Below are 230,686 nucleotides of genomic sequence, written 5' to 3'. Positions count from 1 at the left end.
TTGCTGCTCTCCTTAATTATAATATTTACTGGCTGAGCCGGGCCATAAAGAGATTGACCGGGCGGACCTATAAGGAGCTTTTGCAGGTAAAGCGGCTGAATCATGCTTCTGTTCTTCTTTTAAATACCAGGCTTTCCGTGACAGACATTTCCATAGCGGTAGGGTATGATAATACCAGCTATTTCCACAGGATCTTCCGACGCTATTACGGGATGTCCCCAAAGGAATACAGGACATGAAACCCCTAGGCATTTTTCTGCTCTGTTTTGATCTCATAGGTTCCGTGAAGGAGGTCGGCTTCCACTGCAGTACCGTCCGCAAAGGTGGTGCGCTGCCGGAATAAATCCCCGTCAATAAATTCATGAAATAACATTTCACACATGGCGACCCTTTCGTGAAGAGAAGCAACAACGCTGCAGCGGGCCGCCATTTCTTCCTCTGAAAGGGTTTGATGGCCGCCAAAGGAGCCGTCAATGTTCTCATAAGCCCCATCCCGGATAAAATACGGCGCGCCGCCGTTTAAGAGGGCGTAAAGCATGAAATCCTCTTTTTCGTATTTTTCCATCATCCAGGGAATGATCAGGCAGTCATGGTATACCAGGTTAAAGAGAGGTACTGCGATTCCCTGACGCTCAGCCCCCGGCTCGTGCATCATAAAGGAATAGGGAGCATAGTGGCAGAACACCAGGCTTTTTACAGACCAGTCCGTCACTTCCTCAGAGCTTGGAAGGATCCCCTGGGAAAGCAGGTATTCAAAGCAAAGGCTCCGGTAGTCCAGGCATTCCTTCCGGTTGATCCGGTGCCATGGGTGGTCGCATTCATCGGGCTCGTTGCAGGTGAACACATCTAAGTAGGCACAGTCTAATTCCACTCCGTTTTTCTTGATCTCAGTAAAATTCCTTTTCACATAATAGGGAGCCTGGGTGGCACACAGATAGGTTTGGGGTCCGCCCGCCCAATTGGCATGCTCCGTAAGGGTATTGTCAGGCTTTTGCGCTGCAAAATTCTGGTCAAAGGTTTTGGCCCTGCGGTAATAATCCCGGTACTGGTCATGGATGCCAAAGGAATATCCATATCCGTGCATGGCATCCGCAAGCTCCTTCATCTTTTCCCAGCCCCCTGCCTCTTCACAGGCAGGAAGATAGTCGGGGTGTTGGTTGTCATAACCTGGTTCCGCCCACCCATCCAGATGGAGATACAGCTTTTTAAGACCCAGATCCTTGTGGAAATGATGGATCTCACCGGTTCTTTTCTCAAAGCGGTATACATGGTTGTTTTTGTCCGGGTTCTCCGGATCAAAGAAGCGGGAATCCGGCATGACCTGGGTTTTGATTCCTTTATGGAGGAAGGAAGCACCAACCAGTTTATGAACAGGGGCCTTGGCTGCCTTTTCCTTCAGGGAACAGAAGGTGCCCTGCTCCTTTACGTAGCTTCTGTAATGCTTGCAGATGTCATTGTAATCGCAGTCAGACAGAAAGGAAAACCGCATCGTTCTGCGGTCGTTCATCCTGCCCAGGCTTGGCAGCCATTTGATGCCGGTGTGGGTATAGGGACCCTTTGCCGGATGCTCCGCATAATAAGCGGCATCCCAGGGCTGTTCGCAGATAGCTAAGTAACCATCTCCATCCTTTACCTGCCCAAACCAGGGCATATAAGAACCGGCGGTGCACATCATGCCGTCAAAGGGCAGTTTTTCAAGAGCCGTTTCCCAGGTATTTGGGATGAGAAGCCCCTGCTGGATGTTTAAAAGAGTGTACCAGCGGTCACTTTCTTTTTCAAATTCCATGTATCCGGGCCAGTATATTTCTGAAACCGGGATGCTGCTTTCTGACAGAGGGATCCATTCAAAATGAACGTCCTCCGTGGCATACTCGATCCATGAAACCGTTTCAAAGGCCAGTCCTAAATCAATGCCGTCTGACAGGAAACCCTGGTAATGGCTGATGATCCCTTCTCCGACCCCTGTTTTCCACTGGTTATGGGTAATGGATGCGGCATCGTGGAAATAAACGGTCTGTCCGCCGGCAATAAGGCGGGGACTGTATTTTGCATCCCATTTCCAAAGTGTGCTTCCATGCTTAATGGAAAACAGGAGGGAGCTTTCCTCAAAGCTCAAAGCGGTCTGATTGAATATAATATCCTGCATTGTCGATCCTCCACTGAATTGATGTTTCTAATATAGCACTTTTTCGAAAAAAAACATTATGGAATCATCACGGAAGCTTGTCAAATTATCCTGTTGTTCCCCTCTTTTTCTTACTTGCAATTGTAATTTCATTGGAATATTTTTTAACGGAATTAAAATATTCCAGTGGAGACATACCGGTTGTTTTTTTGAACTGCTTGGAAAAATACTGCAGGGAGCTGTAGGAAAGGAAATACGCGATTTCCGTAAAATTCATGCTGCCATCCCGCATGATCTCCTTGGAACGCTCGATTTTCATGAAATTGAAATAATCGATGGCTCCGCAGTTTTTTTCTTTGTGAAACAGGGAATGGAGGGTGGAACGGCTTATGGAGAATTCGTTGCAAATAGTTTTTATGGAAAGTTGTTCACAGATGTGAAACTCCATATATTGAATGATCTGTTCCAAATGGCTGGAATTGGAGGAAAGGGTCATCTGCCCGGTTGGAACGGCGTGAATGGGCACACCATTTTCTTCAAAATGATTCCGTTTCACATGAATCAGGAAAATCTGCAGATATAAAAGGATGAGCTGGGCAGCTCCAAAGGGAGGGGAAGGGGCCAGTTCCACCTTTTCCACAGAAGGGATGTGAAGGGGAGTGGAAAAGGCCTGTCTTGCCTCTGCAATGATCCTGGAAATGAGGAAACGTTCCTCCTGATTTAAGGTACAGGATTTCTCTTCAAAAAACCTCATGCTTTCGCTGGAGCAGCGGAAGGATATGGCCACTAAATTGGGAGCCTTGTTCCCGGACGCATTTAAGGCGTGGAATTCATTTGGCTTGTGAAAGATCACATCCCCGGCCTTTAAATGGTAGATGGATTGGTTTGCCTGTACGGTAATCTCTCCCTTGTCCACGTAAAGAAACTCCCAGAAATCGTGGGATTCTCCTGAAAACACGAAATCCTTCATGTATTCAAAATAGTGGACGGTTATGATTTCGTGGATTTCAAATTCTATGGTTAGCGCTGTGCTGCAGTATGCCATTTGAAATACCTCCTTTGGCCTTTATGGTAGCACGAAATGATGCGGCTGGCAAGATTGGATAATTTGATAACAAGACAGGACAATCCTGCAATTCAAACCTATTGAATGGGAGTATAATAGAAAAAAATATTTATCCGGCCAATGGAGGCATTCATCGATTCGTATGGATGCCTCTTTTTGCATTTTTAGAAAGATTCCGTTGAAATCACCGTAAGGAGGGAATACTTTCTGGAAGAATTTGTGCACAATAACGGAAAAAACAAGGAATTTGGCAATGAGTCTGGATAATAGTATAAGCATATCATTCCGGTTCATTATATAATGATAAAAAAGAATCAAGATACAATGAGTGCAAGAGAGCGTAGATGAGCTTGCTCATCGGCGCGAAGGTTGAATGTCGGTCATGAACCGTAGTTCATGATACAGGAAGGGAAGATAACATGAAAAAGATTACAGTTGCCCTTGCGGGCCTGGGAAGCAGAGGCAAGGATGCCTATGCGCCGGTTGCAAAGCTGCTTCCTGAAAAAATGGAGATCACTGCCATAGCGGATATTGATGAGGCAAAGGTGGAAGAGGTGGCCAGAGAATACGGGGTGCCGAAAGAACGGTGTTATTCCAGTGCAGAGGAGATGCTAAAACAGGAAAGGCTTGCTGATGTGATGTTTATCGCCACACAGGACAGGCAGCATGTGGGCCATGCTCTTCCGGCTCTTGAAAAGGGATATGATCTTTTGCTGGAAAAGCCTGTTTCACCGGATTTAGATGAATGCAGGGAGCTTTTAAAAACTGCCGGTGAGAGAGGGCGGAAGGTGGTAGTCTGCCATGTTCTGCGCTATACGCCTTTTTACACAAAGGTAAAAGAACTCATTGATTCCGGTGTGATCGGGGATGTGGTCACTGTTATGGGGATTGAAAATGTAGGCTACTGGCATCAGGCCCACAGCTTTGTCCGGGGAAACTGGAGAAACTCAGAGATAACCAGCCCCATGATTCTTCAAAAATGCTGTCATGATATGGACCTTTTATTGTGGCTGACAGGAAAGACCTGCGAGTCTGTTAACTCCTTTGGAAGTACCTATTTATTCAAGGAGGAAAAAGCACCGGAGGGCGCGGCAAAGCGCTGTCTGGATGGATGCGCAGCCAAGACGGAATGTCCCTTTGATGCGGAAAAGATTTACATAACCAATGAAAAGACCGGCATTGCCCATGGCAAGTCTGACTGGCCATGCAATGTACTTACCCTTCATCCTACGGAAGAATCGGTTATGGAAGCCATAAAGACCGGTCCTTATGGAAGATGTGTGTACCATTGCGATAACAATGTGGTGGATCACCAGGTAGTTAATTTAAATATGACAGACGGCTCTACCATCAGCTTTACCATGACAGGCTGCACGGATGAAAATTCCCGGTTTACCAGATTTATGGGAACAAAGGGAGAAATTGAAGCCAGTCTTCATTCCAATCTCATCACCATAAGGCCCTTTGGAAAGGAAAAGGAAACCATAGACGTTTCCAAATTATCCGATGATTTTTCCGGTCATGCCGGGGGCGACAACCGGATGGTGGAGCAGTTACTTGATATGGTCAGGGAAGGAACCGAGCCAAGCCATTCCATGACCACATTGGAAAAATCCCTGGAAAGCCATTATATTGCCCTTGCGGCAGAAGAGTCCAGAATCTCTGGAGGAAAGCTGATTCATTTAGAGGATATTCGTTAATTGGAAGGTTGAAAAAACACCTTTCTATAATATCAATAAAAAAAGGAGAGAGCAGATTATGAAGAGAACGAGAGGAATCAAAGTGCTGGCAATGGGAATGGCATTTGCCATGGCGGCAATGAGCCTTACCGCATGCAGTGGAGGAGGCGGAGCTTCCAAGGGAGGTACTGCGGCCTTAAGCTTCGGAATATGGGATGAAAAGCAGCGCCCGGTCATGGAAGCCATGGTCCAGGCCTACGAGAAAACCCATGAAAATGTAAAGATTGAGATTCAGCTTACGCCTTATAAAGGAGGAGAATACTGGACAAAGCTGGAGGCTGCGGCAACAGGAGGAACAGCGCCGGATGTATTCTGGATCAATGTACTCCATGCAGAGGATTATTATGACGGAGGAATCCTTCTGGATTTAAACGATTACTTGAAAAAATCGGACCTGGATTTAGGAAAGAATTTTCCGGAAGCGCTTGTAAAAGCCTATAATTTTGAGGATAAACAGATTGCCATACCAAAGGATTTTGATACCAATGCCCTGTGGTATAACAAGGATATCTTTGATAAAGCAGGAGTGGCATATCCTACTGATGACTGGACCTATGATGATCTTGCAGCGGCCTGCAAGGACTTAAAGGCAGCAGGTCTTGATTCAGGAACCTATCCCTTTGCCTGCCCCATCGATTTCCAGACTTGGTATTACCCCACCGTATATGCGAACGGCGGCTGGATTCTAAATGCCGACAAAACAGAGACCGGCTATACAGATCCAAAGACCCAGGAAGGAATCCAGTGCTGGATCGATCTGATCAAAGAGGGTTATTCCCCGACAGCAGCCGCTTTGTCTGAGACCTCTGCCGATGCCATGTTTGAGGGCGGCCAGATTGCTATGGTTCTGGCAGGTTCCTATATGACACCGGAGTATACTTCCAATGATGCCATCAACACCAAGATCAACCTGGTAGAATTCCCGGCATTTAACGGGAAAGAGCCAAATGTCATTAACGGACTTGGCTATGCGGTGTTTGCAGGAAGTAAAAATAAGGATGCTGCAGCAGATTTTGCATTGTGGCTGGGAAGTGAAGAGGCTATGAAGATCCAGGGAGAAAGCGGTGTTGTCATTTCCGCACGGAATGATGCCCAGAAGTATTTTGCCGATTCCAATAAGGATTTAAACCTGGCTGCTTACACCAATCATTCCGGTGAAGCCAACCCCCTTCCTGTGTGCAAATCCGTGGCAGAGATCTATGATGTGGAATTAGAGGCGTTAAAGGCAGCTTATTCCGGCGAGAAGCCTTTGGCAGATGTATGCGCACAGCTTAAGACGGATGCAGATGCAATTCTGGCAAAAAATAAGAAGTAGGTGTATGGTATGCAGGGTACGACAAAAAAGAAAATAGCAAAGCGGCAATGGAAAGAATGGGGAGAGGGGTATTTATTTATAACACCTCTGTTGCTTGGAATCTTCATATTTTATATTTTTCCCTTCATTCAGAATTTCTGGTTCAGCTTTAATGAAGTGAATAAATTCAATGTAGCCACCTTTAATGGCCTTAACAACTATATAGAAATGTTTAAGGATAAAGAACTGTGGAGGGCTCTTGGCAATACACTTCTCTACGTGGGGATCACCGTGCCTTTAGGCCTTGCGTTATCCCTGTTTGTAGCGGCCCTGCTCAATACTAAAATCAGGGGAACTTCATTTTACCGGACCATTTATTTTCTGCCTTCTGTAACCATGTCGGCTGCAGTGGCAATGGTCTGGAGGTGGATTTATAATGAGCAGTACGGCCTTTTAAATGCGGCTGTGAAGGCTTTTGGCTTTTCTCCTCACGGCTGGATCACTGATCCCAAAACAGCCCTGTTCATGGTTATGATCGTTGGGATATGGGGAACCGTAGGCTATAACATGATCATTCTTTTAGCCGGTATGCAGGGGATATCAAGGTCCTATTATGAGGCAGCGGCTGTGGATGGCGCAAGCGGTATCCGCCAGTTTTTCAAGATCACGGTTCCAATGCTGTCCCCGACCATATTTTTCGTTTTGATCACCTCTGTCATCGGCGGCTTTCAAGTGTTTGACACCATTTATATGATGATTGGAAAAGCAAATACTGCTTATCGGAGTACCCAGACCCTGGTCATGATATTCTACCGCAATGCGTTTGATTATGGTCACAAAGGTTATGCAGCAGCCATATCCATTTTAATCTTTTCTATTATCATGCTGGTAACGGTGATTCAGATGATAGGACAGAGAAAATGGGTCAATTACGACTAAAGGAGGTGCAAGATGAAAAGAACAAGCAGTCATAAAAAGCTATTGATCCATCTGATTCTGATTGCAGGAATCAGTATAACCGTGCTTCCGTTTCTTTGGATGCTGTGCACCTCATTTAAAACAAAGGGAGAGTCCATGGCGATCCCGCCCACGATTCTGCCTGAACGGTTTGTTACGGAGGCCTATTATAACGTTCTGACCGCACTTCCCTTTGGAAGGATCTATATGAACACCGTATTTTCCACGGTCATAACGGTTGCAGGGCAGGTAATGATCTGTACCCTGGCTGCTTATTCCTTTGCCAGGATTAAGTTTCCGGGAAGAGATATCCTGTTTTTGGTGGTGCTTTCCGTTCTGATGGTTCCGGGACAGATCTTTCTGGTGCCCCAGTATCTTATCATACAGAAGGCGGGGCTTTTAGATACCATGCCAGCCCTTTTTCTGCCCAACTTATTCAGCGCCTTTGGTACCTTTATGATGAGGCAGTTTTTCTTATCCCTTCCTGATGAACTGGAGGAAGCGGCTATACTTGACGGGTGCAGCAGGTTCCAGATTTTGATTAAAATCATGGTCCCTCTGGTGAAATCAGGGGTCGTTGCACTTGTGATTTTCACGGCAAAGTTTGCATGGAACGATTTTATGTGGCCTTTGATCGTCAATACGACCACAACAAAAATGACCCTGGCCCCGGCTCTTTCCACTCTCCAGGGACAGCATACCAACGATTACCCGGCACAGATGGCAGGCGCTGTTCTGGCTGTCATTCCAATGATTGTTTTGTTTTTTGTTTTTCAGAAACAGTTCATAGAAGGAGTGGCACACACAGGAGTAAAAGGGTAAAGATCCGGTATCAAAATGTTTGATAGAATGTTAAGAGGCTTGTTTGAATCAGGGAAAGGAAAGCGGATCATATCTGCTTTCCTTTTCTTTTCATTGAGCCATGAAAGGACCTTTAAAACCGGAAGGTTTCTATAAAAGTTCTTCCTGAATATTTTTCAATGAGGGAAACTATAAGGTAATAAACAAAAGGAACTTTGCATATACTTGGTAATATATGGTTGATAAAAATATTTCTATAAAGGAGAGAACCAGTATGCCAAGAGGAGTAAGAAAGACACCACTTGAAAAACTTCAGGAAGAATTAAAAGAGGTCCAGGAAACGATTCAGCAATATAAGGACAGTCTGGTAATTTTAGGCGAAAAAGAGAAAGATGTTCAGGAGAAGATTAAGCTGGAACAATTTAAGGAAGTATCAACAATATTGGACGAGCATGAAATGTCGATCATGGATTTAAAGGAATTGCTTATTTCATCAAAAGCAGATTAAAATGCTTCGATGACTGAAGAAAGGATATGCAAATAAGGACGCAGTTTTAAATAAACAGCGTCCTTATTTTTTTGGCACAAATCCGTTATGATAGAGGAAGAGATACTCTGCGGGCATACTTTTACGCCCAAGGAGCGTAAGCAGGAGAAAAACAAAGGGAGAGTGGTTTACATGGAGAGGTACTATCTTGCCGTAGATATTGGCGCATCCAGCGGCCGCCATATTCTCGGGACCGTAAGGGAAGGAAAGCTGGTCCTTCAGGAAATTTACCGGTTTGACAATGGCATGAAACGGAAGGACGGGCATTTGTGCTGGGATGTGGAGTCCTTATTTTCCGAAATCAAAGAGGGCATGAAGCAGTGCAGGAAACTTGGGAAGATCCCGGCAGCCATGGGGATTGATACCTGGGCTGTGGATTTTGTCCTATTGGACGGAGAGAACCGGATGCTGGGAAATGCGGTTGGATACCGGGATGGCAGAACAAAGGGAATGGATGAAAAATTATATGAGATCATTTCCTTAAAAGATTTATATGGAAGAACCGGCATCCAGAAACAGATCTTTAACACCATTTACCAGCTCATGGCTGTCAGGGAAGAAACTCCGGAATATTTAGAGAAAGGGAAATCTTTCCTTATGATACCCGACTATTTCCACTATTTGCTGACAGGGGTGAAAAAGCAGGAATATACCAATGCAACCACCACCCAGCTGGTCAATGGGGAAAACGGAACCTGGGATTATGAGCTGATCCGGAAGCTGGGCCTGCCTGAAGGGCTGTTTGGAGAGCTGTCCATGCCGGGAACACCCGTAGGGCCACTGACAAAGGCTGTTGAGGAGGAAGTAGGGTTCTCCTGCCAGGTGGTTCTTCCTGCGACCCATGATACCGGTTCTGCCGTTATGGCGGTTCCCCTGGTTCCCGACGGAGAGGACTCCATGAGAGATTTTCTTTACATAAGCTCCGGAACCTGGTCCCTGATGGGAACGGAGCTTCCTAAAGCGGATTGCTCCATGAAAAGCATGGAAGCAAATTTCACCAATGAGGGCGGTTATGATCACCGTTTCCGGTATTTAAAAAACATCATGGGGCTTTGGATGATCCAGTCTGTGAAAAAGGAGCTGGAAGAAACGGGAGAGGTTTACTCCTTTGCAGAGCTTTGCCGGATGGCCTCTGAGGAAGGGATTCCTTCCATTGTGGACTGCAATGATCCAGTATTCCTGGCTCCGGAGAGCATGATCCGGGAGGTGCAGGAATTTTGCCGGAGGTCCGGGCTGGAGGTGCCAAAAACACCGGGACAGATCGCGGCAGTCATATACAACAGCCTTGCAGACTGCTACGATCGTACGGTGAAGGAGCTGGAATCCATCACCGGAAGGGTCTATCCGGTCATCCATGTGGTAGGAGGAGGCTCCAATGCAGAGTACTTAAACCAACTGACGGCAGACCGCACAAAACGGACCGTTTATGCCGGACCGGGAGAAGCCACTGCCATTGGAAATCTTTTGGCCCAGATGCTGGCTGTGGGGGAATTTGAGGGCTTAAAACAGGCAAGGGAAGCAGTATACCGGTCTTTTTCCGTAAAGGAGTATAAGCCAGGCAATAAGCTGTCATGAAATGGAGGAAGCATGATAAGAAAATCTTTTAAAATGTATTTGAATGAAGGAATGGCCCAGGAATACGAGAAAAGGCATAATTTACTCTGGCCGGAAATGAAGGAAATGATCAGCCAGCACGGGGGACATAATTACTCTATTTTTTTAGATGAGGAAATCAATGTTCTTTACGGTTATATTGAGATCGAGGATGAGGAAAGATGGGCAAAATCAGCGGATACACCCATGAACCGGAAATGGTGGGATTACATGGCTGACATTATGGAAACCAACCCGGACAACAGCCCGGTTTCCGTTGGTTTAAAGCCGGTATTTCATTTGGACTGAAATCATTAACAAGAAAAGGAGAAGAGAGCCATGACAATAAAAGAAAGATATGAAGCAGCAAAGGAAGCATATAAAGCCGTTGGCGTGAACACGGATGAGGCAGTGGAGGCATTGAAGAAGATACCTATCTCCATGCACTGCTGGCAGGGAGATGACGTAATTGGCTTTGACGGGGCCGGCGGGCTGTCAGGCGGCATTCAGACCACAGGCAATTATCCGGGCCGGGCAAGAAATCCTCAGGAGCTGATGCGTGACATGGATAAGGCACTGAGCTTAATTCCGGGTAAGCACAGGATCAATCTTCATGCAAGCTACGCCATATTTGATGAGGGAGAATGGGCGGACCGTGACCAGCTGGAACCCAGGCATTTTGCGAAATGGGTGGAATTTGCAAGGGAAAGAGGAATCGGCATTGACTTTAATCCCACCCTGTTTTCCCATCCTAAGGCGGAGAATGCCACCTTATCCAGTGAAAACGAGGAGATCCGCAGCTTTTGGATCAGACACGTACAGGCCTGTATCCGCATCTCCGAATATTTTGCCGGACAGCAGGGGACTCCATGTACAATGAACATATGGATTCCTGACGGGTTTAAGGATATTCCGGCGGACCGTACCTCCCCAAGAGCGCGGTTAAAGGATTCTCTTGATCAGATCCTTTCCATGGATTACGATAAGAGCAAGGTATATGTAGCCGTAGAATCCAAGGTATTTGGGATCGGTATGGAAAGCTGTACGGTTGGTTCCCATGAATTTTATATGAATTACGCTTCCAAGAATGATATTCTCTGCCTGCTGGACAGCGGCCATTATCATCCCACGGAGGTGGTGTCTGATAAGATCTCTTCCATGCTCCTGTTCTTTGACAAGGTGGCCCTTCATGTGACAAGGCCGGTGCGGTGGGACAGTGACCATGTGGTATTGTTTGATGACGAGACAAAAGAGATCGCAAAGGAAATTATTCGGGGCGGAGCCGGCCGCGTTCTTTTGGCCCTTGATTTCTTTGATGCAGGCATCAACCGTTTAAGCGCCTGGACTGTGGGAATGCGAAATATGCAGAAAGCTTTGTTAAATGCCCTTCTTCTTCCGAATGAAATGCTTGCAAAATTACAGGAGGAACGCAATTTCACAGAACAGATGATGCTTCAGGAGGAACTTAAGCTTTATCCCATAGGCGATGTATGGAACTACTTCTGTGAGATAAACGGAGTTCCGGCAAAGGAAGACTGGTTTGAAGAAATACGCAGCTATGAAAAAGAAGTACTGCTTAACCGGCAATAAGGAGAAAAAATATGAAGATTTTAGATACTGAATTTGTAAAAGGCTTTATCCGCTTGTGTGACGACGGCTTCCGCCAGAACTGGCATGAGAGAAACGGCGGGAATTTAAGCTACCGCATCAAGGAGTCAGAGGTAGAATCGGTGAGAGAAAGCTTTACGGATAAGAATCCCTGGCAGCCCATCGGAACCTGTGTAAAAGGGCTGGCAGGAGAATACTTCATGGTGACCGGAAGCGGAAAGTTTTTCCGTAACGTGATCCTGGATCCAGAAGCAAATACCTGCATCATCGAGGTGGATGAGAGCGGTGAGAATTACAGAATCCGCTGGGGGTTAGTAAACGGCGGGCGTCCTACCAGTGAGCTTCCCTCCCATCTCATGAACCATGAAGTAAAAAAGGAGGCTGCAGCCGGAACGCACAGGGTGATTTACCATGCCCATCCTGCCAATGTGATTGCCCTTACCTTTGTTCTTCCCTTAGAGGATAAAGTCTTCACCAGGGAATTATGGGAGATGGCCACGGAATGTCCTGTGGTTTTCCCCGACGGCGTTGGTGTGGTCGGCTGGATGGTGCCGGGCGGACGTGATATCGCAGTGGCAACCAGTGAGCTGATGAAGAAGTACGATGTGGCTGTCTGGGCTCATCACGGCTTATTTGCTTCCGGAGAAGACTTTGACCTGACCTTTGGCCTTATGCATACGGTGGAAAAGTCTGCGGAAATCCTTGTTAAGGTTCTTTCCATCCGCCCGGATAAGCTTCAGACCATCACGTCACAGAATTTCCGTGATCTGGCGGTTGATTTTAAGGTAAGCCTTCCGGAAGAATTCCTGTATGATAAATAACCGGTGAAAAAAGTCACTGGAGAGCGTATGCTTTCCGGTGGCTTTTTTTTGCTTTCGCCTGTTGGACGTGGGTGAGTTTCTCTTTAGGAGAAATACAGTAGTTTTCCGGCTGAAAAAAGTAGATGATTGTAAATATGAATTGTGATATAATAATTTAAAAAGTTATAAGAAAATGCAGCTGTAAAACATAAGGGCGATTAGTATCATCTGTGCAGATTCACTGGGAGCGAAGTGGATTTAATTAATCCTAAATGCAGTGTTAAGCGGTGGATGGTTCGCACAGGATAAGAAATTTTTAAGGAAAGGAAAATATGTAACATGGCAATAGATAAGAAAGGAAATCTTTCTCAGTTCGCAGCCGATTATGTTCGCCAGGAGATTCTTCAGGGAAGATTCAAGCACAAGGAAAAAATTGTAGAACAGGAGCTTGCAGAGAAGTTGGGGATGAGCAGGGGACCTGTGAGGGAAGCATTAAAAATTTTGATGCATGAAGGTTTTGTCGAGTATGAAGCCAATAAAGGTTGTACCGTGACTCTTCTCTCTCCTAAGGAAGCATATGAGATATTTTTTCTTAGGGGCAGTTTGGAAAAGATCGCGCTGGAATTATGTGACGGACATCTTCTAAAAGATTGTATATTTCTAATGGAAGAGGCGCTGGAAGGGATGATCTGTGAGGATGAACTGGGGGAGATGCCCCGTCTGGTTAGTTGTGACGAACTGTTTCATAAGCAGATTCTTAAGTCAGGCCAGATGGAGCGGCTGATAAAATTGTGGGAGAGTATGAGCCCCATGAATGGTGCCATGTTTCTGACCGCAAGAAACAGCAGAAATAATAGTGTCATGAATGAGCTTTTGAAAGAAAAATACGTTGTTAATGGTCCAACATCCACCTATGAGATTCACAAAGAGCTTTTAGAAGTGATAAAGATGGGAGATTTAGAAAAATCCAAACAAGCGCTGGATAATCATTACCAGGCCACAGGAGAGCGAATTTATCGTATTGGTATGAAGATGGAGAATAAAGAGTTATTTTTTTCATAGAAACAGTTGGCTGATATAAAATCAGAGATCTTTTGACCGTGGTCAGAGATCTCTGATTTTTTTGATTCTATGGAATTACTGATTTGGGATATTGATTCAGAAGATGACATATGTACTGCATTTCCTTCAGCCCGTATCTTTGATCGCAGGGCAGCGAAAACACATGGTCATAGATATATGCCGCATCAGGATGGCCGGATAACCAAACAGCGGAAGGAATGGGCCAATATACTGTGCTGCTTACACCATAAGCCGTCAGATAGTCCTGGATTTGTTTCCGGTTTTTTGCAAAGAAAGGAAAGTGACTGGGGACAGTTTCTTCTGCAAGGACTGGAAAGACTATGTTAAATTCCGGCGAGGGTATCAGGTGTTCCAGAAGATAACGATAATTTTCCTGGCGTTTCCGTCGGATGGTATCGACATCGATATGTTTCATGATATTGATCGATTCCGGATCACTTTCATAGGAATCGAAAATCTGTCGGAGCATTATTTCTGCATCCCAGAATACCGAGGTTGCTGCAGCCAGTTTTAGGGGTGCTTTTGGGTCAGAAGAATGACTCCAGGTTTCTTTTTCAAGCATGGCCGCTGCTCGCATAGCCAGGTGAGTGAATGATGGTTCCAGCAGCCTTTTTGCAAAGTGACCATGGGTTTTAATTGCAAAACCACCTGAGGGAATACCGATCCATTTGCGTAGACTCCCGACAATATAATCACAGCAGGGATCGATGCCGTTCCATGAAAGGATAGAATGGGTAGTATCCTGTATTATGCGGACACCGCTTTCCCTGCATAAACGAACAAATTCTCTGTCGTAGGTGCAGAAACCATAGTAACCACAGAGGGAAAGAACACTGATCTGATTAAGGACTGACTTATCAAATACCGGTTTCATCGTCCGGTCAACATCATAAAAAAGCATCTGGTAACCGGCTTTTTCAAAAGGAGCCAGAACGGTCTCGCAGGTATAGATAGGAACGTAAGCAATTCGCTTATGGTCAGTTAGCATCATGTCTTCCAAAGTATAATAGATGGCGCACCGGCCAGACATCAAGAAAGCAAGATCCCCTGAATCTGGACATAATTCTTCAAAAAAGTGGTTCTCTTTTTCTGCCAGCTGTTCAAAGCTGAAATAACCGCCAATATTTTTCATGTAATTTTCCTCTTAAAGTCAAATAGCATTTTATTCGTGCTTTCTAAATGAGCACTAGTATTTTTGTTGCGGTAATACTTTATAACCTTGGCATATTACCTGATTGCTTTCTTTAAAATTAGTTCTCACAGGTTTATTATACCAGATACAGATATTGCACACAATAAAAAATGTAAGCGAATAAAAAATATTGTTATACAATAAATAATATTGTTGACAATAGTTTAAGATTGTTTTATAATTTTCCTAACAAAATAGAAGAAGCGAAATCAATTTGATTTTGTTGATGAATGGAAATCAATAGTGTAAGCTGTTAATTTCAATGTGCGATGACAAATGGGTCACGTGCGGAGTCTGCTCAGGCAGGCTCTTTTTAATACCTACATATAGGCGTTGACCGTTAAATTACTCAATGAAAGACAGCATGGAGATCACCAATAACCTATCAAAGGCAAGGAAATACACAAACCTGCAGCATCTTAAACTGCATAGCTTCTATTTAGAAAGCGTGAAGAAAAGCTATGACTATATAATTAAGAGGAGAAGGAGTATGTATAAGTACATTATCAAACGGCTTCTGATGTTAATCCCGGTCATTATCGGAGTCACATTTATCGTGTTTTTCATCCTGAATCTGTCGCCTGGCGATCCTGCGGCGATTATTCTGGGAGATCAGGCTTCGGCGGAAGCCCTGGCTATGAAGCGTGAGGAACTGGGATTAAATGATCCTCTTCTGATCCGCTATGGGCGTTATCTTGTGAAGATGCTTCACGGTGATTTGGGAACATCTTACAAAAACAGTTTAAGTGTCTGGGATCAGGTAATCAGCCGGTTTCCAAATACAGCGATGCTGGCAGTTGCGGCGATTCTGGTGGCGCTGGCAATTGGGATCCCGGTAGGAATTATATCGGCCAAGAACCAATATTCTGCATTGGATAACATTTCCATGGTAACTGCCTTGATCGGGGTATCCATGCCCAGCTTCTGGATGGGACTTCTGCTGGTTATTGTGTTTGCCTTAAATCTTGGCTGGCTTCCTTCCCAAGGTATGGGCCAGGGTCTTGTTTCACTTCTTAAAAGTCTTGTTCTGCCGGCGGTTACACTGGGAACCAGTGCGGCGGCAACCATTACCCGCATGACCCGCTCTTCCATGCTTGAGGTAATCCGGCAGGATTATATCGATACGGCCCGTGCCAAAGGTGTATCGGAAAAGATTATCACCTATCGTCACATGCTGAAAAACGCCATGATTCCGATCATTACGGCGGTAGGACTTCAGTTTGGTACTCTTCTTGGCGGAGCGATGCTGACAGAGACCGTATTTTCCTGGCCTGGTCTGGGACGGCTTATGGTAGAGGCGATTAAATCAAAGGATATTCCTCTGGTTTTAGGATCAGTGATCTTTCTGGCAGTTATGTTTACGGTTGTAAACCTGGCAGTGGATATTGTCTATGCTTTTGTAGATCCGCGTATTAAATCCCAGTATAAGAGAAAGTAGGTGCGGCCAATGGAAGGAAATAAGCAAAGATCTCTCTGGGCTGAGGCATGGAGACGTTTTAAAAAGAACCGTCTGGCAATGGCGGGATTGTGTTTTATTTTTTTACTGGTTATTATAGCAGTCGCTACTTCGGTAATTGACCTGGTTACTGATAAATCATTTTACTTGTCATATGTGGTAAAGCAGAATCTGACAGGCAGACTTTTACCACCCAGTTTGAACCATCCATTTGGTCTGGATGAGTTTGGCAGAGACATGCTGCTACGTATGCTGTGGGCAACCCGTTATTCCCTGTTTATGGGAACCGTGGCGGTTTCTGTTTCCTGCATCTTTGGCGGGATGTTGGGGGCAGCTGCAGGTTATTATGGAAAAAATGTGGATAACTTTATTATGCGCTTCATGGATATTTTGCTGGCCATTCCTTCCATGCTGCTGGCCATAGCTATTGTTGCGGCTCTGGGAACCAGCCTGGTTAATGTGCTGCTTGCTATTTCCATTGCCTATATTCCAACCTTTGCAAGAACGGTCCGGGCACCGGTTCTGACCGTGAAAGATCAGGAGTACATAGAAGCTGCAAAAGCGATTGGCTGCAGTGATTTAAGGATTATATTTAAGTATGTACTGCCCAATTGCATGGCTCCGATTATAGTTCAGATAACATTAAGCATTGCCGGAGCGATTCTGTCGATTGCCGGTTTGTCCTTCCTGGGACTGGGAATACAGCCGCCAACGCCGGAATGGGGAGCCATGCTCTCCAACGCCAGAAGTTATATCCGTGATTCCTGGCATGTGACAGTGATTCCGGGATTAGGGATCATGCTGACGATTCTGGCCCTGAATGTGGTGGGAGATGGTCTTCGTGATGCCCTGGATCCGAGACTGAAAAATTAAATCCTTAACAGGAGAAAGGCGGGACAACTTATGGCAGGCGGTACATTACTGGAAGTAAAGAACTTGTCGATCCGGTATGAGACGGAAGACGGAGTCGTACAGGCATTAAATGATGTTGATATCAGGATTGGAGTGGGAGAAACTCTGGGAATTGTGGGCGAAACCGGTGCCGGAAAAACGACCCTTGCAAAAGGAATTATGCGTCTGATCCCGACACCGCCCGGAAAGATTGTAAGCGGAGAAGTATTATATGGTGGAAAGAATCTTTTGTCTCTTTCCCTGAAAGAGATGCAGGAAATCCGGGGACAGCATATATCTATGATTTTTCAGGATCCTATGACCTCCTTGAATCCGGTACTGACAGTCGGAGAACAGATTATGGAAGTAATAGCACAGCATAATAATTTAACTCCCAAAGAAGCACAGAAGCAGGCAGAAGATATGCTGGAGCGTGTAGGCATTCCTGCAGGACGGTATTGGGAGTATCCCCATCAGTTTTCCGGCGGTATGAAGCAGCGTGTGGTCATTGCAATTGCGCTGGCATGCAATCCGCGGCTTCTGATTGCCGACGAGCCGACGACGGCACTGGATGTAACGATCCAGGCACAGGTGCTGGATATGATTTACAAATTAAAAGCAGAGAATGATACGTCGATGATGCTGATTACCCATGATCTGGGGGTGGTGGCACAAAACTGTGATTATGTAGCGATTGTGTATGCCGGAGAGATTGTAGAATATGGAAGTCTCCGGGAAGTTTATAAAAATACCAGTCACCCATACACAGAAGGATTATTCGGATCGATCCCAAGTCTGACAGCGGATGTAAAGCGGCTGCAGGCCATTGAAGGGATGATGCCGGACCCGACCAGAATGCCGGAGGGATGTAAATTCTATGAACGCTGTAAGTATGCTTCCAAAGAATGTGAATCGAGTATCCCTTTGATGACTGCCCTTGAGGGAACTCATCAGGTTCGGTGTTTCCGTTACAGAAGTGGGCAGGGAGGTAAATAATATGCAGGGAAACAAAGAGATGCTGAAGGTAGAGGGACTTAGAAAATATTTTCAAACGCCTGCCGGGGTGCTGCATGCAGTGGATGATGTAAACTTTTCTGTCCGGGAAGGTGAAACATTAGGAGTGGTAGGGGAATCCGGATGCGGAAAATCTACGATGGGGCGTACGATTTTACGCCTGCACGAACCAACCGCAGGAAGCGTGTATTTTCAGGGGAAGGATATTACCGGTTATGACCGAAAACGGTTAAAGGAATTAAGAAAGGACATGCAGATGATCTTTCAAGATCCGTTTGCTTCCTTAAATCCGCGGATGACCGTAAGCGAAGCGATTATGGAACCGTTGTTGGTTCAGGGGCTTTATAAACCCAGGGATCCGGCGATTCATGCCCAGGTAGATAAAATTATGGATCTGGTCGGTCTTGCAAAACGTCTGGTGAATGTGTACCCTCATGAACTGGATGGCGGACGAAGGCAGAGAATCGGTATTGCCAGAGCCCTGGCGGTAAATCCGAAATTTATTGTCTGTGATGAGCCTGTATCGGCGCTGGATGTATCCATCCAGGCGCAGATTTTGAATCTGATGCAGGATCTTCAGGATGAACTGCATCTGACCTATCTGTTCATTACTCATGATTTATCGGTTGTGAAGCATTTTGCCACTGATATTCTGGTTATGTATCTGGGGCAGATGGTCGAGATGGCACCGGCTAAGAAGCTGTTTGAAAAGCCCATGCATCCTTATACCCAGGCGCTTTTATCGGCAATTCCTGTGCCGGATCCGGATTTTGAGATGGAACGTATTGCAATGAAAGGGGAGTTGACATCGCCGATCAATCCCGAACCGGGCTGCCGGTTTGCCAAACGCTGTCCGTACGTCAGCCAGGTATGTACCAGCCAGGAAATGGTATTAAAAGAGATGGAGCCGGGGCATTTTGTCAGCTGTCAGATGGTTCAGAATACATAGCGGGATAAATCCTGGAATAGTCCAGTGTTTATAATAAAAGAGAGGAGTTATCGTATGAAAAAGACATGGAAAAAAGTTGCAGCTTTGATACTTGTAACTGCAGTGTCTGTATCTGCCGCAGGGTGCGGCAGTTCCAGCGCAAACAAGACGGTACCAGACAATACCCAGGCGTCCGGCGAAAAATCTGCAGGGGGGACAGATACAGGCTCAGGAGAGTACAAAGACACATTAACCTGGGCTCAGGGAGCAGATATCACATCTCTGGATCCTCATCAGGGAAAAGAAACTACGGCTGTTCAGGTAACCAAGCATATCTTTGATACATTGACAGTGGTAAATCCTGAGACCGGTGTATTGGAGCCCTCGTTGGCAGAAAGCTGGGAGCAGACTTCTGATACCAGTTATGTATTTAAACTTCGCCAGGATGTAAAATTCCATGATGGTTCTCAAATGACAGCGGAGGATGTTAAATTTTCTCTGGACCGGGCAATTAAATCTGCAGCAGTATCTTATATCGTAGACTTTATTGATACGGTCAATGCAGTGGATGAGTATACGGTGGAAATTACCCTGGATGCCCCATATGCACCGGCACTTCGTAATTTGTCTGTTCCCTTTGCGGCAATTGTCCCTAAGAAAGCAGTGGAGCAGGACGAAGAGGGATTTAAGCTTCATCCGATTGGTTCCGGTCCTTACAAATTTGCTGATTGGAAGCAGGGAGATTCTGCCCGGCTGGAAGCATTTGACGAATATTGGGGAACTCCGGCAGCAACCAGGAATCTGGTAATGCGCGTTATTCCTGAGGCATCTCAGAGAACGATCGCACTGGAAACGGGTGAAGTCGATCTGGCCTATGATATCCTGCCTAATGATATGGCCAAGATTGATGATAATCCTAAGCTGACGCTGTTTGAGGCGCCATCACTGTCTTGTTACTATATCTCTATGAATATGAATAAGGTACCATTTGACAGTGCAAAAGTCAGAGAGGCACTTAACTATGCCATAGACCGCCAGACACTGATTGATACGATTGCCTGCGGCGCCGGCCAGCCTGCGGATGCGATCATCGCACCATTGGTATTTGGCTACTATAGTCCGGGTGCATATGAGTATAATCCGGAGAAAGCAAAGGAATTACTGGCAGAAGCCGGTTATCCGGATGGATTTACCACCAGCATCTGGGTAAATGATAATCAGGCACGGGTTGAGATCTGTCAGGCGATCCAGGCTATGCTTCAGGATGTCGGCATCACCTGCAATGTGGAGGTGATGGAATTTGGAAGCTTTATCTCCCGCACCTCAGCCGGAGAGCATGACATGGGCTACTTTGGATGGGTAACATCAACCACCGATGCGGATTATACTTATTATTCTCTGGAGCATTCCAGTCAGCAGGGGGCAGCAGGAAACCGCTCCTTTATCAATGATCCGGAAGTTGACAAGCTGATTGAGACCGGAAGAAGCAGTGCAGATGAACAGGTTCGCCGGAAGGCATATGAAGATCTGGCGGTTAAGTTAAAAGAAATCGGCAACAATGCACCAATTTACTACAGTTCCATCACGGCAGGTGCCAGTGCAAAAGTAGAGAATTTTGTGATTGATCCCATCGGATACCATAAGTTGGATCAGGTAAAAGTAGCAAAATAATATTGTGGAAACACACTGATAAAAAAGACAGGTGGGTGCTGCATATCATGTGGTGCCCTGCCTGCTTTCTGATGTTGGTAAGGTTGAAAGAAATCATCTTTCAACTTTGATAGAGTGAATCAAATATGTAGAAATTCAGGAGACGATAAAATGAGATTAGCAAATTTGACCTGGCCCAAAGCAGAGCGGTATTTTAAAGAAAATGATATGGTGCTGGTATCCATAGGAAGCATCGAATGCCATGGCAGACATCTGCCTTTAGGAACGGACACCATGATACCGGACCGGATTTTGGAACTGATCGAAGCGAAAGATGATATTCTGATTGCGCCCACCATTCCTTATGGAGCCTGCCAGTCGCTGGCGGATTATCCGGGTACCGTGAATATTGACATAGAGGTACTGTATCAATTTTTATATCAGGTGATTGACAACCTCTACCGTCATGGAGCCAGGAAGATTCTTGTACTTAACGGTCACGGCGGGAATATTAAGGTGATTGAACGGGTTGGACTGGACTTTCGAAAAAAAGGAGCCATGGTAGTCATGTTGAACTGGTGGCTGATGGCATGGGATATGAATCCGGCCTGGAAGGGCGGTCATGGAGGCGGAGAGGAAACGGCAGGCATTATGGCTGTGGATCCGGCTCTGGTTGATGTTTCAGAAATTGGCGGTCCTCTGGAACTGGAAAATATCAATGAGAATCTGGTGGCTACCGGTTTCCGTTCCATTCGCTTCAAAGGAGTAGAGTTTGAAATTCTGCGTTCTACACAGGAAGTGACGGACAATGGCTGGATTGGACCAGATCATCCGAATACGGCAACTGTAGAATGGGGTGTAGAGATGATTCAGACGACTGCAGATTATATAGTGGATCTGATCGAGGAACTGAAGACAGTAAAACTATAGTGTATTTGACAAAGGAGAGTGTGGAATGGATAAGAACCAGACGTTGCAGATGATTGGAGCGATATCGGATGCCAATGGGGTATCCGGATTTGAGGATCTGGTGGTGGAAACAGTCCGGAAACATGCAAATGGGCTGGGGCGCTTTGAGGAAGACAGCCTGCGTAATCTCTATATATACCGGAAGGAGAATAAGGGCGGACGGCTGATCGTCCAGTTGGATGCCCATAGCGATGAGGTGGGTTTCATGGTTCAGGCCATTCGCCCGGACGGAACTCTGCAGATGATACCTTTAGGAGGCTGGGTAAACAGCAATATTCCGGCTCACCGGGTCTGGGTAAGAAATGCAGACGGGGAGTATATTCCAGGGATTACTGCCAGCATACCGCCTCACTATCTGACTGAGGCGCAGCGGAATGCACCTCTGGATATCCGGGATATTACCGTGGATATCGGAGCTGTATCGCGGGAGGAAGCGATCGAAAAATTTCATATCCGTATCGGAGAGCCGATTGCACCGGATGTAAGTTTTGAATACCAGGAAAAGCACGATCTGATGTTCGGCAAGAGCTTTGACTGCCGGTTGGGATGTGCTTCTATCATAAGTACTTTACAGGAACTGGAAGGAACGGAGCTGGATGTGGATGTGATCGGGGGAATTGCTTCCCAGGAGGAAGTAGGTGTCCGCGGAGCCAGTCTGACCTGCCGTCAGATTAAGCCGGATATAGCGATTGTATTTGAAGGCTGTCCGGCGGATGATACTTCTGTGGCAGCCTATGAGGTACAGACAGCTATTAAGCGGGGACCAATGCTTCGCCATATCGATGCCCGGATGATTACCAATCCACGTTTTCAGCGATATGCTCTGAATTTGTGCAAAGAGCTTGAAATTCCTGTGCAGGAGGCAGTCCGCAGGGCTGGCGCAACCAACGGAGCGGCTATTCATTTATCTAATCACGGAGTTCCTACAATTGTGATTGGAGTACCGGTACGGTATGCTCATACCCATTATGGAATTTCTTCCTATGATGATTATCAGAACGGCGTACGTCTGGCCTGTGAAATTTTGAAGCGTCTGAATGAAAAGGTGATCCGCAGTTTTTAAGATGATGTAAGGGGATCCGGAGGAAGATCAGATGAAAAAAGCCACTGGAGAGCGTATGCTTTCCAGTGGCTTTTTTAGTTTCTGCTTCCAGATTATGATTAATCCATTTCTTCTTCCACAATGGTAGTAGTTTCATCGGCCAGTTCCTTAAGTGCTGCCCCGGTGGATTGTGCTGCTTCCTTTGCTGCATCAATTCCATCCTCTGCCGCTTCTTTTACTGCATCGGCAGCCACTTCTGCTGTTTCTTTTATAGAGTCTGCCGTCTCTTTGGCTTTATCAGCAAGATGTTCTGCGGCACCGGCAGCATAATCCAAACCGCCATCTTCTGTAGTATCTTCGTCATCTAAAAACGTATCTGTCTGTTCTTTTGCAGAATCAAACATGTCCTTTGCGGTAAATGCAACGGCAGAAGCCGCTTCCTTTGCCGTATCAGAGACAATGCTCGCCGCATCCTTTACCAGGTTTTTTGCCGCACTCACCGCATCCTTGGCAGCGTCTGCCATATGGTCAGCGGCGACCTTAAATTCATCCTTATTCGCATGCAAGGAGACATAGTTGCGGTTCATCGTGCTGTCAATTTTGGAAATGTCGTCATTTCCCTCATCCTCAAAATCATGGAAATTTTCTTCCAGTTCTTTGTGGAAGGATTTGTACTTCGTAAAATAAGAGATACCGGCAGCTACAACGCCGGCCACAGTGGCGAGTGCCACGAATTTCCCAAACCCATTACCCTTTTTTGCCATTTGAAACACTCCTTTCCTTATTGCCGTCCATGTATTCTAAGCATAGAGGTATGCCTGCAAGGCGCTTCCTTTTCTCGGCTTATGCTTTATGGGCATAATGGTGCGCTTGTAAGGCGCTTTATTCTCTTAGTTATTGTAATACGTTCATTGAAAAAAATAAAGGTATATAATAAGAAAATTTCTATAAACTATGTAAGTAAAGGAGAAAATCACACAAATATGGTAAAAATGTAAAAAATATATAAAGTTAGCACTCAACTATTGACAGTGCTAATAATGAGTGATATAACTTAGTATGTGAATAAAATAAAACTTCTTTCGGAAGGCCAAAGAAAGAAATAATAAGCAGAAAGCTATGAGGAGGAATTGCAATGAAATTAGTACCATTATTTGACAAAGTTGTGTTAAGACCATTGGTTGCAGAGGAGACAACAAAGTCCGGTATTGTTCTGCCGGGTCAGGCAAAAGAGAAACCGCAGCAGGCGGAAGTTATCGCAGTAGGACCAGGCGGTCTGGTAGACGGCAAGGAAGTTACCATGCAGGTTAAAGTGGGCGATAAAGTAATCTTCTCCAAATATTCAGGAACAGAAATAGAGACCGGAGAAGAGAGCGAAAAATATGTGATCGTTAAGCAGAATGACATATTAGCAGTGATCGAATAATCAAGAAGGCGATACCGCAGTCATAAGGTCAGGTTTTAGATAATACGTATATTTATTTTAACAGAAAACAGGAGGAATGAATCATGGCAAAGCAGATTAAATATGGCGTTGATGCCAGAAAAGCACTTGAATCTGGAGTGAATCAGTTAGCAGATACTGTTCGTGTAACATTAGGGCCTAAGGGCAGAAACGTTGTACTGGATAAATCTTTTGGCTCACCGCTCATCACAAATGATGGCGTTACCATTGCAAAGGAAATCGAGCTGGAAGATGCTTTTGAAAATATGGGCGCTCAGCTTGTAAAAGAGGTCGCTACAAAGACCAATGACGTAGCCGGTGACGGTACTACTACAGCTACCGTTTTAGCTCAGGCTATGATCAATGAAGGAATGAAGAACCTGGCAGCAGGCGCTAACCCAATTGTTTTAAGAAAGGGTATGAAAAAAGCGACTGAAGCAGCGGTAGAAGCGATTGCAAAGATGAGCGAGCCGATCAAGGGCAAGGCATCCATCGCAAAAGTTGCAGCCATTTCCGCATCAGATGATGAGGTAGGCGAGATGGTAGCAGACGCTATGGAAAAGGTTTCCAACAACGGTGTCATCACCATTGAAGAATCCAAGACCATGAAGACAGAGCTGGATCTGGTGGAAGGTATGCAGTTTGACAGAGGTTATATTTCTGCTTACATGTGCACCGATATGGAAAAGATGGAAGCTAATTTAGATGATCCATACATTCTTATTACCGATAAGAAGATTTCAAACATTCAGGAGATCCTTCCTTTATTAGAGCAGGTGGTTCAGTCCGGTGCAAGACTTCTCATCATCGCAGAAGATGTGGAAGGCGAGGCTTTAACAACCTTAATCGTTAATAAATTAAGAGGAACCTTCAATGTAATTGCGGTAAAGGCTCCTGGCTATGGCGACAGAAGAAAAGAGATGTTACAGGATATCGCTGTTTTAACAGGCGGTACCGTGATTTCCGATGAATTAGGCTATGAGCTTAAGAATGCAACTCTTGATCTTTTAGGACGTGCAAAATCCGTTAAGGTTCAGAAGGAAAATACCGTAATCGTAGACGGCTGCGGCGATAAGGAAGCAATCACTGCAAGAATCGGCCAGATCAAGGGCCAGATCGAAGAGACTACTTCTGATTTTGACAGAGAAAAATTACAGGAAAGACTTGCAAAATTATCCGGCGGTGTCGCAGTAATCCGTGTAGGTGCTGCAACAGAAACCGAGATGAAGGAAGCAAAGCTTCGGATGGAAGATGCTTTATCTGCAGCAAGAGCAGCAGTTGAAGAAGGCGTTATTGCAGGCGGCGGTTCTGCTTACGTACATGCTATCACTCAGATTGAAGAACTTGTGAAGAATTTAGAAGGCGATGAGAGAACCGGTGGAAAGATCATCTTAAAGGCTCTTGAATCTCCGTTATATCACATTGTAGCCAATGCAGGCCTGGAAGGAAGCGTAATCATCAATAAGGTGAGAGAGTCCAAGGTAGGAACCGGCTTTGACGCATATAAGGAAGAATACGTAGACATGGTAGAAGCAGGCATCCTGGATCCGACTAAGGTTACCAGAAGTGCGCTTCAAAATGCTACAAGTGTTGCATCTACCTTATTGACAACAGAGTCCGTTGTTGCTAATATTAAAGAAAAAGTACCTGCAATGCCAACTCCAGGCGGAATGGATATGATGTAACATTCACGAAAGTGATGAGCAGTGCGAAACGGAATATAAAAATTTTTTCGTTGTGCTTGCACATAAGAAAAAATTTTTATATTCTGTTTCATAGGGCGAATGCCCGTGAGGGAGTAAAGCCACAGGCTTTACTCCCTGCACTGCGGACTTCCGTAACACCAAACATATCCCCTTACACCCAATAAAAGCGGATAAGCTCCCCCCCTGAGAACCCATGCAGGAAAGAGGAAAGGACCCAGATCGTTATGAATGAAATGTATGCAGAATGGCTTGTAAAACGAAAGTCTCCGGCCTATACCATGTTGATAAAAATTGCGATGGGAATCCTGTGCGTGATTGCATTTTTCCTCTCAATGTCTCCGGTTTTCGGAATTTTTGGAGTGATCATCCTGCTTGCAGCCGTTGCGGCCACATACTTTGTATTCCGCAACAGCGAGGTGGAATTTGAATATTTATATGTGACCAACACTCTTTCCATTGACCGGATTTACGGCAGAAGTAAGAGAAAGAAGGCCTGGGAAGGTTCCATGGAAGGGATACAGATCGTTGCCCCTACCGGTTCCACAGAGGCCAGGGATCATGAAACAAAAAACATGAAGGTACTGGATTTTTCTTCTCACGCATCAGGTGCAAAAACCTATACGCTGATCAGTCAGTCCGGAGCTGAAACGACCAAGATCATATTTGAGCCTAACGATAGGCTGCTTCAATGTATGAGAATGACAGCACCACGTAAGGTTGTAAGAGAGGTATAAAAGAAAAAGGAATCAGACGGTTTTGTAAAAGACCGTCCGGTTCCTTTTTCTTTACAGGAAAGACAGCCTTCAATGTCCATGGAGGACGGAAAGAAACCGGAAAATGTCCGTTGACAACCCCTATAAAATTTGTTAAACTATGTAACTAACAAGTAAAAAGGCTTATTAGCATTAATAATAAAAATATAAAGAAGGAGAGGAAAAGTTAATGGGTACAATAATTGGCGAAGGCATTACTTTTGATGACGTGCTGTTAGTTCCGGCCTATTCAGAAGTCATTCCTAATCAGGTTGACTTAACGACCAACCTTACAAAATCTATCAAGCTCAATATACCGCTTATGAGTGCAGGCATGGATACCGTTACCGAGCATCGTATGGCAATTGCTATGGCAAGACAGGGAGGTATCGGCATCATCCACAAGAATATGTCCATCGAGGAGCAGGCAGAAGAGGTTGATAAGGTAAAGAGGTCAGAAAACGGCGTCATAACGGACCCATTTTATCTTACTCCGGAACATACATTAAGGGATGCGGATGAGCTTATGGGCAAATACCGCATTTCCGGAGTGCCGGTCACAGAAGGAAAAAAGCTGGTGGGAATCATCACCAACCGGGACTTAAAGTTTCAAGAGGATTTTAGCAGGAAGATCAAGGAGTGCATGACTTCTAAAAACCTGGTGACAGCCAGGGAAGGCATTACCCTTATGGAGGCAAAGAAGATCCTTGCAAAGGCAAGGGTGGAAAAACTTCCTATCGTTGACGAAGATTTTAATTTAAAGGGCCTTATCACCATCAAGGATATTGAAAAGCAGATCAAATACCCGCTGTCCGCAAAGGATGGACAGGGAAGGCTTCTGTGCGGAGCTGCCGTAGGGATCACAGCCAATGTGCTGGACCGTGTGGACGCTCTGGTAAAGGCTAAGGTGGATGTGGTTGTTTTAGACTCCGCTCATGGTCATTCCGAGAACGTTCTCCGGTGTGTAAAAATGATTAAAGAGGCTTATCCGGCTCTTTCAGTCATTGCAGGAAATGTAGCAACCGGAGAGGCCACAAAGGATCTTATAGAAGCTGGAGCAGATGCGGTGAAGGTGGGAATCGGACCAGGATCCATCTGTACCACCCGTGTGGTAGCCGGTATCGGCGTACCCCAGATCACGGCTGTTATGAACTGCTATGCGGTTGCTAGGGAATACGGCGTTCCAATCATTGCTGACGGCGGAATCAAGTATTCCGGAGATTTAACAAAGGCCATTGCAGCCGGTGGAAGCGTGTGTATGATGGGAAGCATGTTCGCCGGATGTGACGAAAGCCCAGGAACCTTTGAACTGTATCAGGGCAGAAAATACAAAGTATACCGTGGTATGGGTTCCATCGCTGCCATGGAAAACGGTAGCAAAGACCGTTACTTCCAAACTGATGCCAAGAAGCTGGTTCCAGAGGGAGTGGAAGGACGTGTGGCCTATAAGGGAATGGTAGAGGATACCGTATTCCAGATGCTGGGCGGCTTACGGTCCGGTATGGGATACTGCGGAGCAATGAATATCAAAACCATGCAGGAAAACGGAAGATTCATAAAGATTACGGCGGCCTCCCTTAAGGAAAGCCATCCTCATGACATTCATATCACAAAGGAAGCGCCCAACTATAGCATTGATGAATAGACAGACGTTGGATAAGCCGGAGGCGAAGCCAACTTCCTCATAAACAAAGAGGTGGAGATCATAAAAGATTCTCCACCTCTTTGATTACCAGGGCAATGGATTCCGTTAAAGTCAAGTTTTCACAGCCCACCACATAATGATTGCATTTGTTTACCGGTATAAGGATCTTATAGGCACGGCTTTTACCGATGGCCTCAGCCATGGCTGGAGTGATCTCTCCTAAAAGAGAATCGGCGATGACGATTCCAATGGGGCCGATGATAATATCCGCATCCCGGCTGGCCACAAGGACCGGATTCTCACCGGTTGCTCCTGCGTCGGCTCCCGACTTTAACATGGCGGAAGTAGCAATGGAATTGGTTCCGATGGCAATGACCGGAAGTTTTGGAAAGGATTTCTTAAGCTGGGCGATGACGGATTGCCCCATTTTGCCGCCCTGCCCGTCAATGATAACGATTTTCATGGCATCCTCCTTACCCTCTATTGTATTATAGGGAAGGAAAGAAATCAAGTGGAAGGCCGGGGAATTGAAGGCTTAGGCTTTTGCAACTTCGTCCTCTTTAATAAACAGGCTGGTGATGATAAATCCGGCAATGTATGCGATCACCAGGCCCAGAAAATAATTGAGCATATTAACCGGGCTGCTCATGATCGGAATGGCTAACAGGCCGGAAGGGCTCCAGGCAATGCTCTTTACATGCATCAGCATTACATAGGCTCCACCGAATCCGGCTCCCAATCCTGCAGTTATGAAAGGCTTTCCAAGCGGAAGAGTGACCCCATAAATAAGCGGCTCTCCGATGCCTAAAAATCCTGATGGCAGTGCCCCGATGATGATACTCTTTAAGCGCTTGTTTCCACTTCGTTTCGCTTTTAAATAGATGGCGATTGCCGCACCCACCTGGCCTGCGCCTGCCATGGCCAGGACCGGGAACAAGGAGACTCCGCCCATCTGTTCCAGTTGAACCGCATAGATTGGAACCAGACCATGATGAAGTCCTAAAAGGACCAGGGGAAGGAATACGGCTGACATGATGTATCCGGACAGTACGCTGACTATGGGATTTGCGGAATTTACAAGGAGAGATAAGGCCCAGACCAGACCGTCGGATAAAAAGCCGGCAGCCGGCATCAGTACCAGTACAAATAAAGTTCCGGTTATCAGTATGCTTAAAAAGCCGGTCAGCATGATGTCAAGGACATCGGGAACGTGCCTGCGCACCCAGCGTTCTACTTTGGAGAGAACCCAGACACCGATGATGACACCGATGATCCCGCCCTTGCCGCTTATCAGTGTGGAGCTGTTTGGGACCTGTTCATTGTAAAGACCAAAGAATATTGAAATGTCTGTTATCTGTGACATAATGCTCATGGAGCCGATCATGCCGCCAAGGGCAGGTGTGGCTCCAAAGCTCTTTGCTGCATTGATGCCGGTGTAAATGGTAAAATAACCGAGAAATGCACCGCCGAACAACTTAAGTATGGTGACGAGAAGGGTCCAGAAGCTGCCCCCTAATACCTGCGCTGCCTCACCCTGGCTGATGATATTGGCCACACCGTTACATAAGCCTGCTGCAACAATAGCCGGAATCATTGGAATAAAGATATCGGAGATAACCCGTATGCTGCTCTTTAACCCGCCGCCTTTTTGGCCGGACTTTACCGATTCTTTGTTTTCCTGCCAGGAGGCACCGGTGGAGAGCCCTTTGCCTTCCACCTCGTTTGGAATCCCCATGCCCATGCAGATATCCACGAGCTTTCTGGCTTTACCAGGTCCGACTACCACCTGTACATCAATTCCGGCTGTGACAAGGCCAAGTACTCCTGAAAGTTCTTTCAGCTTCTCCGCCTGTATCTGATCCGGGTCCTTTACCTTTAAGCGAAGGCGTGTCATGCAGCTGGCCGCGGCTGCCACATTTTCTTTCCCTCCCGATAATTCCAGGATCTTTTGAACCAATGCTTCATTTGTCATAATAGACACCTCCATATTTGAAATTATGTTTATTCAGGATCCCTTTTTACCCATGCACGGATATGCCCGTGGGATTCCTTTAATTTCTTTTCCGCCTCCTTTGGATCTGCACCCGTTTGTTTCATGGCTATGGCCAGCTTCACGCTTCCACCTGCTTCGTTTAACAGCCTTCTGGCCTCCTCCCGTTCTATTTCAGTGGCGGCCATCAGGATGTTTTCTGCCCGGGCGCGCAGCTTCTCATTGTTCTGTACCACATCCACCATCAGGTTCTGGTATGCTTTTCCGATGCTCACCATGGCTCCGGTGCTGATCATGTTAAGTATCATCTTCTGGGCGGTTCCGGCTTTTAAGCGGGTACTGCCGGTCAATACCTCCGGGCCAACCACCGGTTCGATGGACAAATCTGCAAATTTACTGATAAGGCTTCCCTCATTGCAGGCAATGGATATGGTCCGGCAGCCGATGCTTTTTGCATAGCTTAAGGCAGTCCATACGTAGGGTGTTCTACCGCTGGCCGCAATGCCTGCCACCACATCTTTTGAGGTTAAGGAAAGAGCTTTTAAATCTTCGATGCCAAGAGTCTCAGAGTCCTCGGCTCCTTCTACAGCCCGCCTTATGGCCACGTCCCCGCCGGCAATCAGGCCGATGACCATACCCGGATCTACCCCAAAGGTGGGAGGACATTCGGAACTGTCTAATATACTAAGCCGTCCGCTGGTTCCGGCTCCCATGTAGATGAGCCGGCCTCCGGCCTCAAAAGCCTCACAGACCCATTCCACTGCTTTGGCCGTCTGGGGCAGAACTTTTTCCACAGCCTCCGCAACCTTCCGGTCTTCCCGGTTCATGGCTGTCACCAGTTCTAAGGGTGTCATGGTGTCTAAATCCATGGTATCGGGATTGCGGTTTTCTGTTGTCATCTTACTTAGATCTACCATGATTGGATTCCTCCTCTTTATACGCTTCATCGAAAGGTTCAAAATACGACGGGTTTTTCTTGGAAATGTGTGTTTTCCGCCACTGGGCAAGAGAATATTCGCTGTTACGGTTTGCGTATGCAGTATACAGTATATCGATGACATTTAACTGGCTGATCCTGCTTCCCATGGCTCCGCTCCGGAAAATGGATTCATTGGCAGCCACATAAAGGTTGTAGTCCGCCATTTCCGAAAGCGGTGATACGGCAAAACGGGTGATCAGGATAAATTTCGCCCCTACCTGCTGCATGGTCCTGGCGCATTCGACCATTTCCATGGTCCTGCCGGAATAGGAGATCATCAGTCCCATATCATCCCGGCTCATGTTGCGGGCCTGCAAAAGCTGGGAATGCCAGTCATCATTTAAGATGCAGGGCTTATTGATCCGGAGGAATTTTAAATAGGCATCCCGGGCGACCAGAAGGGATGAGCCGATTCCGAATAAACAGATCGTGCGGCACTTGCACAAGTGGTCAATGCAGCTTTTCGTGACGGATAAATCGGTTAAGTTTCTGGTATCCTCTAAGGAGGCAATGTTTTTATATGTAATCTTGTCGATGATCTGTTCCAGGGAATCATTTTCCGTGATCTCCTCCATTTTTTCCCTGGTGTTCTCCTGCCGGATGGCCAGTTCGCAGATTAAGGCGGCTTTCATTTCCCTGTACCCGGAGAAGCCAAGTTCATGGCATAGCCGGATAACGGTGGAAGATGAGGAAAACCCTTTTTCCGCAAGAGCGTGGACCGAAAGCTTCACCGCCTGTTCCGGAGTGTCCAGCAGGTACCGTACAACGCCGGCTTCTGCAGCGCTCATCTCTTTTTGATATTCTCGCAAACGAACCAGTACACTTTTCATTTACACTTCCCCTTTGTTGTGGTATTAATATATGCGGCATGGATTAATAGTTCGAGATATTGGGCTTCTTATGAAACTTTATGCCGTACATTGGAAGAAATGTCTGGTTTTTGCCTTGTTTTGTGCCAGAAGTTGGGCAATTCATTGACCTTTATACAGGATAAGCCTATAATAGGCCCATGAAAACCTTAGTATTTAAGGAGGTCCTTTATGAAAGCGGATTTTCATATGCATTCCTGTTTTTCTGACGGAAGTGAAACCATTATGCAGATTTTTTTCATAGCAAAAGAGCGGGGCTTAAAGGCAGCCGCCATAACGGACCACGATACGATATTGGGAATGAAAGAAGAAGAAAAAGCGTCAAAAAAGTACTGCATTCCTTATATACCGGCTGCAGAATTCACGGCGGCGGAAAAAAGAATGAAATTTCATGTGCTGGGATATGGGATCGATCCGGAGAATCCGGAATTGCTTCGGTATTCGAATTGTTTTCTGGAACAGATGAATGAGCGGTCCAGGCTTCAGATCCGCAAAATGCAGCGGGATGGAATTGAAATTGAAGAAAAAGAGTTTTTTGAAAAGGCAGGAGGCGGGCCTCTTTACAGGGCAAAGCTTCTGGGAGTTCTGGCTGACCATGGAATCCTTAAAAGAGAGGAAATTATGGAAAGCCTGCATTCTTATTTTGGAAAGGGAGCTCCTTACGAGGAGGAGGATCGTTTCCATTATAGAAGTTTCTATGAAGTTTGCACGATGATAAAGGAGGCCGGGGGGAATGTGGTTTTGGCCCACCCTGGGAAAATTAAGAGAAAGGACGTACAGCTTTATCATGCCCTCTTGAGGGAAGAATGTCTGGATGGCGTTGAGGTTTACCATCATGATAACCCGGAAGATGTCCGGGCAGAATTATTGGCTGTGGCCGGAGACAGGCATCTAATGGTCACAGGCGGCAGCGATTATCACGGTATTTACATGAAGAAACCAGTTCTTCCGGGGGCTGAGGAACTGCCGGAGGAGCTGGCGGAAGGATTAAAGCATCTGTTATCAGGTAAAAGAACAAATATATTTGATTCAACTTATTGACATATCTGTAAGTCAGGAATTCATGTGAATCACCAGTTGATCAGCACTGCAGTATGTGTCTTTTTGTGGAGGTCAATCCCCACATATAAATAGTTTTCTCTTCTCTGCACACTTCCTCCTGAATCTTGTCTCCAGCAATCCAGTCCCCGTACCGGCAACTTCAGATGACAGCGTTAAGCCCGTAAGGACTCGCAAGGGTTCGACAGCCTATTCGGCATTACGAAAACGGTTTATATCGCCGATTTCGGCAATCAATTTGCTTGCTATGGCTATGCTTATGCCGGATATGGTCGTTAGCTTGTAATCAAAAAATTGTAGCATTCGCTTGATTTCAGCCTCTACGAGAGCAATTTCCTCCTTCTGCTGTTCAAGGCAACGTGCAAGGCTTTGTGTGATGAATGCGCTGGTCATGGATTTGCTGAGGGTTCAAATACGGCTCTATAAACAGCTCTATGTTGAAGATGCTGTAAATTTACCCTTATTCTTTATTGCATTTACCGGATAGACTTGTACATCCCTTTCAGGTATCGTTGCTTGTTGAAAGAAGGTGATAAAATGAGTCAAATACTTAAAAATTTGTACTACGGCAACATAAGTTCATGCGAAAAATCATTTGACAGAAATTCTGAGTACGGCAAGGAACTCAGAACTGTGTCCGAAACAGAAGAAAAACTGCTGTCTCTCTTGAATGAGGTAGAAAAAGAACTGCTCCAAACTTTTTCAGATGCCCATGGCAATATGAGCCGAATTGCTACAGCGGACAGTTTTGTGGATGGTTTTTGTTTGGGAATGCGGATTGCTATTGAAGTAATAGAAAAGCAGTTTTAAACCTATAGCAAGGACAAACGCCTTGACTTGACTACGTAGTCATAGACGTTTGTCTCTGCTTTACGGGATAAATCAAAAATACTGTTTTAGTGTTGCCGAAATAACCACTATCTTGACATCATCAGGATTTTTCATAAGATTTAAGCTTATCATAATAAGCTTTAAATTCAAGACAAGCTCCTGATCCGTCAGAAATTGTTATTATTATGGTTAGTCCGTCCTTTTCCAAATAGAAATCATTGACATGAGAACTCCATTCTGCACAACTTGTGAATTGCTCAAAGATACGCGATATTGACTCTTTGTCTGCATGTTCAAAAGCATAAGCAAAACTATTTGGGTCAGTTTCGTCATCCTCTATTTTATAGACAAATAAATCTAGATTCAATGCATCTGATAAAAGTTCAGTATATAACTCGTCTAGCTTTATCAATTCACCATTAACCATATTTACATTTACAGCATATTTAACCGGATAACCATGACTAGCTTCGTTTCTGACATAAAAACCCTTTAACCTTATACAGAGCACTTTATCAGTCAAAAGCATTGTGTCGTATGATATAGTCATATCTAAGCCAATATCACTTTCTTCAGAGGAGTATAGGAAAAGAGCAGCATCCGCTAACGTTCTATTAATCTTGTCTTGCAACTTAATGTCATCGATACCCGAAATTTGAGGATATTCCACAACTACTTTGGTCGCACTGATTATATCTAGCTTTTCAAATCTCTCACTGCATATTGAATATGCTCCATTTGATTGTATATCATTAGTTAATGCTCCCAAATTATCTCTGCAAGCACTTAAACTTATGATAATAACTAAGGTGTAAAGCAATAGTATGAATCTTCTCACTTGACTCCTCCTTATCCTACTTTATGATGCCTTTTACTATCTCATAATAACTGAGCCGGTCATCAATACCGTTATACCCTCCATTTACCGCTAATGAAACATCAAAGACAACACTATTTCCGGTTCTGTCTCTTGGTTCAACGCCATTTGTATCAGATTTTACTGTTTTCGTTATGGTTGTTCCTGCTATATTGCCTAACCGCCCATCGTATTTTTTATTCAGATAGGCATTGGAGCCAACCTCCGTCAATCCGTCTCCAAAGCCTGATTGATTCCAGTCATCCGATTCTTTCATTACTTGCGTAATAAACTGTCTAATGCTGTTTAATCATGCCGTAGACAATATTAACCAAACGGCGCATAATGCAGACCAAAGCCTGTGATTTCGTTTTGCCTTCGCTGATTTTACGCTGAAAATAGGCGTAAAATATCGGCTGATTTGGCTTGCCGCTTTTCGGGACAGTAACCATGCTGACAGCAAGGAAATAGAACAAGCCGTGAAGTTGTCGGTTACCTTGGCGTGAACTTTCCTCTTTTCCCTTTCCGGCAGAACTGAACTTTATCGGTGCAACTCCGGCGTAACGAGCCAGCTTGTCGGCGTTCGGAAAACGGCTTATATCACCGATTTCTGCAATCAGCTTACTTGCGATTGCTGTACCAATACCGGGCATGGTGGTCAGTTTGTAGTCAAGCATTTCAGCATATTTTCAATTTCTGCGTTTACTTGGGCGATTTCCTCGAAAAGCCCGCAGTGCGGGCTTTTTCAGACCTCCAAAAAGGTGCTGTAAAATCAAAAGCGGTGCTGTTTATGGTGCTGTAGTAAAATAGAAATAGTCGATAAATCCGATTGTTCCGGGATTTGTTGGCTATCCAATAACGGCTCACTAAACGGCTCTGTTAGGTAAAATACTATAGTTTCGGCTTATTTCTTTATCGCATTTGCCGTATAGCTTTGTACATCTCTTTGGAGTAATGTTGCTTTCTGAAGTCATCAAAAGTCTGTCCGACAGCGAAGATAAGCTGTTAAAGCTACTAACTGGCACTGAGAAGGAACTGTTCGAAACTTTCTCAAAGGCACAAGGCGATTTGAACACATTCTCGAACTCAGATGCCTTTATTGATGGCTTCTGCTTAGGAATGAGAATCGCAATCGAGGTTATGGAAAAGCAGTTTTAAGGCTATTATGAGGCAAAAGCCTGACTAATACGTAGTCGGAGTTTTTGCCTCTCAATTACCACACATCTATGGCATCAAGAAAGGAATCATAACAATCAAAATGAATTGTACTAATTACCGATTTCAATTATTCGTCCTATATCAGATGAAACATCAAATCTTACAATTATCTCATTTTCGTTAAGTACATCTGAATTAGGGTAAAAAACATATTCGTCACTAATAGTTTCCATTTCACCTGTTTCTTCATTACGCTCTAAGACTGTTTCATGAAAACCCATAATATCTGTTATTTCAGTTTTCACACTTGCTTTTTCAAGATATTTCCTAATTTCTTCATTGCTACGATGAAGATACTCTTGACTATAGTGGCGAATAAGGGTGGGAATTTCGTTGATATATTTATATGTTGAAAAATAATGGTCTGTGGCTGAACCTCTCTCCATTCCATAAATTAGCTGTTTATCTTGATCAAAATTAGCAAGTGATATTTCATTAAGGCGAATATCATTCACAAACACTGACCTAATCGGATCCCATACAAAATAAATCCATTCTAATCTATAATTACCATTAGCTGTATCAAACAATCTGATATCTTTATATCCGTCAAAATTTAAGTCCTCCAATTCAAAACCCAATGTATCTGTGCCATGCACAGATACATTGGTATATCCGAATAAAGCTAATTCAGGTATAGAAATTTCTTGAATTACTCTTCCATCGGCAGAATTTGTTATCGTAAGCTTGTCTAAAGAATATCCGTCTGTATTTTTGTCATAATGAGCCAGTAGATCAAAAACAAATACCGGCATATCCTCTTTTGTTTTTTCACGAAATGTTGTAGTAAAACAATTACTTTCTCCATTTCTAGATGCCGCAATTGAGGGCGATGTCGGTTCTACAGTGAATAATTTACTTTCTTCAAATGACGGCAAATCAGTGCCATCATTTGAAGAATCTATATCTTTTTTATCCATTGAAGAATTATTATCGCCATAATTACAACCTACAGCAGTAACCATCAATGCTACTAACAACATGAGTAATGCTGTTTTACTTAAAATAGTTGACTGCATCATTATAATTCTTCTCCCTATCATCCCATCCAATGGGTACTCTAGATACATCTTTTCCATCTACAATCAATCTTCCATTTTTTATCTCCCATGAAACTTTACCGTACCTAATATTGGCGGCAACATCATTAGTAAGTCCGCTTGGCCAACCATTTACGAGATACTGAGTAACAAGGAATACGCCTTCCGATGAACCATATGTAGTAGCATAATCGTTTAAGCTTCCAACTGCTGTACTTTTTGCTTCTGTAGAACTCCAAAACCAAGCCGCCGCTTCCCAGGGATAATTTTGAGCAATGTATGTTGCCGTATCTACTCCGCTAAAAGAATCATTGACCGTCTTCAAAAACTTTTTGTGTATGTTTTCCCATGTTATTTGTATATATCCTGCACCACGTTCAGTTGTTTTATAGCTTCCTACAGTCGTTCCATCTGCCATTAATTTTTCTAAAGCAATTGCGCCTTTTCCACTTTCGTGTCCGCAAGTAGCCAGGAACAAAATTATGCTATCCATTGATGTTATACCGTATTTTTCTAATGTTGCATTTAATGTAGCAACATCTTTATCGGAAGTATTCTTCCAGCCAAAAGCTTGCAACTGAGATGCTGTAACATACTCCTTCCCCGACCCCTCAGGTGGAAGACTGTGACCTCTCACGAAGAGTGAAGAGGTCGTTTCCCTTTTCAAAAAACAGTATACCATATTTTTCCTTATCCATAAACAGGCAATTACTGTTCTTCTTGCAGTACTGGTTCCCGGTATTCCGTCCTGTGCAGCATCATCCCATAGATGATGTTGACCAGGCGACGCATAATGCAGACCAATGCCTGCGACTTGGTCTTTCCTTCGCTGATTTTCCGCATAAAATAACGGTGGAATACCGGATGATTCGGAGTTCCTGATTTCGGTACCGATACCATAGTGACAGCCAGGAAGTAAAATAAGCCATGTAACTGGCGGTTCCCTTGCCGACTGCTTTGCTCCTTGCCTTTACCAGCCGAACTAAACTTCACAGGTGCTACCCCGGCGTATCTTGCCAGTTTATCTGCATTTGGAAATCTGCGAATGCCCCCGATTTCAGCAATCAATTTACTTGCCACCGCAATCCCGATTCCTGGCATGCTGGTTAGTTTGTAATCAAAGCTGAGGAGAACTTTTTCAATCTCCTGATCGAGCTGAGCCAGTGCCCCTTTTTGATGTTCCAAATCCTGCACCAGACTCATGCTGATAAAATCCCTGGATTCCTGAAAATCCCGCATGGTATTTCCATCGGTTCCTACGCAATCCAAAATAAACTCCGCTTTACTTTGCCGGAATAACTTCGATATTTCTCTTAATTCTTCAGTTAATTCTTCTGCCGATTTCCCTTGCAGATAAACCGGTGAAGGATAGTGTTTCCAAAAATATAACGCACATTTTCCATCAATCTCGCTGAAGAACTTATGATAACTTGGATATGCAACCGATAACTGCTCATGCAGACCATTTTTAAATCGGGTACCATCTTTGACTAATAAGTCTCTGCGGTTTACCAGTTGACATAACGTCCAATGGTTATCGGTTGGTTTTGCATCTGGCAGCGTATGCAACTGGTTGATTAACACCGTTGCCACCGCATAGGCATCGTACTCATCGTTCTTGCTGAGCATCGGAGCACTTTTTCTCTGGTCAAAGGCCAGAGCCGGATTAATGTCTTTTACAATACAGCCTTTTTCAATGAGCCATACGGCTAAGGCTCTGCCATAGCCATAAGCATTCTCCAATCCATAGATTGGAGTCAATCTTAATCGGCTGGCTTTTCTGTTTACTTTGTCTGCCAGTTTCTTAAATTCACTGGGCTTGTTCTCAATCTCAATCACGTATAACTTTTCATTCCAGCAGTTAATCATCACTGCGGTATGTGTCTTTTTGTGGAGATCGATCCCCACGTAAAGATAATTCTCTCTTCTCTGCACATATCCTCCTGTGTCTTGTTTCCGACATACCAATTCCCGTACCGGCAACCTCAGATGACAGCGTTGACTCCTTTGGAGTCCGCAAGGGTTCGACAGCCTATCCACACAAACTGATATAACTTTCACAAGTTATTTGTCTTGTTGGTGGTGTATGATAACTCTGATTCAAATGGATTGCAAGTAGTTTCGGAAATCATTTTAGAATAAAAGAACAGGAGCAGAAGAAAAAAATAAGAGGCAACGGATGGGATTCAAAATCCCCCCGTAAACCCCCGGTTCGCACATTTTACCATGAACAGATTTTTTTGTAAACCCCATGTGCCATTATGACACATGGGTGAACGTCAGTTCTCAAATCGCAGAGATATTTAGAAACCTAGATTTTACTTTGTCTGGCCCTTGTGTCGCCGAAATTTGCCCCTGTTTGGCCTTCCCAGAAGCCCTTCGAGGAAATATGCCACGAGAGCAATCATCAGGCTCGTTGGGGCGATTGGGCGAAATCAAGAAAAAACCGGCTTTGTTCATTGTGACGAAATTTTCCAACTTCATCAATAAATCGATCGGGTCGAAATGTGTGCAGGTTAAAGGGCGGGTGGCTTTTCGCCACCCTGATGCCCGGAAGACAGCGTCCGGCAAAGCCGTTCGCTATATTTCCAAGCCACCCATTTTTTCTGTTTTTTCAATAATGGGTGGCTCAGGAGCTGACTTTGACCTAAATCCAGATCCTTTCCGGGTGGCTCAATTTCCAGTATGTCAGTTGTGCTTAAAATACCCATTTCATATTTAGTGGTATCTGATATCGACTTCCAACACATCTTGCGATATCGTATGTGGTCAGAAGGAGGTGAAAATTTTATGAATGAGCAGGAATTACTAGATATGTTTATTCAGGAACGGATTGATATGTTATTAACAAAACTTAGCAAAATGCGTCCCAAGAAATCAGTAGAGGAACATCAACGGATTTTACAGGCAGAACAATTTATTGATTCCCTTCCTGATAAAAATAGGGAAATGGTACAAGAATACATTGAACGTTTTTCGGATTGCCTTGCTACAGAAGAGCCTTATCTTTATCGGCAAGGATTCATGGACGGGGTTAGGGTTTTAAATCTGCTAGGAAAATTATAATGTATTTTACAATACCAAAAATCGCCAATGCTATTTATAATACAGTAGCATTGGCGACTTCATTTTACACTTTATGTGCTAATAGTATTTTCCCCCAGATTCCAATAAGCATTGTGTCATTGTTTAAAAGAACACATTGCGTACCTATAGGAATGAAGGAATAAGTTTCATATTGTACATCATCTGTAAATGTAATATCAAAACGTAAAAGAAGCGTTTCTGATAGGCTATTATATTCATCAGACTTGTTAACCTTAATCTGTTTTTCTTCAATTAGGCTATATACATCTGGCAAACGAAATTTTCCTCCATTTTGGAAGTCTTCAACGGAAACATACTTTACTATGTACTCTGGATTATCATATATTCGGTCACCTAATCTAAAAGAATTCGTTGAATATTCAATCTCTATACCGATATAATCTTCCGGATTATAAAGATCCTCTTCTAAATTACCATCCTTAGTCGTTCCTGTGTACATTTCTGATGTTAATACTACTTCATCAATTCTCCAAACACCCTGAAAATCATATTCTTCTTTTGACTGTTCAGGTGTTTCATTAACCTGTTCTGTGACGGAGATGTTTTTTGAGGAAACCTGAGCGTTAATATTGCTGATGTTTGCACAGCCTGCTATCATAAACACATTTAGTGATAATAAGACCATTCCCTTATATTTTGATATTCTTCCCATTTACTACCTCTCTAATATCCGTTGATAAAAACCTCTGCTTCTACAGCTCTTCTTTTAGGGTCATCATGCAGAGCGAAAGTGTTTCGCACATCTGCTTCAGCATAGTTTCCATTACCCTGTCGAATGAATTTAGGTAATACCTTTTCCGGCGTTTTTGTCCACCAATTTTCACCATATTGATGGGTAAATGAAACGAGTGCATCAAATTGGTGCTGATTGAGTTTAACATTATTATTATCTAAAAAATCATTAACGGCATCCTCTGCAGATTTCAAATCTTCACTTAACAAATCATCTGCCTTTTGTAAGGAAATATAAGAGGAATTCCGTACAACATATGACACACCATCCGATGGAATTGTTGTTGGTAAAAAACTGGCACCTGGACAATATGTATCAATTAATAATTTAGAATCTGGATTAGCATTATACTTTGCTTGTGAAATCCAATGCCCATATCCAAATGTAATACCTCCATCACTAATATAACCGCCATTGCCATCTTCTTTGAAAACGTAATGAGGATATATGCCAACTAGGACTCCCTGTGCATCATATGCTCCAAGTCCCCATCCAGTCGGGTGAAGGGTATCGGCATTCTGCTCAAAACCAGCTATCATCTTGCGACCATCTGAACTTGTCGTCATGCTCCCCGAACCCTCAGGTGGAGTACTAATATATCCGACGAATGGTGAAAATCTTTATTCAATTAAAAAAATTATAGCACGTCTTTGTGCTGTTTTAAAATAGAAAAATTACTGTTCATTTTCTGGCAATGGTTCTCGGTATTCCGTCTTATTTTTCATCATTCCGTACACTATGTTCACCAAACGGCGCATGATGCAGACCAGTGCCTGAGATTTTGTTTTACCTTCACCGATTTTCCGCATATAATAGTCATAAAATACCGGATGATTAGGTACTCCGTTCTTTGGTCTGGATACCATGGTTACCGCCAGGAAATAAAACAGTCCGTGCAACTGGCGGTTTCCCTGTCTGGAGCTTTGTTCCTTACCTTTTCCGGCAGAACTGAACTTTACAGGAGCCACTCCAGTGAATCTTGCCAGCTTATCAGCATTGGAAAATCTTCGGATATCTCCGATTTCTGCAATCAGCTTACTGGCAATAGAAGTTCCAATTCCAGGCATACTGGTCAGTTTATAATCAAAACTTAGCAGGATTTTCTCGATTTCTTTATCAAGCCCTGCCAATTCTTCTTTCTGATGTTCCAAGTCCCTTACTAAACTCGTTGTGATATAATCTCTGGATTCCTGATATTCCCGTATGGTATTTCCATCATTCTGAACACAATCCAGAATCAACTCCGCTTTATCTCTTCTGATAATAGGAGATATTTCTTTGAATTCCATCGTTAGTTCTTCTGCCGTCTTTTCCTGCAAATGGACAGGGGACGGGTAGGTTTTCCAGAAATACATGGCACATTTCCCGTCTATTTCGCTAAAAAATTTACTATAACTGGGATATGCCATAGATATCTGCTCATGAAGTCCGTTCTTAAAACGGATACCGTCTTTTACAAGTAAATCTCTCCGATTCACCAGTTGCGCCAGTGTCCACTCATTATCTTTTGGCTTTGCATCCGGCAAGGTATGTAACTGATTAATCAGAACCGTTGCCACACAATACGCATCATGCGCATCATTTTTTCGGTACATGGGTGCGCTTTTTCTCTGGTCATAAGCCAGAGCCGGATTAATGTCTTTTACAATATAACCATTTTCAATCAGCCAGACAGCTAAACTTCTGCCATAGCCGTAAGCGTTTTCCAATCCATAAATGGATTCAAGTCCAAGATGATTGGATTTTCTGTTTACCTTTTCCGCCAGCTTTTTAAATTCACTGGGCTTGTTTTCTATCACGACTACCTCTAACTTTTCATTCCAGCAGTTCACCATCACTGCGGTATGCGTTTCCTTATGCAGGTCAATCCCTACATAAAGAAGATTTTCTCTTCTCTGCAATTCTCTCCCTCCTGATCTTGTTTCCAACCGATCAGTTCCCGTACCGGCAACCTCAGATGACAGCGTTAACTCGATTCGCATATGTTTATGCGTTAAGTCCGCAAGGGTTCGACAGCCTATCTACAACAAACCAATGGATGAAAGGACAAGTTATTTCTTTTATTGGTTGTTGACGTTAACTCTGTATTGCATGGATTGCAAGTCATTTCTGGTTTATTTTCAGGAGAAAGAACGGTAGAAAAAAGAATGGAAAAGGGAGCCACAGAAAGAGCATTTTACCCCCTGTAACCCCCGGCAGCCCCATTTTACCATAGAACCAATTTCCTGTAAATCCTATGGTTCACCATGAACCATGGGGGTAATCAGATATCTTTAAAGCGATGGCACTGAAAGCCGACACCCTATTTCAAGTTGGCCCTGCGTCGCAAAATATAGCCCCTGTGTGACCTTTAAAACCGATGGTGGAACATGTATGCCATTCAATCATTACTAAGCCTTGTTGGGCATATTTGAAAACGATTGCTTTTTATCTGATAAATGTTTGGATTACTACTACCTACTGTTCATCTTCCAGTTACTTTATCAGATAAATGTCGCATATATGTCAGTTTTCGCAATGTTCTAGGTCACACATCTGCAATAAGGTTTAAAATCCAGTAACGAATAATCTCCGCTCATTTCTAGCTCTAAAACAAAGGTGAACCATGGGGTCGAAAATGATGCGGGTTAAAGAGGTTATGCTGCTTTACGCAGCTTAACCTCGGAAGACACCGCCCAGCAAAGCTGTGCGGCAGTTTGACATGACATACCTTTTTGGCTGCTGGGGGAAATTGGTATGTCATAAAATTTGAGAATAACGCAAACTCAAGCTTTATTGCCTGTAATTCTGAATACTGGAAAATTAGTGCTTCATTTCTGCGGCTCATCTTTGTTGGATTGTGGTATCGACTTCTAATTGCAACTACGGTATCCTTTGTGGTAAAAGGAGGTGAAAATTTTATGGATGAGCAAGAATTACTAGATATGTTTATTCAGGAACGGATTGACATGTTACTTACAAAGCATAGCAAAATGCGCCCCAAGAAATCAGCAGAAGAACATCAACGAATTTTAGAAGCGGAACATTTTATTAATTCTTTGCCTGATGAAAAACAAGTGTTAATACAAGAGTACATTGAGCGATTTTCTGATTGCCTTGCTACGAAAGAACCTTATCTTTATCGGCACGGATTCATGGATGGGGTTAGAGTGTCAAATTTCTTGGATAAAAGTGTTTTTTAATACCACAAAAAACCGGCGTATTTATCTAAAGCAAAAAACTGGCTTGTGTCAGTATTGCCGACACAAGCCAGTTTTTTGCAAGTTAAATTTTAAAAATATCAATTGATTATCCTTTTAAAATACACTCCTGGTTCTTCATTTTTAGTAACAACTGGTTGAAGTTTTTCCCATAACGTAATTAAGCCATCATTTTGCCTTTGGAATCTCAATAAAATATCACCTTCATTCAGCGTGATGCTATTACGGTCTTCATCCTCATAGTAATCAATGAATTCAAAAAGAATTTCGTCTCCATTATTTACTACTTTTGTTTTTAAACGTAGCAAGGTCTGAAAACCATCAACTTTTATATGTGCATATAGCCCATCATCCTCATATATAGTAACATAATACATCCTGCCAATATTTGGGGGAGTATACTCTTCAAAACTATATTCTCCAACCCAAGAATCCATTGAGTTTGGAGGATTTGTGAATCTCAAGATAACTAATAAGGTTATAATTGACAATACAATTACCATAAATACATTTTTTCTTTTCAATCCAAAATCCTCCTGATTTTTTATTACACATATTCCTGTCTTTTATCAATTACTGCCTGAACAGCCTCTTTCTTGGTTACATTACCATCAACAATACCGTCTACACTGCCATCGAGACCAGCATTTGCTGCATAATATGTGGAACCTTTCGAATATAGAATATAGTTATCACTTTGACCTATCGCATCTGGCCATAGAACCCTCATGTAGACATCCCCCAGAGTACCAAGTTGCCCTTTATATGGGTAAAAGTATCCAAATACATAATCAAGTTGCTCAACACCTGACATTGTTGCTAATGCTGTAGTTGTGGTATGTAACTCTTCTGCTACAGTTGGCATAAACTGTACTAATCCTGTCGCAGAACCGCCCCCCATATTCTTTTGCGCAGGGTTAAATCCTGATTCAAATGCCATAACTGCCATTAAATTATCAGGGTCAATATTTAACGCTTTGGCAACTCCCGCCGCCTTGTCTTTAAAATCTTGAGTCACGTATTGCGACTTGCCCCAGTTATATTGAAAATTATGCCCAGTAACTGGTGAGGGCAATTCCGCTAATAGCTCTTTACCTACCCAACCAATTTTGTTGACATCATAGTAGACCTTTATCCATGTACTATCAGATCCATCTACCTTCTGTGTTTCTTTTGATTCATGAACTTTTACAATTGCTCCTGGTATAAAGACTCTGTTTCCATCTATTTGCTGCCCATATGGTGTTGCTCGGATTTTTAACCTTTCGCTTGCGTAATATTTATCGGCAATCTGCCCCGAACCCTTAGTTCCATTCACTGTTGGAATCTCTACAACCTCTATTATTCCTCCATAAAGGCATACTAGAAAATCTCCTGTAGTAATGGCATCAACATACTTTCCTACCGACTCATCCCATATCTTCACTTTAGAACTCTTGGTCTTACTCCAACTTCCATTTAAAATAGGAATACATTTATGCATGATAAACGGTAATTTGGACTTTAGAGTTGGAATCACAATAGGTCTTTCGGGGTATCCTTCCGGCGTGGGTTTTTTACATTCTCCAAATGTATGTATGTTCTCATTCGCTTTGCAATCAGTGCATATTCCTAAGGGGGAACCAGCCTTTTCCACCCCATGATCATTCAGGATATCGAAGGTATTCATTTTATTTCCTCCGCTGCACCGTAGAATCGATCCCCTTGTTATATATGCATTTTCTTCCTGGAACTGCCCATAAAATGCATAATGTTTGGCCATTAGCTCCATGACTTCTTTTTCATACTTGTCTAGTTTGCCGGCGTCTTTCATCTCAATATATTTCTCAATGAGATTTCCCTGAAAGTTAAACTTAAAATCTCCTATATACGCAGCCTCGCGGGTAACTTTAACTCCAGCCTTCACCGATTCATTTGCCATGCTATGCCTCCTTAATCCAATGAATTGTATTATATCCTCTCCTCAACAGCCAGGAACATCTTGTTTATAGTATCCCTCCAGTGGTCCTTCTCTTTTTCTCATAGCCAAAGTTTCCATGAAGCATTGTCTTCCTCAGATGGACTCGGTTACAGCTCTTTCCAACCAGCTCATGTCATTTTCCATGGATTTTTCAGTCCTTTCTATTACAGAAATCCAGTTATTCTACAATATATATGTATCAAGATGATTCGTCCTGACCTCTTCTGTTTTGTTCTGTTTTAAAAGTCGATATATGATTTTATATCAATAGAAGAGTTGATTGATTTTTATAAATGACATAACGTACCTGTCGCTACAGAAATACTTTCTTTATATTTTTCCCAGAATATCACACCATTTCACAATATCCAATATGATAGCTGAATTTGGTCACTAACTTTCCGAATTTGGTAGACATAGCAGCTGTTGCTCAAAAAAAGACACTGCATCAGCAATGTCCTAGCCTGTCGATAAACTTGCCGGTTCATAGAAAACCATTTTCCGCGTAAGTAAAGAAGGAGAAAAAAGACAGTTTCTTCGTCTTTTTTCGGGGGATATGAAGCGGAAGAATGGTTTTCTACGAACCTTAATACACTTGTCTACAGATAAGTCTTGTGTCATTAATTCTACACTCTTATTATCCGGTTATTTCTGCTTATGAGGAAGCCTTCCCCGGAAGAACCGCTTCTTTAACTCTGATAAGTGGAAGGGAATTAAGGGATAGATATAACTTTTTCCTGCAATGGTTTTGTTAAATACAATAGCAAATATGGAAAGTGCCACGCCTGCCACAAATCCCCAGAAGTTCAACAAGGCGGTAGTGATCAGCATGATCATACGCATGAATTTAAAGGCATAGCCCAGCTCAAAGCTTGACTGGGAATAGTTGGCGATGGTAACAAAGGCCATGTAAAGCATGGTCTCACTGTTAAACCAGCCGGATTTTACGGAATATTCACCCAGTACAATACCGGCGATCACACTGAGAGGTGTGGTCAGCATACTGGGAGTGTTGACTGCCGCAAGCCTTAGTCCGTCAATGGCAAATTCCAGGATCATGAGCTGGAAAAACAGGGGAACCTGTGGGTCTTCAGACAGGCGGATGAATTTCAGCCAGGAGGGGATCATTTCCGGATTTTGCATGAAAAGCAGCCACAAAGGCGTTAAATACAGGGTCAGAATGGAAATAACCAGGCGGGACAGGCGCAGATAGGTCCCGGTCACAGGCGGAAAATAATAGTCATCGGCTTCTTCAATGATATCAAAGACAGAGGACGGCAAAATCATGGCAGAGGGAGAGTTGTCCACCAGGATAACGATGTTCCCTTCCAGTATGGAAGCTGCGGCAGTATCCGGCCGCTCGGAATATTTGAATTTTGGGAAAGGGTTGAACCATTTATGGGGATAGAGACACTCTGCAAGACTTTCCTGGTTCATGGTAAGGGCATCTACCTTAAGCTTGTTGATCCGGTCCTTGATCATGGCGAGAAGCTTTTCATCATGCCGGCCCTTGAAATAGCAGATGGCGATATCCGTATGAGAGCTTTCCCCGGCATTCATGACTTCTACCGTAAACTTGGGATCACGGATCCTGCGGCGGATAAGAGCCGTATTAAAGACCAGGGTTTCTACAAATCCATCTCTTGACCCTCTGAGAACCTTGTCTTTTTCAGGCTCTGAAACGCTTCTGGCGGGATAACTGCGGCAGTCCACTGTCAGGCATTTGTCGTAACCGTTAATAAACAGGCAGGATACTCCGGTCAAAAGCTGCATGATCATGGTTTCATCGTCTTTTACAAGACCCACCTGGCCATAAGGGAGATACCTTTTGGAAAATTCATGGGCATCCGGCGGCATATCCTCCGCCTTAATGGATAATATGTTGTCAAGGATCTTCTGCCACGCATCACTCTGAGTAAATCCTTCAATGAAGTAAAGACAGGCTTCCTGTTCCCCGATATAAAAGGTCCGGTAGACGATGTCAAAGTTTCCTGCTACATCAATCTTTGTGTTTAAATGGTTCATGTTATTGGAAAGGCTGTTGGTAAATTCCATGGCGATTATCTCCTTGCAAATAAAATAGCGGCAAATACTGCAATAAGGAATACCTTGCAGGAATACCTTTATGTCCATAGTGCGGGCGGTAATAAAGTAAGTATGTGCATTTTCCATGAAATTATGTTTTATAAATTCTGTACGTAAGTCAGGGACTTTCGACCTGATCTTGTATGAAAAGATATGAGAATGGTCCTTTCTTACAAAAAGATTTTTAGTAAAATGTACTAAAAACGTTGACTTTTTAAGCAATAGATGGTATTATCGTCCATGTGAGAAGCACAAAGGGGTTTTTTGTGTGCGTGATTTTGGCATGGGGATGCCAGGTAGCAGAAACTGAATAATGTGACGGTTCTAGATCGTGACGGGGGATTGCCTTCTGTGGGGGAAGGGCAATCCTCTATTAATTTTAAAAAAAATGATACAAGTGAAGGATTTACATATAATATCATGTAATGATGAGGAGGAATTTTATGTGGAAGAAACTTAGGAGAGATAAGCGCGTCCGCAATGCGATGACGACCATGGCCGTTGTAGTCTCCGCACTTTTACAGACCTATGTTATCCAGGCATTTATAAAGCCGGCAGGTCTTCTGTCAGGAGGATTTACGGGTATTGCAATTTTAGTTGACCGGGTGACGTCCCTGTATGGGTTTAATATTTCCACTTCCCTGGGCATGATCGCTTTGAATATTCCGGTTGCATGGGCCTGCAGCAGGAATATCAGCAAACGGTTTACTTTTTTTTCCTTGATGCAGGTTTTTCTGGCCAGTGCGTTTTTAAGGATATTCAATTTTTCACCTATATTTGATGACAGGCTTTTAAATGTTATATACGGCGGTGTCCTCTATGGGTTCGGCATTGTTCTTGCTCTACGGGGCAATGCTTCCAGCGGGGGAACGGATTTCATCGCCCTGTATGTTTCCAATAAGACGGGCAATTCCATCTGGTCCCAGGTTTTCATAGGAAATGTGCTGCTGCTTTGTATTTTCGGAGTGATTTTCGGGTGGGATTACGCAGGATATTCCATTTTGTTCCAGTTTGTAGGGACGAAGGTTATCTCAACCTTTCATCACAGATACGAGAGGGTTACCCTTCAGATCACTACGGTTGAGGGGCCAAAGCTTGCCAATAAATACGTAGAGGCCTTCCATCATGGAATTTCCTGCGTGGATGCGGTGGGAGGCTACAGCAAGAAGAAAATGTACCTTCTTCATACCGTAGTGTCTTCCTATGAAGTAGCCGACATTGTAGAGCTGCTTCATGAGGTGGATGAGCATGTGATCGTAAACATGTTTAAAACCCAGCAGTTTTACGGGACTTTTTACAGGGCTCCCATGGAATGATACCGGCAGTCCCTTAAAACGTAAGCGAGACTTTTTCTGCTTAAAAAGAATGCAGAAAAAGTCTCGCATGACAGGTTTTATAAGTTATTTTTTAAAAAGAGCGGGGAACCTTTTTCTCCTCAGTTTTCCGAACCAGTTAAAATATATGATAAACAGTAACGAGGTGGTGGCCCAGGTCAATGGGTAGCTGAAAATCATGGTCTCAATGGTGGGACGCAGGGGAACTGCCACGCAGATCCAGATAACACGGAGCGCACAGACCCCAAGGCTGGTGAGTATCATGGGAATCCAGCAGTCACCGGCTCCCCGGAGGGAACCGGAATAAATCTCTATGCATACGTAGGTGAAAAATGTGGGAGCAAGGTAACGGAGTATTTCCGTTCCTTTTTCAATTACGGCAGCATCAGTGGTAAACAACAGGTAAACGTAATTTCCAAAGGCATAAAGGAGAACGCTGAGAGCAATGGCCGCAGTAAAACTCATAGCCATGCAGACCCGTATTCCCTTGTAGACCCGGTCTTTTTTTCCGGCTCCGTAGTTCTGCCCCACAAAGGTAGTGATGGAAATTCCGAAGGCGCTGATAATCATCCAGAACACGCTGTCTATCTTTCCATAGGCTGTCCATGCAGCAATGGTGTCGGTTCCCAGCGTATTGACACTGGACTGGATGATGACGTTGGAAGAGGAGTACATAACGGATTGCAGCCCGGTAGGAAATCCGATCCTAATAATGCGCAACAGCATGTCCCGGTCGATCCGAATGGCTTTTGGCATCAGATGGTAAGCTTCCTTTGTCCTAATTAAAACCAGGATCACAAGAACGGCGCTGACCAGCTGGGAAATTATGGTGGCAAGAGCTGCGCCCATGACGCCCATGTGCCAGTAGACCACGAATATGATATCCAGGATGATATTGGTGAAGCAGCTTGCAATCAAAAAATAAAGAGGGCGTTTGGAATCCCCGATGGCCCGTAGGATTCCTGCACCCATATTATAAACAAGATTCGGGATCACTCCCACAAAATAGATCCGTATGTACAGGACTGCGTAATGTAAAATCTCATCAGGCGTTCCCATGGCTATTAAGGCATAAGGCGCTGTCAAGATGCCCACGACCATCAGGATTGCGCCGCATATGATGGAGAAGGCGATTGCGGTGTGGACCGCCTGGCTCACCCGTTCCGCCTGCCTGGCTCCGAAAAACTGGGAAATGATGACTCCGGCACCGGAAGAAAGCCCTATGAAGAACCCGATCAAAAGATTGATAAGGGGTCCTGTAGGGCCTCCAACGGCTGCCAGCGCTTCCTTTCCGACAAACCGCCCCACAATGACGGCATCGGCGGTATTATAAAGCTGCTGAAAAAAAGTTCCGAATAAAATGGGAAAGAAAAACAGAAGAAGCTGCTTCCAAATCACTCCCTCTGTAATCTGATTTTGCTTAAGTGCATCTGTTGTGTCCACATTCTGGTTCATTTCCATTTCCTCTTTTCTGCCCACCCTTACCGGGCATAGAGGTATACCCGCAGGGTGTTTCCTCATTCATGTAATTATGTATTCTTTTTTTCCATTATACTGTCTAAAATGGAAAAATACAATCCCCGGCCTTATTCAGTTATCTGCGCCTTTGTGATGGCCTGATCCACGGCTTTTAGAAGCACGCCCGAGGTATAGCGGGTTTCGGCAGAATAAGAAACGTTCTTTGTGGACTGGTTCTTAATAATCTGCTGTGACAGATTTTCCATGGCGGGCTGCATCAGTGGATACATGGTAGTGACGGCCTCGCTTAAGGGAACCAGGCTAACGGAAGTGATTTTTTTGGAGTCAACCAAGACTTCTACATTGATATCCTGGCTGTTCAGCGTAATGACAGAGGAATACACTCCCGGAACATAGCGCACAGGATCGCCGGAAGTCGGGACAGTATCCTTCTTCGGGCGGAACATGACTAAAAACAAAGTGATGAGTAGGATTCCAAGGCCAACGAATATTGCGGTATAGATAATTTCTTTCATTCGTAAAACTACAATTTTTGTTTTCGAGCTCATAAAAAAAGCCCTCCGTACAGTTTTGTTATAATGTATGAACGGATCCGGGGGTTTCATACCTAAGATTTCATTGTTGGAGGAGGAAATCTGTGTTAAGATGATAAACGAACACGAGTTTTGGTTTCCGCAGAGAAATAGATGAAAAATACCCTGCGGGTATACCTTTATGCCCAGAAAACAAGGGCACAAGAGAGGAAAGGAGGCGAAAAGCTATGTCCCTTCAATTGATATTGGGCGGCTCCGGTTCCGGCAAGACCTACCGCCTTTATACGGAATTGATCCGTCAGTCCATAGAACAGCCGGATACCCGGTACTTCGCCATTGTACCGGAACAGTTTACCATGCAGACCCAGAAGGAGATCGTTTCCCTTCATCCAAACCACGGGGTCATGAATATTGATATTGTAAGCTTTAAACGTCTTGCCTACCGGGTATTTGAAGAGCTTGCCATTTCAAATCCCCAGGTTCTTGACGATATGGGAAAATCCATGGTGCTGCGGAAGGTAGCTGCCAATAAGAAAAAGGACCTGGTCCTTTATAAAGAACATTTATCAAAGTCAGGGTTTATCTCCCAGTTAAAGTCCATGCTGTCAGAGCTTTACCAGTACGGCATATCACCGGAAATGCTGAACGAGGAGATACCGGATACCATAAGTCCCATGCTCCGTCAGAAGCTTTCGGATATCTCTGTCATTTATCAGGGCTTTAAGGATTACATAAAGGATAAATATATCACCACGGAGGAGATTTTAGATGTGCTGTGCCGGGTCCTGCCCCGGTCGGAGCTGATTAAAAACAGCGTGATCACCCTTGACGGCTATACCGGTTTTACTCCGGTCCAATACCGGATCCTGGAGCTGTTTCTCCGCTGCAGCAAACGGGTCATAGTCACCGTGACCATTGATCCTTCTCAAAACTTGAGCAGAAGATCCGGGGTTCAGGAGCTGTTTTACATGAGCCGTCAGATGATCTGGAAATTAAATGAGCTTGTAAAAGAGACAGGAGCAGGAAAAGAGAAGGATATCCTTCTTAGAAACCACCCGGCTGTCCGTTACTTAGGAGAGTCTGGAGGGGAAAACCGGGAAGGAAAGAGCTGCGGGGAAAATGCACTGGATTTTCTGGAACAAAACTTATACCGCTATAAAGGGAAATCCTGCCAAGAGGTTTCCGGTTCCATACGCCTGGTTAAGGCTTTAAATCCAATGGAGGAAATCGCCTTTGTGATCCGCTCCATGGAAGAGGAGATCCGGGACCAAGGGCTCCGCTACCGGGATATGGCGGTCATAACCGGGGATATCGGGGGCTATTCCAATGAGATCATTCATCAGTTTCAGTTAAACGGGATCCCTTATTTCCTGGACAATAAAAAAAGCATTTTAAAAAATCCCATGGTGGAGTTAATCCGCGCTGCCATAGAGATCATTCAAAAGGATTTTTCCTATGAATCTGTTTTCCGCTATTTGAGAACCGGTCTCATTGCGGTCAAAGAGGATGAGGAGAAAACAGACCGCCTGGAGAATTATGTCATTGCCATGGGAATCCGGGGATTTAAAAGGTGGGATTCCCGTTGGGAAGGCTGGTACCGGGGAGGCAAGGAGCTCAATCTGGAAGAATTAAACGAATTCCGGGAGGAGTTTATGGCCCCCTTAAGACGCTTAAGAGAAGCCTTTGGGAACGCAGATTCCACGGTAGCCTCCATGACCGGGGCAGTGGCGGCCCTTCTTATGGAGACTGGGATCGAAGAAAAGATGCTGATCTTTGCGGAAAAATTCCGGGAAATGGGAGAATTCACCCTTGCCATGGAATACAGTCAGGTTTACGGGCTGGTTATGGATTTATTTGACCGTCTGGCTGGGCTTTTAGGAGAAGAACATGTAAGCCGCAGGGAGTACGGAGAGATTCTGGACGCCGGATTTTCGGAGATCCAGGTGGGGCTGATTCCGGCCACCTTAGACCGGGTGGTGGTGGGAGATATCACCAGAACCAGGCTGGATCACATTAAGGTATTGTTTTTTGTCGGAGTCAACGATGGGATCGTGCCTGTGAAAAAGGAAAAAAGCAGCCTGTTTACGGACCGGGAAAGAGAATTTCTGGGAAATCATGATATGGAGCTGGCTCCTACTGCCAGGGAAGAGGGATTCCGGCAAAGGTTTTATCTTTACCTGGCTCTGACAAAACCGGAGAAACGGCTGGTTTTATCCTATACAGCTATGGATGGCAGCGGGAAAAGCATGCGCCCCTCCACTCTGGTGGGAGAACTGAAAAGATTGTTTCCCGGCCTAATGGAGGCTTCCCCTTCCAGGATGGCGGTTCCTCTTTCCATGAGAGAGGCAAAGGACCGACTGGCGACCGGACTCCGCGAGTTTGGAAAAACCGGGGAAGACAGGAAGCTTTTGGAACTATTCAAGGCATTTCTTTTATCTGAGGACCATAGGGAGGAAGGAAAGAGGCTGGCAGAGGCTGCTTTTTATGCCTATGAGCAGAGGGGAATCGGAAAAGCGGCGGCAAAAGCCCTCTACGGTTCCGTCATAAGCGGAAGTGTTACGAGAATGGAACAGTACGCCTCCTGCGCCTATGCCCATTTCTTAAATTATGGGCTGGAGCTGATGGAACGGCAGGAATATGAGCTGGCAGCCATGGATATTGGAAACCTGTTTCACGATTCCATTGACTTATGGTTTCAGCGCATGAAAGAAGAAGAAAGGGATTTTAAGACCCTTACAGAGGAGGAGAGGAAAAGCCTGGTCCATGAATGCGTGGCTAAGGTGACGGAAGAATACGGCAATACCATTTTAAAAAGCTCTGCCAGAAATGCCTATCTGGCAGGCAAGGTGGAACGGATTACGGACCGGACGGTATGGGCTCTTTCCGAGCAGCTGAAAAAGGGAGATTTTGTTCCGGTGGGATTTGAGGTTTCCTTTTCCGCTGCCGACCAGTTAAATGCCATGAGGATACCTCTGTCAAAGGAGGAAGCCATTCATTTAAGAGGCAGGATCGACCGCATGGACCTATGTGAGGATGAAGAAGCAGTTTATGTAAAGATCATAGATTACAAGTCAGGAAGCACGGCCTTTGACTTAACTGCGCTGTATTATGGCCTTCAGCTTCAGCTTGTGGTCTATATGGATGCTGCTTTGGAGATGGAAGAGAGGAAAAAACCGGACAAGCCTGTGGTTCCTGCCGGCATCTTCTATTATAACATCAACGACCCTGTCATCGACAGGGAAGGTGAAATGACTGATGAGGAGATAAACGGGAAGATATTGAAACAGCTTCGCATGAATGGCCTGGTAAACAGCGATTTAAGCGCCATCTCTCACCTGGATCATGAGATTGAAACGGAATCCGATGTAATTCCTGTTGCCATGAAAAATGGGATCATTCAGGAAGCAAGGTCATCGGTTGCAGGCGGCAAACGCTTTTCCTCATTAAGACAGTTTGTGCGGGAAAAATTAACGTCGGAAGGAAAAGAGATCCTTGATGGCGTGATCGATGTAAATCCTTATAAACAGGGGAACCGGAGCGCCTGCGATTACTGCCCTTACCATGCGGTCTGCGGATTCGATTTAAAGACATCCGGATATGGTTTCCGGAAATTTAAAGCCTTAAAATCTGAGGAGATATGGCCGGTCATTGAAGGAGAAGAGGAGGAAGGAGAATCAAATGGCGATTAGCTGGACAGAGGAACAAAAAGCCGTCATTGAGAGCAGAAACAGGAATCTCTTGGTATCGGCAGCAGCAGGAAGCGGGAAGACGGCTGTGTTGGTAGAAAGGATCATCCGCATGATCACGGAAGGAGAAACTCCCTTAAAGATCGATCAGCTTCTGGTCATGACCTTTACAAAGGCGGCTGCCGATGAAATGCGGGAACGGGTGTTAAAGGCCGTAGATGAAAAACTTATGGAAAATCCGGACAGCTCCCATTTACAGATGCAGGCAGCGATGATTCCCTATGCCCAGATCACCACCATTGACAGCTTTTGCCTGGGACTTATTAAAGATCATTATAATAAGCTGGACATTGATCCTGCCTTCCGGGTAGGGGATGAGGGAGAGCTCATCCTTTTACGGGCCGATGTGATGAAGGAGATGCTGGAAGAGTATTACGAAAAGGCCGATCCCTTATTTGAGAAGTTTGTGGAAACCTATGCTACGGGAAAGACTGATAAGGGAATTGAGGATTATATCATGCAGGTATATACCTTTTCCCAGAGCAATCCCTGGCCAATGGAGTGGCTTGACCGATGCAGGAAAGAGCTTGAGACTTCTGACATGGGTCAGATCATGGATACCGGCTGGATGAAGTTTTTAATGAAGGATGCAGGGCTTCAGCTATCGGAATTGAAATTCCAGATGATGAAGGCCATGGAGGTCTGTGAAGAGGAAAACGGGCCGGAGGCCTATCTTCCCATGCTGGCAAACGACTTACAGCTGTTAGACCGTTTAAGTCTGGCCGAGGATTATGAAGCGTTTAATGAGCAGTTAAAAAAGGCCTCCTTTGACCGCCTGGCTTCTATTCGCAGCAAGGATATTGATGCAGAAAAGAAGGCTTTTGTGACGGGAATCCGGGACAGGGTGAAAAAGGCGGTTGGTAAGCTCCTTGATTTATACTGCTTTGAATCCCCGGAGGAGGTTCTTTCCGATATCAGGGGAACCAGGGACGCGGTGACCACCCTTCTTCACCTGGCCGGAGAATATGCCCGGAAGTATCAGGAAAAGAAAAGGGAAAAGAACCTGGTGGATTTTAATGACTTGGAGCATTATGCTTTGGAAATACTGTTGGCAAAGGAAGAGGGAAGGATCATACCGACCGAGGTGGCGGATGAGCTCAGCAGGCAGTTTGAGGAAATCCTGGTAGATGAATACCAGGACAGCAATGATGTCCAGGAGGCCCTGATAGGCAGCATTTCCAGAGAACGGTTTGGAACCCCTAACGTGTTTATGGTAGGCGATGTGAAGCAGAGCATTTACCAGTTCCGTCTGGCCAGGCCCCAACTGTTTTTAGAGAAATATGATTCCTATTCCAGGGAGGAAGGAACGTATCAGAAAATCGAACTGCACCAGAATTTCCGAAGCAGGGATGAGGTCCTTACGAGCATAAATGAGGTATTCTACCAGATTATGACAAAAAACCTGGGAAATATACAGTATACAAAGGATGCAGCACTCCATCCGGGGGCAGAGTTTCCTGGAACAGAGGGTCGCGCGGGAGAGAAAACAGAGCTTCTTATGATCCATGGTTCAGGAAACTTATTAAAGCAGCTTGATGACGATGCCATCGATTATACCAGCCGGGAGATGGAGGCAAAGGTCATTGCAGGGAAGATCAAAGAGCTTACGGATCCGGTAAGCGGTCTTCTGATCTGGGATAAAAGGCTGGGAGGAAAGGGAGGCTACCGCATCGCAGGATATGGGGATGTGGTGATCCTACTGCGGTCTCTAAGCGGCTGGGCGGAAGACTTTGTAAACATCCTGATGAACGAAGGGATCCCTGCCTATGCGGAACGGAAAACCGGATATTTTACCGCTCCTGAGGTGGAAACCATTCTTTCCATGCTGAATATCATTGACAACCCCATGCAGGACATCCCTCTGGCGGCAGTATTAAAGTCCCCCATTGGCAGGGTAACGGATGATGAAATGGCTCATTTGATGGCTGTCTGGAAAAAGACGGCTAAAAAAGGCCAGGACAGGGGATTATATGGAGCATGGCAGCATTACAGGAAGGAATATGGGGAGATGGCTGATCCGGAATATCCGGAACTGTTTAAAAAGCTGGAGACCTTTTTTGAACTGCTTTCCTTTTACAGGGAAAAATCATCCTATCTTTCCATCCATGAACTGCTTTACGACCTGTATGAAGGAACCGGGTATTATGATTATATTTCCGCCATGCCGGCAGGAGAAGTCCGGAGGGCCAACCTTGCCATGCTGGTGGAAAAGGCGTCTGCCTATGAGAAGACCAGCTATACCGGATTGTTCCATTTTATCCGTTACATTGAAAACCTGAAGAAATACGATACGGATTTCGGGGAGGCTTCCCTGGCAGGAGAAGACAACACGGTCCGGGTCATGAGCATCCATAAGAGCAAGGGACTGGAATTTCCGGTGGTATTTCTGTCGGGCATGGGGAAAAAGTTTAATAAGCAGGACACCTATGGAAAGATCCTCATTGACCCGGACTTAGGGATAGGGACCGATCATCTGGACCCCCAACGTCGGATCAAGGCACCTACCTTAAAGAAGCATGTCCTGCGGAGAAAAATGGACCTTGGGGCCATGGGGGAGGAGCTTCGTGTGCTTTATGTTGCCATGACAAGGGCAAAGGAAAAGCTGGTGATGACCGGACTTGACCGGTATCTGGACAAAAAGCTGGAACGCTTTGCAGAGGTTTTAAGAGTGGAGGGCCAGATTCCCTTTACCATTCTCGGTTCTGCGGATTCCTATTTGGACTGGATGCTCATGAGCCTGTCAGGAAAATATACCATTTCCCAAATCCAGCGGGAGGAAGGAGCGGATACCGGGAATTTAATTGTTAAGGAATTGTCGGTATCTGATCTGGTAGGAGGAGAGATGGAACGGCAGGCTGAAAAGAAGCTGACAAAGGACGCGCTCTTATCCCTTGATACGGTCAGAGTGTATGACCAGGAGTTTGCAGCGGATCTAAGGGCCGCATTTGAGTACCGTTATCCCCATGAGGCTGATATCAGGCTCCATACCAAGCTGACCGTATCCGAGTTAAAAAAGCAGGGGCAATTTGCGGATGAGGAAGAAAGTGAGTTTCTTCCCACGATTCCTTCATTCCTAAAGGAAGATGGGAAGGAGGAACACCCTGGAGGCGCATTCCGGGGAACTGCCTACCACAGGGCTTTGGAGCTTTTGGATTTTGGAAAGGTAAGAACCAGGAAGGACCTTCAAAATGCATTGGAAGGATTCCGCAGGGATCAGCGGATGGATGAAGAAAGCCTTTCCCTTTTGTCGGAGGAGACTCTTATGGGCTTTTTAGACTCTTCCCTGGGAAAGCGGCTGGCGGCGGCAGATGTATCAGGCCGTTTGAAAAAGGAACAGCAGTTTGTAGTGGGAATTCCTGCACGGGATATGGATGCAGGGGATTCTGATGAATTGATCCTCATCCAGGGTATCATGGATGCCTATATGGAAGAGGAAGAAGGTCTGGTTCTGGTGGATTATAAGACGGACCATATCAGGCCTGGAGAAGAAAAGGTGCTGGTTGACCGGTATCAGATGCAGATGAATTATTATGAACGGGCGCTGGAACAGATGACAGGGAAAAAGATCAAGGAAAAAATCATTTATTCCATGGCACTGGAAAAGGAAATAACCCTGGGCTGAGCGCTTTGAAGGGTTGCTTAAAAACGACAATATGTTAAAATAATAGAAGATATCTATAAATACGAGGAGAAGAACAGGTATGATACCAGATCAAGAAGTAAGACTTACCCAAATGACGAAAACTGCTGGCTGTGCCGCTAAAATAGGCCCTGGAACCCTTGCCGGCATTTTAGAGAACCTGCCTAAATTTCAGGACCCCAATCTGTTGGTGGGGATAGAAACCTCTGATGACGGAGCCATCTATAAAGTAAACGAGGAAACAGCATTGATCCAGACCCTTGATTTTTTCACCCCGGTGGTGGATGATCCTTATACCTTTGGTCAGATAGCGGCCGCCAATGCACTGAGCGATATCTACGCCATGGGAGGGGAACCAAAAGTGGCTCTTAATATTGTGGCATGGCCAAACTGCGTCAACCCGGCACTTTTGGGGAAGATTTTAGAAGGCGGTGCCTCCAAGGTGGTTGAGGCGGGGGCTGTACTTGCCGGCGGACATTCCATTCAGGATGACGAACCTAAATATGGATTAAGTGTTACCGGCTTTGTTCATCCGGACAAGGTTTTTAAAAACTGCGAGGCCAGACCGGGAGATGTTCTCATTCTGACAAAGCCTTTGGGGACCGGGATCGTCAACACGGCTGTCAAGGCGGATATGGCATCGGAAGAGGCGAAACAGGAAGTGATCCGCGTCATGACCTCTCTGAACATGAAGGCAAAGCAGGTAATCGAGCATTATGAAGTTCATAGCTGCACCGATATCACAGGCTTTGGCTTAGCTGGCCATGCGGTTGAGATGGCGGAGGGCAGCGGGGTCACGATTGAAATTACCGTTAAGGATTTACCCATACAGCAGGAAGCGAAAAGCCTTGCCCAGATGGGACTTATTCCGGAAGGGGCTTACCGGAACCGTTCCTATACAGAGGACAAGTTGGATTTTGGGGAGACAGAGGAATACATCCGTGATATTTTCTGTGATCCTCAGACTTCCGGAGGACTTCTGATCAGTGTATCTCCTGAGGATGCAAAAAACATCATGAAGGATTTAGAAGAGGCAAAAATGGAGACGGTCTACGGCATCATCGGACGGGTCGTGGAGCAAGAAGAAAAATCAGTAAAGTTGAGGTAGGGCCATGATCTATCTGGATAATGCGGCAACCTCCTGCCAGAAGCCGGAGGAAGTGATAAAGGCAGTGACTGAGGCCATGCTTTCCCTTGGGAACTCCGGCAGGGGAGCCCATGAGGCATCCTTAGATGCGTCCCGTCTGATTTTCGATACCCGCAGGCTCATTGCAGAGCTTTTTCATGCAGGAGATCCTTCCTGTGTGGCCTTTACAGCCAATTCCACGGTCAGTTTAAACATAGCCATCCAGGGTCTGTTTCAACCGGGGGATCATGTGATCACCACCATGATGGAACATAATTCCGTGCTGCGTCCTTTGTACCTCATGGAAGAACAAGGGGTAAAGCTTACCATCCTTCCCGCAGATCAAAAGGGGAGGATCCGTTATGAGGACATTGAGGATGAAGTGGGTCAAAATACAAAAGCAGTGGTCTGTACCCACGCCTCCAACTTAACAGGAAATATAAACGACTTGGAGGCCATAGGGAGGATTTGTAAAAAGAATGGACTCCTCCTGGTGGTGGATGTTTCCCAGACTGCAGGAGTATTTGACATCGATATGGAGAGAATGGGAATCCATGTCTTGTGCTTTACCGGTCATAAAGGGCTTTTAGGACCTCAGGGGACAGGAGGAATCTGTGTCCGTCAGGGAGTTTCCATACGCCCTCTTATGGTGGGAGGAAGCGGAGTTAAAAGCTACTTAAAGACCCAGCCGGAGGAAATGCCGGAGGTTTTGGAGGCTGGAACCTTAAACGGACATGGGATTGCAGGTCTCCATGCAGCCCTTTTGTATCTTGAGAAAACCGGAATCGAAACCATCCGGAAAAAGGAGCTTTTTCTCATGAGACGGTTCTATGAAGGGGTAAAGGATATTCCGGGAGTCCAGGTATATGGGGATTTTTCAGAAAACGCCCTTCTTTACCGTGCCCCGGTGGTGGCTCTTAACATCGGGAATTACGATTCCGGGGAAGTGGCTGATGAGCTGGCAAGTGTCTATGGGATCTATACCAGGGCGGGAGCCCACTGTGCCCCTCTCATGCACCGGGCTCTTGGAACGGTGGAGCAGGGAGCAGTGCGTTTTTCCATGTCCCATTATAATAAGAAAGAAGAAATTGATGAAGCCATTGGGGCGGTGAGGGAGCTGAGCCTATGAATTTGAAACAATTGGAAGCGTTTGTGTGTGTAGCGGAAGAAAAAAGCTTTTCGGCGGCTGCCAAGAAGCTTTATTTAACCCAGCCTACGGTAAGCGCCCATATCAGCTCTTTGGAAAAGGAATTGGGGGTCCGGCTGCTTGTCCGCACCACAAAGGAGGTGGAGTTGTCCCAGGAGGGAGAGCTGCTTTATGGCAATGCAAGGCGAATGCTGCAGCTGGAAAAAAATATCCTCCGGGATTTCACTCAGAAGGATTTAAAAACAGCCAATAAAATCATAGTGGGCGCTTCCACTGTTCCCGGACAGTATATTCTGCCTCAGATTCTTTCTCTGTTTTCCAGAACCTATCCTGGAAACCAGCTGGAATTAAGGGAGGCGGACAGCATGGAAGTGGTCCGGATGGTTCAGGATGGACAGGTGGAAATCGGCTTTACAGGAACCATAGGTTCTGATCCTACCTGCGTGTTTGAACCTTTTTATTCTGACCGTCTGGTGATTATTACACCCAATAATGAAAAATACCGCCAATATGAGGAAACCGGGTTTCCCATAGAACAGCTTTATGAGGAGCGGTGGATCGTCCGGGAGGAAGGCTCCGGCACAAGAAAGGAAGCGGAGCGTCATTTACAGGAAATGGGTGTGGATTTAAGCCGTCTGGAAATCGTGGCAACCATCAGCAATCAGCAAACCATTAAAAAATCAGTAGAGGGAGCTATGGGCATTTCCATCATATCCGGTGCAGCTGTGGATGATTATGTAGAGCAGGGATCCCTGCTCCGGTTTTCACTGGGGGCCGAAGAAGTTTACCGGAAATTATACATGGTATGGAGCAAAAATCACAAGCCCGGTAAGGCAGCCAGATTATTCATTCGTTTTGTCAGGGAACTATATGCGTATTTATAGAGTCTGCCTATAAGACTGCAATAACCGATGATGCAGGAATTATTATGAAAACGCAGGTAAGAGACTATGAGAAAAAAAGAACAAAAAATTGTTATCACTTTCCGCACGACGGCGGAGGCCATTGCCTTAGAAGCCCAATGCCAGAAAGAGGGAATACCGGGACGGCTCATTCCGGTTCCCAGACAGATATCTTCCGGCTGTGGACTTTCCTGGGCTATGCCCACTGACTGGGAGGGAGACATCGGACAGTGGATGGAGAATAGAGGCCTTCGCTGGGAAAAGTATGGGGAATACCTGATCTGATTTGTTCCACGATATATGTGAAGAATTTAACAAATTTAAGAAAAAAGAGTCAGAAGGGGACAGCTGCGGCTGCTTTATTCCGGCTCTTTTTTTGTAAATATGCAAATGGAAAATTTATTTATAGATAAAATCTATGAATTATTTGCCGACAATTAAGGTTAAACAGGTAAAATAACTATAAAATTATGGTAAATGCACAAAAAACAAATGGGTATTGACAAATAGTTGTACAATATGATATAGTCAACCTGTCACAAATTACAGGATTTTTTAGTATCAGTATTTAGAGGAACTTATATATGCTCATAATTGGTTGAGCGTCTCTACCAACTACCGTAATAGTTGCCTATAAGTTTCCACGCCATAATAAGCCCAGATTTTTTGTTGTGTTTTTATGATGAGCGTGTGAACGGATGGAATTAACGGTGGTTTTTTATTGCGCAAAATTTTTCGGAATGAATGGAACGCCGCAATTATGGCTGCCGTATTTTTGATTTTTCTGATACGGAATGGGAGGTTCTATGACTGGTGGTAAGAATTTTGTTTTAAAAGGGAACGTTTGTTACAGTGAGGATGTCCTCACGATAAAGACGGTGGAGCAGGGATACTTAGTTTGCCGGGACGGGAAGTCGGCAGGGATTTATAAAGAGCTTCCGGAGCAGTTTCAGGATTATCCTCTGGAGGACTTGGGGGATATGCTCATTGTCCCCGGACTTGTGGATCTTCACATCCATGCGCCTCAGTTTGCCTTTCGCGGTTTGGGAATGGATCTGGAGCTTTTGGATTGGCTGAACACGAATACATTTCCGGAGGAAGCCAAGTATGCCGATCTGGAATATGCAAAAAAGGCATATGGAATTTTTGCAGAATCCATGAAAAAAAGTGCTACTACAAGGGCCTGTATCTTTGGAACCATCCACAGGCCGGCCACAGAGCTTTTAATGGATCTGATGGAGGAAACCGGTTTAAAGACCATGATCGGCAAGGTCAATATGGATCGGAATTCGCCGGATTATTTGCGGGAACAGGGAGCAGAAGAGTCGGAGCTGGAAACCCTCCGCTGGCTTAAGGAAACCGGATCCAAATATGAGAACGTAATGCCTATCTTAACCCCCCGGTTCATTCCGTCCTGTACGGACGATTTAATGGAACGGCTGGGAAGGCTGCAGAAGGAGTACGGGCTCCCGGTTCAGTCTCATTTGTCGGAAAATCAGGGTGAGGTCGCGTGGGTAAAGGAGCTTTGCCCGGTCTCTGAATTTTATGGTGATGCTTATGATCAGTTCGGCCTGTTCGGAGAAAACGGGAAAACCGTTATGGCTCATTGTGTTTCTTCTTCAGAAGAGGAAATTAAATTAATAAAAGAGCGTGGGGTTTATATCGCTCATTGCCCGCAGTCTAATACCAACTTATCTTCTGGGATCGCTCCGGTCAGAACTTATCTGGACCGTGAGTTGAATGTGGGACTTGGAACTGACGTGGCAGGAGGAAGCGGAGAATCCATTTTCCGCGCTATGGCAGATGCCATTCAGGTGTCAAAGCTTAGATGGAGGCTAAAAGATGAAAGCTTAAAGCCACTTACCGTGGAAGAGGCATTTTATTTAGGAACCTTAGGCGGAGGCTCTTTCTTTGGAAAGGTGGGAAGCTTCCTGGAAGGCTATGAATTTGATGCTTTGATTCTGGATGACAGCGGTTTGCCTCATCCTCAGGAACTTAACTTAAGGGAGAGACTGGAGCGGTTCATCTATCTGTCCGATGACAGGCATTTAAAGGGGAAATATACGGGGGGAAATAGAATTTTTTAGCTTTATTTATTAAAAAAGAACTGCATGGAGCAGATCTTAATACAGCAAAGAAAATATTCTAACTATCAAGGAGGTAAGTATGGAAACACAAAAAAGCGGAGGACTCTTAGAGCGGGTATTTCACTTATCTGAGAATCACACGGATGCAAGGACCGAGATCGTAGCCGGCGTAACCACATTTATGACAATGGCTTATATCCTGGCAGTCAACCCAAGCATCTTAAGTGCAGCGGGAATGGACAGCGGGGCTGTTTTTACAGCTACTGCTCTTGCATCACTGTTTGCTACCCTTTTAATGGCAGGGCTTGCAAATTATCCCTTTGTACTAGCACCAGGTATGGGACTTAATGCGTATTTCGCATATACCGTAGTCCTTAACATGGGCTATACCTGGGAGATCGCATTGACCGCCGTATTCGTTGAAGGTATTATTTTCATCATTCTTTCACTGACGAATGTACGAGAGGCGATTTTTAATGCGATTCCAATGAATTTAAAGCATGCCGTATCCGTTGGTATCGGTTTGTTTATCGCATTCATCGGTCTGCAGAATGCAAAGATCGTTGTGGATGGAGCAACTCTTGTTACTATGTTTTCTTTCAAAAGTTCTCTGGCGGATGGTTCTTTCCAGACCGTTGGTATTACCGTATTACTTGCGATTATCGGCATTCTGATTACAGCCGTGCTGGTAGTAAAAAATGTAAAAGGCAACATTTTGTGGGGTATTATTATTACATGGGTTCTGGGTATGATCTGCCAGGCCATCGGCTTGTACAGACCGAATCCAGAGCTGGGTATGTTCAGCGTATTCCCTAACTTTTCAGCAGGTTTTGGAATTCCGGATATGTCCCCGACCTTTTTTAAGCTGGATTTCTCCAAAATCCTTTCTCTTGATTTCCTGGTAGTAATGTTTGCATTCCTGTTTGTTGACGTATTTGATACACTGGGAACCTTAATCGGTGTGGCTTCCAAGGCGGATATGCTGGATAAGGAAGGAAAACTTCCCCGAATCAAGGGCGCATTAATGGCAGATGCTGTTGGTACGACTGCAGGTGCAATATTCGGTACCTCCACTACCACCACCTTTGTAGAAAGTGCTGCCGGTGTTGCAGAAGGCGGCAGAACCGGATTAACAGCAGTGGTTGCAGCCATCTTATTTGGCTTGTCCCTGTTCTTATCCCCGATTTTCTTAGCCATTCCGTCCTTTGCTACGGCTCCTGCTCTGGTAGTGGTAGGATTCTTAATGTTGACTTCCGTCACAAAGGTTGACTTTGCAGATTTCACAGAGGCAATTCCATGCTATATCGCAATTATTGCTATGCCTTTTATGTACAGTATTTCCGAGGGAATCTCCATGGGAGTTATCTCTTATGTCGTTATTAATGTGTTAACAGGCAAAGCAAAAGAAAAGAAAATCAGTACCCTTATGTATGTTCTAGCAGTATTGTTTGTGCTAAAATATATATTAATATAATAATATAAAACAACCCAATAAAGCAGTCTGATTAAAATCAGAACAACCGGTCAACAGACACAGGGACTGGCGGCGACATCACTTTGATAAGCGTTTTCTGCTTTGAAAAAGTCTCGTCTCCGTCGGTCCTTTTCATAAGGGAAGGACCGGGAAGCTGCTTACTATCAGAATTAAAAATAGGAGGAGTAACTATGATAATCGGAAAAAGTGTTGCCCGTGTCGACGCACTTGATAAGGTGACGGGAAGATCCAAATATACCGATGATCTCTGTGAGAAGAATGCTCTGGTAGCTAAGATCTACCACTCTGCCATAGCCAATGGAGTTGTAACATCCATTGATACCTCAGAAGCAGAGAAAATACCGGGAGTCGTTAAAGTAGTGACCTGTTTTGACGTGCCGAAATTCTATTTCCCAACAGCGGGGCATCCTTGGTCAACAGATCCTGCCCATCAGGATGTGTCGGACCGCCTTCTTTTGACGGACCGGGTGCGTTTCTACGGTGATGACGTGGCGGCAGTTATCGCAGAAAATGAAATAGCTGCAAAGCAGGCGATCAAGGCTTTAAAAGTAGAATACGAGGAATACCCCTTTGTTCTGGACGTACAGGAGGCCATGGCAGAAGGAGCCCCTCAGCTTCATGAAGAATACCCAAATAACACATTGGGACATTCCAGCATCAGAAAAGGAAATCTGGAAGAAGCCATTAAAGAGCCTGATCTGATCAAAATCGACCAGTGGTATGACACCCCTATTGTTCAGCACTGCCATATTGAGAACCATATTTGTTTTGCCAGTATAGAAAATGGTAAGATAAGCGTGGTATCTTCTACCCAGATCCCACATATTGTCAGGAGGATTGTAGGGCAGGCTCTTGGAATCCCGTGGGGAAGCGTCCGCATCATCAAACCATATATAGGCGGCGGCTTTGGAAATAAGCAGGATGCGTTGTATGAGCCACTTTGCGCATATCTTTCAAAGGTCGTGGGAGGACGTCTGGTCAAGCTTGATGTTACCCGTGAGGAGACCTTTGTCAGCAACCGAACAAGACACGCCATCCGCAGCCATATCATCAGCTGGGTCCGCCCTGACGGCACCTTTGCAGCACGTAAGCTGGAGTGCTTTTCCAATCAGGGAGCTTATGCCTCTCATGGACACGGAATCGCAGCAAAGGGCATGAATGCTTTTCCACAGTTATATCCCTGCGATAATATAGAATGTGATGCCTATACGGTATTTACCAATATGCCTGTGGCAGGCGCTATGCGCGGCTATGGTATTCCACAGGCGATGTTCCCCGTAGAAAGCCAGTCCGATGACATCGCCCTGGCAATCGGCATGGATCCGGTGGAATTCCGCCGTAAAAATCTGATGCCAATCGGTTACGTGGAAGGTTTTTCAAAAAATGAAAATTTCTTTGACACCTTTAATCAATGTCTTGATAAAGGAAAAGCCTATATAGATTTCGACCGGAAAAGGAAGGAATACGAAAATCAGACCGGTCCTGTCCGTAAGGGGATTGGCTGTGCGGTATTCTGGTATAATACAGCGGTGTGGCCCATCAGCCTGGAATCCTCTTCCTGCCGGATGGTGCTGAACCAGGATGGTTCCGTACAGGTACAGCTGGCGGAGACAGAGATCGGCCAGGGTGCTGATACGGCGTTTGCACAGATGACAGCAGATGCGTTAGGCGTTCCTTTTGAAATGGTCCATGTAATTTCCTCCCAGGATACGGATGTCACCCCCTTTGGGACCGGCTGCTATGCTTCAAGGCAGACCTATGTAGGAGGCTTTGCCATAAAGCAGACAGCGCTTTTATTAAAGGAGAGGATTTTAAATTACGCCTATGAGCTGACCAGGATGCCGGTCTTTAACCTGGATATCAGGGATGGAAAGATCGTGAGGACCACTGATGGAAGAGAGCTTATGTCCTTAGGCGAATTATCCACGGAGGCCATTTACAGCCTGTCACACAGCCAGCATTTGACCTCTGAAAGCACTTATCAGATAAAATCCAATGCCTATTCTTTTGGATGCTGCTTTGCCGAGGTAGAGGTGGATATTCCCATGTGTAAGGTAAAATTAGTTGACATCATCAATGTCCATGACTGCGGACAGCTGATCAATCCGGCTCTTGCTGAGGCTCAGGTCCACGGAGGAATGAGCATGGGTATCGGCTATGCCCTTTCCGAACAGCTTCTTATTGACGAAAAAACGGGCAGAACTTTAAATGACAATCTGTTGGATTATAAATTATCCACTGCCATGGACCATCCGCATCTGGAGGCCCAGTTCGTGGAAAACTATGAACCAACCAGCGCATTTGGAACGAAAGCTCTGGGAGAACCTCCGGCATGTCCAGTGGCTCCGGCAATCCGTAATGCCATTTTAAATGCAACAGGTGTGAGCATGTACCAGATACCAATGACATCCCAGGCATTATTTAAACGGTTCAAGGAAGAGGGACTTTTCTGAACTGTAACAACTTAATAGCAAGGAGGAATGCTCTATGTATGATATGAAAGCATTATATGAAGCAAATACCGTAGAAGAGGCCGTAAAGCTGCGGATGGAACATCCAGAGGCACAGATCATAGCTGGCGGCAGCGATGTTTTAATACAGATGCGGGAAGGAAAACGTGCCGGTAAGGAATTGATCAGTATTTATATGATCGATGAAATGAGGGGCGTGAAGATTGACGAGGAAGAGGCCATACGCATAGGCTCTCTTACCAGTTTCTCCCATATTACTAAGGATCCCATTATCCAGGAATACATCAATGTACTTGGAGAAGCGGTAGATATGGTTGGCGGCCCCCAGATAAGAAACATTGCCACAATCGGAGGAAATACCTGCAACGGCGTTACCTCGGCGGATTCGGCATCTACACTTTTTGCATGGGATGCGGTGATCGAGCTGACTGGCCCTGAAGGCATCCGCCGGATTCCTATCAGCGAATTCTATATAAAAGCAGGAACCGTGGATATCAGAGAAGGCGAGCTTCAGACAGCGGTGATCATTCCAAAGAAGAGCTATGAAGGATATAAGGGTCATTATATCAAATACGCCAACAGAAACGCAATGGATATCGCCACCACAGGATGTTCCGTAAATGTCAAGCTGTCAGAGGATAAAAAGACGGTAGAAGACGTTAGGATCGCTTTTGGAGTAGCAGGCCCTATACCTATGCGCACGAAAAGTGCGGAAAATCTGGCAAAAGGACAGCCGATTTCAAAAGAACTGGCAGAAGCCTTCGGAAAGGAAGTCCTTGCCGACATCAATCCCAGGGATAGCTGGCGTGCCTCAAAGGATTTCCGTAAGCACGTCGCAGTGGAAATGGCAACCCGCAGCTTCATAGAGTCAGTGAAACTTTCAGGAGGTGAGATCTAATGCCGGCACAATATAAGTTAGTAAAATGTACCATTAATGGAAAATACACAGAAACAATGGTAGATGTCCGGGCTTCCCTTACCGATTTGCTGCGGGATGATTACCGCCTGACTTCCGTAAAAAAAGGCTGTGAGGTAGGAGAATGCGGAGCCTGCAACGTGATCATAGACCATGAATGCTTCAATTCCTGCATCTATCTGGCTGTCTGGGCAGATGGAAAAGACATCCGGACCCTGGAATGTCTTATGGGACCTAACGGAGAGCTTTCCGATATCCAGCAGGCATTTATCGACGAGGCAGCGGTCCAGTGCGGATTCTGTACGCCGGGATTTATTATGTCAGCGGTGGAAATTTTAGAAAGCGGCAAAGAGTATACCAGAGATGAGTTAAGAAAGCTGATGTCCGGTCATTTATGCCGGTGCACAGGCTATGAGAATATCTTAAATGCGGTAGAGAAAACCATGCTCCGCAGATTGGGAAAGCTGCCATCCTAAATGCATTTTCAAAGGAACAGTTAATAAGGAGCAAGACCAAAGCAACAGAAACGTTGCCATGGCCTTGCTCCTTTTTTGTGTCATGATGCAGAATGGTTCTTCCTTTAATTTAGAAACATGACCCCCAGATTTAAGTACCCGGTAAATGTGATCCAGATCAAATAAGGAACCTGTAAAACTGCTGCATCCGGGTTGACAGTCCAGAAGGCAGATATCATTTTTACAATGGAATACCAAAGGAACATGAGAATCAAAAATGACAGCAGATAACTTTTTAGATTAAAAAACACCAGGCTCCGCAGGAAGTTCAGAAGCAGCTGGATTCCATATAACCGGAGGGCCTCTCCTTTTCTGTGAGACGGCGAGGAAGCGGCAAGATAGGAGCCAAACCCCATGAGGATATATAGAACGGTCCAGATGACCGGAAGCAGCCATATAGGGGGAGAAAGGGCAGGATGAATTAAAGTTTTATATATGGATAAGCCGTTTCTCGTCAAATATACTGTTAAAGCCCCAACTCCCAGGGGAATCGCGGTAAAAGCAGATAATTTTATTCGGTTTCGATCCATATGGCTTCACCTGTCTATGATTTGATACTATCATATTCAATCGGAGGGAGGAATATCCATATGCCTTCTGAATTCCCTGGGAGTTATTCCGAATTTTTCCTTAAAGATCCGGTTAAAATAAGACAGATTGTTAAATCCCGTATCCCCTGCAATGGTAAGTACCGAATCCTCAGAGGAGAGGAGCAGCCTGGAGGCCATGGTCAGGCGGTAATCATTTAAGTAAGCGGTAAAGGGCATCCCTATGGTATTCTTAAAAAATCTCATAAAATGGGACTGGCTCATGCCGCAGGCGTTTGATACTTCTTCTATGGAAAGTGGCCTGCTGTAATGCTGTTCCACATATTTAAGGATCTGCCTGGTCCGTTCCAGCTCTTTTGGAGGGCGCGGAGGAGGAGGAGAGGAGGCCGCCTCATTGCTCCAGAAAATAAAAAACAGTTCAAATAATTTCCCTTTAATTAACAGCTCGTAGCCTTCTGGGAATGTCTCACGGACCTGATCGATCTGGTCTAAGCAGGAAGCAATTTTGCTGTAACAGGGGAAGTCTTTTGTCACGTGCACCGGAAGATTTTTCTGCCTCCGGCTGATGGTGGAGAGATAGGATTCCCAGCAGATATCCGGTTGTCTGGAACGCATCAGGGCTAAATCAAAGATTATATTCTCATATTCCATGAATTCCTGCTTCCACTTTTCGATGGTATGAAGCATACCGGGGCAGACGACGATGATGTCGCCGCCATGGACCTCGTAGGGAACAAAATCCACAGACACAAGTCCGGACCCTTTCTTAATGTAAATGAATTCCATCTCATCGTGCCAGTGTAAAGGAACCTTGTTAAAATCCAGGGGTATGGTGCAGGGATAAGTCAGGTAAGGAAAACCGGAAGGGTCCTGTTCCCGTTTTTCCTGATAGTTTTCGTACTGTATAATATTCATAAAACACCTGTTTTTCGTAATTGTATAGTAGTTAATGATAGTATTGTATCACATTATGCCAGAATGCTGCAAGATAAACACCTCCTGGGATATTATAATACTAGAGGAATGGTAAAGAAAACAAAAAAGGAGTGGATTTTATGAATCTTGAGCAACGGATTTTTGAAATATATAGAAAAGCGGTAAATCAGTGTTCTAATAAGGAGATATATTCAGCATTGCTGAAAATCGTACAGGAAGAATCGGAGAAAAGACGACTGGAGGAAGGAAAGAAAAAAGTATATTATATATCTGCGGAATTTTTAATCGGAAAACTGCTTTCCAATAATCTGATCAACCTTGGTATGTATGAGGAGGTCCGCCAGCTTCTTATAAAGAACGGCAGAGATATTTGTGAGATCGAGGAAATGGAGCCGGAGCCGTCTCTTGGAAACGGCGGTCTGGGACGTCTTGCCGCCTGTTTTCTGGATTCCATGGCAACCCTTGGTTTAAACGGAGACGGCATTGGCCTTAATTATCATTTTGGTTTATTTAAACAAACCTTTGAGGACCTTCTTCAGGCGGAGAATCCCAATCCCTGGATCGAGGAAAATAGCTGGCTTACCAGGACAGAAGTAAGTTATCCCGTGACCTTTGGTGGGCTGACCGTTCGCTCCAGAATGTATGATATAGGGGTGACCGGCTATCAGGGACGGATCAACAAGCTTCATCTGTTTGACTTAGAAACCATCGATGAGGAGATCATAAAAGATGGGATTTCATTTGATAAAGAGGATATAAAAAAGAATCTGACCCTGTTTCTCTATCCGGATGACAGTGACGAGGCTGGCAGGAAGCTTCGTATTTACCAGCAGTATTTTATGGTCAGCAGTGCCGCCCAGTATATTCTTGATGAATGCATCAAAAAGGGCTGCAAGCTTTATGACTTACCGGATTATGCGGTGATCCAGATCAATGATACCCATCCTTCTATGGTGATCCCGGAGCTGATACGTCTTTTAACTTTGCGGGGAATTTCCTTTGAGGAGGCATCAAAGATTATCAGCAGGACCTGTGCTTACACCAATCATACCATTCTTGCGGAAGCACTTGAAAAGTGGCCTATGGAATATTTAGAAGAAGCCGTGCCTCAGCTGGTGCCTGTTATAAAGAAACTTCATGAGCAGGTCCGTAAGGTTCATAAAGACCCTTCAGTCGCAATCATTGATGAAAAGGATCTGGTACACATGGCTCATATAGATATCCATTATGGTTTCAGCGTCAATGGTGTGGCATACCTTCATACGGAGATCCTGAAGAAAAGTGAATTGAAGAAGTTTTATGATATATATCCGGAGAAGTTTTCCAATAAAACCAACGGAATCACCTTCAGACGGTGGCTGCTCCATTGCAATCCCCAGCTTTCCCAGCTGATCACCTCAAGGATCGGTGAGGGATATAAGAAAGACGCCATGGAGTTAGAAAAGCTGGCAGCCTTCGATGATGAAGCAACCTTAAAGGCAATACTGGATATGAAAAAGCAGAACAAGATCGCTTTAAAGGAATATCTTATGTTAACCCAGGGGGCTGATATCAATGAAAATTCCATTTATGATATTCAGATCAAGCGTCTTCATGAGTATAAGAGACAGCAGATGAATGCCCTTTATGTGATACACAAATATCTGGAGATTAAAAAAGGAAACTTACCATCCACTCCGGTCACCGTAATTTTCGGTGCAAAAGCGGCCCCTGCCTATGTGATTGCAAAGGATATCATTCACCTGATCTTATGTCTCCAGGAGCTGATAAACAATGATCCCCAGGTAAGCCCTTATTTAAAGGTGGTTATGGTGGAAAACTATAACGTATCCAAAGCAGAAATGCTGATTCCTGCCTGTGATATCTCCCAGCAGATTTCCCTTGCATCAAAGGAGGCCAGCGGAACGGGAAACATGAAGTTCATGTTAAACGGGGCGGTGACTCTTGGAACAATGGATGGTGCCAATGTGGAGATTGCGCAGCTGGTGGGAAAAGACAATATTTATATTTTCGGTGAATCCAGTGAAACGGTGATCCAGCATTACGAAAAAGCGGATTATGTGTCTAAGGAATATCACGAAAAGGATTCAGAGATCCGGGAAGCTCTGGACTTTATGGTGGGAGAGGAGATGACTGCCATCGGCCATAAAGAGAACTTAAAACGGCTTTATGATGAGATACTTAAGAAAGACTGGTTCATGACCCTGTTGGATTACAAAGCCTATTCGGATGCCAGGGAAAGAATTTATAAGGATTATGAGGATTCTTATGTATGGGCGAAAAAGATGTTAATAAATATCAGCAAGGCAGGGTATTTCTCTTCAGACCGGACCATTAAGGAATATAACCGGGATATCTGGAAGCTATAAAACCATGTGAAAAGGGCTGTTGGAATCTATCCAACAGCCCTTTTATTTGATCTTATTTCTTACTTGCTAGATCTTTATCTTTAGGAAGTATGATATTTAAAAAGATTGCTACTATGGTTGCTACAACGACTGGGGAACGTCCAAAGATGGTAGTAGCCCAAGATGGGAAAGTCTGTAATGCGGCCGGAGCCTGAGAAATTCCCATACCGAGTGCAACAGCAAGACCTACGATGGAAGAGTTCCGGAAGGTCATCTTCTCTGTCATAATAAGTCTCATTCCTGTCATGGCGATGGAAGCAAATACTGATACGGTAGCACCTCCAAGAACGCACTGAGGAATGGTAGTAAGTAGAGCGGAGAACTTGGGTATTAATCCGGCCGCTAATAAAATAATTGCAGTCAGTCCCATAATGCAGCGGTTAACAACCTTAGTCGTTGTGACAATACCTACGTTCTGGCTGTATGTTGCAGTGGGAAGACCTCCTAAGAGGGCGCCGAAGAAGTTGGTGAAGCCGTAGCCCATAATTCCGCCCCGAAGTTCCTTATCTGTTGGTTCACGATCAATAGATCCTGTCGTAGTGGCAGTAAAGTCACCGATCGCTTGAACAGAGTTTATCGCAAATAAGAGTCCAATGGCAACACATGAAGATGGTTCAAAAACAATTCCAAAATGAAGCGGCTGTGGAACCTGGAATAAAGATGCAGTTCCAACGTTTACAAAATCTATCATTCCGAAGAAAAAGGCAACAACATAACCGACGATAAGTCCGATTAAAATGGAAGCCAGCTTAAAGAAGCCTTTTCCAAAGTGATTAAGGCCGGTTACAACAGCCAGGGTAATGAATGCCACAAGCCAGTTCTGCCAGGAGCCGTACCGCATCAAACCTTCCACATCCTTATTGGCAGTTCCTCCCGCCATATAGTTGATGGCTGTTGGATACAGAGAAAGTCCAATGGTGAATACTACCGTTCCGGTAATGAGCGGCGGGAAGAATTTACGGATGCGCGTTACACCAAAACCTACGATAAATGCAACCACACCGCCCACCATCTGAGCTCCTAAGATCGCTGCCACGCCATAATCTGCGGCAATGGCTTGCATACTGGGAACATAGGCAAAGCTGATACCCATAATGACAGGAAGAGCGGCACCCAGATGGAAACCGTTTTTATTGCCTATGGGGAAAAGCTCGAGCAGGGTGGATAATGCGGATACTACCAGAGCAGCCTGAATCAGGATGACCCTGTCCGCAGGACTAAGCTGGGCAACGTTTGATACGATAATAGCAGGAGTTACACAGCCTACGATCATGGCCACAAGATGCTGAATGGCCAGTGGGAGAGCCTGTGAAAATTTTGGGATACCATCCATTTCAAATATAGAAGCGTATTGCTTATTAGATTCCTTCATTGTAAAAGTTCCTCCTTTAGGAAAGATTTACGGTTTACTTATGAATATGAGTTCCGGTCTTCCCCAGGATTCCTTCTTTTGCTCTTTCCAGCAAGGTGATGAGCGCATTGCGCCCTTCCTTGGAATCTGCGAATTTCACGGCAGCTTGTACCTTTGGCAGCATGGAGCCAGGAGCGAAGTGTCCTTCTCCAATATACTTGCGGGCATCGTCTGTTGTGATATCGTCCAACCATTTCTCTTCCGGTTTACCGAAGTTTATTGCTACTTTCTCAACTGCTGTGAGGATGATCAAGAAGTCTGCATCCAGTTCCTCAGCCAGCAATTCACTTGCAAAATCTTTGTCAATAACCGCGCTTGCGCCTTTTAAGTGGTTTCCCTGACGAGTTACGGGAATACCGCCGCCGCCGCAGGCGATAACCAGCTGTCCGGCTTCCACAAGGGAGCGGATTGCGCCGATTTCAATAATTTCTGCAGGATTTGGAGATGCTACCACACGACGGTATCCCCGTCCGGCATCTTCCTTCGTGATGTATCCGTACTTTTCCTCAGCCAGTTTTGCTTCTTCTGCAGTCATGAAATGACCGATTGGCTTGCTGGGAGAGTTGAAAGCAGGATCGTTTTCATCCACACGAACCTGTGTGATCATGGTGGTTACAGGAATATTGTTTAAGCTCCTGTTTACCAGCTCTTCTCTTATAGCATTCTGTAAGTCATAGCCGATATAAGCCTGGCTCATGGCGACACAGACGGAAAGAGGAGTGTTTGTCTGTTTGGGATCTTCCCTGGTTAATGCGCTCATTGCGTTATTAATCATACCGACCTGTGGGCCGTTGCCGTGAACCACCACTACTTCACAGCCTTCTTCGATCAGGTCAACGATTGCTTTTGACGTGATCTTTACTGCAGTCATCTGCTCTGACAGAGTGTTACCCAAAGCATTGCCGCCTAACGCAATAACAATTCTTTTTTTCTTTTCCATTTTGTTATCCTCTTAACGATTAGGAATTATTTAAAAGACGCACCCGTATCCATTAGTAGGCTGCGGGTGCGCCTGGAATTCTTAAATATGGGTCAGCTGCCCCTATATGAAATTATTCAAAAATTCTTGGTGTCTTGCCGGATTCCAGCTTCTTTAAGATTTCCTGTGGATTCTCAAATTTGCTTAAGAAGATCATAGCGGCGATTACATATGGCTTGTAGCTTGCTTCTTTGTATAACGGATCGCGGTAACGGTCGAATACGGAAGCTACTACTTCACCGTCCTTGCAGCTTACATCGTTGATGTCAGCCGGTAAGCAGTGCATGTAAAGAGCCTTGCCGTCTTTTGTGGTCTTCATCAGCTCTTCTGTACAGCACCAGTCTTTGTGGCTTGCGTTCTGAGCCAGTAATTCTTTCTCAAGAGCCTTGATGCCGTCTGAGTCGCCTTCGCCGTAAAGGTTAGTTCTCTTTTCCATAGCTGCAAATGGAGCCCAGCTCTTTGGATATACAACGTCAGCATCCTTGAATGCGTCAGCCATATCGTTGGATACACGGAAGGTACCGCCGGATTTCTCAGCGTTCTTCTTTGCAACTTCAACAACTTCAGGCATAACTTCATAGCCTTCTGGATGAGCTAAAACAACTTCCATACCCATACGTGTCATTAAGCCGATGATTCCCTGAGGAACGGATAATGGCTTTCCGTAGGAAGGAGAGTAAGCCCATGTCATAGCCAGCTTTTTGCCCTTTAAGTTCTCGAGGCCGCCCATCTCATGGATGATGTGAAGCATATCAGCCATACTCTGAGTTGGATGGTCAATGTCGCACTGTAAGTTTACTAAGGTTGGTCTCTGCTCTAAGATGCCATCCTTATTTCCCTGGGTAACAGCGTCCATAAATTCATGCATATAAGTATTTCCCTTGCCGATATACATATCATCGCGGATACCGATAACATCTGCCATGAAGGAAACCATGTTAGCTGTCTCACGAACAGTCTCGCCGTGAGCTACCTGAGATTTGCCCTCGTCTAAATCCTGAACTTCCAGACCAAGTAAGTTACATGCGGAAGCGAAGGAGAAACGGGTACGTGTGGAGTTGTCGCGGAATAAGGAAATTCCAAGACCGCTTTCGAATACTTTTGTGGAAATGTTGTTTTCTCTCATGAAGCGGAGAGCATCAGCAACGGTCCAGACAGCTTCCAGCTCGTCGTCTGTCTTTTCCCATGTTAAGAAGAAATCATTCTCATACATTTCCTTAAAGTTTAAGGAATTCAGTTTGTCAATGTAATCCTGTAAGGTTTTCATATTGTAGTTAGCCTCCTGAATATTATCTTGTTTTATAGTTATCTATCCTTCATGCAGTCTGCCAGGCATTGATTGGGGAAGGAATGTTCGGCAGATTGCAAAAATGATTGTTAGGAGTGGCGGCAGGCCTAAAAGGCCCGCTGCCAGAATTATGGTAAAATGGTTGTTAAAAACTTGTTTGGATTACTTGCAGTAAGCGGTTGGAAGTGCTGCATATACAGCTGCACAGGTAACCAGATCCTGCTTCCAGGTCTTCTCGTTAGGAGCATGAGCCTGAGCCTCTGCACCAGGTCCAAAGCCGATGCATGGGATTCCGTTGCGGCCCATGATGGAAACGCCGTTTGTGGAGAAGGTCCACTTGTCGGTAAGAGGACGGGCAGTTCTCATAGCAACAGTTTCTTCTGCACCGATTCTTACATCACCGTAAAGGTTCTTGTAAGCGTCTTCCAGTGCCTTGGTAACATCGTGATCCTCCGGAATAACCCAGGTTGGGAAGTAGCACTCGATCGGATAAGTAAGACCTGTGTAGGAAGGACGGGAATATTCGTACATGGAAACAGTAACGTCATCGCCGTATTTTTTTACGTTTGGAAGATTGCGGATCTCTTCCAGACAGCTTTCCCATGTTTCGCCTGCTGTCATACGACGGTCTAAGGATACGGAAGCAGAGTCAGCAACTGCACAACGGCTTGGGGAGGTGAAGAAGATCTCGGAAGCAGTAACAGTACCGCGTCCTAAGAAGTTTGCTTCTTTCCACTCTTTGTTGTACTTCTCGTCAAGCATCTTTACAAGGCCTTTAATTTCCTTGTCATCAGCAGCATCGTTCTCGTTAAGAGAGCGAACGTCCTGAAGAATATCAGCCATCTTGTAGATTGCGTTGTCACCGCGTTCTGGTGCGGAACCGTGGCAGGAGATACCCTTTACGTCAATACGGATTTCCATACGGCCTCTCTGTCCGCGGTAGATACCGCCGTCAGTTGGCTCTGTGGAAACAACGAATTCCGGACGAACTTTACCTTCGTTGATGATATACTGCCAGCAAAGACCGTCACAGTCTTCTTCCTGAACAGTACCGGTAACCAGAACGGTGTATTTGTCATTTAAAAGACCTAAATCCTTCATAATTCTTGCACCGTAAACAGCAGATACGATACCGCCGCACTGATCGGATACGCCGCGGCCGCCGATTTCTGTTTCATTCTCGTAGCCTTCGTATGGATCAAATGTCCAGTTGCTCTTGTTGCCGATACCAACGGTATCAATATGAGCGTCAAAACCGATTAAAGTCTTGCCTGTTCCCATATAGCCTAATACGTTGCCCATGCCGTCGATTTCTACTTTGTCGAAATCCAGCTTCCGCATTTCTGCCGCGATGCGGTCGATGTGAGCCTTTTCATCACTGCTCTCGCCTGGGAATTTAACGATTTCCCGTAAGAATTTTGTCATATCGGCTTCATAATTCTGTGCTGCTTCTTTGATTTTGTTGTAATCCATGTTTTTGTCCTCCATTTTATAATTTGTTAAGTAATTTGATTCGCCTATGGCTCATCGAGCGGCTGATTTTCTAAGTTCTGCCTGCACTGCGTTTGCCTTCACTAAGAAAATTATGCCTAACGTTCTTTTCCTTCCCAGACAATTGCTTTGTAGCGGTCCGGATCGGTGTCACCCTCAGTAGAGAAGAGGAGAACTTTTGAATCCTTATTAAGTCCTAAATGCTCTTTTAACTCCTTGTATTCATCAAGAAGCATGATGCAGGCAAGAACTCCGAATGGAGCAGCGCCTGATTCGCCGGAAGTTACCGGTACATCGCCTTTGATAGGAGCGGCAAGCATTCTCATGCCCTGGGCAGCTGCCCAGTCAGGAGCAGAAACAAAGGTATCTACGTGATTCTTTAAGATATCCCAGGAAATAGTGTTTGGCTCTCCGCAGGCAAGGCCGGCCATAATGGTCTGCATATCACCGTCCACGATGCGGATATCTCCGTCGCCGGCTTTTGCACCCTTATAGAGACAGTCTGCTACGTCAGCTTCCACAACGACTACCTTAGGCGGATTCTTAAGATAACGGTTTGCAAAATATCCCTGAACAGCTCCTGCAAGAGAACCTACACCAGCCTGAACAAATACATGGGTCGGTCTGTCGCAGCCATATTCTTCAAGCTGCTCATTCGCTTCCAGTGCCATGGTTCCGTAGCCCTGCATGATCCAGGCAGGAATCTCTTCGTATCCATCCCAGGCAGTATCCTGTACTACAACGCCGTTCTTTGTCTTGGAAGCAGCATCTGCAGCCATACGGACACATTCGTCATAGTTGACTTCTTCGATGGTAACTGTAGCGCCTTCTGCTTTGATATTGTTGAAACGGGTGATGGTGGAGCCCTTTGGCATATAAACAACGGACTTCTGGCCTAATTTATTCGCAGCCCATGCAACACCACGTCCATGATTTCCATCGGTAGCGGTGAAGAAGGTCGCCTGTCCAAACTCTTCTCTTAAAGCGTCAGATGTGAGGACGCTGTAGGGAAGATCAGAAACATCTTTTCCAGTCTGCTTTGCGATGTACTTTGCGATGGCAAAGGATCCGCCCAATACTTTGAATGCATTTAAGCCGAACCGGTAAGATTCGTCTTTCATGTAAACCTGGCCAAGGCCTAAATAATCTGCCATGTGATCCAGCTTTGCAAGAGGAGTCTTGCTGTACTGAGGAAAGCTTTCGTGGAATACTCTTGCTTTCTTGATTTCATCAAGTGCCATAACCGGTAAATTTTTATCATCGGTCTTTGGCATGGTGTTTACAACCCATTGGATTGGTTTCATGATTTTTCATTCTCCTTTTTCTTCCTTAATATATTACTTTTCTTTATTTGTATCCATATAACTGTATAAAGTGAATTTGGATATGCCAAAATAATTGGAAACCTTGTCTCCTGACTTTGTGACCAGGAATGCTCCGGCATCATTTAAATACTGAATCGCTGCAACTTTGTCATCCTTGCTCATAAGAGCGACCGGTTTGCCAACCAGGGCCACAGACTGTTCGATCAGTGCGTCAAGAAGATCATTCACATTATGGGTGATTCTTTTCGGCTGCTTCTCATCGTCTTCTGTTTCCGAAGTGGAGAGAAGAGATTTTAAGGAATTGTCTATGGTAAGCAGTCCTGTGATATCATAATTAAGAGCCAGAATGTAATCAATCGTATTATTTTTACCTCTTATATACATGGTGCTGGATTTTAGGATCCTGCCGTCATCGGTTCTTGTTAAATAGGATAAGCGGTCTTTTAAAAGATCCGGGTTCTTTTTTAACGTTTCCAAAACGATTTCCGAGGGACCATCCCCCAGCTTTCTGTTGCTTACCTGACCGTTTTCGATATAGACAATGGAACTATCTATATCTTCCTTCCTGATATCGTGGATAACTACCTCGCAGTTGTTACCAAAATGAGTAGCAATTCCATGTGCGATCTGTGTTAGCAGTTCAAGCTTTGTATCCATCGTTTGCCCTCCTCTCATCGGAACATCTTATATATCCATCATAGCATAAAAAATTAAAATTACAAGTGGTTTTCTAAAAAATTTTTAGGTTCGCTAATTTTTTTTGTATTTTTCACTTGCATTTCTTTATATGAAATGATACACTGTACTTAGTGAGGAATTTATGGTGTAATCTGTATAGAAAATGACGAATTATAGGAGTGAGTATAAGCAGATTGCAGAAATGAAGTACATACATAGAGGAAGTTCCTATGTGAGGTTTGTACAGTTGGAAATTTTAAGGTTTCACTTAAATTATGATTAAAAAATGGGAAAAAAGGAGATGGAAACATGCTGGTTATCGGTAATGGAAGAATGATTACAAGAGACCCCCAGAATCCGTTTTTTGAGAACGGTGCAGTTGCTATAGAGGGGAGCGAGATCCGCAAGGTAGGAACCACAGAAGACATGAAAAAAGAATACCCGGATGCGGAGTATATTGATGCAAAAGGTGGAGTTATAATGCCAGCCTTTATTAATGCCCACGAACATATTTACAGTTCTTTTGCAAGAGGCTTAAGCATCAAAGGATATGATCCTCACGGATTCCTGGAGATTTTGGACGGAATGTGGTGGACCATTGACCGTAACCTCACTTTAGAAGATACAAGGTTAAGCGCCATGGCAACTTACATCGATTCTATTAAGAACGGTGTGACAACGACCTTTGACCATCATGCAAGCTTCGGACATATAACAGATTCTCTGTTTAAGATCGAAGAGGCTGCAAAAGAGACTGGTGTCCGTTCCTGTCTGTGCTATGAGGTTTCTGACCGTGACGGCAAAGACAAGGCAAAAGAAGCGGTTCTGGAGAATGAAGCATTCATTAAGCACGCTTTGGCAGATGACAGCGACATGATTGCAGGAATGATGGGAATGCATGCCCAGTTTACGATTTCTGATGAGACCATGGAGCTTGCAGCTTCCCACAAGCCTGAGGGTGTTGGTTACCATATCCACGTGGCAGAGGGAATCGAAGATCTTCATGACTGCCTTAAGAAACACGGCAAACGGATCGTAGACCGTCTGATGGACTGCAATATCCTGGGAGAAAAGACCCTTCTTGGACACTGCATCTATATCAACCCTCATGAGATGCAGCTGATTAAGGATACGGATACCATGGTAGTTCACAATCCGGAATCCAACATGGGCAATGCATGCGGATGTCCGCCGACCATGGAACTGGTTCACAGAGGAATCTTAACAGGTCTGGGAACTGATGGTTATACTCACGACATGACAGAATCCTATAAGGTAGCTAATGTCCTGCATAAACATCATTTATGTGATCCTAATGCGGCATGGGGAGAAGTTCCAAAGATGCTGTTTGAAGGAAATGCAAAGATTGCAGGCCGCTACTTTAAAAAGCCTTTGGGCGTATTAAAAGAGGGTGCAGCAGCAGACGTTATCGTTACCGACTATATTCCGCTGACCCCAATGAATGGGGATAACTGCAACAGCCATATCCTTTTCGGAATGACAGGACGCAGCGTGGTGACTACAGTAGGCAACGGAAAAGTGCTGATGAAGGACCGTATCCTCACAGCCATTGATGAAGAAAAGGTGATGGCAGACTGCAGACAAGCAGCAGCCGAACTGGCAAACCGGATTAATTCCAGATAAAAGTAGTTTCATAAAACCAAGAAAAATAGTAAAATATACAATATAGAACATTCACTGAGGGTTGTCTGCAGTAAAAAAGCGGACAACCCCGTTACAGGAGGTAAAAAATGGGAGATAGAATGACCCCAATGCCCTTTGGGCAGTTAGTGGACTGGATTATTAATGAATATGGAAAAAATGAGACTGTTTTCGGAGTCTACAGACCTTACAAAGCAGACAAAAAAAACAACCGTAAAATTTTCGGACGCACGTTAGAGAATCCTATGGGACCGGCAGCCGGCCCTCATACCCAGCTCACTCAGAACATTGTTGCTTCCTACTATGCAGGAAGCCGTTTCTTCGAGTTAAAGACTGTTCAGATCTTGGACGGAGAGGATCTGCCTGTAAGCAAACCATGCATCAAAGCAGATGATGAATGCTACAACTGTGAGTGGTCTACGGAGCTTTATGTTCCCCAGGCTCAGGACGAATATATCAAGGCATGGATCCTGCTTCACATCATTGCCAAGGAGCACGGTCTTGGAGCAATGGATGGCTTCCAGTTCAACATGAGCGTTGGATATGACCTGGAAGGAATTAAATCCCCGAAGGTGAACTCCTTTATCGATTCCATGAAGGAAGCAAAAGATACGGAGATGTTTAAGGACTGCATTAATTATCTTTTAGATCATTTAGATCTGTTTAAGAATGTGACCAAAGAGGATATTGAGAACATTCCTTCCGAAGTCTGTAATTCCGTAACCCTTTCCACTCTTCACGGATGTCCTCCTCAGGAGATTCAGAGAATCGCTACCTATCTGATCGAGGAAAAGGGACTGAATACCTTCATTAAGTGCAACCCGACTCTTCTTGGATATGAATTTGCAAGAAAGACCATGGATGATATGGGATATGATTATATCGCATTCGGTGATTTCCACTTCCTTGACGATTTACAGTACGAGGATGCGATTCCCATGTTAAAGACCCTTATGACTTTGGCAGAGAAGAAGAAATTAGAGTTCGGTGTAAAGATTACCAATACCTTCCCGGTTGATGTAAAAAATAAAGAACTTCCCAGCGAAGAGATGTATATGTCAGGAAAGTCCTTATATCCGCTTTCCATTACCTTAGCAGCTAAGCTGGCAAAGGAATTTGACGGAAAATTAAGAATTTCCTTCTCAGGCGGTGCAGATTACCACAACATCAAAGCAATCGTTGATGCAGGAATCTGGCCTGTTACCGTGGCAACCACTCTCTTAAAGCCAGGCGGCTATCAGAGACTTTTACAGATCGCAGAGAAGCTGGAAGAGGGCCATGTGGAGTTTACAGGAGTTGATCCGGAAAAGACTGCAAAACTGGCAGCAGATGCGGTTCATGATCCTCATCACAAAAAAGCCGTAAAACCCCTTCCTATCAGAAAGATGCCTAAGAGCGTTCCGCTTATTGACTGCTATGTGGCTCCATGTAAGGAAGGCTGCCCGATCCATCAGGATATTACCACCTATTTACAGCTTTCCGGTGCAGGAAAATACGAGGAAGCTATGAAAGTGATTGCGGAGAAGAATCCTCTTCCATTCATAACGGGAACGATTTGTGCCCATAACTGCATGAGCAAGTGCAACCGGAACTATTATGAAGATCCGGTAAATATCCGCGGAGTCAAGCTGGTTTGTGCGGAAGGCGGCTATGATGCGTTCATGAAGGAGATTAAAGCCGGCGAGCTGAAAGGCAAAAAGACAGCAGTAGTGGGCGGAGGCCCGGCTGGACTTGCAGCAGCTTATTTCCTGACAAAGAACGGAATGCCTGCAACCATTATTGAAAAGAGCGGCAGCTTAGGAGGCGTGGTAAAGCATGTGATCCCTGGATTCCGTATTCCGGATGAGGCGATTGACAAGGATGCTGCCCTGTCTCTTGCATTTGGAGCTGAGGTTAGATTAAATACTGAAGTGACAGATTTAGAAGCTTTAAAGAAGGAAGGCTTTGAGTATATCATCCTTGCTACAGGCGCGTCTAAACCAGGCGTGTTAAAGCTTGAGGCAGGTGAAACCATAAATGCTCTGGATTTCCTGGCTCAGTTTAAAGAGACCGACGGAAAATTAAACATTGGTAAAAATGTAGTGGTCATCGGCGGCGGTAATACTGCCATGGATACAGCAAGAGCAGTAAAGAGAACAGAAGGCGTGGAACACTCCTACTTAGTTTACCGCAGAACCAAACGCTATATGCCGGCAGATGAGGAAGAATTAGAGATGGCACTGGAAGACGGCGTGGAATTTAAGGAACTGCTGTCTCCTGTAGAGCTAAAGAATGGTAAACTCCTTTGCAAGGTGATGAAGCTTTCCGATACCGATGCTACCGGCAGAAGGGGCATTGTAGAAACAGAAGAAACCGTAGAGATCCTTGCAGATACAGTGATTGCGGCAGTGGGCGAGCAGGTTCCGACCGAATTCTATGAAGCAAACGGCATTAACGTAAGCAACCGCGGTAAAGTCCTTGTAAATGAGGAGACTTTAGAAACCAGCACGGCAGGCGTTTATGTGGTTGGCGATGGACTCTATGGACCGGCTACTGTGGTAGAGGCTATGAGAGATGCACGCATTGCGGCTGAAGCTATTTTAGGTAAAAAAGCTGCTGTGGACTTTGATGACACAGTGGATAATTTAGACAAAATTTATGACAAGCGCGGTATCCTTGAAGTTACCAAGGAATATAAGGTAGAAGACTCCAGATGCCTTGGCTGCTCCAATGTCTGTGAAAACTGCGCTGAGGTCTGTCCAAACCGTGCAAACCTGGCACTGAATATTCCTGGTTTATCCATGCACCAGATCGTTCATGTGGACTATATGTGCAACGAGTGCGGAAACTGCAAGAGCTTCTGTCCATATGACAGCGCTCCTTACCTGGATAAGTTTACTTTGTTCGCCAACGAGGCTGACATGGAAAACAGCAAAAATGAAGGCTTTGTTGTATTAGAAAAAGAAACAGCAGCCTGCAAGGTACGCTACCTTGGCAATATTCTCACTTGGAAAGCCGGTGAAAAGGACAGCTTGATTCCGGAAGGACTTAGAAAAGTTATGGAAACTGTCTGCAGTGACTACGACTATATCTTAGGATAAGAAAAGTCCCGAAAGAAGCAAAAAGAATAAGTAATGTATTGGCAATGAATCGGCGCAGTCGGAGAATGAGTTTCTCCCTGCGCCTTTCAAGCTTTGAAACTGATGGCTGCCAATACACAAAGATGAAAAGCAGGCCAAAAGATTGGCCGATACAGCTGAAAGAAAGGATGTAGATATTTTATGAAAACGCTATTAAAAGGTGGAACTGTAGTATCGGGAAGCGGCCTGATCCAGGCGGACGTACTCATGGATGAGGGAAAGATCCAGGCAGTGGAAGCAGGGATCCAGGCAGAAGAAGCGGAGGTTATTGATGTAACGGGAAAGCTTTTATTCCCTGGCTTCATCGATGCACATACGCATTTTGATCTTCATGTGGCAGGTACTGTGACAGCAGATAATTATGAAACAGGAACAAAGGCCGCATTGTCAGGCGGCACTACCATGATCATTGATTTTGCCACCCAGTATCAGGGTGAGACTCTGGAAAAAGCTCTGGAAAACTGGCATAAAAAATCGGATGGAAACGCATCCTGTGATTATGGTTTTCATCTGGCAATCTCCGACTGGAACCCTTCTATCAGCAAGGAATTGGAAGAAATTGTTGAGGGCGGCGTAACCTCCTTCAAGCTTTATATGACCTATGATGAGATGTACTTAAATGATAAGAAAATCTATCAGGTGCTGAAGCGTTTAAAAGAGGTTGGCGGGATTGCCGGCATCCATTGTGAAAATATGGGACTCATAGAGGCACTGAAAGAAGAAGAGAAAGCAAAAGGTAATTTATCCGTAAACGCCCATAAAAAGACCAGGCCAGCCGCAGTGGAAGCGGAAGCTATTGGCAGGCTGTTAAAAATCGCAGGCCTTGCGGACACTCCGGTGATCATCGTCCATTTAAGCTCAGGAGAGGGCTATCAGGAGGTGAAATATGCCAGGGAACGGGGCCAGGAGGTTTATTTAGAGACTTGTCCCCAGTACCTGCTTCTTGATGAAAGCGTTTATGATCTTCCAGGCTTTGAGGGCAGTAAGTATGTGATCTCTCCCACCATTAAGAAGAAAAAGGACAGCATCAGACTGTGGAATGCCCTTCTGAAGAACCATATTCAGACCATAGCAACGGATCACTGCAGCTTTACCACCAGCCAGAAGGCGGCGGGAAAAGATGATTTTACAAAGATTCCAAACGGAATGCCTGGGGTGGAATCACGTCCGGTCCTCATATACAGCTTTGGTGTGCTGGAGCATAACTTAAAGCTGGAACAGATGTGCCGTCTGCTGTCAGAAAATCCGGCAAAGCTTTACGGTGTTTATCCTCAGAAAGGGGCTATAGCTCCGGGCAGCGATGGGGATATCGTAGTGTGGAATCCAGATGTACAGTGGACATTGTCTGTTGAAAACCAGGTAGCAAATGTGGATTATTGTCCTTTTGAAGGAACTTCTGTCAAGGGAAAAGCAGAGCTGGTATTCTTAAAGGGACGTCTTGCTGCAAAAGACGGTCAGGTAGTATTGGAGAAAACCGGTTCTTATGTTCCGAGAAAAAGGCGTATGGAGCTGTATCAATGGGATTAAAGAGTGTCTATACCTTAATCGGCCGTGAGGGTAAAACGGCCGTGACAAGGAGGAATTCCCTGTGGGAAGCCCTGGGTTTTCCTCTTAAGGACCATATGGTTATCTGCTTTACCGGCGGCGGCGGTAAGACCAGTGCCATGTTTTCTCTGGCCGATGAACTGGCGGACATGGGGAAACGGGTGATTGTCACCACCAGCACTCACATATTCTATCCTGAGAATCGTGAGGTAGTGCTGGCAGACCGGGCCGGGACAGTTAAAGATTTCCTAAAAGACTGGGAAGAATGGCATTCTGACCGTACAGGCCAGGTTCTGGTAACAGGGCAGCCTGCAGCTGAGGGAAAATTAAAGGGTATGGCTCCCCGGGAATTGGAGCAGCTTTCAGGCCTTTCTGATGTGCTTCTTGTGGAGGCGGACGGAGCAAAGCGTCTGCCTCTGAAGATCCCAAGGGAAGGAGAGCCTGCTCTTTTAAAAGGCACCCATGGGGTGATTGGCTGTGCCGGCCTGGATGCCATTGGCCGCCCATGGGAAGAGAAGTGCTTCCGGTGGGAGCTTGCGGAACCCACATTTGGCTGGCAGACGGAAAAAAGTCTTATAACACCGGCCCAGGCAGCCCGGATTCTTATAAGCAGCAATGGAACCAGAAAGGGAACGGAGTCCATGGAATACCGGATTTTGTTAAATAAAGCTGATAATGAAAGCAGGCTGTCCCAAGGGATCCAGGTCATGGAATGCCTGGGAGAAGAATGGGCAGGACGCTGTGTGATGACCAGTTTTTCGCACTATAGAAAAGGATCAGAATGATAGAAACAGAGAAAGAGAAAAGAACGCTTAAATATCATTTAAAGCTCCGTGTTTATTATGAAGAGCGCAACTTTGGGCCGGGGGTGGCAGACTTAATGAAGCTTGTAAGGGAGAGGGGATCCCTTTCTGCTGCCTGCCAGGAACTGCACATGGCTTATTCAAAAGCGTGGAAGATCATGAACAAGGCAGAAGAGGATCTGGGGTTTTCCCTGATGGAAGGAAGAAGGGGAGGGGAAAACGGAGGAACTACTGTTTTAACTGCGGAGGGTGAAACGTTTTTAGACCGATATCTGGCCTTTGTGGAGGAAGCAGAAGCGGCAGTGGAAGAATTATTTTACAAATATTTTCCCGGATGATATAATGAACGGATATGGTAATTTTTTGTAAACAGGGATATTCTTACTTGAGAATAACATGATCCATATAGAAGTTCGATTGGCCTGACGGCTCGTCGAACGATTGATTTAAATTATGCCTAAGAACGAAAGGAGAGGGGAAAATGAAGGAAATCAAGACAGTAGATGCGGTAGGACAGGTTCTCTGCCATGATATGACTCAGATCATACCTGGAGTCTTGAAGGATGCAAGATTCAGGAAAGGACATGTAGTGACAGAGGAGGACATTCCGGTGCTGCTGTCAATGGGAAAAGAACATCTTTATGTTTGGGAAAAGGATGATTCCCTTTACCATGAGAATGAAGCAGCTGAAATCCTGTGCAGCCTGTGCTTCAATGACAATATGGAGCGCAGCGAGGTAAAGGAAGGGAAAATTGAATTGAAATCAACCGTTCGGGGTCTGTTAAAAATAGATACCGGACTTTTAGATAAAATAAACAGTATGGGGAATATGATGATCGCTTCCAGACACCCCAACACCCCGGTGGAGCCTGGAGACAAGCTGTGTGGGACAAGGATCATTCCTCTTGTCATTGAAAAGGAAAAGATGGAAGAGGTCAAAGAGGTCTGCGGAGGAAAGAAAATCTTTGCCGTGATGCCTTACTTAGATAAAAAGGTGGGAATCGTAACCACGGGAAGCGAAGTATTCCATGGCAGGGTAAAGGATGCCTTTGGACCTGTCTTAAAGGCAAAAGTGGAAGAGTTAAACGGCCAGATCCTTGGCCAGACGATCACTGATGATAATCCGGAGCATACCACTGAAGCGATTCTTGACCTCATCCGTCAGGGGGCTGACATGGTACTTGTCAGCGGAGGCATGAGTGTTGACCCGGATGACAAGACTCCTCTTGCAATCAGGAATACAGGAGCAGAAGTGGTATCCTACGGAGCGCCGGTGCTTCCGGGAGCCATGTTCTTACTTTCCTATTACATGCAGGATGGGAAAAACATTCCCATAGCCGGACTTCCCGGATGTGTCATGTATTCCAAGCGGACGGTGTTTGATCTGGTGCTCCCAAGGCTCATGGCGGATGATCCGGTGACAAAGGAAGATCTTGATAAGCTGGGCAAAGGGGGACTATGCCTTTCCTGCGACGTATGCTATTATCCAAACTGCGGCTTCGGAAAGGGCTGGTAAGGCACTACAGGAGGAAAGGTTGAACGAAAAGAGATGAATGGACTGACACATTTTGATGAACAGGGAAATGCCCGCATGGTAGATGTCGGAGAAAAGGCGGAGACAGACCGGATCGCCGTTGCCCATGGGTTTATTACGGTCAATCATGAGGTTTTTGAAGCCATTTCACTTGGTACCGCAAAAAAGGGCGATGTACTGGGAGTGGCCAGGGTGGCAGGTATCATGGGAGCGAAAAGGACCTCTGAACTGATCCCTTTGTGCCATGGACTGATGCTCACAAAATGCACGGTAGATTTTGCGCTTCATGAGGAACGGCTTTCTGTAGAGGCGGTCTGTACGGTCAAAACCCAGGGCAAGACAGGCGTGGAGATGGAAGCCCTGACAGGGGTGAATATAGCCCTGCTGACCATATATGACATGTGCAAGGCCATGGACCGGGGGATGACCATCAGTGATATCTGTCTTTTGAAAAAGGATGGCGGTAAGAGCGGACTTTATGAAAAGGACTTAAGCGGCAGGGGGAGCGGACGATGAAAGACAGCTGCAACAGAACCATTGATTATATCCGGATATCTGTTACAGACCGGTGCAATTTAAGGTGTCTCTACTGCATGCCGGAGGAGGGGATTGCCCCTCTGCGCCATGAGGACATCCTCACCTATCAGGAAATCGTTAGGATCTGTGAGTCCGGCGCCCGCCTTGGAATCCGTAAGGTAAAGGTAACTGGCGGGGAACCTTTGGTGAGAAAGGGCATAGAGGTCCTGATCAAAGAATTGGCGGAGATCCAGGGAATTGAGGATGTGACCATGACCACCAATGGCTGCCTGTTAAAGGAAAAGTCAGCCGAACTAAAAGCTGCGGGCTTATCAAGTGTCAATGTAAGCCTGGATACCTTAGATCCGAGGCGGTTTGCCAGAATCACAAGAAGAGACTGCTTTGAATCCGTTATGGAAGGAATCGACAGCGCATTGGCGGCGGGACTCAAGGTAAAAATAAACTGTGCGGTCATGGAAGATTTAACAAAGGAAGAGGTGCTTGCCTTTGCCCGGTTTTCCATGGACCGAAGGATCCCGGTCCGTTTTATTGAAATGATGCCCATTGGCCAGGGAAAGAACTACAAAGCACTGGAAAATGATGATCTGGCGGGGATCCTGTCAGAGGCCTTTGGAGAGCTTAAAGAAAGCCGTAAGGTGAAAGGCAACGGCCCCGCTGTTTATTATACATGGGGAGATGGAACAGGCTTTATAGGCTTTATCAGTGCTGTCAGCCACAAATTCTGCCATAACTGTAACCGGATAAGGCTGACTTCTGACGGATTTTTAAAGCTTTGCCTGGACAGTCCTGCAGGAGTGGATTTGAAAGGGCCTTTGCGTGAAGGAATTTCCGATGACAGTCTTTTTGATCTGATGAAGCAGAGCATACGGAATAAGCCGGAGAGCCATCATTTTGAGGAAGACTTGGGAGAAGCGGGCCCCAACATGAACCAGATAGGAGGATAAGCAGATGGGAAAGGTAATGGCTGTCTGTATCAGCGAAAAAAAGGGAACTCAGAAAACCAGAGTGGAAGAAGGCCATTTTATAGAAGAATACGGGATAGAAGGGGATGCCCATGCAGGCAAATGGCATAGGCAGGTAAGCCTTTTATCCTTTGATACCATAGAGGACTTTAAGGCCAGAGGCGCGGAGATCGGAAACGGGGCCTTTGGGGAAAATATCATTGTCCAGGGAATTGACTTGATTCATCTTCCTGTCAGCACCAGGTTAAAGTGCGGGGATATCCTTTTGGAAGTGACCCAGATAGGAAAGGAATGTCACAGCCACTGTGAGATTTACAAGAAAATGGGAGAATGCATCATGCCGACAAACGGAATCTTTACAAGGGTCCTCCATGGAGGGCTCATGAAGGAAGGGGATGAAATCACGGTATGTACCGAGCAGGAATCGTAACCTTAAGTGACAAGGGAGCCGCCGGAGAACGGGAAGATGTAAGCGGCGCAGTCATAAGAGAGATATTGGAGGGGGCAGGCTTTGAAGTGGTCAGCTATAAGCTCCTTGCCGATGAAGGAGAGGACTTAAAAGAGGAACTCATGCGCTTAAGCGATGAAGTGGAATGCGATCTGGTTCTGACCACCGGCGGGACCGGCTTTTCTCCCAGGGATGTAACCCCGGAGGCCACTCTGGCCGTTGCGGACCGCAATGCACCGGGAATTGCCGAGGCCATACGGGCTTACAGCATGACTGTGACCAAACGGGCCATGTTAAGCAGGGGAGCCAGTGTCATCCGGGGATCGACCCTTATCATCAATCTTCCGGGAAGTCCTAAGGCGGTGAGAGAAAGCCTGGAATATATTCTGGATACTCTTTTCCATGGCCTGGAAATCCTGTCAGGCAAGGGCGGAGAATGCGCTAGAAAATAAACCAAAAGATCAGGAGATTACAATGAAGGTATTAATAAAAGGAGCCGGTGATCTGGCAACAGGTATTGGATGCCGGCTGCAACGCTGCGGTTTTGACCTGGTCATGACGGATATCGCTGTTCCCACCACGGTGCGGCGGACGGTGGCCTTTTCAAGGGCAGTCTATGAGGGACAGGCAAAGGTGGAGGATATCACCGGAGTTTTATGCAACAGCCTGGAGGAAATCCATGAGGCCATAGCAAGGGATAAAGTTGCGGTGGTGGTCGATGAGGAATGCAAAATCCGGGAAGCCTGGAAGCCAGATGTGGTGGTGGATGCCATTATTGCAAAAAAGAATCTGGGAACCAGGATAACTGACGCAGATGTGGTAGTAGGTGTTGGTCCCGGCTTTACTGCAGGGATAGACTGTCATGTGGTGGTGGAGACAAAAAGAGGCCATAACCTTGGCCGCTGTATCTGGGAGGGAAGCGCTTTTCCCAACACAGGAGTTCCAGGCATGATCGGCGGTTATGATAAAGAACGGATTATCCGCGCAACGGCTGACGGAACTTTTAAAGGCCAGGTCATGATCGGCGATCTGGTAGAAAAAGGCGACTTAGTGGGCTATTCAGGCGATGCTCCCATATATGCCCTGGTGGGAGGCGTTGTAAGAGGCCTGCTTCAGGACGGTGTAACAGTTACAAAGGGAATGAAGTCAGGAGATGTAGACCCCAGAGGAAACGTTGAAAACTGCTACACGATCTCAGACAAGGCGACCTCCATAGGCGGAGGTGTCCTGGAGGCGATTTTGAACATGAAAAAGAAAAAAGGGGCGGCAGAAACGAAAAAGCAATGAAAAGGGGAGGTTTGATGACGTGAAACTGGCACTTATCCTTCTGGCAGCAGGCGACAGCCGCAGATTTAACGGCAATAAGCTGCTTCATGAATTCAATGGAAAGCCCATGTACCAATATATTTTAGAGGAAGCCCAAAAGCTTCCGGACGGAATCTTTGACAGGAAGATGGTTGTCACCCAGTACCAGGAGATTATGGACTGTATGAAGAATTATGGTTATGAGGTGGTAGTAAACAAGGAAAGCAGCCTTGGTATCTCCCATTCCATTCATCTGGCGCTGAGAGCATTTGAAAATGAAGAAACAGACTATTGTTTTGCGGTCTGTGACCAGCCATATTTAAAGGCGGCTACCATAAGAGATCTGGTGAAGGGCTGGCGGGACAGCGGAAAAGGGATCGGCTGCCTGTGCAATATGGGCGCTTTGGGGAACCCGGCTATCTTTTCTAAGAATTACCATGAGGAGCTTCTGGGATTAAAAGGAGATGTGGGGGGTAAACGGGTCATCCGGAGACATATTGAAGATTTATACCTTCACGAGGTAGCAGATGGTCTGGAATTGGTGGATATAGATGTGCGGAAAAATTCCGAATCCTGATTTTAAGTTAATTCTGTTATATAAAAAGACATATATAATATAAGAATATTAAAAGTATGGAGGTATTAACATGTTAAGACCAGTTGATTTAAAACAAGTGACCATGGATCCTATCACAATGATAGGAAAGGAATGGATGCTGATTTCCGCCGGCGGCGAGGAAAAGTATAATATGATGACAGCCAGCTGGGGAGGGCTGGGAATCATGTGGAATAAGAGTGTATCAAACATTGTTCTCCGTCCCCAGAGATATACTTTGGAATTTATTGACCAGAGCGAGTATTACGCTCTTAGCTTTTTCGGCGATAATTGCAGAGCCGCTTTAAACTACTGCGGCGCCCATTCCGGACGTGACGTGGATAAGGAGAAGGAGACCGGGCTTACGCCTGTTTTTGATGCAGAAGCGCCTTATTTTTCCGAGGCAAGGCTGGTGCTTATCTGCCGTAAGCTTTATAAGCAGAGGATTGATCCCAATGGCTTTTTTGATCAAACCCTTGACAAGCAAAACTATCCGGCAAAGGATTACCATGATTATATCATTGGAGAAATCGTCAAAGTATTAAAGGCTGATTAATGGAAAGCCGCTTCGAAAATAAATACTGTTAAAATCCATAAAAAGGAGGGGTGTCTGCTGCCCTTCTTTTTTTGCGTTATTCCGGTTTTTATGGGAAGGAAAAATTGGCAAAATGTTTCTTATGGGATCAAAATAGTGTATAATACCATTTAAAGGGGGAGTAGTATGATTAAATGGTTAAAGGCTAAAAAGGACGATCTTAAGCTAAAAAAGGATCCTTTCAAACAGGAAGGAATTAAAATCTGTATCGTGTATTTTCTTTTTGGTTTTGTCTGGGTTTATTTCTCCGACAGAATCGTGAACAGGCTGGTTTACGATCCTTCTGCAAGGATGGTGATCCATACCTATAAGGGAATTATGTATGTTATGTTTACTGCTTTGGTTCTCTATTATTTAATTTCCAACCTTTTAAGAAAGGTGGAGCTGGCAGAAAGAAGATTGGGCAGGAGCTATGACGATCTGTCTGCCGCCAACGAAGAGCTTAAGGAATACGTGGAACAGTTGACTGCATCAGAAAAAGAGCTGAGAATACAGTATAGAAAAATCATGGAGTATGATCAAAGATTAAGCTTAAGCGAAGAGAAATACAAGGACATCATCAGCCAAATGCAGCTAGGCATGGCATTGTATGAGGGAGCTTCCGGCGATGATATCTTTAAGTATAGGCTGGTGGACTCCAATTACAGCTATGAAGCCTTGACCGGATTACAAAAAGGAGATATTTTAGGAAAATATTTTTCCGAGATACATAAAGATGTGGAACCGGAAAACTTGGATAAGCTGATCCGGACAATTGAAACAGGAGAATCAACCCGCTACGAGCGGTTTCAGAAAAATACAAATTATTATTACGAGATCCTGGCGTCCCGCCCAAAGGAAAGCCAGCTGGCCATTATCATAAATGACATTACCCAAAGTAAACAGGCGGAGGAACGGCTGTATTATTTAAGCTATCATGATCAGCTAACGGGATTATACAACAGGAGGTTTTTTGAAGAACAGCTGAAACGGCTGAATTCAAACAGCTATTATCCATTAATGATTACCATGGCCGACATCAACGGGTTAAAGCTAATGAACGATTCCTTTGGACACACGGTGGGAGATAAATACATTCAAAAAGTGGCAGAAGTATTAAAAGAGGGCTTTAAGGAACAGGATATCATTTGCCGTCTGGGAGGTGATGAATTCATCATAATTTCTCCGAATACTGATGTTAAGGAAATAAAAGAGATGATCGGAAGGATCAATGAACGGATAAAGCATGAAGCCATAAATAAGATTACTCTTTCCGTATCTTTTGGGTACAGCGTGAAATACAGGGATGAGGAATCCATATTAGAAGTCCTTAAAAAAGCTGAGGACTATATGTATAAGAAAAAGCTGCTGGAAAGCGGGGGAATGAGAGGAAAGACCATCTATACGATTATGGCGGCCCTTCATGAGAAAAATCCAAGGGAGGAACAGCATTCCCACCGCGTGTCGGAGCTGTGTGAAAAAATGGGGACAGCCCTTGGGATGCAGGAAGATGAAATCAAAGAGTTAAAGACCGTTGGGTTGCTCCATGATATCGGCAAGGTGGCAATTGAAGAGAGGATCCTGAATAAAAACGGGAAACTGGTGGAAAAGGAATGGCAGGAAATTAAAAAGCACCCGGAGATCGGCTACCGCATTTTAAGCACGGTCAATGAGCTGTCAGAAATGGCGGATTATGTTCTGGCCCATCATGAACGGTGGGATGGAAATGGCTATCCCAAGGGTCTTAAGGAAAATGAAATACCGGTCCAGTCCAGGATTATTGCCATTGCAGATGCATATGATGCCATGATCAGTGAAAGAAGCTACCGCCAGGCATTGACGAAGGAATATGCGATCAGTGAGCTGGTTAAGGGAGCCGGCACGCAGTTTTGCAGGGAGTATGTCTCTATATTTATCGATAAGGTTGTTTATGACGTGGAAGTCAGTGTTTAGTATTTAAAAGAATATCAGGAAGGCCCGTCTCGTTAAAGGAGCCTCATTGCTGCATTGATAAATATGGCTGCACAAGACAGCCTGGCGGCTATAAAGCTGTATCAGGAAGTCTTGGAGTAATACAGATATAAAATTTAAAACATGCTTTTCTGACTATGTTACTTGACATTTGGAAACCCTATATTTAAAATCACAATGCTTAAACAGAAGGGAGACATAGTTCCGGTGTCAGAATACAGGACGAAATCCATCGTGGAGATGAAAAAACTTAATAGAATCATAAAAAACAAAGTGGCTGGGTTAGGAGATGATTTAAGAGATCTTTGCATGAGCTGTTCTTTCCATCAAAAGAAGATAAAGTATTTTGAGGGCTGGTATTTCAAGCATCAGAATGCAGATACGGTCTTAGCATTTATTCCCGGCCACAGTATAGATGAAAGGGGAGAAAAGCGCCCGTTTTTGCAAATCATATGGAATGAAAACTCTTATTCTCTGGACTTTGAAGAGGAGGATTACCTGATTGATAGAAAGAGAAGAAAAATCATTCTTGGAAATAATGTTTTTTCCATAAACGGCGTTAAAGTGGATATTCAGTCAAAGGATATTTCGATTCAGGGAATAATCCGTTACGGCTCTTTAAGCCCCATTGAATATACCATCATGGGGCCCTTTCAATTTGTCCCTTTTATGGAATGCAGGCATGAAATCATCAGCATGGCCCACGACCTTCACGGAATTCTTAAAGTCAATGGAAAAGCCCTGGATTTTCATGGGGAAAAGGGGTATATCGAGGGAGACAGGGGCAGATCTTTTCCCAGGGATTACTTATGGCTTCAATGCAACCGGTTTCAGGAAGATGCATCAGTCATGGTTTCCATCGCCCATATCCCTTTCATCGGAAACAGCTTTCAGGGCTGCATCTGTGTCATCCAGTATCATGGACAGGAATACCGTTTTGCTACCTATCTGGGAGTAAAGGTGGTATGCAAAAGAGAAACTGCAGTCATATTAAAGCAGGGCCAATACACTTTTAAAATATTTTTAACAAACCGGAACAGGATTAAAAATACAGGTTTTTCCCATAGGCTTTTAGCTCCCGATCAGGGAAAGATGGTACGCTTTATCAAAGAGGAACATTTATTGATGGCAAGGTTTTTACTGTATAAAGAGGAGGAACGGATATTTGATTTGACAAGTGACCATGTAAGCTTTGAGTATGTACCGGGGCCGGAAAACGGCTGATTGCTGCGGTTTTTTGGCAGAGAATCCCGTTTCTGGCTGCATGTGATAGATATTTCCTATAAGTAAGGCTTATTTATAGAATTTATGAATTGGACGTAAGCCCTAAATCTTTATAGAATATAATTATCAATAAACATGCAGGAGGATACATGAGATGAATGTGAAACAGGCGGTTAGTGTTAATAAGATCGGAGATGATGCGGAAGCTCTGTTTCGGGGAGGCTTTTTTTGCTCGGAGGCGGTTGTAAGCTCCATGAGGTCAAACTTTGAACTGGACATACCAGAGGAGGTCATAGCCATGGCTTCCGGATTTCCGGTAGGAATCGGACGTTCCAAATGTCTCTGTGGAGCGGTATCCGGCGGGGTAATGGCCCTTGGCTTATTCTTTGGACGGACAAAACAGGGAGATCCAAAGGTGGAAAAGAATTTAGAAGTGTCAAAGGAGCTTCACGACTGGTTTAAGGAAAACAACGGAAAGAATGCATTATGCTGCAGGATCCTGACCAAAGAGTTTGATATGGGAAAAGGGGAACACAAGGAACAGTGTATCCGTTTCACAGGACTGGTAGCCAGAAAAGTGGCTGAGATCGTGGTGAGGGAATATGGCCTTACCAATACCGATGAACTGGAGCTTGCGGAGGGATGCAATGATTAAAAAAGTTCCCATTCCCATGGCAGGGCTTTCTCTTGGGTTTGCGGCCCTGGGCAATCTCCTTCAAAGCTATTCGGAAACCATCCGCCTGATTTGCGGAGCCATATCCGCCGTATTGGCGATTTTGTTTTTGTGTAAATGTATTTTTCATTTTGATTTGGTAAAAGAAGATATGAAAAACCCTGTGATGGCAAGTATATCAGGGACATTTTCCATGGCGGTGATTCTTTTGTCCGCCTATGCCAAGCCTTTAATTGGCAATGGTGCGGTCTATATCTGGTATTTTGGAATTGCCCTGCACGTTCTTCTCATGGTGTATTTTACCGCACGTTTTCTTTATAAGCTGAATATGAAAACCGTATTTGCCAGCTATTACATCGTGTATGTGGGAATTGTGACGGCCAGCGTAACGGCTCCCGCATTCGGACGCACAACACTGGGGCTTGGAATTTTCTGGTTCGGCCTGGTCTGCTGCTTGATTTTACTGGTTCTTGTGACGGCCCGGTATGTGAAATACAGGGAAATTGCAGAACCTGCAAGACCGCTTTTTTGCATCTATACGGCTCCGGTGAGCCTTTGTCTGGCTGGATACCTTCAGTCCGCGGAAACAAAATCCGTAACAATGGTTCTCCTGCTCATGGTATTAGCGGGAGTGTTATACATAACTGTGTTGGTTTTTCTGCCAAGGTTCCTTGCTATGCCTTTCTACCCAAGCTATGCAGCCTTTACATTCCCGGTAGTGATCAGTGCGATTGCAATGAAGATGTCAACTGGTTTCCTGGCAAAAATGGGGTTTGCCGTAGGGATTTTACCGGTCATAGTGCTTGCTGAAACCGTTATTGCAGTATGTCTGGTGGTTTATGTATTCATCCGTTATATGAAATTTTTATTTAGCAGATAAGCAGTCCTTACACGAAGAGGGTGCTGCAAAATCAATGTCATTGGATAAAACTGAATGGCATTGATTTTGCGGCACCCTTTTTTTAATTATGGGCTGAAAGGGCATAATAATATGGAACTGAAAAACTTGGAAAACAGGCTGAAGGAAAAGGGGTTCGCCAAGCCGGAGAGAATTTCAGCCCTGAATGTGTAGAATATCATACTTTTTTATAGATACATCCCCTTAAAACATTTGCAGGCACTTGTTATAATTTCGGTAAATGAACGAAGTAAGTTCTAAGTAAAAAGGAGGATCATTCTTATGAGAAACAAAATTTGGATGCGGCTGGCCAGTCTGGCCTGTGCCGGGATCATGGGGGTAACAATGACAGGGTGCGGACAGAAAGCACCGGAGGCAGCAGGCCAGAAGGTAGAGATCTCCATGCTGGATTTCTTTATTCCTGGGGAAGGGGTTACGAAGGCGATGAAGCCATTGCTGGATAAGTACTTAGCGGAGCATCCCAATGTGACAATCGATGAAGAATCGGTTTCCAACTCTGATCTGGCGACAAAGGTACAGACCCTGGCCGCAGGGGAAGAGCTGCCGGACATCTTTATGATCAAAGGGCAGATGGCGGAGACATTTGTGGAAAACGGAAAAGTATATTCCTTAAGTGAAGCTTTAAACAGCGACTCAGCCTGGAAGGATAATTTTAAGGAGGGCGTATTTTCCAACTTTATAATCGGAGAGAACATCTATGCGGTGCCTTTTCAGGTGACAAATACCTGTGTATTTTATAACACGGACTTATTTAAACAGGCAGGGATTGAAGAGTTTCCAGGGACATGGTCTGAGCTGCTGGATATCATTCCAAAGCTTAAAGAAATCGGCGTGACCCCCATTGTGCTTGGAAATAAGGAAAAATGGAATGCAGAATCCGTTATCATGAGCACCCTGGGTAACCGTTTAACAGGAGATGAGTGGTATCAGAGCATTCGTGACCGCAGCGGAGCCAAGTTTACAGATCCTGAGTTCGTGCAGTCCTTACAGGCCTTAAGTGATCTGGCTGCTGCCGGGGCGTTCAATGAGGATGTAAACAGCATTGACGGCGCTCAGCAGAGACAGCTATATATGAATGGAAAAGCGGCCATTACCATTGACGGAAGCTGGGCCATCGCAAACTTCGATGAGAATTGTCCGGAAGAAGTGAAAAATGTAACGGAAATGGCGGCTCTCCCGATGGTAGAAGGCGGTAAGGGAAATCCGGAGACAATCACCGGAGGCGCCGGCTGGGCTCTTGCGGTAAATTCCAAGATTTCGGAAGAAAAAAAGGCAGTCGTTATTGATATACTAAAAGCTATGACAGGACCGGAATACGGTACGGCTGCAATAGAAGAAGGAACTCTGACTGCAGTGAAACCGGGAGAGGAAGTTAAGATCGAAAAGACCGTAGCCGCAAAGTTTGATGTATTTGCAAAGGACAGGCCGTTTATACCTGTTTATGACCATCAGTTAAGTTCCGGTGTGATTGATGTGATGCAAAGCGGGCTTCAGGAACTGTTGATCGGAAGGGTCGCTCCAGAGGAACTGGCGCAGCGGATTCAGACGGAATATGAAAACAACGGAAAGTGAGTGACAGGAAATGAGTAAGGCATTAAGACCTAAAAACATAGTAATCTACGGTTTGCTTGCTCCTGGACTGGTTGTCTTCGTACTCTGCTGCATCGCTCCTTTGTTTGTAGCAGTTTATAATAGCTTCTTTGACTGGGATGGAGGTCCGGTGAAACGATTTGTCGGGTTCCAGAATTATGTGGAGCTGGTTCAGGACAGGGCATTTTGGAGCGCATTTAAAAATAACCTGACCTTTATCTTCTGGACGGTGCTGGGACAGATCGGAATTGCCTTTCTCATTGCCATGCTTCTCCAGTCCAGGATTTTAAAATTTAAAAATTTTCATAGAACAGTCATCTTTTTCCCGGTGGTATTATCGGCTGTCGTAGTAGGATTTTTATGGAGGATCATGTATAATTCCGAATACGGTATCGTGAATACTTTAATGCGTGCTGCTGGGCTGGGAAATTTCATACAGCTGTGGCTGGATGACCCGGATATTGTAATCGGCTCCCTGGCGATTCCAAAGGTCTGGCAGTTTATCGGATACTACTTAATCATTCTGCTGGCAGCGATCCAGGGGATTGACCAGAGCGTTTTAGAGGTTGCGGAATTAGACGGAGCTACCGGTTGGAAAAAGTCTAAGTACATTGTAGTGCCTCTCATCAAAAACACCTTGATGGTGACCATTATGCTATGCATATCCGGTAATATGAAGACCTTTGACCAGATCTTTGTAATGACGGGCGGCGGTCCGGGAACCAGTTCAGAGGTAGTAGCCCTGTATGCCTATAACGTATCCATGAACCGCATGCGTTACGGCTATGGCAGCACGGCGGCTATTGGAATCCTGATTTTAAGTTTGGGGCTGATCATGCTCAGCAGGCTGGCAGGAAGAAAAAAGGAGGAATCGTGATGAAAAAGGCCTGGGGTATTATTCAAGGGGTTGTGGCAAATGCGTTTGTAGCGCTGTTTTCCATCACCTGTATATTCCCGATCATCTGGATGATTTATTCCTCTTTAAAAACGGATAAGGAGTTTTCCTTAAACATATTAAGCCTTCCTGCCAGGCCGGAGTTTGGAAATTATGCCAGAGCGATCTCCGAAGGCAAAATCGGTTCCTATTTCATGAACAGCATGTTCAACACCCTGTCAGCCTTAGTTGTGGTGCTGGTGATTTCCTTTATCACAGGCTACTGTATTTCCAGATTCCGCTTTAAGGGAAGAACCTTTATCTACTATATGTTTCTTTCCGGCATGCTCATTCCCATATATGCCTTGCTGATCCCAATCTTTGTGGAGTTTAAAACTCTGGGATTGCTCAACAAGAAATTTACGCTGATCCTTCCTTACATAGCATTTGCTCTGCCTACGGGAGTGTTCCTGGTGGAAAGTTCCGTTGAGAGCGTGCCGATTGAAGTAGAAGAGGCCGCATGTATAGACGGAAGCTCTTTTTTAAATACTATGTTCCAGATCGTTATGCCCATGTGCAAGCCGGTTTTATCCACTGTTGCCATCTTGACATTCCTGCATACATGGAATGAATTTCCTCTGGCATTGGTGCTTATAAGAAGCAATGCACTGAAGACGATGCCCATCGGGCTGACTAATTTTGTGGGATCCTATACCGTCAATTATCCGCTGATGTTATCGGCACTGGTGGTTTCCACCTTACCGGTTGTAATTATGTACTTGTTGTTTTATAATCAAATTATGAAGGGTATGACCGCTGGAGCAGTGAAAGGTTAATATCGTTGGAGGAATGTTTAGGCAAGCCAGAATAGGGCTTGTCTAAACTTGTTTTGCGCGGGCAGTGAACTGAACGAATATGTTTACAAAAGGAGCAGGAATGAAGACTTGGTATAAAAATATATTTGGAAGTCTGCAAATGGCTATATTTGCCATGGTTCTGGTGCTGATACTAATTCCTACCATGATTCTTGGGGTAATTTCCTACGGGCAGTACCGGAAGATCATCTCAGAAAATGCAACGACCCTGAATCAGAATAATACGACCCAGATCGCCGCCAATATGGAAGGAATCATGAGAAACGTGGGGAACAATTCTCTATCCTTTTTCCAGAATGAAAGGGTGAGGGACTTTCTCCTTGCCCAGGGGGAAGAAAACGTGGAAGGCGCCGCCTATGATCTGGACCGCTACGTCAGAAACCAGCTTTGCTATGAGGAGTATGTTTATGCGGTGGATTTTGTCCGTATGGACGGAAAACGGTACAGCTCCAGCTCCATCACCGATGGAATCAGCAAAGAACTTCAGGAAAAACTCCTGGAGGAGAAAGGACATGCTGTTTTTCTGACAGATATTAAAGTCAGCCCGGATTGGGGGAGCAACCGGGAAGAACTGTACGGATATGCCAGATGTATCAATGACATCAATGACATTGGAACAACCATTGGATTCCAGAAAATCTATATAAAAAAGAGTGTGCTGGGGCGGCTGCTTTCTGACCAGATGTCAGAGGGTGAGGCTTACTACGTAATAGAAGATGGAATCATACGGATTTCTACGGAGCAGGAAACAGAAGGCTGGGAGATCACCAGAAGATTTCCGGGACTTAAGCTGGAATCCGACGAAAACCACGATGGTGATCTGGTCTATGCCAGGGTGAAGTACCCAGGCTGGTATGTGATAAAGAAAATTTCTCCCTTTCAGGTGGAGGATGATGCGTCTGTGGTGCGCCAGCTTCTGATCTCTACAGGTATTTTAGCGGTGATCCTATGCGGGATCATGGGCTTTTTCCTGTCCCGGTTTGTGATAAAGCCCCTGGGAGATTTAGAATCCTCCATGAGGAATCTGGAAGAAAATGATTTTAAAAGAAAGCTGCCGGAAAATGGCTACAGAGAGATATCTGTCCTGTCCATGGCCTTTAACCGGATGACTCTTCGCCTGGATGAGCTGGTAAACCAGGTATACCGGGCGGAAATCCGGGAAAAGGATGCCCAGATCCGTGCCATGCAGGCATACATTAATCCTCACTTTCTTTATAATACTCTGGATACGATCTGCTGGATGAGCCGGATGGAGCAGGCATTTGAAACCTGCAGTCTCATTGAGGCATTGTCCAAGCTGTTCCGTACTTCTGTGAAGGACACGAGTAAAACCGCCACTGTGGCTGAGGAGATGGAGCATATACAAAATTATATTAAGATTCAGGGGTGCAGGTACACGGATACCATTGAATTCCAGATTTTAATGGAGCCTGGAACAGAGGAATGCGAGACCGTGCGGTTTGTCCTGCAGCCCCTTGTGGAAAATGCTATTGTCCATGGAATGGGGGAACAGGAGCATCCTGGCATGGTCCGGATCCGGGCGGAGAGACGAGGAGAGGATCTGGTTTTATCTGTGGAGGATGAAGGAAAAGGCGCCGATGTGGAAGAATTGAACCGGCTTTTGGAGGGAGAAGTGGAGGGCCTTCGGGGAATGGCTTTGTTCAATGTTCATGAGAGGGTAAAGCTGTGCTTTGGAGCCGGCTATGGAATCCATATTCGGGAAAGAGAAGGCAAAGGACTGGCGGTAGAAGTAATTCAGCCGTATTTAAAAAGGGGAGAAGGGATATGATCCGACTGATGATAGTGGATGATGAGCCCATCATCCGGGAAGGGATGATGACCATCATTGATTGGGAGAGTTTGGGTGTTATAGTAGTTGGTACCGTGGGAAATGGACGGGATGGACTGGCAAGAGCCATGGTGGAAAAGCCGGATATTGTTATCACGGATATCCGGATGCCGGTAGTGGATGGAATCAAGTTTTCTGAGGAATTGCATGAGAAACTTCCGAAGACACGGATCGTATTCCTTACCGGGTACAATGATTTTGAATATACCCGCCATGCCGTTAGGATAGGGGCGGCGGACTATCTTTTAAAACCAATTAATACAGAAGAGCTGACCGGGCTGATCCAAAGGCTGGTGAATGAAATCGGCAGGGAGAGCAGAGAGTTTGAAAACCGCAGCCAGAGAGCAGTCCTTTTGAAAGAAAACCTGCCCCTGATGCGCAGCCGTTGTGTCCATGATTTTATGTGGGGTAAGACAGAGGAAAAAAGGTTTCTGGAACGGGCCGGGTTTCTCGGCATTCCGTTAAGGGAAGAAAATCTGCGGATCGTCATTTTTTGCATTGACTATTATTTTCAGCTTCTTGCCAATGGGGAGCGGGAAGCAGATCTTCTTAAGTACGCCCTGTCCAATGTGGCCGAAGAGCTTGTCGGACGGTTGGGTAATGTCTGTGTCTGTGATGAAGGAGAAGCCAGGCTGATGGTTCTTTTGTGTTCTGGGGAAGACACAAAAGAGGTGGCAAGGAGCGCCAGAGAGGTTCAGTTTTATTTGAGAAAGCATTATGGGCTTTCCGTTTCCGTCGGAATCGGAAAGCTGGTGTCAGAGTGGCGGGATTTAAAGCTTTCCTACCAGAATGCAGATGAAGCACTGGAAGGGCGTATGAAGCAGGGCAGCAGCCAGATCATCGCCAGGGAGAAGTCTAAGGGAAGCCTACGGGGGGAAAAGATATTCATAACTTCTGAGGAAGAAGCAGAACTGAAAAATGCAGTCACACTTCTGGACCGGCGAAAGATTTATGACGCACTGGAAGAGATTTTTCAAAAATATGTCATGGAACAGGAGGTGGGACGAAAGGCCGTGGAACAGCTCTGCATGTATCTGGTGCTGATTGCTATGCGGGAGGTTTCGCGTTTCCAGCTGGCTCCGGAGCAGGTTCTCGGGCAGAATTACTATTATTATGAAGAAATTTCCAAATATGAAACCGCAGATGATTTAGAAATGTGGCTTAAAGATATCTATGGTTCCGTGCTCCGGGCAGTAGAAGACCGGCGGAACAGCAAATACAAGGGGATCGTGACAAACGGAATTGCTTATGCCCAGGATCATTTTTCAGAAAGCCTTCAGGTAGCGGATGTGGCAAAAGCTGTCTATGTGACACCAAATTATTTCAGCAAGATTTTTAAGGAGGAAACAGGTGAGAACTTTACCGACTGGTTAAACAAGTTCCGTATTGAGATGGCAAAAAAGCGGATGGAAAAGGAGCCGGAGACAAAGATTTACACCATTGCAGAGGAATGCGGATTCAGTGATTACAAATACTTTGCCTTTATTTTCAAGAAACATACCGGTTATACGCCTACTTCTTACCGGAATATGATCGTGTAGAATATTAAGCCTTAATGTAGAATATCAGGTTTATAGTTTTCTGATGGCCTTTATAATGGAAGATATTATCGAAAGCAAAAGACGCTTTCGATATTCGGATGGACGGGCTGAAAAGCAGCCCTTTATCTTCACTTGCCATGCAAGTTCAGATAAGTCATATTTGAAGAAAAAGGATGAATAAGGAGGACATCATGGATCAATTTTTATTTGGGGCGGTCTACATTATTGAGCAGGATTATACACAGGAGGAGATCCGGAGAGATTTGTCTTATATGAAAGATTGCGGCTTTAATTTAGTCACTCTCTGGCCGGTATGCAATCCATGGCTTAGTCAGGACAGCCATCAGTGGATATTCACCCAGACCAGGCAGGTGCTTGATGAGTGCGAAAGCCTGGGGATAAAGGCTATCCTGCAGCTCTTTGGACAGAATCAGGCTCAGGAATTCATGCCGGACAGTGCCTTGACGGAGGATATGCTGGTCTATGATGAAAGAGGAGAGCATATCAATGAAAATTGTTTCTGGGCGAACTTAAATCATCCGGTGGTACGGGATTATATGGACCGGTATTTCCGGGAAGCGATCACCTCACTACGGGACCACAAGGCAGTTTACGGCTACGACGTGTTTAATGAAGCGCATTTTAGAAGCGACGACCCTTATACCATAAAAAAGTATCAGGAGTGGCTGAAGGAAACATACGGTACGATTGAGCATTTAAACCGGGTGTGGCATAGAAGATATGAGAGTTTCGGGCAGATATCCCCGAAAAGAAGGAGATCCCCCTACAGCATTTGGAGCAGCATCATGCCGGATCTGGAATACGAGAGGTTCCGGAGCGTAACCTTGACCCAAATCTGCAGCTTTCTCTATGAAACCGCAAGGAAATACGATACGACCCATCCGATCATTATTGATGGGACCAGTGCACAGATCCTGTCAGGGGATGTGACCCTTCGTAACAATGATGAATTTGCCACGGCAAAGATCCCCGATGTGTACGGCTCCACCTTTTACCCTAAGAGCTGGGGAAGAAATTACCGCAATACGCCCTGGACCATGTCCATGTATTATTCCGTTCCCGCAGGTGCGGCAAGGAAAGCCGGAAAACCATATATGGTCAATGAGCTTCAGACCCACACCCAGTCGGTGCTGACGCCAGGCTCCGAGGTGACGCCCCAGGAATTGTATAACTGGATTCTTATGTGCATGTTCACCGGTGCCAATGGAATGCAGCTGTGGCGGTGGAGACCGTTCTTACACGGATACCAGTCCACCGGACGGGGGCTTACCAGTATGGACGGGGCTCCCAATGAGCGTGCGGCACGGGTAAAAGAGCTGATGGATTTAATCCGGAAAAATGGTAATTTATTTGACAGCTTCCAGGTGGAAAATCAGGCCGTGAAAATAGCTGTATCCTATTCATCCAGACTTTATTTTGATGCATTCTTAAAATGGAACAACAGCTTTTGGAGTGAGGACGTGGAAGGCTGGTACCGTCTTTTCTGGAACAGAGGCTTAAATCCGGAATTTACAGACATCGAGGACCTGGAAGGCGAAGAGGCCAAGGTTTTGGTGCTGCCCTCCGCGTTAAGTATCAGTGGAGATATGGCAGAAAAACTTACCGCATACGTAAAACGAGGGGGAATCCTCATCGCTGATGCCAGAATGGGCAGCGTAAATGAATACGGAGAGGTGCCTGCGGAAGGAATACCGGGCAGGCATTTAAGCAGGCTTTTTGGCCTGCGGGAAGTGGATGTGGATTCCGGCCATTCCTTTTATATTAAGAATCAATGCGACGGGGGAAAGATGGATTCAAGGGATGAGGCCATCCCTTGTAATTTCATGGAACAGCGCATAGAGGTAGATGAGGATACCCGGATCCTTGGAACCATGGAGGATGGAAGTCCGGCCGTAGTGTTCCACCCTTACGGAAAAGGCTGTACCCTGTATTTCAATTCTTTTATGGGAGTGGAACTGAAAAAACAGAACATTCCCCAGGTAGAGCAGTTGGTGATGGAGGTGATCACGAGCCGGCATGATTCCCTTTTCACTGCGGAAAAGGACAGCAGGGTGCATGTGGCCTCCATCCGGACAGAGGCTTGCCGGGCAATTTTAATCATTAATTTTAATGAAACGGGGAAAGAAGTGAATCTTCATGGACTGGGGGATAAGACGGAACTTGTGAATCTTTTAACAGGCGATACCGCAAAGGTCTGTGGAAAAGCAAAGCTTCAGATACCAGGAAATACGGCTTATGTCTATAAATGTCAGGAGGAAATTAAGTGAAGTTGGTATTTGATGTAGGTGGAACGGCGGTTAAATATGGCGTTGCAGATGAGGAGGGTAATTTTTCTTTCACGGATTCGGTACCTACGCCGCAATCAGATGTGGAGGAATTTCTGCAGGTGGCAGGAAGTATTTTTGAAAAGGCTGCCAGGGAATATGCCCTTGACGGCGTGGCATTCAGCTTTCCGGGAGAGGTGCACAGCAGGGAAGGGGTAATAAAGGGCATCAGTGCCGTAGAGTATCTTCATGAAGTCCCTTTAAAGACCATTTTGGAGGAAAGGTTTGGCGGACTTCCTGTGACCATGGCCAATGATGCCAACTGCGCTGCCATGGGAGAGCTTTGGAAAGGGGTGGCAAAGGAATATCAAAATGTAGTGTTTGTGATCTGCGGTACAGGTATCGGAGGAGCAGTGATCGAACGCGGGAAACTGGACAAGGGAGTGACCATGAACCGGGGAGAATTCGGAAATTTTCCCATGGGAGGCTTTAAGGATGGCGCCCTTCTGTCCTGGAGTGATTATACCCTGGAAAAGCAAGCCCGGAAATACAACATAAGAAAGGAGCCGGCAGAGGCTCCCATTGATGGGATAAGGCTGGACCAGCTTGCCTTAGAAGGGGATTTACTGGCAGAAGAACTGATGGAGGAATTCTGCTACTGGATGGCGGTGGGCTGTATAACCCTGGAATTTGCCTTTGATCCGGAACTCATTGCAATTGGGGGCGGGATCAGCGGCAATCCGGGAATCATTGACCGGATCCAAAAGACGGTGGTTTCCATGTTAAAAGGACAGCATCAGGGCTATCTGATGCCAAGGATCACAGCCTGCACAAACGGCAGCAGGGCGAATCTGTATGGAGCCCTTTATTATCACCTGTACGGAGAAAAGATTGAGATAGAATAGGAGAGATGAAAATGGATTATGTATTTCCAAATGGATTTTTATGGGGAGGAGCCTCTTCCGGCCCGCAGTCAGAAGGTGGAAGCAACGAAGGCGGACGTGTAAAATCGGAATGGGATTACTGGTTTGAAAGGGAACCGGAACGGTTTTTTGATGGAGTGGGGCCGGCAGTCACCTCTGATTTTTATCACAAATATAAGGAATATATCCAGAAGATGAGACAGGCAGGTGTGACCTCTTACCGTACCTCCATCCAATGGAGCCGGGTGATTAAGGACTGTGAGGGGACGGTAAACGAGGAAGGAGTGGCGTTCTATCATGATGTAATCAATGAAATGATTGCAAATGGAATAGAACCGATGATGTGCCTTCATCATTTTGATTTACCGGAGTATTGGGTGAAGAAAGGCGGCTTTGAGAACCGGGAAACAGTTTTTGCATTTGCAAAATTTGCGGCGGTTTGCTTTGAACGGTTTGGAGACCGGATAACATACTGGACCACGTTCAATGAGCCGGTCATCATTCCGGAAACGGGATACTTATATCAGAGACATTACCCTGCTGTCTGCGATGCCAAAAAAGCGGCCCAGGTCGGGTTTCATGTACAGCTTGCCAGCAGCCTGTCGGTGGAAGAATTCCGAAAGAGCGGATGCAGCGGTAAAATAGGCATCATCATCAATTTGACGCCAACCTACTGTGAAAATCCGGATAAGGCGGAAGACCGGAAAGCGGCGGATATTCTGGATTTGATTTTTAACCGTTCCTTTTTGGATCCATCCGTGAAAGGGGAATATCCAGAGGAATTGACGGAGCTTTTAAAAGAGGAGGGCATCCTTCCGGAAATCGCAGAAGGAGATCTGGATATTTTCCGCAAAAACACCATAGATTATCTGGGCGTGAATTATTATCATCCAAGGCGGGCAAAAGCCAGAACCTCTGTTTATGAGGGGCCTCTGATGCCGGAAAAATATTATGAGCCTTATACGCCCTCGGGGCAGAAGATGAACACTTCCAGAGGCTGGGAGATCTATGAGCCGGCAATCTATGATATTGCAAAAAATATAAAAGAAAATTACGGAAATCTTCCCTGGTACATATCAGAAAACGGCATGGGAATCCAGGGAGAAGAGGAGTATATGGATGAGAACGGTGTGGTGACAGATGATTACCGGATCGAATTCATCAAGGACCATTTGAAATACCTGCACAAGGCCATTGAAGAAGGCAGTAATTGCTTTGGATATCATTTATGGGCTCCCTTTGACTGCTGGTCCTGGATCAATGCCTATAAGAACCGGTATGGTCTGTTAAGGGTAGACATTTATGACAACTGTAAAATTACCATGAAAAAATCAGGAACCTGGTTTAAGGAGCTGTCAGACCGGAATGGATTTTAAATGATTATTTGGGGAAATATGGAGGGAGATCATGGAAATAAGAAAAGATGGTCCCATACGTCTGACAGGTTCCAGAGCCTGGAGGACCTATTTTGGAGGAAAACTGCTGGAACAATTTCACGGAGCAAAAACAGGGGAAGATGGTCATTTTCCGGAGGAATGGATTGCTTCTCTTGTGGCGGCCAGGAACGCAGGGAGAGAAGAATTGACGGAAGGTTTGAGCATGCTGGCAGACCGGCCTTCGGTGTCATTGAAAGAACTGATTGAATCAGACCCCGCCGGTTATCTGGGAGAAGAGCATGCCGCACAGCTGGGGGCAACCCTGGGAGTGCTGGTGAAGCTGATCGATTCAGCAGAGCGGCTGGCCGTTCAGGTGCATCCGGATAAAAAGAAAGCCAGGGAGTTGTTTCACTCTGAATATGGGAAAACGGAATGCTGGCACATACTTGGGGGCAGGGAGATCCATGGAGAAAAGCCCTGCGTCTACCTGGGATTTCGTCCGGGTGTGACACGGTCGCATTGGAAGGATTGCTTTCTGCGGCAGGATATAGAAGCCATACTCCAATGTCTGCATCGGTTTGAAATACAGGAGGGGGATACCATTCTGATCGAAGGCGGCGTTCCCCATGCAATTGGTGCCGGTTGTTTTCTGGTGGAAATCCAGGAGCCCACCGATTATACCATACGGGTGGAGAGGGTGACCCCGTCAGGGTATCAGGTGGCGGATTCCATGTGTCACCAGGGTCTTGGCTTTGAAAAGATGTTTGAATGCTTCCATTATGAGAATTTTTCAGAGGAGGAAGCAAGGAAACGGTGGTTTGTTCCGGCAAAGCTTTTAAAAGAAGAGGGGAAAAACCGCCGGATCCGTCTGGTGGGATATGAAGAGACTCCATGCTTTTGTATGGAACTGATGGAAATAAAAGATGCCATGAGCTTAAAACAGAATGTCTGCAGCGCAGTTTATGTTCTGGAGGGTCGTGGAAAACTGCTTTTAGGAACCGGCAATGCCATGCAGGAGTCAGCCGGGCAGGAGCATATCTGGCAGGAAAAGGTGAAACAGGGAGACCAGTTCTTTCTGCCTGCAGGGACACAGGAGATTCAGTGGATTGCCGAAGATGGAAGCCATTTAAAGCTTATTCAGTGCTTTGGGCCGGAATAGAGTAAGGGAAGAAAAAGGAGCAAAATCAAGGAAAAAGTGATTCCGGCCAGACTTTACTTATAAGAGAGGAAGAAAGAGGGGAAGATAAGGGCAGGACGGTTTTGGGGAGTAATGCGATGAATCTTATCTTTCTTTTAATGGCCTGGCTGCCAATCTTGATTGGAGCTTTGGGAATTATTTTGATTTTTTATTATTTCTATCAATGGATGAAAGGCTTTCGGTTAATAAAATACCGATTGGCAGGTGAAATCTGCCTTTTAGCCGTACTTGCGTACTTTTTGGTATTCTTTCTTTTTTGGTTCATGGGGCTGGGCCTGGCTACCGGTTAAGAACAGCCGGCAGACAGGCCTTTCTTTAACTTTTATGGAAATTATAAAATGCCTTTAAATCCTCTTTCCTCTCCGGAGGCAGGAGGATTTTTTTAATTCCCCGAATGGCCCCTTCTAAAGCATACAGCCGGTGGATGCAGGCGGAGGAGTCCATGGCCTGGATCTTCAGCCAGGCCTGTTCAGCGCCTGTTGCCTTTAATTCTTCATAAGTAAAGATTCCGGTTTCATTCAACTGCCGTTCTACTTCCTTTCCGATATTAGGAAGGTCTGATAATTCGCCCATTGTATTCCTCCTTTTGATCCTTATTTTTTTATTATAGCTCATAGGAAAAGGGGAGTAAAGGAGTTCCGTTGGGAATGTTTATGAGTTTTTCCCGCTGTCCCGGTGTTTTCTGGGGGTTATATGAAATTCTCTTTTAAACAGGCGGTCAAAATAGCTGGTGCTCTCAAAACCGGTATGCTCTGCGATATCGGTTATGGAGCGGTCCGTGTGAAGGAGCAGCTTCCATGCCTGCTGGAGCCGGTATTTATTCAAATATTCTATGGGCGACAAGGGGACGGAGCATTGAAAGCAGCGGAGAGCCTCCCGCTTACTTACGCCAACAGATGAGGCGATATCCTTCAGTGTGATCTTTTTCCAGTAGTTTTCTTCGATAAAACAGGTCATGCCTTTAAACCGGGCCTGGGAAATCCTGCTTACTCCCGTATTTTCCATGGTCGCAAATTCCAGCATGTGCTCAAACAGGCTGGCCCAGATCTGGCAGACGATGATATGGGCCTCCAGCTCCCAGGCTGGACCGGGATTCTCGCATAAGTCATACAGCCTAGAAAGAGAGGTAAGAATGTCTTTCTGCCAGGAACTGCTGCTCTTTAGGACAAAATGGGAAATGCCTGATGTAAGAAAGGGAAGTAAGTATTTTTCATAAATAGAACTATTTTCAGGGGCAATAAAATCGGATGCAAACAAAACGTTGGGGATAACTGCGGTCCCATCTGAGAGAAAACGGTGAATGACTCCGGAATTGATGAAAACCCCATCTCCCGCTTCCAGTATGTAATTGATGTTGCCGACGGAGCACTGCAGGATCCCTTCTGTTACAGTCACCAGTTCAAATTCCCTGTGCCAGTGCCAGTCAATGCACTGGTTATCAAATTTTCCTACATCTTCATAATAATATTGAAATGGAAAGGTGGATGATCCGTGGGAGATAAGCTCCATCATGGATTCGTCGGTAAATATTTTCGTATTTTGCATAGAGCGTACCCCTTTGGCTGATTGGCTAGATTGTATCATAAACTGGCGGTAATTTACAAGATTTTGAAAAAAATATGCGGTATAATACAAAAAAAATGAACAGCAGGTGATTCCCAGTGAATAAAGATTATACCAAAACCGTCCATGCTTGTTTTATGAGCTATATCGTACAGGCGATCATTAACAATTTTGTACCACTTTTATTTCTTACGTTTCAGTCGGAGTACGGCATTTCCTTATCCAGGATTACCATGCTTGTGACACTTAATTTTGGAATTCAGCTTTTGGTGGATCTGTTGTCAGCAGGCGTTATTGACCGGGTAGGGTACCGGGCTTCCATGATAACGGCCCATATATTGTCAGCAATAGGTCTGGTGTCCCTGACCATTCTGCCCGGATTGTTTTCCCAGGCATGGATCGGGCTTTTTGCAGCCGTGGTCATCTATGCGGCAGGAGGCGGCCTTCTGGAGGTTCTGGTCAGCCCCATTGTAGAGGCTTGTCCCACGGATAACAAGGAAAAGGCCATGAGTATGCTCCATTCCTTCTATTGCTGGGGTCATGTGGGAGTTGTCCTTGTTTCCACCATATTTTTCAGTATTGCCGGATTGAAAAACTGGAGACTTCTGGCGCTTTTTTGGGCGCTGATCCCTGCTGTTAACATGCTTTTATTTATTAAAGTACCCATTGCCCCCCTTGTGGAAGAGGATGAAGGCCTTTCCATGAAGGCGCTCATTGGTAAACGGATGTTCTGGGGGTTTATGCTTCTCATGGTATGTGCCGGAGCCAGTGAGCAGGCAGTAAGCCAGTGGGCCTCCGCTTTTGCAGAGAGAGGACTTGGAGTGAGTAAGGCCATAGGGGACCTTGCCGGTCCCATGCTTTTTGCCACGATGATGGGAATCTCAAGGGCTGTCTATGGAAAATACGGAGAAAAGATGAATTTAAAAAAGCTGATGATTGCAAGCGGAATCCTATGCGTAGGCTCTTATTTTCTGATTTCTCTTTCGCCCTTACCTGTACTGGGCTTTTTAGGCTGCGGGCTGTGCGGCCTGTCTGTGGGGATCATGTGGCCCGGATCTTTTAGCATGGCTTCTGCCTCCATACGAGGGGGAGGGACCGCGATGTTTGCATTTCTTGCGCTGGCTGGGGACTTAGGCTGCTCCGGAGGGCCCACATTAGTAGGCATGATATCCGGGTATTTCGAAAACAATCTAAAAATCGGAATATTAGGGGCGGTCCTGTTTCCTGTTATTCTGGTTTTCACCCTGATCCATTTTTACAGATCAGAGAGAAAAACAGAGATTTTTATGAAAAATAATCAGGAGCAGATGAATTGTGACATATAGATGTCATGTTTGGTATGCTACAATCCACTTACCGTAGAAAGAATAATAAGGCAAGAAAGAGAAAATGAGGTAAGAAAATGGATTTTGAGAGAGTTGAGCTTAAGGAAAAAAAGGTAGTTGGGCTGTTGGCCCGGACAAACAACACATCACCGGATATGGGAAATGTGATCGGCGGCCTGTGGGAAGGCTTTTACGGAATTGGGATTTATTCCGCCATTAAAAATAAGAGCAATGACAAGTCCCTGGGAATCTATACGGATTATGCTGGAAAGGAAATGGACGATTACAGTGTGATAGCAGCCTGTGAGGTAGAAGCAGCGGACGAGATCCCGGAAGGCACGGTGGTAAGGACCATTCCGGCAGGGCTGTATGCAAAATTTGTAGTAAGGGGAAACATGGTAAAGGCAGTAGCGGAATTCTGGCAGGAGCTTTGGAAGATAGATCTGCCAAGAGCCTTTGTCTGCGATTTTGAAGAATATCAGAACGGGGACATGGAGGATGCACTGATTCATATTTATATCGGTTTAAAGGATTGATAAAAGAAAAGGAGGGAGCCGCCAGCGGTTTTCCCTCCTAATTTGTTTATTAATAGATGACTTCTTCATATCCTTCTGTGGAAGGAAATTCAATGGAAACAGCTTTTCCCGGATTGTTATAATTTATATCCATATTCATGAGCATACCCATGGTCTCTTCCTCTTCGGTTATGGTCATGTAAATGGAGATAGCCTCTTTGGAAAAATATCCTTCCGGGCTGATGACTGCCTTTCCGTCGATCCGGTTGATCTTATAATTGGAATCAGAAAGGGTGGGCCATATCTCGTCGTAGAAATTGGTGAGGTGTTTTTCCAGTCCTTCAGTTTTGCTGGAATAAAAAAGGATTTTATTCCCGGCGTCACCATCTGCAATCTGTACGTTATGCAGGAAGTCACCAAACTGCCCGGTCAGCCCTCCCAAAGTGATATTTCTGGTCATGTCCTCATATCCGATTTTCATTTTATATTTTTCATACATCCCCGCATCCAGATAATAGCAGCCATTGGTGTAGAAAGAAGTCTCTGAATTGCGTATCCCCAGCATATCCATCTTGGTCTGGGAGAGAAATTCCATGTTTGGAGTATTTAAGTCATGGTATTTAAGCAGCATATTCATGTATACCGGAAGTTCCAGCCAGTCATAGGAGAGATTCATCTGGATGTCTGCCGTGATATCCAGGCCGGGCAGCCCGGAACTCTTTAGATCTGCTTCCTGGTAAAGCTCCAGCCCCTTTTGGTTTATGATCCGTGCGGCAGCCGGGTTGGATGCCCTTTGGCGTACAATACCCTGATCGGTCCATGCGCCGGATTCATTGACCGTGCTGCCATCGGGGGCCGCGGTTCCGGTAAGAATATAACCGCTTTCATCAAAATAGTAGCATTCTGCCATTCCATCTCCGTCGGAGTCGATCCATTTCCAGACGGAGGAGGGATAGGATTTATCTCCGTCCTGCCACCACCAGCCATGGCTATCCTGTTTCCAGACTCCCGCATGGATGGTTGATGCCATGGTTATGGACAGAAGTGATACGACTGCAAATAATTTTATAATTTTTTTCATGCTTTTTCATTCCTCCTGCTTGTTATATTCGCCCTTATCGTGAGAAAGGCTTGGACAAAGCTTCCGGTTACTGCACTTAGTCATTGTACCATATTATGGTAAATACAACAAGAAAATGCTGTCTCATGTTCTCGATGAGGGATTTATTGTTCCGAATGATGATTGATGGATATTTATCAATGTGTTAAAATATGGAAGAAATAAGAAAAAAGGAGAAAGGCAGAATGTACGAGGTAATAAGTAATTTAGAGAACATACCGTTTTTTGCGGCGTCAGATTAAATCCGTTGAGGATGGGACAGTACTTAGTCGTAAGAATCAGGTGAAGATGATTTGTGTTTAATAATTAGAAAACATATGGAGGAATTAAGTGTGAATAATGATTTATATGCTGTTTTAGCTGGATTTGGTATTTTTCTTTTTGTATTTCTTTTAGTTGTTTGTATTTTACTTATAGTTACTAATTGGAAGATTTTTTCGAAAGCCGGTAAGCCGGGCTGGGCGTCATTAATTCCATTTTACAATATTTATATAATGTCTGATATCGCATTTGGAAATTTGAGCTATTTTATTGCGATTATGATATCATGGGTAGTTTCTTTTCTTGGAGGATTTTTAGAAATCAGTATCTTAAGCAGTCTTGCAGGATTGGCTTCATTTGTTTTATATATCATTTACTGCGTTAAGATTTCTAAAGCTTTTGGAAAGAGCGGCGGTTTTGCAGTTGGCTTAGTGCTGCTGCCACTGATATTTTTTCCAATATTGGGACTCGGCAGTGCTGAGTACATAGGACCTCAATAGAAGAAAAGCGCGCGGCGGTGATACTTTTCATTACTCAAAATGACCTAAAGAGGGGGTAATCCCCTCTTTTTTTGGCTGTTAAATGATATCATTATGAAACGATTTTAAACGGATAAATTTAGGAAGGTGAAACAAGACATGAATAAACATAAATATATTAAATATACGATTCTTCTTTGTATCACAGGGCTCATCGTGTGTGGAAGTGCCGGCTGTGTGCAACAGAAAAAAATACAACCAGAAATTCTTTGGATCAACGGTACTTATGCTGTTTTAACAGAGCTTAACGGTGGAGATTATACGCTCTTAGGAGGGATGAAAGCGAATGAGGTCAATAAACGGCTTGAGATTGAGTCATTGGATGAATGGTGGGGCGTGACGGACAGGGCCAGCGCGGACGAAAACTTAAACTGGCTGCTTGACGCTGGGCACCGGACTGATTATGCCTCGCTGATGCAGTCGCTGGAGGAGGACGGTGCGTCGGAATTGGAACAGACGGAACTGGCTGAATATTTAGGCGATATTACGGGTGACGCAAATGAAGGTATTTATCTTGCAAAGGCGTATGACAACTACGTAAATTACGGAGCAGGGGCCATTGACGGTTGGGATTACTGTCGTGCTGCCTCCTTGTGTGGCTGGTATTATATTGCCGGATATTATACGGAACAGGAGGCATTGGACAAGTCACTTGAAATAGCGCAGACGATTCAGAAAAGTTTTTCATCATGGGATGAAATGATGGACAGTTACTTAAGAGGGTATGAGTATTGGTCTTATGAAAGCGGAGATGCCCGCCGCGAAATCTATGAAGATATCAAAACAAGGGATAACAGTCCCTACCTGCTGGATTGGAACCTTCCGTTGTCTGTTGGCAATTAACCACTTCATGCGGTCCTCAAACCACAAAAAAAAGTCGGCAGCATGCCGACTTTTTGGTATCATAGGGATAAGGGATCATACGAAGGAGTCTTTCCAGTGTTCAAGAAGTTCCAGGTCGGAAGCCTTAAGCTTTAAATTCGTGGTGAGGTCTTTTCCTTCCGGTGATGTGACGCGGATTTCCACCACACTTCCTTCTTTCAGCGGGCCGTTTAAGGCTGCTTTTAAGAACAGGGGGAATTTAGGATGGTTATTTTTAAAAACAGTCCAGGATTCCTTTAACTGCATTAGGTTCATTAAGTTCATTTAACTGATCCTTTCTTTCTTGATGTTAGGCATATCCTAGCATAAATGGAAAAAGGAGTCAATGAGCGGCAGGAGGAAAGAACGTCTTTTCCTGAACCCTTCTGCCGTGGTATAATAGACGCAAGCGTCTATTATCGTGTTGCATTCGCCAAATGCCGCTTAGCGGCGCTTGGCTCATTGCTTTCATGGTATCATGGGGACATAAAAGAAAGGATTACCTATGAAGATTGACAGACTTATCGGAATTTTGTCCATCCTGCTTCAGGAGGAAAAGGTAACGGCCTCTTATCTAGCGGAAATCTTTGAGGTTTCAAGAAGAACCATAAACCGGGATGTGGAAGCCCTGTTAAGGGCGGGCATTCCCCTGGCCACCTCTCAGGGTCAGAATGGGGGGATATCCATCATGCCTGCCTACCGGATCGACCGGACGGTGCTTACTTCCTCTGAAATGCAGTCCATACTGACCGGACTTAGAAGTCTGGACAGTGTAGCGGGAACCAGCCGGTACCAGCAGTTAATGAAAAAGCTGTCGGTGGACCAGGCATCGGTACAGGTCCCAGAAAGCCATATCATGATCAACTTATCCTCCTGGTATAAATCTTCCCTGTCACCTAAGATAGAGCTGATCCAGGAAGCCATTGAAAACAGCCATTCCATAAGATTCTATTATTATGCTCCAAGCGGAGAGATGGAAAGGAGCATTGACCCTTATCTCCTGGTATTCCAGTGGTCCTCCTGGTATGTGTGGGGATATTGCAGGGACCGGAAGGATTTCCGCATGTTCAAGCTGAACCGGATCCAGGAGCTTGCAGACACCGGTGAACATTATGTAAAACTTCCTCTTCCTCCCTTTGAGTGCTTCCCGGAAAATCCTTTTCCCGTTAGTTTTAAAGTCACTGCAGTTTGTGAGCCGGAGATAAAATGGCGTCTGATCGAAGAGTTTGGGATCGATTGTTTTAAGGAGCGGGAGGATGGAAAGCTTTTGTTTGAAGCCGGATTTTCCAACAAGGAGAACTTATATGGCTGGCTCTTAAGCATGGGAGATCAGATTGAATTGATGGAGCCAAAGGAACTCAGAAAGGACATGGAAGGGCTTGCCATGGGAATTTATGAAAAATATGCCGGTAAAAGGAAGGACCTGCTTCTTGCGGCTAATGCCAAAGAAGGCTATAATAAAACATAAATTAATGGAAGCAGGTGAAATTTATGTATATAGCAGACTTGCATATCCATTCCCATTATTCCAGGGCAACCAGTAAGGAGTGTACCCTGGAGTATCTGGACTTGTGGGCAAGGCGCAAGGGGATCGGTATCCTGGGGACCGGTGATTTTACCCACCCGGCGTGGCGTGAGGAATTAAAAGAAAAGCTGGTTCCCGCAGAGGAAGGGCTTTACATATTAAAAGAAGAATACCGTGTGGACAAGGGAGCCGGGCCGGAAGCCAGGACTCCCAGGTTTGTGGTCTCCGGGGAGATCAGCACTATTTATAAGAAAAATGGGAAAGTGAGAAAGGTTCACAGCGTCATTCTCTTTCCTGGCATTGAGGAGGCAGAGCTGCTTTCAAAAAAGCTGGAAACCATTGGGAACCTTCATTCAGACGGCAGACCCATTTTGGGACTGGATTGTCATGACCTTCTGGAAATCACACTGGAATTATGCCCCAGGGCAATTTACATTCCTGCCCATATCTGGACGCCGCATTTTTCTTTGTTCGGAGCATTTTCCGGTTTTGATTCTATTGAGGAGTGTTTTGAGGATTTGACTCCCTATGTGCATGCGCTGGAAACAGGGCTTTCTTCCGATCCTCCTATGATATGGCGTTTGTCGGCCCTGGATCGTTTTCAGCTTATCTCTAACTCCGATGCCCATTCCCCATCAAAGCTTGGCAGGGAAGCCAATCTTCTGGATATCGACTTGTCCTATACCGGGCTTTGGAATGCCATACAAAAGGGAGAGGGATTAGAGGGGACCATAGAGTTTTTTCCGGAAGAGGGGAAATACCATTATGATGGCCACCGGAAATGCAGCCTCTGCCTCTCTCCGTCAGAAGCAAAGCGGTATTCCGGCAAGTGTCCGGTATGCGGCCGTAAGCTGACCACCGGCGTGTCCCACCGGATCGATCAGCTGGCTGACCGCAGCCAGGGCTATGTTCTTCCCGGCGGAAAACCGTTTGAGAATCTGGTCCCCCTTTCCGAAGTTATTGCTGCTTCGATAGGATATACCGTCGCAAGCAAAAAGGTCCAGAACCAGTATGAATCCATGATAAGAGATTTAGGACCGGAATTTCATATTCTTCGGGAATTGTCTTTGGAGGACATCAGGCATGCTTCCGGTGATATGATTTCCGAGGGGATCAGGCGGCTGAGAGAGGGAAGGGTTGAGTGCAGTCCCGGATATGACGGGGAATATGGAATTATCCGGCTGTTTGAGCCGGAGGAAATTGACAAGCGAGGAAAAAACAGCCGAACCTGAAAAGGAGAGCAGATACAATACAGTGACGGAAGGTTGGGAAATACCGTATGAGAAAGAAAGATGTCAGTTATATACTTGGAAAATTGGACCAGGTTTACGGTGTGACAAAGGAGGGGTTTTACCATCAGCAGCCCTGGCAGCTACTGGCGGCCATCATGCTTAGCGCCCAAAGCACGGACAAACAGGTGGAGGAGGTGCTACCCCAGCTGTTTCAGCGCTTTCAGACCGTAGAGCAGATGGCGGAAGCGGCCCTGGAGGAAATTGAGGATTCCATACGCTCCATCGGACTTTATAAAAATAAGGCAAGAAATTTGAAAAAATGCTGCAGGCAGATCGCGGATGAATATGGAGGTGAGGTCCCGATGGATATTGACGGGGTCTTAAATCTTGCCGGAGTGGGCAGAAAAACCGCCACCTTATTTCTGGCAGATGCTTACGGAATTCCTGGGGTCACGGTGGATACCCATGTATTCCGCATTTCCAGGCGGCTGGGTTGGGCCACAGGGAAAAATCCGGCAGAGGTGGAAGTGGAATTGCAGAGGATACTGCCAAAGGACCACTGGAACCGAATCAATTTTCAGCTGATTTATCATGGCAGGGCAATCTGTACGGCAAGGAAGGCAAAGTGCGGGGAATGCGTGCTAAGGGAATGGTGTGAGCAGATGATGGACAAAGACGGAAAAGGAGATAGAAAGATATCATGAAACTTATGTTTAAACAGCGTTTTTTTTCCTGGTTTGATAGTTACGACATATATGATGAAAATGGCGCTGCCGTATATACGGTCTGCGGCAGGCCTGCCTGGGGCCACAAGCTGGAAATCTATGACAACAGCGGCAATCACCTGGCTACCTTAAGGGAACAGGTGCTTACCTTCCTGCCCCGGTTTGCCATCCAGATCGGCGGAGAAACGGTGGGAACCATCACCAAGGAGTTTACTTTTTTTAAACCCTCTTTTTCCGTTGACTGCAATGGCTGGCATGTGGAAGGCAGCTTCCTGGAATGGGATTACTCCATTCTTTCCCAGACCGGCAGCATTGTTGCACGGATTGAAAAGCAGCTTTTTCATTTTACCGATACCTACTTGATTGATGTGACCGATGGGCAGGACAGCCTTTTAGCACTTTTGGTGGTCCTTGCCATAGATGCGGTCAAATGCAGCCAGAACAAAGGCTGATGGTTTTAGCTTCCGTAGGCATCAGATCAGAAATCCATGAAACAAAATACCTCCCTGCCGGATTCTTAAAAACTGGCAGGGAGGTATTTTACTTTTTCAGTTTTCCGATATCTGCCATTTCTATTTTTGAGGTAAGACTCATCTTCAATGGATCTGTAGTTTACCCAGCTGATATAATATTCAACTCTATATATCAAATTCGATTTATCATCTAATTGACTCATTCGCGCTATTTTAATACTAGAGATGGAATTATTATATAATTGAAAAAATATATACAGTGTGTTATACTATCAGTGCATTTTTTAAGTAAAACAGGGAAAAAAGTACGGTGGATAAACTTGAACACTATCAAGTATATGCGGTCCTTTCTTCCAACTTTGAGGTCCATGAAAGGCTGGTGTGTACAACATTTGTCCTAAATTTAGAAGCAGTTCAAATACATATTATCCTGGTGCTGATGAGATATATTGCCTTGCAGAAAGGTTGGTGAATAATCATGTTGACGATATTTATGTGTGATGATGATCCAGAAGCCCGTGCACAATATGCCAGGCTGATAAAAAAAGTCGCAAAGAAAAACAAGGTGGAAATCACCATTTCTTATTTCAACAGCGGAGAAGAACTTTTGTTTTACCTGGCTGATTCACCGAACCAAGCAGACATCATCTACCTGGATATCTTGATGAATAATTTGAATGGGCTGGACACCGCGAAGAGGCTTCGTGAACTTGAGTGTAATTCAGAAATCATCTTTCTGACTATAAGTGAGGATTATGTTTTTGATGCTTATGATATTTCACCGATCCACTATCTGATGAAATCCAATATTACTACTGCTAAATTTGAGGAAGTATTCATCAGGGCTACGACTTTGGTCTCAAAAAAGGAAAATGATATGTTCCTTTGTGAGTCGGGTAAGAATAATATTCGAAAAGTTATTCCATTCAAGGAAATCTCTTTCTTCGAAATCTGGAAACGAATTGTGACAGTCCACTACAATGGAGGGGAAAGCTTTGATTTTTATTCGACAATGGAGCAGTTGGAGAATCAGTTGCTCCATAAGGGATTCATTCGCATTCACCGTTCGTATATTGTGAACATGTCCTATATTTCGCAATTTCAACAAAACACCTTGTTTTTGAAAACAGGTGAAAATATTCCGATCGGTGCAACTTATATGAAGCAGATGAAACAGGTTTTCATTGATTATATCAGTCGTACCAACATTCATGATTGTGGATAGGAGAATATGATGTTAAGTCTTGCTTCGTTGATTATTTATGATGCATTTACTCTTCAGCGTTTTAAAAAGCTGTTTCCGGCGAAAAAGGATCATTGGATCTTTTATATTATTGCAATTGCCATAAATGTTATCATATCGGCTGCGGCCTATACACTGCTGGATTCAAGATTCGCTGTTTATCTGGTGTTTATGTCATTTATGTTATCTTTCAATTTCTTATTCAATGGAACTCCTATTCAAATTCTTTATGCAGGCAGCATCTATACATTTTCCTTGTATTCCAGCCGAGGAATTATCTTTTCAATTTATTCCATCGTTTTGCATACAAGTATTAAAGATGTACTCCAGCAAAACAATAATATTGGTATGATTTCTGCATTGACCGTACTTCTTGCAATTCTGTACTTCCTGCTTATCCGTGATGTCATCCTTCCAAAACAAAAGGCCAGGTATTTACTGAGTAACCAAGGTCAGCTTAAATTTGTGGTCATTTATCTGTTTTTTCAATGGCTGTTTCTCACACTTATTAATGATGGGCGTTACTACGATGATATCAGGCAAATTTGGTTTTCATCTCTATATTTGGGCTCCTGCATTATAAGTAATCTGTGGCTGCTGGTTATCCTGAATCATGCATCAAGGATATCTGAATTATTTGAATACGAATTGTTTACTCATCAATTGCAAGAACAACTTTCCCGTCAAATGCGTCACTATCAATCCTATCGCAAATTTACAGAAAGCTATCGGGCCTTTCGGCATGATTATGAAAAGTTGATGGCTTCTTTAAAAACTTTATTGCGCCGCAAGGAATATAAAAAGGCCATCCGAATGTTGGACGACATTCACGATACGATGCAGCAGAGCGTAATGATTCACAAAAACTATTCCGATAATATGATCTTGGATTCCATATTGCAGGATGCGGCTGGTGTCTGCGAAGAAAAGAATATCCGTTTTTCGGCGCATGCATATCTCCCTGAATCTGTACCAATGGCAGACCTGGACATTGTCCGTGTTTTTTCCAATATCATTAACAATGCGATAGAAGCCTGTAACAAGGTATCCGATTCAGAACGTTTCATTGAGGTGACGAGCAATAGTACTCCGTATTGGGCAATCATTGAGGTAACCAATTCATTTAACGGAGAGCTGTTAATTGTGGGCGGTGAACCGGAGACAACAAAAGAGGACAAGGATTTCCATGGTTTTGGGTTACGAATCATAAGGGAGACGATTGAAGGGCTGGGGGGATTGATATTTATAGAACCAGACAGAGAAAAGAGGATATTCAGAATAAAGGGCTGCATACCTAAAAATCCCCGCTCAAAAGCAGCTAAAACAGTATAAAAACAGGCAGCGATTCCAATGAGATGGAAGCTGCCTTTTAATGTTTCATTTATAATTTTTATATTCAAATTCTTTCCACGATTTGGAAAACTCGTGGTTTTGGAAGGCTTCTTTCAATCCGCTGATTTGTTTCAGACGAATGACTTCATCCAATTCCATGCCCAAATTTTTTTCGATTTTAGCGTCTGACCATCCCATTTTTGAAAGGTTGACAACAATCTCACTCATCGAACGGATCTGGTGGGTTCCTCTTGCCCGATTGTGGCGGATCGTAGATCCGATGCGTTCGTCCAGAGGCTTATCAATGATGGTTAAAGGTAAGTAACCATGGCGTATTTTGGCTATTTCAGGATATCTGCCAATTTTGTTACGGTGAAATCCATCTGTGATTTCGTAGTGATCATTGTCAATACGGTAGGATACGATTGGTTGGGTAAAATCGTCCATTCTGATAGAGGTATAAAGCAGTTCCATTTCATCCGGCGCAACCTTATTGGGATTATAATCGTTTGCCTGTACCTTTTGGGCGGGGATCCACTCCACGAGGTCTACAGGATCGTGAAACGGAGAACATTTGCTTAATGCCCGGCGAATTTTGTTTAGTGCCTGTACCTTTTCATGCAGTTTCATTGTTTTTAGTAGTTGTATGATTTTCTCAATACAAGCTTCAAGCTCCGAATAGCAGGTTCCTGCTATTTTCTCTTTTGTGGATTCCATGCGCAATCTCCTGACTTTTTCCGGATAAAAACCAATAGTTTTTTGTTTTTCTATAAATTATAAATCCCTGCCGTATATAGTAATCCCTGATAACTTCAATGTTGGTCGAGGTGCGCACAGGCATTTTGATTTCGTGACAGTATACGAACCGGGCATCTGTTAAGGCTTTGAACAGGCCTTGTCTGCGGTATCTTATCTCCACATATTCGGTAGAAAATAAAATGTATTCATCCTTAATCATCAGAGATGAAAAGGCGGCGACCTGCCCTTCTTTTTCAATTAGAAACCAGATTTTATCGGGCTCGTTGCGCAAATAGGGCATTTGCCTGATGTATCGCTCCTCTGCGAAAAAGCGCCCCATCTTCGAATAAAAAAGCGCTTTATCATAGTTCCCTTCAAAGCATTGTATTTTTTCCATTGCCTTCCTCCTCCAGGATGATCTTCCGCATTTGCTTGTCCTGCGCATCCTCCAAATGTATAAAATTCTGATATTGCTTTCTAAGCTGCATAAAAAGCTTTACGTCTGACTTCGATGGCGCAAAACTGAGTCCGCGCATCCAAAAATCATTCTTTTCAATAGCTCTGGCTATCCGCCGCCATGACGGAACCTTTTTTTTTGCCTCTAACTTCCGGTTTGCTTCGTCTGGTATTTTCTCCAACGGGAATCCGTGAGAGGACCACCACTGTAAATAAGTATTAATTTTACGGTAATAGTGATCCCGCAGCTCTGGTGAATATAGGCCGAGACTTTCAAGCAATAAAACGGTATACTGCTGCCAGGTCATCTCCATGGGCTTTTCGGACTTTATATTTCCAAGCAGTGACGATCTGGCGTAAATATTTCCAAAATTTACGCCGTGTACCCGATTGACCACCCGCTCCCAGGTTTCAGGTTCCAGTGCACGGAACTGGTTCAGTCCGTTGCGCTGGTCATCTCCATAAGGCTGGCAGAGCCGCTGCTGGTGGATGCTCAGCCCGTTCTTATACATCAGTTCATAAATTTCGTTATAGACAAGTCCCAGCCGGCTTACGGCACCCCAGATGTCTTCTGTCCGCCAATCATATAGCGGATAGAAATGATAGATCTCGCGATCGGGTTCAGGAACACGAAGCTTTGTAGTCCAACCATAACCCTGGAACTTCTTCTTCCTTTTACTGATAATGGTATTAAAACGGTTTAGGCTCTCATTGCTCCGGATGGCGATGCCTACGCCAACAGAATTGCCATGGATTTTTTGGAACCATTGACTGAACTGGTATGTAAATTCTTCAAACTCCATGCCTTTGTAAAACCATGTCCAATCCTCCGGTAAGTTGTTTTCGTTTATAACGCAATCGTAATCAGGCATATCTCTTACCCATTTATCCCGTTCATTACGGTCCCAGCAGATCCATTTAGGCTGGATGACGGATACCGCATTACGCAGTGACAGGGGTAAGCAGCACCAGTAAAACCTGTCTACTACATCTGCCGTCATACGGCGCAGCTCTTCAATATGCTGAATCGTTGCCTGATATTGTGATTCCATATCAATATACTGGATGCTGAATTTCTTGCCCCTTTCCCGGGCTGTGTACGCGCAGAGTTGGAGCATAACGGATGAATCCTTGCCGCCGGATACGCAGAGATACAGATGGGAGAAATGTGAAAATGCAATGTTAATTCGTTCCATTGCTGCAGTTAAAACATCTTCTGATGTATATATCTTGGGAATACAGACCACCTCCGTTTTGTATGTTGAGCTAAGTTAGGCTGAGCGGCGGGAGCATCGCCTGATGTCTGATAATACGTTATTAATATAATATTCTGAACGTGTTTACAAGCGGATTTGTTCCGAATTGCCAGAATTATGTTCTAAATTAACCAAATATGAACCATAAGTTAATTGAAAAGAGTAAACAATTTTTTTGATTTTGAAAATAAGTAAAGTTTATATACCGGTAATCGTTTGATACAATATTCAGCCCGTTGGGAACAACATTCATTTAGATAAAAGAAAAAACTATATAATTTAAACTAGCTGTCTTTTTATCGAATTTCAGAGGGAGCAAAGGGCAGAAGGTGCCTGATCATGGATCGGTGTAAAAAGGAGGTGATTGGTGGAATGAAAATAAAATCTTTCAATCCGAAAAGTTTAACGGAATGCAATGCAATGAAATATGGGGATATCTCGAATTCGTGATAAGCGTTAAGCGTAGAACGATACTCCTTGAAACCATTGAAAATAATAAAAGCTGGCTGACAAGTTTTGCTGCGGGCGTGGTACCCCAATTAAGAATTATGCCAAACAACCAACCTTATCATAACAATAAAATAAGAATAGGGGTAATTACCTGACTCTTATATAATTATATAATACAAACCAAAGGCGGAAAGTTAAATCATTAACTTTCGGTTTCAAATTTATGGAAAAGGAATTGAATTATGAAGAAACAATCAAGTTACAGATATATATCGGCGGTCCTTGCCATCATTATGGTATTTGGTATGACACCTGTTTTAGCAGCAGAAAGATTGGCAGAAAAAAGCCTGTTCAGCGGCGCAGGCAGTGAAATTATTGCTTTTGAATCTTTGGCAGATGATGTTGCCAACAGAACCGTATCGTTGGGAACAAATGAAGAAAGCTTAAATTTGCCTGATAGATTAACAGCAACCGTACATCGTATATCATGGGCGACGCCAAGCAACGGGACTCTGGATGACAATCAGGATTTTGAGGAAGAATTACTGGTTTCCGTACCGGTAATATGGAGTTCACAACCAGCTTATGATGGAAATACGGCATGCGGCTATGTTTTTACTCCGTCTGTTCCCGGATACACACTGGCGGAAGATATTCTGTTGCCTTCAATCCTGGTTCAAGTAAGCGACGGAGTAGATGATAATGGAATTACTCCAATGAATGGCATTTCTCCATTGAATGGTATTTCTCCAATGGATATGATGAGTATTTACGCCGCCCAGTCTTTTACATTAGAGACATCAAAGACAGAAATGTTCGATCAGAGTGAACCTGATAATTCTGCAGATTATACAACCAACGTTATTTATTATCCACATACGGAAGATACATTGACCGGAACATATGTTGCAGGAATTTATGGTGCGACATCAGACTCGGGTCAGGCGACAATGATCTTACGTTTCCCGGCAGATAGAAAGCTGCTGCTCGGCGGGGTTCCCCAACTGACTGTGTATCAAAGCAGCAGCAGGGTATGGCCGTGGTATTTGATAACTCCGGAAAATGTTCTGACAGAAGAATACCTGTCCGGTATGGGAATGGAAAACACCATTCTTTACTCTGTTGATGGGGGAGAACATTTCTCGGAAGAACTGCAGCCAGATACGGATGCAATTGGTCTACGGATGGTTGCAGATGATGGCGTATTACAGAATTTGATAAGTGCAGGAACGTTTCTTTGTTTGAAAGCGGAGTTTCCGGTTTCTGTTAATGGCGAACAGCTGACACAAGATGAGGCAGGCGGAAATATCCCCTTAAAAGGCTGGAAGAGTTTACAAAGTTCAAGCCCATTAAATTTTGGTAATAATGTATATTTATCTTCTCCGCAAATCAGCGGGACTATCCGCCGGCAGGAATCGTCCGAGGGATCCCTTAACTGGACTTCAGCCGATAAGCTGAGCGGGCAGGTTGTGGAACTGCTCAGCGGAAATACCGTTATTGACACCACAGTAACGAATGAAGATGGTGAATATACGTTTTACAATATAAGCACCCTGGAAAAACTTCAAGTACGTATTACAGCAGCTGAAGGGACCGTGTATTTTGCTGATGCGGCAACAGAGGATTTCCAGCAAACGAACTCAGTACCGGTAGGCAGCGTTACGGATATTGATCGTGTCTCGGGACGATTCCCCAATATAACGTGGAAAAACAGTGCAGGCACTGCTGATGTAGATGTATTGAACTATCAGAATGCAAAATTCATTGTTGTAGCTTCAGCCCAATCCAATCCTCCGGCAACAGTTTATTCCGTGACTTTTGATTGCCAGGGTGGCAGTACAATCCCGCCCTTAACGGGTCTTCCAGGCGGAAGCACCATCGCGGCCCCGGAAAGTCCATTACGCGCTGGATACAGCTTTGCAGGCTGGTTTAAGGAGTCCGCTTTCTCTACCGCCTGGGATTTTAGTAATGATGCGGTAACACGCGACACCATCCTTTATGCAAAATGGATACCTGCCGAAAGTAGTACTTCCAATAACCACGGTGGCAGCAGCCAACCGGGCAGCCCAGACGGCAATGCCGCAAATGCCGCAAATAACGTGGATATCGGCAACCAACCGGATATTCCGTTCGGTGAATCAATAAATTATTCAAGCCATTCACCTTCTCCGGTACCAGGCAATGCAAGCGGTAATAATCTTGACGGTATCCCAAAGACCGGTGACAGGAATTCTAATCTTATTTGGTGGGTACTGGTGGGTATATCATTAGCGGTTTTGCCCGTACAGGTAATATTTATCAGCCGCAATAAGGTATATAAATAAGCTGCGGTCGTAGATATAAGCCTGATGAAGTCCGGGATTATTCCACCAAGGAATTGTAGATACCCGTTTTGTTAAATGAATAGAACCAATGAAATCAAGCAACTTAGTAAAGACCGCAGTTTCAAGCTGCGGTCTTTGTCATACCTGTAGATATTATTTCTCGTTTTTCTCCTGTATACCGGCATCCCCGGCATACAGATCCTTACCCTCGTCAGGATCGATCCCGCCTTCCACACCATGTTTGATAAGCCGTGAAAACTACATATAGGGCCTTGTTTTTATATGCGTGGAAAAAATTAAGAACAATAAAATGCAAATTCAGTACAGAGTAAAACAAAAAGCTCATTAATTAGTTTAATATAAATTTGTAAAAGTCGAAATGGGCGCAGGAAAATCCACAGCCTAGGAGATAATAACGGTACGGAATAGAAAAGAGGATAAGAAACGTATGATAAAAAGCGAAGAGGTGCAAAACGTCTGTCAAAACATAATTGATGCAGACCGCGTCAGTACGATGCTTATTTGTTTTAATGGGAGAAATGGTGAAAATTTATATGGTGAAATTCTTAACTGCTACATAGATGGACCTGTCAGCTTCTCCAACGTAGGAGAGTTGATTCTTAAATTGGATGAGATATGTGACTGGGTTGGGACTCCTCAGCCATCCGCTGACCCAAGGTTTCTTAATAAAAAAATGTCAGAAGAGTATGCATACAGAACCAAGAGAAAAAACAATATACCGGTAAAAGCAAAAGTTCAGTTGCAGGATAGTATGGCTCTAAGTTCCCGTGCAATTACGGCAAAAGAAACACTGATAGTTAAAATAGAGCATCGCCAGAACGCCAGCATACAGGGAAGAGTGATTGGAAAGCTGACGAAGAAACAATATGTGAATTTTCGAAGCGCTTTAGAACTGATGCGAATGTTGAATGAGGTCGTCATAAGAACTGAAAATATGGAATAATGAAGATATGTAAGCTTGTAATTGGTAATGGTAAGAAAGAAATACCGGCACATCTCGCCTGTAGAAGAATTTGAATCAAAAAGGCAGGATCCTCCCGGAGGCAGAAAACACGACTGCGTCCGAGGAGGATTCTCGTTTTTTTTCGACATAAACCTCAGTGTTTCAACAGTAATTTCCAGTATTTGGAACACAAAAAATGCAGTTTGGAACATTCTTGAATTACTTGACCACAGCTCCGGTATACTGTTGTCATAAGTAGTGTCTGCGGACTGCCAACAGGCATAAGCGGTCCGGTTCACGTACAATTTTTCTGGCAGCAGGAAGGAGGTATTGTAGTGGAAAACCAGTCTGCATTCATCAACGAGGTGGAAAAAGAAATCGTCCTTTGGCGAAAATGTGGGTATTCGTTTTATGCGATAGCAGGCAAATATGGAATTACGGAAGAACAGGCTAAAAGGAAATATTCCTCCGTACTGCGTAAAATGAACGAACACAGCAGAAATTTAATCTATAAATCATGCGAAGCTGATGTATTTCCAACCGGCACAATCTCAGAATTTTTAGATTACCTTGGAGTTACGGAGAAGGTTGCGGGAAGATACGAATTGGCTGAAGCCATTAAGTTCTCCTATGAATATCCTGAGACCTTGGACGAGATATGTGAGAGATTTTTTCCGGAACTGTCCTTAAGGCTTGGAATACCGGTTGTAAGTGTTGAAGGCCGGGTGCGCAGAATCTTGCGCAGAGTGTTTAACAACCGGAATAACAAGGGGACGCCTGCAAGTGTTTTTTTCAATCTTGCTTGTCTGCAAAATCGACATGACATCAGATTGAAGTCCTTTTTCTTGACAGCTTTGGAATGTGTCCGGGAATTGAATGATACATAGATATATCTGACTGTTTTAGGGGGACCCCCAAATCCGACTGAGGTCAAACTAGGTGGGTTGCTCTCTTTACATTTCCTCAGCTCCAGAGCGTAAATTAACTACGGTACACGTAACTGTTAACTTCTGAATTAAAGAAAATAGCATACATAATGAATAAAGAAGCAATGCCTTATATCCAGAATCACGTGAATTGGAGTTGGGCGACTGCGGCAAAAATAGTTGGCCTCCAGTATTGCCATCGGAACCATCTTCCAGTTTGTCTTGCTGCGCCTATAAGCCATAGTGTGATAAGAGCAGATCAGAACGGCCTTCGGCCGCAAGCTTGCGGAGAATCAGACGGATGGCTGACGGTTGACGCAGCGCAGCTGGTAATCGTTGAACACGCAAAAGATATAAACAAAAATCCAGAGGGCAATTTGCCGGAAGGTGACGAAGGCAAAGACAGGGCGCTGCGCTGCGTCATTACCGGCGATCCCGACAGTGCAATTCCCGAAATTGTTAGCAGTGGGTATAACCGGGCCGTCCAGGATATGTTGATTACCTCGGCCAATCAGATTCGGGAGGCTATGGAGTACGGTAATTATTTTATCGGCAATTACAGAATGCAGAACGGCATATTCCATTCCGTTGTTTTGTGTCCGACTTCCGGATTCCAGATAGAACTATATGACCCATGGGATGGATATAAGGATCGATATACGGTAAACCAGATTTTCAGAGGCGGCTTTTTAACCAATCGAGGCCCGGGCGTTATCCGGTGGATTCAATACATCAGATGAATCGCAGATAAAAGTTAAATAATCTAACTAAACTTTTAAGTAACAATTGGATTATATGTGATAAAATGAAAACATTGGAAGTAGTGTTGGGAAATCCCTTGGATACCGGGAACGGTGAAGTGAAGCAGATGGATATAAGGAGTGAAGCCGATGAAAATCTATGCAATAAACGGAGGCCCCCGCAAAGGCTGGAATACAGATACCATGCTGAAAAAATTCCTGGAGGGCGCAGCTTCTGCGGGTATACAGGTCGAGACGGAAATGGTGTATCTCTACGACTTGAATTATAAAGGCTGCATCAGTTGTTACGCCTGTCAAAGCGACAACAACAAAACATACGGGCAATGTCAGGTGCGGGATGACATCTATACCCTGCTGCGCGAGGTTCCGCGTTCGGACGGCGTGGTTTTTGGCTGCCCTGTTTATATGCGCGACTTGACGGCGGAGCTGCGGGCATTCATAGAAAGACTGGTTTACCAATACTTGAGCTTTGACAAAAACCGGCAGGGCAATAACGCGCCCCAAAAGCTCCGCACCGCTATGATATATACAATGAATGTGACGGAGGAAATTATGCAAAAGTTGAACTACGATTTCATTTTGGGCACGGCCGAACAGTATCTGCAAAATGTATTCGGCGTAAAGCCGGTGAGGATTTGCACTTATAACACCTATCAGTACAAGGATTATAGCCGATACCGCGCAAGCTTTTGGGATGAGCCGCAAAAAGCGGAATACCACCGCACCCAATTCCCACTCGATTGTCAGGCTGCTTATGACGCCGGTAAAAAGATGATTGCCGATATACTGAACGAACGGTAAAATAAATACATCGGAGCAGCGAAGGAACTAAGAGGTGTTTAACAAAAGGTTCAGGCCGCTTTATTAGCCCTATAAAGCCTGCAAAACTGAGAATAAGAAAATCTCAGCATTTGCAGGCTTTAATAGAGATCATTGAGGATTATTCCAGCGATACATTGTCTCTCCAAAAATGTTCAGGCTTCCATCCCAAAATTTCTTTTGCCTTTTTATTGGAGTACAAGGTCTGATACTCATCAATTGGAGTACGAATGTCTGTCACATTTGGATATTCAGCTTTCATAAGATCATAGCTTTTGATGTCCATACAGTTGTCGTCAGCTGCGAGATTCATTACAACAGAACCAAGTCCTTCTTTATCGATAGCAAGGCGGCAGGCAACAGCGATATCACGAGCATCAATATAATTCCACATAAGTTGTTTCCTTTTCCCTGAGTCATGAACAAAACCAGGAAAGTTTAAATACTTCTCTTTGCTTATAATATTGCCGATCCGGAATGAGACGATCTGCATTCCGCAGCGGCGGTAAATTGCATCGGCAATTGCTTCCCCAACAATTTTTCCAAGTCCATAACTATCTTCGGGAAGTGTAGGGTGTTCCTCATCAACGGGAACATAAACAGGTGTCAGCCCCTGACGGGAGTTGCAGATACCATAAGTACATTCGCTGGAGGCAATAATCGCTTTTGTGATTCCCAATCCTGCTGCCGCTTCGAGAATATTGTAAGTACCCATTACATTATTTTGAAATGTTACCTCATTGGGGTAAATGTATGCGGAGGGGATTGCTGCAAGATGGATCACAGCATACGCGCCTTCTAAGATTCCATAGCACTCGCCCAAGTTGGTTATGTCCGCTGTCATATGCCGTGTCAAAGGCTCAGCCGGCTTAATTCTGTCTACACTCAATACCTCATATCCCTGTTCTAAAAAATGCCGAACTACATAGGGCCCAAGAAGACCCGCAGTTCCGGTTATCACTATCTTTTTCATATATTAATTCCTTTCTATTAATTTCTAAGGCATGTCATTTTGCCAATTCCTTTTTAGTCCCCAACATTGTCAACGATTGTATCCAAAGTATGTACCCGCCAGAGTATGCCATACAGCATCACAAGCCTGCAATACGTCGTCATTAAGCACGGGACCCTCCAATGAAGCAATATTCTGTTCTATCTGGGATAGCGTACTGACACCACTGATAACACTGGTTACCTTGGCGCGGCCTGCACACCATTTCATGGAGAGTTCAAGAAGACTCATGCCATGCTCTGATGCAATTTCTGTCAGCTTATCCACCGCTGCAAAGTTCTCATCTGACCAATAACGTTTATAGTATGTTTCGCTGTTAGAAAAGCGGGTATTCTCCACGGGGGTGCCTGGCTTGTGCTTTCCGGCCAGAAGCCCGCCTGCGATAGGGTTGTATACCGCCATTCCCAGCTCATGCGCCTGTAAAAACGGAACGAGTTCCGTCTCCACGCCGCGCGTAATGAGATTATATACGTTCTGCGTGATGACTGGCGCGATATATCCCCGCAAATCGCAGATAGCCAGCATATCGGCAATCTGCCATGCGGCGAAATTACTGACGCCGATGTAGCGGATCTTTCCAGACTTAATAAGGCCGGACATTGTCTCCAACGATTCCTCGATTTTTGTTTCATAATCAGGAGCATGCATATAATAAAGGTCAATATAATCCGTATTTAAGCGCTTTAAGCTGGCATCCACGGCGGAGATAATATTGCGGCGTGAAAGTCCCCTGTCATTCGGGTTTTCGCCCATCTGGCCGTTTACTTTCGTAGCGAGGATAATTTTATCCCGCCGTCCTTTCAGGGCCTTGCCGACGATGCGTTCACTTTCGCCCTGATTGTACACATTGGCAGTGTCCCAAAAGTTTACACCTTGGCCGCAGGCATAATCCATGATGGCGAGGCTGTCAGCTTCGCTGGTCTGAGCGCCAAACATCATCGTACCAAGGCTTATTGAAGAAACTTTAATACTTGTTCCCGGCAAATTGTTGTATTGCATATAGATTCCTCCTTTCGGATATGGGGAGCCGCTTTCATAAAGCAACTCCAAATTCAGGTTGCTTAGCTAGATTTACGCAATGCTGTGAGATGATTATAAACCTTAATGTTAACTTTAAGTCAATCCTTGTTTGTTTAGGAAGTAGTTAAATGTAATAGTTTGTTTAGGAAGTTGTTCACAGGAAAAACTCCATTACAAAAACAACCATGCAGGCGGCTATGGAAACCTGAAACAGACTTTTCTCCTTATAAGCCAGAAAGGCAGCCGTCAAAAGCGCCGCAGCGCCGGGCCATATGCTTTTAGTAGCCGTAAGAATGGCAGGAAAGGTCATTACCGACAAGGTCACATAAGGAACATAGTAAAGGAAAGACCGGATAAAGGGAACCTTTATTTCCCGCCTGATCAGGGTCAGGGGAAGGACACGGATTAAATAGGTAACTGCTGCCATGACCAGTATGTAAAGATAGATTCGGTTATTCATGGGAAACCTCCATAGTGTCAGATACCGGGAACAAGGCTGCAGCGGCTCCTGCAATCGCAACGGTCAGTATGATCAGCCTGTATCCGGAAGAGATCCTGTGCAGTACCGGAATCAGAGAAAACAAAAAACTAAAGGCCATGGAAACGGCGGTCACCCCTGCCAAGACCCGGTTTTTCTTTGCTGGCGGAATGATAATTGCCAGAAACATTCCATATAAAGCTACGCCCAAAGCGCTTAAAGCTCTTTGAGGCAGAAGGCGCCCAAAGTAAGCACCGGCGGCGGTTCCCAGTGTCCAGCCTGGAATGGCCAGCAGAAACAGACCGTAGCAGTACCACGGGTTTAACGGACCAGGCTTACACATGGAAACACCGAAGATTTCATCCGTTATTCCGTAGCCGAGCAGCAGGCGGTGATAAAATGGGGTTGTTTTGTTGAGTTTTTGGGAAAGGGAGCAGGACATGAGACAATAGCGTAGATTGATGACCAGCTGTGCAACGGCCATTTCAGCGAAGGGAGCGCCTGCTGTGATAATACCCAGGCCGGCAAATTGCCCTGCTGATGTCAGGTTGGTAAGGGATATTACAATGGATTGCCACGGTGACAGTCCATAATTTAATGCCATAATCCCGAAGGTAAAGGATACGGCAAAGTAACCAAGACAAATGGGGATCCCATCCTTTATCCCGGATTTTATCTGTTCTCTTCTGTTATTCATAATGCTCCTCCCTCATAGGGCGTGACACCCTTATCATGCTTATAAAAATATACCATGAACCTTTACATCAGTAAAACAAATGTTTATAATGAAAACATTAGAAAAACTAATGATAAGGAGCTGGAAACATGAAGCGGTACCGGGCAGTTATGAAGATTGTGGAAACAGGAGGATTTACCAGGGCTTCCGAAGAGCTGGGGTATACACAGTCAGCCATCAGTCAGATGGTGCAGTCTTTAGAGGAAGAACTTGGTACCGTACTGTTTGTCCGTTCCAAAAAAGGAGTGGTACTGACTCCTGATGGAGCAGAGCTTTTACCCTATATAAAAAATATATACCATGCTTACAGGGAGCTTACGGAGAAGCGAAAAGAGATGGAAGGAATCCAGAATGCAACCATCCGGATCGGTACCTTTGCCAGCGTATCCTGTCATTGGCTGCCTGGATTAATTAAGACGTTTAAGGAGAAGTACCCGTTGGTGAGCTTTGAACTCTACCAAGGGGATTATACAGCCATTGAGCAGCTGGTAAAGGAGGGAAGTGTGGATTTTGGCCTCATCAATCCTCAGGCAGTGCGGGATCAGGAGCTTAAGACCATTCCGTTAAAGAAGGATCCCATGATGGCCGTCCTTCCCCCTTCCCATCCACTGGCCAGGCATAAGAAGATCGGGCTGAAGGAACTGGCATCAGAACCTTTTATTCTTCTGGAGGAAGGAAGTTTAAATGAGCCCATGGAATACTTTCGTGAGCATGGAATCGAACCTAATATCCAGTATATCGTCCACGATGATTATACGATCATGGCAATGATCGAAAAGGGGCTGGGAGCCGGGATTTTATCAGAACTTATATTAAACCGTGTGGATTATCATATTTCGGTAAGAGATATCGACCCGCCATTAGCCAGAACCATTGGCGTTGTTTTTAAGGATAAGAAAATTCTCCCCTTTGCCAGCAGGCAGTTCCTGGAATTTCTCACAGAGGAATATGGAGAACCAGACCCGGAGCCTAAGGGGAAATAAATCTTAACTATGGAGGATAAAAGAATGGGGCATAAAAATTTAACAACACTTTGTTATATCCAGCGGGAAGAGAGCTATTTAATGCTGCACCGGATTAAAAAGAAGGACGATATGAACCAGGACAAGTGGCTGGGGGTGGGAGGCCATTTGGAGGAAGGAGAGAGCCCGGAGGAATGTCTTTTACGGGAGGTCAAGGAAGAGACCGGATTATCCCTGACTTCCTACCGGCTTAGGGCCATTATCACCTTTGTGTCAGACAAATATCCGGATGAGTACATGTTTTTATACACCGCAGACGAATATGAAGGGACCTTGACCGAATGCGCGGAAGGAGAGCTTAAATGGATCCCAAAGGAAGAAATAGGCAGGCTGTCTCTTTGGGAAGGCGACCGTATTTTCTTTGAACTGTTACTCACGGATATTCCTTTCTTCTCCTTAAAGCTTGTGTATACAGGGGATCATTTAGCAGAAGCATTGTTAAATGGTAAACCATTGGTGCTTCCATCGGCTAATATAAAAGTTCCTTCCTCGCAAAGAGCGCATAGCTGATTTTATACATTAAAAAGTTCCAGACCAGTGCTATAAACGGAGAGCAGCACAGAAGGATAAATATTGAATGCTCTGTAAATGAAACACCCAGCAAGGTGAACAGCTTATAGATGCCAAAGAAGATGGCAGCAGGAATCAAACAGGAAACAAGCAATAATATACGGGCCTTTTCCGCGCCGAATTTAAACAGAAGAGGAATTGACATGCTTCCCGCAATTTCTGAAATTACCAGGCTCGCAACACCGGTAAACAGAAGTGTAAAAATGTTATTTACGCTGCTGAAAATATCCTTATGCGCAATGATGCCGCCTAATGTGCCAATTACCAGTCCAGTGACAGCGCCAATGGCTGAGAAAATCAGAAGAACAATAAATTTGCTGATCACTATATCCTTTTTGGTAACCGGCATAACCATAGCGTATTTCATCCATTTGGATTGATCATCAAAGCTGAATGTCGTGATGATCATCATACTGCATAGAATGCCGCTCATGATAATATAACCCTCCACTCCGGTGGAAGGAATAAGAGCGAAAGCTAAAACCAGCAGCATAAAAATCATGGACTTGGCATTATGCCCGATGTTATATAAATCTTTTAAGATCAAACTCTTCATTTTACCTGGTCTCCCTTCACATAGAGTAGAAGGATATCGTCAATAGAGGCATCATCCACCACTGCCGTCTTATACTTACGGCGGGCCTTTTCCTTGTCTGCCACCAGCACATCCCATTGATAGTCGCGTTTCCGGTAAGCAAGGATCTCTGATTTATCGATGGCATTGAACTGATCCGTTTTGCACCGGATGATTCCATATTGGTAGCGCAATTCATCCTTTTCTTTACAGAATAGGGCCTTCCCTTTATGAATAAAGGTGATATAATCTGCCACCTTCTCTAAATCCGTAGAAATATGGGACGACATCAGGATCGAATGGTTCTCATCCTGTACAAAGTCCAGAAACAAATCCAGCATATCGTCACGCATGACCGGGTCAAGCCCGCCGGTCGCTTCATCCAGAATCAGAAGCTTCGGTTTATGGGAAAGCGCAACGGCAATGCTAAGTTTCATTTTCATTCCCCTGGAAAATGTTTTGATCTCTTTGCGGGGAGGAAGCTGTAATTTTTTCAGATAGTTATCGTAGGCGGTTTCATCCCACTGCTTATAGGCAGCCGCCGAGATCCTGCCGATTTTGGCTGGCGTAAGGGTTTCATAGAAGTTGATGCCGTCAAACACGACTCCTATGTTTTCTTTGATGTTTCTGGGATCGGAAGAAAGCTCCTGCCCCCAAAACTTAACCAATCCTTCGTCCTTTTGGATAAGATCCAGAATCGCATTGATTGTGGTACTTTTACCGGCACCGTTTTCACCGATCAATCCCATAATAGAACCTTTGGGAATGGAAAATGATACATGATCCAATTTAAAATCAGGATATTGTTTCGTCAGATTTTCAACTTGCAAAATCGGTTCCATTTTTACTCCTCCTCCTGGTAAAACATGGTCAATAATTCTATCAGTTTGCCCAGTGATATACCGCTGGTCCGGGCAATATAAACGGCCTCCTGCAGATGTTCCTCAGCTTTTCGCTGTTGTTCTTCCTGAAAGAAATCTTTGTTTTGTGCCGATACAAAACTGCCTCGCCCAACGGTTGTTTCAATGAAACCGTCCCGTTGTAAATCTTCATAGGCTCGTTGTACGGTAATGACACTGACATGAATGGATTTAGCCAATGCCCGCATAGATGGAATTGGGTCGCCGGTCTGAAGTTCTCCGCTCATAATCAGCGCTTTTATTTGCGAAGTGATCTGCTCATAAATGGGCTTATTTGTATTACTGCTGATTATAATCTCCACAGTAGGCCTCCTTAGTGTTGTATAGTGTACTTAATGAACAAGTACATTATATGCGATGCATTTCACCATGTCAATAGGGAAAAGAAAAAAAGATTGACCGGATTTTCTTTCCGTGATATAGTGATGGAAGTATAAATGATAGGATGTGTGTGTTTGTTAATTGTATTTAATCATGGAGCATAAGGCAGTTTAATATGAAAAACAGGAGTCGGATCAGGAAGGCCACGGGTCTTTCCTCTATTTCGTGTACCTGTTTTGCCCATGGGATACAAAACAGACAGAATAAGGTTGAAAGCCTGTAAGACGTCGGTTTGTGGTCTTACAGGCTTTTTTTGCGCGAGCAATGAGCCCAACGAATATGCTTGCATATTCATTTGGCGAATGCCGCGGCAACTAAGAAAAACTCGCAAAGCATGTTTTTCTTAGTTGGCAGAACCATCATCCTGCCGCAATGCTCCATGAACCTCAGGAAACCAGTTGGAAGGACAGAAGGAACGAGGAGAATTACATGGATCATACATTTCAGATTTTAGAATTTAATCTTATATTAGAAAAACTTGAAGAATTTGCACACACGGAAGCTGCGAAGGAAAAGATAAGGAATTTGACCCCATGCTTAAAGGAAGGCGAAGTAAAAAAAAGCCTTCGCGATACGATGGAGGCCAGGACCATCATTGACAGGATGGGGCTTCCTCCCGCAGTCAGCATGAATGGTCTGCAGGAGATCATGAACACGGCAAGGCAGGGAGGCTGCCTGTCCGCTGAAGAACTGGAACGGACAGGGGGAATGCTCACCGCAGTAAAGCGGTTTAAAGACTTTTTAAACCGGTGTAAATACCTGGAGCTTGGCCTGCCCTATTATGAGCAGGACTTAAACCCGTTGGAGGATTTAGCAAGGGAGATTTATGAAAGCGTCAGAAACGGAAAAGTAGAGGACAGCGCCAGCAAACATCTAAAAAACATCCGACAGGATGTGACCAGACTGGAAGAAAAGCTGCGGGCAAAAGCAGAAGCCATTTTAAGGGGAAATAAAAAGTACTTTTCCGATTCTTATGTGACTTTAAGAAACGGCAGACTTTGCCTCCCGGTGAAAAAAGATTATAGGACATCAGTTCCTGGCAGTGTCATTGACCAGTCCGCAACCGGCTCCACACTTTTTATCGAACCGGCAGCCATTACAGCGCTTAACGGGGAACTGGAGCTTTTAAGGATTGAGGAGGAAAATGAGGCTAGAAGGGTCTTATATATGCTCACTGCCTCAGTAGAAGAAAATTTAGAGGTTTTAGAAGGGGATAAGCGCCTTCTTGAAAAGCTGGATTTCCTGTTTGCTAAAGGAAGCTTAAGTGCCTCCATGGCCGGCACCAGTCCTGGCATCAATACGGACCGGATCATAAAGATCGTAAACGGCCGCCATCCGTTCATGAACCCGGAAACCGTGGTACCACTGACCTTTGAACTGGGAAGGAAGGAACGGGGAATCGTTATTACAGGGCCCAATACAGGAGGAAAAACCGTATCAATTAAGACGGTAGGACTTTTCTCCCTCATGGCACAATGCGGCCTTCATTTACCCTGTGAAGAAGCCGATCTCTGTATGAACAGCCAGGTGCTTTGTGATATTGGAGACGGCCAGAACATTACGGAAAACTTGTCTACCTTTTCCGCTCATATCACCAATGTGATGAGGATCCTAAAGGCGGCCGGCCCGGAGAGCCTGGTGATTTTAGATGAGCTGGGATCAGGAACAGACCCTGCGGAAGGAATGGGGATCGCCATTGCCATACTGGAAGAGCTGAGAAACAACGGATGTCTTTTTCTGGCAACCACCCATTATCCCGAGGTAAAGACATACGCCAAGGAGGCGGAGGGCATTACCAATGCTCGGATGGCTTTTGACAGAGAAACCCTAAAGCCTCTTTACCGCATGGAAATCGGGGAAGCCGGGGAAAGCTGCGCCCTATATATCGCCAAACGGCTGGGAATGCCGGATTCCATGATAAGGAAAGCCAGAAGATACGCTTACGGAGAGCGGGAAGGCTTACGGGAGGAGAAGCCGGATGCCTTAGAAGAGAAGGCGGAAGGCATCAACGTAAGCGGTCCCAGAATTGAAAAGCTTAAAAAAACGACGGTGAATAAAAATGTCATGGAAAAAAAGTTCGCCAAGGGAGACAGCGTGTATGTCTATCCGGATAAGAAAAAGGGAATTGTATGCAGGCCTGTCAATGAAAAGGGAGTGCTGCAGGTCCAGATGCCGGATAAGAAAATCTGGGTCAACCAGAAAAGGGTAAAGCTTATCGTAGCAGCAGAGGAGCTTTACCCGGAGGATTATGATTTTTCCATAATTTTTGATACCGTGGAAAACAGAAAAGCCAGGCATAAGATGGAAAAGGGATATCAGGAGGGACTGGAGATCAAAACGGAGTGATCCTGGGGCCTAAAAAGGCCGCCGTTAAGCCCTGCCAGGAAGCCGGACGCAAATACTCGTCCGGCTCTTTTTGATGCCCATCCAAGTACCCTGCAGAAGTGAAACCTGATAGAAAATTTGAACGTAATATTCCTGGAAGATGAAATTCTATGACAGGATTAAACATAAAAGGGTCTTGCGTTAATTTGACGATATTGCATACGCTATGGTAAAATGATGTAACATAGCTGAAGTTCATATTGGGGAGGGATAATCATAATTATCATAAAACGGATTATATGTTATTTTCTGCTTATGCTTTTTTTGAACATCATTTTTGTGACGTACGTAATTCCCGGCACTGCGGCAGCTACAGCGGCAGGAATAGCCCTTGCCGTATTTTATGTTTATTTCAATATTGCTCCGCGGAGAGATAAAACGCTGCAATACAGGCTTAGGGTACTAATCGGCGGCTATGAGCTGGTACTCGCGGCTTTTTTCTGCTTTACATTTGAGGCGATGGCGTATCTATTTGTTTTAGCCAAAGGCAGGGAAATTGGAGTACATATCCTTATAATAAACATATTTGTATGTGCGGGCCTGCTTTTTATTCTGCTATTCAACGGGATTATCCGAATATTCACCTGTTCCGGCCAGTTGGGGATCGTGCCGAGGATAAGTTTGCTGCTTTTTTGGTGGATGCCCGTTGTGAATGTTGTCATACTCAGGAAATTCCTTGGCGTATCGGCTTCTGAGTATAAATTCACTGTCGGGAAACACCAACGAAACAAAGACAGGAAATACGAGGAATTATGCAAAACGAAATACCCTATCCTGATGGTGCATGGGATATTTTTCAGGGATTGGAAAAACTTCAATTATTGGGGCCGGATACCGAAGGAGCTTATGGATAACGGAGCTGTAATCTATTACGGAAGCCATCAGTCGTCCGCATCGGTCGGGCAATGCGCGAATGAACTAAAAGAGTGTATCCTGACTATTGTCCGGGAGACCGGCTGCGAAAAGCTCAATATTATTGCACATTCCAAGGGCGGACTTGATTCGCGGTATGCGGTAAGCTGTCTCGGAATGGATAAATATATTGCGTCGCTAACGACGATTAACACGCCGCACCTTGGCTGTAATTATGTTCGTAAGTTATTGGAGAGGATTCCGCAAAAGGCGGTTGCGGCCATAGGCAATAAGTACGAATCCATCTATACCAGGCTCGGCGATTACGATCCGGATTTTTTCAATGACTTGAAAGACTTAACCGATAAAGAATGTGAGCGGCTGAACAGGATTATGAAGGATGTCCCCGGCGTTTTATATCAAAGCGCCGGCTCGCGTATTCGTTCCTATTCTGGAGCTATGTTTCCGCTTAATGTGGGATACGGTATCATAAAATTTTTCGGGGGCGGCGAAAACGACGGGCTTGTTTCCACGAAATCAATGGTATGGGGGAATTTCCTCGGCGTAGTGACTCCTGAAAGCAGGCAAGGTATTTCCCACGGCGACATGATTGACTTAACAAGGAAGAATATCGAAGGCTTTGACGTCTGCGAGTTCTATGTCGATTTGGTAAATAAATTAAAATTAAAAGGTCTGTAGAAATGAAGCTTTAGAGTGAGTCTGTATAGCAGGCAATAAACTTAAGCCGGGATAAATATATTTCTTATGAAGCAGGTGAAAATAACCTCCGGCATGAGAAGGCCCGTGAATGCCGGAGGTTATCTGGCAGTAAAGCTTTAAGCTATGCTGCCTTGATTTTGACTGAGTAAAGGAGTGTAACGTGAAAATCCGATTAAACATTAAGTACCTATGTGCCTTTATCATTATTTTCATTATTGAAGTATTAATAGCTGCTTTCATAAATGATAAATTCATCAGGCCATACGTTGGCGACATTTTGGTTGTGGTACTAATTTATTGCTTTATCAGGTCATTTGTAGGGAAAGAAGTTAAGCTGCTCCCATTGTACATATTTGTTTTCGCCGTATTGACGGAGGTGGGGCAGTATTTTCACTTAGCGAAGCTGCTCGGCCTTAGCGATTATAAGATCGCAAGGATAATTATTGGTTCAACCTTTGATCTAAAGGACATTGCCTGCTATTTGGCAGGCTGTACCGGATTATTCTTGTTTGAAATGGTAAAGCGGCGTGCGAATGAAAAGGAGAAGCAGGGTGAAATGCCGCCTATGCCTGGAAAGCAGGGGGGACAAAAAGGTCGTCGTTAAGCTCAGCCAGGATGTGCCGGAAAATCTGTACATGGCAAAGCTCATCTGCGATGATCCTGTTTAAGATTGCCTTGATCCTGCAATCATCGATCCACTCCGCCTGGTCCTGGTATTTCCGGATGGCTTCCAGTTCGCTTGCAAGGGCGTTGGAGACCAGGGGCCCGATCCGGGTGGGATAGCGGTTGCAGGCGGGAGTCCAATACCTTAAGCGCCCGTTCTGGAAGCTCCACAGTCTGGGATCTGCGCCCAGCATGATGGACAATTCCCCAAAGGTATTCAGATGATGCATTTCAACAATGCTGATCTTATGGAAACATTCCGCTATATCAAAGAAGAAGTTTCTGGTAATCATGCTGTTGTAAATATAAAGGCTGATTGCGGACATTTCGGAATTACAGTCGCCTATGTTAGAAAGCATGGCTGCGGCATACAGCTTATTTTGAGAAATGATCTCTATGGGAGGCCAGGGATCTTTGTCAGAAAAAATAAGAGCTGATAAATCCATATGATACCCTCATTTCAATTTATTCTATTTTAAATATATCCGTCAAATGATAGAGTATGACTTAAAAACACAGGAAGATGGAGGAACTAAGGACATGGACTGCAAAGAGAAATTTAAGAAAACAGTGGAAGATTTTTACCCGTATAACGAGCAGGAAGAAAGGGATAAGGAGATGCTGCTCCAATATCTCTCATCAGGGGAATCCATTTTTTGCCGGGAAAGCTTAGGTGCCCATATGTCGGCATCGGCCTGGGTAGTAAATCAGTCCCATGATAAGGCTCTTATGGCCTATCATAACATTTATGATTCCTGGGCATGGACCGGAGGCCACGCAGATGGGGAAATGGATCTGCTTAAGGTAGCTGTCCGGGAAACCATGGAAGAAACCGGTATTACTTCGGTAAGGCCGGTTACAGAGGACATCTTTTCCCTGGAAGTGCTGACGGTGGACGGACATGAGAAGAGAGGGGCTTATGTTTCTTCCCACCTTCACTTAAATGTAACTTATCTTTTAGAAGCGGATGACAGGGAGGCCCTTCATAAGAAAGCGGATGAAAACAGTGCAGTGGGATGGTTTGGCCTAGAAGAATGCTTAATGGCTGTAAATGAGCCTTGGATGAGGGAGCGGATTTACCGGAAGCTGCTTGATAAGATGAGAAATATTAATTATTAACAAAAAATTGATATTTATTTTCTATTTTACTGTTTTATTTTTCCTGATTATGATTTATAATAGAGGCATCAAACTGATTAAAGTTTTGCCAAATAAGACAGCGAGGTGGTAGATATGAAGATTATTTACGCAATCGTCAGCTCAGATGATGGAAACAGGGTGACCGATGTGCTGAATGAACACCAGTTCAGCGTGACAAAACTTGCCACAACAGGTGGATTCTTAAAGAAGGGAAACTCTACATTAATGATCGGTACGGATGACGGACAGGTAGAAGAAGTCATCACACTGATTAAAGATACCTGCGGAAAACGCCAAAAAATTACCTGCAATGTTCCGGCGCCAAATATCGCGTCTGTTTCAGCCGGATATATGATGATGCCGATGACAGTGGAACTTGGCGGAGCTACTATATTTGTAACCGACGTAGAACGATTTGAGAAGATTTGAGGAATCAGAAAAGGGATTGCAAAGCAATCCCTTTTCGTAACTGCTGGAATGGATTAGGAGGTGTGTCTTTGGAATTGGATGAGATAACAACAAACATGCTGGTAGCAGAGGCTTATGAAGCTCAGAAGATGGCATACGTGCCTTATTCGGATTTTTGCGTGGGAGCGGCTCTGCTTGCAAAAAACGGAAAGGTCTACCGCGGATGCAACATTGAAAATGCATCCTTTACACCTACGAACTGTGCAGAGCGTACCGCATTTTTCAAAGCGATCTCAGAAGGAGTCACGGAATTTGATGCCATTGCCATCGTTGGGAATAAAAGGGGAGAAAAGGGAGGAATATGTGCTCCCTGCGGAGTTTGCAGGCAGGTAATGGCGGAATTCTGCGACCCTGAGGAATTTAAGATCATTCTGGGAGCGGGAGAGGAAGCTTCCGTATATACTTTAAAGGAGCTGCTTCCTTTGGGATTTACGAAAAAGAATTTAAATTCCTGATGAGGGCTAAAAGGGGCAAGGATAAGTAAAAGGGAGGTTTTGGTGTGTCATGAGGATGTATGATGTGATTGCAAAAAAGCGGAACGGAGAAACTCTGACAGAGGAAGAGATCCGCTTCATGATCAACGGCTACGTAAAGGGGGACATTCCTGATTACCAGATGTCTGCCATGCTGATGGCCATTTACTTTAGAGGGATGAGTGATGAGGAAACAGCCATTCTGACAGATGCGGTGGCTCATTCCGGGGATATGGTAGACTTATCTCCGATCCAGGGAGTGAAAGTAGATAAGCACTCCACCGGAGGCGTGGGAGATAAGACGACTCTGGTGGTGGCGCCTATTGTAGCCGCCTGCGGAGTCAAGGTTGCGAAGATGTCGGGCCGCGGTCTGGGCCATACAGGAGGAACCGTTGACAAAATGGAATCCATACCCGGTATGCGGACCAGCCTGACAAAGGAAGAGTTCTTCCAAGTGGTCAATACCACCGGCCTTTCCGTTATCGGTCAGTCCGGAAATCTGGCTCCTGCAGATAAAAAGCTTTATGCTCTTCGGGATGTGACTGCAACTGTGGACAGCATTCCCTTAATTGCCGCTTCGATTATGAGTAAAAAACTGGCAGCAGGTAATGACTGCATTCTTTTGGATGTTAAAACCGGCAGCGGAGCATTTATGAAGACCCTGGAAGATTCCATCACCCTGGCGGAGAAGATGGTGGCGATTGGCGAACATGCAGGAAAGAGGACCATGGCTCTCATAACCAACATGGATATTCCTCTGGGAAGCTTAATCGGCAACAGCCTGGAAGTTATTGAGGCAGTGGAAACCCTCCGCGGTAAAGGGCCTGAGGACTTGAAGACGGTTTGCTTAAGCCTGGCTGCCGGTATGCTCTATCTGGCAGGTAAGGGCAGTATGGAGGAATGCCGGGCGCTGGCGGAAGGAGCCATTGCCGACGGAAGCGCGTTGGCACGGCTTATTGCCATGGTAGAAGCCCAGGGAGGCGACCCTTCAGTGATTAAGGACACCTCGCTTTTTGCCGCAGCAGCCTTTGAAAGGAAAGTGAAGGCATTAAAGAGCGGTTATATCACCCATATGAACACAGAGCAATGCGGGATCGCTTCCTCGCTTCTAGGAGCCGGAAGAGTTACCAAGGAGAGCATTATCGATTACACGGCTGGAATCGCTCTTAAGAAAAAGGTAGGTCAGAAGGTGGAAGAGGGAGAGACCATTGCCGTCCTGTATTCTTCAAAGGAAGAGCTGTTTGCGGCTTCTGAGAAGGAATTTTTAAAGGCAGTCACCATCAGCGGACAACAGCCGGCGGCAGAGCCGCTGATTTATGCCAGCGTTACCAAAGAAGGCGTAAAGCGTCTGACAGAATAGAAAGGAAGGAAAAAAATAATGACAGATTTAGAAATGTTAAGATACGTAGACCACACTCAGTTAAAGGCGATTGCCACATGGGAGGATATCGAGGAGCTCTGTACGGAAGCTGTGGAATATAAAACTGCTTCCGTGTGCATCCCTCCCTGCTATATCAGCCGGGTACATGAAAATTTCCCGGGCCTTAATATCTGTACCGTAGTCGGATTTCCTCTGGGCTACAGCGTAACCGAATCAAAGGTCCTTGAGACGAAGAAAGCCATTGAAGACGGAGCCTCTGAAGTGGATATGGTAGTGAATATCAGTGATGTGAAAAATGGAGACTATGACAAAGTAGAAAAGGAAATCGCAGAACTGAAAAAAGCTGCCGGCGAAAACATCTTAAAGGTCATCATTGAGGCCTGTTATCTGACGGAAGAAGAGAAAATTTCCATGTGCAAGGCAGTTACGGCAGCCGGAGCCGATTATATCAAGACCTCCACCGGATTTGGAACCGGCGGAGCGACTCTGGAGGATATTGAGTTATTTAAAAATCACATTGGTCCAGATGTAAAGATAAAGGCAGCCGGCGGGGTCAGAACCCTGGAAGATTTAAGGGCTTACATTGAATCCGGATGCAGCCGTGTGGGCGCCAGTGCAGCTGTCAAGCTGGCGGCGCAGAAAGAGAATGCTGTTTCCGGGAAATAATATCTATTATCAGAACTTGCAAAGTAACCCTTCCATCCGATTATCGAAAGTGCTCTTTACTTATGATAATATATAAATTCAGCGCTCCAAAAGAGACTCTTTTATAAGTGTCTGCCTTTTGGAGCGATTTTGCTTCTTTTTTATACAATTTCCACAAATGACAGTAAAGTCATATCTGGCTATTTTCACGAAAATGTTTTAATATACAAAAAACACTGACAAACATGCCTATAAAGTGTTAAACTTAAGATATAGAGTAATTTTATGTATCAACGTGTTGGCATTCAGGCAGGAGGTATTATTATGTTTCAGGTAAATGATCTAGTAGTATTCGGAACCCATGGAATATGCAGGGTGGAGACGATAGGAAGACTCAATATGTCCTCAGCAGATGAGGACCGCCTTTACTATACGCTAAGGCCTCTTTATGAGGTGCAGCATTGTGTTGTTTACACGCCTGTAGACAATTTAAAAGCGCCCGTGAGAGCTGCATCTACCAGGGAAGAAGCCATAGAACTGATTAACCAGATTCCTGATACTCCGACCATGTGGGTGTTTGATGAAAGACAGCGGGAAGGGATCTATAAGGACATCATGATGAAAAATGAGTGCACAGGCTGGCTTCAGATTATCAAGACACTTTATTTAAAGAAACTTAAAGCGGCGGCAGATGACAAGAAATGTACGGCAAAGGATGAATCTTATTTTAAGATGGCGGAAGACTTACTTTACTGTGAACTTGCGGCAGCTTTAGAAATGGAACCGACCGTGGTGAAAGACATGGTGGTGACGCGTGTGACGGCTGAGTAATTAGTAATGGGATCCGAAAAATCTGATCCGGTCCGGAAGCCATAAATCATTTGGAATTGTTGCAAAAAAATGCGCCTTGGTCGTGGTACAAACCAAAGCGCATTTTTTGTATCTTAATGATAAATTTTCTTCTCTTCATAAATGGGCTCACAGGTAAGGTTTACGCCCAATTTCTTAAATATCTTAACATCCACATCGGAAAGCAGTACAGAAGTATGGGCATCGCAGCCCTTTAATTTCGGAAGCTGCTCCAGTGCGATCTGAGCATTGGGATCGGTCGCAGCACTGGCGGACAGCGCAATTAAAACCTCATCCGTATGAAGCCTGGGATTTTTGCTGCCCAGATAGTTGATCTTTAATTTCTGAATCGGTTCAATAGCAGACGGAGAGATCAGATGGATGTCATGAGGAATATTTCCTAAAACCTTCACCGTATTTAACAAAAGGGCAGCAGATGCACCTAATAAGTTGGTAGTCTTTCCAGTGACAATGGTTCCATTGTCTAATTCAAGTGCAGCAGCCGGAGAGCCTTTTATTTCGGCAAGATTTTTGGCGGCATTCACGACCTTTCTCATGTCAGTGGTTATCTTTGCCTGCTTCATAAGAAGCTCAATTTTATAGACTTCATCTTTGGAACCCATGTCCCTTGCCAGCCGGGAAAGGGCCTGGTAATAACGTCTTATGATTTCCTGCATGGAAGCCTCCCTGCAAACCTCATCATCCACTACACAGAAACCAACCATATTAACGCCCATATCGGTTGGTGATTTATAAGGACATTCCCCGTAGATTCCCTCAAAGATAGCGCTTAATACAGGAAAGATCTCTACATCACGGTTGTAATTAACGGTGGTCTTTCCATAGGCCTCTAAGTGAAACGGATCGATCATATTCACATCGTTTAAATCTGCGGTTGCGGCCTCGTAGGCTAAATTTACCGGATGCTTTAATGGGATGTTCCAGATAGGGAATGTCTCAAATTTCGCATATCCGGCCTTGATTCCCCGCTTGTTTTCATGGTAAAGCTGGGATAAGCAGGTTGCCATCTTTCCACTGCCGGGCCCCGGAGCCGTAATGATAACAAGGGGCATTTTGGTTTCTATATAATCATTTCTGCCATATCCTTCGTCGCTGACAATGAGAGAAACATTGCTTGGATAACCGTCAATGATATAGTGGCGGTATACCTTTATCCCCATTTTTTCCAGCTTGCTTTTAAATAAGTCAGCCGCTTTCTGTCCAGAATATTGTGTGATAACAACGCTTCCCACATAAAGCCCCTTATCTGTAAAAGACTGGATCAGCCGTAAGACGTCCACATCATAAGTGATGCCAAGATCATGGCGGATTTTATTCTTCTCAATATCTGCAGCGTTGATGGCGATCACGATTTCTGCCTGGTCGGAAAGCTGCATCAGCATGCGGAGCTTGCTGTCGGGTTCAAATCCGGGAAGCACTCTGGAAGCGTGGTAATCGTCAAACAGCTTGCCGCCGAATTCCAGATAAAGCTTGTCACCAAACTGGCTGATCCGTTCCCTGATGTGCTCTGACTGCATGGTTAAATATTTGTTGTTATCAAATCCGAATTTCATTTGTCCCTCCATGATGTGTGCTTATCGTTCAGCAATAGAATGCCATTTCTAAACGATAACGCGTACACGAACTTTTTGACCATAGTACTTATAAAGTGTATCACATATATTATGAAATTACCACGGATTTTTTCCTACCCCTTTCTTTTTCCCGAAACTCTTTACAACCGGCTTTAAACGTGTTAAAACGTTGTAGTAAGAAGGAGGATTAAAATGTTTAAAATAGGAAGAAATGATGCATGCTGGTGCGGAAGCGGAAAGAAATATAAAAACTGTCACCTGCCTTTTGACCAAAAGCTTGAAAATTATGCGGTCATGGGAGATGAGGTACCGGAGCACTATATGATAAAAACCCCGGCTCAGATTGTAGGAGTCCGCCGTGCGGGAGTGGTTAACAATAAGATTCTTGATCTGGTGGATGAGATGATAAAGCCTGGCATAAGTACCGAAGATATCAATACCCTGGTGCACGAGAATACCATCAGTCTGGGAGGAATCCCCGCTCCCCTTAATTTTGAGGGGTATCCCAAAAGTGTGTGCACATCAATCAATGAGGTAGTATGCCACGGAATCCCGGATTCCAAACGGATCTTAAAGGATGGGGATATTGTCAATGTAGATGTGACCACCATTGTTGACGGTTTTTACGCCGATGCCTCCAGAATGTTCTGCGTCGGCAAGGTATCGGATGAGGCATTGAAGCTTGTCAAAGTCACAAGGGAGAGTGTGGATCTGGCTCTGAAGGAAGCCAGGGCCTGGGGCCATCTGGGAGATATCGGAGCGGCTATCTCGGAACATATCTATGCCAATGGCTTTACGGTAGTGCGGGAAATCGGCGGACACGGCGTGGGGGTGGATTTCCATGAGGAGCCATGGGTCAGCCACATCGGCACAAGAGGAACCGACATGCTTCTTGTACCCGGGATGATATTTACCATTGAGCCTATGGTAAATGCCGGAAAAGCCGATGTAGTACAGGATGACAATGACGGCTGGACCATTTACACAAAGGATGGAAGCCTGTCTGCCCAGTGGGAATATACTGTTTTGATTACGGAAGAGGGACCGGAGGTGCTTGCAAGATAAATGGAGAAAAAACGATGTTTTTGGGTGGATGAATCCTCTCCGGTTTATATGAAGTATCACGACGAAGAGTGGGGAGTTCCTGTTTATGATGATAAAAAGCTTTATGAGATGTTCCTTTTGGAAACCTTTCAGGCAGGGCTTTCCTGGATCACCATACTGAGAAAAAGAGAATCCTTCCGGGAAACCTTTGATGGTTTTGATGTGGAAAAGGTGGCTTGTTACGGAGAAGAAAAAATAAAAGACTTAATGGAGAATACGGGCATTATAAGGAACCGTAAAAAAATAGAAGCTGCTGTGAAAAATTCCCGTGCGTTCCTGGAGATCCAGCAGGAGTTCGGCTCTTTTTCCAAGTATTTGTGGGGATTCACAAACAATGAAGTCATCATCAATCAGGATGACTGCTTCCCGGTAAAAACGGAGCTGTCCGACCGGGTCTCAAAAGATTTAAAGAAGAGGGGAATGGCCTTTGTAGGCTCTGTTACCATATATTCCTATCTTCAGGCAATAGGCGTGGTCAATGATCATGAGCTTTCCTGCTTCTGCCGGGAGGGCATGCTAAAAGGCTGAAAGCAGAGGTGGATAATACAAAAAAAGCGAGGGCATTATTTGGATAAAGAGTACATAGCTTATGAAATAAGAGGCTGATAAAAAAAGGGCTGCATCCGGAAAATGTAATTTTTATTGGAAAATTTTACAAATTGTGGTAAAATGTTAAATATTTATTACATTAAACACCTGAAACCATAAAGAAAGTGAACAGGAGTATTATGAAAAGATGGCTTTTGGCAGTAATTGCATTCTCGTTGGTGACCTCCGGATGCAGCAGGTACAAAGGAATTTCCGAAACTTCGGAGACAGACAGCAAAACAGATGAATCACAGCAGAGTACAGAAGAATCCGTGCAGTTTCCCGTGGAAGTTTCCGCCGAACCTGGAAAGAAACCGGTAAAGGTAAAGGGAATCTATATCTCCGGCTATATGGCCGGCTCTGAGGGGCTGCAGGCGATTTTGGACAAGATCCAGGGCACTGAGATCAATACGGTTGTCATTGATGTGAAGAATGACGACGGACGGATCACCTTTGCCATGGAGGATGCACCTACGGTGAATGAGATCGGTGCCACAGAAAAGTACATCAAAGATATTGACAGTCTCATGGCCCAGTTAAAGGCCAGGGGGCTTTATACCATTGCCCGTGTTGTGGCATTTAGGGATCCTTATCTGGCTGAGAAAAAGCCGGAGTGGGCACTTAAGAACAAGGATGGAAGCCTGCACCGGGATAATAAGGGACTGGCCTGGGTGAACCCTTACCGGACAGAAGTATGGGACTATCTGGTGGAGGTGGGAACCGAGGCTTCCAAGGCAGGGTTTGATGAAGTCCAGTTTGATTACATCCGGTTTTCCACAGACAGCTCCATGAAACAGGTGGTATTTGACGAAAAGGATACCAGGGGCCGTTCCAAAACGGATATTATTACGGAATTTATCCAGTATGCATATGACAAGCTGTCTTCCAGCAATATTTTTGTTTCTGCAGATGTGTTTGGCACCATCATAGGAAGCAAGGTGGACGCGGAGGCAGTGGGGCAGATCTATAATGATATGGCATGCCATTTGGATTATATCTGTCCCATGATCTACCCTTCCCATTATGGAGACGGAAACTTTGGCATTGATCATCCGGATATGGAGCCTTACCGCACCATCCGTGCGGCTTTAAAGCTGTCCAGGCAGGATTTGGAATCCGCAAAGGAGGCTGGGAAGCGTCAGGCCATTGTACGCCCCTGGCTCCAGGATTTTACGGCTTCCTATCTGAAACACCATATATCTTATGGTTCCAAGGAAGTCAGGGCCCAGATTCAGGCGGTCTATGATTCGGGCTACGATGAGTGGATCCTTTGGAGTGCATCCAACCGGTATACCTGGGAAGGCCTCTTAAGCCGGGAGGCGGCGAAAGAAGAATCAGAAAAGCTTGCCAGGATCAGGGAAACGGAAGAGACCTCTTCCCCGGCTTCCTCCGAAACAAAGGATTTGCCAACTGAGGTACAGACGGAAAGCATAGAAGAGAAGGCAGAGAAGAGCCTTGAGGGAAGCACGGCAGCAGCAGAAAGGTCACAGGAGACGAAGAAGGAAGATAAGAAGAAAACCAGAACCAAGCCTGATGTAGTCATTGTGACCACAGGCGGCTTAAGAGATTAGGAAGTGAGGAAAGCCATGGACAGAACGCCCAGACCAGGAGATTTCTACCGGCATTTTAAAGACAAGATGTACCAGGTGATAACCGTTGCGGTTCATTCCGAAACAGGAGAAGAGATGGTTGTGTATCAGGCGCTATATGGAACCTTCGGAACGTATGTCCGCCCCCTGCCCATGTTCATCAGTGAGGTGGACCATGAAAAGTATCCGGAGGTAATGCAGAAATACAGGTTTGAGAGAGTGGTTATGGATTCTGAACAGCCTGCGGCAAAAGGCTGTCCCCAGAAGCCGGAAAAAGAGGATGAAGAAAACCTCGTGGGCAGTAACCAAAGTCAGGCGGACTTGCCCTCGGCTCGTTGTTATCACGAAAATAAAAATCTTCTTGCATTTCTTGACGCTGGGACGTATCATGAGAAGCTGGAGGTTCTTGAGGAGCGGAAGGACCGGTTTTCTGCGGAAGAGCTTCTGGCTATCTGCGAGATTATGGAGATCGGAAGGCCGGATTCTGAACCTGAAGAGAAATACTATGCAGTGAAAAGGTATCTGGAGCTGCAGAATAAATACGAGGGATCAAGATTGAGGTGATTTGTTTCAGTGGACCACAGGTCATTTAATATAGAAGAAGAATTAAAAAAACTGCCGTCCCAGCCTGGCGTGTATATCATGCACGACAAGCGGGACGAAATCATCTATGTGGGAAAAGCCATCAGCCTAAAAAACAGGGTCAGGCAGTACTTTCAAAGCAGCAGGAATAAGACGGCAAAAATCGAACAAATGGTGTCGAGGATCGCCCGGTTTGAATACATTATAACAGACTCTGAGCTGGAAGCCCTTGTGCTGGAATGCAATCTCATTAAGGAACACCGTCCCCGTTACAATACCATGCTAAAGGATGATAAGACCTATCCCTATATCAAGGTAACGGTGTACGAGGACTATCCAAGGATCTTATTTTCCAGGGATATGAAAAAGGATAAAAGCAAATATTTTGGACCGTATACAAGTGCGGGAGCGGTAAAGGATACCATTGAACTGATTCACAAGCTTTATCAGATCAGGACCTGCAACCGGAATCTGCCAAGAGACATCGGGAAGGAACGCCCCTGCTTAAATTACCATATCAAGCAATGTTCGGCACCGTGCCAGAATTATATCAGCAAGGATGAATACTGGAAATCCATTAACAGGGCCCTGGACTTTTTAGGCGGAAAATACAGCCCTGTGATTCATATGCTGGAAGAGAAGATGCAGGCGGCATCGGAAGAAATGGATTATGAAAAGGCCATTGAGTACCGGGATCTGCTAAACAGCGTAAAGCAGATCGCCCAGAAGCAGAAGATCACGGACAGCGGTATGGAAGACAGGGATATCATTGCTATGGCAAAGGATGAAAAGGATGCCGTGGTTTCCGTATTCTTTGTCCGGGAAGGCAGGCTCATCGGCCGGGAGCATTTCCATGTAAGCATAGCAACGGCAGAGGATAACAAGCAGATTCTGACCAGCTTTGTCAAACAGTTTTATGCAGGAACTCCTTTTGTTCCAAAAGAGCTGTGGGTACAGACTGGTCTTGAGGATGAAAGCGTCATAGAGGAATGGCTTTCTGCAAAACGAGGCCAGAAGGTCAGAATCATAGTTCCGCGGAAAGGCCAGAAGGAGCGACTGGTGGAACTGGCGGAGAAAAATGCCGCACTGGTGCTTTCTCAGGATAAAGAAAAGATCAAGCGGGAGGAGCTTCGCACCATCGGCGCCATGAATGAGGTGGGCGGCTGGCTCGGGCTTTCTGCGATTAAGCGGATTGAGGCATATGATATTTCCAACATAAGCGGTTTTGAGTCTGTGGGCTCCATGATCGTCTATGAAGACGGGAAGCCCAAGAGAAATGATTACAGGAAGTTTAAGATCAAATGGGTCAAGGGGGCCAATGATTACGCCTCCATGAATGAGGTGCTCACAAGAAGGTTTGCCCATGGCCTTAAAGAAGCGGAAAGCTTAAAAGAAAAAGGCGTGGATGAAGAACTTGGAAGTTTTACCCGTTTCCCGGATTTAATCATGATGGATGGAGGACGGGGACAGGTAAACATTGCTTTGGAGGTTTTAAAGGAACTGGATATATCCATTCCTGTCTGCGGTATGGTAAAGGATGACAATCACAGAACCAGAGGGCTTTATTATAATAACGTGGAGATTCCCATTGACAGGCATTCCGAAGGATTTAAGCTGGTCACCAGGATCCAGGATGAAGCCCACCGGTTTGCCATTGAATACCATAGAAGCTTAAGAAGCAAAGGACAGGTAAAATCCATTCTTGATGATATTTCCGGCATCGGCCCCAACAGGAGAAAGGCTCTGATGCGCCGGTTTAAAGGGCTGGAAGCCATTAAGGAAGCAACCGTGGAGGAGCTTTCCGAAGTACCGGGCATGAATGCCCTGGCTGCGAAAAGCGTTTACGAGTTCTTCCACATATAGCTTTTCAAAATACGAAATCTGTGATAGTATGAAAAAAACAGATGGAAAAGAGGAGCGTTCGCCATGCATGGAGTAGCTATTACAGATTTGATAAAGAAGATGAATTTCCGTAACGTGACACCGGAGATTGACGCGGAAAAAATTGTGATCAGCCATCCGGATGTCAATCGTCCGGCTTTACAGTTAGCCGGATTTTACGACCATTTTGACAACGAGCGGGTGCAGATCATCGGTTATGTGGAACAGGAATACATTCATCAGATGGATCATGATAGAAAGCTTGAGATGTACGACAAGCTTCTGTCCAGCCAGATTCCGTGTCTTGTATACAGCCGGAGCCAGAATCCGGATGAGGATATGCTGGCGTTTTGCAACCATTACGGCGTACCATGCCTTGTATCAGATAAAACCACTTCCGATCTCATGGCGGAAATCATCCGCTGGCTTAAGGTGAAGCTGGCGCCATGCATCAGCATTCACGGGGTTTTGGTTGACGTATTCGGTGAAGGCGTTCTGATCATGGGAGAGAGCGGTATCGGAAAAAGCGAGGCGGCGCTGGAACTGATCAAAAGAGGCCACCGTCTAGTAACCGATGATGTGGTGGAGATCCGCAAGGTGAGCGATGAAACGCTGATTGGAACCGCCCCGGAAATTACCAGGCATTTTATTGAATTAAGAGGGATCGGCATCATTGATGTCAAGACTCTGTTCGGTGTTGAAAGTGTAAAGGATACCCAGGCCATTGATATGGTGATCAAACTGGAGGATTGGGATAGAGATAAGGAATACGACAGAATGGGAATCGAAGACCAGTATACGGAATTTCTGGGAAACCGGGTGGTATGCCATTCCATTCCGGTGCGTCCGGGTCGTAATCTGGCTATTATTGTTGAATCTGCTGCCGTCAATTACAGACAAAAGAAGATGGGGTACAACGCGGCTCAGGAATTATATAACCGCGTTCAGGCAAACCTTTCAAGAAAACAGGATGATTGAGGTGTCTGATGACTGGATTTTATGAAAAACTTCTTGGTGCAGCCGATAAAGACCATATAAAAGTTGGGGAAGAGATGCGAAAGCACACCTCGTTCCGGGTGGGCGGCCCTGCTGCCTGCTTTGTGACTCCGGCGGATGAGAAGGAGCTTGCTGCTGTTTTGATTCTTTGCCGCCGGGAAGAGGTACCTTTTTTCATACTGGGGAATGGAAGCAATCTTTTGGTTGGAGACGTGGGCTTTGACGGGGTGGTTGTTTCCATGGATTGCTTAAACAGCTGCCAGGCGGATAAGGAGACGGGGATTGTAAAGGCCGGAGCCGGAGCACCCCTGGCACGGATCGCGCAGGAAGCATATAGGGCGTCATTGACCGGTTTTGAATTTGCTGCAGGGATACCGGGCACACTTGGGGGAGCTGTGGTGATGAACGCCGGAGCCTATGGTTCGGAGATGAAGGAGGTCCTTAGGTCTGTTAAAGTTTTAACACCCGAGGGTGAAGTAAGAGAGCTGTCTGCTGACCAACTTTCCTTAGGATACCGGACCAGCTGTATTATACCAAAGCAGTATGTTGTGCTGGAGGCCAAGATCCGGTTAAGGGATGGTGATGAGGTTTCTATTAAGAACCGGATGGATGAACTTGCACGCAGGAGAAAGGAAAAGCAGCCTTTGGAATATCCAAGTGCGGGAAGTACCTTTAAGAGGCCGGAAGGACATTTTGCCGGAAAGCTTATAGAGGAGGCCGGATTAAGAGGTTTTTCCCTGGGAGGTGCCCAGGTATCGGAGAAACACTGCGGATTTGTCATTAACAAAGGCAGCGCTACTGCTGCTGATATCAGAAACCTGTGCGAAGAGGTGAAAAAAAGGGTATTGAAACAATCCGGAGTAGCCCTTGAGATGGAGGTAAAGACACTGGGGAAGTTTTAACGGTGCAAAGGAGAACAACGTGAGGCTTGTAATTGTAACGGGCATGTCAGGCGCAGGAAAGACCCAGGCGCTTAAGATGCTGGAGGACATGGGATTTTATTGTGTGGATAACCTTCCCATTCCCCTGATTGAAACGTTCGCGGAACTGACCTTGAGCAATCATGGAGGGATCCGGAACGCGGCTTTGGGGATTGATATCCGCAGCGGGGAGGATTTATCAGTTTTAAACAGGATTTTTGATGAGTGGTCAAGAATACGGACACCCTTTGAAATTCTTTTCCTTGATTCAAGCGACGAAACATTAATAAAGCGCTATAAGGAAACCAGGAGAGCCCATCCCCTGGCGGCAGGCGGCAGGATCGACAGCGGTATTGAAAAAGAACGGCTGAAACTGGGATTTTTAAAGGAAGAAGCGGATTATATCATCGATACCAGCCGGCTTCTTACAAAGGAACTCAGGCAGGAGCTGGAAAAAATATTTGTAAACAGGGAATCCTACCGGAATTTATATATTACGATCCTTTCTTTTGGATTTAAGTATGGAATTCCGTCAGATGCAGATATGGTTTTTGATGTAAGATTCCTGCCAAATCCCTACTATTCAGAGGAACTGCGGCCTAAAACCGGAGAGGAAAAAGCAGTGCGGGACTATGTGATGCAGCATGGGACCGCTGCCCTGTTTTTAGACAAGCTTAACGATATGCTGGAGTTTCTGATTCCAAATTTTGTGCTGGAGGGAAAGAACCAGCTGGTAATTGCCATTGGATGTACAGGCGGCAAGCACCGGTCGGTTACCATTGCCAGGTCCGTTTACGATAAGTTTAAATCCAGGGAAGAATTCGGGATAAAGATTGAGCACCGGGACATCGACAAGGATAATATACGGAAAAGGATGGTCTAGATATGTCATTTTCTTCCAAATTAAAAGAAGAGCTTTCCAGGCAGATCAGTCCGGCAAGGCATTGCCAGATCGCAGAGATGGCTGCGATCATAAGCCTTTGCGGAAAAATAATCATATCGGAAGACGACCGCTATACGATTAAAATTAATACGGAAAATGTGGCAGTTGCAAGAAAGTACTTTACATTATTGAAAAAAACATTTAATATAAGTACTGATGTGTCCATTAGAAGAAATGCTTATTTAAATAAAAACCGTACCTATACGGTGACAGTCCGGGATCATGAGGAAGCGATCCGTGTTTTACACGCAACAAAGCTTCTTGATGAAAACGGAGAAATAGGGGAAAACTTAAATCTTGTACGGAATGTGGTCATCCAGCAGTCCTGCTGCAGGAGGGCATTCATCCGCGGTGCATTTCTCTCATCCGGGTCCTTAAGCGATCCTGAGAAATTCTACCATTTTGAAATCGTATGTGCGACTGAAGATAAAGCCAGGCAGTTAAAATCCATTATCGCGACCTTTGATCTTGAAGCAAAGATCGTGAAGAGGAAACGCTATTTTGTGGTTTATATAAAAGAAGGAAGCCAGATCGTAGATATCCTGAATGTTATGGAAGCCCCGGTGGCCTTAATGGAACTTGAGAATATCAGGATCTTAAAGGACATGCGTAACAGCGTGAACCGGCAGGTCAACTGCGAGACTGCAAATATTAATAAAACGGTATCAGCTGCGGTAAAGCAGATAGAAGATATAAAATATATCAGAGATACAATCGGACTTGATAATCTTCCGGACAATCTAAGCGAGGTTGCCAGGGAACGGTTGGAAAGGCCGGAAGCAACATTAAAAGAGCTCGGAGAAGCTCTGGACCCTCCTGTAGGCAAATCAGGAGTGAACCACCGACTTAGAAAGCTTGGCGACCTTGCAGGGCGGCTGCGAGGGACAGGCATTAGCAGCGGAATGGAATAATCCGTTCATAGGATTGAGGAGGATAATTATGGTAAGAAAAACAGTCACCGTTGAACTTGCATCAGGCTTAGAGGCAAGACCAGTTGCTATGCTGGTTCAGGTTGCAAGCCAGTATGAAAGCAACATTTATGTTGAAATCGAATCCAAGAGAGTAAATGCCAAGAGTATTATGGGTATGATGACTCTGGGACTTGCAGCGGGAGAACAGATTACGATCACTGCGGATGGTACGGATGAGGAGCAGGCGATTGCCGAAATCGAAAAATATTTAAGCAATCATGAGTAATGTTTAAAGAATACTGTGTTTTTCCAGGCGGAGGCTCTGACAATGGAGGCTCCGCCGTTGTACGTGCTGATGAAATCTGATACAAAAGGTTTTCCGGCGCGTTTCTTTGTGGTATACTGTGTATGAAAGCAATGAGCAGTGCGAAACAGGCTGCACTGTGGATTTATGACATACATAAGTAAAAAGAAGGGAGGAACAAATGGCATTTACACATTTACACGTCCATACGGAATACAGCTTATTGGACGGCTCCTGTAAGATAAAAGAGCTTGTGTCCAGGGCAAAGGAGCTTGGAATGGACAGCATGGCCATCACAGACCATGGCGTGATGTACGGCGTCATTGATTTTTACCGGGCGGCCAGAGAGGCGGGAATCAAGCCAATCATCGGATGCGAGGTATATGTGACCTCCGGATCCAGGTTTGACAGGGAAATTGCTGGCGGAGAGGACCGGTATTATCATCTGGTCTTATTGGCTGAGAATAACCAGGGATACCAGAACCTGATGAAGATCGTCTCAAAAGGTTTTGTGGATGGATTTTATTATAAACCAAGAGTGGATTATGAGGTTTTAAAGGAATACAGCGAAGGGATCATCGCATTAAGCGCCTGTCTGGCAGGAGAGGTGCAGAGGCTGATCGGCCGCGGGCTGTATGAGAGGGGCAGGGAAGCTGCCCTTCGTTACCAGGAGATATTCGGAAAAGGTAATTTCTTTCTGGAGCTTCAGGATCATGGAATACCGGATCAGAATACGGTAAACCAGAGCTTACTGCGGCTGAGCCATGAAACAGAGATCGAACTGGTAGCCACCAATGATATCCACTATACCTATGCGGAAGATGCCACGCCTCATGACATCCTGCTGTGCATCCAGACCGGAAAAAAGGTGGCGGATGAGAACCGTATGCGTTATGAAGGAGGTCAGTATTACTGCAAGTCCGAGGAGGAGATGCGGAAGCTTTTCTCCTACGCAGGAGAAGCTATTGACAACACTCACAGGATAGCAGAACGCTGCAATGTGGAGATCGAATTCGGCGTGACCAAACTGCCCAAGTACGATGTGCCGGAAGGGCATGATTCCTGGACGTATTTAAACAAGCTTTGCCTGGAAGGCTTTGAGAACCATTATCCCCAGGATGATGGCACGTTAAAGGAAAGACTTGACTATGAGCTGGATGTCATTCATACCATGGGATATGTGGACTATTTCCTGATTGTATGGGATTTCATTCATTATGCCAGATCCCAGGATATTATCGTGGGGCCGGGACGAGGTTCTGCGGCGGGAAGCATCGTGTCCTACTGTCTGGGGATCACCAACATTGATCCCATCCGCTATAACCTGCTTTTTGAGCGGTTCTTAAATCCGGAACGAATTTCCATGCCTGATATTGACGTGGATTTCTGCTTTGAACGGCGTCAGGAGGTTATTGACTATGTGGTCCAGAAGTATGGAAAGGAGCAGGTGGTCCAGATCGTGACCTTTGGTACCCTTGCAGCCAAAGGTGTGGTACGGGATGTGGGAAGGGTACTGGACATGCCATATGCCCGGTGCGACGCCATAGCAAAGATGATTCCAGGAGACCTTGGCATGACTCTTGAAAAGGCCTTAAGGCAAAGCCCTGACCTAAGAAACGCATACGAGGAGGATCCTGAGGTCAAATACCTCATTGATATGTCCATGCGTCTGGAAGGCTTGCCGAGACATACATCCATGCATGCTGCCGGAGTCGTGATCAGCCGGACTTCCGTGGACGAATATGTTCCCCTTTCCAGGGCGTCCGACGGTACCATTACCACTCAGTTTACTATGACCACTCTGGAAGAGCTGGGACTTTTGAAGATGGATTTTCTGGGTCTGCGTACTTTAACGGTCATTCAAAATGCGGTTAAGGCCATAGAGAAAAACAGGCAGTTATCCATCGATATGGACCGGATCAATTATAATGACAAGGCAGTGCTGGATTCCATCGGTACCGGAAGGGATGATGGGGTGTTCCAGCTGGAAAGCTCCGGCATGAAGAGCTTTATGAAGGAGCTGAAACCGGAAAGCCTGGAAGATATTATTGCCGGAATTTCCCTTTACCGCCCCGGCCCCATGGACTTTATTCCCAAGTATTTAAAGGGGAAGAACGACCGAAGATCCATTACCTATGAATGCACCCAGCTGGAACCCATCTTAGACCCTACCTATGGCTGTATCGTATACCAGGAACAGGTAATGCAGATTGTTAGAGAGCTTGCCGGATATACCATGGGCCGAAGTGACCTGGTGCGCAGAGCCATGTCAAAAAAGAAGACCTCTGTCATGGAAAAGGAACGGCATAACTTTGTCTATGGGAATCCGGAGGAAGAGGTAACAGGGTGCATCTCCAATGGAATTGATGAAAAAACGGCAAACCAGATCTATGACGAGATGATCGATTTTGCCAAATACGCCTTTAACAAATCCCATGCGGCGGCATATGCGGTGGTATCCTATCAGACCGCCTTTTTAAAATATTATTATCCCCAGGAATTCATGGCAGCCCTCCTAACCTCTGTCATGGATAACGTATCAAAGGTATCGGAATATATTTTAAGCTGCAGACAGATGGGGATTTCCATCCTTCCTCCGGATATTAATGAGGGAGAAAGCGGGTTCTCCGTTTCCGGAGGATCCATACGCTACGGCTTGTCGGCCATTAAGAGCGTGGGCAAGTCTGTGGTAGAGCTTATCGTGGCGGAACGGGAGCAGAACGGGGTGTACCACGATTTGGAAGATTTTATTGACCGGATGAGCAATAAGGAGGTCAATAAAAGGACTCTGGAAAATTTCATAAAATCCGGTGCTTTGGACACCCTTCCCGGTACAAGAAAGCAGAAGCTTTTGATTGCGCCGGAGCTTTTGGAGCAGAGAAGTAAGGAACGGAAAAATACCATGGAAGGCCAGATGACTCTGTTTGATCTTGCAGGGGAGGAAGAAAAGAGCCATTTTCAGGTTACTTTCCCTGATGTAGGGGAATTTTTAAAGGAAGACTTACTGGCATTTGAGAAGGAAACCCTTGGCATCTATTTAAGCGGCCATCCCATGGAAGCTTACGAAACCACCTGGAGAAATAATATTACCGCAACCACCATAGATTTTGTTTTGGATGAGGAAACAGGAAAAGCCGGTGTTGCCGACGGTTCCTATGTGACCATCGGAGGTATGATTACAGGAAAGACCGTAAAAACTACCAGAAACAATAAAATGATGGCATTCATCATCCTGGAGGATTTAGCAGGATCCGTGGAAGTGATCGTGTTCCCCAAGGATTATGAGAGCAAGAGGGAACTGTTTGTGGAAGATTCCAAGGTCTTCATACAAGGAAGAGTCTCGGTCGGAGAGGATCCGGTGGGAAAGCTGATCTGTGAGCGGGTAACGACCTTTACAGACCTGCCAAAGGAGCTGTGGCTGAAATTCCCTGATAAGGAATCCTATATGGCAGTAGAGCGGGAAATCTTAAATGATTTAAAGGAATCGGAGGGTGATGATTCGGTCATTATCTATCTGGAAAAAGAGCGGGCCAGAAAGGTTCTGCCGGCCAACCGGAACGTAAACGCGGCAGACGGGCTGCTGGCTGCCCTGGTTAAAAAACTTGGTGAAAAAAATGTCAAGCTTGTAGAAAAAAAACTTGAAAAGATTGGTAAAATGAATTAGAATACAACATGTACGCAATAAGAAACTTACTAAAACAGATATCCGTGAATCAGGAGGAAGCTACTATGGCAAAACAAGTGAAAACCATCGGTGTATTAACCAGCGGCGGTGATGCACCAGGTATGAATGCTGCGATCCGTGCTATTGTCAGGACTGCAATCCATGAAGGATTGGACGTAAAGGGGATCATGAGGGGATACGCAGGCCTTCTGCAGGAAGAAATCGTTGATATGAACAGTACCAGCGTATCAGATATTATTCACCGCGGAGGAACCATTTTATATACAGCCAGATGTCAGGAGTTCACAACTGCCGAAGGGCAGAGAAAGGGCGCCGAGATCTGTAAAAAGCATAATATTGACGGCATTGTGGTCATCGGAGGAGACGGTTCATTCCGGGGAGCCGGTAAGCTTTCCGCACTTGGGATCAATACCATCGGACTTCCCGGAACCATTGATCTGGATATCGCCTGTACCGATTACACCATTGGTTTTGATACGGCCGTTAACACAGCCATGGAGGCCATTGATAAGGTTCGTGATACATCTACTTCCCATGAACGCTGCAGCATCATAGAGGTAATGGGACGTAATGCAGGCTATATTGCTCTTTGGTGCGGTTTTGCAAACGGTGCCGAGGATATCCTTTTGCCGGAACGCTATGACGGCGATGAGCAGGCTCTCATCAACCGTATCATTGAGAACAGAAAGCGGGGCAAAAAGCACCACATCATCATCAATGCAGAGGGCATCGGACATTCCTCCTCTATGGCTAAGAGAATCGAAGCTGCCACAGGCATTGAGACCAGGGCTACCATCCTGGGCCATATGCAGCGAGGCGGCGCGCCAACCTGTAAGGACCGTGTCTATGCTTCCATTATGGGCGCAAGGGCAGTAGAGCTTCTCTGTGAAGGAAAGAGCAACCGTGTCGTAGGCTATCGGCATGGAGAATTCCAGGATATCGATATTCAGGAAGCCCTTAGTATGACAAAGGATATCCCTGAAGACCAGTATCAGATCAGCAAGATGCTTGTGAGATAATCAAAGTCAAATACCTTGTAAAATAAATGGAAATAGCGCAACAGCCGGAGGCAGAGATGGAATATACGGTAATCAGGCAAAACTTTGAAAAACACGGGTTTACCACCCAGCTTTTTTCTACACAAGAAGAAGCACGCGATTATCTTGTGGAGACCTTAAAGAACCAGACCATTGGATTTGGTGGAAGCGTGACCCTTCTGGAGATGGGGCTTTTTGAGGCGCTGCAGCAGAACAATGCCGTGGTATGGCACAACAAGGTGCCTTCCAGAGATGTGCGGCACCTGGCCAACTGCGCGAATATCTATATAACCAGTGCCAATGCCGTATCGGAGACCGGGCAGATTGTTAACATCGACGGAACCGGAAACCGGGTCGCTATGACCGCTTTTGGTCCTGAAACATGTTATTATGTTGTAGGCAAAAATAAAATCACCCCAAACTTAGAGGACGCCATTTACCGGAGCAGGAATGTTGCTGCTCCCCAAAATGCCCGTAGAATAAATGCAAAGACCCCGTGCGCCAAAAATGCAGACAAATGCTATGACTGCAGCAGCCCTGAACGGATTTGCCGCATAACGGCAGTGATCGACCGGGCCCCTATGGGTATGAAGTGCGAAATCATCTTTGTGGATCAGGAATTGGGATTTTAATGAATGGAATTGATATGAAACTGGCGAGAGCAAACGGGATTTTTAGTAAATTCCCGGCTGTTTCCCGCCGTTTTTTTATAGGCTGTTTTATGAATGGGATTTGACAACCGGAATCTTTCCGGTTATGCTTGTATGAGAATGACCGCAGCGAAACGACCGCCTAAAGGGTCAAACAGGGACAGGAAGCAAGGAGAGAAGGAACATGGATGCAATTGAAACGTATATCAATGAACTGATGGAAAAGAGCACACCGGACCGTCCGGTATGGAACATTGAGAAGCTGCTTCAGGGAGAGAAGGCCGGATGGAATTACATAGACGGTTGTATGATCAAATCCATTTTGGAAATGTACGCCATTACCGAAGATTTAAAATATCTGGATTTTGCCGACACATTTATCGATCACAGGGTAAGAGAAGACGGGAGCATTGACGGCTATGATGTGGAAGAGCGGAACATAGATAATGTCAATGCGGGAAAAACCCTGTTCGAGCTTTACGATCTGACTGGAAAGGAAAAATACCGAAAAGCCATTGATGTGGTTTACAGCCAGATTGGAAAGATGCCGCGGACGAAAGAGGGAAACTTCTGGCATAAGAATATTTATCCAAACCAGGTTTGGCTTGACGGTCTGTATATGTGCCAGCCGTTTTATATGGAATACGAAACCCGGTTTAATAATAAGGAAAAATGCGGGGATATTTACAGCCAGTTTTCCAATGTGGTGAAGATTATGAGGGATACGGAAACCGGCCTTTACTACCATGCATACGATTCCTCCAGAGAGATGTTTTGGTGTGATAAGGTGACAGGACTGTCCCAGAATTTCTGGCTGAGAGCGTTAGGCTGGTACTCCATGGCCCTTTTAGATACCATGGACAAGTCGGATCCGTCAGATAAGGAAAGTTTAAAGGAGATGGAGGAAGCGTTCCGTGACCTGATAGACTCCATGTTAAAATACCAGGATGAAAGCGGTATGTGGTATCAGGTGGTTAACTTAGGCGGCATGGACAGGAATTATTTAGAGACCAGCGGAAGCGCCATTTTCGCCTATGCCATTTTAAAGGGAGTCCGTTTAGGATATCTTCCCGAATCCTATTCCGTGTATGGAAAAAAAGCCTTCCAGGGAATCTGCGATACCTATCTTCATCTGGAAGAGGGGAATATGAGTCTGGGAGGGATCTGCCTGGTGGCCGGACTTGGAGGCAAAGACAGGAGAAATGGAACTTACGATTATTACATGTCCGAGCCTATTGTAAAGGATGATGCCAAAGGGGTAGGACCCTTCCTTCTTGCCTATACGGAAATGAGAAGAACCGGCTGGGTATACAATTAATAAAGAAACAGGAAAATTAATGGGGATTGGGGCCCGGGTAACCGGGCTCCAATCCCTAAATCATATCATCTTAAACTGTTCTGTGAATATTTCTTCGGTGAAATCCCCACTTTTTTTGTAAAAGCTTTAAAAAAATTGCTGTAATCGTTAAACCCGCACATGCTGTAAACTTCATTGACGCTGTAGCCGGCTGACAGAAGTTTCTGGGCCAGCTCAATGCGGCGGGAAATTATATAGGAATTGATGGTGGTACCGGTACTTTTCTTGAAGAGCCTGCAAAGATAAGAGGTACTTAAATAAAAATGGGCCGCAATATCTCCGATGCTTAACTGGGAATCAATGTTGTGATGGATATAGGTGATGATATCGGTCACTTTACTGCTGAAATACTGTCTCTGTTCTTGCGATTCCCTCCCAAGAAAGGCCTCTGCGGCAAGTTTTGTAATGAAAACCATGAACTCAGCAAAGGCAGAGCGTTCCTCCACATCCTGGCCGAATCCTTCTTCTGCAGCCAGTTTATTAAAGTAATACATAAAACGCCGCTGCTGCCCATGGTTTAAATCGATGCGGTGAGAAAATTTCTTCGGCCTGTGGGTAAAACAGTAGGTCAGATCCGTCCGTGGTGTGGAGATGCTTTCCAGATAAGAGGGATCTATAAATATGGCAAACCGTTCCTGAGGGATGGAGGTATCCATCTGAAGCAGCTGATGCTTTTCATATTGGTTGACCATGAACAGGCTCCCCGGTTCGATCCTGTAATTTTTGTCATCTATCATGAAGGTGCAGCCCCCATTTAGGGAAAAATAGAATTCATGGCAGAGGTGGCTGTGCATACTTAAAACTCCCATATCCTTGTGGAGATGCACAATAGAGAAATAATGGGAGGCCATGCAGTATTCGATTCCTTCTGAAAAAGTGGTAAGTACTTTCATAAATCGTAATTTCCTCAGCTAATTATACTGAAACTATACCATAGGATGTCAATATTTGCAATGTTTTGTGCCGGATTTGAAATGAATTATGGAAAGATGGATGTTATAATAAGGAAAAAGCAAAGTGTAAGCGCTTACGCAAAAATGTCAAATAATGTAGAAAAAGTGAAACTACTTACACAGGCTTTTAAGAACTCATTTATGAGGGTTAAGAAAAAGGAGAGAGAACTATGAAAAAGATCAAACAGTGGGCTGCGATGGGGTTAGCGACTGTTATGGCAGTGTCCTTAAGCGCCTGCGGCGGAGGTAAGAGTACCAGTGAGACAGCAGTTTCTTCAGCGGCAGAGACCACTTCTGCAGCAGCAAGTGATACGGCGACAACAGCACCAACTACTTCAGGAGAGCCGGTAGAGCTTAAGTTTTCCTGGTGGGGCGGCGACAGCAGACATGCTGCAACAGAAGAGGCAATTAAGGCATTTGAAGCGAAATATCCAAACATTAAGGTAACTCCCGAGTATGGCGCATGGACCGGATGGGAAGAGAAACAGTCCTTGAATATTTTAGGCGGAAATGCTGCTGACGTTATGCAGATCAACTGGAACTGGATCGAATCCTACAGCCAGGGGGGAAAAGCCTTTGCTAACCTGGAAGATTACTCCGATGTTCTTGATTTAAAACAGTTTACATCGGAAAGCCTTGACCTCTGTAAGGTTGACCAAAAGTTAATGGCTGTTCCGATTTCTTTAACAGGTCGTGTGTTTTATTGGAATAAGACTGCATTTGAAGAAGTAGGCTGTGACATTCCTACTGACCTGGATTCCCTGTATGCAGCAGGTGCAGCATTTAAAGCAAAAGATCCAGATATGTATCCTTTAGCCCTTGGCGAATATGACCGTATGATTTTAATGGTTTATTATCTGGAATCCAAGTACGGCAAAAACTGGGTGGAAGGCGGCGAAGTCAACTATACGGAAGATGAAGTTAAGGACGGAATGGATTTCATTACTGAATTGGAAACAAAGCATGTCATTCCGATGCTGGCAACCATTCAGGGTGATATGGCTGACTCTCTTGACAAGAACGCAAAATGGATCGATGGCAAGTATGCAGGTATTTTTGAGTGGGATTCCTCAGCTTCCAAATTTAAAAGTGCTTTGGAAGGCAGCGTAAATAAGCCGGGTCAGCAGTTCATAGTCGGCGAGTTCGTTAAGATGGGCGATAACAACGGAGGCTTTACAAAGATTTCCATGGCATATTCGGTTGCAGGAAATTCCCAGCATCCGAAGGAAGCAGCAATGCTGATCAACTTCTTATTAAATGACGAAGAAGGCGTTAAGATCGTTTCTACAGAGAGAGGTATTCCTTGCTCCACAGAGGGCTTGAAGATTCTTGAGGCGAACAAACTTGGTGATCCTCTGACCATTGAGGCTAATACAAAGGTTATGAATTACAGCAAGTTCAATCTGGACAGCAAGTTTGAGCACAACGATTTAAAAGCAAATCCAGATGGTGTTTACTATAAAGTATTTGGTAAGTTAAGCACAGGGGAAGTTGATTCCAAGCAGGCAGCAAGCGAACTGATTAAAGGCATTACCGAGACTCTTGAGAATTAATAAAGATTTCAGACAGTTTGAATAAGTGATACATACTTCATACGAGCCGCCATAAATTTATGGCGGCTCCCATAAAGAAAAGGGCAGACAATAGTTATGGAATGCAGAAAAATATGGAAACCATACCAGCTGACGGGGGCAATACAAATGTATGAAGCTACCGGCGAAAAGGTTTATAAGGATTTTGCAATAACCTGTCTGAGCAAGGTAGAAGCTCCGGAAGGGATGGCAGAAAGTCTGCCGGTACAAGATAGCCTGGCCTGTTTTTTTGCTCTGGATCAAACGGGAGATGAGAAATACAGACAGATGATTGAGTCGCTGATCAGGCAGAATGATTGGACCTTGGATTTTATGCCCTTTGTAACAGCATATGAGACGAGGTACAAAAGAAAAGAACATTATAATGAGATTGCAGCTTTATTCCGGGGGGAAGAGAGACTTACAGGAAGCAATCTGATAGCTCTTATAGAAACAATAGACCAGATGTCAGAAGAAATCTATGAATATTATAGGGAATTAAAGGATTTGTTTAAAACCGCAGTCAGGGAGAAAATTAAGGAAATCCCGGATTCTTCTGAGGCCCTGGAAATCGGTTATTCCATCTTTAAGGCATGTAATATGGGTGTGCTTCAAAGAGAGAAATACGGTGATTTCGGGGAATTTATATGGAAAATGATCGAAAGTAACGATAAAAATACATGCGCAGGCCTACAGGAAATGCTTAAAGCGCAATATACAATGTTAAAAAAACAGGAGGAATAAGAGTATGAAGTCAAAGGGTATCCGTAAGGTCCTGGCAGACAATGCAGGATTCTTCTTCATCTTACCATGGCTGATTGGATTTATACTTTTTAAAGTTTATCCGTTCGCCTCTTCCCTATACTACAGCTTTACAAACTATGATCTGTTTAATGGCATTACGAAGACAGGTATGATGAACTATAATAAGATTTTCACAGATTCCGATATTAAAAAAGCGTTTTTTGTTACATTTAAATATGCAATTTTTGATGTTCCCTTAAAGTTGATGTTTGCTTTGTTCGTTGCATATATCCTGAATTTTAAATTAAAAGGAGTTAATTTCTTCCGGACCGCGTATTATATCCCGTCTATTCTGGGGGGCTCCATTGCCATCGCGATTCTGTGGAGAGCCGTTTTCAATACAGATGGCTTGATCAACACCGTCCTGGGCGTATTTGGTGTTGAAAAGATCAATTGGATGGCAAGCGGGGGCGGTGCGCTTACTGTTATTGTACTTTTAAGGGTCTGGCAGTTTGGTTCTGCCATGGTGATTTTCCTTGCAGCTTTAAAGGGAGTTTCCGAAGATTTATACGAAGCGGCTTCCATTGACGGGGCTGGAAAGTGGACACAGTTCTTCAAAATCACGGTTCCCTTAATTACACCGGTTATTTTCTATAACCTGATTACACAGTTATGCCAGGCGTTCCAGGAATTCAATGGGCCATTCCTTGTAACAAAGGGCGGACCAAACGGAGCGACCACTTTGATCTCAATCCTGATTTACAACAATGCATTCTTACGGCATAAAATGGGTATGGCAAGTGCACAGGCCTGGATCCTGTTCCTTATTGTTATGACCTTTACGGTAGTAGCGTTTGTAAGCCAGAAAAAGTGGGTTTACTATTCAGATGAGGACGGGAGGTAAATGATATGACGAAAGAGACCAAGAGAAAGGTCAACGCAATGATCCGGTATGCATTACTGATCCTTGTCGGCTTTATTATGGTATACCCCCTGATCTGGATGGTGGGCGCTACCTTTAAGACAAACTCGGAGATTTTTACCAGCGCATGGTTCTGGCCTAAAAAGCCTGTGACCGATGGTTATGCCAACGCATTTGTAGATTATGGCGGAAAGATCAACCTTATAAAATCCATGCTGAATACATACAAAATTGTTGTGCCAAAGGTTCTTTTCACAGTCGTATCAGCCACTATTACGGCTTATGGTTTCAGCCGGTTTGAATTTAAGGGAAAAGGAATTTTATTCTCTCTTATGATTTCTACCTTATTCCTGCCCCAGGTAGTGCTCAATGCACCCCAGTATATTATGTTCAATAAGTGGGGCTGGACCAATTCCTACTTACCGCTGGTGATTCCCTCCCTGTTTGCAGGAGATACCTATTTCCTATTCATGCTGATACAGTTTTTAAGAGGCGTGCCAAAGGAGCTGGAAGAAGCCGCTAAAATTGATGGCTGCAGTTCCATAAAGACCTTATGGTATGTGATTGTTCCCATGTTAAAGCCATCCCTGGTATCTGTTGCGCTGTTTCAGTTCATGTGGACTTCCAACGACTTTATGGGACCGCTTATTTACGTTTCCGATATGCCCAAATATACGAACTCCATTTATTTGCGCATGTCCATGGACGGTGATGTGGGATTCCAGTGGAACCGGATTCTGGCGATGTCTTTAATCTCCATTATTCCTTCCCTGATTGTATTCTTCTGCGCCCAGGATGCCTTTATTGACGGTATCGCGGCAGGAGGCGTTAAGGGATAATAAAAAAACGGGCGTGGTATATAATTGCTGCGCCCTTTTTAAATAGGGAAAAAGATTCTTCTAATAGAAAAATATTACAGGCGAGGTAAAGTCAGTATGGAATTAAAAATTGTCTTAAAAACAGCTCGGTCTGTGACCGTAGAGACGGTGACTGAGCAGATCTATGCATTTGAGACACCGGGAAAGATTCTGGTAAATGGAGAAGTTTTTGGAGAAACGGACCGGGTTGTCTTTACGCTGTTTGACTTAAAGCCGGATATGGATTATACTATTTCCCTGGAAAGAAATGGGGAAAGAGCGGAAACCAGTTTCCATACCGACTATGAATTTGTAACATTAAATGTAAAAGATATGGGAGCCAGTGGCGATGGAAATCAGGATGATACCTCCTTTATCCAGGCGGCTATCATGGCCTGCCCGAAGGATAGCCGGGTATTGATTCCCAAAGGAAGGTACCGGATTACCAGCCTGTTTTTAAAGAGCCATTTAAGGCTTGAGCTGGCTAAAGGAGCGGAACTTCTGGCAGATACGGACCGGTACAAATATCCCAGATTTCCCGGAATGATCGAAAGCTATGACGAAAAAGAGGATTACAATCTGGGAACCTGGGAAGGAAATCCTCTCCCCATGTTTGCAGGGATCATAACCGGGATCGATGTAGAGGATGTGGTGGTCTATGGCCCTGGGCTGATCAACGGACAGGCCTCCTTTGACAACTGGTGGGACAATGTCCGCCAGATGAAGGTGGCATTCCGGCCCCGCATGGTATTTTTAGAGAGGTGTAACCATGTGGCCCTTCAGGGCTTTTCTTTAAAAAACAGCCCTGCCTGGGTGCTTCACCCATATTTTAGCCGGGACTTAAAGTTCCTGAACCTGGATATAGAAAATCCGGCAGATTCACCCAATACCGATGGCCTGGACCCGGAATCCTGCAAGGACGTGGAAATACTGGGGCTTCATTTTTCCTTAGGCGATGACTGCATTGCGGTCAAGTCCGGAAAAATATATATGGGCCGCAGGTATCAAACGCCTTCTGAAAACATCCGGATCCGCCAGTGCCTGATGGAAAACGGCCATGGAGCGGTTACCGTGGGAAGCGAAGTGGGCGCAGGCGTTAAAAATATCCGGGTGGAGCGCTGCCTGTTCCGTAATACGGACAGAGGGCTCCGGATCAAGACGAGAAGAGGCAGAGGAAAGGATTCTGTGCTTTCTGAGATTTATTTTGACCATATCCATATGGATCACGTCATGACGCCTTTTGTTGTAAACAGCTTTTATTTCTGCGATCCCGATGGAAAGTCCGATTATGTACAGTGCCGTGAGGCCCTTCCTGTGGATGAGCGGACCCCTGAGATAAAGAGACTTTCTTTTACCAACATCAAGGCGGAAAACTGCCATGTGGCTGCTTCCTTCCTCTATGGGCTTCCGGAAAGAAAAATTGAACGCATTGAATTTAAAAACGTTGATATTTCTTTTGCGGACAATGCAAAGGCAGGGACGCCTGCCATGCTGTCAGGAGTGGAAGATTGCAGGAAGAAAGGATTTCTCATCAGCAACGTGGACACCCTGATCTGTGATCATGTGAAGATTTCAGGACAAGAAGGGGATGCCTTTGAGCTGAGTAACATCAATCATTATGAAGTGAGATAAAGGAGGAGTTATTATGCAGATCGGAATCCGGTTACACGACGTGGCACCCGGGACCTTGGAGGAGCGGGTGAAGGCCGCCCATGAACAGGGGTTTACCTGTGCCCATCTGGCGCTGGCAAAGACGGTACAAGAGCATTCTGTGGAGGATTCCGCATTGACGCCAGGCTATGCGACGTATTTGCGCAAGAAATTTGCAGAACATGATGTGGATATTGCAGTCCTGGGCTGCTATTTGAATCTGGCTCACCCAGACCGGTCAGAAATCATAAAAATCCAGGAGCGCTATTACGCCCATCTGCGTTTTGCTTCTATATTAGGCTGCAGCGTGGTGGGAACTGAAACAGGTGCGCCTAATGAGGAATATCGTTATGAACCGGCCTGTCACACAGAGGAAGCGCTTCAGACCTTTATCAAAAACCTGCGCCCGGTTGTGGAATGTGCGGAAAAATTCGGCGTGATCATTGCGATTGAACCGGTATGGAGCCATATTGTATACAATTCCAAACGGGCGCTGAAGGTGCTTAAAGCCATTGGTTCGCCTAATTTAAGAATTATCCTGGATCCGGTAAATCTTTTGTCAGCAGAAAACAGTGAGCATTATGAGCAGGTGATTGCAGAAGCTATTGAGGATTTAGGCGTATATACGGATGTCCTTCATATGAAAGACTTTGTGGTGGAAGACGACCGGATCGTCTCCGGCGCTCCGGGAACCGGAGTTATGAAATATGATGTGATCCTGGATTTTGTGAAAAGGGAAAAACCGTATATCCAGATGACAATTGAGGACAGCAGGCCGGATAATGCAGAATGGTCGAGGAAATTTCTTGAGAGCTGCACTGCGGACTTATGATATATTAAAAAAGAAACCGGATCCTTGTTAAGGACTTCCGGTTTCTTTTTTGATTCGTGGGAGAATATCTTATTAATCAATAAATGCTGTGTTCTGCCTGGTTACTCTTTCTTCCGGTCAGTTTAAACATTCCTTCATAACTTCATATGCGCCTTTTTCTTTAATGGCTGTTAAATAGCCAGCCACGGCTTCTTCAAATCCTGCAATTTCACTTAAATCCTCATCCCAGAAGTCAGCATTGGTGCAAACCGCATGAACAAGGGAAGCCGCATCGTCATCCTTGTGGTCATAGAAGAACTGAAGAACCGGCTTATCATCCTTGATGGTGTACTCGTCACCGACAGGACGTGCTGCAACAAGGCCGTCGACCGTAAGGTTCATTCCGGTGTAGAATGCGATGTAAAAAGCAAAGGAGGCCGTTATACATTTAGGAAGTGTGCCTGTTTTTTCCACATAGCTCTTAAGGGAAGGCATAACACGGGCTTTCCATTTGGAGGTGGAATTTAAGGAAATGGATAACAGGGCATGATCAATAAATGGGTTTTTGAAACGCTCCGTAACAGAGGCTGCAAAACTCATCAATTCCTCCTTTGGAAGGGTCAGCGTAGGAATGATCTCATCATAAATGGTTTTATTCATGAAGCCGCAGATCACTTCATCATCCATGCAGCTGCGGACAATATCCTGGCCGGAAAGGTAAGCGCCTAATACAAAGGAGGTGTGGGCGCCGTTTAAAATGCGGACCTTTCTCTGCTTATATGGCTTGTGGTCGTTGCAGATGATAACAGGAAGGCCTGCTTCTTCAAAGGGCAGTTCTTTCTTTAAGCTGTCCGGTCCTTCAATGACCCAGAAGCCGAAGACTTCACCGGTATCGATAATGTTATCCTGATAACCTAATTCCTCACAGATGGCAGCTGCTTCATTTCTTGGATATCCGGTCACGATACGGTCTACCAAAGTGGAGCAGAAGATGTTCTCTGTTTTGATCCATGTGGTGAATTCCTTGCCTAAGTCCCATTGCTCAGCGTATTTTAAAACGCATTTTTCCAGTTCTTTTCCGTTGTTATCGATCAGCTCACAGGAAAGGATTACAAAGCCCTTGCCTGCTTCTTTTCCGAACTTTTCAAATCTTCTGTAAAGGAACTGAGTCAGTTTTCCTGGGTAGCTGTCAGCCGGAACATCCGTAAACTGGCAGGAAGGATCATAGGTAATACCTGCTTCGGTGGTATTGCAGGCAATGTAACGCAGATCAGGATTATCCGCACAGGCCAATACGGACTCATAATCCGTATAAGGATTTAAGCATCTGCTTACACAGGAGATCACACGCTTGTCATTTACCTTCTGTCCGTTTTCAAAACCGCGGAGGAAAAGAGTATAAAGCCCTTCCTGTTCGTTGATCATATCTGCAAGACCTGGTGCTATGGGCTGGCATAAAACAACCTTGGAGTTGAATCCGGTCTTTTCGTTCAGAACGTCGATAAAATAATCCACAAATGCCCTTAAGAAATTACCTTCGCCGAACTGCAGCACCCGTTCCGGGGCATCCTTTAAAAGATATCCGTCAAAGCCAAGCTTTTCCAGTGTTTCATAACATAACTTTTCCATTGAATTTATCTCCTTTTTTCTTCATTGCATGAATATAGATATATATGGTATTATTGAAAGCAAAAGCGTTGCTAATAAGCCGGATTATAAGGTCACACCCCGCTTAAAGATAGCCATGTCGTGGAAGCCTGCTTCTTCGGATTTCACCTTTTTACCGGAAGCCACTTCGATCACAAAATCGAAAAATTCATTTTTAAGAGTGTCCATATCCGTATCTTCGACCAGTACGCCGCAGTTAAAATCGATCCAGTTATTCTTCTTTGTGCTTAAGGCGGTGTTGGTGGAGATCTTCATGGTCGGTACCGGACAGGCAAATGGGGTACCGCGGCCTGTGGTAAACAGGACGATATGGGCGCCGGAGGCAGCCAGTGCCGTGGAGGCAACTAAGTCGTTACCAGGAGCGCTAAGTAGATTTAATCCCTTATTACGTACCGGCTCCCCGTATTTTAATACATCTACGACCGGAGCGCTGCCGGATTTCTGGACGCACCCCAGAGATTTGTCCTCCAGGGTGGAGATACCGCCCTTTTTGTTGCCTGGGGAAGGATTTTCGTAAATGGTCTGGTTATGGCTGGTGAAATAATTTTTAAAATCATTGATCAGATCTACGGTCTTTTCAAAGGTTTCTTCGTTCTGGCAACGGTTCATGAGAAGAGTTTCCGCGCCGAACATTTCGGGAACTTCTGTCAGAATGGTGGTTCCGCCTTTGGAAACCAGCATATCGGAGAATGCTCCTACCGTTGGATTGGCTGTGATTCCGGATAAACCGTCGGACCCGCCGCATTTCATACCGATGATGAGTTCGCTGCAGCTTACAGGCTCTCTTTGGAACGTACCTGCGTATTCAGCCAGCTGTCCGATGAGCTCCATGGCATCAGCCATTTCATCCTCAGAATCCTGAGCTACCAGAAACTTTACCCGGTTCTCATCGTAATCGCCGATATAGGGTTTTAGCTCGGAGATGCTGCTGTTTTCACAGCCAAGTCCCAGAACAAGAACGCCGCCGGCGTTGGGATGGCTGATCAAATCAGCCAGAATGGTTCTGGTATATTCCTGGTCATCACCCATCTGGGAACAGCCGTAGGGATGGGGGAATGCGGCAACTTCGTCAATAGTGCCGCCTACGTATTTCTTTGCCATGCGCTCAAGAGCAGTGGCTATGTTATTGACACAGCCAACCGTGGGAATGATCCAGATTTCATTGCGTACGCCCACTTTTCCGTCTGGTCTGCGGTAACCGTGAAAGAAACGTTCGTCCGTGGGGGCAACTTCCGTTTCCTGCTTTTCATACGTATAAGTCAGTAAGTCCCCCAAACCTGTTTTTAAATTATGTGTGTGTATCCAGGCCCCTGTCTTAATATGTTCCTTTGCCATGCCAATGGCACAGCCGTATTTAATGACGGATGAGCCGGCAGGTATATCGGTGAGGGCGAATTTATGGCCCTGTGGGATATCTTCCCGGAGTGTAACGAGTTTTCCGTCAATCTCTGCGGCAGTGCCGGAAGAAAGCGGCTTTAATGCGACTGCAACATTATCTCCGGAATGAATTTTGATAAAATCCTGCATAAGCTTCCTTTCCTTTCTTGGTACCAGTTTCGGTTGGTACATGTAATGTAAGTACTTACATAAAACATACACTATTTTAGTGCGGACGTCAATAGGGAAAGAAAAAAAGAGATTTTTCTTTTTATTTATGGGCATAAATTAAGAAATAAAACTGATTTTTCTATGGATAAAATCAGTAATAACAGTTGCTTTACAGAAAATTATCCTGTATAATGGAGCGAGAAAAGTGTAAGCGCTTACGCTTGCTTTGTGTGTGGAAATTTTGATGAGTAAGAAGGACTACAAGAATGAACATTTATGACATTGCAGAACTTGCAGGAGTTTCCATCGCTACTGTATCCCGGGTGGTGAACGACAGCCCCCGTGTGAGTGAGAGAACAAAACAGAAGGTCAGGACGATTATGGAAGAGAACGGCTATACCCCTAATGTGTTTGCCAGGGGGCTGGGACTTGACTCCATGAAGACCATTGGGATTTTATGTCCGGATGTATCAGATGCCTATATGGCTACAGCGGTAGCCCATTTAGAGAGCCGCATGCACGAGCATGGTTACGACTGTATTTTATGCTGCAGCGGGTTTGAACAGTCCGTAAAAGAAAAGTATGTCAGCCTTCTTCTTGCGAAGCGGATCGACGCCCTCATTATGGTCGGCTCCACTTACGCAGGGACAGGAGAAGCGGATAAAAATTCACAGTATGTCCGCAATGCAGCAAAACAGGTTCCTGTGTTTTTGATTAACGGATATTTGGATGGCGAGAATATATATTGCGCTTATGGAGATGATTATCAGGCAACCTATGATGTGACCAGTCAGATGATTGAAACAGGCCGGCGGAGAATCCTGTTTCTCTGTGATTCTCACTCTTACAGTGCGAATCAGAAGCTGGCGGGCTATGAATCCGCTTTAAAAGCCCATGGGCTTCCGGTTCTGGGAGATTTGAAGCTTTATGTAAAAAACCGGATCCACACGGTAAGGGATATCCTCCTGGAGCGGCGTGATTTAAGATTTGACAGTGTGGTTGCCACAGATGACGGTCTTGCCGTAGGAGCGATAAAGTATGCAAATGCAAAGCTTTTAAAAGTTCCGGAAGATTTGTGCATTACCGGATTTAATAATTCGGCCCTGTCGATCTGCAGCGATCCTGAGCTTTCTTCCATCGATAACAGGGTCGAGGAATTAAGCAACATCTCCGTTGATAATATGATGAAAATCCTTCTGGGAGAAAAAACGGAAGTAAACAAGAATAACCGGGTGACCTGCCGGCTGATCAAGCGGTGTACCACTGATTTTTGACCTATTGTCATTTCTTTTCGGGTATGCTAAAATATAATGTCAGTATATAATGGAAATACCCAAGGGTATCCCTTTACACCCAAAGCATGGGCGATAATGAGGAAAGAGCGGTGGCAGGAACGATGGAGCATGATGGAGATAATGTGGTGCTTTGCGGCGCCAATTCCTATGAGCAGAAATATTATTTTAACCAGCAGTTTTCAAGCCTTCCGGAAAGCATCCAGCAGGATCTTCAGATCATGTGCGTGCTTTATACCGAAGATGTAGGAGGAATCCTTGTCATAGAATATGATGAGGATGGCACCCTGGAATTTAAGGTGACGGCAGAGGAGGGAGATTATCTGTTTGATGAAATCGGTAGCGTGCTGAAGATCAAGCAGTACCAGAAAGAAAAAAGGGAACTTCTGGAATCTTTGGAAATGTACTACCGGGTGTTTTATCTGGGAGAAGAATTGGAAGGCGGAGAAAGAGATACGTGAAACTTAGAATTGGAAATTTGACGTTGGACAACAACCTGATATTGGCACCGATGGCAGGAGTTACTGACCTGCCATTTCGTTTTCTCTGCAGGGAGCAGGGTTGTGGTATGGCAGTAACGGAAATGGTCAGCGCCAAGGCAATTTTATATAAGAACAGAAATACAAAAGAGCTGATTAAAGTAGCTGATGGGGAAGGTCCTGTAAGCCTCCAGCTTTTTGGATCTGACCCGGAGATCATGGCGGATATTGCGGCCCAGGTGGAAGAAGGACCCTATGCATTTATTGATGTGAACATGGGCTGTCCCATGCCGAAGATCGTAAATAACGGGGAAGGGTCGGCGCTTATGAAGGATATCGGGCTTGCAGAGCGCATCCTGACCGCCATGGTAAGGGCAGTGAAAAAGCCTGTGACCGTAAAATTCAGAAAGGGCTTTACAGAAGAGGATTGCAATGCTGTAGAGTTTGCCAAAATGGCGGAAAGCTGCGGAGTGGCGGCAGTGGCTGTTCACGGCAGGACCAGGGAGCAGTATTATTCAGGAACAGCGGACTGGACTATTATAAGGAAGGTAAAGGAAGCTGTAACAATCCCGGTTATTGGAAACGGCGACGTATTTAAGCCGGAAGATGCAAAGGCCCTTATGGAGGAAACCGGCTGTGACGGGGTGATGATTGCCCGGGGAGCCAAGGGAAATCCCTGGATCTTTAAAAGAACCCTTCATTATCTGGAAACAGGAGAACTGCTTCCAGGGCCTGCCAGGGAGGAGATTTCTAAGATGATCATCCGCCACGGTGCCCTGGAGATGGAGCACAAAGGGGAAGTGGTGGCCATGCGTGAGATGCGTGGGCATATGGCGTGGTATACAGCCGGACTGCCTCATTCCGCAAAGCTTAGAAATGATATCAACCAGGTGGGAACCATGGATGAATTAAAGCGTTTTGCGGAAGAAAGGATCGGAAAAGCCCGATCAGAGAATTAGAATCAGGATTAGTTACATTCTTGACATTTTTAGATGTTTACGCTATAATATTTGGAATGCGAATGAGCGAGTATGAAACCAGGAGGAATCAAAAACCATGGTAGACAAGAAAAATATTTTAACCTACGAAGGCCTTAAAAGATACGAGGATGAGCTTCAGAATTTAAAGGTAGTAAAAAGAAAAGAGGTCGCCCAGAAGATCAAGGAAGCCAGAGAGCAAGGCGACTTATCCGAGAACGCTGAATATGATGCCGCTAAGGATGAACAAAGAGACATTGAGCTGCGTATTGAAGAGCTGGAGAAGCTCCTTAAAAATGCAGAGGTAGTGGTTGAGGATGAGATAGATTTAGATAAGATTAACATTGGCTGCAAGGTAAAAGTCTACGATGTTGATGAGGACGAAGAGATGGAATTCAAAATCGTGGGTTCCACGGAGGCAAACAGCCTTCAGAATAAGATTTCCAACGAATCCCCGGTAGGTCATGCGCTGATCGGCAGGAAAGTGGGAGATGTGGTAGACGTAGAGACACAGTCCGGAGTGATTCAATATAAGGTTCTGGAAATTCAGAGAGTGTCTTAGAAAATTAGCCGTTCGATGAGCCGTCTGGCGAATCGAACTTCTTTAACATAGTTCACAAAGGAGTGCAAACAGGTGGCAGAACAGCAGAATCAAAACCAGAATCAGGTTATAGAAGAGGATTTAAACCATTTGCTGAAGGTCCGCCGGGAAAAGCTGGCAGAGCTTCAGGAAGCGGGAAAGGATCCGTTTAAAGTTACAAAGTACGATGCAAATGTACACAGCAGTGAAATCAAGGAACATTATGAAGAATGGGAAGGAAAGGAAGTATCCATTGCAGGACGTCTTATGTCAAAGCGCGTGATGGGGAAAGCTTCCTTCTGTAATGTACAGGATTTAAAAGGCAATATTCAGTCCTATGTGGCCAGAGACAGTATCGGAGAAGAGGAATACAAGGAATTCAAGAAGCTGGATATCGGTGATATCGTAGGCATTAAGGGAACTGCGTTTACAACAAAGACGGGAGAAGTTTCCATCCATGCTGAGAGCGTTCTACTTCTTACCAAGAGCCTTCAGATTCTTCCGGAGAAGTTCCACGGTCTGACCAATACGGACATTCGCTATAGACAGAGATATGTAGATCTGATCATGAACCCTGAAGTAAGGGATACCTTTGTAAAGCGTTCCCAGATCATCAAGGCCATCCGTGACCATTTAGATGCCCAGGGCTTCATGGAGGTGGAGACGCCAATGCTGGTTGCTAATGCAGGCGGCGCTGCGGCAAGACCTTTTGAAACTCATTACAACGCTCTTGATGAGGATGTAAAGCTTCGTATTTCTCTTGAGCTTTACTTAAAGAGGCTGATCGTAGGCGGATTGGAAAGAGTTTATGAAATCGGGCGCGTTTTCAGAAATGAAGGCGTGGATACCCGTCATAACCCGGAATTCACTTTGATGGAATTATATCAGGCTTATACCGATTACCACGGCATGATGGATCTGGTGGAGAATTTATTCCGGTCTGTTGCCCTTAAGGTTCTTGGAACGGCTGTAGTGAACTATGATGGTGTGGAAATTGACTTATCAAAGCCATTTGAACGCATTACCATGGTAGACGCTTTAAAGAAATACAAGGACATTGATTTTACCACCATCCATACGGATGAGGAAGCTAAGGCTCTGGCCGACCAGTACCATGTGGAGTATGAGGCGCGCCATAAGAAGGGCGATATTCTAAGCTTGCTTTTTGAGGAATTTGTAGAAGAGCATTTGGTTCAGCCGACCTTTATTATGGACCATCCGGTTGAAATCTCTCCTCTTACCAAGAAAAAGCCTGATGACCCGGATTATACGGAGCGCTTCGAGCTGTTCATTACAAAGCGTGAGATGGCAAATGCATATTCTGAGTTAAATGACCCTCTGGATCAGATTGAGCGTTTTAAGGCTCAGGAAGCACTTCTTGCAGCGGGAGATGATGAAGCTAATTCCATGGATGATGATTTTGTAAATGCACTCATGATCGGTATGCCACCGACCGGCGGTATTGGAATCGGCATTGACAGGTTTGTTATGCTGCTTACGGATTCTTATGCAATCAGGGATGTGCTGTTGTTCCCGACGATGAAAACGAAGGATTAAGAAAAGCCCGCAAACCCGCATGGTTACTGGGTTTGTGGAATTTGGGAAAAGGTATTCTACAACAATTTTACTACAAATGCACAGAATATGGACTTTAGAAACTGAAAATAATAAATAGAGACGAGCCAGCTGATTGTAAAAATACCAGTTGGCTCGTCTTTTTGGGTTTAATTATGGCCTGTACAGCATTTGACAGGATTGTCGATCTTTTTGTCTATTGGATTTGGCGGTTTCAGTTAAAGTATAAATACCTGCACTTGTTTAATCTTCCAAATAAGCATTTTTATAATCGTAAATCGGGTATGTCGTGTGGTAAATGATGCCTTTCAGTTTGGGGTTACGCAATAATGCTGAGCTTTGATAGAAGATAGGAGCCACTCCAAAATCATCAAGGATAAATCGTTCCGCTTCTTGCAGCTTCTCAAAGCGTTTCTCCGCATCGGCGGCAAAATCCACATTGGCGGATTTTAGAAGCGTGTCATATTGCGGATTGGAATAACGGCTCCAGTTGCTGCCCCCATCAGTTTCAAACAGTTCCAGCAGGCTGGTGGCGTCCGAAAAATCAGGTGACCAGGTACACATAAACATTGTAAAATTACCGTTTCTTGCGGTGTCTATAAAGACCGACACGGGCAGTACGTTCAAGTTAACTTTAACACCTTCAAGGTTTTCTTCCACCACTCCTTGAATATAGGCGCCCACAGTCTTCATTCTGTCTGATTCAAAGGTGGGGAATTCGATGGTAACTTCTCCGGTAAGGCCTAGCTCTGAGCGGGCTGCTGCCCAAAGTTCTTTCGCTCTTGCCACATCGGTTTTAAGTTCCACGCCCAAGGTTTCTGCAAAGTCCTGTCCGGTGGTTGGGTTGGCGTGTATGCTATAAGGAGTAATGCCATTCGCAGGAGCAGATCCGTCACCTAACAGACTGTTAGCCACGGCTTCCCGGTCGATTAGTAAGGAGATGGCTTCCCTGGCATTTTTGTTTTTGAAGATCTCATTTTCAGCATTGTAACCGATAAAGACTAGGGTAGAGGCATTCGCAGCAACGAAAGCCGGGGAATTGATTTCATTCTGGGCATATTCGCCGGAAATCCCGATCTGGTCCACTTCTCCGGTGCCAAACAGGCTCATGGCGGTAGCCGTCTCTTTTATGATTTTAATGTTGATTCTGTCAATATGTACATTGTCTTTATCCCAATAACTGTCGTTTTTAAGATAAGCCCAGTCCGCGCCGATTCCCGGCCCGGAAAATTCTGTTAAGACAAATGGACCATTGTATATGGAATGATCGGAATCTGAGGCAAACAAATTCCCCTGGTCTTCCACGTATTCTCGATTAAGAGGGAAAAAGGGAGGGCTCACAAGAAGAGAGGTGAAATAACTAATTGGAGCCTTCAATGTAATTTCAAGGGTGTAGTCGTCCAGTGCGCGAATACCCAGCTCAGAAATATTTTTCTCACCGCTGATAATTTCGTCGGCGTTTTTGAGATAAGTATAGAAATGCAGATTTTCGGCTGCGTTTTCAGCCGAAACTGCCCTGCTCCAACCGTAGACATAATCATCCGCAGTGATTTTAGCGCCGTTGGACCACTGTGCCGCCTGATTCAGCTTTATGGTATAAACAAGACCATCGGCGCTTATCTGCGGCAGCTCGGCGGCTCCGGCAGGGTAGGGTCTGGCCCCTTCGTCAAGGCGATAAAGCCCCTCATAAATATTGTTCATTGCACTGGAACTATTGGAATCCACGCCGCTTTTGGGATCGATTGTGTTAAGCTCTTGGGAAAGCACCAAGGTGATCTCTTTGGGATTGTTCGTATCAGCGGCCTCTGTATTTGCGGCTGAGCTTTCTGCTGAACTTGACTGAGTGCTTTCTGTGCCCGACGAATTATCCGTCTGATAAGTGGAGCAGGCCGACAAAAGTAACCCTGCTGCTAAAATAGATGTTAATAATGCTTTTTTCATGATATTTCCCTTCTTTTTATGATTTTGATTTTTTATTTAAAAGTTTTTCCCGGTAGAATCCGATTTCGCTTTCAGTGCAATAGATGCTGTGATTTTCCGCTATCTCCCTTAAGGCAGCGTCATTGCCGTCTTCTTCCATATTCGGGGAGTATGTTTTGCGCTTGTGGCTCTGAGCGTAAACCGGGTCGGCGATGGGGATTGCCGACAACAGGCTTTCGGTATAAGGGTGAACTCCGAAATGGTAAATTTCATCGCTGTCACCTATTTCTACAAGTTTTCCTTTGTACATAACGCCGATCCTGTCGCTTACACGGCGCACCACAGTTAAGTCGTGGGCGATAAACAAGTACGTAAGCGAGCGGCTTTCCCTCAAATCCAAAAGCAGATTTATCACCTGTGCCTGAATCGAAACGTCAAGGGCAGAAATAGGCTCGTCGCAGACGATGAACTCCGGCTCAACGGCAAGAGCTCTGGCAATGCCGATTCTTTGCCTTTGCCCCCCGGAAAACTCATGGGGATACCGCCCGGAGCAGGAACTGTCCAGCCCCACCTGCAAAAGCAGTTCTTCCACTCTTAAGTCCAATTCGCTTTTGCTTTTGGCCAGCTTGTGAAGCTTTATTCCTTCGGCAATAATTTCTCTTACTTTCATTCGCGGATCAAGGGAGGCATATGGATCCTGAAAGATCATCTGCACCCTTCGTCTGAAACGCATCAGGCTTTTCTTTTCTTTTAAATTCCCGATGTGTTCGTCGTCAAAAATGATCGAACCGCCAGTGGGAGCGAAAAGTCCTGCAATCATTCTGCCGGTGGTGGATTTTCCACAGCCGCTTTCTCCCACAAGACCAAGGGTTTCCCCCTTATAAATGCTGAAACTAATGTTATCTACCGCTTTGACTTCATTTTTTTTGCCGGAATTAAAAGTCTTTGTAACACACTGCAATTCCAGCAGTCTCCCCTCAATCGCCCGGGTCGTCGTCATTTTTCTCACCTCGGATTTGATATTGTTTAAAAATTTCCCAGCGTCTTAAAATCTCCGGCGGAGGGACGATGTCTGGTGCTCCCGGCGCTAAAAGCCATGTTGCCGCCTTATGGGTAGGCGAAACGGAAAAGAAAGGCGGGGCTGCCATGGCATCGATTTTCATCGCGTATGGGTTGCGGAGATGGAAAGCATCACCTTCAGGGGGATGAATCATATTCGGCGGCATTCCCGGAATCGCGTGCAAGCGCTTTTCTCCATCATCAATGGCAGGGAATGAGGCAAGAAGCCCCCAGGTGTAAGGGTGCTGGGGATTGTAAAACATTTCCCAAACACTGCCTATTTCCACAATTTTGCCCGCATACATCACCGCAATCCTGTCGGCAATATTGGCCACCGCCCCCAGATTATGGGTGATAAAGATCACCGAAGTGTTTAATTTTGTCTTAAGCTCCTTTAACAGTTCCAGTATCTGCGCCTGTACGGTAACATCCAGGGCGGTGGTGGGCTCATCCGCTATGATAATCTCCGGCGAGCAGATAAGCGCTGCCGCGATCACGATCCTTTGGCGCTGACCGCCTGAAAACTGATGGGGATAACACTTCATCCGGCGCCCCGCATCGGGAATGCCCACAAGCTCCAGCAGTCTGCGGGCCTCTTCTAAAGATTCCCGCGTAGAAACTTTCTTATGTAACCGCAGAGATTCAGCTACCTGTTTTCCAATGCTCATCGTTGGGTCAAGGGAGGTCATGGGGTCTTGAAAAACCATACCGATACTCCGGGAGCGTATTTTTTGCATTTCACGCTGAGATTTTTTGACCAAATCTTCCCCGTGAAAAATAATCGAACCGGAATTTATCCTTGCCGAACCGGGCAGCAAGCGCATGATGGATTTTGCCGTCACAGATTTACCGCAGCCGCTTTCCCCCACGATAGCCAAGGTTTCACCTTTGTAAAGCTCAAAGCTTACCGAGCGCAGGGCACGCACTTCCCCCTCATAAATGTTAAATGATATATCTAAATCTTTTACCTGAAGCGCAATTTCTTTCGATTCATTTTCCATATCAGTCACAAATCCTTAAATTATTCTTTGGTTTTTGGGTCAAAGGCATCGCGCATACCGTCCGCCAGCAAATTAAAGCAAATCATCATCACCGAAAGAGCCGCTGCCGGTACCCACATCAAATGCGGCAAAAAGCGGAAAGTCTTATATCCCTCGTTAAGCAAGGTGCCCAGCGAAGCGATCGGGGGCTTTAAGCCTAAGCCTATGAAGCTTAAAAATGCCTCAAAAAAAATAGCGGTGGGAATACTGAACATCAGCTGTACAATGATTACGCCCGCAATGTTCGGCAAAATATGTCGCAAGGCAATATTTAAGCTGGAAGCTCCCAATACGGTTGCCGCATAGACGTATTCCTGCTCTTTGATTTTCAGTGTCTGGGCTCGGACTACCCTTGCCATATTCACCCAACCGGTTATAATCATGGCAAAAACGATGGAAAGCAATCCCGGGTCAAAAATGGTGAGCATTAAAATCATTATGACTAATGTGGGGATACCGGAAAGAATCTCCAATATGCGTTGCATGACGGTATCCGCAACTCCGCCGCACACCCCCGAGAACAGCCCGTAAGCTACGCCGATTCCCAAATCAATAACCGCTGCCAGGACGGCAATAATCAGTGACATTCGTATCCCAAAGAGAAGCCGCGACAGTTCATCCCGCCCCAAAGCATCGGTCCCAAGATAAAAGTAAACGTTTTCAGGAACATTTTTAGCGGTGTAAATATCAACACGCTCGCCAGAAACAATGCCCCACCCGTTGAATCCGTAAAGGGACACCCCAGGGATTTTTGGCGGCAGATTCACGTAGAGCAAGCTTTGTTTGTTCGGGTTCTGGGGGGAAATCCACCCTGCCAAAATGGCAACTGACGCCACGAACAACAAAACACACAGGGAAACCACGGCACCTTTGTTCTTTTTCAGCCTGCGCCACGAATCTTGTGTAAAACTTAAACGTGGTGACGAAGGAACTGCTTTGGCAGTGGTTTTGCCGGATTCAAGGGGCTCGAAAGAGTCTCCAGACAGAATCAAATCAAACCTTTCATTATTTTCCAACTTTTTCGCCTCCTGTCACGCGGATTCGCGGATCAACAAGTCCGTAAAGCAAATCCACAGCAGATATGATAACAATCAGCATCGCGGAATAAAGAATTGTGATCGCCATAATCGTGGGGTAATCGTTAGTTATGATAGATTTTACAAATTGCTCGCCTATTCCAGGCACAGCGTAGATATTTTCTATCACCAACGAGCCGGTCATCAGACTCACGGACATTGGGCCAAGTAGGGTGATCAACGGGATGAGGCTGTTTCGCAAGGCGTGACGAAACGCCGTTTGCCAAGGCCCAAAGCCTTTTGCGCGGGCAAGCTCTATGTATTCGCTGTTTAAAGATTCCACCATTTCCGTTCGGATAAACCTTGCGGCGTTTGCCATTGGCGACATTGCCAAAGTCAGGGTGGGAAGAATGGTGTAGGAAAAGTTCTTCCACATGGCTATTGGCAAGATCCCCAACTTCACCGCAAAAATATACTGCAGGACCACCGCAAAAACAAAGTTCGGAATTGACCTGCCCAGAATTGCTATTACCGAAACAATACTGTCCGCAAAAGTGTTGCGATACATCGCCGAAATCACTCCAAGGATAACCCCTGCCAATGTCCCCACAACGATAGCTTGTACCCCAAGCTGAACAGAAGGCCCGATCCTGTTAACAAGCAGCTTTGCCACAGGCTGGTTTTTGAACTGGAAAGACGTGCCAAAATCCCCCTGCAGGACATTGCCAAGGTAAATGAAGTATTGCTGATAGATTGGCTTATCCAGTCCCGCCTGACGATATAGGATCTCTAACTGGGCGGGAGATAACTTTTGCTGGTTCACATAGGGGGAACCGGGCAGCAAGTGTATAAGAAAAAATGTGGCTGTAATAATAATCCACAGCGTAATGAACATAATTGCCAACTTTTTAATGAGAGCAAGACAAAATTGTTTCATCAGCAAGACAGAAAACACCCCTTTCAGCATTTATTATACTAGGTATTTGTGAAACACCACAGCCCGCATAAAATCCACCGCCATGAATACATTCAGAATCAGAAACCATTAATTGCATAGGACTTAAAACTTCATAACATTTATTAAAGTGCGCCTAAATTTCATCACTTAACATTATTAATCCCAGAATCTGCCAAGCCCGTTATCTTTCTCCATGTTTTCTTAGATTTATATACCTGTTTCTCAATTACCTATAAAACATATATGTATATATGATATTAGCTTATTGAGTTGCCATTGTCAACAAAAAATGGAAATAAATCACAACATACGCATGAATCTTTATCACAAGATTCAGCCGAAGAGACCTTTATGAGTTTGTGCAAAACAGTGTTACTGTTTGGGGACGAAAACCGTACTCTCTTCTAAGAAAGCTGCTTATCCACAAGAGAATGCCTGAACTTTTCTCCTCTCCGTGATATCTTCAGGGCGAAGCAGGCTCCTTGTGGATAACCGTTTGGGATATCCTGCTTTTCCAGTAATCTCTGCTGGAGCAAAGACGTAAAAAATATCTTACAGCCCTTGATTTTACAAGATTTTATGAATGTAAGGTTTGTTGAAAATAGAATTTGACACCAGTTTGACACCAAATCAATAAGATTTGACACCAACTGCATAAGAGCCCTGGTATATAATGCTTTTATAAAATAGAATAGTTTTGACATCTAAATAAGTCCATATACTTGTAGAAATATGAGTATATGGGCTTATTATAGTGCCCAAATAATCAGGTAAAGAACTACTCAGACGTTCATGAAAACCGAATCCAACTTTGGTAAGAATGGTTGATGAGATGGCAGAAAGAGTGCATTCTTGTTTTTTAGAAATGAATTTGACATAGTTCCGTTATAGTTTATACTCTGATTAAAAATTAGTCTCAATGAAATTTAATCGCTTTATTAATTTAACACTTGGGAATAAAGAGAAAACCATGGCGGCCGAAGGTACGGATAGTAAGACACTATCAAAACATGGGTTGATATTATTTGATTTTTGAATTGCAAATTTCTGTTCAAATAGATAAGACAATTATACATTACTAACTTTTTAAGTAGAGAGAGGTGATTCCAATATTTTAATATACGGGTAGTTTTCTCTTGCTGTGGTTAAAATACGCCCTTTATAAATAATCAATCCGTTCTTTTTGGTACGGGTTCAGATATTCCATTGATCCTTCATTAGGCATAGAACAAGGTCTGCCTAGTCCTGCTATTGAGTATGATTATCAAAAAAACATGTAAATGTATGTAACATATTGTTATGAACAGGTAGGAATAGCATATAATAGAATTAATTAGATCATTTGAGGGAAGCCATGATCATACACGTTGTCCAACCTGGTGAAACCATCTATTCAATATCAGAATATTACAAAATCCCTGTTGAAAGATTAATATTGGAAAACGGAATTACAAACCCTGACAATTTAGCAATTGGCCAAACGATTGTAATTGTTCAACCGGAAACACTTTATACCGTCCAGGCCGGTGATACTTTAGAGAGTATTGCGGAGCAGCACGGTGTTTCACCAATGGAATTATTAAGAAACAATCCCTATCTTTCCGATAGAGAATTTTTGTACGCAGGTGAAACTATTGTTATAAATTATCAAACGAATAAATCAAAAACAATTGCCACTAGTGGTTATATCTTTTCCTATATCGATAAATCTGTTTTAATAAAAACACTTCCTTTTCTAACGTATTTGACTATTTTCAATTATAGAGCTACAAGTGAAGGACAAATTATCGCTACTGCTGACGACACTGAACTTATCCAGCTGGCTATAACATATGGTGTTGCACCCATGTTGTTTGTTTCCACTATTACAGGAGATGGAATAGCTAGCCGTGAGGTGAACTATGAAATTTTAAATAATCCTTCTATACAGGATCGCCTTATTGATAATGCTCTTCAAATACTAAAAATGAAAGGTTATTATGGTATAAACATATATGTCGAAGACATCACCTTTGACAATTTAAATAACATTGCAGAATATTTGAAAAAAGCCTCAGCGATATTTCATTCAGAAGGTTTCAGGATAGTGATCACCACAACACCGGTTACGAATAGTGAGACCCCCAATGTCGGTTTTGAAAAAATAGACTATTCAAAATTAGCTGAATTTGTGGATGGAATTATATTTTCATCTTATGATTGGGCAAGGTCTTTCAGCTATCCAAGCTCAATTTTTCCGGTTGATTTTTTAAGAGGATTGTTAGATTACGCAGTTAGTATTATTCCCTCTGAATTAATTTTTCTAGGTATTACCACTCTTGGTTATAATTGGACACTTCCTTATGTTCCTGGCGCTACAGAAGCCACTGTAATAACCAATGAAAATGCAGTACAAATTGCAGCGGAAAATGATATACCGATACAATTTAATGAAGCAGCGCAATCACCATATTTCTATTATATGGATAGTGATGGGACTTTGCATGTAGTATGGTTTAAAGATGCAAGAAGTTTTGACGCACGGGCAGCGCTGGCAGGAGAATATAATCTACAAGGTTTATCGCTCTGGACTGTTATGAGATTCGATGCCCAAATGTGGCTTATCATTAATACTCAATATTACATAGAGCGGCGCTTGGGGATTAGCTAAGCAATTATGTAATTTTATTGATATTCGATATAGTTGATAACATGAACTGAGGTATGGTAAAATTCTTATCATACGAAAGGCTCTTTATTATTAAAAGAGCGTTTATTATATCATATAAAGATGTAAAGCTTGTGTAATACAGCTTTATTATGAGCTATAATCAATTAATGAATAGTGCAACGATAAAAATAATTTGGGTAATAAAAAATAATTTTGTGACATTAATACAAGACAACAATGAAGTCATAATGGTGGAAAAAATGTTGGTCATATAATGAAACTGGCAATTGAGTGAACCAACATGATTATACAAAAGGGCTAAATGTTAGATTAAGGAAGGAAAAAACTGACTATGGACAATCAGGAAATTATTGATAAATTAACGAAGGTATGTATATGCAAAGGAGTTTCCAGACAAACAATAAAAAAGGCGATTTCAGAAGGTGCAGATAGCGTTGAAAAAGTATGGAGGATGACGAATACTGGCAATGGCAGTTGTAAAGGAAAACGGTGCGGAGAAAAAATTCAGCAGATTTTGGATAATTGGGAAGAAGAGAAATAATAACCCCATTTACTCTATACCCAATCCAAGTACCTCCATCTTATCAACTAACCGGATGAAAACATTGCTATGCTAATTTGATAAAAATGCTGTTGTAAAGGTGGTTTGCAATGGCATTTTTTAAAAAGTAAAGGAAAGTAGAAATAAAGATGACTATGGCATCGGCAGATAGGAGGATTTGATACGGGGTATCTGCAAGGGCAAAAGAAGGAAACTGTGTGTGCAATCTTTCGGTGATTGGTGAGGAAAAGGAATATAAGGTGGTTATTATGTGTAGACGATGAATGACGCAGCGAAAGGGTTGGGAGACCTTTTTCGCTGCGTCATTCAATTTTTGTAAATTCAATGATAAGTCCATTGAAAATCTCAAGTTGCCTTGTGGTCAGTCCTTTGGTTACATATTTAGGTTTACTGTTGTGAAACTCCTTCATTAATGTATTTATGATACTGATCTGGCTGGTCGTTAAGTTATTGACCATAATTGTTTTCCCTTTTTCTTTCCCTGCCAGAAAATCCAGGCTTACATCAAAAAGTACAGATAAATCAATTAATGTCTCTAAGGTAGGCAATTTTTGATTGTTTTCATATTTGCTTATAAGTGATTTACTTTTATTGATCTTTTGTGCCAATTGTTCCTGAGAGTATCCCTTTTCTTTCCGTAACTGTTTTAACAGCTCTCCAAAATCATACATCATGAGCCTCCAATACCAGTTTTATTATTTGTTATTAGTATATAACGCCAACGTTGACTATTTGGAAACTTTGTAATAATATATAGTTGTTATTAGGAAACATTGGGGTTTTTGAGAACAATTATTCGTATATTATGGTATAATTTTCAGAGATAATACAAGAGATAAAAGAGGAAACACGTATGAAAATAGCTATATGCGATGATTGTCAGGAAGATATCAGACAACTGGAGGAGTGTATCAGAGAAAGTAAATTCTGCCCCCAAAACCAAGATTTTTGCGAGTATTCCAGCGGGGAGACTCTACTGGCTGATTATAGGGATTTCGATATTGTATTTCTGGATATGAAAATAGGGGAAGGAATGAATGGAACACTTACAGCTCAAAGTATACGAAGGCGTGATACAAAGGTAATTATTGTATTTTATTCTGATTTTGAATCACCAGCCAGCAGAATATCTTCGATACGGCCTTATGATTATCTGCTGAAGAGGTATTCGAAAGAAGAATTGTCCCAAAGTCTGGATATGGTATTGGAAGAAGTACAGAACAAGGAAGAGTCACCCAAGCTGCCTGTTGCATGTGATGGGAAAGTATTTATTTTACAGATATCAGATATTATATATATTCAAATCTATAAAAAAGGAAGCCAAATATGGCTGACAGATAAAAAAGCAGAGGAAATCTGGGGTGGTGCAGACTCTGAAAAAGAGCTTATACAAACGATTGAAACCAAAACGAAATTAAGGGAGTACTACCAGGAACTAAGAAATTACGGCTTTATTTATGCCAGTGAAAGCTATATCATCAATGTAGAGAAGGTCGTATCCCGGCAGAAAGATTTTGTTCGGATGGAGGGCGGCCATAATCTTACTGTGGTCAGAAGAATGAAAAAAGTATTTGATGAAGAACTTGGCAAATATTATGGAGTTAGGTATATTCGAGAGAGGATAAAAAGGGAATGAATATAGCACAAATTATATATGGGCCGGTGATGTACCTAAACTGCGTTTTTGAAATATTCTTATTGTACAACTTATTGGAAGGCGTATTCCGGCCGTACGAAGACCGAAAAAATATCAGGCTTCTGGAAATAACAGCATGCAGCACGGTGATTTTTTTAATCAACAGTTTAAATCTTCCTACTGTAAATTTATTTTGTGTACCACTTATGTATATATTCTTTGTATGGCTGATGTTTCGTATAGAACTAAAATATAATATTCTTTATGTTTTATTTTACTATGTGATTTTAGCGGTAACTGAATTTACATTTCATCATATCTATACTTTGCTGGAAATTGATGTTTCAAAAGCATATTTTAGTATGGTGCTTTTTTTAATCATTCAGAAGACATTTGAATTTGCAGTAGTACAGATTGTAAAAAAGCGGCACCAGGGCCCTTATGAAAGCGGCAGCTTTCAATATTTAAAATATTTATTTATACTTCCTATTGCATCTTTAGTTTTGCTGAATGGATTTTTATTACCAAAGCAATATTCCAGCGGCTATCTTTTGATCTGTATCGGTGGGGTTTTATTAATTATATCCAATGTAGTTGGTTTTTCTACGGTGGAAAAATTATTAAACGCAGAAAGAGTCGCCAGAGATGCGGAATTACTTGCGTTAAAAACAAAATTAGAAAGAAGCCACTATCAAAGGATGGAGGAAGTGAACCAGGATTATGCAGAATATTTACATGAAATGAGCCGCGTAATCCGGATCATGGAGCAGCTGGCATGCACAGAGGATAATGGTGCGGTTAAAGGGGCGATGGCGAAAGTTTCGCAGATGGGAAAAGCGTCTGTGAAACAATGCTATATCAGTGACCAGATCACCAACGCTATTTTTATAGAACGAGAGAAAAATGCCATTGATAAGGGCGTAGATTATCAGTTGGATATCCAATCGGGAATAGATGTGAACTTTATTGACGATTTAGATAAAATCAGTATGTTTGGAAATCTGCTTGACAATGCGCTGGAGGCGGCCGAAGAATGTAATGAAGGTTATGTATTTGTAAGCTTATATAAGGGAAATGAAGCGCTTGTCATATTACGGATAGAGAATAATTTTAAAATCAGGCCCCATAAGATAGGAGAGAAATATTTTACCACAAAGATTGAAAAGAAAAGGCATGGTTTCGGGATCAAAAAGGTAGAAGAATTATCAGAAAAGTATGGAGGTATATTAAATTGTTATGAAGAGGGAGATACCTTTGTAGCGGTGTTAATGTTATCAAGCCTACCAAATTTGGCAAATTAACGACCAAATTCGGCCAAGCTATTGATTTCTCTGATAAAAACATGGTATGCTGAATAAAAATACATAGGGGGTATATTTATGAGTAAAATAACGAAGAAGTTGAAAAGCCAAAATTGGACTGTTTTTATGATGAATGCTTTAGCACTGTTAGTGGTAACTCAGAATGTAAATGCAGCGTGTGCCTGGTTGCAGCATCAACCCGAGGTACCAGAGGAAGCCAAACGTTTTAGAAAATTTTAGGTGACAGCAAAAGCGATGATTGAAAAGTTAGCAAAAAAAGTTGTGACCTGGCAGGTGCAAAAAAATTATCTTTTAATAAAAGATGAAAAATTATATATATATGCATATGAGCTGCTAATTGGGCAGGCCGTCAATATATTGATTGCCTGCTTTTTGGCAATTGTATTCCATGCCTATACTACGGTGTTGATATTTTTGGTATCTTATATCCCGCTGCGTTCTTATGCGGGTGGCCATCATGCCAAGTCATATAATATGTGTACAATAGCTTCTACGGTGATGGTGTGTATCATCTGCATTGCCGCAAAAATAATACCATACGACTCCATTATTTGGGTAAATCTGGCGGGAGGAATTATAAGCGGGATTCTGATTTTTATGCTGGCACCGGTGCAGGATCACAATAAACCTTTGGAGCAGGTTGAAAGAGAATGTTACAGGAAACGCAGCAGAGAAATCTGGGCTGCAGAAACAGCATTGTGGGCGATATGCTATTTGTTAAATGCCAGAAATATCAGCCTTGCTGTTACATTGGGGCATTTGGCATTGTCAGTTATGTTATGTATCGGTAGTGTAAAAAATAAAAAATATGCAGAAAAATCATGATACGGATGAGGAAAAGGGCGTTGCTGGGGCAGCGCCTTTTTTTTGACCAATAGATAGTAAGTCGACCAAATTTGGCAAGTTAGTGACCAAATTCAGCCATCGTATTGTATTGAACAAAATAGTGTGATATTTTGTAAAAAAATGTAAAAAAACAGTGTTTTTTGTAGCAAGAGGTGCTTAATGCCATTTACAAAAATCAATCAAAGCTTTTACCGGTATGAAATAACTTACCGAATTTTAAACTGGGACAAAACAGAAGAGATAAGGACGGAGAGTCTGGATACAGATATATTGTATAATAAACTGTATTTCTGGAACAGGAAGCGCCATATGAAGGAGTGCGAGAGAAAAGTAATCAGTAAAGTAATTCAGGATGGCCGGATTTCCAGACTGCAGATTTTGCAGGAAAGTTTCATCCTGATTCCCAGGTATATCTGCAGGGTTAACTAGAAATTTAGGAGGAGGGCGAAATGAAAATATGGAGAAAAATTTTTCTGGCTACAGGGATGATTATTTTACTGTTTACAGTCAGGCAAATCACGTCGGCGGCGGGAGAAAACCAAGGATTCAACGCAAAGGAAGGTGAGGTGGTGTTCCTCTTGGACACCAGCGGTTCCATGAATACCTATGACAAAAAGCGTCTGGCAATTGATGCGATCCGGCAAGCGGCCTACAGCCTCCCCTCAAATTATAAAGCAGGTTTGGTATCTTATAATACCGGAATCCAGACAATTGGTCCGGTGGGCATCGGACTGGAACAGCTGGATGCACAATTCGCGGCCATTACATACAAAGGCTATACCAACGCCGGAGAAGGATTGAATCAGGCTGTAGGACTTTTTTCAGACAGGGAGAAAGTGGACCGCAGCATCGTCATGGTGACGGATGGAGAGATTGATATGCCTGACAAGCAGGCAAAAGAGTCTTCCCGTATCTTATACTCGGATGCGATAAAGAGGGCGAAGGAAGACGGGATAAAAATTTACATTATTGCCGTAGGCAGTGAATTAAATGATCCGCAAATGCACATCTTCGCCGGTGCTGAGATGACGGACGGAGCTATTTACTGGCAGGGTCAGTCAGGTACTCTTGTACAAATTATGAATCGTATCCTGTATGACCGTATGAACATTCCAAAGAAATCCGTGGGGGTGACGGATGGGAATGGCGGCAGCCTTCATGTGGAACTGCCCTCACCGGGAGCAGAACGCGTGCGAATCATACTGACAGCCAGTCAGGGGATTCAAAATGTTACTGGGGATTATGCGGCAGAAGAAGGCCATATTACGAGCGGGCAGAACTTTGCAGTATTGGAGATGACCAGACCAGCCGTAGAGGCTATGGATGTCCATTTCCAGACGCCGGAGTTAACAGGAGTAGAAGCATATATGACCGTGGAATACACGGCTGAACCGGTAGTAGATATCTCTTATCGGAGGGAAGAAGCAGAAGCTCCCGGAGCAGGCGAAAAAAATAACGGGAGAACAAAAATACCTCTGGCCGATAAGCATTATGCTGACCTGAAAATATGGCTGAAAGATATAAAGGGCAAAAACGGGAACCTCTGGAATACTCCCTACTATGAGGGGCAGGAAGTGTCTTTCCGTGTTAATGGAGTCTCGGAAACAGGAAAAATAAATAACGGGATCATAACATACACCCTCTCTATAGACGGTGTAGATGAGCTTTCCATTGAAATTGATTCCGGTAGTTTTACAGAGCATTATGAGATCACACAACCAGCATTCACAAAACTTGCGCCACCGCAGGACCCTATACCGGAGCCGGATTACCGCCCATTGTGGATAATTTTAGGAGTACTTGCGGCGGCATTGATCCTTATACTGGCCTTGTGGGTGAAGAAAAAGAATACCACGGTGGTCTATGTGGCGCAGCCCCCGGCCTCAAGAGAGCCTGCGAAGAAGATGGAGACTAAAACCTGCACTTATTCCGGGAAATTCAATATATACGTAGTAAGAACTGCAGATGGCCGGGACGTGCCTCCCCAGACTTACCAGTTATTCGGCAGAAACAGCGGCCGTATGACCTTAGATCAGATTCTCTCCTCCTGTAAGATCAAGTTGGGGAAGATCGGAGAGGATGATATCATCATCTATCCTGGGCCGGACCATTCAGTAATTATTATGGATCAGTCGGAGCGGTGTACGGTGCTGCGGGGGATGGAGATTCTAAAAAAGGGTATGGGATACCCGGTGTTTTATAACGAAAAGATTACCATTACTTTTGAGGACGAGTCCACGGAGATGGAAGTCCATTATAAGAACTTAAAGCCAAGTGAGAGGAAAGCGTAGCAATAAAAGGAGCGCCGAAGGCGATGCAAATTACGATAAGTACCTCAAAATAACTAGTGTTCCATAGAACCTTTAGCTGCAAGTTAAAAGATAAGGACCACTTGATGGTGAATTTATGAAAAATCAGATAATTAGATTTATTTTGTTGTGCTCTTCGCTACTATTGATTATATGTTTTGTTTGTGTTTACAGTTCCATACAACATTATAAAGTAGACCCATCAGAAACAATGGAAGTATATGAAGAAATTGAGATTAAACATGAGACTTATTTATTAGAGCGAGAAAACCAGGAGAGATTTTTTCGAATAGAAGTTAATTATCCACAAATGATAAATAGTTCAGAAGAATTAAACGAAACGCTAAAAAACACCGCATTTTCTTTATTTGGAGTGAAAACATATAAAGAAGCAGAAGTTTCTTTGAAGGAAGATAAGAAAGATCCGGATTATTCAATGGGGATTTCAATTGATTAAGAGATATTATGTATGACGAATCGCTATATGAGTTTGATTTTTAAAGCAGATGCATTTTATGGCAGTGGCCCCATGTATTCGACACACTATTTAGCCACAATAGATTTGGAAACTGCAAAATATATAACATTTAATGATTTGTTAGACATAGAGAACATAAATAAGGCTATACAATCTGGTTACTTTGAAATTTATGAGGGAACCTATAATGAATTTGGAAATAGTCACGATGTAGATAGAATTCAGCAATTTATAGATACACTTGGAGCTTCAATGGAAACAGAGCCCCCTATTAATACAGATTATGACAGAAATAGTTGTCAAAATATAGGGATAGATAAAGATTTTATCTATATTTATTTTAACTTTGCTGATTCTTTGAATGGATATATTATTTTAAAAATCCCTTTATATCAAATAGATTTAAATTAAAGTCCGTTATATTTGTTGATCACTTGACTTCTGATCTTACAATTGGAATAAAAATATTACAGAAATGAGAGGAAATCGCAGCAATGAAAGAGCGAAAAAGTCTATTCAATCAGAGTGCGTTTGCCCTTTCAGATAGATAACAAAAGGAGGAATAAGCAATATGGGAAATGTAATAAAGCAAACCAACCGGACCATGCTGATGGAGGTCATTAATCCGGAAAAACTGGATTTATTAACTTTGGTTGGAGATGTCCGGGGGGTGGAAAGCCTGTCCGATGAAAAGATCAAGGAAATCAACGATTCCTTAATGGTTCGCAGTTTTGATGAGCTTTTGGAGAAATTTGCTCCGACTGTTTATTGTTACTATAATGCCAACAACCAGAGGGTGGTTTATCAGTTGGATAAGCCGGAGCAGGTGCCAGAGGAAATGCTGACGGAAATTCCATTAAACCGTCAAAATGAATTCATGGGAATGCTCATGTCCATGGTGGAAACGAAGCGTTCTGAGGGGACCATCAACGTGGATTTTAAGTTTGAAAAGCTTACGGACATGATTTCTCCGAAAAAAGTAATGGATGCTATCAAACAGAACCGAAAGGAGCTGCAATATACCTATGGCGAATATGCCAAGTTGGATGAGGAGGATCCCCAGAAGAGAGATTTAGGGGATAAGCTGAATGTCATGTTCGAGGAGGCGAGCGCCAATTATAACAATATCATGGCCCTGCTTCCTCTGGCGATTGAGGACATCAAAACCAGGCTTCTTTTGGGAGACGGAGGAGATAAAAAGGACAGTACACCTCTTGCCTTAGGAGTTTTAAGTATGGGGGAGCAGGGGGAGCTGAGGGTCTTAGAGGCACCAAAGGTGGAAACGACAGCCTTGACCACGATAGATGATAATGTGAATATGGGATTAATCGAAGCATTAAAAGAGGACTATGAAGCTCTGAATGAGGAGAACAACGATTATGTAGGAGCGTTGGTGGCGAGAACCTTCTGCCCCTTGTCCTCCACTATGGAAAGCAGCATTGACATAGCGACAGAAGTTACCAATTATAATTCCTATCTGGAATTTTACAAGGAATCCAAAGATGCCTTCATTAAGACCGTAAAGCCGCTGATTGAAAGGCTGCTGGGCGCCTGGTGTTATTTTGAGCAGTATCCGAAGAAGCTGAAAGGAATGCGCCCTTCCATGCTGGTGACAAACGTATCCAATGAGATGCTGGCAAAGAGCAGCAATATTCCCAGGCTGATTACATACTTGACCACAGTGAATGCAAAGAATGATTTTACAAATACGGTTTGGTATGCCATTGTACCGAACGTATCCTTAGATCAGAACAGCAAGATGAAACTGACCAGAGAGCGGTTTAAGGGAAATTCCAAAACGGAAAAGAATGATACAAACAGTGTGGAATCCTTAATAAGGCTTCTCGATGTCTTTAAAGATTATAAAGTGCAGTGTTTCTTCAGTTATGAGACAGATGACAGCACTACATTCAATGCTTTGGCAACCGAGGGGATCAGTAAGTATGAGGATCGCTGTGCTGCCCTTATGGGAAAGGAGTACAGTGAGTTTGCCATTCCCTGTCTGCCCAACTATACGATTATTCCGAAAGATAAATCAGGCGTCGTCTTAGACAGCCGGATGGTAGTCGGTGATAATCATACGGCAGAACTTTCCAGGGAAAAAGAAGACATCATGAAGCTGTGGATTGACGGAGTTTACGTGGGCGCTGCCTATGTGGCGGCCGGTATAGCGGCGGCTTATCAATGCCCGGAATACTTAAAGTCAAAGTTTGGGCCAGGCGTTAAGCTGGATATGGAACTGCCAGGAGTGAGGTTTGACATTGAAGCAGACGATCATGGGCTTATTGCCTGCACTACCATGGCAAAGGAGATTACCGGATTCACGAATTCCATTAAAAATGATATCAATCGGAAGAACTTTGGATTCATATTCAGTTCGGAGAATGCTTCTTATAAAGGTAATGACATAACGAAGATCATGATTTACAAGGCCCGGAATCTGATGTCTGATGGCTCCATGTTTGAGCCGATTTATAAAACACAGGTGACTACCTATATTGAACGGGTGATGCGCCATGGAACCGGGGATTTTAAAGAGGACTCCATTGTCCAGTTCTTTTCCAATAATCCCACCAGCCAGAAAAGCCGGTGGCTTTCCAGAAGGGAATACTTAAACGGAATCCTTGGAGCAGGAGATGATATCAGTTGTAACATCAACGAGGAAACAGGCTTCTGTACCCTGGATATCACCTTTAATGGCAATGTAAAGAATTTGGAAGTTGAGATTAACCGATTATCGGCGAATAAGGCGTAATGGCCTTTGAAGCATAAATTTTTCATAAGAAAAGGAGGAAATAAGCATGGGATTTCGAATGAAAATCACCGGAGGACCAGAGGAAATCGTGTTTGATGAGCGGAGCATTACAAAAGTGGATTTTGACTCCATTTCCTCAGCGGACTCCAACGCAAGGGCCACAGATTTTGGCCTGACAGTGAAGGTATGGGGCAAGATGCTCTACAAGCTGGGAGGAGAAGGAAATGACCCCACTTTGGGGCTGGCTAAGTGGTCCCAGGTGCCGTCTGAGAAGGCAGACTGCTATAGGAATGCAGAAGTCACTGTAGTATCCGCCAGCCAGGTGGTGCGCCAGTTCACTCTTCCAAATGCATTCGTCATGGAATACACCGAGGAGGTGGATGACGAGAGCGGTGTTGGAACCTTTTACATTCACATGAAACAGAAGAAGGACGAGAACACGGCGACTAAAATTGAAGGCGGCTTTGGCGGCGAATAATGGGATCGAAAGGAGGAAACAGACATGTCATACATAGTGAAAATCGAGGGACAGGAAAGCTTTGAAATTGCGAAAGAAAGTGTTCGCAGTGTGAAGTTCACCACGGATATTCCGCTGGATTCCAATGCCAGAACCAAGGACGTGGGCAGCACTCTGACCATAACGGGAAGGATTTTAACCGCTGTGGATGGAGATCCGTTTGACAGCACCAGAAAGCTGGCCCTGTGGTCAGTGGTGCCGGCAGAAAAATCCGATTGCTACCGGAAGGTGACGGTGGAACATATAGCAGCCGGGATTATGGAAAGAAAATACTATTTCCCAAATTCCTTTGTGATTGATTATAAGGAGGATTTTGGGGATGTGGAAGGAACTGGAACATTCACATTAACGATCAAGCAGAAGAAAGATAAGTTAGGCATGATTACGGTGGAAGGTGGATATCCGGCCGCATAAGTAGGGGTAAGGGCGCGTCCGGAAAAGATTGGATGCGCCCTTTCACTAAATTGATGACGATGAACGAAAAAAACATTCCCAGTGATTTAAGATTGTACCGGGAGATAAGGCGGAGCAGATGAAGAATTTATACAGTGTGCTGGGAGTCTCCCGGTCTGCGACAGAAGATGAAATAAAAAAAGCATATAGGAAATTATCTAAAAAATACCACCCGGATGTAAACCCAGGGGATAAGGAGGCAGAGGAGAGGTTTAAGGAGGTATCGGAGGCTTATGCTACTCTGGAGGATCCAGAGAAACGGAAGGTCTATGACAAATCCCAGGAGAAAGAATTCCATGGGGAGAAAAGCTGTAAAGCTTCCGATACCTGTCCTAAGCCTTCTGCAGATATCAATTTTTCCAATATGGAGGAACAGTTTGCACAATTTTTCGGATTTCATCCTAAAAACGGGAAAGTGGATAAAGGAGCGTTTAACAAAAGCGGGAAAACAAGGACAAATCCAATAGATATGACGGATTTGTTTGAAAGATATATGGGCATTAAAAAATAAAAGAATTATTCAGAACAGGAGTGGTGAGAGAGGGAAGATATAATTGATTCTCAATATGAAGCTGATGTGAAATTGCATAGTAAAGCAATTTTAGACATGGAATACTTAATAGATGGAAACCGAAATAAAGCGGATTGGGAAAAGATTTGGATAGGTGGACAGAATAGAAAGGATAAATGTCAGAACTTATTTTTTGGAGGGGACTATTAGTGAATAGGATGATTAATAAAATTTGCTATATCTCAGCACTTTTTTTATTACTGAATGCGTGTACCCCTGAATCAAAATATCAAAATAAAACTATCGATGAGATCAGCAATCACTATACAAAAGATACAGAATATATAGAAACACTACACCCATCTGAGTCAGAAAAAGATACAAATATGAATCGAAATGATTTTGTTTATAGGCAAAATAAAGGATATAAGTTATTTTATGGCTCTTGGAGATATGTTGAAGTAGTATCACAACATATACGGCTTGGGGGCGATGAGGGATATATGGATTTACTAGGCGAGATAGTGACATATCATCCGGATTATTTTGAAAACAGTTTAGGGAAGATTTATGATCCGATGTACCTCCTGTCTATCTATCCTATTAAACAAGATCATTATAATCAGTTTTTTTTGGAGCAGGTTGGCATAGAGACGTTACTTCCTGATGAAAATTATTTTACCCTTGTTCAAATAGCTTATAAAGCGAATACGAGAATTGGCAATAATGGATTCACTTTTTTTATTGATGATGACACTACAATGTATGCGTTTGATAACAATTGCATTTATAAATTAACTAGAATTAGCTATATTAAAGGCTATGATCCTAATGAAAGAGCAACATATAAAGAGTGAAACTTGGATAATCTGTTAAAAACGGGATATTTCAAACAGGAACATTGCTTGCTGTTATTTTTTCAAGCCCAGATGTAAAAGGACAGAATACTGTTAAAGGAGATAAGTCAACTATGTATTTATAGGATATAACGTCACAACATTTTTAGGAGGGGCTGTAAGCCGTATAAAACGAGCGGAACGTTGACAATTTAATTACTGCCAGGTATTAAATTGTCAAGTTGCATAGCTAAAATCCATGTGTGAAGTTTAAGTGAATAGTTATAGAATCAGGAGGGTTTTAGTTTGAAAAAAAAGTGTTCATTTTGGTTACTGACATTTATTCTTGGAATGTTGCTTATTATTTCTCTATTTAAAAATCATCCTGATACCAATATTAATTTGTTACATTCGTGGGTTGGAGAATATTGTTATGAGGAATATTGCCCACCAAATATGGGGATGACATATTTAATTACTATATATGAGGATAATGGTTTATATGCTTATATAAAAATTGACAATATAATAAAATAGTTTATCTTGATCATAATAAGAATCCTTTTACACTTGTTGTCAGTAATATTTATGATAAGAAAATTTTTTAATAGAATTTGAATTGGAAGACATTTCATTTATTGTTTCTCCTATTACCAAAGCGGAATTTTTAGATGAGTATACTCTAAGAATTACATATATATCAGAAGAACAGTATGAAGAAAGGACAGTAATATTAAATATAAATGATTAAAGCAAAGAAGTGCCAGAGGAGCAATTTTGACTAATAATAAATCAAAGATACAGAAAAAGTCTATATTTTGTATGAATATATGAAAAAGGGAGATAAAAAAATGAGAAATTGGATTCGACATTTATTTTGTTAGAGAGGAAACGAGCGAATGAAAAGAAGGGTAATTGATTTGGCTGTTGCATGTGTCTGTCTGGCAATTATAGGCATGGCTGTTCTCTATCCGAACCAGGTCAGGGGGAGGAACTCCATTTTATTGACGGCTGGCATTCTTGGAATTATATTCCTGATTCTGGCAATACGGGACAAGGAGGAGCGGCAGGAAATCGTGGGGCGGACGAGTATGAGCCTGCCGTCAGAATCAGAGCTGATTACGGAGATTGTGCTTCTTAGTGAGGAGGATACCGAGTTGATGACTTGGGACCTATACGGAAAAGCCGCTATGGTCATTGGCCGGGATGTAAGGGAAAACCAGGTAGACATTGATTTGGGTAAAAGCTCTTATGCCAGCATGGTGGACATTGAACATGCGGTGCTGAACTTTTCCTCTGGGAACTGGTACGTAGAGGACTTAGGCAGTGCCAATGGAATCAGTGTGAAAAAGGCGGGGGACGGGAGAGTTTACAAACTCTCATCGGACACACCCTGTCGGTTAGAGCGGAAAGACTGTCTATATGTAGGCTTAAACAGACTCCTTTTTAGATAGGAAAAAACTCTTGATATAAGTCATTTTTCAAGGGAATTATGAACACATTTATAGGCTTTAAAATGTTACATAGGTTTTGATAAATAAATATAACGGAAGAAAAGGAGCTGAAATGATATGAGCGGCAATCTAATCCGGTGCCAGAACGGGCATTTGTTTTCATCTAGGAGATATGGGACGGTGTGTCCCTACTGCAACATAGAAACTGCCACAAAGGAGAAAAAAGAGTCTGGAGGAAAGAATGAGGAGGAACTGGAAGAACTGTTATTCGTCCAGGAAACCTCCCTGGTATGCGGCTGGCTGGTCTGCATCTCCGGCCCCAGGCAGGGGAAGGACTATAAGATAAAATCAGGGAAGAACTTTGTTGGCCGGGCGGATGACATGGACATCCAGGTGCTGGGGGACAATAAGATCTCACGGCGAAATCACGGTGTCATTGTATTTGACCCAAAGAAAAAGGAAACCGTGCTCCTTCCGGGTGACAGCAACGGGTTGGTCTACCATAACGAAGCAGCTGTCTACACGCCAACTGTATTGAATGACTATGACGTGATCGAGATGGGCGACAGCAAGTTCGCTTTCGTCCCATTCTGTGGGAAAAACTTCATGTGGGAAGACAAAGGAGGGGCATAATGACAATTCCCGAAACAAGCTTGCTCCTCCTTGGACTTGGGGGAAGTATGCTTCTGTTCATACGTATCATGATGGCAGTCCGGAATCCCTGGGATATGTCCCTAAAGAAACGTTCGGGCTGTGAGAGCGGGGCCTCTAAAACCATCGGCGACCGGGAGCTGCAGGAGGATGAATATGGCATTACAGAAACAGAGGATGGAATCATGGCAGTTCTGGCGGATGGAATGGGGAAGCAATTTGGAGGAAAAATTGCCGCCCGGACTGTCGTACAGGTATTTCTGGATATGTTCGAGGATAAAAACACCTTCTACAACCCCCAGTATTCGTTCCGCAGGGCATTCCAGGGTGCAAACCGGGAGATCTTAAACCAACTGGAAGAGAATCAAGGCAGCGCTTCGGTAGCAGCGGTGATGGTAAAGGAACGGAAACTCTACTATTCAACGGTGGGTAATTTAAAAGTAGCAGTCTACCGGAACCAGGAGCTGGTACCGGTGACATCGGGACATACCATCAGCATGTTAGCAAAGCAAAAATACAAGGAGGGGAAGTTGACAAGGCAGGAGGCAGTCAGTCTGCTGGACCATCACCGGCTATATAACTATGTGGGTCAGGATGGATTTCGGGACGTGGAGTTTTTTGACACCCCAATTTCTCTTTACGGGGGCGAATATGTGCTTTTGATGACAGATGGTCTGTATGAAACGGTCAGGTGGAAAGATATCGAAGACTGTCTGGAAGTGGAGGGAAGCAGCCAGGAAAAGGCATTTGCAATCATTGAACTGGTAAATAAAAGCCAGAAGGAAGAAAAAGATAATGCGGCGGCAGTCGTGCTGCAGATTCGGTAACAGAGAAAGAAACCAGGAGGAGACCATGGAATGATGAGGAAACAGAACAGCACATTCAAGACGGCATTTATATCGGAAGCCGGTTCCGGGCTTAAAAATAATGATTATTTTGCGTTTGTGGAACTGGAAGAGTATGCCTGTTATGTCATATCGGACGGGTTAAATGACCTTCCGGATGCAGAAAGCGCCAGACTGGCAACACAGAGCATTATCCTGGCTTTCCAGGAACACCCGTCCATGACAAAGCGGGCTATTCTTTCTTATATGGAGGCAGCCAATAAGGCGCTTGCATCGGCAGACAGCCGGGAACGGTTAAAGGCATCTGTTACTGTAATTGTAACGAACTATGTCAAAGCTCGTTATGGCTATGTGGGAAATACCAGACTCCGGCTCTACCGGGATGGCGCGGTGAAAGAATCGACCCAGGACATGTCCCTTGGAACTCAGATATCAAGAGAGAGGAACCTCCCGGAAGACATACTCTCCCGGCATGAAGAACGCAACAATCTACATACCTATTTAGGTCAGGAAAAAGGATTCCGCCCATTTGTATCCAAGAAAATAAAACTAGTAAACGGTGACATTCTTGCGTTGTACACCAGGGGAATCTGGGAAAACCTGGACGGTGGAGAACTGGACGATGTATTTTCAGAGGCTAAAGGTGAGCCTCAGGAGTGTCTGGACAATGTGGAGGATCTGCTGTTGTCCAGACAGCCAAAGATTCTGGAGAATTATACTTTCGTCTCCATTTTTGTGGACAAAATATTCCAGGACCCTAACCAGAAGCACCGGATTAGAAAGATTGTCTTCATCACTGTTGCAGCCCTTGTCATAGTTCTTGTAATCAGCCTGGTGCTATGGCTGCTGTCCTGGCAACGGCAAAAATATACGAATGAGATGGGACGAAGATATTCCAATACCATTGAATACATCCAGGATGGAAATTTCCTGAGGGCCGACGAAGAATGCAGTGAGGCGCTGAAGTTGGCGGAGAGATTGTGGGACAAGAAGCAGATTCAGAAAATTTCTGATTATAAGAAGTTGATCGAGGCAGTGAATGCTGCGGAAGGTTCATTCAAAGATAAGAAGTACGAAGAGGCCCAGGCTGCTTATCTGGCGGCAAAGGAACGCTCCCGGCATTCAGATAGGATTGCAGATGATTACATTGACCGACAGTTAGCAAAGATCACAGATTACCTATCGGTGTTCGACTATATACAGCTGGGGGATACTCTGGCAGCCCAGGAGGATTATGTAAGGGCAGAAGAAAAATACTTACAGGCCAAGAGCCTGGCTACCAGGACGTATTTCGAAGAGGGCCGCAAGGAGGCGATGAAGGCTTTGGATGCCATGTATGCCAACCGGGATAAGGCAGAGGAGGCGGATGCCAAGGAGGCAAAAGAAAAGGCTTCCAGCGAGACCGGAGCCGCCCAACTGGCTTCGGAAGGTGACAAGGCATTTGCCCAAGGGGATTTTGAAGGTGCAAAAGCCTTTTATACCATGGCTTTAGAGAAGTACCAGCAGTTGGGTGATACCACCCATGGAGAGCTGATCCAGAAAAAGATTACTTCCAGCGAAAGCAAATCAGAGGAAAATAAACTAAAGGAGTTGCAGGCGGAAGATTATGTGTCTGTAGGCAGGGAACAGGAACTGTCAGGGAGTAAACTGGAAGCAAAAAAGCAGTATTTGCTTGCCAAAAACATTTACAAAGAACTAAAGATCGATGATAAAGTGGCGGAAGTTGATGGGCTGATAGAAGTTTTGGAAAACGCTATCGCTCAAGAAAAGGAAGAAAAGGAAAGTCGGGAAGCAGAGTTGGCAAAGAGCGAAAGCCAGGAAGCAGAAGCTGTAGGCAGTCAGGCGGAAAACGTACAGACAGGAAACGTAACGGGGGTGACCACTGGACCTGGTTCAAAAGCCGGATCGGGAGTTTAAGTAATCCGGTCCATAACAGAATAGTCAAAAGAAAGGACAGGAGGGTGGCACATGGACGCCTGGAAGGATAATAACTTATCCGCAATTTTGGAATATCCCTTTGATTTTGAGAGGTATATCGAAGAGCGGTTGCGAGAAATTGATGATCTGGATGAACGGTGGTATGCAAAGAAGGTACTGGTGGAAGGGCTTTCAAAGGTAATCCGATGTATGGAAGCCAAGTACTATCAACTGGAACGGAGGGTATATGAGGAACTGGAAATAGCGGACAACCAGTATGAGACAGTAATGACCATTGTAAAGCGCGATCATTATGATCCAACAAACAGAACTTTGTATCCTGTGGATGAGTTAGACTTAGAAGAGGAAAAGCTGGCTGAGGTTCTTTCCGATGAAAAACAGGTCTGGATTGGAACCATTTTCCTGGAGTCGGGCGAAGATGGACGGAAAGAATTTGAGGGGATCAGGTATTTTACTGGTACATTAGATCGAAACGGAGAGAAACAGGAAGCCGATTTCTATATCCAGCCGGTAAAACGCTATCCGGACACGTTGGAAAGATTGTACCAGGTATTCCAGGATAATCATATCCCGTGGGAAACCATCAATACTGCTTATCTGGGTAAATTTTATGATATTTACATCAGCCCGGAAGTATTGGAAAAAGGGATGAAAAACAGTATTCTAGAAAATTCGGATATTGAATTTGGTAAGTTTAAGAAGCTTATCCGTTATGGGCTAATCCCCCTTTGGAACCTGGATTGGGTGAAGTTCGACAGCACTGATTTCATGCTTCCCAGCATTAACGACGTCTATTATGAGCACGAGTTTACCCTGGAAGATAAAGAAAAAGGGGATGGATATCTGATTGAAACTAATGAGGACATCCTTGAAATCCGACATGAGAAAAATAAGATTGTGATTAAATCTCAAAAGGAAACCTTTGAAAATTGGAAAGCACTTCATATGATCCAGAAAGAAACCATACGTTCTTTGGACTATAAATTCCCTTTGGTCACTAATCATAAAAAAGATTCATTTATCCGGAGATTTGCGGAAAACAGCCGTGTCCGGCTTATGACAAAGACGGACTTATTCCGACGGATCATGGAGCTGGACATTCAGGACTACATTGAAGTAGTGGGATATGAAATTTGCGAAAATGCGAGAGGCTATCAAAACACAGAGGGTATGAACTGGTTTGTCCGGGACGAGCTTTTCCCTATGGAAAGCCGGAAAGTGCTGTTGCTGAAATTCAGGGCAAAAGAGCCTGGTCATTACTTAAATGACAGTATGGTCCAATTCGTGATATCGCAGATGCAGTTAGAAATCAACGAATATCGCTGCATAGGAGTGATGGCATGAATTATGCATGGGAAGCCACCCTGGCTGCGGACGAGGCAGGGATGCGGCGTGAGGAGATACGGTATGTACCGGTCAGGAATGGCAGTCCTTATACAGAGGTAACGCTGGAAACAATTAACAGCAGGGGATTGGAAGAGAAAAAGGTGGAAATGAATCCTCTTTACCGGTTTTCCAAGGAGTTTTCAGAAATGTTTAATATCAACCTGGAAGGATTTGAAGCGGCAAGACACCTCTTTTTTGACACCGCCATGCATTATTTGGTACAACTGGATTTACGTCAGGGGCTGTCTAAACAGGAATATGCACTGCGTTTTTTATTAAAGGATCTGTTAGAGGGCGTGTGCGGAAGCCAGGCAGCAAGAGTGGTAGATCAATTTGAGAAAGAAAAGCTCCGACGATTGCTGCGTCTGATTCTGAAGCTGTACCAGTGCGGGGGGTCCATTTATCTGTTTCAGGAAGTCATGCGCTGTATGTACCCGGATTCTCTGGTATATGCCAATAATGAGACGGTGAGGCAGGTATTGGTGTATGTTGGGATGAAAGAGACAGAAAAGGAGCGGGAACGGCTGGGTTTTTTACAAGATATGTTCCTATCAATTAATTATCAGGTGTTCCTGTTCTGGGAGCACCATTTTGGGATTATCGATGTGGATGAGACCATGGAGTTTGATGAGATGGTGTTGTTTTAAATACGGACTGCCATTATACAATTTGGAGGAGATAGCCATGAAATACTTTGAGGTGCAGAATTCACCGGAGTTAAAATATGCTCCCAAACTGAAGGACTGGTATGGGAAATTTGATGTGCGTGATATTTGCCTTGATGGTTTTCCTAAATTGCCTAAGATACAGCAATTTATCATTGAACCATCGGAGAATACAATGTTTACAGATATTATTTTATTTCCTTTTCTACTGGTATCCCCAGTGGTTCAGGAAGTTATAAAAATGTATAGGGAACGCTGTTTTTTCTGTAACGTTATACTTGTTGACCAGTTGAAAAAGGAATCAAGAATGTATTATCTGCCCGTTCTTGATGAGACCCGGAGTATCCAATTGCAAGAAAGGAAGTATAGGAATGGAGTTTATATTACAGAGCCGGAAAAAGCAGAAGGAGAAAAGCTTAAATTGGACAGAAATCTTTTCTGGGTCAGAGGTTCAAAAAAAAGACATATTATCTTATCTATGGATATGGCAGAGAGTCTGATCCGTCGCGGTATAACTGGACTTGGTCTTTGTGAGGTAGAATTATACAGTAAAGATTAGGAGGAGAGCATAAAATGAGAGAAGAGAAATTAATCATTCGTCCGTTTGAAGATATTCAGATATTGGATTATAAGTCTATCCAGAAAGTTAATGAACATGCACTGGCGGAGGTAAGAGGCAGGATTCCCTTTAATCGGAAAGAAGATTATATGAAGATCGGAAGACGACAGACATGGGCACAGGTGGTTGCAGTAACTGCAAAGGAAGAAACCATTCTGTTTTATGGAGTCATTGAGCAGCTCCGGCTTGAGATAAAGGATGGAACCTGTATTGTAGTTATAAACCTTTGTTCCGGCACTCAACTTATGGATTATGAAGAGCATATAAGGAGCTTCCAGAAAGAAGAACTGACCTATAGTAATCTGTTGGATATTTGTACAAGGGAATATGAAGATGCTGCCAAAATTGTGACAGAGGGTCAAGGGAAGGCAATACGTCATTTTATCATACAGTATCGGGAAACTGATTGGGAATTTATAAAACGGTTAGCGTCTATGAATCATACTGTGGTGTTTGCAGATTGCTCGACCAAGGGAACAAAATACCACTTTGGAATACCGGATAGAAAAATAATGGAAGAAATTCTCCCCAGCGAATATCAAACCCAATACGACATGAAGGAATACTGGCATAAGAAAAATCATGGAATTTCTATTCATTCAGAGGATACCATGTCTTATATCTGGGAAAGCAGAGAAATCTATAAATTAGGGGAGAGGAGAACCGTGGATGGAAGGGATCTGTTCATTTGGAAGATGGAGACTTGCCTAAAAGGAAATGAGCTGTATCATACCTACTTTATGAAACCCCGATTAGGCATTCAGGAACCAGTATCCTATAATAGCCATTTAACCGGTGTTTCTCTGTCAGGAAGTGTGATAAAGGTAAAGGATGAAAAGGTGCAGATAAAAATATACTGCGATGAGAATAAAGAGGAGTCTGGAGCCTGCTGGTATTCCTTTTCCACAGTGTATTCCTCAGCGGATGGAACAGGCTGGTACTGTATGCCGGAGATAGGGGATACGGTTAGGCTCTATTTCCCCACTGCCAAGGAACCGGAGGCATATGTAGCCAGTACATATCATGAAAGTGGAGCAGGGCTTAGAAAAAAACCAGAACGTAAGTTCTGGAGAAATAAAGAGGGAAAAGAAATCCAGCTCTCCCCGGAACGCATTTTATTGACAAATAATGACGGCACTTATATTGAACTGTCTGATGAAAATGGAATTGAAATTGTCAGCGAGGGTTCTGTGACAGTTCGGGCAGGAGGAAGCTTAAATATATCCACTTCCAGCTCCTCTATTGAAATGAGCGCTCCAAAGAAAATACGGCTAAAGCAGGGTGATACAGAAATGAATCTGGGCGGAGACATTGAAATGCAGGGAGCCAAAGTTATGCTATAAATTAATTGAAAGTAGGGGAAAAATGGAAATTAAACTTGCAGGTAATCTAAAGATGGAAATGGATATTCCGATGCTGCGTGTGGTAAGTTTTCACTATTGCTGGAAACCTGATTGCCATGCTCTGCTTAAGCTAGAGGGGTATATAGACAGGAGTTTCCGGTGGGATCCGGGACAATCTTATAGCAGCCGTGTAAAAGTCTGGTTGGAGTCTGACGGGAAGATGCAGGCCATTTATCACGGATACATCGTGGAAGCGGAGATAAAGAACATAGGAAATACCAGCCAGCTATTTATAGAGGCAATGTCCGCCTCCTGTCTTCTGGACCGGCAGATATCCAGCCGCTCTTTCCTGGATCCGGCAAAGACTTATGGTGAAGTGGTCAGAGAGGCGGTTCAGGCAGAAGGTGGGCAGGTGATACGTAACCAAGGGAGTGACAAAAAGACCGGAAACCCAGTCATTCGCTATGAAGAAACGGCCTGGCAATTTGTAGAACGCTTGGGGCGGCGCTTGGGAAACTATATTATTCCAGATATAGAAACTGGATATCCAAATTTATGGTTTGGGATGAGAAAGGGGAACGATGTACCCGCGTTGTCGGAAGAGCAGTGTACTGTAGAGATATGTTCTATTGGAAGGAAGGCTGGAATTCGCTTCCAGGCAGAAGGAAGGAATTACTATAAAATCGGAGATCAGATGACCTATCTGGGGCATAAAGTGATAATCGTGGAAGTTAAGGGTAGCTACGAACAGGGGGAATTGGTTTTTACATATACGTTGGAAATTATGGAGGTCTGCCAGGCAGGTTCACAGCATGAGAATCATCCTGCCGGCCTGGGGCTTTGGGGAAGCATAAGAGAGATAAAAGGGGAATCAGTTAAAATAGCGTTGGATATTGATCAGGGAATGGATACTGGAGATTATTTCTTTCCCTGGTATCCGGAAACGGGAAATGCTCTCTATGCCATGCCGGAAGTGGGAGCAAGGGCGCTTTTATATTTCTTTGGTGCGGATGAACAGGAGGGGGCTGTTATACACTGCTTAAACAGAGAACAGGAAGAGGCTCGTTCTTATAAAGACAGGGCTATGGATATTGAAGATGGAAATTCCATAAGTCTGTCAATGGAAACTGTAAGATTCTCCAAGGGAGGAAGCCATAGACTATCCCTTAGTGATCACGCTATTACTATAAGCACATCAAAGGAACTGAAAATAGCAGCAGAAGGAAAGGTACGGTTAAGGGCCAGACAAATCACGATAAGTACCCCAGATGAACTTAACATCTGTCAGGGGTAGAAGAAAGGCAGTGAAAGAATGATGGATTATTTTGATGAAGAATTGTTGGATGCCAAAAGGAAAATGGAGCGGCAGATGCATACCACATTAGAAACCGGGATATATGCAGGAGAGGAGTTAGTTACTTTTACGCAGATCGATTTACCGGATTTTTCGGTCCGTATGCCGCTGCCAGATCAATTTGTGGTTATGCCGGAGGAAGTAAAAAAAGCAAAATACCCTTCTCAGGAAGCACCTGCTCTTATATTAACCAGCTTAAGCAGCACAGTAAATATCAGTTTTAATGAATTGCCTGTGCTGCTGAAAGAAGGAGAGATAAAAACCATGATTGGCCAATTCCAGAATGCCCTGGAAAATATCAATCCATCAATCATAATTAAGAATCAGACAGATACCAAAACAGATCAGGGAAATGAGATGAGCTGGTTTGAGTATAAAGGATACCAGTTGGATGGGCAGAGTTATAACCGTGTTTATCTGCTCCGGCTGAGGAAGACAGTTCTTCATGGAACCTTTAGCTGTAATATAAAAGATAAGGAACACTGGATGGAGATTGTTGAGCGGATATTCATGGCTGTTGAGGAGGATATATAATACGTTTTCCTAGATCATAAAGGAACAATATTATGACGGATGAAAAGACGAAGGCTAAATCAGGAGTTACAGTTAGCAAAGAGGCTGTGTTTATTGGAGATTTCGAGTTCAAATTTCAGGGAAATCTTATTAAACAATATAAGGAATGGAAAGATGCCTGCAATGGTGATGTGACGGAATATGAACAAACTGCCAAGGAGCTGATGGCCAAACATTATGCATTTTATGGTCAGTTTCAGAAAGAAAATAAATATGTAAAAAGAGGCTCTATTCTATGGTGCAGCGGAGGGAGCAAAATGTCGGCATTCGATATTCTGAATGATCATGGGGTGGAAAAGGCTGGATTTCCCATAGGGATATGCACTGATTGTAAAGCAAATCAGAACATAGATACGTTTGGAAGCTGCAAAAAGCCAACTCCAGAAGGGTATCCAGAAAGACCTGCTGTGATTCCGACTGTAAAGTCTCAATTCCCGTTTATTATGCATAAATGTATTCCGATGTTGAATGGAAGTTGGAGTAAGACTAAAAGTTCTAAAATTAAAATATGGGATGAATCGGCGGGAAAGTATGTTGACGCCATAACTACAGGAGATTTCCTAACATGCTTTTATGGGGGAATTATAGAGATTGCAGAGGTTCCAACGGTAAATGGAACTAAGGGGCAGGGAAAGGAATATGTCACCGCCTATCAATTGAGTGCGATGGGGTGGATTGGTGTTACAGACTCCATGGTCAATGACTTAAATCGAGTTTTGTTTAAATATGAGATTAATACTATTGAAAGAATTAGACACTTTTTGGCGCAGGTACAACACGAGTCAGGAAACGGGAAAACACTTATAGAACAATATAATGGCAATAGCCCAGAATCGTATTTTAGCAACAGAGATTTCAGGCCAGAATACGAACATACGCATGCAGGAGATGGTGCTAGGTATAGAGGTGCTGGGTATATGCAGTTAACGTGGAAAATCACATATAGGAGTTTTTCGGAATATGTGGAAGATAATAGGATTGTAGAAGAGGGAACCTTATATGTCGCCAGCAATTATGCATGGGAGTCAGCAGGATGGTACTGGAAATTCTATAAAGGACTAAATGAAAAAGTGGATTCAGGCTATACCGTTAACCAAGTAACCAAAGTAATTAATGGTGGAAAAGGTGGACTTGATGAAAGAATAGCGAACTATAATAAAGCGGTAGAAATTATTAAATAAAATGATACCTGCATTATAGCGCTAGCCTATATGGCCATGATATATCCTTTTTGAGGAGTGGAATAATGAAAAGAGTAGGCTTGTTATGCTTCTTTATATTACTTTTGATTTTATTGTGTAATTGTACGAAAAGGGAAAACCGCAGTAATTTCGATGAATCTGTGTCTAAAAGTATTGCTGTAAGAAGATGTGAATATGTTTATAAAAACGAGGAAGACAAGACAAGTGTGAAAATATACTATCCGCAGATAGATGGACTGAAAAATATTGACATACAAACTAAGGTTAATACGCTTTTAAAAGATGGAGCGTTAAATGATTATACGAATTATTGGAATATGGAAGGTTTAATGCTTGAGATTGACTATGATTTAGCTTATATGAATGGATATTATATAAGTGTAAAATTTAATGGAATAGGCGAATCAGGCTCATATCCCACAAGCTTAGGCTATGCAACAAATATAAATTTATCTACTGGAGATAAAATTAGTTTAGAGGAACTTTTAGATGTTGATGGTCTGCTAAGTGTTCTAAGTGTAGGAAAGGTTTATTTAGAAGCAAAAAATGATTATATATTAGAGGAATATACATTTGAGGAGCTGGCTGAAAGATATAAGCATCTGGGGATGTCTGAATTAGAGTTGCCTAGATATAGTACCTTCTATTTTACCGCAAATAGATTAGGTATATATATTTACTTTCCACATGTTTTAGGTGACTACCGATCATTCGAAATAGATTTCAATGAAATAAATAGCGATATAAGGAATGAGAATTTTTTTTGGAAGTCAGTCAGTGGACTGGAAACGACTAATTAGAGCGAAATGGATTACACTGTACCGCCGTTTAATTTAATACAATTTTCATGGACAGTACAGAAGCTGAACGTCAGAACAATATCATAGTTTTCCCAGATCATAAAGGAGCAATATTATGACGGATGAAAAGACAGAGGTTAAATCAGAAGTTACAGTTAACAAAGAGGCTGTGTTTATTGGAGATTTCGAATTCAAATTTCAGGGAAATCTTATTAAACAATATATGGAATGGAAAGATGCCTGCAATGGTGATGTGACGGAATATGAACAGACTGTCAAGGAGCTGATGGCCAAACATCATTCATTTTATGGTCAGTTTCAGAAAGAGAATAAATATGTAAAGAGCGGGTCCGTTTTATGGTGTAGCGGAGGAAGTAAGTTGACAGTATTTGATATTTTACATGATCATGGGGTGGTGCAAAAGGATGGAACCCCGATAGGGATTTGTACAGACTGTAAAGCAAATGAGAATATATATACATTTGAAGGCTGTAAGATACCAGCGCCGGCCGGGTACCCGGAAAGGCCGGTTGTGACGGTAAAGTCTCAGCCTCAGCCTCAGGCTACCTTGCATAAATGTATCCCTATGTTGAATGGAAGCTGGAGTAAGACTAAAAGTTCTAAAATCAAAATATGGGATGAATCAACGGGGAAGTATGCTGACGCCATAACTACAGGAGATATATTTTTATATCAGGAAAATACGAATATCAAGGTCATTCGTTTTGACAGTCCATAGTATACCGGAGGGTGAAAAAATTATGTTATCCTTTAAAAAAATATTTATCTATATTGTTATTCTAGCTTTCATAATTTCGGGTATATCAAACGTTTATTTTTATATTAATAATAATGCTCGAAAAGCAGCCGAAATAACATCCCACGAACCCGATTCAGAGGCTTTAAAAGCTGAGGTAAAATTAGTGATTGATAATAGCCTCATGAATTCTTGTTATAAATTGTTTTATGGTGAATGGGAAATAATCGAGAATCTTAATTATACAAGTAGGCTTTTTTTCTCCTCTCAAGGTGAATTGAAAGAAGTAGATGCTCCTGATGTTATAGGTAAGCGAATTTATTACAGTCAAAGTGAAATATTATACGATGGAACAATTGTTGGAACCTCTCCTGCTTATTGTATTTATATAATCCCTGTTATTGAAGATGGACAGCAACAATATTTCTTAGGTGATCATTCAATCAGCGTAATGGATTTAAGAATTAGAGGAAATTATTTTAATTATGTGGATGTTGATTGTTCAGAGAATACAAATGAATTATTTCCTATTAATTCTACAAGTTTTTATATAGTAGATAATAATACAATGGTACTTGAATATGATGGTTTTGAATTTTTAATGAAAAGAGTAGCATTCATTGAAAATGCAGATATGTATGAAAAAGAGCATAATTAATTAATAATTTTGATTTTAAGCTAACGTAAGAGTAGTTTAATACACTTGTTAATTTAATATTTGATGCGATAAAAAGTATTTATTAAGTGGTTTACAAATAAATATTATTTGATAGGAGGAGCCATGTCAAAAGGTGTAAAAATAACTATTTTGGGTGCCTTAATTATTATAACTTCTTTATATAGTATCGAAGAAAGGCTTATTAACAGATAAATCAGAGTATACAGGTATTGTAGAATCTTATTTTGAAAATAAATTATCAGAGGAAGAGGGCGAGGTTCAATAAGTTGATTCAAAAAACAAATTATCATTGGAAATGGAAAGTATTTAAGTCTATTCAGAAGTTGAAGCCTATTCTGAAACTGAAAAGACTGAGAACCAGAGTATATTGATATACTCCTGAATACTTTCGTTTAGAAGAACAAAAAAATTTTCACTAACGTATGAGGCATCGGATTTTCATTTTTATGATTTTAATAACAACTAACTTTGAATATCCAGATTTATATGAGTTTGTAGAAAAAGAGAGAATCAAAGTTGACAAAATGGAAGATTATGAAAATATGGATGATATACCACTTGTTTATTTTTTAGTTACATTTAAGGAGAATTATTTTATTACTGTTGGAACTCAGATTGTACTGTTAAATGAGAATGTTATGTTAGTTGGAGTTTGGGAGATATTATTTTGGCACATAGGGTGTGAAAACATAGGGTGTGAAAACATAGTTATACTGCCTTTATTGGTTCAACGATTTTAACTACAGCACCCACCACAGTACCTTTTTGAAGGTCTGAAAAAGTCTGCACTGCGGGCTTTGGGGAATGAGATTTTTTGGGGAAGTCAGTCAGTGGACTGGAAACGACTAATTAGAGCGAAATGGATTACACTGTACCGCCGTTTAATTTAATACAATTTTCATGGACAGTACAGAAGCTGAACGTCAGAACAATATCATAGTTTTCCCAGATCATAAAGGAGCAATATTATGACGGATGAAAAGACAAAGGTTAAATCAGGAGTTACAGTTAGCAAAGAGGCTGTGTTTATTGGAGATTTTGTGTTCAAATTTCAGGGAAATCTTATTAAACAATATAAGGAATGGAAGGATGCCTGCAATGGTGATGTGTCGGAATATGAACAAACTGTCAAGGAGCTGATGGCCAAACATTACGCATTTTATGGTCAGTTTCAGAAAGAGAATAAATATGTAAAGAGCGGGTCCGTTTTATGGTGTAGCGGAGGAAGTAAATTGACAGCATTTGATATTTTGCATGATCATGGGGTGGTGCAAAAGGATGGAACCCCGATAGGGATTTGTACAGACTGTAAAGCAAATGAGAATATATATACGTTTGAAGGCTGTAAGATACCAGCACCGGCCGGATACCCGGAAAGGCCGGTTGTGACAGTAAAGTCTCAGCCTCAGGCTACCTTGCATAAATGCATCCCTATGTTGAATGGAAGCTGGAGTAAGAGCAAGAGTTCTAAAATTAAAATTTGGGATGAATCAACGGGAAAGTATGCTGACGCCGTTACTACAGGAGATTTCCTAACTTGTTTTTATGGGGGGATTATAAATATCGTAGAGGTTCCTACGGTGAATGGAACTAAGAGGTTGGGGAATGAGTATCTAACGCTTGAACAAATGAAGAGTTTGGGATGGAATAAAATTCATTGTGGTTATAAAGTGGTTGGTACAGGAAAAGATAGTCCTATGAATGATATGTCATCAGAAATTGAGAGAAAACATAGAGAGATTAATCAAGGAGATATTGATAAAATCAATTCATTATTAGAGAAATATCAAATTGATAGCAAAGAAAGAATATGTGCTTTTTTTGCCGAATGCGCTGCTGAAACCAGCAATGGATATAGATTTCTTGAAGGACCAGGCTTAAATAAATATCCATTTACGGATACTGCAACCAGAACAAATATTAATAAATGGTTTGACACGTATAGAGAATATGGATCAAAATATCGCGGAGGTGGAGCGATACAGCTAACATGGGACTATCATTATACTGAATTTATAAATTGGATGAAAAAAGAGTTCGATATAACTGACTTAGATATTGTAAATAAAGGTGCTGAATATATTGCTATAAACTACCCATGGGAAGCGGCAGTGTTCTATTGGAGTAAAAGTAATCTCAATAGCAAAGCTGATACAGGAGATATTCATAAAGTTACTGCTGTGGTGAACCCCAAAATGACTAATGCAGAGTACAAATTAAGAGAAGACGCTTATAATTTGTGGATGCAAAAGTATGTATTTCCATTTTAAATAAGGAGGTAATTAGTGAAAAATAGAAAATTTATAGTATATTCTGTAATTTTAATTGTGTTTTTCTTATTAGTATATTACCAAGTTGATAAGAATAATGACAGTTACTCAATCAACATAATTTCATACACTAATAACGAATCCTATGTGGAGTACCCTCAAGTTAATGATCTAAAGGATATAAAGAAGCAAGATGATATAAACAATCTTTTAGAAGACCAGGTTTTTCATGGTGCAAAGGATTATATGAATAAATCATTTGTTGATTTTTCAATACCAGGTTGTGAATACCATTATACATGTGGTGCAGGTTTTTCAAATAGATATATTTCTAGTTTTTGGTATAGCTTTAATGCTTATGATAAGAATGGATCAGGAGTATTTGGTTTCATGGGCTATATAGACAGATTTTTTTGCATTACCATTGATATGAATACTGGCAAAAAGATTGAGTTGTCCGATTTTATGGTTGTTGATGAAAGGTTAATTAATAGTTATGACGGAACTATGATAGAAACAAATTATAATAGTGCTGCAAACCCTATATTTCATAATTTTAAAGATGCGTTTATGGTATATACTTCTGAACAAGAAAAAGATGAATATCATTTATTTACACCTCAAGAGATTATTGATAGATTAATAGACACACAAGGAGAGACAAATTGGTATATTGATGAAAATAAAAATATTGTCTTTTGTTCTGGAAAGAATTTTGTAGAAATTCCATATAACGAAATTGCAGATGTAATTTATCCTAAATATCTTGATATGTTAAAAAAATAGAAGTTACCTTATGCAACTTTTTAGCTTATAGAGCTATTTTTATAACCCCCAAAGTTCTTAAAACTTGGATTGATCTGCTGAAAAGCACCTTACACAGAGCCGGTTTAGATTTTATAGCACTCTATGATCCAGCAGAAGTTAGAAGGGTTATGGTATGCACGATAATCCGACAAGAAGGTTAGCAGAAGCGGAAGTATTTATTAATGGATATTAAAAGAATAATAAGAAAATGAATAAAAAAGTACTCTTTCTATTTGTTGTGCTTTTAATTATAAGTACATCTTGCAATCAACAGCCATCTTATCCAGGAACAGAGAATAGTATTACTGAATTTCCAAATATTGTAGAAGGAGTTCCTTCATCTGGCAGTGAAACTAAGGATAATTACCAAGAATCAAATGGAAATTTAGATATAGAAAAATTGAAGATATATGGCACTTGGAGTCTGGATAAAACTGTTTTAACCTCAAAGGATTATATTGGTGAGAAATATTGGGGAGATGAGCACATTTTTAATGAGAAGCAGTATGTTGGATATGAAGTCGAGTATACTCCTGAATACTTTCGTCTAGGAGAACAAAAATTTTTTTCACTAACGTATAAGGTATCGGATTTTACATTTTATGATTTTAATAACAACGGTGACTTTGAATATCCAGATTTATATGAGTTTGTTGAAAAAGAGAGAATCATAGTTGGTAAAATAGAAGATTATGAAAATATGGATGATATACCACTTGCTTATTTTAGTTACATTTAAGGAGAATTATTTTACTCCTGTTGTAACTCAGATTGAACTGTTAAATGAGAATGTTATTTTAGTTGGAGTTTGGGGAGATATTATTTTGGCACATAGGGTGTGAAAACATAATTACTAGCTTTAACTATGAATTTGCATAGAGTTGATTCAAGAGTCGGATTTGAGACTTTGCTACTGCCTTTATTGGTTCAACGATTTTAACTACAACACCCACCACAGCACCTTTTTGAAGGTCTGAAAAAGCCCGCACTGCGGGCTTTTGGGGAATGAGAATTTTTTTTGGAAGTCAGTCAGTGGGACTGGAAACGACTAATTAGAGCGAAATGGATTACACTGTACCGTCGTTTAATTTAATACAATTCTCATGGACAGTACAGAACTGAACGTTAAAACAATATCATAGTTTTCCCAGATCATAAAGGAGCAATATTATGACGGATGAAAAGACAGAGGTTAAATCAGGAGTTACAGTTAACAAAGAGGCTGTGTTTATTGGAGATTTCGAATTCAAATTTCAGGGAAATCTTATTAAACAATATATGGAATGGAAAGATGCCTGCAACGGTGATGTGACGGAATATGAACAAACTGCCAAGGAGCTGATGGCCAAACATTATGCATTTTATGGTCAGTTTCAGAAAGAGAATAAATATGTAAAGAGCGGGTCCGTTTTATGGTGTAGCGGAGGAAGTAAGTTGACAGCATTTGATATTTTACATGATCATGGGGTGGTGCAAAAGGATGGAACCCCGATAGGGATTTGTACAGACTGTAAAGCAAATGAGAATATATATACGTTTGAAGGCTGTAAGATACCAGCGTCGGCCGGATACCCGGAAAGGCCGGTTGTGACAGTAAAGTCTCAGCCTCAGGCTATCTTGTATAAATGCATCCCTATGTTGAATGGAAGCTGGAGTAAGAGCAAGAGTTCTAAAATTAAAATTTGGGATGAATCAACGGGGAAGTATGTTGATGCCATTACTACAGGAGATTTCCTAACTTGTTTTTATGGGGGAATTATAGAGATTATAGAAGTTCCAAAGGTAAATAGAGCTAAGGGGTCGGGGAACATGACCTTCTCGGGTGCAAGTTGGTTGGAAAAGGCAGAGAGAAAAGTTCCTTATATTTATAGCACAAAAGACCCCTCATATGCACAATGGACAGGTGGATTCAACTCGAATGCAGATTTAACTTTTGGCATTGGACATTGTATAAAGTCAGCCAGTGAATTTAGTCAAATAAGTAATTTTGTTGCAACTCACTCACAAGCTGACATAGAGACAGAAATACAGAGATATCTTCAAAATGACTTAAGTGGATCTGTTACTCAAGTAAATAATTTTTTGAAGAATAATGGTATTACACTACAACAACATCAGTTTGACGCTGTCGTGAGCTTGGTGTTTAATTATCCAGCTTCTTTATCAAGTTCAACCGATCTTGGGAAAGAATTAATAGCAAATGGAAATAGTGGTAATTTTAATCAACAAAATATCATTGACGGATTTACCTATACAAAATTTCAAGGAAGTAGAATAGATGGACTAGTTACAAGAAGAAATAACGAACTCAATTTGTTTTTCAAGGCTGATTACAACAATTATTATGACTCGAAGTCAAATGTAATTGCAGCAGGAATTGACCATATTAAGTATTAACAGTTCAAATCATTGGAAGGATGTTCTTTTTCATGAAAAAATCAGCTATATTTATATATCTCGCTGTATTAATTTTAGCAGTAGTAATATTTACCTGGAATAAAGTAGGTAATAGCAACAGCGAAGATTATAAGCAGAACGAACAGGTTTCTGCAATAATAAATGAATTTAGTAAAGAATATGGTCATGAGTTTATACTAGCCACGAAGGAAATAGAACGCTCATTATACGGAAAGTGGCAGGTTGGAAACACAATAGGGTACAGTTTAAGATACGATATTACTGGTGGCTCCTTGGACTATGCAGTAATAGAAATATCAAAAGATCAACTGCGTATCCAATACAGCGATAAAACTTTCAGTGACCCTTTTACACGTCAACATGATAATCCTATATTTGCTTATTATCAAGAAACCTTAAATCAGATGAAACAAGATGATTTTCTTGATGATTATTCCGGGATAGAAGGTTTAGATCCTGATACTGTAGGTACGGTTGTTATTGCAATGGGGCTATCATCAGATTCTCCGGATAATTACAGCTATATTACAACGGGGTTCATTATTATCAATGATTATATCATAGCCGTCCGTCAATCATCGTTTTACCAGTTACAAAAGATTGAACAGTAAAATAAGCTAACCCATTTGATAGAGCCATAAATAGTGCCGCTTTTAACAGCAAGTAAATCCCTAAATAATCGGACTTGTTAACTTTATAATTTTGACTACAGCACCCAATTTTTACAGCACCTTTTTGAAAGGTCTGAAAACGCCCGCACTGAGTGTGTTTGTGGGACGGGCGGCGCGCTCTACAGCGCTGTCCTTTAACCTGCTATTTTTTCTCACCATGTTTATTGGGTGAAAATTGAAGCAAAGTGAGAGGTTAAAAACCAGATTTTATAACTGAAATAAGCCTTCAAAGTTATCGGAGTAGATTTCTCGAAACAAAGCATCGCTCCAAATTTTAAAAATATAGGGTTGATGGCTCAATGACACCACTCACCCTGTTTGAACGCCACACGGGGGCAAACACGGCGTCACAAAGGGAAGAAGCAACACTGTCAATCTGAGTAGCAGGATACTCCACCTGAGGGGCCGGGGGATCTAGTCAGCAAGTCTCAACTGGAAGATTTTCTCAAACAAACAGGACATTTTCAAGCAAATGCAGTCACTAATGATATGGTAAAAGACTTAAATAGAGTTTTGCAAAAATATCAAATAGACACTCCTGAGAAGATATCTATTAAACCAAAAAGTCAGTATTAGTTATCCTCAAATAAGCAATCTTAAAAATATAGATGTTGAGCAATTAATAAATAATTCTATTGAATCTTTAGCATTAGAAATACTAGAACAGTTCACTACTCTTGATGAAATGGAGGTAAAAGTGACCTATTCAATAACACATTCTACGTCTGGTATATTGAGTTTATATTTTGTTGCAGAGTCTTTTCATCCTGCACAAGCATATCCGTTGATTCGTATCTCGGCTGCAACTTTTTCTATTGAATCAGGTGATATCATTAAGCTCACTAAAATTATAGATATTAATGATGATTTTATCAATTCGTTTTTTAATAACTTTCATCTTTACAGTAAATATAATTCAGTTGAAGAAGAAAACGTTGTAAACGAATATGTGTCGGGTATTCTTTCACGAGAAAGCTTCTTAATTTCTGATGAAGGATTAAATTCAGAAATTCATGGCTTTCTCACAGATGACTCATTAATTATTAGTATTGCAGTTCTACACTCAATAGGTTCTTATGTGCTCTACGAGGCTAAATATTCAAAAATTAAAGATTTTTTGAACATGGATATGAATTGATATGTATAAGTGGAATCAACAACAGCGTCGGTTATAGCGCTGAAATTGAATAGCCAAAAAACCCTTGACTCATCGCAGTTATCATCTATTGAATTTGATTCACAGCACCCAACACAGCACCGTTTTTGATTTTACAGCACCGTTTTTGAAGGTCTTAAAAAGCCGGCACTGCGGGCTTTTGGTGAATGGGTGGCGCGCTTTACAGCGCCGCCCTTTAACCTACTTGTTTTTTAAGGGTTATTTCACTTAAAATTCAGAAGACAAAAGTGCAGTTTCCAAACTTGGTTTGGCGTAAAAAACCTATTGTAGCAAACTTGGGCGACAAACGCCCCATATTTTAAAATCAAGTGGCTGTTGGGGCAACGATACCACTTGCTTGATTTGAACGTCACACAAGGGCAGGATAGAAGGCAAAGTTTTAAATGCTGATTCTGTTGACTTAACAGTCACTTGTCACTCAGGTAGATACCTTTCTTTTGTTAATTCATTTATGTATAAAAGTAAAAATATGGATTTTATCAATGACTATATAACAATTGATTTGTTAACAGGTCAGCGTGTTTTTCTTAGTGACTTAGTTGAAATTAACGAGGAATTTATAAAATATCTTCAAGAGAATACTGATAAAGTGAAAGAACCTCCTCATCCCTTGTGGCAGGGTGTTCCTGACTTAAATGAATATTCTCATATTGAACTATTGGAGGAGCTAAACAAGTGTTCATACACACAGGAACAAGTGATTCAAAATGGATATTTCTCAATTAGTAATTCAATTGGCTCACTTCTCTTTAGGAATTCATTTTTCCTGCGTAAAGGTATGCTTGTAATTATTTTAGAACAGGGGGGAGAGTCATTCATAACATTTGATGTAGATGATTTAGAACCTTTTTTGAAAGTAAATAAGTGGTAAAATATTGAAGTCTCATGGAACCTTTAGCTGTAAATTAAAAGATAAGGACCACTGGATGGAGATTGTTGAGCGGATATTCATGGCTGTTGAGGAGGATATATAATGGGTTTCCCAGATCATAAAGGAGCAATATTATGACGGATGAAAAGACAAAGGTTAAATCAGGAGTTACAGTTAGCAAAGAGGCTGTGTTTATTGGAGATTTTGTGTTCAAATTTCAGGGAAATCTTATTAAACAATATATGGAATGGAAAGATGCCTGCAATGGTGATGTGTCGGAATATGAACAAACTGTCAAGGAGCTGATGACCAAACATTACGCATTTTATGGTCAGTTTCAGAAAGAGAATAAATATGTAAAGAGCGGGTCCGTTTTATGGTGTAGCGAAGGAAGTAAATTGACAGCATTTGATATTTTACATGATCATGGGGTGGTGCAAAAGGATGGAACCCCGATAGGGATTTGTACAGACTGTAAAGCAAATGAGAATATATATACGTTTGAAGGCTGTAAGATACCAGCACCGGCCGGATACCCGGAAAGGCCGGTTGTGACAGTAAAGTCTCAGCCTCAGGCTACCTTGCATAAATGTATCCCTATGTTGAATGGAAGCTGGAGTAAGAGCAAGAGTTCTAAAATTAAAATTTGGGATGAATCAACGGGAAAGTATGCTGACGCCGTTACTACAGGAGATTTCCTAACGTGTTTTTATGGGGGGATTATAGAGATCGTAGAGGTTCCAGCGGTAAATGGAACTAAGGGGGAGGCGTACGTTATTTTGGAACAATTAGACAAATTCAATTTTTTCATGGGCAGTTCAGAAGCTGAACGTCAAAATAATATCATAGAATTGAATAGAGTACTTAAGGCTTATGGTATAACGACCGATTTAAGAATCTCATTTTTCTTGGGAGAAGTAAAACATGAATCCAGTGCAGGTGCAAGAATACTTGAGCGTTTTAGTAGTAATTCCTCAGAACAATATTTCAATAATAAATACTCAAACAGAAGTGATTTAGGTAATAAAGGTGGTAATGATGGTGAACTTTTTAGGGGTTCTGGTTATATTCAGATTACAGGCAGATACAATTATCAGAGATTTGCCGATTATGTCGGAGACCAACAAATTATGGTTCAAGGTTACAAGTTAGTAGGAGGCGATTATAACCAGCCTGTTCAAAACATTAAGCCAAGTGATGTAGGCGTTATAGATATAGGGAAATATGCCTGGGAAGCATCTGGATGGTTTTGGAATTATGGAAATCAAAAAATGGGAGATTTAAATTTATATGCTGATCATAAAGACTGGCATTCAGTATCGTCTGCTATTAATCAAAATGATACAGCTTCATTTCCAACGCGAAACAAGAAAATAAACGAGTTCTACAATATTTTAACAGATAAATGTCTTGGATTGCCTGAAAAATAAAACTAGAGTCTAATAAAAAGGTGGTGTGCAATATTAAACGAGTTGCTATAATATTGGTTTTTTGTTTATCTTGTTTCAATCTTTATGCATGTTCAGATAGTAAACAAACAATAGGATATATTGAGGTAGTTAAGGATGAAACACACATTAATGGCTTAGTAATAAAAAAACATATAATTACTGCTGAATATCAGAAAGATGATGGAGTACTTGCTGGTCCTTATTTAAATGCATCGATTAAGTTTCCACAAATATCAGGCATAAAGAATAAATCCGTACAAGGAAATATAAATAAACTATTGAGAGAAATTGCAATGGAAACTTTAAGCTCTAGAAAATTTAGTGAAACTCTAAATCTATTCACTGACATAGCAAATGGTAGATCAAATGAATTTTGGAGCGGTGAAAATAAATACAAAATCCTTTATGTTGGAGAGAATAGTATAAGTTTGAATTATGAAGGAGACAGTTTTTTTGGTGGTGCAAATCCTTCACATATTTCCAATTATGTCACCATTAGTTTGAATAATGGCGTACTTATTCCCTTTACTGACTATTTTTCAAAGAATAGAGTAATAGAAGCTATTAAATTGGAAAAATTTGAATGGATTGAAGGACAATATACAGGTGGCTATAAAGGTAGTGAACCAGAAATAATAAGAGGGTTCGTTGAAGCACTTAAACAGTTGGCAGATGCTAATACAGAAAGCAATATATATAACTCAGCAAGTACTTATAATTTCGCAATAGATGAACAGTTTGTGTATATAAGTTTTCCTTTTGATGATTCTCTTGATGGATATATTACTTTAAAATTCAACCTTAGTGATTTATATATGGCATAGGGATTTGTACTGACTGTAAAGCAAATGAAAATATATATACGTTTGAAGGTTGTAAGATACCAGCGCCGGCCGGATACCCGGAAAGGCCGGTTGTGACAGTAAAGTCTCAGCATCAGGCTACCTTGCATAAATGTATCCCTATGTTGAATGGAAGCTGGAGTAAGAGCAAGAGTTCTAAAATTAAAATTTGGGATGAATCGGTGGGAACGTATGTTGATGCCATTACTACGGGAGATTTCCTAACTTGTTTTTATGGGGGAATTATAAGTGTTATTGAGGTTCCGGGAAACATGAGTAAGGGAAACTATATTTATGTAACCGCAGAGCAATTAAATGCATTGAAATGGTCAGGGGTAACCTCTAGTTTGGTTAATGAATTAAATAGAGTATTAAATAAATATGATATTACAACAACTGAGCGAATTCGTCATTTTTTGGCACAATGTATGCAAGAAACAAACAGGGGGGCTTGGTTAACAGAAGGTGATCATGTAAATTGGGAGAGTCAGGCAGCATATGTAAATTACTATGATACAAAGACTAAATATAAATATAAATATAGAGGTTCAGGATTTATTCAATTGACATGGGATTATGGTTATCAAGCATTCGCAACATATATGATAAAGCAAGACTTTAGCAATTTGGAAGTGGTCTGGAAATCCCCTAACAAAACTGACACTGGATTTTTAGAAAGATATAAAGGTGCTGTCAAAAAGGCAGAGGATAAAGGATATAATATTGATAGATATAAGAACATTGTAATAGAGGGTGCTGATTATGTCGCAAAAGAATTTGCTTGGGAAGCAGCAGGATATGACTGGATGGCGAAGAATCTTAATTCAATTGTTGATAACTTAAATGCAAATGATAAAAATGAGGCAGATAAGGTAACCGCTAAAATTAATAAATGGACTGATGAAGATTCTTATAAAAATAGAAGAGACTACTATGCAGAAACCATCAGTATAATAAAATAATAAGTTTATTACAATATTTGGTGGTACTGAACAACTAAGAAATTATGAAATTTGAGGAGGGATATCTTGCGTAATAAACTATTGATTTTTTTCCTATTTATTATAGCTTTGTGTACTGCATTTCGTTTTCAGAAGACTATTGCAAATGATTCTATTAGTAAAGATGATTCAGAGCTAGAAGATAATACCTTAATAGAAATCGATAATGTAGCTATAAAAAAAGCTTCATTTGTATCAGAAGGTAATATTTCTCAGTTTAAAATAGACTATCCATATTTGGATGATTATTCTCAAGAGATTATTACTAAGATCAATGAACAAATTTTTAATGCAGTTATAACAGAAGATATGCTAGTTTACAAGGGCTATGATGAGGACGTCGATATCACTTATGAAATCACATATGCAAATAATGATATTTTAAGCATACTTTTTTGGGGTTCAAAAAATATAAGCGGCGCTTATGCTGACTATAAAAAGGGAATTACAATAGATTTAAAAAATGGAGAGATCCTTTCATTAGAAGATTTCTATTCACTTTCGGAGCTCCAGACTATAATAAATAATTTGATAGAAACGGAAAAATGTACAGTAATTATAGATGAATTTAATAATACGGAACAAAAAATGCTTGTTAAGTTACACTGTTTGGAACTTTTTGAGAAACAAGAAGGGTTGTACTGCACTGACCGTTTTTATATCAAAAAAAATAAAATTTGCTTGATAGGAGACCCATACCCATCAATGAGGCAATATATACCAGTAGAATTTGAGATTAATCAAACTCCACAGGTGAAAAAAGTTAAAAAGTAATTTTAATCAATGAGTCACTTTTAATGGAGATTTTCTGTCATATTTTTATGAAGAATAAATATTTTGCTCGATGTAGGTTATGGGTATGACATTAATAATATGCCTATGAAACCAGTACAACTTTAAGCTCTAGAAAATTTAGTGAAACTCTAAATCTATTCACTGACATAGCAAATGGTAGATCAAATGAATTTTGGAGTGGTGAAAATAAATACAAAATCCTTTATGTTTGGGAGAATAGTATAAGTTTGAATTATGAAGGAGACAGTTTTTTGGGTGGTGCAAATCCTTCACATATTTCCAATTATGTCACCATTAGTTTGAATAATGGCGTACTTATTCCCTTTACTGACTATTTTTCAAAGAATAGAGTAATAGAAGCTATTAAATTTGAAAAATTTGAATGGATTGAAGGACAATATACAGGTGGATATAGAGGTAGTGAACCAGATATAATAAGAGGGTTCGTTGAAGCACTTAAACAATTGGCAGATGCTAATACAGAAAGCAATATATATAACTCAGCAAGTACATATAATTTCGCAATAGATGAACAGTTTGTGTATATAAGTTTTCCTTTTGATGATTCGATTGATGGATATATTACTTTAAAATTCAACATTGGTGATTTAGATATGGCCTTAATTGTAAAAAAATCAATGTATTTGAAAAAAGTAAAAGGGCTTGACGATTCGTTGATTATGTCAGAAAGTCAA

General features: G+C 43.8%; 215 protein-coding genes, 2 pseudogenes and 1 riboswitch (2 of these 218 running past the window's edge). Of the genes and pseudogenes, 161 read left to right on the top strand and 56 right to left on the bottom strand.

Annotated features, from left to right (window positions below):
* On the top strand, window positions 1-239 hold the 3' end of the coding sequence (locus tag AC27IJ_RS11345) for an AraC family transcriptional regulator (RefSeq protein ID WP_312442672.1). 715 nt of this gene lie to the left of the window's left edge; only the last 239 of its 954 coding nucleotides appear in the window; the start codon falls outside the window, past its left edge; the stop codon is at window positions 237-239.
* A gap of 5 nt (window positions 240-244) precedes the next feature.
* Here the strand turns inward: AC27IJ_RS11345 and AC27IJ_RS11340 are convergent, their stop codons facing one another.
* Window positions 245-2,146, bottom strand: coding sequence for a DUF5696 domain-containing protein (locus tag AC27IJ_RS11340; protein WP_312442674.1), 1,902 nt, complete (start codon window positions 2,144-2,146; stop codon window positions 245-247).
* A gap of 85 nt (window positions 2,147-2,231) precedes the next feature.
* The gene (locus tag AC27IJ_RS11335) at window positions 2,232-3,170 is read right to left on the bottom strand and encodes an AraC family transcriptional regulator (protein ID WP_312500642.1); all 939 of its coding nucleotides are present in this window, start codon (window positions 3,168-3,170) and stop codon (window positions 2,232-2,234) included.
* Between the two features lie 440 nt (window positions 3,171-3,610).
* Between AC27IJ_RS11335 and AC27IJ_RS11330 the strand changes: the two genes are divergently transcribed.
* The 10 genes from AC27IJ_RS11330 (at window position 3,611) to AC27IJ_RS11285 (ending at window position 13,592) form a co-directional block, all read left to right on the top strand.
* Window positions 3,611-4,891, top strand: coding sequence for a Gfo/Idh/MocA family protein (locus AC27IJ_RS11330; protein WP_312442677.1), 1,281 nt, complete (start codon window positions 3,611-3,613; stop codon window positions 4,889-4,891).
* A gap of 58 nt (window positions 4,892-4,949) precedes the next feature.
* Window positions 4,950-6,245 carry an ABC transporter substrate-binding protein gene (locus AC27IJ_RS11325; protein WP_487148885.1) on the top strand — a complete coding sequence of 432 codons (1,296 nt, stop codon included), beginning with the start codon at window positions 4,950-4,952 and terminating at the stop codon, window positions 6,243-6,245.
* Window positions 6,246-6,254: 9 nt separating this feature from the next.
* Window positions 6,255-7,163 carry a carbohydrate ABC transporter permease gene (locus tag AC27IJ_RS11320; RefSeq protein WP_312442679.1) on the top strand — a complete coding sequence of 303 codons (909 nt, stop codon included), beginning with the start codon at window positions 6,255-6,257 and terminating at the stop codon, window positions 7,161-7,163.
* 12 nt (window positions 7,164-7,175) lie between these two features.
* Complete coding sequence (locus AC27IJ_RS11315) at window positions 7,176-8,003, top strand: carbohydrate ABC transporter permease (RefSeq protein ID WP_312442680.1); 828 nt, start codon at window positions 7,176-7,178, stop codon at window positions 8,001-8,003.
* A gap of 253 nt (window positions 8,004-8,256) precedes the next feature.
* Window positions 8,257-8,490, top strand: a complete 234-nt coding sequence (locus AC27IJ_RS11310) for a hypothetical protein (RefSeq protein ID WP_312442681.1) — start codon at window positions 8,257-8,259, stop codon at window positions 8,488-8,490.
* A gap of 171 nt (window positions 8,491-8,661) precedes the next feature.
* The gene (gene rhaB / locus AC27IJ_RS11305) at window positions 8,662-10,104 is read left to right on the top strand and encodes a rhamnulokinase (protein WP_312442682.1); all 1,443 of its coding nucleotides are present in this window, start codon (window positions 8,662-8,664) and stop codon (window positions 10,102-10,104) included.
* A gap of 12 nt (window positions 10,105-10,116) precedes the next feature.
* On the top strand, window positions 10,117-10,431 hold the full coding sequence (gene rhaM / locus AC27IJ_RS11300; protein ID WP_312442683.1) for an L-rhamnose mutarotase: 315 nt from the start codon (window positions 10,117-10,119) through the stop codon (window positions 10,429-10,431).
* Window positions 10,432-10,461: 30 nt separating this feature from the next.
* Entirely contained in the window at window positions 10,462-11,712 is a 1,251-nt protein-coding gene (locus AC27IJ_RS11295; RefSeq protein ID WP_312442684.1) for an L-rhamnose isomerase, read from the top strand.
* Between the two features lie 11 nt (window positions 11,713-11,723).
* Entirely contained in the window at window positions 11,724-12,551 is an 828-nt protein-coding gene (rhaD, locus tag AC27IJ_RS11290) for a rhamnulose-1-phosphate aldolase (protein ID WP_312442685.1), read from the top strand.
* Between the two features lie 318 nt (window positions 12,552-12,869).
* Window positions 12,870-13,592 (top strand): GntR family transcriptional regulator, encoded by a 723-nt coding sequence (locus tag AC27IJ_RS11285; protein WP_312442686.1) that lies wholly within the window; start codon window positions 12,870-12,872, stop codon window positions 13,590-13,592.
* 67 nt (window positions 13,593-13,659) lie between these two features.
* On the opposite strand, the gene AC27IJ_RS11280 is transcribed toward AC27IJ_RS11285, so the two are convergent.
* Complete coding sequence (locus AC27IJ_RS11280; protein ID WP_312442687.1) at window positions 13,660-14,745, bottom strand: aspartate aminotransferase family protein; 1,086 nt, start codon at window positions 14,743-14,745, stop codon at window positions 13,660-13,662.
* Between the two features lie 550 nt (window positions 14,746-15,295).
* Here AC27IJ_RS11280 and AC27IJ_RS11275 point away from each other — a divergent pair.
* From AC27IJ_RS11275 to AC27IJ_RS11245, 7 genes are all read left to right on the top strand, one after another.
* On the top strand, window positions 15,296-16,243 hold the full coding sequence (locus AC27IJ_RS11275) for an ABC transporter permease (RefSeq protein ID WP_312442688.1): 948 nt from the start codon (window positions 15,296-15,298) through the stop codon (window positions 16,241-16,243).
* Between the two features lie 9 nt (window positions 16,244-16,252).
* A complete protein-coding gene (locus tag AC27IJ_RS11270; protein ID WP_312442689.1) occupies window positions 16,253-17,134 on the top strand; it encodes an ABC transporter permease in 882 nt (293 codons plus the stop codon).
* Between the two features lie 30 nt (window positions 17,135-17,164).
* Complete coding sequence (locus AC27IJ_RS11265; protein WP_312442690.1) at window positions 17,165-18,148, top strand: ABC transporter ATP-binding protein; 984 nt, start codon at window positions 17,165-17,167, stop codon at window positions 18,146-18,148.
* Window position 18,149: 1 nt separating this feature from the next.
* A complete protein-coding gene (locus AC27IJ_RS11260; protein ID WP_312442691.1) occupies window positions 18,150-19,115 on the top strand; it encodes an ABC transporter ATP-binding protein in 966 nt (321 codons plus the stop codon).
* A 54-nt stretch (window positions 19,116-19,169) separates the two neighbouring features.
* Window positions 19,170-20,765 (top strand): ABC transporter substrate-binding protein, encoded by a 1,596-nt coding sequence (locus AC27IJ_RS11255; RefSeq protein WP_312442692.1) that lies wholly within the window; start codon window positions 19,170-19,172, stop codon window positions 20,763-20,765.
* 150 nt (window positions 20,766-20,915) lie between these two features.
* A complete protein-coding gene (locus AC27IJ_RS11250) occupies window positions 20,916-21,674 on the top strand; it encodes a creatininase family protein (protein WP_312442693.1) in 759 nt (252 codons plus the stop codon).
* 25 nt (window positions 21,675-21,699) lie between these two features.
* Window positions 21,700-22,776: a M42 family metallopeptidase gene (locus AC27IJ_RS11245; protein WP_312442694.1), complete on the top strand. Its 1,077-nt coding sequence runs from the start codon at window positions 21,700-21,702 to the stop codon at window positions 22,774-22,776.
* Window positions 22,777-22,874: 98 nt separating this feature from the next.
* Here AC27IJ_RS11245 and AC27IJ_RS11240 read toward each other — a convergent pair whose 3' ends face one another.
* Window positions 22,875-23,519, bottom strand: a complete 645-nt coding sequence (locus tag AC27IJ_RS11240) for a prolipoprotein diacylglyceryl transferase (RefSeq protein WP_312442695.1) — start codon at window positions 23,517-23,519, stop codon at window positions 22,875-22,877.
* A gap of 371 nt (window positions 23,520-23,890) precedes the next feature.
* On the opposite strand from AC27IJ_RS11240, the gene AC27IJ_RS11235 reads away from it, so the two are divergent.
* The 4 genes from AC27IJ_RS11235 (at window position 23,891) to guaB (ending at window position 28,302) form a co-directional block, all read left to right on the top strand.
* Window positions 23,891-24,181 (top strand): co-chaperone GroES, encoded by a 291-nt coding sequence (locus tag AC27IJ_RS11235; protein WP_312442696.1) that lies wholly within the window; start codon window positions 23,891-23,893, stop codon window positions 24,179-24,181.
* Between the two features lie 83 nt (window positions 24,182-24,264).
* Window positions 24,265-25,884 (top strand): chaperonin GroEL, encoded by a 1,620-nt coding sequence (gene groL / locus AC27IJ_RS11230; protein WP_312442697.1) that lies wholly within the window; start codon window positions 24,265-24,267, stop codon window positions 25,882-25,884.
* 245 nt (window positions 25,885-26,129) lie between these two features.
* The gene (locus AC27IJ_RS11225) at window positions 26,130-26,639 is read left to right on the top strand and encodes a DUF6106 family protein (RefSeq protein ID WP_312442698.1); all 510 of its coding nucleotides are present in this window, start codon (window positions 26,130-26,132) and stop codon (window positions 26,637-26,639) included.
* Between the two features lie 208 nt (window positions 26,640-26,847).
* Complete coding sequence (gene guaB, locus AC27IJ_RS11220; protein WP_312442699.1) at window positions 26,848-28,302, top strand: IMP dehydrogenase; 1,455 nt, start codon at window positions 26,848-26,850, stop codon at window positions 28,300-28,302.
* Window positions 28,303-28,360: 58 nt separating this feature from the next.
* Here the strand turns inward: guaB and AC27IJ_RS11215 are convergent, their stop codons facing one another.
* The 4 genes from AC27IJ_RS11215 to AC27IJ_RS11200 all read right to left on the bottom strand — a co-directional run bounded on the left by AC27IJ_RS11215 (window position 28,361) and on the right by AC27IJ_RS11200 (window position 32,101).
* Window positions 28,361-28,765, bottom strand: a complete 405-nt coding sequence (locus tag AC27IJ_RS11215; protein ID WP_312442700.1) for a DUF3842 family protein — start codon at window positions 28,763-28,765, stop codon at window positions 28,361-28,363.
* 72 nt (window positions 28,766-28,837) lie between these two features.
* Window positions 28,838-30,274 (bottom strand): PTS transporter subunit EIIC, encoded by a 1,437-nt coding sequence (locus tag AC27IJ_RS11210; RefSeq protein WP_312442701.1) that lies wholly within the window; start codon window positions 30,272-30,274, stop codon window positions 28,838-28,840.
* 29 nt (window positions 30,275-30,303) lie between these two features.
* Window positions 30,304-31,209: an N-acetylmuramic acid 6-phosphate etherase gene (gene murQ / locus AC27IJ_RS11205; RefSeq protein ID WP_487148873.1), complete on the bottom strand. Its 906-nt coding sequence runs from the start codon at window positions 31,207-31,209 to the stop codon at window positions 30,304-30,306.
* On the bottom strand, window positions 31,193-32,101 hold the full coding sequence (locus tag AC27IJ_RS11200; RefSeq protein ID WP_312442703.1) for a MurR/RpiR family transcriptional regulator: 909 nt from the start codon (window positions 32,099-32,101) through the stop codon (window positions 31,193-31,195). The genes murQ and AC27IJ_RS11200 overlap by 17 nt, the downstream gene beginning before the upstream one ends.
* A gap of 210 nt (window positions 32,102-32,311) precedes the next feature.
* Between AC27IJ_RS11200 and AC27IJ_RS11195 the strand changes: the two genes are divergently transcribed.
* Entirely contained in the window at window positions 32,312-33,181 is an 870-nt protein-coding gene (locus AC27IJ_RS11195) for a PHP domain-containing protein (RefSeq protein ID WP_312442704.1), read from the top strand.
* A 207-nt stretch (window positions 33,182-33,388) separates the two neighbouring features.
* Here AC27IJ_RS11195 and AC27IJ_RS11190 read toward each other — a convergent pair whose 3' ends face one another.
* Window positions 33,389-33,502, bottom strand: a complete 114-nt coding sequence (locus AC27IJ_RS11190; protein ID WP_487148870.1) for a transposase — start codon at window positions 33,500-33,502, stop codon at window positions 33,389-33,391.
* 234 nt (window positions 33,503-33,736) lie between these two features.
* On the opposite strand from AC27IJ_RS11190, the gene AC27IJ_RS11185 reads away from it, so the two are divergent.
* Window positions 33,737-34,009 (top strand): DUF6809 family protein, encoded by a 273-nt coding sequence (locus AC27IJ_RS11185; protein WP_312442706.1) that lies wholly within the window; start codon window positions 33,737-33,739, stop codon window positions 34,007-34,009.
* 121 nt (window positions 34,010-34,130) lie between these two features.
* On the opposite strand, the gene AC27IJ_RS11180 is transcribed toward AC27IJ_RS11185, so the two are convergent.
* Genes AC27IJ_RS11180 through AC27IJ_RS11170 form a run of 3 tightly spaced genes read right to left on the bottom strand, consistent with a single transcriptional unit; the run spans window position 34,131 to window position 35,563 of the window.
* Complete coding sequence (locus AC27IJ_RS11180) at window positions 34,131-34,868, bottom strand: polysaccharide deacetylase family protein (RefSeq protein WP_312442707.1); 738 nt, start codon at window positions 34,866-34,868, stop codon at window positions 34,131-34,133.
* Between the two features lie 16 nt (window positions 34,869-34,884).
* Window positions 34,885-35,163: a hypothetical protein gene (locus AC27IJ_RS11175; protein WP_312442708.1), complete on the bottom strand. Its 279-nt coding sequence runs from the start codon at window positions 35,161-35,163 to the stop codon at window positions 34,885-34,887.
* A gap of 19 nt (window positions 35,164-35,182) precedes the next feature.
* Window positions 35,183-35,563, bottom strand: a complete 381-nt coding sequence (locus AC27IJ_RS11170; RefSeq protein ID WP_442913712.1) for a transposase — start codon at window positions 35,561-35,563, stop codon at window positions 35,183-35,185.
* A gap of 277 nt (window positions 35,564-35,840) precedes the next feature.
* On the opposite strand from AC27IJ_RS11170, the gene AC27IJ_RS11165 reads away from it, so the two are divergent.
* A complete protein-coding gene (locus AC27IJ_RS11165; protein ID WP_442913713.1) occupies window positions 35,841-36,044 on the top strand; it encodes a DUF6809 family protein in 204 nt (67 codons plus the stop codon).
* Window positions 36,045-36,154: 110 nt separating this feature from the next.
* Here AC27IJ_RS11165 and AC27IJ_RS11160 read toward each other — a convergent pair whose 3' ends face one another.
* Genes AC27IJ_RS11160 through AC27IJ_RS11150 form a run of 3 tightly spaced genes read right to left on the bottom strand, consistent with a single transcriptional unit; the run spans window position 36,155 to window position 39,079 of the window.
* Window positions 36,155-37,126 carry an XAC2610-related protein gene (locus AC27IJ_RS11160; RefSeq protein WP_312442709.1) on the bottom strand — a complete coding sequence of 324 codons (972 nt, stop codon included), beginning with the start codon at window positions 37,124-37,126 and terminating at the stop codon, window positions 36,155-36,157.
* Window positions 37,101-37,826, bottom strand: a complete 726-nt coding sequence (locus AC27IJ_RS11155) for a hypothetical protein (RefSeq protein WP_312442710.1) — start codon at window positions 37,824-37,826, stop codon at window positions 37,101-37,103. Before AC27IJ_RS11155 ends, AC27IJ_RS11160 begins: the two co-directional genes overlap by 26 nt.
* A 26-nt stretch (window positions 37,827-37,852) precedes the next feature.
* Window positions 37,853-39,079, bottom strand: coding sequence for an IS110 family RNA-guided transposase (locus AC27IJ_RS11150; RefSeq protein WP_312442711.1), 1,227 nt, complete (start codon window positions 39,077-39,079; stop codon window positions 37,853-37,855).
* Between the two features lie 855 nt (window positions 39,080-39,934).
* Between AC27IJ_RS11150 and AC27IJ_RS11145 the strand changes: the two genes are divergently transcribed.
* Window positions 39,935-40,210 carry a hypothetical protein gene (locus AC27IJ_RS11145; RefSeq protein WP_312442712.1) on the top strand — a complete coding sequence of 92 codons (276 nt, stop codon included), beginning with the start codon at window positions 39,935-39,937 and terminating at the stop codon, window positions 40,208-40,210.
* Window positions 40,211-40,274: 64 nt separating this feature from the next.
* On the opposite strand, the gene AC27IJ_RS11140 is transcribed toward AC27IJ_RS11145, so the two are convergent.
* The 3 genes from AC27IJ_RS11140 to AC27IJ_RS11130 all read right to left on the bottom strand — a co-directional run bounded on the left by AC27IJ_RS11140 (window position 40,275) and on the right by AC27IJ_RS11130 (window position 42,886).
* The gene (locus AC27IJ_RS11140; RefSeq protein WP_312442714.1) at window positions 40,275-40,904 is read right to left on the bottom strand and encodes a hypothetical protein; all 630 of its coding nucleotides are present in this window, start codon (window positions 40,902-40,904) and stop codon (window positions 40,275-40,277) included.
* A gap of 11 nt (window positions 40,905-40,915) precedes the next feature.
* Window positions 40,916-41,551, bottom strand: coding sequence for a lysozyme (locus tag AC27IJ_RS11135; RefSeq protein WP_487148864.1), 636 nt, complete (start codon window positions 41,549-41,551; stop codon window positions 40,916-40,918).
* Between the two features lie 108 nt (window positions 41,552-41,659).
* The gene (locus AC27IJ_RS11130) at window positions 41,660-42,886 is read right to left on the bottom strand and encodes an IS110 family RNA-guided transposase (protein WP_487148862.1); all 1,227 of its coding nucleotides are present in this window, start codon (window positions 42,884-42,886) and stop codon (window positions 41,660-41,662) included.
* A gap of 999 nt (window positions 42,887-43,885) precedes the next feature.
* Here AC27IJ_RS11130 and AC27IJ_RS11125 point away from each other — a divergent pair.
* Window positions 43,886-44,167, top strand: coding sequence for a hypothetical protein (locus AC27IJ_RS11125; protein WP_312442717.1), 282 nt, complete (start codon window positions 43,886-43,888; stop codon window positions 44,165-44,167).
* Between the two features lie 98 nt (window positions 44,168-44,265).
* Here the strand turns inward: AC27IJ_RS11125 and AC27IJ_RS11120 are convergent, their stop codons facing one another.
* The 3 genes from AC27IJ_RS11120 to AC27IJ_RS11110 all read right to left on the bottom strand — a co-directional run bounded on the left by AC27IJ_RS11120 (window position 44,266) and on the right by AC27IJ_RS11110 (window position 48,200).
* Window positions 44,266-44,709, bottom strand: coding sequence for a DUF5991 domain-containing protein (locus tag AC27IJ_RS11120; RefSeq protein ID WP_312442719.1), 444 nt, complete (start codon window positions 44,707-44,709; stop codon window positions 44,266-44,268).
* A gap of 23 nt (window positions 44,710-44,732) precedes the next feature.
* Window positions 44,733-46,106 (bottom strand): PAAR-like protein, encoded by a 1,374-nt coding sequence (locus AC27IJ_RS11115; RefSeq protein WP_487148858.1) that lies wholly within the window; start codon window positions 46,104-46,106, stop codon window positions 44,733-44,735.
* A gap of 684 nt (window positions 46,107-46,790) precedes the next feature.
* Entirely contained in the window at window positions 46,791-48,200 is a 1,410-nt protein-coding gene (locus AC27IJ_RS11110; protein ID WP_312442722.1) for a spore germination protein, read from the bottom strand.
* A gap of 473 nt (window positions 48,201-48,673) precedes the next feature.
* On the opposite strand from AC27IJ_RS11110, the gene AC27IJ_RS11105 reads away from it, so the two are divergent.
* Window positions 48,674-49,546 carry a YitT family protein gene (locus tag AC27IJ_RS11105; RefSeq protein WP_312442723.1) on the top strand — a complete coding sequence of 291 codons (873 nt, stop codon included), beginning with the start codon at window positions 48,674-48,676 and terminating at the stop codon, window positions 49,544-49,546.
* Window positions 49,547-49,630: 84 nt separating this feature from the next.
* On the opposite strand, the gene AC27IJ_RS11100 is transcribed toward AC27IJ_RS11105, so the two are convergent.
* Window positions 49,631-51,019, bottom strand: coding sequence for an MATE family efflux transporter (locus AC27IJ_RS11100; RefSeq protein WP_312442724.1), 1,389 nt, complete (start codon window positions 51,017-51,019; stop codon window positions 49,631-49,633).
* A 131-nt stretch (window positions 51,020-51,150) separates the two neighbouring features.
* Window positions 51,151-51,591 (bottom strand): FMN-binding protein, encoded by a 441-nt coding sequence (locus AC27IJ_RS11095; protein ID WP_312442725.1) that lies wholly within the window; start codon window positions 51,589-51,591, stop codon window positions 51,151-51,153.
* Between the two features lie 212 nt (window positions 51,592-51,803).
* Between AC27IJ_RS11095 and addB the strand changes: the two genes are divergently transcribed.
* From addB to xdhC, 11 genes are all read left to right on the top strand, one after another.
* Window positions 51,804-55,265 carry a helicase-exonuclease AddAB subunit AddB gene (gene addB / locus AC27IJ_RS11090; protein WP_487148852.1) on the top strand — a complete coding sequence of 1,154 codons (3,462 nt, stop codon included), beginning with the start codon at window positions 51,804-51,806 and terminating at the stop codon, window positions 55,263-55,265.
* Window positions 55,255-58,944: a helicase-exonuclease AddAB subunit AddA gene (addA, locus tag AC27IJ_RS11085; RefSeq protein WP_312500682.1), complete on the top strand. Its 3,690-nt coding sequence runs from the start codon at window positions 55,255-55,257 to the stop codon at window positions 58,942-58,944. The genes addB and addA overlap by 11 nt, the downstream gene beginning before the upstream one ends.
* A gap of 79 nt (window positions 58,945-59,023) precedes the next feature.
* Window positions 59,024-60,070: a selenide, water dikinase SelD gene (selD, locus tag AC27IJ_RS11080; protein ID WP_487148849.1), complete on the top strand. Its 1,047-nt coding sequence runs from the start codon at window positions 59,024-59,026 to the stop codon at window positions 60,068-60,070.
* Between the two features lie 4 nt (window positions 60,071-60,074).
* Window positions 60,075-61,217 carry an aminotransferase class V-fold PLP-dependent enzyme gene (locus tag AC27IJ_RS11075; RefSeq protein ID WP_312442730.1) on the top strand — a complete coding sequence of 381 codons (1,143 nt, stop codon included), beginning with the start codon at window positions 60,075-60,077 and terminating at the stop codon, window positions 61,215-61,217.
* Window positions 61,214-62,119: a selenium metabolism-associated LysR family transcriptional regulator gene (locus tag AC27IJ_RS11070; RefSeq protein WP_312500683.1), complete on the top strand. Its 906-nt coding sequence runs from the start codon at window positions 61,214-61,216 to the stop codon at window positions 62,117-62,119. Before AC27IJ_RS11075 ends, AC27IJ_RS11070 begins: the two co-directional genes overlap by 4 nt.
* A gap of 66 nt (window positions 62,120-62,185) precedes the next feature.
* Entirely contained in the window at window positions 62,186-62,422 is a 237-nt protein-coding gene (locus AC27IJ_RS11065) for a putative Se/S carrier protein (RefSeq protein WP_312442732.1), read from the top strand.
* A gap of 273 nt (window positions 62,423-62,695) precedes the next feature.
* A riboswitch (purine riboswitch) is annotated at window positions 62,696-62,791 on the top strand.
* 152 nt (window positions 62,792-62,943) lie between these two features.
* Entirely contained in the window at window positions 62,944-64,224 is a 1,281-nt protein-coding gene (locus AC27IJ_RS11060; RefSeq protein WP_312500685.1) for an amidohydrolase family protein, read from the top strand.
* A gap of 79 nt (window positions 64,225-64,303) precedes the next feature.
* Window positions 64,304-65,698 carry an NCS2 family permease gene (locus AC27IJ_RS11055; RefSeq protein WP_312442734.1) on the top strand — a complete coding sequence of 465 codons (1,395 nt, stop codon included), beginning with the start codon at window positions 64,304-64,306 and terminating at the stop codon, window positions 65,696-65,698.
* A 191-nt stretch (window positions 65,699-65,889) separates the two neighbouring features.
* Window positions 65,890-68,172 (top strand): xanthine dehydrogenase subunit XdhA, encoded by a 2,283-nt coding sequence (gene xdhA / locus AC27IJ_RS11050; protein ID WP_312442735.1) that lies wholly within the window; start codon window positions 65,890-65,892, stop codon window positions 68,170-68,172.
* A gap of 34 nt (window positions 68,173-68,206) precedes the next feature.
* Window positions 68,207-69,088, top strand: coding sequence for a xanthine dehydrogenase subunit XdhB (gene xdhB / locus AC27IJ_RS11045; protein ID WP_312442736.1), 882 nt, complete (start codon window positions 68,207-68,209; stop codon window positions 69,086-69,088).
* The gene (gene xdhC / locus AC27IJ_RS11040) at window positions 69,088-69,582 is read left to right on the top strand and encodes a xanthine dehydrogenase subunit XdhC (protein WP_312442737.1); all 495 of its coding nucleotides are present in this window, start codon (window positions 69,088-69,090) and stop codon (window positions 69,580-69,582) included. The genes xdhB and xdhC overlap by 1 nt, the downstream gene beginning before the upstream one ends.
* Window positions 69,583-69,686: 104 nt before the next feature.
* Here xdhC and AC27IJ_RS11035 read toward each other — a convergent pair whose 3' ends face one another.
* Window positions 69,687-70,151, bottom strand: a complete 465-nt coding sequence (locus AC27IJ_RS11035; RefSeq protein ID WP_312442738.1) for a TspO/MBR family protein — start codon at window positions 70,149-70,151, stop codon at window positions 69,687-69,689.
* Window positions 70,152-70,187: 36 nt separating this feature from the next.
* On the bottom strand, window positions 70,188-71,084 hold the full coding sequence (locus AC27IJ_RS11030) for an AraC family transcriptional regulator (protein WP_312442739.1): 897 nt from the start codon (window positions 71,082-71,084) through the stop codon (window positions 70,188-70,190).
* Between the two features lie 140 nt (window positions 71,085-71,224).
* Here AC27IJ_RS11030 and AC27IJ_RS11025 point away from each other — a divergent pair, with 140 nt between their 5' ends.
* Window positions 71,225-73,474, top strand: coding sequence for a glycogen/starch/alpha-glucan phosphorylase (locus tag AC27IJ_RS11025; RefSeq protein WP_487148842.1), 2,250 nt, complete (start codon window positions 71,225-71,227; stop codon window positions 73,472-73,474).
* Window positions 73,475-73,526: 52 nt separating this feature from the next.
* On the opposite strand, the gene AC27IJ_RS11020 is transcribed toward AC27IJ_RS11025, so the two are convergent.
* From AC27IJ_RS11020 to AC27IJ_RS10995, 6 genes are all read right to left on the bottom strand, one after another.
* Complete coding sequence (locus AC27IJ_RS11020; protein WP_312442741.1) at window positions 73,527-74,885, bottom strand: uracil-xanthine permease family protein; 1,359 nt, start codon at window positions 74,883-74,885, stop codon at window positions 73,527-73,529.
* A 34-nt stretch (window positions 74,886-74,919) separates the two neighbouring features.
* The gene (gene arcC, locus AC27IJ_RS11015; RefSeq protein WP_312442743.1) at window positions 74,920-75,864 is read right to left on the bottom strand and encodes a carbamate kinase; all 945 of its coding nucleotides are present in this window, start codon (window positions 75,862-75,864) and stop codon (window positions 74,920-74,922) included.
* Between the two features lie 112 nt (window positions 75,865-75,976).
* Window positions 75,977-77,170, bottom strand: a complete 1,194-nt coding sequence (ygeW, locus tag AC27IJ_RS11010) for a knotted carbamoyltransferase YgeW (RefSeq protein ID WP_312500689.1) — start codon at window positions 77,168-77,170, stop codon at window positions 75,977-75,979.
* Window positions 77,171-77,353: 183 nt separating this feature from the next.
* Window positions 77,354-78,664: a YgeY family selenium metabolism-linked hydrolase gene (locus tag AC27IJ_RS11005; RefSeq protein ID WP_312442745.1), complete on the bottom strand. Its 1,311-nt coding sequence runs from the start codon at window positions 78,662-78,664 to the stop codon at window positions 77,354-77,356.
* Between the two features lie 116 nt (window positions 78,665-78,780).
* Window positions 78,781-79,986, bottom strand: coding sequence for a diaminopropionate ammonia-lyase (gene dpaL / locus AC27IJ_RS11000; RefSeq protein ID WP_312442747.1), 1,206 nt, complete (start codon window positions 79,984-79,986; stop codon window positions 78,781-78,783).
* A 33-nt stretch (window positions 79,987-80,019) separates the two neighbouring features.
* Window positions 80,020-80,664, bottom strand: coding sequence for a helix-turn-helix transcriptional regulator (locus AC27IJ_RS10995; RefSeq protein WP_312442749.1), 645 nt, complete (start codon window positions 80,662-80,664; stop codon window positions 80,020-80,022).
* Between the two features lie 330 nt (window positions 80,665-80,994).
* Between AC27IJ_RS10995 and ssnA the strand changes: the two genes are divergently transcribed.
* The 27 genes from ssnA (at window position 80,995) to AC27IJ_RS10860 (ending at window position 111,357) form a co-directional block, all read left to right on the top strand.
* Window positions 80,995-82,329, top strand: coding sequence for a putative aminohydrolase SsnA (ssnA, locus tag AC27IJ_RS10990; RefSeq protein ID WP_313260128.1), 1,335 nt, complete (start codon window positions 80,995-80,997; stop codon window positions 82,327-82,329).
* Between the two features lie 107 nt (window positions 82,330-82,436).
* Window positions 82,437-85,427, top strand: coding sequence for a putative selenate reductase subunit YgfK (gene ygfK, locus AC27IJ_RS10985; RefSeq protein ID WP_312500693.1), 2,991 nt, complete (start codon window positions 82,437-82,439; stop codon window positions 85,425-85,427).
* A gap of 180 nt (window positions 85,428-85,607) precedes the next feature.
* Window positions 85,608-86,993, top strand: coding sequence for a dihydropyrimidinase (gene hydA / locus AC27IJ_RS10980; RefSeq protein WP_312442753.1), 1,386 nt, complete (start codon window positions 85,608-85,610; stop codon window positions 86,991-86,993).
* Entirely contained in the window at window positions 86,984-87,796 is an 813-nt protein-coding gene (yqeC, locus tag AC27IJ_RS10975; protein WP_312442755.1) for a selenium cofactor biosynthesis protein YqeC, read from the top strand. Before hydA ends, yqeC begins: the two co-directional genes overlap by 10 nt.
* Window positions 87,793-88,152 (top strand): winged helix-turn-helix domain-containing protein, encoded by a 360-nt coding sequence (locus AC27IJ_RS10970; RefSeq protein WP_312442757.1) that lies wholly within the window; start codon window positions 87,793-87,795, stop codon window positions 88,150-88,152. Before yqeC ends, AC27IJ_RS10970 begins: the two co-directional genes overlap by 4 nt.
* A gap of 143 nt (window positions 88,153-88,295) precedes the next feature.
* Complete coding sequence (locus AC27IJ_RS10965) at window positions 88,296-89,330, top strand: molybdopterin-binding protein (protein WP_312500697.1); 1,035 nt, start codon at window positions 88,296-88,298, stop codon at window positions 89,328-89,330.
* A 33-nt stretch (window positions 89,331-89,363) separates the two neighbouring features.
* On the top strand, window positions 89,364-89,864 hold the full coding sequence (moaC, locus tag AC27IJ_RS10960) for a cyclic pyranopterin monophosphate synthase MoaC (RefSeq protein WP_312442763.1): 501 nt from the start codon (window positions 89,364-89,366) through the stop codon (window positions 89,862-89,864).
* Window positions 89,861-90,829, top strand: coding sequence for a GTP 3',8-cyclase MoaA (gene moaA / locus AC27IJ_RS10955; RefSeq protein WP_487148834.1), 969 nt, complete (start codon window positions 89,861-89,863; stop codon window positions 90,827-90,829). Before moaC ends, moaA begins: the two co-directional genes overlap by 4 nt.
* A gap of 4 nt (window positions 90,830-90,833) precedes the next feature.
* Entirely contained in the window at window positions 90,834-91,277 is a 444-nt protein-coding gene (locus AC27IJ_RS10950) for an MOSC domain-containing protein (RefSeq protein WP_312442767.1), read from the top strand.
* A complete protein-coding gene (locus tag AC27IJ_RS10945; RefSeq protein ID WP_312442769.1) occupies window positions 91,256-91,747 on the top strand; it encodes a MogA/MoaB family molybdenum cofactor biosynthesis protein in 492 nt (163 codons plus the stop codon). Before AC27IJ_RS10950 ends, AC27IJ_RS10945 begins: the two co-directional genes overlap by 22 nt.
* 22 nt (window positions 91,748-91,769) lie before the next feature.
* The gene (gene yqeB / locus AC27IJ_RS10940; RefSeq protein WP_312442770.1) at window positions 91,770-92,582 is read left to right on the top strand and encodes a selenium-dependent molybdenum cofactor biosynthesis protein YqeB; all 813 of its coding nucleotides are present in this window, start codon (window positions 91,770-91,772) and stop codon (window positions 92,580-92,582) included.
* A 19-nt stretch (window positions 92,583-92,601) separates the two neighbouring features.
* Window positions 92,602-93,177 carry a nucleotidyltransferase family protein gene (locus AC27IJ_RS10935; protein WP_312442771.1) on the top strand — a complete coding sequence of 192 codons (576 nt, stop codon included), beginning with the start codon at window positions 92,602-92,604 and terminating at the stop codon, window positions 93,175-93,177.
* 70 nt (window positions 93,178-93,247) lie between these two features.
* Window positions 93,248-93,751, top strand: coding sequence for a flavin reductase family protein (locus tag AC27IJ_RS10930; RefSeq protein ID WP_312500699.1), 504 nt, complete (start codon window positions 93,248-93,250; stop codon window positions 93,749-93,751).
* A 165-nt stretch (window positions 93,752-93,916) separates the two neighbouring features.
* On the top strand, window positions 93,917-95,722 hold the full coding sequence (locus tag AC27IJ_RS10925) for an HD domain-containing phosphohydrolase (RefSeq protein WP_313260241.1): 1,806 nt from the start codon (window positions 93,917-93,919) through the stop codon (window positions 95,720-95,722).
* A gap of 225 nt (window positions 95,723-95,947) precedes the next feature.
* On the top strand, window positions 95,948-96,964 hold the full coding sequence (locus AC27IJ_RS10920; RefSeq protein WP_312442776.1) for a tocopherol cyclase family protein: 1,017 nt from the start codon (window positions 95,948-95,950) through the stop codon (window positions 96,962-96,964).
* 154 nt (window positions 96,965-97,118) lie between these two features.
* The gene (locus AC27IJ_RS10915; protein WP_312442778.1) at window positions 97,119-97,619 is read left to right on the top strand and encodes a C-GCAxxG-C-C family protein; all 501 of its coding nucleotides are present in this window, start codon (window positions 97,119-97,121) and stop codon (window positions 97,617-97,619) included.
* Complete coding sequence (locus tag AC27IJ_RS10910; protein ID WP_312442780.1) at window positions 97,612-98,517, top strand: TDT family transporter; 906 nt, start codon at window positions 97,612-97,614, stop codon at window positions 98,515-98,517. The genes AC27IJ_RS10915 and AC27IJ_RS10910 overlap by 8 nt, the downstream gene beginning before the upstream one ends.
* A gap of 300 nt (window positions 98,518-98,817) precedes the next feature.
* A complete protein-coding gene (locus AC27IJ_RS10905; RefSeq protein WP_312442782.1) occupies window positions 98,818-100,128 on the top strand; it encodes an extracellular solute-binding protein in 1,311 nt (436 codons plus the stop codon).
* 10 nt (window positions 100,129-100,138) lie between these two features.
* Window positions 100,139-101,023 carry a carbohydrate ABC transporter permease gene (locus AC27IJ_RS10900; RefSeq protein ID WP_313156010.1) on the top strand — a complete coding sequence of 295 codons (885 nt, stop codon included), beginning with the start codon at window positions 100,139-100,141 and terminating at the stop codon, window positions 101,021-101,023.
* On the top strand, window positions 101,023-101,856 hold the full coding sequence (locus AC27IJ_RS10895; RefSeq protein WP_312442784.1) for a carbohydrate ABC transporter permease: 834 nt from the start codon (window positions 101,023-101,025) through the stop codon (window positions 101,854-101,856). Before AC27IJ_RS10900 ends, AC27IJ_RS10895 begins: the two co-directional genes overlap by 1 nt.
* Window positions 101,857-101,956: 100 nt before the next feature.
* Window positions 101,957-103,684 (top strand): cache domain-containing sensor histidine kinase, encoded by a 1,728-nt coding sequence (locus AC27IJ_RS10890; protein ID WP_312500708.1) that lies wholly within the window; start codon window positions 101,957-101,959, stop codon window positions 103,682-103,684.
* Window positions 103,681-105,285 carry a response regulator gene (locus tag AC27IJ_RS10885; RefSeq protein WP_312442786.1) on the top strand — a complete coding sequence of 535 codons (1,605 nt, stop codon included), beginning with the start codon at window positions 103,681-103,683 and terminating at the stop codon, window positions 105,283-105,285. The genes AC27IJ_RS10890 and AC27IJ_RS10885 overlap by 4 nt, the downstream gene beginning before the upstream one ends.
* Before the next feature lie 191 nt (window positions 105,286-105,476).
* Window positions 105,477-107,573: a beta-galactosidase gene (locus tag AC27IJ_RS10880; RefSeq protein WP_487148826.1), complete on the top strand. Its 2,097-nt coding sequence runs from the start codon at window positions 105,477-105,479 to the stop codon at window positions 107,571-107,573.
* Window positions 107,570-108,475 carry an ROK family protein gene (locus tag AC27IJ_RS10875; RefSeq protein ID WP_487148824.1) on the top strand — a complete coding sequence of 302 codons (906 nt, stop codon included), beginning with the start codon at window positions 107,570-107,572 and terminating at the stop codon, window positions 108,473-108,475. The genes AC27IJ_RS10880 and AC27IJ_RS10875 overlap by 4 nt, the downstream gene beginning before the upstream one ends.
* An 11-nt stretch (window positions 108,476-108,486) precedes the next feature.
* Window positions 108,487-109,869 carry a glycoside hydrolase family 1 protein gene (locus AC27IJ_RS10870; RefSeq protein ID WP_487148822.1) on the top strand — a complete coding sequence of 461 codons (1,383 nt, stop codon included), beginning with the start codon at window positions 108,487-108,489 and terminating at the stop codon, window positions 109,867-109,869.
* Window positions 109,870-109,900: 31 nt separating this feature from the next.
* Window positions 109,901-111,028, top strand: coding sequence for a type I phosphomannose isomerase catalytic subunit (locus AC27IJ_RS10865; RefSeq protein WP_487148820.1), 1,128 nt, complete (start codon window positions 109,901-109,903; stop codon window positions 111,026-111,028).
* Between the two features lie 116 nt (window positions 111,029-111,144).
* The gene (locus AC27IJ_RS10860) at window positions 111,145-111,357 is read left to right on the top strand and encodes a hypothetical protein (RefSeq protein ID WP_312442796.1); all 213 of its coding nucleotides are present in this window, start codon (window positions 111,145-111,147) and stop codon (window positions 111,355-111,357) included.
* Window positions 111,358-111,382: 25 nt separating this feature from the next.
* Here the strand turns inward: AC27IJ_RS10860 and AC27IJ_RS10855 are convergent, their stop codons facing one another.
* Both AC27IJ_RS10855 and AC27IJ_RS10850 read right to left on the bottom strand, forming a co-directional pair.
* Window positions 111,383-111,640 carry a TfoX/Sxy family protein gene (locus AC27IJ_RS10855; RefSeq protein ID WP_312442797.1) on the bottom strand — a complete coding sequence of 86 codons (258 nt, stop codon included), beginning with the start codon at window positions 111,638-111,640 and terminating at the stop codon, window positions 111,383-111,385.
* Window positions 111,641-111,718: 78 nt separating this feature from the next.
* Window positions 111,719-112,612 carry an AraC family transcriptional regulator gene (locus AC27IJ_RS10850; protein WP_487148817.1) on the bottom strand — a complete coding sequence of 298 codons (894 nt, stop codon included), beginning with the start codon at window positions 112,610-112,612 and terminating at the stop codon, window positions 111,719-111,721.
* A gap of 116 nt (window positions 112,613-112,728) precedes the next feature.
* On the opposite strand from AC27IJ_RS10850, the gene AC27IJ_RS10845 reads away from it, so the two are divergent.
* Together AC27IJ_RS10845 and AC27IJ_RS10840 are read left to right on the top strand one after the other, a co-directional pair.
* Window positions 112,729-113,955: an MFS transporter gene (locus tag AC27IJ_RS10845; RefSeq protein WP_312442801.1), complete on the top strand. Its 1,227-nt coding sequence runs from the start codon at window positions 112,729-112,731 to the stop codon at window positions 113,953-113,955.
* 77 nt (window positions 113,956-114,032) lie between these two features.
* Complete coding sequence (locus AC27IJ_RS10840; protein WP_313259474.1) at window positions 114,033-114,491, top strand: GyrI-like domain-containing protein; 459 nt, start codon at window positions 114,033-114,035, stop codon at window positions 114,489-114,491.
* A gap of 49 nt (window positions 114,492-114,540) precedes the next feature.
* On the opposite strand, the gene AC27IJ_RS10835 is transcribed toward AC27IJ_RS10840, so the two are convergent.
* Window positions 114,541-115,551: a hypothetical protein gene (locus tag AC27IJ_RS10835; RefSeq protein WP_487148814.1), complete on the bottom strand. Its 1,011-nt coding sequence runs from the start codon at window positions 115,549-115,551 to the stop codon at window positions 114,541-114,543.
* Between the two features lie 371 nt (window positions 115,552-115,922).
* Here AC27IJ_RS10835 and AC27IJ_RS10830 point away from each other — a divergent pair, with 371 nt between their 5' ends.
* Both AC27IJ_RS10830 and AC27IJ_RS10825 read left to right on the top strand, forming a co-directional pair.
* Window positions 115,923-116,351: a DUF5684 domain-containing protein gene (locus AC27IJ_RS10830; protein ID WP_312442805.1), complete on the top strand. Its 429-nt coding sequence runs from the start codon at window positions 115,923-115,925 to the stop codon at window positions 116,349-116,351.
* A 138-nt stretch (window positions 116,352-116,489) separates the two neighbouring features.
* Window positions 116,490-117,233 (top strand): DUF1266 domain-containing protein, encoded by a 744-nt coding sequence (locus AC27IJ_RS10825; RefSeq protein ID WP_312442806.1) that lies wholly within the window; start codon window positions 116,490-116,492, stop codon window positions 117,231-117,233.
* A 75-nt stretch (window positions 117,234-117,308) separates the two neighbouring features.
* Here AC27IJ_RS10825 and AC27IJ_RS10820 read toward each other — a convergent pair whose 3' ends face one another.
* On the bottom strand, window positions 117,309-117,536 hold the full coding sequence (locus AC27IJ_RS10820) for a hypothetical protein (protein WP_312442807.1): 228 nt from the start codon (window positions 117,534-117,536) through the stop codon (window positions 117,309-117,311).
* A 220-nt stretch (window positions 117,537-117,756) separates the two neighbouring features.
* Here AC27IJ_RS10820 and AC27IJ_RS10815 point away from each other — a divergent pair, with 220 nt between their 5' ends.
* The 6 genes and pseudogenes from AC27IJ_RS10815 (at window position 117,757) to AC27IJ_RS10790 (ending at window position 123,781) form a co-directional block, all read left to right on the top strand.
* Window positions 117,757-118,719 carry a helix-turn-helix transcriptional regulator gene (locus AC27IJ_RS10815; protein WP_487148811.1) on the top strand — a complete coding sequence of 321 codons (963 nt, stop codon included), beginning with the start codon at window positions 117,757-117,759 and terminating at the stop codon, window positions 118,717-118,719.
* Between the two features lie 23 nt (window positions 118,720-118,742).
* Window positions 118,743-119,981: pseudogene (locus AC27IJ_RS10810) on the top strand (endonuclease Q family protein); the annotation flags it as partial.
* 74 nt (window positions 119,982-120,055) lie between these two features.
* Window positions 120,056-120,712, top strand: a complete 657-nt coding sequence (gene nth, locus AC27IJ_RS10805) for an endonuclease III (protein ID WP_313259479.1) — start codon at window positions 120,056-120,058, stop codon at window positions 120,710-120,712.
* The gene (locus AC27IJ_RS10800) at window positions 120,709-121,185 is read left to right on the top strand and encodes an LURP-one-related/scramblase family protein (protein WP_312442811.1); all 477 of its coding nucleotides are present in this window, start codon (window positions 120,709-120,711) and stop codon (window positions 121,183-121,185) included. The genes nth and AC27IJ_RS10800 overlap by 4 nt, the downstream gene beginning before the upstream one ends.
* 514 nt (window positions 121,186-121,699) lie before the next feature.
* Entirely contained in the window at window positions 121,700-122,431 is a 732-nt protein-coding gene (locus AC27IJ_RS10795) for a LytR/AlgR family response regulator transcription factor (protein WP_312442813.1), read from the top strand.
* A gap of 9 nt (window positions 122,432-122,440) precedes the next feature.
* Window positions 122,441-123,781, top strand: a complete 1,341-nt coding sequence (locus tag AC27IJ_RS10790) for a sensor histidine kinase (protein WP_487148808.1) — start codon at window positions 122,441-122,443, stop codon at window positions 123,779-123,781.
* A gap of 45 nt (window positions 123,782-123,826) precedes the next feature.
* Here the strand turns inward: AC27IJ_RS10790 and AC27IJ_RS10785 are convergent, their stop codons facing one another.
* Genes AC27IJ_RS10785 through AC27IJ_RS10775 form a run of 3 tightly spaced genes read right to left on the bottom strand, consistent with a single transcriptional unit; the run spans window position 123,827 to window position 126,171 of the window.
* A complete protein-coding gene (locus AC27IJ_RS10785; protein ID WP_312442817.1) occupies window positions 123,827-124,498 on the bottom strand; it encodes an IbrB-like domain-containing protein in 672 nt (223 codons plus the stop codon).
* Window positions 124,449-124,916: a GNAT family N-acetyltransferase gene (locus tag AC27IJ_RS10780; protein ID WP_312442818.1), complete on the bottom strand. Its 468-nt coding sequence runs from the start codon at window positions 124,914-124,916 to the stop codon at window positions 124,449-124,451. The genes AC27IJ_RS10785 and AC27IJ_RS10780 overlap by 50 nt, the downstream gene beginning before the upstream one ends.
* On the bottom strand, window positions 124,894-126,171 hold the full coding sequence (locus tag AC27IJ_RS10775) for a DUF3440 domain-containing protein (RefSeq protein ID WP_487148805.1): 1,278 nt from the start codon (window positions 126,169-126,171) through the stop codon (window positions 124,894-124,896). The genes AC27IJ_RS10780 and AC27IJ_RS10775 overlap by 23 nt, the downstream gene beginning before the upstream one ends.
* Before the next feature lie 752 nt (window positions 126,172-126,923).
* Between AC27IJ_RS10775 and AC27IJ_RS10770 the strand changes: the two genes are divergently transcribed.
* The 5 genes from AC27IJ_RS10770 to AC27IJ_RS10750 all read left to right on the top strand — a co-directional run bounded on the left by AC27IJ_RS10770 (window position 126,924) and on the right by AC27IJ_RS10750 (window position 132,457).
* On the top strand, window positions 126,924-129,005 hold the full coding sequence (locus AC27IJ_RS10770) for an InlB B-repeat-containing protein (RefSeq protein ID WP_487148803.1): 2,082 nt from the start codon (window positions 126,924-126,926) through the stop codon (window positions 129,003-129,005).
* Between the two features lie 448 nt (window positions 129,006-129,453).
* On the top strand, window positions 129,454-129,969 hold the full coding sequence (locus tag AC27IJ_RS10765; RefSeq protein ID WP_312442821.1) for a hypothetical protein: 516 nt from the start codon (window positions 129,454-129,456) through the stop codon (window positions 129,967-129,969).
* A 335-nt stretch (window positions 129,970-130,304) separates the two neighbouring features.
* Window positions 130,305-130,856 carry a sporulation initiation factor Spo0A C-terminal domain-containing protein gene (locus AC27IJ_RS10760; RefSeq protein WP_312442823.1) on the top strand — a complete coding sequence of 184 codons (552 nt, stop codon included), beginning with the start codon at window positions 130,305-130,307 and terminating at the stop codon, window positions 130,854-130,856.
* 149 nt (window positions 130,857-131,005) lie between these two features.
* A complete protein-coding gene (locus AC27IJ_RS10755) occupies window positions 131,006-131,635 on the top strand; it encodes a hypothetical protein (RefSeq protein WP_487148800.1) in 630 nt (209 codons plus the stop codon).
* 150 nt (window positions 131,636-131,785) lie between these two features.
* Entirely contained in the window at window positions 131,786-132,457 is a 672-nt protein-coding gene (locus AC27IJ_RS10750; protein ID WP_487148798.1) for a flavodoxin family protein, read from the top strand.
* Window positions 132,458-132,596: 139 nt separating this feature from the next.
* Here the strand turns inward: AC27IJ_RS10750 and AC27IJ_RS10745 are convergent, their stop codons facing one another.
* The 4 genes from AC27IJ_RS10745 to AC27IJ_RS10730 form a co-directional block, all read right to left on the bottom strand.
* Window positions 132,597-133,448 (bottom strand): NAD-dependent epimerase/dehydratase family protein, encoded by an 852-nt coding sequence (locus tag AC27IJ_RS10745; protein WP_487148796.1) that lies wholly within the window; start codon window positions 133,446-133,448, stop codon window positions 132,597-132,599.
* 69 nt (window positions 133,449-133,517) lie between these two features.
* Window positions 133,518-134,486: an aldo/keto reductase gene (locus AC27IJ_RS10740; protein WP_487148794.1), complete on the bottom strand. Its 969-nt coding sequence runs from the start codon at window positions 134,484-134,486 to the stop codon at window positions 133,518-133,520.
* Between the two features lie 175 nt (window positions 134,487-134,661).
* Window positions 134,662-134,967 (bottom strand): AzlD domain-containing protein, encoded by a 306-nt coding sequence (locus AC27IJ_RS10735; RefSeq protein ID WP_312442828.1) that lies wholly within the window; start codon window positions 134,965-134,967, stop codon window positions 134,662-134,664.
* Window positions 134,960-135,682, bottom strand: a complete 723-nt coding sequence (locus tag AC27IJ_RS10730) for an AzlC family ABC transporter permease (RefSeq protein ID WP_312442829.1) — start codon at window positions 135,680-135,682, stop codon at window positions 134,960-134,962. Before AC27IJ_RS10730 ends, AC27IJ_RS10735 begins: the two co-directional genes overlap by 8 nt.
* A gap of 128 nt (window positions 135,683-135,810) precedes the next feature.
* Here AC27IJ_RS10730 and AC27IJ_RS10725 point away from each other — a divergent pair, with 128 nt between their 5' ends.
* Entirely contained in the window at window positions 135,811-136,704 is an 894-nt protein-coding gene (locus AC27IJ_RS10725) for a LysR family transcriptional regulator (RefSeq protein ID WP_313258561.1), read from the top strand.
* 24 nt (window positions 136,705-136,728) lie between these two features.
* Window positions 136,729-137,253: an NUDIX hydrolase gene (locus AC27IJ_RS10720; RefSeq protein WP_312442832.1), complete on the top strand. Its 525-nt coding sequence runs from the start codon at window positions 136,729-136,731 to the stop codon at window positions 137,251-137,253.
* Here the strand turns inward: AC27IJ_RS10720 and AC27IJ_RS10715 are convergent.
* The 3 genes from AC27IJ_RS10715 to AC27IJ_RS10705 are packed head-to-tail and all read right to left on the bottom strand — an operon-like array spanning window position 137,213 to window position 139,109.
* Window positions 137,213-137,869, bottom strand: coding sequence for an ABC-2 transporter permease (locus AC27IJ_RS10715; RefSeq protein WP_312442833.1), 657 nt, complete (start codon window positions 137,867-137,869; stop codon window positions 137,213-137,215). The genes AC27IJ_RS10720 and AC27IJ_RS10715 overlap by 41 nt on opposite strands.
* Window positions 137,866-138,729 (bottom strand): ABC transporter ATP-binding protein, encoded by an 864-nt coding sequence (locus AC27IJ_RS10710; protein WP_312442834.1) that lies wholly within the window; start codon window positions 138,727-138,729, stop codon window positions 137,866-137,868. Before AC27IJ_RS10710 ends, AC27IJ_RS10715 begins: the two co-directional genes overlap by 4 nt.
* A 2-nt stretch (window positions 138,730-138,731) precedes the next feature.
* Window positions 138,732-139,109, bottom strand: coding sequence for a GntR family transcriptional regulator (locus tag AC27IJ_RS10705; protein WP_312442835.1), 378 nt, complete (start codon window positions 139,107-139,109; stop codon window positions 138,732-138,734).
* A 508-nt stretch (window positions 139,110-139,617) separates the two neighbouring features.
* On the opposite strand from AC27IJ_RS10705, the gene AC27IJ_RS10700 reads away from it, so the two are divergent.
* From AC27IJ_RS10700 to AC27IJ_RS10690, 3 genes are all read left to right on the top strand, one after another.
* A complete protein-coding gene (locus AC27IJ_RS10700) occupies window positions 139,618-141,534 on the top strand; it encodes an endonuclease MutS2 (protein ID WP_487148789.1) in 1,917 nt (638 codons plus the stop codon).
* A gap of 318 nt (window positions 141,535-141,852) precedes the next feature.
* The gene (locus tag AC27IJ_RS10695) at window positions 141,853-143,124 is read left to right on the top strand and encodes an esterase/lipase family protein (protein ID WP_487148787.1); all 1,272 of its coding nucleotides are present in this window, start codon (window positions 141,853-141,855) and stop codon (window positions 143,122-143,124) included.
* A gap of 181 nt (window positions 143,125-143,305) precedes the next feature.
* Window positions 143,306-143,749, top strand: a complete 444-nt coding sequence (locus AC27IJ_RS10690; RefSeq protein WP_331655665.1) for a ribosomal maturation YjgA family protein — start codon at window positions 143,306-143,308, stop codon at window positions 143,747-143,749.
* On the opposite strand, the gene AC27IJ_RS10685 is transcribed toward AC27IJ_RS10690, so the two are convergent.
* Entirely contained in the window at window positions 143,709-144,254 is a 546-nt protein-coding gene (locus tag AC27IJ_RS10685; RefSeq protein ID WP_312442839.1) for a ferritin-like domain-containing protein, read from the bottom strand. The genes AC27IJ_RS10690 and AC27IJ_RS10685 overlap by 41 nt on opposite strands.
* Window positions 144,255-144,348: 94 nt before the next feature.
* On the opposite strand from AC27IJ_RS10685, the gene AC27IJ_RS10680 reads away from it, so the two are divergent.
* The 6 genes from AC27IJ_RS10680 to AC27IJ_RS10655 all read left to right on the top strand — a co-directional run bounded on the left by AC27IJ_RS10680 (window position 144,349) and on the right by AC27IJ_RS10655 (window position 148,746).
* Window positions 144,349-144,927 (top strand): NUDIX hydrolase, encoded by a 579-nt coding sequence (locus tag AC27IJ_RS10680; RefSeq protein WP_312500744.1) that lies wholly within the window; start codon window positions 144,349-144,351, stop codon window positions 144,925-144,927.
* Between the two features lie 114 nt (window positions 144,928-145,041).
* On the top strand, window positions 145,042-145,377 hold the full coding sequence (locus AC27IJ_RS10675; RefSeq protein ID WP_013271785.1) for a cyclic-di-AMP receptor: 336 nt from the start codon (window positions 145,042-145,044) through the stop codon (window positions 145,375-145,377).
* Window positions 145,378-145,445: 68 nt separating this feature from the next.
* Window positions 145,446-145,871, top strand: coding sequence for a cytidine deaminase (locus AC27IJ_RS10670; RefSeq protein ID WP_312442841.1), 426 nt, complete (start codon window positions 145,446-145,448; stop codon window positions 145,869-145,871).
* Window positions 145,872-145,920: 49 nt separating this feature from the next.
* A complete protein-coding gene (locus tag AC27IJ_RS10665) occupies window positions 145,921-147,249 on the top strand; it encodes a pyrimidine-nucleoside phosphorylase (RefSeq protein ID WP_487148782.1) in 1,329 nt (442 codons plus the stop codon).
* A gap of 18 nt (window positions 147,250-147,267) precedes the next feature.
* A complete protein-coding gene (gene deoC, locus AC27IJ_RS10660; protein WP_487148780.1) occupies window positions 147,268-147,936 on the top strand; it encodes a deoxyribose-phosphate aldolase in 669 nt (222 codons plus the stop codon).
* A gap of 303 nt (window positions 147,937-148,239) precedes the next feature.
* On the top strand, window positions 148,240-148,746 hold the full coding sequence (locus AC27IJ_RS10655; protein WP_312500746.1) for a CarD family transcriptional regulator: 507 nt from the start codon (window positions 148,240-148,242) through the stop codon (window positions 148,744-148,746).
* Window positions 148,747-148,859: 113 nt separating this feature from the next.
* On the opposite strand, the gene AC27IJ_RS10650 is transcribed toward AC27IJ_RS10655, so the two are convergent.
* Window positions 148,860-150,338, bottom strand: coding sequence for a DUF1846 domain-containing protein (locus AC27IJ_RS10650; RefSeq protein WP_312442845.1), 1,479 nt, complete (start codon window positions 150,336-150,338; stop codon window positions 148,860-148,862).
* A gap of 213 nt (window positions 150,339-150,551) precedes the next feature.
* Between AC27IJ_RS10650 and AC27IJ_RS10645 the strand changes: the two genes are divergently transcribed.
* From AC27IJ_RS10645 to AC27IJ_RS10580, 14 genes are all read left to right on the top strand, one after another.
* Window positions 150,552-151,424 (top strand): methionyl aminopeptidase, encoded by an 873-nt coding sequence (locus AC27IJ_RS10645; RefSeq protein ID WP_487148777.1) that lies wholly within the window; start codon window positions 150,552-150,554, stop codon window positions 151,422-151,424.
* On the top strand, window positions 151,425-151,991 hold the full coding sequence (locus AC27IJ_RS10640) for a DNA-3-methyladenine glycosylase I (RefSeq protein ID WP_487148775.1): 567 nt from the start codon (window positions 151,425-151,427) through the stop codon (window positions 151,989-151,991).
* Between the two features lie 200 nt (window positions 151,992-152,191).
* Window positions 152,192-153,622, top strand: a complete 1,431-nt coding sequence (locus AC27IJ_RS10635) for a putative glycoside hydrolase (RefSeq protein WP_312442850.1) — start codon at window positions 152,192-152,194, stop codon at window positions 153,620-153,622.
* A 15-nt stretch (window positions 153,623-153,637) separates the two neighbouring features.
* Window positions 153,638-154,204 carry a DUF1653 domain-containing protein gene (locus AC27IJ_RS10630; protein ID WP_312442851.1) on the top strand — a complete coding sequence of 189 codons (567 nt, stop codon included), beginning with the start codon at window positions 153,638-153,640 and terminating at the stop codon, window positions 154,202-154,204.
* Window positions 154,205-154,213: 9 nt separating this feature from the next.
* On the top strand, window positions 154,214-156,085 hold the full coding sequence (uvrC, locus tag AC27IJ_RS10625) for an excinuclease ABC subunit UvrC (RefSeq protein WP_487148772.1): 1,872 nt from the start codon (window positions 154,214-154,216) through the stop codon (window positions 156,083-156,085).
* A 63-nt stretch (window positions 156,086-156,148) separates the two neighbouring features.
* Window positions 156,149-157,081 (top strand): HPr(Ser) kinase/phosphatase, encoded by a 933-nt coding sequence (gene hprK, locus AC27IJ_RS10620; protein ID WP_312442853.1) that lies wholly within the window; start codon window positions 156,149-156,151, stop codon window positions 157,079-157,081.
* A gap of 8 nt (window positions 157,082-157,089) precedes the next feature.
* Window positions 157,090-158,001 (top strand): UDP-N-acetylmuramate dehydrogenase, encoded by a 912-nt coding sequence (gene murB, locus AC27IJ_RS10615; RefSeq protein ID WP_312500751.1) that lies wholly within the window; start codon window positions 157,090-157,092, stop codon window positions 157,999-158,001.
* Between the two features lie 19 nt (window positions 158,002-158,020).
* Window positions 158,021-158,902, top strand: a complete 882-nt coding sequence (gene rapZ / locus AC27IJ_RS10610) for an RNase adapter RapZ (RefSeq protein WP_312442855.1) — start codon at window positions 158,021-158,023, stop codon at window positions 158,900-158,902.
* Between the two features lie 2 nt (window positions 158,903-158,904).
* Window positions 158,905-159,873, top strand: a complete 969-nt coding sequence (gene whiA, locus AC27IJ_RS10605; protein WP_312442856.1) for a DNA-binding protein WhiA — start codon at window positions 158,905-158,907, stop codon at window positions 159,871-159,873.
* A 28-nt stretch (window positions 159,874-159,901) separates the two neighbouring features.
* Window positions 159,902-160,159: an HPr family phosphocarrier protein gene (locus AC27IJ_RS10600; protein WP_024291282.1), complete on the top strand. Its 258-nt coding sequence runs from the start codon at window positions 159,902-159,904 to the stop codon at window positions 160,157-160,159.
* Between the two features lie 199 nt (window positions 160,160-160,358).
* Window positions 160,359-163,841 (top strand): DNA polymerase III subunit alpha, encoded by a 3,483-nt coding sequence (locus AC27IJ_RS10595; protein ID WP_487148768.1) that lies wholly within the window; start codon window positions 160,359-160,361, stop codon window positions 163,839-163,841.
* Between the two features lie 65 nt (window positions 163,842-163,906).
* On the top strand, window positions 163,907-164,881 hold the full coding sequence (gene pfkA / locus AC27IJ_RS10590) for a 6-phosphofructokinase (protein WP_312442858.1): 975 nt from the start codon (window positions 163,907-163,909) through the stop codon (window positions 164,879-164,881).
* A gap of 56 nt (window positions 164,882-164,937) precedes the next feature.
* A complete protein-coding gene (locus AC27IJ_RS10585) occupies window positions 164,938-165,531 on the top strand; it encodes a lactate utilization protein (protein WP_312442859.1) in 594 nt (197 codons plus the stop codon).
* Window positions 165,532-165,733: 202 nt separating this feature from the next.
* Window positions 165,734-166,867 (top strand): glycoside hydrolase family 88/105 protein, encoded by a 1,134-nt coding sequence (locus AC27IJ_RS10580; protein WP_312442860.1) that lies wholly within the window; start codon window positions 165,734-165,736, stop codon window positions 166,865-166,867.
* A gap of 65 nt (window positions 166,868-166,932) precedes the next feature.
* Here the strand turns inward: AC27IJ_RS10580 and AC27IJ_RS10575 are convergent, their stop codons facing one another.
* Entirely contained in the window at window positions 166,933-167,799 is an 867-nt protein-coding gene (locus AC27IJ_RS10575) for a helix-turn-helix transcriptional regulator (RefSeq protein ID WP_312442861.1), read from the bottom strand.
* Between the two features lie 230 nt (window positions 167,800-168,029).
* Between AC27IJ_RS10575 and AC27IJ_RS10570 the strand changes: the two genes are divergently transcribed.
* From AC27IJ_RS10570 to AC27IJ_RS10545, 6 genes are all read left to right on the top strand, one after another.
* Window positions 168,030-169,412 carry an ABC transporter substrate-binding protein gene (locus AC27IJ_RS10570; protein ID WP_487148764.1) on the top strand — a complete coding sequence of 461 codons (1,383 nt, stop codon included), beginning with the start codon at window positions 168,030-168,032 and terminating at the stop codon, window positions 169,410-169,412.
* Window positions 169,413-169,508: 96 nt separating this feature from the next.
* The gene (locus AC27IJ_RS10565) at window positions 169,509-170,174 is read left to right on the top strand and encodes a glycoside hydrolase family 88 protein (protein WP_312500755.1); all 666 of its coding nucleotides are present in this window, start codon (window positions 169,509-169,511) and stop codon (window positions 170,172-170,174) included.
* Window positions 170,175-170,178: 4 nt separating this feature from the next.
* Complete coding sequence (locus tag AC27IJ_RS10560) at window positions 170,179-171,078, top strand: carbohydrate ABC transporter permease (RefSeq protein ID WP_312500757.1); 900 nt, start codon at window positions 170,179-170,181, stop codon at window positions 171,076-171,078.
* Window positions 171,079-171,083: 5 nt separating this feature from the next.
* Window positions 171,084-171,935 carry a carbohydrate ABC transporter permease gene (locus AC27IJ_RS10555; RefSeq protein ID WP_312500759.1) on the top strand — a complete coding sequence of 284 codons (852 nt, stop codon included), beginning with the start codon at window positions 171,084-171,086 and terminating at the stop codon, window positions 171,933-171,935.
* 96 nt (window positions 171,936-172,031) lie between these two features.
* Window positions 172,032-173,585, top strand: coding sequence for a glycoside hydrolase family 28 protein (locus AC27IJ_RS10550; RefSeq protein ID WP_487148760.1), 1,554 nt, complete (start codon window positions 172,032-172,034; stop codon window positions 173,583-173,585).
* A 13-nt stretch (window positions 173,586-173,598) separates the two neighbouring features.
* Window positions 173,599-174,435, top strand: coding sequence for a sugar phosphate isomerase/epimerase family protein (locus tag AC27IJ_RS10545; protein WP_487148758.1), 837 nt, complete (start codon window positions 173,599-173,601; stop codon window positions 174,433-174,435).
* 117 nt (window positions 174,436-174,552) lie between these two features.
* Here AC27IJ_RS10545 and AC27IJ_RS10540 read toward each other — a convergent pair whose 3' ends face one another.
* Together AC27IJ_RS10540 and AC27IJ_RS10535 are read right to left on the bottom strand one after the other, a co-directional pair.
* Entirely contained in the window at window positions 174,553-176,043 is a 1,491-nt protein-coding gene (locus tag AC27IJ_RS10540; RefSeq protein ID WP_487148756.1) for a tagaturonate reductase, read from the bottom strand.
* An 84-nt stretch (window positions 176,044-176,127) separates the two neighbouring features.
* A complete protein-coding gene (locus tag AC27IJ_RS10535) occupies window positions 176,128-177,609 on the bottom strand; it encodes a UxaA family hydrolase (RefSeq protein ID WP_312500767.1) in 1,482 nt (493 codons plus the stop codon).
* Window positions 177,610-177,896: 287 nt separating this feature from the next.
* Between AC27IJ_RS10535 and AC27IJ_RS10530 the strand changes: the two genes are divergently transcribed.
* From AC27IJ_RS10530 to lysS, 5 genes and pseudogenes are all read left to right on the top strand, one after another.
* A complete protein-coding gene (locus AC27IJ_RS10530) occupies window positions 177,897-178,904 on the top strand; it encodes a LacI family DNA-binding transcriptional regulator (protein WP_312442871.1) in 1,008 nt (335 codons plus the stop codon).
* 122 nt (window positions 178,905-179,026) lie between these two features.
* Entirely contained in the window at window positions 179,027-179,383 is a 357-nt protein-coding gene (locus tag AC27IJ_RS10525; RefSeq protein ID WP_487149046.1) for a DUF6145 family protein, read from the top strand.
* Entirely contained in the window at window positions 179,380-180,360 is a 981-nt protein-coding gene (dusB, locus tag AC27IJ_RS10520) for a tRNA dihydrouridine synthase DusB (RefSeq protein ID WP_312442872.1), read from the top strand. Before AC27IJ_RS10525 ends, dusB begins: the two co-directional genes overlap by 4 nt.
* 97 nt (window positions 180,361-180,457) lie before the next feature.
* Window positions 180,458-180,940: a transcription elongation factor GreA gene (greA, locus tag AC27IJ_RS10515; protein WP_038279266.1), complete on the top strand. Its 483-nt coding sequence runs from the start codon at window positions 180,458-180,460 to the stop codon at window positions 180,938-180,940.
* 72 nt (window positions 180,941-181,012) lie between these two features.
* Window positions 181,013-182,506: pseudogene (gene lysS / locus AC27IJ_RS10510) on the top strand (lysine--tRNA ligase); the annotation flags it as partial.
* A 270-nt stretch (window positions 182,507-182,776) separates the two neighbouring features.
* Here lysS and AC27IJ_RS10505 read toward each other — a convergent pair.
* From AC27IJ_RS10505 to AC27IJ_RS10485, 5 genes are read right to left on the bottom strand one after another with little or no spacing between them, the layout of a single operon-like run.
* Complete coding sequence (locus tag AC27IJ_RS10505) at window positions 182,777-184,474, bottom strand: peptide ABC transporter substrate-binding protein (RefSeq protein ID WP_487148752.1); 1,698 nt, start codon at window positions 184,472-184,474, stop codon at window positions 182,777-182,779.
* Between the two features lie 16 nt (window positions 184,475-184,490).
* Window positions 184,491-185,453 carry an ABC transporter ATP-binding protein gene (locus AC27IJ_RS10500; RefSeq protein WP_312442875.1) on the bottom strand — a complete coding sequence of 321 codons (963 nt, stop codon included), beginning with the start codon at window positions 185,451-185,453 and terminating at the stop codon, window positions 184,491-184,493.
* Window positions 185,431-186,513 carry an ABC transporter ATP-binding protein gene (locus AC27IJ_RS10495; RefSeq protein WP_312442876.1) on the bottom strand — a complete coding sequence of 361 codons (1,083 nt, stop codon included), beginning with the start codon at window positions 186,511-186,513 and terminating at the stop codon, window positions 185,431-185,433. Before AC27IJ_RS10495 ends, AC27IJ_RS10500 begins: the two co-directional genes overlap by 23 nt.
* A 20-nt stretch (window positions 186,514-186,533) precedes the next feature.
* Window positions 186,534-187,568 (bottom strand): ABC transporter permease, encoded by a 1,035-nt coding sequence (locus AC27IJ_RS10490; protein ID WP_312500771.1) that lies wholly within the window; start codon window positions 187,566-187,568, stop codon window positions 186,534-186,536.
* The gene (locus AC27IJ_RS10485; protein ID WP_312442920.1) at window positions 187,558-188,505 is read right to left on the bottom strand and encodes an ABC transporter permease; all 948 of its coding nucleotides are present in this window, start codon (window positions 188,503-188,505) and stop codon (window positions 187,558-187,560) included. The genes AC27IJ_RS10490 and AC27IJ_RS10485 overlap by 11 nt, the downstream gene beginning before the upstream one ends.
* A gap of 1,375 nt (window positions 188,506-189,880) precedes the next feature.
* Between AC27IJ_RS10485 and AC27IJ_RS10480 the strand changes: the two genes are divergently transcribed.
* On the top strand, window positions 189,881-191,176 hold the full coding sequence (locus AC27IJ_RS10480) for a LysM peptidoglycan-binding domain-containing protein (RefSeq protein ID WP_312442878.1): 1,296 nt from the start codon (window positions 189,881-189,883) through the stop codon (window positions 191,174-191,176).
* A 352-nt stretch (window positions 191,177-191,528) separates the two neighbouring features.
* Window positions 191,529-191,738 (top strand): (2Fe-2S)-binding protein, encoded by a 210-nt coding sequence (locus tag AC27IJ_RS10475; RefSeq protein ID WP_312442879.1) that lies wholly within the window; start codon window positions 191,529-191,531, stop codon window positions 191,736-191,738.
* Window positions 191,739-192,061: 323 nt separating this feature from the next.
* Here the strand turns inward: AC27IJ_RS10475 and AC27IJ_RS10470 are convergent, their stop codons facing one another.
* A complete protein-coding gene (locus tag AC27IJ_RS10470; RefSeq protein ID WP_312442880.1) occupies window positions 192,062-192,430 on the bottom strand; it encodes a helix-turn-helix domain-containing protein in 369 nt (122 codons plus the stop codon).
* 182 nt (window positions 192,431-192,612) lie between these two features.
* Between AC27IJ_RS10470 and AC27IJ_RS10465 the strand changes: the two genes are divergently transcribed.
* From AC27IJ_RS10465 to AC27IJ_RS10265, 41 genes are all read left to right on the top strand, one after another.
* Window positions 192,613-193,395 carry a LytR/AlgR family response regulator transcription factor gene (locus AC27IJ_RS10465; protein WP_312442881.1) on the top strand — a complete coding sequence of 261 codons (783 nt, stop codon included), beginning with the start codon at window positions 192,613-192,615 and terminating at the stop codon, window positions 193,393-193,395.
* A complete protein-coding gene (locus tag AC27IJ_RS10460; RefSeq protein ID WP_312442883.1) occupies window positions 193,392-194,696 on the top strand; it encodes a GHKL domain-containing protein in 1,305 nt (434 codons plus the stop codon). The genes AC27IJ_RS10465 and AC27IJ_RS10460 overlap by 4 nt, the downstream gene beginning before the upstream one ends.
* Before the next feature lie 78 nt (window positions 194,697-194,774).
* On the top strand, window positions 194,775-194,936 hold the full coding sequence (locus AC27IJ_RS10455; RefSeq protein WP_312442885.1) for a cyclic lactone autoinducer peptide: 162 nt from the start codon (window positions 194,775-194,777) through the stop codon (window positions 194,934-194,936).
* Window positions 194,937-194,951: 15 nt separating this feature from the next.
* Window positions 194,952-195,542: an accessory gene regulator ArgB-like protein gene (locus tag AC27IJ_RS10450; protein ID WP_312442886.1), complete on the top strand. Its 591-nt coding sequence runs from the start codon at window positions 194,952-194,954 to the stop codon at window positions 195,540-195,542.
* Window positions 195,543-195,722: 180 nt separating this feature from the next.
* Entirely contained in the window at window positions 195,723-195,992 is a 270-nt protein-coding gene (locus AC27IJ_RS10445) for a hypothetical protein (RefSeq protein WP_312500775.1), read from the top strand.
* A 20-nt stretch (window positions 195,993-196,012) separates the two neighbouring features.
* Window positions 196,013-197,854 (top strand): vWA domain-containing protein, encoded by a 1,842-nt coding sequence (locus AC27IJ_RS10440; protein WP_487148745.1) that lies wholly within the window; start codon window positions 196,013-196,015, stop codon window positions 197,852-197,854.
* 115 nt (window positions 197,855-197,969) lie between these two features.
* Window positions 197,970-198,329: a hypothetical protein gene (locus AC27IJ_RS10435; RefSeq protein WP_487148743.1), complete on the top strand. Its 360-nt coding sequence runs from the start codon at window positions 197,970-197,972 to the stop codon at window positions 198,327-198,329.
* A 12-nt stretch (window positions 198,330-198,341) separates the two neighbouring features.
* Window positions 198,342-198,761, top strand: a complete 420-nt coding sequence (locus AC27IJ_RS10430; protein WP_487148741.1) for a hypothetical protein — start codon at window positions 198,342-198,344, stop codon at window positions 198,759-198,761.
* Between the two features lie 160 nt (window positions 198,762-198,921).
* Window positions 198,922-201,105 carry a transcriptional regulator gene (locus AC27IJ_RS10425; RefSeq protein WP_312442892.1) on the top strand — a complete coding sequence of 728 codons (2,184 nt, stop codon included), beginning with the start codon at window positions 198,922-198,924 and terminating at the stop codon, window positions 201,103-201,105.
* Between the two features lie 46 nt (window positions 201,106-201,151).
* Window positions 201,152-201,583, top strand: coding sequence for a hypothetical protein (locus AC27IJ_RS10420; protein WP_312442893.1), 432 nt, complete (start codon window positions 201,152-201,154; stop codon window positions 201,581-201,583).
* A gap of 24 nt (window positions 201,584-201,607) precedes the next feature.
* Window positions 201,608-202,036 carry a membrane-associated protease 1 gene (locus AC27IJ_RS10415; RefSeq protein ID WP_312442894.1) on the top strand — a complete coding sequence of 143 codons (429 nt, stop codon included), beginning with the start codon at window positions 201,608-201,610 and terminating at the stop codon, window positions 202,034-202,036.
* Between the two features lie 118 nt (window positions 202,037-202,154).
* On the top strand, window positions 202,155-202,586 hold the full coding sequence (locus AC27IJ_RS10410; RefSeq protein WP_312442895.1) for a J domain-containing protein: 432 nt from the start codon (window positions 202,155-202,157) through the stop codon (window positions 202,584-202,586).
* 209 nt (window positions 202,587-202,795) lie between these two features.
* A complete protein-coding gene (locus AC27IJ_RS10405) occupies window positions 202,796-203,443 on the top strand; it encodes a hypothetical protein (RefSeq protein ID WP_312442896.1) in 648 nt (215 codons plus the stop codon).
* Between the two features lie 285 nt (window positions 203,444-203,728).
* Complete coding sequence (locus tag AC27IJ_RS10400; protein WP_487148738.1) at window positions 203,729-203,959, top strand: hypothetical protein; 231 nt, start codon at window positions 203,729-203,731, stop codon at window positions 203,957-203,959.
* A gap of 362 nt (window positions 203,960-204,321) precedes the next feature.
* Window positions 204,322-204,876, top strand: coding sequence for an FHA domain-containing protein (locus tag AC27IJ_RS10395; RefSeq protein ID WP_312442897.1), 555 nt, complete (start codon window positions 204,322-204,324; stop codon window positions 204,874-204,876).
* Window positions 204,877-204,993: 117 nt separating this feature from the next.
* Window positions 204,994-205,509, top strand: a complete 516-nt coding sequence (locus AC27IJ_RS10390; protein WP_312442898.1) for an FHA domain-containing protein — start codon at window positions 204,994-204,996, stop codon at window positions 205,507-205,509.
* Window positions 205,509-206,354 (top strand): PP2C family protein-serine/threonine phosphatase, encoded by an 846-nt coding sequence (locus AC27IJ_RS10385; RefSeq protein WP_487148735.1) that lies wholly within the window; start codon window positions 205,509-205,511, stop codon window positions 206,352-206,354. The genes AC27IJ_RS10390 and AC27IJ_RS10385 overlap by 1 nt, the downstream gene beginning before the upstream one ends.
* 30 nt (window positions 206,355-206,384) lie before the next feature.
* Window positions 206,385-208,289: a PP2C family protein-serine/threonine phosphatase gene (locus AC27IJ_RS10380; protein ID WP_487148733.1), complete on the top strand. Its 1,905-nt coding sequence runs from the start codon at window positions 206,385-206,387 to the stop codon at window positions 208,287-208,289.
* A gap of 51 nt (window positions 208,290-208,340) precedes the next feature.
* Window positions 208,341-209,654 (top strand): hypothetical protein, encoded by a 1,314-nt coding sequence (locus AC27IJ_RS10375; protein ID WP_312500784.1) that lies wholly within the window; start codon window positions 208,341-208,343, stop codon window positions 209,652-209,654.
* On the top strand, window positions 209,651-210,343 hold the full coding sequence (locus tag AC27IJ_RS10370) for a hypothetical protein (protein WP_312442903.1): 693 nt from the start codon (window positions 209,651-209,653) through the stop codon (window positions 210,341-210,343). The genes AC27IJ_RS10375 and AC27IJ_RS10370 overlap by 4 nt, the downstream gene beginning before the upstream one ends.
* 37 nt (window positions 210,344-210,380) lie before the next feature.
* The gene (locus AC27IJ_RS10365; protein WP_312442904.1) at window positions 210,381-210,920 is read left to right on the top strand and encodes a hypothetical protein; all 540 of its coding nucleotides are present in this window, start codon (window positions 210,381-210,383) and stop codon (window positions 210,918-210,920) included.
* A gap of 14 nt (window positions 210,921-210,934) precedes the next feature.
* Entirely contained in the window at window positions 210,935-212,323 is a 1,389-nt protein-coding gene (locus tag AC27IJ_RS10360) for a hypothetical protein (protein WP_487148730.1), read from the top strand.
* 22 nt (window positions 212,324-212,345) lie between these two features.
* On the top strand, window positions 212,346-213,617 hold the full coding sequence (locus AC27IJ_RS10355) for a hypothetical protein (RefSeq protein WP_487148728.1): 1,272 nt from the start codon (window positions 212,346-212,348) through the stop codon (window positions 213,615-213,617).
* A gap of 18 nt (window positions 213,618-213,635) precedes the next feature.
* On the top strand, window positions 213,636-214,211 hold the full coding sequence (locus tag AC27IJ_RS10350; protein ID WP_312500787.1) for a hypothetical protein: 576 nt from the start codon (window positions 213,636-213,638) through the stop codon (window positions 214,209-214,211).
* Window positions 214,212-214,243: 32 nt separating this feature from the next.
* Window positions 214,244-215,431, top strand: coding sequence for a PAAR-like protein (locus tag AC27IJ_RS10345; protein WP_487148726.1), 1,188 nt, complete (start codon window positions 214,244-214,246; stop codon window positions 215,429-215,431).
* A 65-nt stretch (window positions 215,432-215,496) separates the two neighbouring features.
* Window positions 215,497-216,252: a polysaccharide deacetylase family protein gene (locus tag AC27IJ_RS10340; RefSeq protein WP_487148724.1), complete on the top strand. Its 756-nt coding sequence runs from the start codon at window positions 215,497-215,499 to the stop codon at window positions 216,250-216,252.
* 115 nt (window positions 216,253-216,367) lie between these two features.
* Complete coding sequence (locus AC27IJ_RS10335; RefSeq protein ID WP_487148722.1) at window positions 216,368-216,991, top strand: hypothetical protein; 624 nt, start codon at window positions 216,368-216,370, stop codon at window positions 216,989-216,991.
* A 22-nt stretch (window positions 216,992-217,013) separates the two neighbouring features.
* Entirely contained in the window at window positions 217,014-217,667 is a 654-nt protein-coding gene (locus tag AC27IJ_RS10330; RefSeq protein WP_487148720.1) for a hypothetical protein, read from the top strand.
* A gap of 467 nt (window positions 217,668-218,134) precedes the next feature.
* Window positions 218,135-218,428 carry a hypothetical protein gene (locus AC27IJ_RS10325; RefSeq protein ID WP_487148718.1) on the top strand — a complete coding sequence of 98 codons (294 nt, stop codon included), beginning with the start codon at window positions 218,135-218,137 and terminating at the stop codon, window positions 218,426-218,428.
* A gap of 228 nt (window positions 218,429-218,656) precedes the next feature.
* Window positions 218,657-219,958 (top strand): PAAR-like protein, encoded by a 1,302-nt coding sequence (locus AC27IJ_RS10320; protein WP_487148716.1) that lies wholly within the window; start codon window positions 218,657-218,659, stop codon window positions 219,956-219,958.
* Between the two features lie 15 nt (window positions 219,959-219,973).
* On the top strand, window positions 219,974-220,744 hold the full coding sequence (locus AC27IJ_RS10315) for a hypothetical protein (protein ID WP_487148714.1): 771 nt from the start codon (window positions 219,974-219,976) through the stop codon (window positions 220,742-220,744).
* A 229-nt stretch (window positions 220,745-220,973) separates the two neighbouring features.
* On the top strand, window positions 220,974-221,504 hold the full coding sequence (locus AC27IJ_RS10310) for a hypothetical protein (protein ID WP_487148712.1): 531 nt from the start codon (window positions 220,974-220,976) through the stop codon (window positions 221,502-221,504).
* A gap of 431 nt (window positions 221,505-221,935) precedes the next feature.
* Window positions 221,936-223,162, top strand: coding sequence for a glycoside hydrolase family protein (locus tag AC27IJ_RS10305; RefSeq protein ID WP_487148710.1), 1,227 nt, complete (start codon window positions 221,936-221,938; stop codon window positions 223,160-223,162).
* A gap of 32 nt (window positions 223,163-223,194) precedes the next feature.
* Window positions 223,195-223,794, top strand: coding sequence for a hypothetical protein (locus tag AC27IJ_RS10300; RefSeq protein ID WP_312500799.1), 600 nt, complete (start codon window positions 223,195-223,197; stop codon window positions 223,792-223,794).
* 757 nt (window positions 223,795-224,551) lie between these two features.
* Window positions 224,552-224,992 carry a hypothetical protein gene (locus AC27IJ_RS10295; protein ID WP_487148708.1) on the top strand — a complete coding sequence of 147 codons (441 nt, stop codon included), beginning with the start codon at window positions 224,552-224,554 and terminating at the stop codon, window positions 224,990-224,992.
* Between the two features lie 508 nt (window positions 224,993-225,500).
* Window positions 225,501-225,902, top strand: a complete 402-nt coding sequence (locus tag AC27IJ_RS10290) for a hypothetical protein (RefSeq protein WP_487148706.1) — start codon at window positions 225,501-225,503, stop codon at window positions 225,900-225,902.
* A gap of 134 nt (window positions 225,903-226,036) precedes the next feature.
* On the top strand, window positions 226,037-227,332 hold the full coding sequence (locus AC27IJ_RS10285; RefSeq protein ID WP_487148704.1) for a PAAR-like protein: 1,296 nt from the start codon (window positions 226,037-226,039) through the stop codon (window positions 227,330-227,332).
* Window positions 227,333-227,385: 53 nt separating this feature from the next.
* A complete protein-coding gene (locus AC27IJ_RS10280) occupies window positions 227,386-228,177 on the top strand; it encodes a PdaC/SigV domain-containing protein (protein ID WP_487148702.1) in 792 nt (263 codons plus the stop codon).
* 92 nt (window positions 228,178-228,269) lie between these two features.
* Window positions 228,270-229,157 carry a hypothetical protein gene (locus tag AC27IJ_RS10275; RefSeq protein WP_487148700.1) on the top strand — a complete coding sequence of 296 codons (888 nt, stop codon included), beginning with the start codon at window positions 228,270-228,272 and terminating at the stop codon, window positions 229,155-229,157.
* A gap of 66 nt (window positions 229,158-229,223) precedes the next feature.
* Window positions 229,224-229,970, top strand: a complete 747-nt coding sequence (locus AC27IJ_RS10270) for a hypothetical protein (protein WP_487148698.1) — start codon at window positions 229,224-229,226, stop codon at window positions 229,968-229,970.
* A 272-nt stretch (window positions 229,971-230,242) separates the two neighbouring features.
* A protein-coding gene (locus tag AC27IJ_RS10265) for a hypothetical protein (RefSeq protein WP_487148696.1) crosses the window boundary here: on the top strand, window positions 230,243-230,686 show its 5' portion. 12 nt of this gene lie beyond the right edge of the window; 444 of the gene's 456 nt are visible here — the first part of the coding sequence; its start codon is at window positions 230,243-230,245; the stop codon falls past the right edge of the window.

The sequence above is a fragment of the Lacrimispora sp. YZC11 genome (assembly GCF_057543815.1).
This window is presented reverse-complemented; position numbering and strand designations above follow the sequence as displayed.

Bases quoted from the DNA above. Each gene is read 5' to 3' on its own strand.
- AC27IJ_RS10850 (WP_487148817.1), bottom strand. From the start codon at position 112,612: ATGCAAAATACGAAAATATTTACCGACGAATCCATGATGGAGCTTATC.
- AC27IJ_RS10500 (WP_312442875.1), bottom strand. From the start codon at position 185,453: ATGACGACGACCCGGGCGATTGAGGGGAGACTGCTGGAATTGCAGTGT.
- AC27IJ_RS10430 (WP_487148741.1), top strand. From the start codon at position 198,342: ATGACGAATCGCTATATGAGTTTGATTTTTAAAGCAGATGCATTTTAT.
- AC27IJ_RS10330 (WP_487148720.1), top strand. From the start codon at position 217,014: ATGTTATCCTTTAAAAAAATATTTATCTATATTGTTATTCTAGCTTTC.
- AC27IJ_RS11125 (WP_312442717.1), top strand. From the start codon at position 43,886: ATGGATGAGCAAGAATTACTAGATATGTTTATTCAGGAACGGATTGAC.
- hydA (WP_312442753.1), top strand. From the start codon at position 85,608: ATGAAAACGCTATTAAAAGGTGGAACTGTAGTATCGGGAAGCGGCCTG.
- AC27IJ_RS10945 (WP_312442769.1), top strand. From the start codon at position 91,256: ATGTACCGAGCAGGAATCGTAACCTTAAGTGACAAGGGAGCCGCCGGA.
- AC27IJ_RS10680 (WP_312500744.1), top strand. From the start codon at position 144,349: ATGGACTGCAAAGAGAAATTTAAGAAAACAGTGGAAGATTTTTACCCG.
- AC27IJ_RS11160 (WP_312442709.1), bottom strand. From the start codon at position 37,126: ATGATGCAGTCAACTATTTTAAGTAAAACAGCATTACTCATGTTGTTA.
- yqeB (WP_312442770.1), top strand. From the start codon at position 91,770: ATGAAGGTATTAATAAAAGGAGCCGGTGATCTGGCAACAGGTATTGGA.
- AC27IJ_RS10655 (WP_312500746.1), top strand. From the start codon at position 148,240: ATGTTTCAGGTAAATGATCTAGTAGTATTCGGAACCCATGGAATATGC.
- ygeW (WP_312500689.1), bottom strand. From the start codon at position 77,170: ATGAAAACCTTACAGGATTACATTGACAAACTGAATTCCTTAAACTTT.
- AC27IJ_RS10335 (WP_487148722.1), top strand. From the start codon at position 216,368: ATGACGGATGAAAAGACAGAGGTTAAATCAGAAGTTACAGTTAACAAA.
- AC27IJ_RS11325 (WP_487148885.1), top strand. From the start codon at position 4,950: ATGAAGAGAACGAGAGGAATCAAAGTGCTGGCAATGGGAATGGCATTT.
- AC27IJ_RS10675 (WP_013271785.1), top strand. From the start codon at position 145,042: ATGAAGATTATTTACGCAATCGTCAGCTCAGATGATGGAAACAGGGTG.
- AC27IJ_RS10860 (WP_312442796.1), top strand. From the start codon at position 111,145: ATGAATCTTATCTTTCTTTTAATGGCCTGGCTGCCAATCTTGATTGGA.
- AC27IJ_RS10795 (WP_312442813.1), top strand. From the start codon at position 121,700: ATGTGTGATGATGATCCAGAAGCCCGTGCACAATATGCCAGGCTGATA.
- whiA (WP_312442856.1), top strand. From the start codon at position 158,905: ATGTCATTTTCTTCCAAATTAAAAGAAGAGCTTTCCAGGCAGATCAGT.
- xdhB (WP_312442736.1), top strand. From the start codon at position 68,207: ATGTATGATATGAAAGCATTATATGAAGCAAATACCGTAGAAGAGGCC.
- AC27IJ_RS10770 (WP_487148803.1), top strand. From the start codon at position 126,924: ATGAAGAAACAATCAAGTTACAGATATATATCGGCGGTCCTTGCCATC.
- AC27IJ_RS10720 (WP_312442832.1), top strand. From the start codon at position 136,729: ATGGGGCATAAAAATTTAACAACACTTTGTTATATCCAGCGGGAAGAG.
- rhaM (WP_312442683.1), top strand. From the start codon at position 10,117: ATGATAAGAAAATCTTTTAAAATGTATTTGAATGAAGGAATGGCCCAG.
- AC27IJ_RS10600 (WP_024291282.1), top strand. From the start codon at position 159,902: ATGGTAAGAAAAACAGTCACCGTTGAACTTGCATCAGGCTTAGAGGCA.
- AC27IJ_RS10995 (WP_312442749.1), bottom strand. From the start codon at position 80,664: ATGGATACAAAGCTTGAACTGCTAACACAGATCGCACATGGAATTGCT.
- AC27IJ_RS11245 (WP_312442694.1), top strand. From the start codon at position 21,700: ATGGATAAGAACCAGACGTTGCAGATGATTGGAGCGATATCGGATGCC.
- AC27IJ_RS11110 (WP_312442722.1), bottom strand. From the start codon at position 48,200: ATGGAATTTACCAACAGCCTTTCCAATAACATGAACCATTTAAACACA.
- AC27IJ_RS10785 (WP_312442817.1), bottom strand. From the start codon at position 124,498: ATGGAATCCACAAAAGAGAAAATAGCAGGAACCTGCTATTCGGAGCTT.
- AC27IJ_RS10890 (WP_312500708.1), top strand. From the start codon at position 101,957: ATGAAGACTTGGTATAAAAATATATTTGGAAGTCTGCAAATGGCTATA.
- AC27IJ_RS11215 (WP_312442700.1), bottom strand. From the start codon at position 28,765: ATGAAAATCGTTATCATTGACGGGCAGGGCGGCAAAATGGGGCAATCC.
- AC27IJ_RS10360 (WP_487148730.1), top strand. From the start codon at position 210,935: ATGAGAGAAGAGAAATTAATCATTCGTCCGTTTGAAGATATTCAGATA.
- AC27IJ_RS10740 (WP_487148794.1), bottom strand. From the start codon at position 134,486: ATGCAATACAACAATTTGCCGGGAACAAGTATTAAAGTTTCTTCAATA.
- AC27IJ_RS10840 (WP_313259474.1), top strand. From the start codon at position 114,033: ATGGATTTTGAGAGAGTTGAGCTTAAGGAAAAAAAGGTAGTTGGGCTG.
- AC27IJ_RS10730 (WP_312442829.1), bottom strand. From the start codon at position 135,682: ATGAATAACAGAAGAGAACAGATAAAATCCGGGATAAAGGATGGGATC.
- moaA (WP_487148834.1), top strand. From the start codon at position 89,861: ATGAAAGACAGCTGCAACAGAACCATTGATTATATCCGGATATCTGTT.
- AC27IJ_RS10370 (WP_312442903.1), top strand. From the start codon at position 209,651: ATGAATTATGCATGGGAAGCCACCCTGGCTGCGGACGAGGCAGGGATG.
- AC27IJ_RS10925 (WP_313260241.1), top strand. From the start codon at position 93,917: ATGATTAAATGGTTAAAGGCTAAAAAGGACGATCTTAAGCTAAAAAAG.
- AC27IJ_RS11195 (WP_312442704.1), top strand. From the start codon at position 32,312: ATGAAAGCGGATTTTCATATGCATTCCTGTTTTTCTGACGGAAGTGAA.
- AC27IJ_RS10585 (WP_312442859.1), top strand. From the start codon at position 164,938: ATGGAATATACGGTAATCAGGCAAAACTTTGAAAAACACGGGTTTACC.
- AC27IJ_RS10765 (WP_312442821.1), top strand. From the start codon at position 129,454: ATGATAAAAAGCGAAGAGGTGCAAAACGTCTGTCAAAACATAATTGAT.
- addA (WP_312500682.1), top strand. From the start codon at position 55,255: ATGGCGATTAGCTGGACAGAGGAACAAAAAGCCGTCATTGAGAGCAGA.
- AC27IJ_RS11105 (WP_312442723.1), top strand. From the start codon at position 48,674: ATGTGGAAGAAACTTAGGAGAGATAAGCGCGTCCGCAATGCGATGACG.
- AC27IJ_RS10350 (WP_312500787.1), top strand. From the start codon at position 213,636: ATGATGGATTATTTTGATGAAGAATTGTTGGATGCCAAAAGGAAAATG.
- xdhC (WP_312442737.1), top strand. From the start codon at position 69,088: ATGCCGGCACAATATAAGTTAGTAAAATGTACCATTAATGGAAAATAC.
- AC27IJ_RS10395 (WP_312442897.1), top strand. From the start codon at position 204,322: ATGAAAAGAAGGGTAATTGATTTGGCTGTTGCATGTGTCTGTCTGGCA.
- AC27IJ_RS10495 (WP_312442876.1), bottom strand. From the start codon at position 186,513: ATGGAAAATGAATCGAAAGAAATTGCGCTTCAGGTAAAAGATTTAGAT.
- AC27IJ_RS10630 (WP_312442851.1), top strand. From the start codon at position 153,638: ATGGACAGAACGCCCAGACCAGGAGATTTCTACCGGCATTTTAAAGAC.
- AC27IJ_RS10790 (WP_487148808.1), top strand. From the start codon at position 122,441: ATGTTAAGTCTTGCTTCGTTGATTATTTATGATGCATTTACTCTTCAG.
- AC27IJ_RS10325 (WP_487148718.1), top strand. From the start codon at position 218,135: ATGATTTTAATAACAACTAACTTTGAATATCCAGATTTATATGAGTTT.
- ygfK (WP_312500693.1), top strand. From the start codon at position 82,437: ATGGGAGATAGAATGACCCCAATGCCCTTTGGGCAGTTAGTGGACTGG.
- rhaB (WP_312442682.1), top strand. From the start codon at position 8,662: ATGGAGAGGTACTATCTTGCCGTAGATATTGGCGCATCCAGCGGCCGC.
- AC27IJ_RS10380 (WP_487148733.1), top strand. From the start codon at position 206,385: ATGATGAGGAAACAGAACAGCACATTCAAGACGGCATTTATATCGGAA.
- AC27IJ_RS10635 (WP_312442850.1), top strand. From the start codon at position 152,192: ATGAAAAGATGGCTTTTGGCAGTAATTGCATTCTCGTTGGTGACCTCC.
- AC27IJ_RS10340 (WP_487148724.1), top strand. From the start codon at position 215,497: ATGAAAAGAGTAGGCTTGTTATGCTTCTTTATATTACTTTTGATTTTA.
- AC27IJ_RS10450 (WP_312442886.1), top strand. From the start codon at position 194,952: ATGATTGAAAAGTTAGCAAAAAAAGTTGTGACCTGGCAGGTGCAAAAA.
- AC27IJ_RS10560 (WP_312500757.1), top strand. From the start codon at position 170,179: ATGAAGTCAAAGGGTATCCGTAAGGTCCTGGCAGACAATGCAGGATTC.
- AC27IJ_RS11295 (WP_312442684.1), top strand. From the start codon at position 10,462: ATGACAATAAAAGAAAGATATGAAGCAGCAAAGGAAGCATATAAAGCC.
- deoC (WP_487148780.1), top strand. From the start codon at position 147,268: ATGACAGATTTAGAAATGTTAAGATACGTAGACCACACTCAGTTAAAG.
- AC27IJ_RS10565 (WP_312500755.1), top strand. From the start codon at position 169,509: ATGGAATGCAGAAAAATATGGAAACCATACCAGCTGACGGGGGCAATA.
- AC27IJ_RS10970 (WP_312442757.1), top strand. From the start codon at position 87,793: ATGATAGAAACAGAGAAAGAGAAAAGAACGCTTAAATATCATTTAAAG.
- AC27IJ_RS10710 (WP_312442834.1), bottom strand. From the start codon at position 138,729: ATGGAACCGATTTTGCAAGTTGAAAATCTGACGAAACAATATCCTGAT.
- AC27IJ_RS10715 (WP_312442833.1), bottom strand. From the start codon at position 137,869: ATGAAGAGTTTGATCTTAAAAGATTTATATAACATCGGGCATAATGCC.
- AC27IJ_RS11145 (WP_312442712.1), top strand. From the start codon at position 39,935: ATGAATGAGCAGGAATTACTAGATATGTTTATTCAGGAACGGATTGAT.
- AC27IJ_RS11280 (WP_312442687.1), bottom strand. From the start codon at position 14,745: ATGAAAAATATTGGCGGTTATTTCAGCTTTGAACAGCTGGCAGAAAAA.
- AC27IJ_RS11055 (WP_312442734.1), top strand. From the start codon at position 64,304: ATGGAAACACAAAAAAGCGGAGGACTCTTAGAGCGGGTATTTCACTTA.
- AC27IJ_RS10965 (WP_312500697.1), top strand. From the start codon at position 88,296: ATGAAGGAAATCAAGACAGTAGATGCGGTAGGACAGGTTCTCTGCCAT.
- AC27IJ_RS11070 (WP_312500683.1), top strand. From the start codon at position 61,214: ATGAATTTGAAACAATTGGAAGCGTTTGTGTGTGTAGCGGAAGAAAAA.
- AC27IJ_RS10700 (WP_487148789.1), top strand. From the start codon at position 139,618: ATGGATCATACATTTCAGATTTTAGAATTTAATCTTATATTAGAAAAA.
- AC27IJ_RS10290 (WP_487148706.1), top strand. From the start codon at position 225,501: ATGGATTTTATCAATGACTATATAACAATTGATTTGTTAACAGGTCAG.
- dpaL (WP_312442747.1), bottom strand. From the start codon at position 79,986: ATGAAACCAATCCAATGGGTTGTAAACACCATGCCAAAGACCGATGAT.
- AC27IJ_RS11135 (WP_487148864.1), bottom strand. From the start codon at position 41,551: ATGACGACAAGTTCAGATGGTCGCAAGATGATAGCTGGTTTTGAGCAG.
- AC27IJ_RS10475 (WP_312442879.1), top strand. From the start codon at position 191,529: ATGGACAATCAGGAAATTATTGATAAATTAACGAAGGTATGTATATGC.
- AC27IJ_RS11285 (WP_312442686.1), top strand. From the start codon at position 12,870: ATGGCAATAGATAAGAAAGGAAATCTTTCTCAGTTCGCAGCCGATTAT.
- AC27IJ_RS10815 (WP_487148811.1), top strand. From the start codon at position 117,757: ATGAAGATTGACAGACTTATCGGAATTTTGTCCATCCTGCTTCAGGAG.
- AC27IJ_RS10820 (WP_312442807.1), bottom strand. From the start codon at position 117,536: ATGAACTTAATGAACCTAATGCAGTTAAAGGAATCCTGGACTGTTTTT.
- AC27IJ_RS10825 (WP_312442806.1), top strand. From the start codon at position 116,490: ATGAATAAACATAAATATATTAAATATACGATTCTTCTTTGTATCACA.
- AC27IJ_RS11200 (WP_312442703.1), bottom strand. From the start codon at position 32,101: ATGAAAAGTGTACTGGTTCGTTTGCGAGAATATCAAAAAGAGATGAGC.
- AC27IJ_RS10780 (WP_312442818.1), bottom strand. From the start codon at position 124,916: ATGGAAAAAATACAATGCTTTGAAGGGAACTATGATAAAGCGCTTTTT.
- AC27IJ_RS10595 (WP_487148768.1), top strand. From the start codon at position 160,359: ATGGCATTTACACATTTACACGTCCATACGGAATACAGCTTATTGGAC.
- AC27IJ_RS11100 (WP_312442724.1), bottom strand. From the start codon at position 51,019: ATGAACCAGAATGTGGACACAACAGATGCACTTAAGCAAAATCAGATT.
- AC27IJ_RS11225 (WP_312442698.1), top strand. From the start codon at position 26,130: ATGAATGAAATGTATGCAGAATGGCTTGTAAAACGAAAGTCTCCGGCC.
- AC27IJ_RS11030 (WP_312442739.1), bottom strand. From the start codon at position 71,084: ATGAATATTATACAGTACGAAAACTATCAGGAAAAACGGGAACAGGAC.
- AC27IJ_RS11065 (WP_312442732.1), top strand. From the start codon at position 62,186: ATGAGAAAAAAAGAACAAAAAATTGTTATCACTTTCCGCACGACGGCG.
- AC27IJ_RS10735 (WP_312442828.1), bottom strand. From the start codon at position 134,967: ATGAATAACCGAATCTATCTTTACATACTGGTCATGGCAGCAGTTACC.
- AC27IJ_RS10910 (WP_312442780.1), top strand. From the start codon at position 97,612: ATGATTAAAAAAGTTCCCATTCCCATGGCAGGGCTTTCTCTTGGGTTT.
- AC27IJ_RS10445 (WP_312500775.1), top strand. From the start codon at position 195,723: ATGCCATTTACAAAAATCAATCAAAGCTTTTACCGGTATGAAATAACT.
- AC27IJ_RS10385 (WP_487148735.1), top strand. From the start codon at position 205,509: ATGACAATTCCCGAAACAAGCTTGCTCCTCCTTGGACTTGGGGGAAGT.
- AC27IJ_RS11340 (WP_312442674.1), bottom strand. From the start codon at position 2,146: ATGCAGGATATTATATTCAATCAGACCGCTTTGAGCTTTGAGGAAAGC.
- AC27IJ_RS10865 (WP_487148820.1), top strand. From the start codon at position 109,901: ATGGAAATAAGAAAAGATGGTCCCATACGTCTGACAGGTTCCAGAGCC.
- AC27IJ_RS10750 (WP_487148798.1), top strand. From the start codon at position 131,786: ATGAAAATCTATGCAATAAACGGAGGCCCCCGCAAAGGCTGGAATACA.
- AC27IJ_RS11020 (WP_312442741.1), bottom strand. From the start codon at position 74,885: ATGAAGGAATCTAATAAGCAATACGCTTCTATATTTGAAATGGATGGT.
- AC27IJ_RS10775 (WP_487148805.1), bottom strand. From the start codon at position 126,171: ATGGAACGAATTAACATTGCATTTTCACATTTCTCCCATCTGTATCTC.
- AC27IJ_RS10555 (WP_312500759.1), top strand. From the start codon at position 171,084: ATGACGAAAGAGACCAAGAGAAAGGTCAACGCAATGATCCGGTATGCA.
- AC27IJ_RS10390 (WP_312442898.1), top strand. From the start codon at position 204,994: ATGAGCGGCAATCTAATCCGGTGCCAGAACGGGCATTTGTTTTCATCT.
- AC27IJ_RS10420 (WP_312442893.1), top strand. From the start codon at position 201,152: ATGGGATTTCGAATGAAAATCACCGGAGGACCAGAGGAAATCGTGTTT.
- AC27IJ_RS10535 (WP_312500767.1), bottom strand. From the start codon at position 177,609: ATGCAGGATTTTATCAAAATTCATTCCGGAGATAATGTTGCAGTCGCA.
- AC27IJ_RS11310 (WP_312442681.1), top strand. From the start codon at position 8,257: ATGCCAAGAGGAGTAAGAAAGACACCACTTGAAAAACTTCAGGAAGAA.
- guaB (WP_312442699.1), top strand. From the start codon at position 26,848: ATGGGTACAATAATTGGCGAAGGCATTACTTTTGATGACGTGCTGTTA.
- AC27IJ_RS11275 (WP_312442688.1), top strand. From the start codon at position 15,296: ATGTATAAGTACATTATCAAACGGCTTCTGATGTTAATCCCGGTCATT.
- AC27IJ_RS10285 (WP_487148704.1), top strand. From the start codon at position 226,037: ATGACGGATGAAAAGACAAAGGTTAAATCAGGAGTTACAGTTAGCAAA.
- murB (WP_312500751.1), top strand. From the start codon at position 157,090: ATGACTGGATTTTATGAAAAACTTCTTGGTGCAGCCGATAAAGACCAT.
- AC27IJ_RS11175 (WP_312442708.1), bottom strand. From the start codon at position 35,163: ATGAAAGAATCGGATGACTGGAATCAATCAGGCTTTGGAGACGGATTG.
- AC27IJ_RS11185 (WP_312442706.1), top strand. From the start codon at position 33,737: ATGAGTCAAATACTTAAAAATTTGTACTACGGCAACATAAGTTCATGC.
- AC27IJ_RS11240 (WP_312442695.1), bottom strand. From the start codon at position 23,519: ATGGCAAAAAAGGGTAATGGGTTTGGGAAATTCGTGGCACTCGCCACT.
- AC27IJ_RS10425 (WP_312442892.1), top strand. From the start codon at position 198,922: ATGGGAAATGTAATAAAGCAAACCAACCGGACCATGCTGATGGAGGTC.
- AC27IJ_RS10455 (WP_312442885.1), top strand. From the start codon at position 194,775: ATGAGTAAAATAACGAAGAAGTTGAAAAGCCAAAATTGGACTGTTTTT.
- AC27IJ_RS10640 (WP_487148775.1), top strand. From the start codon at position 151,425: ATGGAGAAAAAACGATGTTTTTGGGTGGATGAATCCTCTCCGGTTTAT.
- AC27IJ_RS11270 (WP_312442689.1), top strand. From the start codon at position 16,253: ATGGAAGGAAATAAGCAAAGATCTCTCTGGGCTGAGGCATGGAGACGT.
- groL (WP_312442697.1), top strand. From the start codon at position 24,265: ATGGCAAAGCAGATTAAATATGGCGTTGATGCCAGAAAAGCACTTGAA.
- AC27IJ_RS11190 (WP_487148870.1), bottom strand. From the start codon at position 33,502: ATGCTACAATTTTTTGATTACAAGCTAACGACCATATCCGGCATAAGC.
- AC27IJ_RS11095 (WP_312442725.1), bottom strand. From the start codon at position 51,591: ATGAGCTCGAAAACAAAAATTGTAGTTTTACGAATGAAAGAAATTATC.
- AC27IJ_RS11115 (WP_487148858.1), bottom strand. From the start codon at position 46,106: ATGGCAAATGAATCGGTGAAGGCTGGAGTTAAAGTTACCCGCGAGGCT.
- AC27IJ_RS11060 (WP_312500685.1), top strand. From the start codon at position 62,944: ATGACTGGTGGTAAGAATTTTGTTTTAAAAGGGAACGTTTGTTACAGT.
- AC27IJ_RS10470 (WP_312442880.1), bottom strand. From the start codon at position 192,430: ATGTATGATTTTGGAGAGCTGTTAAAACAGTTACGGAAAGAAAAGGGA.
- AC27IJ_RS11250 (WP_312442693.1), top strand. From the start codon at position 20,916: ATGAGATTAGCAAATTTGACCTGGCCCAAAGCAGAGCGGTATTTTAAA.
- AC27IJ_RS10950 (WP_312442767.1), top strand. From the start codon at position 90,834: ATGGGAAAGGTAATGGCTGTCTGTATCAGCGAAAAAAAGGGAACTCAG.
- AC27IJ_RS10895 (WP_312442784.1), top strand. From the start codon at position 101,023: ATGAAAAAGGCCTGGGGTATTATTCAAGGGGTTGTGGCAAATGCGTTT.
- AC27IJ_RS10580 (WP_312442860.1), top strand. From the start codon at position 165,734: ATGGATGCAATTGAAACGTATATCAATGAACTGATGGAAAAGAGCACA.
- AC27IJ_RS10880 (WP_487148826.1), top strand. From the start codon at position 105,477: ATGGATCAATTTTTATTTGGGGCGGTCTACATTATTGAGCAGGATTAT.
- AC27IJ_RS10755 (WP_487148800.1), top strand. From the start codon at position 131,006: ATGAATAAAGAAGCAATGCCTTATATCCAGAATCACGTGAATTGGAGT.
- ssnA (WP_313260128.1), top strand. From the start codon at position 80,995: ATGCTGGTTATCGGTAATGGAAGAATGATTACAAGAGACCCCCAGAAT.
- AC27IJ_RS10365 (WP_312442904.1), top strand. From the start codon at position 210,381: ATGAAATACTTTGAGGTGCAGAATTCACCGGAGTTAAAATATGCTCCC.
- pfkA (WP_312442858.1), top strand. From the start codon at position 163,907: ATGGCAAAACAAGTGAAAACCATCGGTGTATTAACCAGCGGCGGTGAT.
- AC27IJ_RS10570 (WP_487148764.1), top strand. From the start codon at position 168,030: ATGAAAAAGATCAAACAGTGGGCTGCGATGGGGTTAGCGACTGTTATG.
- AC27IJ_RS11140 (WP_312442714.1), bottom strand. From the start codon at position 40,904: ATGGGAAGAATATCAAAATATAAGGGAATGGTCTTATTATCACTAAAT.
- hprK (WP_312442853.1), top strand. From the start codon at position 156,149: ATGCATGGAGTAGCTATTACAGATTTGATAAAGAAGATGAATTTCCGT.
- murQ (WP_487148873.1), bottom strand. From the start codon at position 31,209: ATGGTAGATCTAAGTAAGATGACAACAGAAAACCGCAATCCCGATACC.
- AC27IJ_RS10300 (WP_312500799.1), top strand. From the start codon at position 223,195: ATGAAAAAATCAGCTATATTTATATATCTCGCTGTATTAATTTTAGCA.
- AC27IJ_RS10665 (WP_487148782.1), top strand. From the start codon at position 145,921: ATGAGGATGTATGATGTGATTGCAAAAAAGCGGAACGGAGAAACTCTG.
- AC27IJ_RS10525 (WP_487149046.1), top strand. From the start codon at position 179,027: ATGGAGCATGATGGAGATAATGTGGTGCTTTGCGGCGCCAATTCCTAT.
- AC27IJ_RS11025 (WP_487148842.1), top strand. From the start codon at position 71,225: ATGAATCTTGAGCAACGGATTTTTGAAATATATAGAAAAGCGGTAAAT.
- AC27IJ_RS10460 (WP_312442883.1), top strand. From the start codon at position 193,392: ATGAATATAGCACAAATTATATATGGGCCGGTGATGTACCTAAACTGC.
- AC27IJ_RS10320 (WP_487148716.1), top strand. From the start codon at position 218,657: ATGACGGATGAAAAGACAAAGGTTAAATCAGGAGTTACAGTTAGCAAA.
- yqeC (WP_312442755.1), top strand. From the start codon at position 86,984: ATGGGATTAAAGAGTGTCTATACCTTAATCGGCCGTGAGGGTAAAACG.
- AC27IJ_RS11330 (WP_312442677.1), top strand. From the start codon at position 3,611: ATGAAAAAGATTACAGTTGCCCTTGCGGGCCTGGGAAGCAGAGGCAAG.
- arcC (WP_312442743.1), bottom strand. From the start codon at position 75,864: ATGGAAAAGAAAAAAAGAATTGTTATTGCGTTAGGCGGCAATGCTTTG.
- AC27IJ_RS10725 (WP_313258561.1), top strand. From the start codon at position 135,811: ATGAAGCGGTACCGGGCAGTTATGAAGATTGTGGAAACAGGAGGATTT.
- AC27IJ_RS10870 (WP_487148822.1), top strand. From the start codon at position 108,487: ATGGATTATGTATTTCCAAATGGATTTTTATGGGGAGGAGCCTCTTCC.
- AC27IJ_RS10540 (WP_487148756.1), bottom strand. From the start codon at position 176,043: ATGGAAAAGTTATGTTATGAAACACTGGAAAAGCTTGGCTTTGACGGA.
- AC27IJ_RS10305 (WP_487148710.1), top strand. From the start codon at position 221,936: ATGACGGATGAAAAGACAGAGGTTAAATCAGGAGTTACAGTTAACAAA.
- AC27IJ_RS10855 (WP_312442797.1), bottom strand. From the start codon at position 111,640: ATGGGCGAATTATCAGACCTTCCTAATATCGGAAAGGAAGTAGAACGG.
- moaC (WP_312442763.1), top strand. From the start codon at position 89,364: ATGAATGGACTGACACATTTTGATGAACAGGGAAATGCCCGCATGGTA.
- AC27IJ_RS10545 (WP_487148758.1), top strand. From the start codon at position 173,599: ATGCAGATCGGAATCCGGTTACACGACGTGGCACCCGGGACCTTGGAG.
- AC27IJ_RS11155 (WP_312442710.1), bottom strand. From the start codon at position 37,826: ATGGTATACTGTTTTTTGAAAAGGGAAACGACCTCTTCACTCTTCGTG.
- AC27IJ_RS11235 (WP_312442696.1), top strand. From the start codon at position 23,891: ATGAAATTAGTACCATTATTTGACAAAGTTGTGTTAAGACCATTGGTT.
- AC27IJ_RS10550 (WP_487148760.1), top strand. From the start codon at position 172,032: ATGGAATTAAAAATTGTCTTAAAAACAGCTCGGTCTGTGACCGTAGAG.
- AC27IJ_RS10575 (WP_312442861.1), bottom strand. From the start codon at position 167,799: ATGAAAGTACTTACCACTTTTTCAGAAGGAATCGAATACTGCATGGCC.
- AC27IJ_RS10415 (WP_312442894.1), top strand. From the start codon at position 201,608: ATGTCATACATAGTGAAAATCGAGGGACAGGAAAGCTTTGAAATTGCG.
- AC27IJ_RS10685 (WP_312442839.1), bottom strand. From the start codon at position 144,254: ATGGATTTATCAGCTCTTATTTTTTCTGACAAAGATCCCTGGCCTCCC.
- xdhA (WP_312442735.1), top strand. From the start codon at position 65,890: ATGATAATCGGAAAAAGTGTTGCCCGTGTCGACGCACTTGATAAGGTG.
- AC27IJ_RS11035 (WP_312442738.1), bottom strand. From the start codon at position 70,151: ATGGATCGAAACCGAATAAAATTATCTGCTTTTACCGCGATTCCCCTG.
- AC27IJ_RS10930 (WP_312500699.1), top strand. From the start codon at position 93,248: ATGTTAAGACCAGTTGATTTAAAACAAGTGACCATGGATCCTATCACA.
- AC27IJ_RS10480 (WP_312442878.1), top strand. From the start codon at position 189,881: ATGATCATACACGTTGTCCAACCTGGTGAAACCATCTATTCAATATCA.
- AC27IJ_RS11210 (WP_312442701.1), bottom strand. From the start codon at position 30,274: ATGACAAATGAAGCATTGGTTCAAAAGATCCTGGAATTATCGGGAGGG.
- AC27IJ_RS10355 (WP_487148728.1), top strand. From the start codon at position 212,346: ATGGAAATTAAACTTGCAGGTAATCTAAAGATGGAAATGGATATTCCG.
- AC27IJ_RS11255 (WP_312442692.1), top strand. From the start codon at position 19,170: ATGAAAAAGACATGGAAAAAAGTTGCAGCTTTGATACTTGTAACTGCA.
- rhaD (WP_312442685.1), top strand. From the start codon at position 11,724: ATGAAGATTTTAGATACTGAATTTGTAAAAGGCTTTATCCGCTTGTGT.
- AC27IJ_RS11315 (WP_312442680.1), top strand. From the start codon at position 7,176: ATGAAAAGAACAAGCAGTCATAAAAAGCTATTGATCCATCTGATTCTG.
- AC27IJ_RS11265 (WP_312442690.1), top strand. From the start codon at position 17,165: ATGGCAGGCGGTACATTACTGGAAGTAAAGAACTTGTCGATCCGGTAT.
- AC27IJ_RS10835 (WP_487148814.1), bottom strand. From the start codon at position 115,551: ATGAAAAAAATTATAAAATTATTTGCAGTCGTATCACTTCTGTCCATA.
- selD (WP_487148849.1), top strand. From the start codon at position 59,024: ATGATACCAGATCAAGAAGTAAGACTTACCCAAATGACGAAAACTGCT.
- AC27IJ_RS10900 (WP_313156010.1), top strand. From the start codon at position 100,139: ATGAGTAAGGCATTAAGACCTAAAAACATAGTAATCTACGGTTTGCTT.
- greA (WP_038279266.1), top strand. From the start codon at position 180,458: ATGGTAGACAAGAAAAATATTTTAACCTACGAAGGCCTTAAAAGATAC.
- AC27IJ_RS11075 (WP_312442730.1), top strand. From the start codon at position 60,075: ATGATCTATCTGGATAATGCGGCAACCTCCTGCCAGAAGCCGGAGGAA.
- AC27IJ_RS10745 (WP_487148796.1), bottom strand. From the start codon at position 133,448: ATGAAAAAGATAGTGATAACCGGAACTGCGGGTCTTCTTGGGCCCTAT.
- AC27IJ_RS11170 (WP_442913712.1), bottom strand. From the start codon at position 35,563: ATGCTTGACTACAAACTGACCACCATGCCCGGTATTGGTACAGCAATC.
- AC27IJ_RS11165 (WP_442913713.1), top strand. From the start codon at position 35,841: ATGTTGCTTTCTGAAGTCATCAAAAGTCTGTCCGACAGCGAAGATAAG.
- AC27IJ_RS11335 (WP_312500642.1), bottom strand. From the start codon at position 3,170: ATGGCATACTGCAGCACAGCGCTAACCATAGAATTTGAAATCCACGAA.
- AC27IJ_RS10800 (WP_312442811.1), top strand. From the start codon at position 120,709: ATGAAACTTATGTTTAAACAGCGTTTTTTTTCCTGGTTTGATAGTTAC.
- AC27IJ_RS10310 (WP_487148712.1), top strand. From the start codon at position 220,974: ATGAATAAAAAAGTACTCTTTCTATTTGTTGTGCTTTTAATTATAAGT.
- AC27IJ_RS10410 (WP_312442895.1), top strand. From the start codon at position 202,155: ATGAAGAATTTATACAGTGTGCTGGGAGTCTCCCGGTCTGCGACAGAA.
- AC27IJ_RS10650 (WP_312442845.1), bottom strand. From the start codon at position 150,338: ATGAAATTCGGATTTGATAACAACAAATATTTAACCATGCAGTCAGAG.
- AC27IJ_RS10915 (WP_312442778.1), top strand. From the start codon at position 97,119: ATGAATGTGAAACAGGCGGTTAGTGTTAATAAGATCGGAGATGATGCG.
- addB (WP_487148852.1), top strand. From the start codon at position 51,804: ATGTCCCTTCAATTGATATTGGGCGGCTCCGGTTCCGGCAAGACCTAC.
- AC27IJ_RS10905 (WP_312442782.1), top strand. From the start codon at position 98,818: ATGAGAAACAAAATTTGGATGCGGCTGGCCAGTCTGGCCTGTGCCGGG.
- nth (WP_313259479.1), top strand. From the start codon at position 120,056: ATGAGAAAGAAAGATGTCAGTTATATACTTGGAAAATTGGACCAGGTT.
- AC27IJ_RS11260 (WP_312442691.1), top strand. From the start codon at position 18,150: ATGCAGGGAAACAAAGAGATGCTGAAGGTAGAGGGACTTAGAAAATAT.
- AC27IJ_RS11005 (WP_312442745.1), bottom strand. From the start codon at position 78,664: ATGGATTACAACAAAATCAAAGAAGCAGCACAGAATTATGAAGCCGAT.
- AC27IJ_RS10465 (WP_312442881.1), top strand. From the start codon at position 192,613: ATGAAAATAGCTATATGCGATGATTGTCAGGAAGATATCAGACAACTG.
- AC27IJ_RS10885 (WP_312442786.1), top strand. From the start codon at position 103,681: ATGATCCGACTGATGATAGTGGATGATGAGCCCATCATCCGGGAAGGG.
- AC27IJ_RS10645 (WP_487148777.1), top strand. From the start codon at position 150,552: ATGTTTAAAATAGGAAGAAATGATGCATGCTGGTGCGGAAGCGGAAAG.
- AC27IJ_RS10375 (WP_312500784.1), top strand. From the start codon at position 208,341: ATGGACGCCTGGAAGGATAATAACTTATCCGCAATTTTGGAATATCCC.
- AC27IJ_RS10530 (WP_312442871.1), top strand. From the start codon at position 177,897: ATGAACATTTATGACATTGCAGAACTTGCAGGAGTTTCCATCGCTACT.
- AC27IJ_RS10505 (WP_487148752.1), bottom strand. From the start codon at position 184,474: ATGAAAAAAGCATTATTAACATCTATTTTAGCAGCAGGGTTACTTTTG.
- AC27IJ_RS10440 (WP_487148745.1), top strand. From the start codon at position 196,013: ATGAAAATATGGAGAAAAATTTTTCTGGCTACAGGGATGATTATTTTA.
- AC27IJ_RS10485 (WP_312442920.1), bottom strand. From the start codon at position 188,505: ATGAAACAATTTTGTCTTGCTCTCATTAAAAAGTTGGCAATTATGTTC.
- AC27IJ_RS10345 (WP_487148726.1), top strand. From the start codon at position 214,244: ATGACGGATGAAAAGACGAAGGCTAAATCAGGAGTTACAGTTAGCAAA.
- AC27IJ_RS11320 (WP_312442679.1), top strand. From the start codon at position 6,255: ATGCAGGGTACGACAAAAAAGAAAATAGCAAAGCGGCAATGGAAAGAA.
- AC27IJ_RS10435 (WP_487148743.1), top strand. From the start codon at position 197,970: ATGAAAAATCAGATAATTAGATTTATTTTGTTGTGCTCTTCGCTACTA.